Below are 230,686 nucleotides of genomic sequence, written 5' to 3'. Positions count from 1 at the left end.
AATCGGGGGATGACCCGACTGCTGGAGGGGGTGCCGGAGCATCTGCTCGCCCCGCCGCTGAACGCGATGCGCCTGACCCTGCACCCGCAGGGCCTCGCCCCGCGCATCCGCAACCTCCGGGAGTGGCGGGCCGATCTGCTGGCCCAGATGGAGCGGCAGATCGCCCTGGTCCGTTCGGCCGGGCTGCGTGAGCTGTACGAGGAGGTCGCGGGCTACCCGGTGGCGGCGGCCCCGGGCGGGGAGGGGGACTGGGAGCCGCCCTCGTCGTCGGCGCCGTTCGCGCTGCCCCTGGTCATCGAGCACGACGGACGGGTGCTGTCCTTCGTCGCGTCGATCGCCACGTTCAACACGCCGATGGACGTGACGGTGGCGGAGCTGGCCATCGAGACGCTGCTGCCCGCGGACGAGGAGACCGCCGCCCACCTGCGGTCCCTCGCGCCCTGAGAGCCGCCCCCGCGCCGGCCGGCCCGGTGCGGGGGCGGCCCGGTGCGGGGGCGGCCCGGTGGCTACACCCGCGCGCCGTTGTCCTGCGGGTCCCGGTTCCCTGCCCCCTTCCTGGCGCGTGGGGCACGGGTGCGGGCGGGCGGCGGGACCTTGCTGGTGCGTTCCAGCAGAAGCGCGGCCGGTACGGCGGTCATGACCGAGGAGTACGTACCGACGACGATGCCGATCAGCAGGGCGAGCGCGAAGTCCTCCAGGGAGTCGCCGCCGAGCACGACCAGCGCGACGAGGATGAACAGGGCGCCCATCCCGGTGTTCACCGTCCGGGGCACGGTCTGGAGGACCGCCTGGTTCGCCACGGACGCGAGGGGCCGCTTGCGGGCCTTCGCCCACAGCTCCCTGACCCGGTCGAAGACCACCACCGAGTCGTTGACGGAGTACCCGATGACGGTGAGGAGCGATGCCAGGAAGATGCCGTCCACGGTCCGTCCCAGCCAGGCGAACGCCCCGACCAGGATGATCACGTCGTGGATCAGCGCCCCGACCGAGGCCACGGCGAACGTCCAGCGGAACCGGATCGCCAGATAGGCCAGCTGGACGAGTACGGCGATGGTCAGGGCGATCAGCGCGTTGCGCCGCAGCTCGTCGCCGAGGCTGGGGCCGATGAGCTCGTCGCGGACCTTGGTGGTGTCACCGCCCTCGGCGGCCAGGGCGGACCGCAGCTCGTGTTCGCCGTTGTTGTCGAGGTCCCCGGTCCGTACCGAGATGTCGCCGGCACCGGCCGTGGTGACCTCCGCGTCGCCGAACCCGGCGCCTGCCAGGGCGCTGCGCGCGGTCTCCACGTCCACGGGGCGGCTGGTCGAGTACTCGATGAGCCGGCCGCCGGTGAACTCGACGCCGAAGTTCACCCCGCGCACCACGATGCCCGCCACGGCCACCGCGATCAGGACCGCGGAGATCATCAGCCAGCGGCGGGGGCGGCGCATCAGCTGCGGGTCGCGCCGGCCGAGCCAGGTCCGTACCCGGCCCGGGCTCGCGATGCCGTTGATGCCCCGGTAGTCGCCCACGAACCGCGAGCGGGCCGCCGTCTCGGTGAGCGCGCGGGCGATGACGAGCGCGGAGAACATCGACGCGAGGACACCGATACCGAGCGTGACACCGAAGCCCTTGACCGGCCCCGAGCCGAGGAAGAACAGCAGCCCGGCCGCGATGAGCGTCGTCACGTTGGAGTCCGCGACGGCGCTCCACGCGCCCTTGAATCCGGCGGTGAGCGAGGAGGGCAGGGGCCGGCCGGGCCGTAGGGCGTGCTCCTCCCTGGCCCGTTCGAAGACGAGCACGTTGGCATCGACGGCCATGCCGATGGCCAGCACGAAGCCGGCGAGACCCGGCAGGGTGAGGGTGACGCCGAGCCCGACCAGGGCGGCGTACGAGATGACGCCGTAGGCGGCCAGGGCGACGGCGGCCAGCGCGCCGAACAGGCGGTAGACGACGGTGATGAACAGGGCCGTGGCGGCGGCGCCGATGAGAGCGGCGCGGAAGCTGGCGTCGATGGCGTCGGCGCCGAGCGTCGGCCCGACCGTCCGCTGCTCGACGATCTCCACGGGCACGGGCAGGGAGCCGCCCTCGATCAGGAGGGCCAGCTCACGGGCCTCGTCCGCGCTGAAGGATCCGGTGATCTGGGTGGAACCGGAGGGCAGACCCGTTCCGCAGGAGACCGACGGGGAGACCTGGGGCGAGGAGATCACCTGCTGGTCGAGGACGATGGCGACCCGGCGCCGCTCGTCCTGGGCCGGGTGGCAGGCGGCTTCGCCGGTCAGCCGGGTCCAGTCCCGTCCGGCGTCCTTGTGGAAGTCGAGCGAGACGGTCCAGCCCGCGCCCGTCTGGCCGTCGAACTCGGCGGACGCCTTCTTGACGCCGGCGCCGGAGAGCGCGACGGGGCCGAGGGCCAGTTCCCGGCCCTGCTCGTCGGGAAGCGTCAGCCCCTCCTTGCCCTTGTCCTTCTCCTTGTCCTCGGCGCTGTTCGCCGTCCCGGGGCCCTGTACGGCGTGGAAGGTCAGCTGGGCGGTCTTGCCGATGACCTCGGTGGCCTTGCGGGGGTCCTGGACGTCCGGGAGTTCGACGATGATCCGGTCCTCGCCGGACCGGGTCAGGGTCGGTTCCGTGACGCCGAGCGAGTCGATGCGCCTGCGCAGCACCTCCAGAGTGCGGTCGGTGCTCTCGCGGTCGGCCTTCGCGGTGTCGGAGTCCTTGGCCTGGAGCACCATGCGGGTGCCGCCCTGGAGATCGAGGCCGAGTCTGGGTGACATGGTCAGCGTGATGATCACGGAGACGAGCAGTACGGCCGCGGCCAGTACCGCCCGCACCATGGTGGCGCGCGTCATTGCGGGTTTCCTCCGAGGGGCGCCGAGCCGCCCCCGCACCCGTCAGGAGGGTGAGGAGGGCACGGCGGTGATGGGGGGCGGGACCTGCGACAGGTCCCTTGACCGGTGAGGACCGGTCCCCGGAGGTCCGCGCACCCCGGGAAGCGCGACGCGCGGGCGCCCGGTGCCGGCCTGCGGAAGGGCGCCCACGGACCGCAGGACGCGGGGCGGGAGCGGGACGCCGGGCGGGGCGGGGAGCAGCGCGCCGGGGCCCGGCGGCTGGTGCGGCGTACGGGGGTGCTCGGCGGCGGTCCACTGCTCGGTACGCAGCCCCCGGTCGGCGACGGCCGGCACGGGAGCGGTCGCCTGTACGGGGGCCGCTGCCTGTACGGGGACGGCGGCGGAGGTGCGCGGGGCGGCCGACGCCGGCGCGGGCGCCGGGGTGCGTGCCGCGGTGCGTACGGGGAGGCCGGGGGCCGCCGCCGGGGCGGACCCGCCGAGCGCCGCCGTCGCGCGTACGGGCGCGGCCCCCGCGGCGAGGGGTGCGCCGCCCGCGACCGTGAGCACCGCGAGGAGCAGCGCCACCAGGAACCGTCGCGCCGCCGAAGCGGCCGGGGCGGTGGGCCGGTTCCCGGGGTGCGCGTTCCCCGGGGGCGGCCCCGGGAGGGGGGTCACCCGGATCGGCCGGGCAGGGCCGGTGCGGCGGCGTGGCGGCGGAGCACCGAGCTGAGGACCAGTCCGGCGCCGCGCACGACCGTGGTCGCCGGGTCGTCGGCGAGCCGGACCGGGACGCCGAGGCGGACCGCTATCCCGCTGGTGACGTCCGGGCGCAGCGCCCCGCCCCCCGCGAGCAGCGGACCCCGGCGCAGGGCCCCGAGCAGCGCGCCGTGCCGGTCCTGCCGCCACATCGCCATGACCATGTCCAGCACGGCGCGCACGACGGCGGCGGGCGCCTCACCGGGTCCCAGGTCGCTGAGCCCGGTCTCGGCCTGACGCGCGTCGCGCACCAGGCCGCCGACGAGCAGGGTCGCCTCGGTCAGCTCGGCGCCGATGTCCACGACGAGGAGCGGGCCGTTGTCCTGCGGTCCGGCGTACGCGGCGGCCGCCCTGGCGCTGTCCAGGACGATGACGTCCGAGGGGCCGAGCGCGCGGAGCATCTCCCGGGCGGCGGTGCGGTGGCCGGGGCCGGCGAGGACGGGATGGCTGAGGACGATCACCGTGTCGTCGCGGTCGTGCCCGAGGGTCCGGTCGGCGATGCGGGCCAGCATGCGGCCGCACGACTCCGGGTCCACGATCCGCCCGCGCCGGACGGGCCGGCCGTGGCCGTACTCACCGCCGTCGCCGCTCACGGTGTCCGCGACGACGCCCTGTCCGGGAATCCAGGCGCGGGTGCGGGAGCTGCCGAGGTCGAGCGCGAGGCCCCGGGTGGCGCCCCGGTAGTGCCGGTGAACGGAGCGGTCGTGCCGCCGTCCGTCGCGCAGAGAACGCATCGCCCCTCACCCCCGGCCCGCCGCCGCGGCCGTTCGCACACCCAGTGACCCGCTGATCGCGAGGCATGGCCGAGCCCTCACTATGCAATAGGGAGGCAAAGAAAGCCACTCCCAAGCAAAATCGAAGGATGCGCCGACGGCGGTTCAGGCCCGGCGGTACCGGACCGCCACGCGAACGGGTCCCCCGCGCGAAGTCGTCTCCGCGCGGCGGACCCCTCGGCCCGCAGTCCGCGTCACCCCTTGCTCGATCCGAGGGAGAGCCCCGCTATGAACTGCTTCTGGAGCAGGAGGTACACCACCAGGGTGGGGATCGCGGCGATCAGGGCACCGGCCGCGATCAGGTTCTGGTTGGTCACGAACTGCCCTTGCAGGTTGGCCAGCGCCGAGGTCACCGGCCGCTTGTCGCCGGACGACATGAGCGTGATGGCCCAGAAGAAGTCGTTGTAGATCCAGGTCGTCAGCAGGGTGGCCAGGGCGGCGAGGGCCGGTCGGCACAACGGAACCGTGAGGGACCAGAAGCGGGTCCACATGCCCGCCCCGTCCACCAGTGCCGCTTCGTACATCTCGGCGGGGATCGACTTCATGTAGTTGCTCAGCACGAAGACGCAGAAGCCCAGCTGGAAGGCCACGTTGATGACGACCAGCCCGAAGAGCGAGTTGTACATGAGGCCGCTGTCGGCGAGAAAGGACGGCAGCGGGATCTTCAGGTACATCCGGAACAGCGGGGTGATGATCACCTGCTGGGGCAGCAGATTTCCGGCGGTGAACAGGATGAGCAGGGCCACGTTGACCTTGATGTTCACCCGGGTGAGGACGAAGGCGGCCCCAGAGGCCAGTGCGAGCGCGATGACGACCGCCGGCACGGTGATCAGGATCGAGTTCCAGAAGAACCCGCCCATGTTCGACTGGGACCAGGCGTCGGTGAAGTTGCTCAGTGTCAGTTCGTGCGGCAGTGAGACGTAGCCGTACTTGCGGGTGTCCGAGTACGGGCGGACCGCGACGTAGAGCGCGAACAGGAGCGGCAGCAGCCACAGCACCGAGGCGGCGATGAGGAAGACCTGGGAGAGGACCTGGCCCCGTGGGCGCGGTCTGCGCCCGCCGCCCGTCGGCGCCGTGCTCGGCAGGGTCGGGGAGCTCACTGTTTTTCCTCCCGGCGGAAGGTCTGGTGGAGGAAGACGCTGATCGGCACGAGCGAGATCAGCAGGAGTACGACGCCGAGTGCGGACCCGAAGCCGACCCGCTGGGTCTCGCCGACGATGTTGGAGGTCACCAGGACCGACAGCAGCTCCAGGCCGTTGATGCCCTTGTTGGTGATGTAGACGAGGTCGAAGGCGCGGAGCGACTCGATGACGGTGATGACCATGATGACGATGTTGATCGGCCTCATCACGGGGAAGATCACCCGCCAGAACGTCTGCCGGCCGTTGGCACCGTCGATCAGGGCGGCTTCCCGCAGCGTCGGGTCGACCGCCTTGAGGCCCGCCAGGTACAGGATCATCACGTATCCGGCCTGCCGCCAGGTGGCCTCCAGCAGGACGGCCCACAGGTTCAGGTCCGGATCGCCGAGCCAGTCGATGGCGTCGCTGCCCCCGTCGCGGCCGATGACGGTGTTGATCAGTCCGTAGTCCTGGGAGTACACGAACTCCCAGATGATGCCGATCAGGGCCAGCGAGAGCATGACGGGCAGGAACAACGCGCTCTGGTACATGCGGCTGCCCCGGATGTTCCGGTCCAGGAGGACGGCGAACAGCATGCCGAGCGGGGTGGCGATCGCGACGAAGACGCCGAGCCAGATGAAGTTGTGCTGCACCGCCGGCCAGAACTGGGGGTAGTTCGTGGCGGCCTGGTGGTAGTTCTGGACGCCGTTCACACAGCCGTTGTTGAGGATCGACGGCAGGGCGGGGTCACAGGCCTTGGCGTGCAGGCCCCCGACGCCGTTCCAGCGGGTGAACGACAGCAGGACGGTGGTGAGCGCCGGGATCCATATGAAGGCCAGGCTGAGCAGCAGCGGGATGCCGAGCAGCACGGCGACGACGACACGGTCAACGGTGGTCATGTGTCGTATGCGCCGTCTCCGGCGGCCGGCACCGGCCGGGTCTCCGGCCGGTGGGGCCACCCGGCGCGTCCGGGTGAGGGGACTCATCAGGTGTAGATCGCCCTCGCCTGGTTCTCCGCGCTCTTCTGCAGCGCCGCTATCCCGCTGGTGGCGGGGTCGTCGATGAACTTCTGGATGACGGAGATCATCGCGGTGGCCATGGCCGGGTCCGCGTCCCGGTCCATGAACTGCGCGACGGCCTTGCACTTGCCGATCTCGGCGGCCGACTTCTTCTGAATGGCGTTGTACGTCGGCACGTTCACGCCCTGGGCCAGACCGACGTCCCACTGGTCGGTCTTGAGGTACTCCGCCTCGGCCTCACCCGTGCCGATGTATTCCAGGACGGCCTTCGCCCCGGAGGAGTTCTTCGCCTTCTTGCTCAGCATGAAGCCGTCGGTGGGGGCGTCCATGAAGTCCTGGCCCCACTTCGGGTTGATCGCGGGGAAGGGAAAGAAGTCCAGGTCGTCCAGATCCGCCTTGTCGCTGACGAACTGGGCGGCCACCTGGTTGGTGCCCTGGAACATCATCCCGGCCTTCCTGGACTCCAGCGCCTTGGCCGCGTCCTGCCAGACCCGGCCGTTCGCTCCGCTCTGCACGTAGGGCATCATCTCGGCCCAGTGCTGGAAGACGCTGTACACGCCCTGGTCGGTCCACGGGACTTCGTGCTTCAACAGTTTGACGTGGTAGTCGTAGCCGTTGAGCCGCATGTTGAGGATGTCGAACGTGCCGAGCGCCGGCCAGCCGTCCTTGTCTCCGAAGGCGATCGGGATCAGCCCGTCGGACTTCATCTTCTTGCAGAGCGCCATGTACGCGTCCCACGTGGTGGGCACGGTGTAGCCGTTCTTCTTGAACAGGCTCCTGCTGTAGAAGACGACCCACGGATAGTTGTAGAGCGGCACCAGGTACTTGCGGCCGTCCAGCCCCGTGGAGAGCTTCTTGGCGACGTCGTTGAAGTTGCCGCCGATCTTCTCCCACACGTCGTCGATCGGTTCGGCCAGCCCCTGGGCCGCGAAGTACTGCATGCGGTATCCGGCGAACCAGGTGAACAGGTCGTCCGGGGTGCCCTGGAGGTAGCTGGTGATGTTCTGCTGGAAGGAGTTGTGGTCGACCGTGTTGATCTTGATCTTCGTCTTGGTCGCCCCCGCCGCGGAGTCGGTGAGCGCGGCGAACGCCGTCCTGGTCGCCGGATCGGAGTAGTTGGACCCGAAGGTCACCGTGCTCCCGGCCACCGGCCCCGACGACTTGCCGGACTCGGGCTCCGAGTCACCGCAGGCCGCGAGCAGCCCTCCGGCGGCGACGGTCAGCCCGGCCCCGCCCACTCCCCTGAGGAGGGTTCTGCGCGTCGGGGAGCCGACAACACTATCGGGACGATCGACAACCGACATGGTGCCTCCATGGGCGTGACTGGTCGTGGTCGATAGGGCAACAGCCGGAGGATCGGTCCGGCCGGCAGGAATTGCAGATCCAGCTTTTCTCAACAGAAGCGATCAAGTCAGAACGCCAGCTTGATCGCAGAGGTAGTTTTACGCTCGTCACTCGATGGCGTCAACGCTCCCGACACGAGCCGGAACCGGACATTGACCCACCGGTCGCGACGGGGTGACGGAGCTTCAACTCCCGCGCCGAGATGGGGTGCTACCCGGTCGGCGGCCACGTCAGCCTTCGGCAGGGCCCGCGTTGCGGCACAGGGACCGGCGCCGATATCACCAGAACCCAACATCACACCGGCCGGCGACCGCCACCCGGCCCCCACACCACAACATCGGAGGACCACCCTCCGCTTTCCCGGATCCACCCCTTTCGATCAACCTCCCTGAGAGAGCGCTCTCCCGATCACGCCGCAGGTCAACTGGGTTCAATCCGCAGGGAATTGCCGTTCTGCGCGTTCTATTGACATGGCCGCAACACGCTTTTACGTTCCACGGAGAGAGCGCTCTCTCACCTGACCACAACCCATGGCCAGGCCCCCCACTTCCCCGAACAGGAGTGCCGTGCTCTTCTTCCGTCAACGACGTACCGGCGAAGACAGCCACCGCAGAACCCCGCCGCCCAAGCGGTACCGCACGGCGGTGCTCGCCGCCGCCGCGCTCGCCCTCACCTTCCTCCAGGCCAGCACCGGCAGCGCGTCCGCCGGCCCGGCCACCGCCGCGGCGCCCGCCCCCAAGGCGGCCGCCGATGTCGTCCGGGTCGCCGAGTTCCTGGCCGAGTGCCCCTACACCCACCGGGCACCCGACGACCCGATCGTCTTCCCGGGCCTGCCCGGGGCCTCGCACATGCACAGCTTCTTCGGCAACGACTCCACGAACGGCAATTCCGACCTCGCCTCCCTGGAGCAGGCCAGGAGCACGTGTTCACCCGACATCGACCTGTCGTCGTACTGGGTGCCGACCCTGTACGACGGGGACAAGGAGGTCGAACCCACCGGCACGACGTTCTACTACCTGGGTGAGGGCGTCCGGGACGACGTCATCCAGCGCATCCAGCCCTTCCCCCGCGGGCTGCGGATCGTCGCGGGCAACGCCGTGGCGACCGGTCCCGAGGACAACACCATCTCGCGCTGGTCGTGCCTGCACCACGGCGAGGTCAACCCGTCGCACGACTTCGTCAACTGCCCGGCGGACGGGATGCTGGAGTCGTACCTCGACTTCCCGCAGTGCTGGAACGGCACGGACCTCGACTCGGCCGACCACAAGAGCCACATGGCCTACCCGGTCGGCGGCGAGTGCCCCTCGACCCACCCGGTGCCGGTTCCCAAGCTCCGTCAGGTGCTGCGGTACCCGGTCAACGGCGACCCGTCCCGGTTCCGGCTGGCATCCGGTCCCGGATACACGATGCACGGTGACTTCTTCAACGTGTGGCCCGAGGCCGAGATGGCGCAGCGCGTCCGCGACTGCATCAACGCCATCGTGAAGTGCGGGGCCGACGGCACCCCCTGATCACCGCACCCCCGTCCCCCGCCCGTCCGGGGCCCCCGCGGCCCCGGACGGGCTCCGACCCGAGGGAACTCCCGTGAAGAAGGCGGCCCGCGGCACCGCGGCACTCCTCCTGCTCCTCCTCGCTGCCGGTTGCGCGGCCCCGGCCGACGAGCGCCGTCCACCCGCACCGGCTGCCGCGTCCCCGGCATCCGGCGGTCCGGCCTCCGCTCCCCCGGCCTCCGGTGCGCCCGCCGATCCGACCGACGCCGCCTGGGTGCAGCTGATGACCCCGATGAACGAGCAGGCCGTGGCGCTGCTCTCGCTCGCCCCCGCGCGCTCCGGCGACGCCGGGATACGGAGCTGGGCGGCCGGGCTGCTGGCCTCGCAGAACGGTGAACTCGCCCGGCTGCGACCGCTGCTGGCCCACATGGGGCTGCCGGACACCAATATCCACGAGGGCCACGACATGCCGGGCATGGTGACGGCGGACGACCTCGCACGGGCCCGCACGGTGGAGGGCGCCGCCTTCGACCGGTTCCTGGTGGAGCAGATGAAGGACCATCTGACCCAGTCCGCGCAGGTGTCGCGCTCCGAGACCGGGTCCGGCACCCGGCCGGACGCCAAGCGGCTGGCCGCCGAGCTGGTGAAGGCCCGGCGCACCGAACTCGCCGCGCTCCCGGCTCTGGCCGCCGGCTCGGGCTGATGCCCCGGTCAACGTAGTCCCAAGGCCCCCGAAGCCGTTCACGCGCCGGTCTTACCACCCGGTATAAAGACTGCATGACTGCCGACGCCCCGCCGCCCGCCCGTCCCGTCACCCTGGAGGACGTCGCCGGGGTGGCCGGGGTGTCACGGGCGACCGTGTCCCGGGTGATCAACGGGGCGACCACCGTCGACCCGGTGATGCGGCGGATGGTGGAGGCGGCGGTGGACGCCACGGGTTACGTGCCCAACCGCGCGGCCCGTTCGCTGGTGACCCGGCGCACCGACTCGATCGCCCTGGTCGTCTCCGAGCGGGAGCGGCGCACCGTGCCCGAGCCGTTCGTCGGCCGGATGTTCTCCGATCCGTACTTCGGACGCGTGGTCGCCGGCCTCCTCGAAGTGCTGCGTCCCGCGGGCATCCAGCTGGTCCTGATGCTGGCCGACGACCGTGAGTCCCGCGACCAGCTGCTGTCGTATCTGCGCCACGGGCATGTCGACGGCGTGGTGCTGATCTCGTCGCACGCGGACGATCCCCTGCCCGGACTGCTGCACGGGACACGGCTGCCCGCCGTGCTCGCGGGGCAGCCGCTCAGGCCGACCCCGCTGACCTACGTCGAGGCGGACCAGCGGGCCGGGGCGCAGCTGGCCGCCGACCACCTCGCCTCGCTGGGGCGCCGCCGGATCGGGACGGTGTCCGGCCCGCAGGACATGCCGGCCAGTCAGGCGCGGCTCGCCGGTTTCCTGGACGCGCTCGCGGCGCACGGCATCCGGGACGTGGCGACCGCCGAGGGCGACTTCACCCATGCCGGTGGCGCGGCGGCGATGCGGCGGCTGCTCGCGGACCGTCCGGACCTGGACGCGGTGTTCATCGCGTCGGACCTGATGGCGCTGGGCGCCGTTCCGGTGCTGCTGCGGGCCGGCAAGGACGTTCCCGGGGACGTGGCGCTCGTCGGGTTCGACGACAGCAGCGCGGCGATGGCCTGCGATCCGCCGCTGACCACGGTCCGGCAGCCGGTGGAGGAGATGTCGGCGGAGATGGCCCGGCTGCTGCTCAAGCAGATCGGCAAGCCGGGCGACCCGGCCCCGTCCGTGATCTTCCACCCGACGCTCGTACGGCGGCAGTCCGCCTGACCCGGGCGCGTCCGGGGGCGGTCAGGGGTGTGCGCCCGTCCCGGAGCCCTCGCCCTGTCCGCGCCGGGCCCGCCCGCGCCGGGTCCACCGGCCGGCCCCGGTGCCCGGCGCTCCGTCCGCCCGCACCGGCAGCTGGGGCCCCGAAGCCTCGCTCAGCCAGCACCGCAGGACCCGGTGGACGGCCTCGGCGCCGACGAGTGCGTCCGGCCGGTCGCCGTCCTCGTCCGCGAGGGCGTCCAGCGGGTCCGTCATGGAGCGCGGCCACAGCAGGAACGGCCGGGACTGCTCGCCGCCCAGGCCGCCGTGCGAGCCGATCTGCTCCTCGAAGGCGTGCACGGTGCCGGTGGCGGGGTCGTACATGGAGTTGACCATCACATCGGCGACGTGCGGGAAGGTGTCCGTGCGCCGGACCGCGTCCGCCGCCCCGGGACCGAACGGGGCCAGCGGCCCGTGGCCGTCGGCCAGGTCCGCGACGGGCACCCGCACCCCGTCACGGGCCAGTACCACGGAGCCGTGCCGTTCGCTGCGGACGAGCAGGAAGCCGATGCCGGGGTGGTTGGCGAGCGTGGAGAGCAGGGCGGGGTGGCGGCTTTCCAGCTGTTCCAGGGACGCGCGTCCCTGGATGTCGGGGAAGGAGATCAGACCGAGGTTCCCGGAGGCGAGGACTATCGGGTCGGAGGGCTTCGCGACGTGCTCCTCCTGGCCCTCGGCGACCGGCCGGTGCAGTGCGATCCGGACCGCGTCGCGGGCCTCGGAGGCGCTGCGGGTGCGCTGCGCCCTTCGGGGCACCGGCAGTCCACTGCCCGCCCGCACCAGGTCCTTGAGGGTCAGCCCGTACACCCCCGCGAAGGTGTCCCCGGGGCTCTGGCCGTGGTCGGACAGGAGCACGATCCGGTAGGTGCGCGGGGTGTGCTCGGCGACCTTGTCGATCAGGGCGAGCGACCGGTCGAGGCGTGCGAGGACCTTCTCGGCGTCCCGGCTGCGCGGCCCCGAGTGGTGCGCCACCTCGTCGTACGCCACCAGGTCGGCGTAGACCGCGGTGCGCCCGGCGAACATGTCGCCCATGACGGCGGCGACCACCACATCGCGTTCGACGACGGTCGCGAAGGCGCGGATGAAGGGGTACAGCCCGCCGCGCTTGATGCGGGGCGTCTCCTTGCGGAGGCGGGAGCGGGTCGACTGGGCGATCTCCCGGCAGACCTCCGCGACGAAGGAGCCGGCGGTGCGGACGGCGTTGGCCGGGTCGGAGAAGTAGGCGAAGTACCCGGCCCGGGACCGGCGGCCCTTGCCGAGTCTGGCGGCCATCGACAGGACGAGCGCGAGCTGGCCCGCGCCGCCGCTGAAGAGGTTGCCCCGGCTGGCCCCGTCGAGCGCGAGGAGTCCGCCGTCCCGGGTGCGGGCGACGGCCCGGCGCTGCATCTCCAGGGCGCTCGCCGGTTTGCTGGAGACCATCACGACGCCGGACTCCTTCTCGTACCAGCGGAAGGCGGGGACGTCGTGGTTGCTGCCGTGCAGGATGCCGAGCTGGCTCGCGCCGGTCTGGCTGGACCAGTCCGTGCGCCAGGGAGTGAGGCGGTGCCCCTCGCTGTCGGCCAGCCAGTGCGCGACGGTCGGCATCAGGCCCTCGGCGGCGGCCCGCACCAGGGCGTCGTGGCCGACCCCGTCCAGCTGGATGAAGACGGTGCCCGGCGGGCCCCCGCGGGCGTCGCCCGTGCCGCTGCGCCGGCGGTGCCGGTCGGCCAGCCGGGAGAGCCGGCGGCGGTAGGCGTCGTCGTCGCGGACGGCGAGGGCGGTGGAGGTCGCGGAGGCGACCGCGGACATCACGGCCGCGACGACGACGGCGGTCTCCGGGGCGGCGGCGCCCCGCCCGTCCGGGATGAGCCGCAGCGCGATCAGCAGCAGCGAACCGTTGAGGAAGAAGACGAGCATGCCGAGCACGAGGGCCGGCACGATGAGCAGGGCCCGTACGAGCACCGGCCAGACCAGCGCGGAGAGCAGCCCGAAGGCGCCCGCGCCCCAGGCCGCGGTGAACGCGGTCTTGGTGACGGTGTCGCCGTCGGCCGACTGGAGCCGGAAGTCCGGGAGGATGCCCGCGAGCGCCAGCATGGTGAGCGTCGAGACGGCCCAGACCGCGATCACTCGCATCAGCGCGCTGCCGGCTCGCCGCCATCGCCTGTCGCCCACGCCGTTGTCACCTCACGTCCGGGCCCTGCCGTTCCGGGCCCCGTCTCAGCCTTTCACAGGGGGTCGCGCGGGCTTGCGGGCGGTCAGCAGCCGTCGTATCCGGCGGTCGGCATGGAGAGCCTGCGGTGCACTCCGGCCTTGTCGTCGGCGCTGTAGGAGGGCTCGTGGAGCCCGGCGATCTCCAGGCGTACGCCGCGCCGCTCGCACTCCGCGGTGAACTGCGGCACCGAGGCCAGGGCGCGGGCGAGGACCCGGTCGCAGGGGGCGACGAACAGCTCGATCTCGCCGCTGTCGACATCGGCCCAGAGCGCGGGGTGGTCGGGGCGCAGCCCGTAGAGGCGCAGCTGCCGGGTGACGACATAGCCCTGGTCGGCGGCCCAGCGGGCGCACATGGCGTGCTGGCCGCGGGTGTCCACCAGAAAGGGGTCGCTGTCCAGTTCTTCGAGCGGCGTGAGACTGGCGATGGCCGCCACTCGTACGTCCCCCATGGCCGTCTCCCCGTGCTTGTCCTTTGGCTTCGACCCTATGCGCCCGCTCCCGTGGCCCCAGGGCGCGTACCGGGGCGGTGAGGGGGCGCACGGGGGCACGGCCCCTGGACCCGGAATGCCTGATGCGCCGGGGTGCGCGGACCGGAGCGGGGCGGGGGCCCGTAGGCTCTTCGGGCAGGTGCGGTCAGGTCCGAAGGGTCCGGTGAACAGGAGGAGGCGACGTGCCGGTGGAGATCACCTGGTGGGGTCATGCCACGTGCACGATCGAGGACTCCGGGGTGCGCTTCCTGACCGATCCGCTCTTCGTACGGCGCTTCGCGCATCTGCGGCGCCGCCGTGGTGCGCTGCCCGGCCCGGACGCGGCCGTCGCCGACGTGGTCCTGATCTCGCATCTGCACTCCGACCATCTGCATCTGCCGTCGCTGGCGCGGGTCGCCCCGGGGGCCAGGCTGATCGTGCCGCGCGGCTCGGTGCGGGCCGTTCCGGGGCTGCGGATGCTGCGCAGGGTGCGCGGTCTGCGGATCACCGAGGTCGTGGCGGGCGACGAGGTGCGCGTGGGCGAGGTGCGGGTACGGGCCGTGCCGGCGCTGCACGACGGCCGGCGCCTTCCGCTGGGCCCGCACCGCTCCCCCGCCCTGGGGTACGTGGTGGAGGGCGCCGCCCGCACGTATTTCGCCGGGGACACCGGGCTCTTCGACGACATGGCGGAGGCGGTCGGCCCGGTGGACGTGGCCCTGCTCCCGGTCGGCGGCTGGGGCCCGTATCTCGGCCACGAGCACCTGGACGCGGGGCGCGCGGCGGAGGCGCTGGCCCGTCTTGAGCCGCGCTCGGCGGTACCGGTGCATTACGGGACGTACTGGCCGATCGGGATGGACGGCATCCGGCCGCACGAGTTCCACGCCCCGGGCGAGGAGTTCGAGCGGAAGGCGGCGCTGCGGGCGCCCGGGGTCGTGGTGCACCGGCTGGCGCACGGGGAGCGCGTGCGGCCGGAGGGCTCCGGGTGATCGAGTTCCTGCGGCAGACGGCGCAGCTGCCCCCGGAGTCGACACAGCAGGCCGTCGGCTACCCGTCGCTGTTCCTGCTGGTGGCGCTGGGTGCGCTGGTCCCGGTGGTGCCGACGGGCGCGCTGGTGAGTTCGGCGGCCGTGGTGGCGTTCCACCAGTCGTCGCCGTTCGCCCTGCTGGTGGTGTTCGCGGTGGCGTCGGCGGCGGCGTTCCTGGGGGACATATCCCTGTACTGGCTGGGGCAGCGGGGGGTGCGGTCGAAGAACGGCTCGCGGTGGCTGCGGACCATCCGGGACCGGGCCGCGCCGGAGCGGCTCGCGCAGGCGCAGCGGAAGCTGGACGAGCACGGCGCGACGGTGCTGGTGCTGTCCCGGCTGGTGCCCGCGGGGCGCATTCCGGTGATGCTGGCGTGTCTGCTGGGGCGGATGCCGATGCGGCGGTTCGCCCGGGGCGATGTGCCGGCCTGTCTGGCGTGGGCGGCTACGTATCAGCTGATCGGCATCCTGGGCGGTTCGCTGTTCCCGGAGCCGTGGCAGGGGGTGGTGGCGGCGGTGGGTCTCACGCTGCTGCTCAGCGCGGCGCCCGCGGTGTGGCGCCGGACGCGGGCGCGCTGGGCGCGGTGACGTCAGGCCGGGGCCCGCGCCGGGCGGGGCGGGCGGCAGGGGCTCGGGGCGTACGGCAGGCGGCGGATGTGGCGCGGTCCCTCCGCGTGGGGCCGGATGGTGTGTTCGCGGGCCGGCCGGGACATGGCGAGGCCAAGGACTGTCCCGTGATCCTTGGTGGATCAGCGCAGTTCGTCGAGGGCCGCCCGGAAGACGCTCAGGGCTTGTGCCACGTGCGGCAACGCGAGGGGCTCGGGGGCGGTGAGCGAGCGGATCTGCTGTTCCGGGGTCGTACCCAGCAGTGACCCGGTGCCCAGCCGTACGCGGAGGGCTCCGAGTTCGTCGCCGAAGCGGTGGCCGCCGGGGGTGGGCGTGCCGAGTCGCCGGCTGAGGTATTCCTCCAGTTCGAGCGAGTCCGTGACCCCGCGGGCGGCGAGCGCGGAGCGGAGCGGGCCGAGGTCGGCGTAGAGGTGGCGGCCGGCCTGCGGGGGCCGGGCCAGGGCGCCCGTCGCGAGCACCGCCCGGTGGGCCTCGGCGGCGACGCGGGCCTGGAGGGCGGCGGCTCGGCGGGCCCGTCCGGTGACGGCTTCCGGTTCGCGCAGCGCGTGGGCGGCGGCGGCCGCGACCGGGCGGGCGACGAAGGCGCCGAGGGCGGTGAGGATGTCCAGGGTGCGGGCCCGGCGGGCGGCGGCGCGCGCGGTGGCGGGGAACCGGGCGACGGCGACCGGCCAGGCGGGCGGGGTCAGCGCGCCGTACAGGCCGGAGACGACCGTCACGTCGTCCGGGCACATCTCGGCCGGGCTGACCAGCACCGTCTCGTGCGGCCTGTGCAGGGTGTCGCGCCAGGTCTCGTCGCTGACGATGTGCAGGCCCTCGGCGACGGCGGCCTCGCACGCCTCCCGCACGAGTTCGGGCGGGGCTACGGTCGCGGTGGGGTCGTCGGCCACGGAGAGCAGCAGCAGCCTTGGCCGGCCGCCCTCGGCGCGCACCCTGCGGACGGTCTCCAGGAGTGCGTACGGGTCGGGGACGCCGCCGCACTCGGCGGGGGTGGGCACCTGGTAGGCGGGGCGGCCGAGCAGCCGGGCCTGCGGAATCCAGGAGGCGGGGCAGGGGCGCGGCAGCAGCACGTCGCCCCCGTGCGCGGCGACCAGGGCGAGCAGCAGCGGGGAGGTGCCGGGGGCGGCGGCGACGTGATCGGGGCCGCAGCGCAGTCCGCGCCGCTCCCAGTAGGCGCAGGCGGCCTCGCGCAGGGTGGCCGACCCGCCGCCGGGTTCGGGTGCGGCCCGGTCCGCCGCCGCCGCCAGCACCTCGGCCAGTTCGGGCAGGACGGGCAGACCGGGCCAGGGGGCGTGCGGCCCGTACCGTACGGGACCGCGGTCCTCCCGGACCGTCTCCGTGCCGCGCTCCTGGCCCCCGGTCCGCTCCCGGCCCATCCGGGCCTCCTTCGCCGCCGCTCGGTCCGCTGAGGGCTGTCCTCCGGACCTTTATACGAGGGAATGGGGCGGCGCGCCCGGCCTGAGGTCGTGTCCGAGGCGGCCGGACAGCTCCTCGGCGCCGGCGACGGCGAGCGCGGCGAGTTCCCGCTCGCGCTCCTGGTCCCAGCGGATCATCGGGACGGAGACGGACAGCGCGGCGACGACCCGCCCGGAGCGGTCGCGTACGGGGGCGGCGACACAGCCCACGTCGGGGTCGGACTCCTGGCGCTCCACGGCGACGCCCCGCTTCCGCGCGGCGTCGAGCGCGGTCCGCAGCTCCCGCGCGTCGGTGACGCTGTCGCGGGTCAGGCCGGTCAGTTCGAGCCCGTCGAGCCGGGCGTCGAGTTCCCCGTCGGGCAGCGAGGCGAGCAGCATCTTGCCGACGGATGTGCAGTGGGCGGGCAGTCTGCGGCCGGCCGCCGACACCATCCGTACCGCGTGGGTGGAGTCCGCCTGGGCGATGTAGATGACGTCGGTGCCCTCCAGGACCGCCACCTGCACGGCCTCGCCGCAGGTGCCGGCCACCCACTGCGCCACCTGCCTGCCCTCGGACGCGAGGTCGAGCTGCTCCGCGTACCGGCTGCCGAGCTGGTAGGTGCGGACGCCGAGGCGGTAGCGGCCGGGCCGGTCGGGGACGGTGACCAGGTACGAACGGGCGGCGAGCGTGGTCAGCAGCTCATGGACGGTGGTACGGGGGAGCTGGAGCCTGCGGGTCACCTCGGGCGCGGAGAGCGTGCCGTCGCCGTGGAGGAAGAGTTCGAGTACGTCCAGCGCCCTGGTCACCGCGGGGACGAGTCGCCCCATGGTCGTGCACCACCCTCTCGTTCGGTATCCCGGCCGGTGACCGGGATCACGAACGCAGGCTAAGCGCGGCGGACTTGTCGGGGCAAAGACGGAGTGAAGTCGCCCACGGGCCACCCGGCCGCAGGGGAGGTTCGCCCGGTTATGGGGCCGAATGGTGGTCGGGACCGGGACTCCTCGGCCGTGCCTCCGGCGCGCTGCGGCGCGCCTGCTGGTTCGGGTCGGCGTTGGCGGGTATCCGCTGTTCCATGTCGTCAGCGAGCATCCCTTCCGTCCCGCCCCTGCTCACCGGAGTGCGCGGCCGGTTCCACAGCCGCGATGTCGCGGTGTTCCAGAACCTGGCCCGCCGGCACTGGCCGGCCGCGGGTCCCGTGCTGCCCCGGCTCAGCCGCAGCGCCAATCACGGGCTCCTGTGGTTCGCGGCGGCCGGTGCCATGGCCGCCTTCGGGGGCAGTGCCCGTGCCCGGCGGGCCGCGCTGCGGGGCGTCGCCTCGCTGGCGGTGGCCTCGGCCGCGATCAACACGGTGGGCAAGGGCGCGGTCCGCAGGGAGCGGCCGATACTGGACGCCGTGCCGGTGATACGGCAGCTGAAGCGCCAGCCGGTGACCACGTCCTTCCCCTCGGGGCACGCCGCGTCGGCCGCCGCCTTCGCCACCGGGGTGGCGCTGGAGTCCAGGGGGTGGGGTGCGGTGGTCGCGCCGGTCGCGCTGTCCGTGGCCGCGTCCCGCGTCTACACCGGGGTCCACTACCCGAGCGATGTCCTCGCGGGTGCGGTGCTGGGCGTGGGCGCGGCGTTCGCCCTGCGCGGGGTGATCCCGACGCGGGGCCAGCTGCCGGCTCCCGGCCGCCCTCCGGCCGAGGCGCCCGCCCTGCCGGACGGCCGGGACCTCGTGGTCGTCGTCAACCAGGAGTCGGGCACGGCCACGGCCACCGCGTCGCTGGTCAAGGACGCGCTGCCGGAGGCGGAGGTGGTCGAGTGCCCGCCCGACCGGCTCTCCGCCGAGCTGGAGAAGGCGGCGGGCCGGGGCCGGGCGCTGGGGGTGTGCGGCGGGGACGGCACGGTCAACCAGGCGGCGGCGGTGGCGGCCGTGCACGATGTGCCGCTCGCGGTGTTCCCCGGCGGGACCCTCAACCACTTCGCGTACGACCTGGGCATAGAGACGGTCGCGGACGCCGTCGCCGCACTCGGTGAGGGGAGCGCGGTCCGGGTGGACCTCGGCCGCTTCCGGCCGGGCCCCGACGGGCCCGGGGGTGCCCACGGCTACTTCCTCAACGCCTTCAGCCTGGGCGTGTACCCGGAGCTCGTACGGATGCGGGAGCGCTGGTCGCCCCGGATCGGCGGCTGGCCGGCCGGTGTCCTGGCGGCTCTGCGCGTGCTGCGCGGCGAGCGCCCGCTGGAGGCCGAACTCCAGGGCAGGCGGCGCCCGTTGTGGCTGCTGTTCGTCGGCAACGGCCTGTTCCAGCGGGTGGGCCCGGCGCCGGGCCGGCGGCACAACCTGGCGGACGGGCTGCTGGACGTACGGGTGGTGCACGGCGGCCGGACCCCCGCGCTCAGGCTGCTGGCCGCCGCCGTCGCGGGGCCGCTGACCCGCTCGCCGATACACGCGGCCACCCGCAGGCAACGCGTGCGGATCTCCGGGCTGAAGCCCGGCACGCCGTATGCGTACGACGGTGAAGTGGCGCACAGCGGAAGCGAGTTGATGATCGACAAGCTGCCGGAGGCGCTGACGGTGTACTGCCCGAGGCCGGTGTAGCGGACCGGGCCGGTAGGCAACGGAGGGCGGCCGGCGCCGAGTCGGCCGCCCTTTCGCATGGCCCAGCGCTGTCCACATCGCAAGATTCCCATCTCATTATTCGGCGGCAAGGTCTACGGTGGTCCTACCGATCAGCGATTTCGCGGTTCGCGTTTCGAGAGAGGATGCACGGCCATGCCGAAGGAGACCGCCGTCTACACCCACGGCCACCACGAGTCGGTGCTGCGTTCGCACCGGTGGCGCACCGCCGAGAATTCCGCGGCCTACCTCATCGGCGAACTCCGTCCGGGCCTGAGCGTGCTGGACGTCGGCTGCGGCCCCGGCACCATCACCGCCGACCTGGCCGAACGGGTCGCCCCGGGCCGGGTGACGGGGCTGGACACCACCGACGAGATCCTGGGCCAGGCGGCCGCGGCCGCCGCCGAACGCGGTTTGGACAACGTCGGGTTCGCGGTCGCGGACGTACACGCCCTGGACTACCCCGACGACTCCTTCGACGTGGTCCACGCCCATCAGGTCCTCCAGCACGTGGGCGACCCGGTGCGGGCGCTGCGCGAGATGCGCCGGGTCTGCCGCCCCGGGGGCGTCGTCGCGGCGCGCGACAGCGACTACGCCGCGATGACCTGGTTCCCCGAGTCACCGGGGCTGGACCACTGGCAGGAGCTGTACGGACGGGTGGCCCGCGCCAACGGCGGCGAGCCGGACGCCGGACGCCGGCTGCTGTCCTGGGCCCGGCAGGCGGGGTTCACCGACATCACGCCGACGGCGGGCTCCTGGTGCTTCGCCACCCCGGAGAGCCGGGCGTGGTGGAGCGGCCTGTGGGCCGACCGCACCGTCGGCTCGGCGTACGCGGCGCGCGCGGTGGACGGCGGGCACGCGACGGCGGAGCGGCTGGCGGAGATCGCCGAGGCGTGGCGCCGGTGGGGCGAGCAGGGCGACGGCTGGTTCATGGTCCCGCACGGCGAGGTGCTCTGCCGCGCCTGAGCGCACCGCCCCGGGCCCGGCACGCACGGGCCCGGGGCCGCTGCGGCGATTCGCCCGCCCGAATCGATCACGTGGCGCCGGCCCGCCAACTACCCTGGTGGGCATGGAAATCCTGGGAACCACGCTGCGTATCTGCGTCGCCGACCTGGAGGCCGCGGTGGCCTTCTACGAGGAGCTCACGGGCGGTCAGGCCCTGCGCTTCGAGCGCGGCGGGGTCTCCGTCGCCGCCATCGGCTGCTTCCTGCTGATGAGCGGGCCCGAGCCGGAACTGGAGATCCTGCGCAAGGTGACGGCGACGATCGCCGTGAAGAACGTCGACGAGGCGCACGACTCCCTGACCCGGGTCGGCGCCCGCGTCATCGCGGGCCCCGTCCCGACCCCGGTCGGCCGCAACCTGATCGCCGTCCACCCGGACGGATCGGTCTTCGAGTACGTCGACCGCCACCTGCCCGGCTGAGCCGCGACCCTCAGACCACGGCCCCGGCCAGGCCGGTCCGCTCCAGCACCAGGCCGGCCAGCTCGCGGGTGGGCAGCTCACCGTCCAGTACCACCGTGTCCTCCCGCAGGCTGCCGACCGCCGCCACGCACTCGGCGATCCGCGCCTTCCCCCAGCGCCGCGCGGCCTCGTCGCGCTCCGGATCGCCGGGCACCACCACCCGGTCGTCCAGACGCTGTTCGAGGACCCGGGCGGGCACGTCGAGGAAGAAGTGATGGACCGGCACGCCCGCCCGGTCCAGAGCGTCGAAGATCTCGTCGGCGTACTGCCGGCGGACCACGGTCATCGGTGCCAGCACCGGCCGCCCGTACTCCTCGACCAGCCCCCGCGCCAGCGACGCCACCTGCTTGCGCCAGAGCGGGATGTTCTGGAAGTCGCCGTCGGGGACCTCCACGATCCGCCGCAGCAGGAAGCCGACGTGCTCCGGGTCGTAGACCAGGGCGCCCGGCAGTCTGCGGGTCAGCTCCGTGACCAGGGTGGTCTTGCCGCTGCCGAAGGCCCCGTTGATCCAGACGATCATGTAGCGATGCTCCTGTTCCTCGTACCGTCGTGCCGTCGTGCCGTCAGGCCCTCGGGCGCATCCGGTAGTTGTACAGGTCCGGCAGGGGTTCGTCCGTGAGCCGGTGCCACATCTCCTCCAGCACCTCCGCCCCCTCGCGCAGGTCGGCGACCTCGAAGCCGGCGTCGAACAGGGCCTTCGCGTCCCCGGTCCGGCCCTCCGCGATGAGCAGCCGGGCCTCCAGCAGACGGAAGCGGCCCCGCGCCCGGATCTCCGGCGGCAGTCCCGCCCACACCGCGCGGGCGGCCTCGGCCCGGCCCGCCGTGAGGAGCGCCTCGATCGTCTCCCGGCCGAGGGCCGCGGTGGCGGCGGTCCATGCCTCGCCGTCGCCGCGCTCCGCGCACAGGCCGTCGAACGCCTCCGTGTAGTGGTCCGCCGCCCGCTCGCGCTGGCCGCTCTCCTGGGCGGCGACGGCCAGGCAGCGCAGCAGCGGCCAGCGGGACGAGGCGGTGGCCAGGCCGCGTTCCCAGCTGCGGACCGCCTGGGCGCGGTCGTCGGCGTGCCACTGGGCGACGCCGAGATGGTATTCGGTGAGCGGTTCGGCGGGGGCCGTCTCCAGCATGTCGCGCCAGTGCCAGGAGACCAGGGTGGGGCCCGGCGGGGCGGCCTCGGACGGTCCGGGGAGGGTGCCCTGCTCCAGCAGCTCCAGCCAGGGGGCCTGCTGCTCCCCGAGCGTGGAGTCGGCGAACGGCGTGCCGGGCAGCTTGTAGCGGCCGCGCCGCACCTCCAGGGCGCCCCAGCCGGAGCCGGTGGCGAGGCTCTCGCCCGGTTCCGTGTCGGCGCGGGCGCGCCAGGCGGCGTACGCGGCGTCCACGTCGGCGCGCGGCAGGACGTCGGCGAGCCGCTGTTCGGTCTCGGCGCGGGCCGCCGCCCAGTCGTTGCCGTGCACGATCGCGGGGTCGGCGGCCAGCGGCCCGTACGACTCCAGCCAGCTGAACTCGCCGCCCGGCTCCAGCGGTATGTGCTCCAGCTGGGTGCGGGCGAGGCCGGCCTGGATCTCGGCGTAGCCGCCGGTGCCGGGTTCGGTGAGCCAGTCCTGCCAGCGCCGGCCGCCGGGGCCGCTGCCCCAGAGGAACAGCTTGCGGCCGCGCAGCAGGTCGGTGGAGGTCTGGACGAGTCCGTGGCCGTGCTCGTCCAGGGACGCGATCCAGCGGCGGGCGCCCTCGGGCACCTCGTAGAAGTAGTCGGCGGGGTAGGCGCTGCGCAGCGGGTAGGTGCGGTCGGTGCCGCCGGTCTCCGGGACCGGGACCCGGGTCAGTGTCCGCTCGTACCCGAAGTGCCAGGCCTCGTCGGCCGGGGCGACGACGCGGGTGCGTTCGCCCTCGGGGACGGCGATGTTGGACCACCAGTAGACGGGTGCGGGCTGCTCGTGCGGGTTGCGTATCCGTACGCCGACGTGCAGGAACGCGGAGTCGTCGGGCAGCCACAGGTCGACCTGGAACGGCAGGTCGCGCAGCCGTTCCCACTCCCAGAGCCGGACCATCTCGCCGCCGTCGGGCGCCGGGACGCGGGCCGCGTGCACGGGGGCGCAGGAGAGGGTGGTGTGGCCGGTGGCGCCGATGTTCCACTCGATGCCGCCGGAGAACCAGGCGCCGTTGAGCGCGAAGTCGGCGGGCTGGAGGACGGGGTTGGCGTAGACGAGGCCGCGGCCGGCCGGTTTGTGGACGAGGGAGTGGATACGGCCGCCGAGTCCGGGGAGCACCGTGACGCGCAGGTGGTCGTTCTCGATGACGATCGCTTCGAGGTCCGTGGGGGTGCGTTCGCGCCCGTAGCCGTCGAGGGTGCGGACGGGCAGGACGGTGGCCAGGGGCGTGTGGCCGAGCTGGCGGGCCATGTCGCGCGGGAGCCCGGCCCGGTCCCCGTCGTCGATGACATGCGTCTCGTCCAGGGGCCGCAGCGCGGGCAGCGGGTTCTCCGGTCCCGTCGCCGCGGCGGGCAGGGTCAGTACGGCACGTCGTACGGTGGTGGCCAAGGCAACCTCGCTCACTCGCGCGGGCCGCCACAGGTCCGGGCGCCCCCCGATGACCATGGAACACGCCTGCCGCCGCCCGGACCAGGGTCCCAGGCGTCACTCTTCGGCAAAGGGCCCGGCCGCCGCCCGCCCGGAATTCCGTTTCCGCCTCGCTCCCGGCCCCGTACGCTCGCATCCGACACGAACGCGGCAGGCGAGAGGAACGGCGGAACACATGAGCACGCAGCACACGTACCGGGTGATCGTGCGCGGCACGTGGGAGGGGCTGACGGACGCGGCGCGCGAGCGGCTGCTCGCCGAGGTGGAGGAGCACGGCCTCGCCGCGATGCAGTTCACCGAGGAGGGCTCGCTGACCTACGACCGGGCGCTCAAGCACTTCAGCTTCCGGTACGTGGTCGTCTCGGACGCCGAGGACGGCGAGGAGATGGCGTCCGCGATCGCCGAGGACCGGGCGCAGACGACGCTCGGGAGGGCGGGGTACGGACACGGCGGGCTTCGGTCCACGGCCACCGACATGGACACGATGAAAATCAACTACAAGGGGCGGCGGTGACGCCCGCACACGGCGGGAGACCGTGTGCGGGCACCATCACTCCCTGACGACGCGCCATGACGCGTCACCCGTTCATTACCGCCGGTGTGCTGCCGCGCCTGTCACTGCGAGACCCGCACGTAGTCGATCAGCATCCGCTGCGGGAAGACGGTCGAGGCGTCCGGGGATCCGGGCCAGTCACCGCCCACCGCGTTGTTCAGGATGATGTAGAAGGGGTGGTCGTAGACCCAGGGGCCCTGGGTCGCCTCCACCGTCGCCTTGTCCGCCGTGAAGAAGGCGTTGCCGTCGACGGAGAACGTCATGTGGTCGGCATCCCAGTCAACGGCGTAGACGTGGAAGTCGGAGGCGAAGTCCTTGCCCGCCAGGGTGTACGGCTCCCCGTAGCCGTTGCCGCCGTAGTAGGCGGGCGCGTGCAGCGTGGAGTACACCGAGTCGGCGACGCTGCCGACGTGCTCCATGATGTCGATCTCACCCGAGTTCGGCCACGGTGTGCCGGTGTTGAAGTTGGATCCGAGCATCCAGAACGCGGGCCACAGACCCTGCGTGCCGCTCACCTTGATCCGGGCCTCGACGTGGCCGTAGGCGAAGTTGAGGTGGTTCGAGGTGTTGATGCGGCCCGAGGTGTACGAGCCGTCGGCCTCCCTCCTGGCTTCGATGACGAGGTTGCCCTCGCCGTCCATGTTGGTGTTGTCACCGTTGGTGTAGGTCTCCAGCTCGCCGTTCTGGCCGTTGCCGGGGTCCTGCGTCCACTTCCCCGTGTCGGGCTTGGTGCCCGCCGGACCGTTGAACTCGTCGCTCCAGACGAGCTGCGGCGGGTTGTGGGGCGCGGGCGGCGCGGCGGGCGGCGGCGTCGGGTCGCCGCCCGTGCCGTACACGTCGAAGCCCCACAGCGAGTAGCCGTAGCCGTTGCTGCGCGCGGTCCCGTACATCCGCACGTAGCGGCCGTCGCCGTCGACGTTCAGGGTCTCCTTGAACCCCTTGCCGGTGGTGGTGGAGTAGACGCTCGTCCAGTTGGTGCCGTCGGGTGACGTCTGGATCTGGTAGGCCGTCGCGTACGCCGGGTCCCACTGCAGCACGACCTGCGTGATGTGGGCTGTGGCGCCCAGGTCGACGCTGATCCAGCCGGGGTCGACCCAGCCGTCGCTGTCACTGGTGGCCCACCGGGTGGCCGGGTCGTGGTCGAACGCCTTGGCCGGGGTGCAGCCGACGCAGCTGTTGGCGTTCTGGTACGTGGAAGCGGTGGCCGGCTTGTCGTAGGAGAGCAGGACGGAGTCGCCGGGCGGCGGATCCGTCGGGCCGCCCGGGTCCACGTCACCGCCGCCGGTGAAGACCTGGAACTCCCAGAGGGAGATGCCGTACTCAGTGGCGCGGGCCGTGCTGTACACCCGGACGTAGCGGCCGGTGCCGGTGAGTGTGATCAGCTCGGTGGCGCCGGGCCCCGTGGTGGTGCTGTGCAGCGTGGTCCAGTCGGTGCCGTCCGTCGAGGTCTGGATCTGGTACGCCTTGGCGTAGGCCGCCTCCCAGCTGAGCTGGACCCCGCAGATGGTCTGGCGGGAGCCGAGGTCGATCCGCAGCCACTGCGGGTCGCCGGGAGCGCTGGACCAGCGCGTGCCGGCGTCGCCGTCGACGGCTGCGGAGGCCGGTGTTCCGGCGTTCTCGGTCGACGAGGCGGAGGCCGGCTTGTTCAGCGCCGCGTTGGTCCTGCCGCATTCCGCCTCGGTGGCGCCGGAGCCGCCGAAGACCTGGAACTCCCAGAGGGAGTAGCCGTAGGCGGTGGCGCGCTGGGTGCCGGTCAGTCGCACGTAGCGGCCCGAACCGGTCACGTCGAGCGTCTGCTTGCCACCGGTGGCTGTGGTGGTCGAGTAGACGCTCGTCCAGTCGGTGCCATTGGCCGACGTCTGGATCCGGAACGCCTTCGCGTACGCGGCCTCCCAGTTGAGCGTGATCCGGGAGATGGACGAGGCGGCGCCCAGGTCCACCTGGATCCACTGCGGGTCGGCCGCCGCGCTGGACCAGCGGGTGCCGGCATCGCCGTCGACCGCGGCGGAGGCGGGGGTACCGGCGTTCTCGACCGACGATGACGTTGCCGTCCTGCCCTGCGAGAGCAGGGTGTCCGCCGCCTTGGCGGGGGTGTTGCCGTTCAGGGCAAGAACCAGGCTCGCGAGAACGGTGACGACCAGCGCCAGGATCAGGGATCTTCTGCGGTTGGTCATCGAGAGGGATGAACTGGGGGAACTACTTCTGTGCATGGCGTCTCCTCGTGGTCGCCAAATCCCGAGAGAGCGCTCTCTGGGGTGAGCAGATGATTGCGGCGTTGATGCCGACACGTCAAGAAGTTGAACGCGATTCGCCGCAACCCGGCGCGGCGGCCCCTGACGTGACATCAACTGTTGAACGGGCGGTTGCGGCTCTACGGGGCGATGAGGACCCGGACTCCGTCGGTCCGCGGTCGACCTGCCGACCTGCCGACCTGCCGACCGGAGCGCAGGGCGGACCACGCGTCGCGGAACGCCCTCGGAGCCGGAAAAGCCCGGGGCGCCCGCTCCCGGCCCACGGCCGAAGGAGGTCAACCCGCGTCCGGGGGGTGATGGACCGGCCGGAATCGGGAACCCGTCTCCTGTCGCCCCACCCCCACAGGAAAGGCCCGTCCCATGACCACCCAGCAGACCACCACGCTCGGTCCCGACAGCGAACTCACCGAGGTGTTCGAGCTCGCGCAGCAGCTGCGGGTGGACTCGGTGCGCGCCAGCACCTCGGCCGGCTCCGGGCATCCCACCTCCAGTCTGTCCGCGGCCGATCTGATGGCCGTGCTCATGACCCGGCATCTGCGCTACGACTGGCAGGCCCCCGACAACCCCGCGGGCGACCACCTGATCTTTTCCAAGGGCCATGCCTCGCCGCTGCTCTACGCCATGTTCAAGGCGGCCGACGCCGTCAGCGACAAGGAGCTGATGACGACCTACCGCCGTTTCGGCCACCGGCTCCAGGGCCACCCCACGCCCGAGCTGCCCTGGGTGGACGTGGCCACCGGTTCGCTCGGCCAGGGCATCGCCTACGGCGTCGGCATCGCGCTCGCCGGGCGGGACCTGGAGAAGCAGCCCTACCGGGTGTGGGTGCTGTGCGGGGACAGCGAGATGACCGAGGGGTCCGTGTGGGAGGCCCTGGACAAGGCCGGCCAGCACAAACTGGCCAACTTCATCGCCGTCATCGACGTCAACCGCCTCGGCCAGAGCGGCCCGACCGAGTTGCAGTGGAACACCGACACCTACGCCCGCCGTGTGGAGGCGTTCGGCTGCCGCGCCCTCGTCGTCGACGGCCACGACCTCACCGCGGTCGACCGGGCCCTGAAGACCGCGGCGGACGGCACGGCCCCCACCGTGATCGTGGCGAAGACGGTGAAGGGGCGCGGGGTGAGCGAGGTCGCGGACAAGGAGGGCTGGCACGGCAAGCCGCTGCCCTCGGACATGGCGGACCGCGCCGTCGAGGAGCTGGGCGGCATCCGCGATCTCCGGGTCAGCGGCCCCCGGCCGCCGAAGGCCGCTGCCGCCGCCCCGCAGGCCGGCGGCACCGTGGAGCTGCCGCGCTTCGACCAGGGGGACGAGGTCGCCACCCGGGTCGCCTTCGGAAAGGCCCTGGTCGCGCTCGGGGCACGGCCCGACGTCGTCGCCCTGGACGCCGAGGTCGGCAACTCCACGCACTCCGAGGACTTCAAGAAGGCGTATCCCGAGCGGTTCTTCCAGACGTACATCGCCGAGCAGCAGATGATCGCCGAGGCCGTGGGCATGGCCGTGCGCGGCTACCGCCCGTACGCCACCACGTTCGCCGCCTTCCTCACCCGGGCGCACGACTTCATCCGGATGGCCGCCGTCTCGGACATCACGATGGCCCTGTGCGGCACCCACAGCGGGGTGGAGATCGGTGCCGACGGACCCTCGCAGATGGGCGTGGAGGACCTGGCCATGATGCGTTCGGTACGCGGCTCGACCGTCCTCTACCCGAGCGACGCCACCTCGGCGGCGGCGCTGACCGCGGCCATGGCCGATCTCGACGGCATCTCCTACCTGCGCACCACACGGGGCGCCTACCCGGTGCTCTACGGGAGCGAGGAGGCCTTCCCGGTCGGCGGCTCCAAGACGCTGCGCCACGGCGACGACGACCGGGTCACTCTCATCGGCGCCGGGGTCACCCTGCACGAGTGCCTGGCCGCCGCCGGTCAGCTGGCCGACGAGGGCATCGCCGCCCGCGTCATCGACCTCTACTCCGTCAAGCCGATCGACATCGCCGCCCTCACCCGCGCGGCCCAGGAGACCGGCGCGCTCGTCGTGGCCGAGGACCATCACCCCGAGGGCGGCATCGGCGAGGCCGTGCTCTCCGCCCTCGCCTCGGCCAACAGCCATCCCGCCTTCGCCCACCTCGCCGGGCGGAACCTCCCGGGGTCCGGCACCACCGGGGAACTGCTCGACGCGGCGGGCATCTCCCGCACCCACATCGCCAAAGCGGCCCGCCGCCTGGCCGGCTAGGGCCCGGCAACGTCGCCGGGGTGCGCGGGGTCAGCGCATCTCGGCGGTGATCGCCCAGCGTTCGTGGTCGCGCCAGGCGCCGTCGATGTGGAGGAAGTCCGGTGAGTAGCCCTCGCGCCGGAATCCGGCCCGGCGGACCAGGGCGATCGAACCCTCGTTGCCCGGCTGGATGTTGGCTTCCAGGCGGTGCAGCCCGAGCGGGCCGAAGGCGCGGTCCAGGACGAGGCCGAGGCCCTCGCTCATGAGGCCGCGCCCGGCCGCGTGCGCGAAGACGCCGTAGCCGAGCGCGCCGCAGCGAAAGGCTCCGGCGACGATGTTGTTGATGTTGATGAACCCGGCGATCGCGCCGTCGGCCGGATCGTGCGGCCCGTGCCGTTCGCACACGAGGAAGCCGGCCCGCGTCGGATCGTCGATGAGCGCGCCCGCGTAAGCGGCGTACGCGTCGGGGGCGGTGGGCGGGAACAGCCAGGGGCGGTGCAGCCGGCCGCTCTCCCGGGCCCGGGTGGTGAACTCGCCGGCGTCGGCGGGCGTGAAGGGGCGGATCGCGGTGCGCGGCCCCTCGGCCAGGTAGCTGGTGTCGGACATCGTTCCAGCGTAGAGCGGCCGTGCGGGCCGGGCCCGTGAGCCCTGCCCGCACGGCCGCCGCGCGCACCGGCCCTACTTGGGCCGCCTGCGGAAGAGGTAGGCGCCGCACGCCATGCCCGCCACGAACATCACGACCAGCCACACGTAGAGCGGCGCGGTCACCAGCGGAACGATGAGGCGGACCTTGACGTCCTTCGTGTTCTCGGCGATGAACACGACCGACAGAACCGCGATGACGAGGACCAGAATGCGGCCGGGGGTGAACGCCCCGCTGCCGCTCTTCCCGCTGCTCGACACGTCCTTCGGACTCATGAGCAGCCCCTTTCCCGGCCCCGGTACGGCCGTCGCCCGGGGCTCCAGGATGGCTCCGCCGCCGCCCCGGCAGGCACTGATGCTCGACCATTCGGGTGACGGGGCGGTGGGAGCGGCGGCGCCGCGCGACCGCTCAGAGCAGGGCGGGCACCTCGGCCGTGAGGGTGGCCGGGCCGCCGTCCGCGGGGGCGTCGAGCACCGCCGGCACGCCGAGCGGAATGGTCAGCCCGGTCGGTCCGTGCCCGAAGCCGAGCTCCTCGACGACCGGGACACCCAGCGCCCCGAGCCGGTCCGCGAGCACCGCCCGCACCTTCTCGTACGGTCCGCACCCCGCCCAGGACCCGCAGGCCACCCCGGCGACGCCGTCGAGCGCCCCGGCCCGCAGCAGCTGGGTGAGGATGCGGTCGAGGCTGTACGGGTCCTCGGTGGTGTCCTCGATGACGAGCAGCCCGCCCCGGGCCGAGGCACGGGCATCCGGGGTGCCGAGGCCGGCGGCGAGCAGGCTGACACAGCCGCCGTACGTGATGCCGCGCGCCCGGCCGGGGACGAGCGCCCGCGCATCCTCAAGCCCGAGTGTCCGCACGGTCTCCGGCTCGAACAGGGTGGCCCGCAGGGACTCCTGGGTGCGCGGGTCCTTGAGGAAGGCCTCCGTCCCCGCCATGGGCCCGTGCAGGGTGGCGAACCCGGCCCGCAGCGCGAACGCCTCGTGGAGCGCGGTGATGTCGCTGTAGCCGACGAACACCTTGGGCCCGGCCTGGCGCACCGCCGCCCAGTCCACCAGGTCGACCATGCGATGCGCCCCGTAGCCGCCCCGCGCGCAGATCACCGCCTCGACGGACGGGTCGCACCAGGCGTCGCCGAGGTCCCGGGCACGCCCCTCGTCCGTACCGGCGAGGTAGTCCAACTCCCGGCGCACGTCGAGCACATGGGGCATCGGCACGGGGTCGAGACCCCAGCCGCGCAGGATGTCGAGTCCGGGTTCCAGGCGGTCGGCGGGCACGGGTCCGCTCGGGGACACGACGGCGACCCTGGCGCCCGTGCGCAGCCGGGCGGGGCGGGTCAGCGGGGCGAGGGTCACTTCCTCAGCTCCAGGGAAACCACGTCCGGGCGATCGAAGCCGAACACCTGGGCATACAGGGAGAGTTCCGACTCGATCGCGTCGATCATGGTGTCGGCGCGCCGGAATCCGTGGCCCTCGCCCGGGTAGGTGCGGTAGGCGTGCGGGATGCCGCGCCCCTCGACGGCGGCGAGGAACCGCTCGCACTGCACGGGCGGGCAGATCGGGTCGTCCTCGCCCTGGAGCAGCAGGAACGGCGCGGTGAGCCGGTCGGTGCGGGTCACCGGGGAGCGTTCGCGGTAGCGCTCGGGGACCTCGGCGAGCGGTCCCACCAGCGACTCCAGGTAGCGGGACTCGAAGTCGTGGGTCTCGTCGGTGCCCCAGCCGGTGAGGTCGAGGATGGGGTAGATGATGGTGCCGCAGGCGTAGACATCGGTGCCGGTCAGCGAGGCGGCGGTGGTCCAGCCTCCGGCGCTGCCGCCCCGGACGGCGAGCCGTCGCGGATCGGCGGTGCCTTCGGCCGCGAGCGCCCCGGCGACGGCGGCGCAGTCCTCCACGTCCACGACGCCCCACTGCTCGCGCAGCCGGTTGCGGTAGGCCCTGCCGTATCCGGTGGAGCCGCCGTAGTTGACCTCGGCGACACCGATGCCGCGTGAGGTGAAGTAGGCGATCTCCAGGTCGAGGACGAGGCCGGCATGGCTGGTGGGGCCGCCGTGGGCCCACACCACGTAGGGCGGCAGCTCGCCGTCGGGGCCGGTGCGGTCGGGGTTGCGCGGCGGGTAGACCTGGGCGTGGATCTCGCGTCCGCCGGGTCCGGTGAAGGTGCGGACGACGGGCTCGGGGTAGTACGCGGGGTCGATCGCGTCCTCGTGCGGGGCGCCGATGATCCGGGTGTGCCCGGTCGCCGTGTCCAGCTCCACGATCTCGTACGCGCTGTGCGGGCTCGCGGCGACGCCGACGACCCGGCTGCCCTGCACGGTGAGGGTGGGGGCCCACTCGGTCCAGGGTCCGGCGATGTCCACCAGGTCCCCGGTCTCCGGGTCGAGGATGCCGAGCGTCGTGGTGCCCCTGCCGTGGAGGGTGGCGATCAGCCCGTTCTCCAGGGGGCGGAACCAGACGAGCCCGACCTTCCACAGCCCGGCGGCGAACTCCTCCTCGCGGGGGCACAGCGCGACCGGCTCGCCGCCGTCCGGGGCGAGGCGGTAGAGATTCCACCAGCCGCCGCGGTCGCTCGCCAGGAGCAGGTGCCCGTCCGCCGTCCACTGGATCTGCGGCACGGACTCGTCGGGGCCGCCGGCGAGGGTGCGGGCGCCGTGGAAGGTGCCGTCCTCCGCGATGTCGGCGACCACCACCTCGGTGCCGTCCCAGGGCATGAGCGGGTGGTCCCAGCCGATCCAGGCGGCGCGCCGTCCGTCGGGCGAGACCTCCGGCCCGGTGACGAACCGGTGCCGCTCCGGGCTGAGTTCGCGTACGGCGGACCGGTCGCCGGCCGCCGATCCGTCCAGTGGTACGGCGGCGATGACGCGGCGCAGTTCGGTGGGCGCGTCGCCGGTGAACTCCTCCAGGACGCACCAGACCTCACCGGCCGGGCCCCGGTCCGGGTGCAGGCGCGGGTCGACCCAGCGCAGTCCGCCGCCGACCGCGGAGACGGGGGTGAGCGGCCACGGCTCGCGGGCGCCGTCGGGCTCGTAGGCGTACAGCCGCTGGTCGTCGAAGTGGACGAAGACGATCAGCGGGCCGCCCTCGGCCCGTCCGGTGCCGGCCCAGGGCTGTCCGCCGTATTCGATGACGCGGCTGCGGACGTTCCAGGGGGCGGGCAGTTCGGTGGTGGTGCCGTCCACCGTCCGGCGGACCAGGGCGCGCCGGCCGGCTTCGGCCGGGCGCGGTTCCGTCCACCACAGCTCGTCGCCGACCGCGCCGGCGTACTCGGGACGGCCGTCGTGGGACGCGGCCAGCGCGGCGTCGATCGGCGAGGGCCAGCTTCCGTGGGCCTGTGTGGATGCCATGTGTGTGAGTCTCCCCCGACGGGTTCAGGCGGTGCGCAGATAGTGGTCCAGGACCCGGACGCCGAAGTGCAGGGCGTCGACGGGGACGCGCTCGTCCACACCGTGGAAGAGGGCCTGGTAGTCGAAGCCGACGGGCAGTTTCAGCGGCGAGAATCCGTACCCGGTGATGCCGAGCCGGGAGAACTGCTTGGCGTCGGTGCCGCCCGACATGCAGTACGGCACGACGTGCCCCTCGGGGTCGAACCGCTCGATGGCGGCCCGGAGTTTGGCGTACGTGGGTGAGTCGACGGGGGCCTGGAGCGCGACCTCCTGGTGGTGGAACTCCCAGTCGACCGTGGGCCCGGTGAGCCGGTCCAGCGTGGTCCGGAACTCCTCCTCGCCGCCGGGGACGGTCCGCCCGTCGATGTAGGCGGTGGCGTGGCCCGGGATGACGTTGACCTTGTAACCGGCCTCCAGCATCGTCGGGTTGGAGCTGTTGCGGACGGTCGGGGCGACGAGGGCGGCGGCAGGCCCGATCTTGCCGAGGAGTTCGTCGACGTCGAAGCCGGGGGCGTCGAGATCGGGATGGATGCCGTGGAGTGCGGCGATCTCGGTGAGGGCCGCGCGGACCGTCGGGGTGAGGCGGACCGGCCACTCGTGCTGGCCGATACGGGCGACGGCGGCGGCGACCGCGCTGACGGCGTTGGCCCGGTTGACCTTGGAGCCGTGGCCGGCCTTTCCGTGGGCGGTGAGCTTGAGCCATCCGGTGCCGCGCTCGCCGGCCGCGATGGGGTAGAGCGGCATGTGGGGCCCGGCGTGGAAGGTGAAGGCGCCGGATTCGCTGATGCCCTCCGTACACCCTTCGAAGAGGGCGGCGTGCTGGTCGGCGAGGAAGCCGGAGCCGTCGTCGGCGCTGGCCTCCTCGTCGGCGGTGTACGCGATCACGATGTCGCGGCGGGGGCGGATGCCGGCCCGTGCCCAGTACCGGACGACGGCCAGGACCATCGCGTCCATGTTCTTCATGTCGATGGCACCGCGCCCCCAGACGGTGCCGTCGCGCACCTCGCCGGAGAAGGGGTGCACGGTCCAGTCGGCGGCCTCGGCGGGCACCACGTCCAGATGGCCGTGGACCAGGAGCGCGGGGGCGCTGGGGTCGGTGCCGGGAATCCGGGCGACCACGTTGGTGCGGCCGGGGGTGCGCTCCAGGAGCGCGGGTTCGAGTCCGGTGGCGGCGAGGCGCTCGGCGACGTACTCGGCGGCGGGGCGTTCGCGGCAGTCGCCGTCGCCCCGGTTGGTGGTGTCGATGCGGATCAGTTCGGAGGTGAACGTCACCGATTCGTCGAGCGCGAGGCCGTCGACGGAGTCCTGGGGGGCGGGGGCCTCAGCCATACTGTTCCTCCACGGCGGCCGACACGATCGTCGTCACCGCCTTGAACGTGCGGATACCTTCGTACATCGTCGCGCTGGTGTACGCGACACGCCTCTCGCCGCTCGGCCCGACACCGGGGACGACGGTGGCCGCCGCGGCCAGGTGCTCGGCGTCGAACTCCAGCTCAACGGTGAACGGGCCGCCCTCGACCGGCGGGTACCGGCCGGCCAGCGGGACGGCCTGCTGGGCGGCGGCCCGGATGTCGGCGGCGGTGCGGGCGGGGGTGCGGCAGACGGCGGCGTAGCGCGACACGTGGTCCTTGACGGCGACCTTCCGCGCGTCGGGGGCGTACCCCTCGGCGTCCACGCAGGTCAGGTCGTCCCCGGTGACGAGGACGACGGGGACGCCGTACTCGGCGGCGACATGGGCGTTGAGCAGCCCCTCGCTCGCCCGGACCCCGTTCAGCCAGACCCCGGTGATGGAGTTGGCGAGGTAGGTGTGGGCGAGGACGCCTTCCGTGCCGGCGCCCGTGTGGTAGCCGATGAAGGCGACGGCGTCGACGTCCCCGTGCTGGATGCCCTCGACCATGCTGAGCGACTTGTGCTTGCCGGTGAGCATCTGGACGCGGTCGTCCAGCTTCTCCAGCAGGAGGTTGCGCATGGTCCAGTGGGCCTCGTTGATCAGCACCTCGTCCGCTCCCCCGTCGTAGAAGCCGAGGGCGGCGGCGTTGACGTCGGAGGTGAACAGGGAGCGGCACCGCTCCCACTGCGGCGTGCCGGGCAGCACATCGGCCGGCCAGGTCACGCCGGTGGCGCCTTCCATGTCTGCGCTGACGAGGATCTTCATGCGGCAACACGGTACGCGCCGCAGAACGCGCAGGCCAGGGCTGCCGGGACCTCCACAGGTCCATTCCAATGACGGCCCCGGCGGCCGGTGCGGACCGCCGGGGGCGCCGGAGCCTCAGCGCCGCTTGGCGCCCTTCAGCAGCTTCTCGATCCGGCCGAGTTCCTTGTCGGTGAACTCCAGGTTGCGCACGGCCTCGACGCTGTTCTCCAGCTGGGCGACGCTGCTCGCGCCGACCACGGCGGAGGTGACGCGGCCGCCGCGCAGCACCCAGGCCAGGGCCATCTGGGCGAGGGACTGGCCGCGCGCGGAGGCCAGTTCGTTCAGTTCGCGCAGCCGCGCCACCAGGTCGGGGGTGACCGCGTCGGCCGACAGGAAGGGGCTGCTGCCCGCGGCGCGGGAGCCCTCCGGGATGCCGTGGAGGTAGCGGTCGGAGAGGATGCCCTGCTCCAGCGGGGAGTAGGCGATGGAGCCGGCGCCCAGCTCGTCCAGGGCCGTGAGCAGGCCGTCCTCGACCCAGCGGTCGAGCATCGAGTAGCGCGGCTGGTGGATGAGGAGCGGGGTGCCGAGGTCCTTCAGAATCCGCGCGGCCTCGCGGGTCTGCTCGGGCGAGTAGTTGGAGACACCGACGTAGAGCGCCTTGCCCTGCCGCACCGCCGTGTGGAGGGCGCCCATGGTCTCTTCGAGCGGGGTCTCGGGGTCGGGCCGGTGGGAGTAGAAGATGTCGACGTAGTCCAGGCCGAGCCGGGTGAGGCTCTGGTCCAGCGAGGCGAGGAGGTTCTTGCGCGAGCCCCATTCGCCGTACGGGCCGTCCCACATCAGGTAGCCGGCCTTGGTGGAGACGATGATCTCGTCGCGGTGGGCGGCGAAGTCCGTCGCCAGGGCGCGGCCCATCGCGCTCTCGGCGGAGCCGGGCGGCGGGCCGTAGTTGTTGGCCAGGTCGAAGTGGGTGATACCGAGGTCGAAGGCCCGGCGCAGGATCTCGCCCTGTGTCCGCGGTGTCCGGTCCCCGCCGAAGTTGTGCCACAGGCCGAGCGAGAGGGCCGGCAGCTTCAGGCCGCTGCGCCCGGTGCGCCGGTAGGGCATGTTCGCGTAGCGGTCGGCGGACGGGATGTACATACGAGGCTCCACGGGAGAGATGTTCCGGTTCGCCCGGTCGGGGAACGGGCACAGGTCCAGGCTCGCTCACATCGATCCAGCAGTCCAACAGGAGATTCCGCTTGGATTCAGGACCTATATTTCTCAATCATGGAGTTGCGTCAGCTGGAACATTTCGTCGCGGTCGCCGAGGAACGGCATTTCACCCGGGCCGCCGAGCGGGTCGCCGTCTCGCAGTCCGGTCTCTCCGCCTCCGTGCGGGCGCTGGAGCAGGAGCTGCGGACGCCGTTGTTCAGCAGGACCACCCGCAGCGTACGGCTGACCGAGGCGGGGCGCGCCCTGCTGGTGGAGGCGGAGCGCACGCTGGCCGGGGTGCGGGCCGCGAAGGACGCCGTCGCCGCGGTACGGGGCCTGCTGCGCGGCACGCTGTCGGTGGGCGTGGAGCAGTGCGTGGCCGGGCTGCGGCTGCCCCGGCTGCTCGCCGCCTTCCACCGCGCGCATCCGCACATGGACATCCGGCTGCGCCAGGAGGGCACGGCGAAGCTGGTGGACGGGGTGGCGGGCGGGCGGCTCGACATCGCCTTCGCCGCGACGGTGAGCCCGGCCGGGTGGCGCGGTGAGCTGGTCCCGCTGGCCCGGGAGCCCATGGTCCTGCTGTGCGCGCCGGGCCACCGGCTGGCGGCGGCGGACCGGGCGGGCTGGGCGGAGCTGGCCGACGAGCCGTTCATCGACTTCCACCCGGACTTCGGGCCGCGCCGCGCGGCCGACGCGGCGTTCAGGGCGGCCGGTGCCCGCCGCACGGTGGCCCTGGAGGTGACCGACGTGCACAGCCTGCTGGAGCTGGTGCACGAGCAGTTGGGCATCGCGGTCGTGCCGCACCACTTCTCGCGCAAGCCCGAGGCGCGGGGTCTGGCGGCCGTACGGCTCGACGGGGCGGACGGGGTGTTCTACGAGAGCGTCGTGGTCCTTCCCGAGGCGCGGGCCATGAGCCCGGGGGCGCGGGCCCTCATGGCGCTGGTACGGGAGGAGGACGGGCGCTGACCGGGCCGGCTCAGCCGCTCAGCGCCCCGGCGAACGCCGGGCCGGCCGGAGTCCCTCGTACGGGACGTACTCGGGATCTCGGCCGGTACGGCGGGGGCGCTTGCCAGGCGTCGAGGGCCGGACCGGACTTCGCGGACACGGCCCGGGGCGTCGCGGCCGCCCCGGCTGCCGCCGTGCGGGCCCTGCCCGGCCCCGGACGGGTTCACGCGTCCGGGGCCGGGCCGCGTACGGGTCAGCCGGCGGCCAGCACGAACCACCTCGCCGGCAGGTCGATCCTGGTCCCGTCGGCCAGCGTCTCGGTCTGCGGCAGGACCGTTTCCCCGCTGTCCAGGGTGGTCAGCCCGGCCGCCTTCAGCAGCTCCGGGACCTCCTCCTCGGCGGCGCTCGCCGGCTTGAGCCCGTGCTCGAAGACCCGGCGCAGCTTCACCGGGGGGCCGTCCGGGCCCTGCGCGGCCCGTTGCAGCACCTCCTTGGAGGCGGGCGTCAGCTCGGCCACGAAGGCCCGGCCCCGCTCCCCCAGCAGGGTCGCCACGGCCGCCGCGACGGCCGGCCGGGCCTCGGGGTCGCTCTGGTGGATCACGGCCCGCATGTAGACGTTCGCGTCGCCGATCCGCTCGTGCAGGGCGCGTACGGCGTCCGCGTCGGTCAGGTCGAGCTGGGCGAACTCCGCGACCTGCCCGGTGTCGGCCCGCCGGGCGTGGTCGATCGCGGCGTGCGAGAGGTCCACCCCGATCGCCCGGGGGAAGAGGGTGGCCAGATGACGGGTCTGCGTACCGCTGCCGCAGCCGAGGTCGACGACGGGCAGGGTGGCGTCCGCGTGCGGCAGGAGCAGCCGGCTGTGCGGTACGGCGCTCAGGGCGGCCTCCGCGTCCCAGATCGCCTCGCCTGGCCGGTCCGACGTGGCCGCCCAGTAGCCTTCCCACGCCTCACGGTATTGCTCCGACACACCCATGCGTACTCCCAAGTCCCGTCGTGCACACTCACTTCGCTCAGCCAGGGACTACTGCCCCGAGTGGCCCCGGGGCAAGGGTTGGGACGCAACTGCCTTGTGATTACCAGCCGTTCATCAGCGGGCGGGACGGCCGGGAGAGGGCCAGCTCGAACCAGACGGTCTTGCCACGCGCCGTTCCGCTGGTGCCCCACTCGCGGGCGAGACTGCTCACCACCACGAGGCCGCGCCCGAATTCGTCGTTCGCGGTGACTCCGAGGAGCGAGGCGGGGGCGGGCTCGTCGTCGCTGACCTCGCACAGCAGCGCGCCCGTACGGACCAGGCGGAGCCCGATGTGGTGGGTCCGGCCGTGCTTGACGGCGTTGGTCACGAGCTCGCTGACCATCAGTTCGGCCGATTCCACCGCGTCGGGCAGCTCCCAGTCGAGCAGCTTGCCGCGCACCAGGCGGCGGGCCCGGGAGACCTCGCGCGGGTCGAGGGCGAGCTGCCACTCGGCGACGTCGTCGTCCCCGATCCCGTTGAGCCGGGCCATCAGCAGGGCGACATCGTCCTTACGGCCGTCCCTGGGGTTCAGGGCGCGGATGATGGTGTCGCAGGCGTCGTCCATCGACGCGGCGGGATGGGCGGCGGAGGCGCAGAGCGCGGCGAGTCCGGCCCCGATGTCCTGGCCGCGCACCTCGACCAGGCCGTCCGTGCACAGGATCAGCCGGTCGCCGGGTCGCACCCGGACGGTGGCCGTCTCGAAGGCGACCTGGCCGACACCGATCGGAGCCCCGGTCGGCAGGTCCAGGAGTTCGGCCCGGCCGTCCTCGGCCCGGACCAGGACCGGCGGGATGTGGCCCGCGTTGGCGATCTGGAGCTCGTGGCCGATGGGGTCGTAGACCGCGTAGAGGCAGGTCGCGAGGTACTGCTCGCCGAGGCGCTGGGCCAGGTCGTCCAGATTGCGCAGGAGCTGGGCCGGTGGCAGCTCCATGGTGGCCATGGTCAGGACCGCGGTGCGCAACTGGCCCATCATGGCCGCCGAGTTGAGCCCGTGCCCCATCACGTCACCGACGACGAGCGCGGTCCGCGAGCCCGGGAGCTTCACCGAGTCGAACCAGTCGCCGCCGATCCGGCCGAGCCGGGTGCCCGGCAGGTAGCGGGTGGCGATGTCGCAACCCGCCATGCGGGGCTCGACGTTGGGCAGCATGCTGTCCTGGAGCGTCTCGGCGACGTTCTCCTGGTAGGTGTACATGCGGGCGTTGTCGAGTACGAGCCCGGCGCGGGCCGCGAGTTCGGCGCCGGTGGTGCGGTCCATGTCGTCGAAGGGCTCCCGGCCGGGGCGGCGCATGAGCACCATGAAGCCGAGCACCACGTCGCGGGCCTTGAGCGGCACGATGAGCAGCGAGCGGTGGGTGATCAGGGGCCTGAGGTCCCGCTTCTCGAACTCGCCCGAGATCCGGTTGCTCAGCTCCTCGCTGACATAGGGCACGATGACCGGCTCGCCCGTGACCATGCACTGGAAGAACGGGGTGTGCTCGGGGAAGGCGATCGACTCGCCGACGGGCACGGTGTCGTCCCAGCGCAGCGGCCCGGTTCGTCGTTGTGCTCGACCCAGACGCGGTGCCAGACCGTGGTGACGTCGGGCGGCCCGTCGGGAAAACCCTCGCCGGCCAGGACGGCGGCGCGCAGATGCGTACCCGCGAAGTCGCTGAAGCGGGGCACGGCGGCGCTGGTGACCTCGCGGATGGTGCGTTCGAGGTCGAGTGAGGTGCCGATGCGGCCGCTGACCTCGTTGAGGAATTCCAGCCGCTCCCTGACCGCCGCGTATTCGAGGTCCAGCTCGGGCCGGGGCACGGCGCGCGGGGCCGCCTCCCCGTCGGCGGCGTGTCCCTCGCCCTGTGCCGGGATGCCTCCGGCGCGCTTCGGAACACCCCAGTCGGGGGTGACCGGAATGCGGTCGTGGTGACTGAACTCCAGCACGGGGTAGCCCAGTTCGAGGACCTGGGCGACGATTCTCGTGGCCTCCTGCACGCTCATGTTCGGCAGGATCTCCGGCAGCCGCGCCGACAGCTCCGGGTAGCCCGGGAAGTCGGTGTGGGCGGCGAATCCGGGTGCGACGGTCCGGGTCCGGGCATCCTCGCCGCCCTCCGCGCCCCGCAGTCGCGCGCCGTCGGCGGCGAGCACGAGCAGCCGCTCCGGGCCGGGTCCGACGAGCGGGTAGGCCCACCACAGCACGTCGATCCGGCCGCGGCCGGGGTCGTCCAGCCGGGCGCTCCCCGCCGCCGGGTAGGCGAAGTCGCCGCTCAGCGAGCTGTCGAGCGCGGGCCCCTGATCGGTGCGCTCCGCTTCCGCCGATGGACCGTCACCCGGGGACAGCGCTCCGGAGACCGGGAGGAGTTCACCGGCCGGGCAGCCCACCGCCTGCGCACGGGTGATCCCGAAGAGCCTTCCGGCTCCGGTGGACCAGTGCGAGACGAGTCCGTCCGTGTCGACGACGACCACGGCCAGCGGTACCCGGCCCGCCGCGGTGTCACGCGGCTGTGGTGTCCTGTGCGGCGACACACCGAGGTCCATGAGGGAAGGCTCCTTCCTCACCGCGACATGCCGCGGCGCGTGACTCCACGGTACGGGGCGGCGACCGGCGTCCGTGGGTCATCGGCGGAATCACCCACGAGGGTGGTGCGCCCGGCGCACTCGGCGGCGCACCACCCCTTTGCCAGCCGTGCGCTCAGTCCTCGTGCCCCAGCTGGAGGTCGCGCTCGGTGCGCCCGCCGCCCGCGACCTGGAGCACGGTGGCCACCGGCGGGTAGCCGGCCGCGATCACGGTGTACTCGCCGGTGGACAGGTCGACGAACCGGAACGCCCCGTCGGGCCCCGTGGTCACGGTGTCCACGACGTTGCCCGCCGCGTCCAGGAGCGTGACGCGGGCGTCCTCGACGGGCCGCCCGCCGCCGGCCCGGACGATCCCGCGCAGCACGGCGCCGCCGGCCAGCTCGATGTCCTGCCGGGTCTCCCTGGCCGCCTGCACGCTGACCGGGAGGGCGGCGGGCCGGAACGCCGGGGCGGAGGCCGCGAGGGTGTACTCGCCCGCCACCAGCTCCGTGATCACGTACCCGCCCTCGCGGCCGGTGCGCGTGGAGGCGACGACCTCGCCCCGTACGTCGGTCAGGGTGACGGCCGCGTCCCGTACGGGCACGCCGTCGGCGGTCACCACCGTTCCGGCGAGCCGGCCCGCGCCGCCAAGCACCACGTCGAGTTCGACGGGCCGTTCGCCGACGGTGACGCTGACGGCCTGCGGCTGGTGGCCCCCGGCGGCGGCGATCAGGACGTACGAACCGGCGCCCGGCACGCTGAGCGCGTACCGCCCCTCGTCCCCGCTGGCGCCCCGGCCGACCTGCTGCCCCTGGACGTCGATGAGGGTGAGGGCGGCGCGCGGGACCTTCGTACCGTCCGGGTGCTGGACGCTGCCGGAGACCGGGACCCCGGAGAGGTATCCGGCGGACGTGGTGCCCGGGTCGGTGCGGGCGGAGGGGATCGCGGCGGGCTCGGCCGCGGTGGTCTCAGGACCGGCTGCGGTGGTTTCGGAACTGTGGGACACCAGCGGTTTCTCCTTGAGGAAGAAGGCGAAGAACAGGCCGAGCACGAGGACCGGCACGAGGTAGAGGAAGATCCGGGGCATGGCGTCGGCGTACGCCTGGATGTAGGCGTCCCGCAGGGCGGGCTCCATCGCGTGCACCAGCTGCGGGCTGATCGACCCGGGGTCGGGGAGCTCCACCCCGGACGGCAGCCGCACGGCGAGCGCGTCGGCCAGCCGCCCCGCGAACAGGGTGCCGAAGACGGCGGCGCCGACGCTGCCGCCGATCTGCCGGAAGTAGTTGTTGGCGCTGGTCGCGGAGCCGAGGTCGGCGGGGCGTACGGAGTTCTGCACGGCGAGGACCAGCACCGGCATGACGAGCCCGATCCCGAGGCCGAGCACCGCCTGCGCGATGCTGTATTCGATGCGCGGGGTGCCGGTCTCCATCCGGGACAGCAGCCACATGCCCACCGCGGAGACGGCGCAGCCCGCGATCGGGTAGACGCGGTAGCGCCCGGTGCGGGAGATGAGCTGGCCGGAGACGACGGAGGCGCCGACGATGCCGCCCATCATGGGGAGCATCAGCAGCCCGGACTCGGTGGCGGTGGCCCCGTCGACCATCTGGAGGAAGGTCGGCAGATAGCTGGCCGCGCCGAACAGCGCGACGCCGACGACCGCGCCGACCAGTGCCGTGACGTTGAAGATCGAGTCGCGGAACAGCCGCAGCGGGATGATCGGTTCTGCGGCGCGGCGCTCGACGACGAGGAAGAGCGCAGTCGTCGCGACGGCGCCGGCCCCCAGCCCCAGGATGGTGCCCGAGCCCCAGGCGTACTCCGTACCGCCCCAGCTGGTCAGCAGCACCAGGCAGGTCGAGGCGGCGGCGAGCAGGGCGGCGCCGAGGATGTCGAGCCGGGGGCGCACGGTGGGCCGGGGGAGCTTGAGGACGACGGTGATCACGGCGAAGGTGACCAGGCCGAACGGCACGTTGATGTAGAAGCACCAGCGCCAGGAGGCGTGGTCGGTGAAGAAGCCGCCGAGCAGCGGGCCCGCCACGGAGGCGAGGCCGAAGGCCGCGCCGATGAGCCCCATGAACCGGCCGCGCTCGCGGGGCGGGACCACGTCCGCGATGATCGCCTGGACGCCGATCATGAGCCCGCCGCCGCCGACGCCCTGGAGGGCCCGGAAGGCGATCAGCTGGTCCATGGTGCGTGACCAGCCGGCCAGCGCGGAGCCGACGACGAAGACGACGATGGCGAACTGGAAGACGCCCTTGCGCCCGAAGAGGTCACCGAGCTTGCCGTAGACCGGCAGACCGATCGTGGAGGCGAGGAGATAGGCGGTGACCGCCCAGGACATCTTCTCCAGGCCGTGCAGCTCACCGACGATCTTCGGGAGCGCGGTGGCCACGATCATCTGGTCGAGCGCCGCGAGCAGAAGCGTGAGCATCAGCCCGACGAAGATCAGCCGGATGCGGCGCGGGTCCGTCTCGGTCCCACCGGGCGCGTCGCCGCCGGGGGCTTCCTTCGCGGCGGGCGGCGGCGGAGGCGGAGCGGCCGCGGGCGCCGCTTCGGCGCCCTCCGGACCGCCCGGCTCGTCCTCCAACAGAGTGATGCCACCCACCACGTGCCGCTCCCCTCGTCGCGCTGCCGCCCATTTCTCGCATCGTGCGACAAGCGAGGGCAAACGCGACGGGGGGCGCTGACGGCGCACTCAGGGGGCGTATCCCCCGGTGGGAGCCACTACGGCGCACAACCGCCCGGCCACAAAGACCACCCGAACCGGTGAGGCCGGACCACGTGGCGGAGCGTCAGTTCTCGACCTCGGCGGCGAGGTTCTGCAGCAGCTCGTCGTAGATGCGGCCGAGCCCCTTGGGCGCGAAGGTCTTCTCGAAGAAGCCGCCGATACCCCCGGCGCCGTTCCACACGGTCGAGACGACGGCCTTGGACCTGCCCTCGCCGGCCGGGGTGACGGTCCAGGTGGTGACCATCGAGGAGTTGCGGTCCTTCTCCACGAGCTGCCCGTCGGTCGGCTCGCTGACGTCGAGCAGGCAGTCGCGCACCCGCTTGCTGGTGGCCTGGAGCTTCCAGTGGACGAGGGTGCCCTCGCCGTCCCCGCCCTCGCGCACCTCGTACTCGCTGAAGTGGGCGGGCAGCACCTTGCCCCGGACCTCCTTGTAGTCGGCCAGCGCGTCGAACACCGCCTCCGCGTCCGCCGCGATGATCCGCTCCGTCGTGGCTTCGACCTGCGCCATGGCTGTTCCTCCAGCACTCGGTTGTTCCGGGTGTGCTGAGCCAACCACCTCGGGGGTCCTGCTCAAAATCCGGTCCGGGACGAAGGGGAGGAAACGATCAAGGGAACAAGTGTTCTATTCTCGGTCCAGAGCTACCGAGGAGGCGTCCATGCGCTGGGACAATCTGGCTGAAAACAACGCCAATCACCCCATAGGCGGTACGGGTGCGCTCTTCGCCGCGGACGCGGTGACGACCCGGACCTTCGACACCCCCGAATTCCGGGGCATCACCTTCCACGAGATCCGGGCCCGCTCGATCGTGAACCGGGTGCCGGGCGCCTCCCGGATGCCGTTCGAGTGGACGGTGAACCCGTACCGCGGCTGCACCCACGCCTGCGTCTACTGCTTCGCCCGCAAGACCCACAGCTATCTCGACCTCGACACCGGGCTCGGCTTCGACTCGCAGATCGTCGTCAAGGTCAACGCCCCCGAGCTGGTCCGCCGCGAGATCGCCTCACCGCGCTGGAACGGCGCCCACGTCGCGATGGGCACCAATGTCGACTGCTACCAGCGGGCGGAGGGCCGCTACCGGCTGATGCCGGGCATCCTGACCGCACTGCGCGACCACGCGAACCCGTTCTCGATCCTGACGAAGGGCACCCTGATCCTGCGCGACCTGGAGCTGCTGAGGCAGGCCGCCGAGGTCACGGAGGTCGGCGTCTCGGTCTCGGTGGGCTTCGTCGACCCCGAGCTGTGGCGGACCGTGGAGCCCGGCACCCCCTCGCCGGAGCGCCGCCTCGATGTCGTCCGCACGCTGAGCGAGCACGGCATCGGCTGCGGAGTGCTGATGGCACCGGTCATCCCGCACCTCGGCGACAGCCCCGACCAGCTCCGGGCGACGGTCCGCGCGATCGCCGCCGCCGGGGCGACCTCGGTGACCCCGCTCGTCCTGCATCTGCGCCCCGGGGCCCGCGAGTGGTTCATGGAGTGGCTCGGCCGCCACCACCCGCACCTGGTGCGGCGCTACGAGCGGCTGTACGCGGACGGCGCCTACGCACCCACCTGGTACCAGCGCCGCATCACCCGGTACGTCCATGAGCTGGCGACCGAGTACGGCATCGGGCCCTCGCACCGCGGGACCTCCCGCCGCCTGCCCGGACGTGAACCGCGGCCCCCGCGGGACGGCTCCGGGCCGGGCACCGAACCCACCCAGCTGACCCTGCTCTGAGCCGGCACCGCCCGAGCACACGGGCAAACGGGTCATCTCTCACCCCAACAGGTCCTCCCGTCCCCGAATCCGGGGAACATCCGGCGGGGGCTGCGCCCGGCGCAGCCGTGATCCCCCACCACGGGAGGCCATATGACGAACCGTCCAGGAATGCTGCTCGCCGTCGGAGCGACGGTCGCCGGTCTGGTGACCGCCGTCCCTGCCCCGGCTACGGCGGACACCGGCACGCCGAGCACCGCACCGCTCGCCTGGAAGGACTGCGCGACGAAGTCGTACCCGACGCTCCAGTGCGCGACGGTGCGCTCGCCGCTCGACCACGACGACCCGGCCGGCCGCGAGGTCACCCTCGCCCTGACCCGGGTCCCGCACACCTCGAAGACCTTCCAGGGTCCGCTGCTGGTCAACCCGGGCGGCCCCGGCGGCAGCGGCCTGTCGATGGCCGGTTTCGTCGCCGCCTCGCTGCCGAAGGAGGTGGCCGCCCAGTACGACGTGATCGGATTCGACCCGCGCGGCGTCGGGAAGAGCCGGCCGGCGCTGGACTGCCTGCCCGGCTACTTCGACCCGGTGCGGCCCGACCCGGTGCCGCAGTCACTCGGGGGCGAGCGCGTCAACCGCAACCGCGCCCGTGACTTCGCGGCGGCCTGCGGCGAGAAGTACCCGGACCTGCTCCCGTACATGGACACGGTGAGCGCGGCCAAGGACCTCGACGTGATCCGGCGCGCGACCGGATCACGGCAGCTGAACTACTTCGGCTACTCCTACGGCACCTATCTCGGCGCCGTCTACGCCAAGCTGTTCCCGGAGCGCGTCCGGCGCCTGGTCCTCGACTCGAACGTCGACCCGGACGGCGTCTGGTACGACGACAACCTCGCCCAGGACTACGCGTTCGACACCCGGCACAAGGCGTTCGCCGCCTGGGTCGCGAAGTACGACGACACCTACGGCCTCGGCAGCGACCCGGCGAAGGTGGAGGCCGCCTGGTACCGGATGCGGGACGCGGTGAAGAAGCGTCCGGCGGGCGGGAAGGTCGGCGCGGGCGAGCTGGACGACACCTTCCTGCCGGGCGGCTACTACAACGGCTACTGGCCGGTGCTGGCCGAGGCGTTCGCCGCCTATGTCAACGACAAGGACGAGAAGCCGCTGACCGAGGCGTTCGAACGGTTCGCCGCGGTGGACGCGGACGGCGACAACGGCTACTCGGTCTACACAGCGGTGCAGTGCCGGGACGCCTCGTGGCCGGGCGACTGGAACGTCTGGCGCAGCGACACCTGGCGGGTCCACGCCAAGGCGCCCTTCATGGCCTGGGGCAACACCTGGTACAACGCGCCGTGCGCCGACTGGCCGGTCGAGCCGCTGAACCCGGTGCGGGTCTCCAACCACGACCTGCCGCCGGCCCTCCTCTTCCAGGCCACCGACGACGCGGCGACCCCGTACGAGGGCGGTGTCACCCTGCACCGCAAGCTGCGCGGTTCGCGCCTGGTGGTCGAGCAGGGCGGCGCCAACCACGGCATCACACTGAGCGGCAACGACTGCCTGGACCGCTATCTGGCGGACTACCTGGCCAAGGGCACCGTGCCGCGCGCCGGGCGCGGCGACGTGGACGCGGTCTGCGCGAAGACCCCCGACCCGGTACCGGAGACCGCCAAGTCGGCCCGCCCGGCGTCCCGGACCGACGCGGCCCTGCGGGGCACCGCCCTGCACGCGCTGCTGGGCTTCCGGGGCTGAGCCGCCGGATCCTTCCCGAGGGGCGTGCGCGGATCCGTCCGCGCACGCCCCTGGCTCATTCCTCCCCCAGCCGCCCGAGCGCCTCCCGGGCCGCACCCGTCAGTCGGGGCCGGGGCAGTGCGGCCTCCAGGACCGGGCGGGCGGCGGCGTCGCCCAGGGATCCCAGGCCCTCGACGCAGGCCAGGGCGACCCGCCAGTGGGGTTCGTCCGGGTTCAGGAGCCGGGACAGGGTGGTGATCAGGGCGGGTACGGACTCGGGGGCGCGCAGGGTGGTGAGCAGGCGGACCGGGTGCAGGGCGTAGGCGGTGCGCAGGGAGTTGGTGGCGAGCGCGGCGGCGGCGCGTGGGGTGCGGGGGTCGCCGAGGCGGGCCAGGGCGTGGGCGGCGCTCACGCAGCGCTCGGGGTCGCGGTGGTTGAGCAGGAGCACGAGGGTTTCGAAGGCGCGGGGGTCGCCGCCGCAGCCCAGCCGGAACGCGGCGATCTCGCGTGCCCACAGGGGGCGTTCGTGCTCGACGAGCACCCGGGCGAGTTCCTCGTCGTCCTCGGTGGCGAGCAGCCGGCGGTAGGCCGCCGAGTCCGCCGCCTCTTCGGCCAGCCGGTGTGTCAGGGACCGTAACTCCTCATCCATGACTGTCAGCGTACCGGCGGACACGCAGCGTACCGATGGGGCCGGGGAATGTGGCAGGGGCCACAACTGGGCAGGGCTGGCGCGCTCGTTACCCGCCGGTTAAGCTCAGGTGAGCGGGTTGAACCCCGCCGGCTCCGGTGGCCTGGTGACGCAGCCACCCGGAGTGCTGTCGGTTCGGCAGTTCCACGAGACGTGACTCCGGGACAGAGTCCGTCGCCCCTTTCACGGTCCCGGCGTGCCTCACGCCCGGCGGCCGAGCACCACGACAGGCAACTCCCGCGCACCATGCGCCGGCCGGGCCCATCCGCCCCTCTCATCGGCCGCGCGCCGTGCGTTCCCTCAGTCGTCACTCATCCCTGGAGTCCCCTGATGGACATCCCTCTCTCCACCATTGCCGTCGTCGGCCTCGGCACGATGGGCACCGGCATCGCCGAGGTCCTGACCCGGTCCGGCCGCGAGGTCATTGGCATCGACGTCGATGACGCGGCCGCCGGCCAGGCCGTCGCCTCCCTGGAGGCGTCCACCGCCCGCGCCGTGGAGCGCGGGCGGATCACCGAGGAGGAGCGGCGCGACGCGCTCGCCCGCTTCCGTACCTTCTCCGACCTCCAGGCCGCCGCCGACGCGGAGCTGGTCATCGAGGTCGTGCCGGAGTCGTACGAGATCAAGCAGCAGGTCTTCCGGGAGCTCGACGCGGTCGTCTCCCCCACCGCCATCCTCGCGACCGGCACCAACGCCCTGTCGGTGACCCGGCTGGCGGCCGAGTCGCAGCACCCCGAGCGGGTGCTCGGCCTGCACTTCTTCAATCCGGCGCCCGCGATGAAGCTGGTCGAGGTGGTCTCCTCGGTGCTGACCGCCCCGCCGGCCGTCGCGGCCGTCACGGAGCTGGCCCGTCTGCTGGGCAAGGAGCCGGTCTCCGTCGGCGACCGCCCCGGGTTCGTCGCCGACGGCCTGCTCTTCGGCTATCTCAACCAGGCCGCCGCGATGTACGAGGCGAACTACGCCTCGCGCGAGGACATCGACGCGGCGATGAAGCTGGGCTGCGGTCTGCCGATGGGCCCGCTGGCCCTGCTGGACCTGATCGGCATCGACACGGCCCGTACGGTCCTGGAGGCGATGTACTCCGCCTCGCACGACCGGCTGCACGCCCCGGCGCCGATCCTCGGCCAGCTCGGCGCGGCCGGGCTGACCGGCCGCAAGGCGGGGCGCGGCTTCTACACGTACGCCGGGCCGGGCAGCCAGAGCGTGGTGCCGGACGCGCTGACGCCCGCCCCGCGCGGCGGGGAGTCCGCCGGGCGCACCGTGCGGTCGGTGGGTGTCGCGGGCTCCGGGACGATGGCGTCGGGCATCGCGGAGGTCTTCGCGAAGGCCGGTTACGACGTGGTGCTCGCCGCCCGCGGCCAGGAGAAGGCGGACCTCGCCAAGGGCCGCGTCGCCAAGTCGCTGGACCGGTCGGTCGCCAAGGGGCGGCTGACCCCGGAGGCGCGGGACGAGACGCTGGCCAGGATCTCGGCCGCGGGCTCGCTGGACGCGTTCGCCGAAGTGGACCTCGCCGTGGAGGCGGTCGCCGAGGACCTGGCGGTCAAGCAGCAGTTGTTCGCCACACTCGACAAGGTGTGCAGGCCCGGCGCCGTGCTCGCCACCACCACCTCCTCGCTGCCGGTCGTGGCGGTCGCCAGGGCCACCGGGCGGCCCGAGGACGTCATCGGGATGCACTTCTTCAACCCGGCGCCCGCGATGAAGCTGGTCGAGGTCGTGCGTACGGTGCTCACCGCCGACGACGTGCACGCGACGGTCCACGAGGTGTGCCTGAAGGTGCGCAAGCACCCGGTGGACTGCGGGGACCGGGCCGGTTTCATCGTGAACGCGCTGCTGTTCCCGTACCTCAACAACGCGATCAAGATGGTCGAGGAGCACTACGCGTCCCTCGACGACATCGACGCCGCGATGAAGCTGGGCGGCGGCTACCCGATGGGCCCGTTCGAGCTGCTGGACGTGGTGGGGCTCGATGTCTCGCTGGCGATCGAGAAGGTGCTGCACGGCGAGTTCCGCGATCCGGGCCTGGCGCCCGCCCCGCTCCTGGAGCATCTGGTGGCCGCGGGCTGCCTCGGCCGCAAGACGGGGCGCGGCTTCCGCGAATATGCCCGGCGCTGACCGGGGGGCCGGCTGGGGCGGGTTGCTCGGCCCTCCGGGCGGCCCGCCCCCGCAGGCGCGCTCTCCCGCACCGATGCAGTACGTTCACAGCATGTCCCAGCCCGCCAGGTCCTCCCGTGTGTCCGCCGCGCCCGACGTCCCGGAAAGCGCCGCAAGCACCCGAGCCGCTGCCCAGCGGCTCAGAATGCGCCGTGAGCTGGCCGCCGCGGCGATGGAACTCTTCGCCACGAAGGGGTACGAAGCCACCACGGTCGACGAGATCGCGGGCGCGGCGGGTGTGGCCCGGCGGACCTTCTTCCGGCACTTCCGCTCGAAGGAAGAGGCGATCTTCCCGGACCACGACGACACCCTCGTGCGGGCCGAGGCCGTCCTCAACGCCGCCCCCGCGCACGAGCATCCGCTCGACACGGTGTGCCGGGGCATCAAGGAAGTCATGCGGATGTACGCGGCCAAGCCCGCGGTCTCCGTGGCCCGTTACAAGCTGACCCGCGAGGTGCCGACCCTGCGGCAGGCGGAGATCGCCTCGGTGGCCCGCTACGAGCGGCTGTTCACACGCTATCTGCTGGGCCACTTCGACGAGCGCGACCACCATCCGGGCAACGACGACCCGTTGCTGGCGGAGGTCGCCGCGTCCGCCGTCGTCACCGCGCACAACCATGTGCTGCGCCGTTGGCTGCGGGCGGACGGGCAGGGCGATGTGGAGGCGCAGCTCGACCAGGCCTTCGCCATCGTCCGGGACACGTTCGGGACGGGGATCGGTGCCGGCCGCACCGCCGGGGCCGAGCCCGCGAAGCCGCCGGCCGCCTCGGTGCAGGCCCAGGGCGAGGTGCTGGTCGCGGTGGCCCGGACGGACGCGCCCCTGGACGAAGTGATGCGTACGATCCAGCAGGCCCTCAAGGAGCGCTGAGCCGGGCCGGGGAAACCCGGTTGCCGGGGCGGGGCCCCGGTGTTGAGGTGTGCGGATGAACGATCATGTGACATCCGATCCCGCCCGGCTCCTCACCGTCTTCGACCGGGAGATGCGCGAGCGTGCCCGCCCCGATGGACCGGGCGCCCGCGTCGAACGCGTCGGTGACGTCGTACGGCAGGTGGGCGCCACCGTCCACGACTGGAACGGGGTGGTCTGGTCGTCGCCGGACCTGGACGCCTCCCGGGCGGACGCGGCGGTCGCCGCCCAGGTGGCGCACTGCGAGCGGCTGGGCTGCGAGGAGTTCGAGTGGAAGCTGTACGGGCACGACCGGCCCGCGGACCTCGGGGCGCGGCTGTCGGCGGCCGGCTTCGAGGCCGAGGAGCCGGAGACCCTGCTCGTGGCGCCGGTCGCGGACCTGGCCACGGACGTACGGCTCCCGGAGGGCATCCGGCTGCGGACGGTGCGCGACGAGGCCGATGTGGAGCTGATGGCGCGCGCCCATGAGCAGGCGTTCGGCTCCGACGGGTCGCGGCTGCGCCACCAGGTGCTGGCCCGGCTGCGGGAGGACCCGGAGCATTTCGTGGGGGTGCTGGCCCTGGCGGGCGACGAGCCGGTGAGCTCGGCCCGCATGGAGCTGTACCCGGGCACGGGCTTCGCGGGGCTGTGGGGCGGCGGCACGGTGGCGGCGTGGCGCGGGCGGGGCGTCTACCGGGCACTGGTGGCCTTCCGGGCGGGTGTGGCGGCGGAGCGCGGCTACCGGTATCTCCAGGTCGACGCGACCGAGGACAGCCGGCCGATCCTCCAGCGGCTCGGTTTCACGGCGCTGACCACGACGACCCCGTACGTGTACCGCCCGGCGCGCCCCTGACCGTACAGACGGGTGCATACCGCCTATACAACCTCCCGTGTTGCTCATGCGTGGCACCCGGCTGACAATTGAGGGAAATTACTGGCACCGAGTGCCTTGTCAGCTGTCACGCAGTGCCATACCTTGAAGGTGTCCGGGCGGCCGGCGTGCTGGGATCTCACGTACGCCGGCTGTCCCCGCAAGCCACGTGCCTGCGCGCCCGGACGCCTGCGTCACCAGGCACCCCTTCTGCTCCACAGAGCAAGCAGCCGAGCTTCACCCGCCGAACCGACGGCACACCTCCAGACCCGTCCCCCCTGTTCTCAGGGACCCCTCAGCGTTCCCTCAACGCTTCCCCGAGCTCTCGGCTTCGTCGAGCAGGGGAGACCCCATCCGCCGGAGGCACCCGTGAAGGAAATCCTGGACGCGATCCAGTCGCAGTCCGAAGCGAAGAGCGGCTCCGCCGCTGTCACCGCCGCGGACTTCGCGGCGCTGCCCGTCCCCGAGTCGTACCGCGCGGTCACCGTGCACAAGGACGAGGCGGAGATGTTCGCCGGGGTCGACAGCCGCGAGAAGGACCCGCGCAAGTCCCTCCACGTGGAGGACGTGCCGGTGCCCGAGCTCGGTCCGGGCGAGGCCCTGGTCGCGGTCATGGCCAGCTCGGTGAACTACAACTCCGTCTGGACCTCGATCTTCGAGCCGGTCTCGACGTTCGGCTTCCTGGAGCGCTACGGCCGGGTCAGCGAGCTGACCAGGCGCCACGACCTGCCGTACCACGTCATCGGCTCCGACCTGGCGGGCGTCGTCCTGCGCACCGGCCCCGGCGTCAACGCCTGGAAGCCCGGTGACGAGGTCGTCGCGCACTGCCTCTCGGTCGAGCTGGAGTCCTCGGACGGCCACAACGACACGATGCTCGACCCGGAACAGCGCATCTGGGGCTTCGAGACCAACTTCGGCGGCCTGGCGGAGCTCGCACTCGTCAAGTCCAACCAGCTGATGCCGAAGCCGGACCACCTCAGCTGGGAGGAGGCGGCGGCTCCCGGGCTCGTCAACTCCACCGCGTACCGCCAGCTGGTCTCGCGCAACGGCGCCGGCATGAAGCAGGGCGACAACGTGCTGATCTGGGGCGCCAGCGGCGGCCTCGGCTCCTACGCCACGCAGTTCGCGCTGGCCGGCGGCGCCAACCCGATCTGTGTCGTCTCCAGCGACCAGAAGGCGGAGATCTGCCGGAAGATGGGCGCCGAGGCGATCATCGACCGCAACGCCGAGGGCTACAGGTTCTGGAAGGACGAGCAGAACCAGGACCCGCGCGAGTGGAAGCGGTTCGGCAAGCGCATCCGCGAGCTGACCGGCGGCGAGGACGTGGACATCGTCTTCGAGCACCCGGGCCGCGAGACGTTCGGCGCGAGCGTCTACGTCACCCGCAAGGGCGGCACGATCGTCACCTGCGCCTCCACCTCGGGCTACACCCACGAGTACGACAACCGCTACCTGTGGATGTCGCTCAAGCGCATCATCGGCTCGCACTTCGCCAACTACCGCGAGGCGTGGGAGGCCAACCGCCTGGTCGCCAAGGGGAAGATCCACCCGACGCTCTCCAAGGTCTACTCCCTGGACGACACCGGCCAGGCCGCGTACGACGTGCACCGCAACCTCCACCAGGGCAAGGTCGGCGTCCTGGCACTGGCGCCGCGCGAGGGCATGGGCGTGCGCGACCACGAGATGCGCGAGAACCACCTGGACGCCATCAACCGCTTCCGGAACGTCTGAGGTTCAGAGATGACCGAACGTCAGAAGGACCGCCCGTGGCTCATGCGGACGTACGCCGGCCACTCCACGGCCGAGGCGTCCAACGAGCTCTACCGGCGCAACCTCGCCAAGGGCCAGACGGGTCTGTCGGTCGCCTTCGACCTGCCGACCCAGACCGGGTACGACCCCGACCACATCCTGGCCCGCGGCGAGGTCGGCCGGGTCGGGGTGCCCGTCTCCCACCTCGGCGACATGCGCCGGCTCTTCCAGGACATCCCCCTGGATCAGATGAACACCTCGATGACGATCAACGCCACCGCGATGTGGCTGCTGGCGCTCTACCAGGTCGTCGCCGAGGAGCAGGGCGCCGACCCGGGCAGGCTCCAGGGCACCACGCAGAACGACATCGTCAAGGAGTACCTCTCGCGCGGGACGCACGTCTTCCCGCCGGGGCCCTCGCTGCGGCTGACCACCGACATGATCACGTACACGGTCAACCGCATCCCCAAGTGGAACCCGATCAACATCTGCAGCTACCACCTCCAGGAGGCGGGGGCCACCCCGGTCCAGGAGATCGCGTACGCGATGTCGACGGCCATCGCGGTCCTCGACGCGGTGCGCGCGTCCGGGCAGGTGCCCGAGGAGAAGTTCGGGGCCGTGGTCGCGCGGATCTCGTTCTTCGTGAACGCGGGCGTCCGCTTCATCGAGGAGATGTGCAAGATGCGCGCCTTCGGCCGCATCTGGGACCGCGTCACCCGGGAGCGCTACGGCATCACGGAGGCCAAGCAGCGCCGGTTCCGCTACGGCGTCCAGGTCAACTCGCTCGGCCTGACCGAGGCGCAGCCGGAGAACAACGTCCAGCGCATCGTGCTGGAGATGCTGGCCGTGACCCTCTCCAAGGACGCCCGCGCCCGCGCCGTGCAGCTGCCCGCCTGGAACGAGGCGCTGGGGCTCCCCCGGCCCTGGGACCAGCAGTGGTCGCTGCGCATCCAGCAGGTCCTCGCCCATGAGAGCGACCTGCTGGAGTACGAGGACATCTTCGCGGGCTCGCACGTCATCGAGGCCAAGGTCGACGAGCTGGTCACCGACTCGCTCGCCGAGATGGACCGGATCGAGCGGATGGGCGGCGCCATGGCGGCCGTCGAGTCCGGCTACCTCAAGTCGGAGCTGGTCTCCTCGCACGCCGAGCGGCGGGCCCGGATCGAGGGCGGCGACGAGAAGATCGTCGGCGTCAACGTCTACGAGACGACCGAGCCCAACCCGCTCACCGCCGACCTCGACGGGGCGATCATGACGGTCGACCCGGCGAACGAGGCCAGGGTCGTCGCCGCGCTGCACGCCTGGCGCGACAACCGCGACGAGCCCCGCGCCACCGAGGCGCTGGCCGCGCTGAAGAAGGCCGCGGCGGGCACCGAGAACCTGATGGAGGCGACCGTCGAGTGCGCCCGCGCCGGGGTCACCACCGGCGAGTGGTCCTGGGCGCTGCGGGACGTCTTCGGCGAGTTCCGGGCGCCGACCGGGGTGTCGTCCGCACCGGTCGCGGTGACCGCCGAGGAGGGCTCGCCGCTGGCCCTCGTACGCGAGAAGGCCGCGCGGACCGCGGCGGACCTGGGGGTGGGCCGGCTGCGCCTGCTGGTCGGCAAGCCCGGCCTGGACGGGCACTCCAACGGCGCGGAGCAGATCGCGGTGCGCGCCCGTGACTCCGGCTTCGAGGTCGTCTACCAGGGCATCCGCCTCACGCCCGAACAGATCGTCTCGGCCGCCGTCGCCGAGGACGTGCACTGCGTCGGCCTGTCCATCCTGTCCGGCTCGCACGCCGAGCTGGTGCCGGACGTGCTGACCCGGCTGCGCCGCACCGGCGCCGGCGACATCCCGGTGATCGCCGGCGGCATCATTCCCCCGGCCGACGCCGAGGCCCTGATCAGGGCGGGTGTCGCCGCCGTGTTCACCCCGAAGGACTTCGGTATCACGGAGATCATCGGCCGTATCGTCGACGAGATCCGGAAAGCGAACAAGCTCGACCCTCTGGAGGTCCCCGCATGACCACTCCCACGCCCGTGAACCGCCCGCCCGTCTCCCACCACCGCCCTCAAGAGACGTCCCTGCGGGACGGCACCTCCCGCCTGCGCCCGCGCCGCTCGTGTCTGGCCGTGCCCGGCTCGAACCCCCGGTTCCTGGAGAAGGCCCAGGGCCTCCCGGCCGACCAGGTCTTCCTGGACCTGGAGGACGCCTGCGCGCCGCTCGCCAAGGAGGGTGCCCGGCACACCATCGTCGACGCGCTGAACAACGGCGACTGGACGGGCAAGACCCGGGTCGTGCGGGTCAACGACTGGACGACGCACTGGACGTACCGCGACGTCGTCACAGTCGTCGAGGGCGCCGGGCAGAACCTCGACTGCATCATGCTGCCGAAGGTCCAGGACGCCCAGCAGGTCGTCGCGCTGGACCTGCTGCTCACCCAGATCGAGAAGACGATGGGCTTCGAGGTCGGGCGGATCGGCATCGAGGCGCAGATCGAGAACGCCAAGGGCCTCGTCAACATCGACGAGATCGGCGCCGCCTCACCCCGTCTGGAGACGCTGATCTTCGGCCCGGCCGACTTCATGGCGTCGATCAACATGAAGACGCTGGTCGTCGGCCAGCAGCCGCCCGGCTACCCGGCGGACGCCTACCACTACATCCTGATGCGCATCCTGATGGCGGCCCGTACGCACGACCTCCAGGCGATCGACGGCCCCTTCCTCCAGATCCGCGACGTGGACGCCTACCGCGAGGTCGCCGGCCGTGCGGCGGCGCTCGGCTTCGACGGCAAGTGGGTGCTGCACCCGGGTCAGGTCGACGCGGCGAACGAGGTGTTCTCGCCCTCTCAGGAGGACTACGACCACGCCGAACTGATCCTGGACGCCTACGACTGGTGCACCTCCGAGGAGGGCGGCAAGAAGGGCTCGGCGATGCTCGGTGACGAGATGATCGACGAGGCCAGCCGCAAGATGGCCCTGGTCGTCGCGGGCAAGGGCCGGGCGGCCGGCATGCAGCGCACCTCCAAGTTCGAAGCGCCGGAGGCCTGATATGCAGTTCGGACGCACTTACGAGGAATTCGAGGTCGGTGCGGTCTACAAGCACTGGCCCGGAAAGACCGTCACCGAGTACGACGACCACCTCTTCTGCCTGCTGACCATGAATCATCACCCGCTGCACATGGACAGCAACTATGCGGAGAAGACCACCGATTTCGGCAGGAACGTCGTCGTCGGCAACTACATCTACTCGCTGTTGCTCGGCATGTCGGTGCCGGACGTCTCCGGAAAGGCCATCGCCAACCTGGAGATCGAGTCGCTGAAGCATGTCGCGCCGACCTTCCACGGCGACACGCTCTACGGCGAGACGACGGTCCTGGACAAGACCCCGTCGAGGTCCAGGAGCGACCGCGGAATCGTTTATGTGGAGACCAAGGGCTATAAGCAGGACGGCACGCTGGTCTGCGTGTTCCGCCGCAAGGTCATGGTCCCCACCGAGACGTACATCAAGGAGCGGGGCGGGGAGCAGCCCGGCCGCCCGGAGCTGAACCAGCCTTCGCAGAAGAACGTGGAGAAGTAGCCATGACGCGACTCGCCCAGACGGCCGGCCTCAACGACGTCCAGCGGGAGATCCTCTCCACGGTCCGGGATTTCGTCGACAAGGAGATCATTCCGGTCGCGACCCAGCTGGAGCACCGCGACGAGTACCCGACCGAGATCGTGGAAGGGCTCAAGGAACTCGGCCTGTTCGGGCTGATGATTCCCGAGGAGTACGGCGGTCTGGGCGAGTCGCTGCTCACGTACGCGCTGTGCGTGGAGGAGATCGCCCGGGGCTGGATGAGCGTGTCGGGCATCATCAACACGCACTTCATCGTGGCCTACATGCTCAAGCAGCACGGCACCCAGGAGCAGAAGGACACCTTCCTGCCCCGGATGGCGCTGGGCGAGGTGCGGGGCGCGTTCTCGATGTCCGAGCCGGCGCTGGGCTCGGACGTCTCGGCGATCAGCTCCAAGGGCGTCAGGGACGGCGAGGAGTACGTCCTGAACGGCCAGAAGATGTGGCTGACGAACGGCGGCACGTCCTCACTGGTCGCCGTGTTGTGCCGGAGTGACGAAGGACACCCCGAGGGCACCGCCCCGCACAAGTCGATGACCACGTTCCTGGTGGAGAAGGAACCGGGCTTCGGCGAGGTCCGCCCCGGGCTCACGATCCCCGGGAAGATCGACAAGATGGGCTACAAGGGGGTCGACACCACCGAGCTGATCATGGACGGACTACGCATTCCGGCCAATCGTGTGCTCGGCGGCACCACCGGCCGAGGGTTTTACCAAATGATGGACGGAGTGGAGGTCGGCCGGGTAAATGTGGCGGCCCGTGGCTGCGGCGTCGCACAGCGTGCATTCGAACTGGGCGTTTCCTACGCACAGCAGCGCCAGACCTTCGGAAAGCCCATCGCGCAGCACCAGGCCATCCAGTTCAAGCTGGCCGAAATGGCCACCAAGGTCGAGGCCGCCCATGCGATGATGGTAAACGCAGCGCGCAAAAAGGACTCCGGGGAGCGAAACGACCTGGAGGCAGGGATGGCGAAGTACCTCGCCTCCGAGTACTGCAAGGAAGTCGTCGAGGACGCCTTCCGTATCCACGGCGGTTACGGCTTCTCCAAGGAGTACGAGATCGAGCGCCTCTACCGGGAGGCCCCGATGCTGCTGATCGGCGAAGGTACCGCCGAGATCCAGAAAATGATCATCGGGCGCCGACTCCTTGAGGAGTACCGTTTCCAGGGTTGATTGTCCCTTTCGCGGCGATTTAACCGCGAAGAAGATCACACCCTGTCATCCTCAACCGGTGCCTTCCAGACGTCCGACTCGGCTGCTGGCTTGCCCAGTTGCGGCCAGCAACCGATAACATCGCCGGAAAAGCCGCCGTCCCCCGTTTGCCAGCGCGGCCTCATCCGCTACGAAGGTCATCCATGCCCGACAGCCATACCTCTGCCTCACGCGGCCGGGTCCGCATCGCACGCGGAGCTTCGCCGTGGCTCCTGCCGACCGTCGCCACCGCCGCCCTCAGCCTGACCCGCGCCCGCCGGTCCGGGCGCTGGGCGGCCGTGGCCGTGCCCACCACCGCGCTCGCGGCGGGCATGCTCTGGTTCTTCCGCGACCCGGAGCGAGAGATCACCGGGGGGCGCGTCATCTCACCGGCCGACGGCGTGGTGCAGAGCATCATGCCGTGGAAGGACGGACGTACCCGCGTCGCGATCTTCATGAGCCCGCTGAACGTCCACGTCAACCGCGCGCCGCTGGCCGGCACGGTGACGTCGGTCGAGCACGTGCCCGGTGGCTTCGTCCCCGCGTTCAACAAGGAGAGCGAGAACAACGAGCGCGTTGTCTGGCACTTCGACACCGAACTGGGTGACATCGAGATGGTGCAGATCGCGGGTGCTGTAGCCCGGCGCATCGTCCCCTACATCCCGCAGGGCACGAAGGTGGAGCAGGGCGAGCGCATCGGGCTGATCCGTTTCGGCTCGCGCGTCGACATCTACCTTCCGGAAGGTGTGGACGTCGCGGTCGAGGTCGGCCAGGCCACAACCGCAGGGGTGACTCGCATTGACCGTGATTGATCCCGATACACAGGCCGGCTGGGTGCCGGAGGCCGAGGCGGAGGACGACGCCGAGGACATGCCGCTCTCGATGCGGCTGTCGATAGCGGACACCCTCACCCTCGGTAACGCCACGTGCGGCTTCATGGCCGTGTACTTCACGACCACGGGCATCCTGATCCCGCACCTCACGGGCAGCGACGAGAGCGGCATGGCGCGGCACTCCGCGGCCACCGCCGTGATCCTCATGCTCATGGCAGCGGTCTTCGACCTGTTCGACGGGCTCGTGGCCCGCAAGCTGCGTTCCTCGCCGATGGGCGCCGAGCTGGACAACCTCTCGGACCTCATCAGCTTCGGGCTCGCCCCGGCGTACTTCGTCCTCGTGTACGGCATGGTCGCGGACGACGCACACCAGCGGGTCTCGGCACTCGCGGCGATCGTGGTGCTGCTGGCGGTGGTGCTCAGGCTTGCGCGGTTCTCCTGCGTGACCATGAAGGACGGCATGTTCCAGGGCATGCCCAGCCCCTTCGGAGCGCTCACGGTCATCTCGATCGTGCTCCTGGAGCTGCCCTTCGTGCCCACGCTGCTCGCGATCATCGGTGTGGCGTGGCTGATGGTCAGCCGGGTCGAGTACCCGAAGCCGCGGGGCGTCCTCGCGGTGGCGATGCTCGGCTGGATCGTGGCCGCGATGGGGCTCCTGGCGGCGTGGGCGTTCGACGCCCCCGGCGGCCAGCTGCTCCTGCAGACCGGCTGTGCGCTCCAGGTGGTCCTGGGCGCGGTCATCCCGCTCTTCGCGACCGCCCGCCGCGTGAACACCTTCCGCGGCAACCGGCGCGAGGCACGGGCGGCGCAGCTGCCGTAGCCCCGCCGTACATCACGAGGGCCCGGATGCCGACAGGCGTCCGGGCCCTCGCGCATGCGGGGTCCAGGAGCCCCGCCGAGCCGTAAGCGGCTTGCGCGCCTCGGACCGGGAGAGCCGGGGATTCACCCGTAACCCCCGCACAGTCCGCATTCTTCCCAGGTTTACGTCATTAATTTTAGCTCTCAGAACGAATTCTTGCGCAGCGCCGTGGACTTCCTTGCGACGGTGCTCCTAGCCTGTGGGACGTCCGCAGAGCCCCACGAGCCGCAAGGACGACTTCGACGTGACTTCACCACCCAGACGCCCCCTGCTCAGACGGTCCGTATCCGCCTCGCTCTCCCTGGCACTCGCCGCGTTCGGCACCGCCGCCGCCGTGGTTCTGTCCAGCGCGCCCGCCGCCCAGGCGGCCGGTGTGCCCGCCCCTTCGCCGCTCGCGGTTACCGGCCGCGGCGCGACCGTCCCGTTCACGGAACAGGAGGCCGAGTACGCGGCCACCAACGGCACGCTGATCGGCCCGAACCGCCTCTACGGCACGCTGCCCTCCGAGGCCTCGGGCCGGCAGGCGGTGACGCTGGACGCGGTCGGTGAGTACGTGGAGTTCACGCTCACCGCACCGGCCAACGCAATGTCCTTCCGGTACTCGCTGCCGGACAACGCCGCCGGCACGGGCCGGGACGCCTCGATCGACGTACTGGTGAACGGCGGCTCGCCCAAGGCGGTGCCGGTCACCTCGAAGTACGGCTGGTACTACGGCGGCTACCCGTTCAACAACAACCCGGGCGACACCAACCCGCACCACTTCTACGACGAGGCCCGGACCATGTTCGGGTCCACCCTCGCGGCCGGCACGAAGGTCCGGCTCCAGGTCTCGTCCACCTCGGCCTCACCGTCCTTCACGATCGACCTGGCGGACTTCGAGCAGGTGGCGGCGCCCACCGCGAAGCCCTCGGGCGCCCTCGACGTCGTCGCCGACTTCGGGGCCGACCCGACCGGGGCCGCCGACTCGACCGCCAAGATCCAGGCGGCCGTCGACGCGGGCAAGGCGCAGGGCAAGGAGGTGTACATCCCCCAGGGCACCTTCCAGGTCCGCGACCACATCATCGTGGACAAGGTGACCCTGCGCGGCGCCGGTCCCTGGTACTCCGTGCTGACCGGGCGCGACCCGTCGAACCGGAGCAAGGCCGTCGGCGTCTACGGCAGGTACGCCGCGGACGGTGGCAGCAGCAACGTCACGCTCAAGGACTTCGCCATCATCGGCGACATCCAGGAGCGGGAGGACAACGACCAGGTCAACGCCATCGGCGGGGCCCTGTCGGACTCGACCGTCGACAACGTCTGGATGCAGCACACCAAGTGCGGCGCCTGGATGGACGGCCCGATGGACAACTTCACCATCAAGAACAGCCGCATCCTGGACCAGACCGCCGACGGCGTGAACTTCCACTACGGCGTCACCAACTCCACGGTCACCAACACCTTCGTCCGCAACACCGGTGACGACGGCCTGGCGATGTGGGCGGAGAACATCCCGAACGTGAAGAACAAGTTCACGTTCAACACCGTGATCCTGCCGATCCTCGCCAACAACATCGTCACGTACGGCGGCAAGGACATCACCATCTCCGACAACGTCATGTCGGACACCATCTCCAACGGCGGCGGCCTGCACATCGCCAACCGCTACCCCGGTGTGAACTCCGGCCAGGGCACGGCCGTCTCCGGCACCACCACGGCGGCCCGCAACACCCTGATCCGGACCGGGAACAGCGACTACAACTGGAACTTCGGGGTCGGCGCGATCTGGTTCAGCGGGCTGAACGAACCGATCAACGCCACGGTCAACATCTCCGACACCGAGATACTCGACAGTTCCTACGCCGCGATCCACCTCATCGAGGGCTCCGCCAACGGCCTGCACTTCGACAACATCAGGATCGACGGCGCGGGCACCTACGCGCTCCAGATCCAGGCGCCGGGCACCGCCACGTTCAACAATGTCGTGGCCACGCACATCGCGCAGTCCAACCCGATCCACAACTGTGTCGGCAGCGGTTTCCAGATCACCCGGGGCTCGGGGAACTCCGGCTGGTACGCCGACCCGCCGGCCTGCACCGGCACCTGGCCGGACCCGGTGTGGACCAACGGCGGAGTGCCGGGCGGCGGCACCGGCCCGACGGACCCCACGGACCCGACCGACCCGACCGACCCCACCGATCCGACTGACCCCACCGACCCGCCGGCCGAGACGGGCAACCTCGCCCAGGGCCGTCAGGTCACCGAGTCCGGCCACGCGGACGTGTACGGCGCGTCCAACGCGGTCGACGGCAACGCGGACACCTACTGGGAGAGCGCCAACAACGCCTTCCCGCAGACCATCACGGTGGACCTCGGCGCCGCCAAGACGGTCAAGCGGCTGGTCCTGAAGCTGCCCCCGGCGGCCGCCTGGGCCACCCGCACGCAGACGCTGAGCGTGTCGGGCAGCACCGACAACACCACGTACAGCTCGCTCAAGGCGTCGGCGGGCTACACCTTCGACCCGTCGAGCGGTAATCAGGCGACCGTCACCCTGCCCGGCACGTCGGCCCGCTATCTGCGGCTGACGTTCACCGCCAACACCGGCTGGCCGGCCGCGCAGCTCTCGGAACTGGAGGCCTACACCAGCTGACCCGGCACACGGAGAACCGGCGGGCGGCGCGCATCGCGCGTGCCGCCCGCCGGCCGTTGCCAAAGAGGTGAAGGAGCTACTTGACGGTGAAGGACTCGGCAGCGGCAGCCGCCTGGGCGGGCCGGACCACCTTCAGACCGCCGGGGGTCCCGTCGTCCGGCTTCATGATCACGCTCTCCCGGGTGGACGGCGCCGCCGGGTCCGAGAAGTCGTGCGACACCCCGAAGTCGCCACCGAAGTCCGTGATGGTCAGCAGGGCCTTGTCGATGCCCTCGCGGGTGAGGTCCTTCGCCGCGCAGGCCTTCTTCAGCGCGTCGCCGTACAGGTCCGCGGCCGTGTAACCGGCGATGACGCCGTTGTCGAGGCCGTCCTTGGGGTACGCGGCGGCGTACTCCTTGGACAGCTTCGCCGGGCCGGCGCCCGGGTCGCCGATCGGGAGGGTGGAGGCGGCGACGTAGTAGTCCTTCATCAGGGCCGGGCCCGCCTGGGTCGCCAGCAGCTGCGGGGCATAGGCCGAGTTGTTGCCGATGACCGGCACCTTGAGGCCGGTGGCGGCGGCTACCCCGACCAGCGAGGCGGCCTGGCGCGGGCCCGCGCTGACGACGACGGCCTTCACACCGGCCTGCTTGAGGGCGGAGACCTGGGCGGTCATGTCGTTGTCGGTGGGCTTGATCTTCTGCTCGACGACGGTGAGGCCGGCCTGCTTCGCCGCGTACTTCGAACCGGCCAGGGCGTTCTCGCCGTAGTCGCCCTCGAAGTACACATGGCCGATCCGGTCGCCCTTGGCGATGCGCTTCTCGGCCAGCAGGTAGTCGATCGCGTTGATCGTCTCGACGTCGTACGTGGCGCCGATGACCCTGATGTACTTGCTGCCGACCAGATTCGCCGACCAGGCCTGCGGCAGGACGAGCCCCTTGTCCTGGCCGTCGATGCGCTGCTCGACCGCCGCCACGAACGGGGAGCCGATGAACTGGACGAAGCCCAGCACCTTCGGTTCCAGCTCGGTGTATCCGGCGACGGCCTTCTGCGGGTCGTAGCCGTGGTCGCGGACGGTGAGTTCGATCTTCCGGTCGCAGATGCCGCCCGCGGCGTTGGTCTGCTTGACCCAGAGCTGCTGGGCCTGGGTGACGCTCTTGCCGAGTGAGGCGTAGACGCCGGTCATGTCGGTGAGCGCGCCGAGCCGGATCACCGAGTCGGTGACGCCCTCGCCGGTCTTCACCCCGCCCTTGCCACCACCGTCTCCCGCGTCGGAGGACTTGGCCTTCTCGCTGCACCCCACGAGGGTGAGGGCGAGGGCCGCGCACACGGCCCCGAGCACACGCAGTTTCATTTGTTCTCCCCTGAGTTCTTCATCGGGCGTGTCAGGCCGCCTGGCAGGAACAGGACCGCCGCGACCACCGCGGCGCCGTACAGGTAGCGCGACGCCTCGCCCGGTGCCAGACCGCCGGTGCCGGGGGCGGAGACCAGGGGCAGGGAGTCGCTGTAGCGGGTGAGCAGCTGTGGCAGCAGGGAGACGAAGGCGGCGCCGACGACCGCTCCCGCCACGGTGCCGAGCCCGCCGATGACGATCATGGCGAGGTATTCGAGGGACAGGACCATGCCGAAGTACTCGGGAACCGTCCGCTGGAAGACGAGCGCCAGCAGGACGCCCGCCAGTCCCGCGTACATCGAGGACAGGACGAAGACGCCCGCCCGGTAGCGGGCCACCGGTACGCCCATCACCCCGGCCGCGATCCGGTGGTCCCTGATCGCGTTCAGCGCCCGTCCCGGCCGGCCGCGCAGCACCCCGCGCGCGAACAGGCCGCTCAGGAGCAGCGCGGCCAGCGCCGCGTACCAGAGCTTCTCGGAGGACTGGAAGGGCACCGCGGCGACCAGCACCTCCGTGTCGTCGAAGGTGAAGCCGAAGAGCGAGAGCGGGGGTACGGAACGGCCGTTGTAGCCCCCGGTGAGGGAACCGGCGTTGAACAGGACGTGCTGGCCGATGAAGATCAGCGCCAGCGTCGCGATGCCGAGGTAGGCGCCGCGCAGCCGGCTCGCGATGGGGCTGAACAGCCCGCCGGCGGCTCCGGCGAGGAGGACGGCGAGGACGGCCGCGAGCCAGCTGGGCAGGCCGAGCCCGGTCAGCGCGTGCCCGTTCTCCGTACCGCTCTCCCCCGCCAGGACGCAGTAGCCGTACGCGCCCACCGCGAGGAAGAACGCGTGGCCCATGGAGAGCTGGCCGGTGGCTCCGGTGAGCAGGTTGAGCCCGATGGCGCCGATCGCGGCGGCCATCGCGAACAGCCCGGCCTGGAGCCAGAAGCGGTCCAGGTAGAACGGGAGGGCGAGCAGCAGCACCGAACCGGCCGCCCACAGCCAGGTGCGGGGCCGGCGCAGCCGGGCGGCGAGGCCGATGACGGCGGCGGGCGGTGTGGTCGTGGTCTCAGACACGGGCGAGCTCCTTCGTACCGAAGAGTCCCGCGGGCCGCAGGAGCAGCACGATCACCATCACCAGGTAGGGGGCGAGGTCGCCGATGCCCCGGCCGAGGAACGACAGGTCGCTCTGGTAGCCGGTGGCGAGCGACTCGGTGACGCCGACGATCAGTCCGCCGGCCAGGGCGCCGGTCGTCGAGTCGAGTCCGCCGAGGATCGCAGCGGGGAACGCCTTGAGCGCGGCGAGCGAGGTGGCCCGTTCCAGGCCGGGGGTGGGGAAGACGGTGAGGAAGAGCGCGGCGACGGCGGCGAGCGCCCCGGCGACCGCCCAGGCGGCGAGCGAGACCCGGCCCAGCCTGACCCCCATCAGCGCCGCGGTCTGCGGGTTCTCGGCGGCGGCGCGCATCGACACGCCCCAGGAGGTGAAGCGGAAGGCGAGCAGGAAGACGGTGATGAGGAGGGCGGCGGCGACGAACGCGGCGACCCGGGTCTGGGCGATCGTGACGTCGCCGATGGTGAGGACCCGGTCGCCCCAGGGGTCGCCGAGCGAGAGGACCTCCGTCCCCATGCGGCGGGTGAGCTCGGTGGTGAGCAGGATGTCGACGCCGATGGTGACGATGGCCAGGACGCTGTGGTCGCTGCCCCGGTAGCGGCGCATCACCAGGAACTCCACGGCCGCGCCGACGACGGCCGCGCCCGCGATGCCGACAGCGAGGGCGGGCCAGAAGCCGATGTGGTCGTGGAGCACGGCGGTGACGTAGCCGCCGGCCAGCAGCAGTGAGGCGTGGGCGAAGTTGACGACCTCGGTGGCCTTGAAGATGACGACGAAGCCGAGCGCGATCAGGGCGTAGACCGAACCGATGGACAGGCCGCCGAGGAGGAGTTCGATGAAGGTGGTCATTGCGGTGCCCCCAAGTAGGCCTGGACGACGGCCGGGTCGTTCTGGACCTCGGCGGGGGTGCCGCCGGCGATCCTGCGTCCGAAGTCGAGTACGGTCACGGCGTCCGCGAGCCGCATCACCACCCCCATGTCGTGTTCGACGAGCACGATCGAGATGCCGAGGCCGTCGCGGACCCCGGCCACGATCGCCGCGGTGCGGCGCCGTTCGTCGGCGGTCATCCCGGCGACGGGCTCGTCCAGAAGGAGCACTTGGGGCTCCATGCACAGCGCCCGGCCCAGCTCGACCAGCTTCTGCTGCCCGTACGGGAGCGCCCCGGCGGGCCGTCCCAGTTCCTTCTCCAGCCCGATGAACCCGGCGATCTCGCGGACCCGTTCGCGATGGGCGGCGGTCTCGCGCTTCGCGGACGGCAGCCCCAGTCCACTGGCGAGGAAGCCGGCCCGGGTCAGCCGGTGCCGGCCCAGCATGAGGGTGTCGGCGACGGTGGCGTGCGGGGGCAGCGCGAGGTTCTGGAAGGTGCGGGCGACGCCGAGCGCGGCGATCTCGTGCGGGGCGCGCCCGGTGAGCTCGGCCGTCCCGAGGCGGACGCTCCCGGAGGCCGCCCGGTAGACCCCGGACAGCACGTTGAACGTGGTGGACTTGCCCGCCCCGTTGGGGCCGATGACGGCGTGCACGCTGCCCGGCTCCACGGTGAACGAGACGCCGTCGAGGGCGGTGAGCCCGGCGAAGCGGACGGTGACGTCGTGGACGGCGAGGGCGGGGGGTGCGGTTTCGCGGGCGTCGGTGGCGGTGGCGGTCACGCGGACCACCTGCTCAGGGTGCGGACGGACGCGGTCGCGGCCCGGTCCGCGTCCTCGGCCGCCGTCTCGTCGACGACGCCCAGATAGCGGCGGCGCACCTCGTCGGAGGCGGCCAGTTCAGCGGCCGGCCCCTCCAGGGTGACCTCGCCGACCTCCAGTACGTACGCCGTGGACGCGAGCCGAAGCGCGATCGACGCGTTCTGCTCGACCAGCAGGACGGAGGTGCCGGACGCGTTGATCTCCCGCACCGTCTCGGCGATGCGCTGCGCCATCAGCGGGGCGAGCCCGAGGGAGGGCTCGTCCAGCAGGAGCAGTCTGGGCCGGGCCATCAGGGCGCGTCCCATGGCCAGCATCTGCTGCTCGCCGCCGGACAGCAGCCCGGCGCTCTGGTGGGCGCGCCGGGCGAGCACCGGGAACAGCTCGTGCACGCGCGCGAGCGCGTCGGCCGCCGCCCTGCGGCCGCCGGGTGCCCCGAGGGCGCCCGCCCGCAGATTGTCGGCCACCGTCATCCGGGCGAACACCTGGCGCCCCTCGGGTACCTGGACCACTCCGGCGGCCACCACCCGGTCGGGGCGCAGCCCGTCCAGGGGCTGCCCGTCGAACCGGACGGTTCCGGTGCCCGTCCCGCGATGGAAGCCGAGGGTCCGCGATACGGCCCGCAGCAGTGTGGTCTTCCCGGCCCCGTTGCCGCCGAGTACGGCGGTGATCGCGCCGTCCGGCACATCGAGGGAGACGTCGCGCAGGGAGCGTACGGGGCCGTAGGCCACGGACAGTGCGCGGATCTCGAGCGTTGCCATGCGTCCTCCTCCTTCCGCGTGCCTGTGTGGGGCCACAGACCAGCAGGGGGAGGAGGGGGGCGTCCATGGGCGGCGGGCGAGACGCTGCGGGTGCCCCGTGAGGGTGGGGGTGGGGTTGTGCGGGCGCACAGGGGCGGGGTTGCGGAGGGGGGCGGGCGGGGCGCCTGCGGCCGCTTGTCCCCTGCCCGCCCCTTCCCGTAACCGGGGGCTCCGCCCCGGGACCCCCGCTCCTCAGTCGCCGGAGGGACTGAAACGGCCCCGGGAGCGCCTCAGCGCAGGAAGTCCCGCGCGATCGACTCCGCGACGCGTTCCAGCAGCGGTCCCGCCTCGGCCATGCACACCGCCGGATCCGGCTCCAGCTCCGTCAGGGCGTACGCCCGGCGGATGCCCGCATGCCCCAGCGCCTCCGGCGCCAGGGCCAGGCGGCCGCAGACCGCGACGACGTCGATGCCCGCCGCGCGCGCGGCGGCGGCGACGCCGGCCGGGGCCTTGCCGTGGAGGGTCTGGGCGTCGAGGGAGCCCTCGCCGGTGATGACGAGGGTGGCCCGCTCCAGCGCGGGCGCGAAGCCGAGGACGTCGAGCATGACCTCGATCCCGGGCCGGAACCGCGCACCGAGTGCGACGAGCGCCCCGTACCCGATGCCGCCCGCCGCCCCGGCGCCCGGCTGCTGGGCCTGTTCCGGCCCCAGCAGGGAGGCGTAGTGGGCGAGCGCCGCGTCGAGCACCGCGATGTCCGCCTCGGTGGCGCCCTTCTGGCGTCCGTAGACCTCGGGTGCGCCCTTCGGGCCGGTCAGCGGGTTGTCGACGTCGCTGGCAAGGATCAGGTCGATCCCCTTCAGCCGGGGGTCGAGCCCGGAGAGGTCGGCCTCGGCGAGATCGGCGAGGCCGCCGCCGCCCGGCCCGACCGGCTTGCCGTCCGCGTCGAGGAAGCGCGCGCCGAGGGCGGCCAGCATGCCGGCGCCGCCGTCCGTGGTCGCGCTGCCGCCGACCCCGAACACGATGGTCCGGGCCCCCGCCTCCGCCGCGGCGAGCAGCAGTTCCCCGGAGCCGTACGTGGTGGCCGTGAGCGGCGCGAACACGCCGTCGGGCAGGTGCTGGAGGCCCGACGCCTCGGCCATCTCGACCACCGCTGTGGTGCCGCGCACGGCGTACGCGGCGGTCACGGGCTCCCCCAGCGGCCCGGTCACGCGTGCCTCGCGGCGTTCGAACCCGGCGGCCACCGCCGCCGCCACCGTGCCGTCGCCGCCGTCCGCCACGGGCAGGGTCTCCACCCGCACGTCAGGGACGACGCGCCGCAGCCCGGCCGTCACCCGCTCGGCGACCTGCACGGCCGTGAGCGAGCCCTTGAACTTGTCCGCCGCGACGAGCACGCGTGCGGTCTCCATCACTGCTCCGTCCGTCACCTTGATTCCCTTTGCTTTCGAACAGGCAGTCGCGCCGCCCCGACCCTATCCGCAGCACCCGCCCCGTGCCCATGGTCTGATCGATCAAACTGCGCCTAGGCTGCCCGCGTGACCACTCATGACTACGCCACGTACATCGCCGGTCTTCCCAAGGTCCTCGTGGGCGCGGCCTGCGTCTTCCGCGACGCCTCGGGACGGGTCCTGATCGTCGAACCGAACTACCGGGAGCACTGGACGCTGCCCGGCGGCACGGTCGAGTCGGCGGACGGCGAGAGCCCGCGGCAGGGTGCGCGGCGCGAGTCGCTGGAGGAGATCGGGCTCGATGTGGAGCCGGGCCGCCTCCTCGCGGTCGACTGGGCACGCGGCAGCGACCGGCCGCCGATCGTGGCCTATGTGTACGACGGCGGGGTCCTGGACGAGGACCAGCTGAAGGCGGTCCGGCTCCAGGAGTCGGAGCTGCTGTCGTGGAAGCTGGTGGAGCCGGCGGAGCTGGACCGCTACCTGCCGGGTGCACGCGGGCGCCGCATCCACGCGGCGCTGGGTGCGCTGAAGTCTGGCGCGGGCCCGGTGGAACTGGAGGACGGCCACCGCGTCGGCTGAGGACCGCGCCCACGGTCGGTGGCCGCCGGTACGGTCCGCACACCCGCCGGAGCGGACCCCGCAGGCGTTCCTGCTCGCGCGGCGCTGATTACGTGTCCTCGCCCTTGTGGCGCTGGTAGTAGCGGGCCACCCGTGCGCGGTTGCCGCAGCGTGCGGCCGAGCACCAGCGGCGGCGTGGGTGGGCCGGCAGGAACAGCATCGTGCAGTCGTCCGCCTCGCACTCCCGGACCTTGCGGATGTCCGGGTCCGCGAGCAGGCCGGCCACCTCCGCGGCGAGCGCGGCGGCCACCCGTGACCCCAGGGTGCCCGGACGGCGGTCCTCGACCACGACCGCGTCGCCGTCCCAGGTGGCGTATCGGACGGCGGGGGCGGCGAGCTGTGCGTCGTTGAGTCCGCGCAGGGCGGAGGCGGGCGGGCGCTCGCCGCGCCGGACCGCCGCGACGGCGGCCGCGGCATACGCCCGGACCTCGCGCACCGCCGCGGCGTCGTCCGGCTCCACCGCCCCGGCTCCGGCGGCGGGCAGCCGTTCCCCCTCCAGCGCCAGCCAGGCCCGCAGGCCCGCCGCGTCGGCCAGATGGTCGGTCGGTGCGCCCTGCGCCGTGTACGGAAGCGTGTTCAGCAGGTCCAGGGCGAGCGGCTCGCCGGTCATGGGCTCGGAACCATTCATGTGCCTAATGCTAACTCAGCACCTTGACACATTAGTAGTCCTCGCCGTAGAACTGCCCCAGAGCTAATGCATCAAGTCGCCCAGGAGGCATGTGAACATGGCGCTCCACACCGTTCCCCAGATCCGCCACCGGCACGTCGAGGTCGACGGCGTCCGTGTCTTCTACCGCGAATCGGTCCCCGCCGGACCGCCGGGGGACGCCCCGGTGTTGCTGTTGCTGCACGGCTTCCCGTCCGCCTCGCACCAGTTCCGCCGGCTGATGGACGCCCTCGGCTCGCACTACCGCCTGATCGCCCCGGACTACCCCGGCTTCGGCCACAGCGACGCCCCCGCCTCCTCCACCGAGGGCGGGCCGTTCACGTACACCTTCGACCGGCTCGCCGATATCACCGAGGGCTTCGTCCGCCGGATCGGGCTGTCCCGCTTCGTGATGTACGTCTTCGACTTCGGCGCACCGGTCGGATTCCGGCTCGCCACCCGCCACCCGGAGTGGATCGCCGGGCTGGTCGTCCAGAACGCCAACGCCTACGAGGAGGGGCTGTCGGAGCAGGCTCGCGCGTTCATCGCGCTGCGCCCGGAGGAGCCCGGCGCCGCCGACACCGTACGGTCGCTGCTGACGCCGTCCGCGACCCGCGCCCAGTACGAGGGCGGCACCGCCGATCCCGAGCTGGTCGCGCCCGACGGCTGGACCCTGGACCAGCACTTCCTCGACCTGCCGGGCCGTACCCGGCCGCAGCTCGACCTCGCGTTCGACTACCACTCCAATGTCGCGCTCTATCCGCGGTGGCAGGACTGGCTGCGCACGCACACCCCGCCGGCGCTCGTCGTCTGGGGCACCGGCGACATGTTCTTCCCCGAGCCCGGTGCGCGCGCCTATCTGCGGGACCTCCCGGACGCCGAACTGCACCTCTTCGACACCGGGCACTTCGCCCTGGAGGACCGGCTGCCGCGGATCGCCCCGCTGATCGCCGGCTTCCTGGACCGCGTATGGCCGGCCGACCGCGACATTGCCCGGGTGCGGTAATGTAGACGGCTGCGAAGGGGAGTAGCCCTGCAAACCGGTCGTCGACACACTGGAACCTCCGGGTTCCCGGTGGCCGGGCTCGTGGTTCACGGGTGGGCGAGACCTTCGGTCAGGTATGACACGCCCACACCCCGTGGGCGGTGCCGTCATGCCGGGCCGAGTGGTCCTCCGAAACGCCCGAGCGGCACTTCGCGGAAGATCCGGGGCCCGGCTCGTACAGAAAGCCACCCGGAATGCATCTCGACCTCTTGGCGATCATCACCGCTTTCGGGCTGATCTTCCTCGCCGAACTCCCGGACAAGACGATGTTCGCGTCGCTGGCCATGGGCACGCGGATGCGTCCGCTGTACGTCTGGTTCGGCACGTCGTCCGCGTTCATCGTCCATGTCGCCATCGCGGTGGGGGCGGGCGGGCTGATCGGTCTGCTGCCCGACTGGATCGTCAAACTGGTCTCGGCCTCCCTCTTCGCCTTCGGCGCCTTCATGCTGCTGCGGGCGGACGCGGGCGACGAGGACGACGACGCGGGCCCGAAGACGGTGACCGGGTTCTGGCCGGTGTACTCGACGGCGTTCATGGCGGTGTTCATCAGCGAGTGGGGTGACCTCACGCAGATCACCACCGCCAACCTGGCGGCGAGCAACGGCGCCTGGTCCGTCGCGATCGGCGCCGCCGCGGCCCTGATGTCCGTATCGGCGCTGGCGCTGCTCGCGGGCCGGTTCATCGCCAAGCGCGTACCGCTGAAGACCGTTCAGCGCATCGGCGGGCTGTGCATGGCGGGGCTCGCGATCTGGACGGTCGTCGAGATCTTCACCGGCTGACGGGAGACCGGGAACGGGTCGGCCGTACGAAGGGCTCCGCGCTCCTGGCGCGGGGCCCTTCGCCGTGCGCGCGGGGCTCAGAACAGGGCCGGGGTGGTCTCCTCCGTGCCGTTCTCGAAGGCCAGCAGCCGTTGCTTGCGGTCCAGGCCGCCGCCGTAGCCGGTGAGACCGCCCGATGCCCCGATCACGCGGTGGCAGGGGACGATGATGCCGACCGGGTTCTTGCCGTTGGCCAGGCCGACCGCCCGGGAGGCGCCGGGTTTGCCGAGGTTCTCGGCGAGTTCCCCGTACGTACGGGTCTCGCCGTACGGGATGAGCCGCAGCTGCTCCCAGACGCTGCGCTGGAACGGCGTGCCGTCCAGGCGCAGCGGCAGGTCGAACTCGCTGAGGGTGCCGGCGAAGTAGGCGTCGAGCTGGCGGATCGCCTCGGTGAAGGGGCGTGGGTCCGGGTCCCCGAAGGTCTCCTCGGGGGGCCGGTGGCGCTGGCCGGTCATGTAGAGGCCGGCGAGGACGCCGTCGGTGGCGACGAGGGTCAGCGGGCCGTAGGGGCTGTCGGCCACGGTGTGCTGCCGGGTCATGAGGGGCTTCCTTGGGCGGGGAGGTGGTTGATGGGGTGGTCGTCCACCGTCCACAGGTACTGGACGGCGTACGCGCGCCAGGGGCGCCAGCCGGCCGCGCGGGCGGTGAGGGCGGCCGGTGTGGAGGGCAGGCCGAGGTGCTGGGCGGCCCGCCTGATGCCGAGGTCCGTCGGCAGGAACGCGTCCGGGTCACCGAGCGCGCGCATCGCGATGACCTCGACGGTCCAGGGCCCGAATCCGGGCAGCGCGGCCAGCTCGGCCCGCGCCCGCTCCCAGTCGGAGTCGGGGCCGAGGCGCAGCGAACCGTCCGCCAGGGCCCCGACGAGAGTGGTCAGCGTGCGGCGGCGGCTGCGTGGCAGGGCCAGTCGCTCGGGGTCGAGGCCGGCCAGGGCCGCCGGGTCCGGGAAGAGGTGGGTGAGTCCGCCCTCCGGGTCGTCCACGGGCGTGCCGTGGGCGGTGACCAGCCGGGCGGCGTGGGTGCGGGCGGCGGCCGTGGACACCTGCTGGCCGAGCACGGCCCGTACGGCGAACTCAGCGCCGTCCACGGTCCTCGGCACCCGGCGGCCCGGAGCCGCGCCGACCAGCGGGGCGAGCAGGGGGTCGGCGCACAGCTGCTCGTCCACGGCGACCGGGTCGGCGTCGAGGTCGAGGAGCCAGCGGCACCGGCTGATGGCGAGGGTCAGGTCGCGCGGGTCGGTGAGCGAGAGGCGGCAGGCGATGTGGTCGGGGCGCGGGGCGAGGGCGACGGTGCCGTGGCCGTGCGGCAGGGCGAGGGTGCGCCGGTAGGCCCCGGCACGCCACTCCTCGACGCCCGGGACGGCGGTCGCGGCGAGATGGCCGAAGAGGTTGCCGGGGTTGAGCGGGGCCCGGTAGGGAAGCCGCAGCTCGATGACGCCGGGGGTGGCGGGCGCCCGCAGCGACCGGGCGGCCCGGCTGCGCAGCTCCCCCGGGGCGAGGGCGAAGACCTCGCGGACGGTCTCGTTGAAGGTGCGGACGGAGGCGAACCCGGCGGCGAAGGCCACCTCGGCCATGGGCAGCCCGGTCGTCTCGATCAGCACCCGCGCGGTCTGCGCCCGCTGCGCCCGCGCCAGTGCGAGCGGGCCCGCGCCCAGCTCGGCGAGGAGCTGGCGTTCGATCTGCCGGGCCGAGTACCCGAGCCGGGCGGCGAGCCCCGGTACGCCTTCCCGGTCGACGACGCCGTCCCGGATCAGCCGCATCGCCCGTGCCACGGAGTCGGCCCGCGCGTTCCACTCGGGCGACCCCGGGCTGGTGTCGGGCCGGCACCGCTTGCAGGCCCGGAACCCTGCCTGCTGACAGGCGGCCGCACTGGGGTAGAACGTCATGTTCTCGGCCTTGGGCGGCACGACGGGGCAGCTCGGGCGGCAGTAGATCCGAGTGGTCAGGACGGCCGTGAAGAACCAGCCGTCGAAGCGGGCGTCCTTGGACCGGACCGCCCGGACGCAGCGCTCGGTGTCGGTGTGCATGGTTCAAGCATGGTCCATGGGCGGGGCCTGGGCTGGCGGAAATCCGACATGGGCGTCCGGCTGCCTGGGCCTGTACGCGCCCCGGCCGGATCCGAGGGCACGGACCGCGGCGGGACCATGGCGCGAACATCTGAATGGTGGTTCACTTCTTTCATGGCCTACCGCAAGACACCGGCCGAGATCAGCCGTCTCGAAGCCGCCAGGGAGCATCTCGTCGCCCGCGCCACCTCGGTGGTCACGGAGGTGGGCTGGTCGCAGGCGTCCGTGACCGCCGTCGCCGACGCGGCCGGCATCGCGGCCGGCTCCGTCTACCAGCACTTCGCGTCCAAGACGGCGCTGGCCGTCGAGGTGTTCCGGCGCGCCGCCGGACGCGAGGTGGAGGTGCTGGGCGAGGTGCTGCGCGAACCGGGCACCCCGGTCGAGCGGCTCGCCAGGGGCGTCGAGGTCTTCGCCCGGCGCGCGCTGGAGAACCGCGGACTGGCCTACGCGCTGCTCGCCGCCCCCGCCGATCCCGCGGTCGGCGCGGAACGCCTCGACTACCGGCGCCGCTACCGGGCCCTGTTCGCCGAGGTCGTCCACGAGGGCATCGGGGACGGCCTGCTGCCCGCGCAGAACGGCGAGATCACCGCGGCCGCGCTCACCGGGGCGGTCGGCGAGGTCCTGGTCGACCCGCTCGGCGCCGGTGACGAGAGGGCCACCGAAGCACTCCTGACCGAGCTCGTCGCCATGGCCCTGCGCTGCGCCGGCGCCCCGCCCGCGACTCCACGCCCGTGACCGATTCGCGTACCCCTTCCACCCGGAGGTTTCCCGTGCAGACGACCGTCGCCCCGCACAGCAACCCGACCGCCGAGACCCACGAAGTGACCAATCAGCCGCCGCCGTTGACCGGACACGACGTGGCCGACGACGCCGTCCTGCTGGAGGGCCTGCGCCGCGAGGGGGCCGCGTGGCACACCGAGGACCTGCACCGCCTGGGCCGGCTCGTCGGCGGTGCGCAGGCCCAGGAGTGGGCCGAGCAGGCCAACCTCAACGAGCCCGTGCTGCGCACCCACGACCGCTTCGGCCACCGCGTGGACGAGGTCGACTTCCACCCCGCCTACCACCACCTGATGGACACCTCGGTGAGCGCCGGCCTGGCCGGTGCCGCGTGGGCCGACGAGCGCCCCGGCGCGCATGTGGCACGGGCGGCCGGCTTCATGGTGATGTCGGCCCTGGAGGCGGGCCACCTGTGCCCGGTCTCCATGACCTACGCCGTCGTCCCCGCCCTGCGACGCGCCCCGGAGCTGGCCGCCACGTACGAGCCGCTGCTCACCAGCCGGATGTACGAGCCGGGCCTGCGCACCCCCACCGGCAAGGCGGGGCTGCTCGCCGGGATGGGCATGACGGAGAAGCAGGGCGGCACCGATGTGCGCGCCAACACCACGACGGCCACCGAGGCCGGGGACGGGACCTGGCGGCTGCGCGGGCACAAGTGGTTCACCAGCGCCCCCATGAACGACCTCTTCCTGGTGCTCGCCCAGGCGCCGGGCGGGCTCTCCTGCTTCCTCGTACCGCGTGTCCTGCCCGACGGCAGCCGCAACACCTTCCGCGTCCAGCGGCTCAAGGACAAGCTCGGCAACCGTTCCAACGCCAGCGGCGAGCCCGAGTTCGACGACACCGTGGCCTGGCTCGTGGGCCCCGAGGGCAAGGGCGTGCGCACCATCATCGACATGGTGACGATGACGCGGCTGGACTGCGTGCTCGGCTCGGCCGCCGGTATCCGGGCCGCGCTCGCCCAGGCGGCCCACCACGCCCGCCACCGCTCGGTGTTCGGCGCCGCGCTGATCGGCCAGCCGCTGATGCGCAATGTGCTCGGCGACCTCGCGGTGGAGTCCGAGGCCGCCACCACGCTCGGGCTGCGGCTGGCCGGTGCCGCCGACCGGGCGCAGCGGGGCGACGCCGGGGAACGCGCGTTCCTGCGGCTGGCGACGGCCGTGGCCAAGTACTGGGTGTGCAAGCGGCAGCCGGTGGCCGTGGCGGAGGCGCTGGAGTGCCTCGGCGGCAACGGGTACGTCGAGGACTCGGGGATGCCCCGGATGTACCGGGAGGCACCGCTCAACGGCATCTGGGAGGGGTCGGGCAATGTGAACGCCCTGGACCTGCTGCGGGCGCTGGCCCGCGAGCCGGAGTCCCTCGACGCCTTCCGGGCCGAGATCGAGGCCGCCTCGGGGGCGGACCGCCGGCTCGACACGGCCTGGCAGGAGCTGCGCGGTGAGCTGGTGCTCACCGAGGACGCCCCGCTACGGGCCCGCCGGCTCATCGAGCGGGCGGCGCTGGTGCTCCAGGGCTCGCTGCTGGTCCGGCACGCGCCGGCGGCCGTCGCGGACGCGTTCTGCGCCTCGCGGCTGGCCGGTGACCGGGGGCTCGCCTTCGGCACCCTCGCACCGGACACCGACTTCACCGGGCTGCTGGAGCGCCTGCCCGCCTGACCGGGAGCGCGGAGCGCCCGTCCGGTCGCCGCCGATGTGGTCAGCGGCGGCCGGAGGGGCCCGTCTCGCGCAGCCGGCGCCAGACGGCCTTCGCGGCGTGGTGGCCGGACATGCCGTGCACACCGGGGCCGGGCGGGGTCGCCGACGAGCAGAGGAAGACCGCCGGATGGGCGGTCGCGTACGGGACGCGGGCGAGCTTGGGGCGGATCACCGTCTGGAGGCCCGCGAAGGCGCCGCAGGCGATGTCCCCGTCCACGTAGTTCGCGTTGCGCTCGGCGATCCGGGGCGGGCCCGCGACCGCGCGGGCGAGCACCACATCCCGGAAGCCGGGGGCGAACCGCTCCAGTTGGCGTTCGATGACCTCGGTGGCGTCGCCCTCCCAGCCGGCCGGGACATGTCCGTACACCCAGAAGACGTGCCTGCCCTCGGGGGCGCGGGTGGGGTCGACGAGGCTGGGCTGGGCGGTGATCAGGAACGGGACGGCGGGGTCGCGGCCCTCGACCGCCGCGTGCAGGGCGGTGTCGATCTCGCCGGCCGTGGGTCCGATGTGCACGGTGCCGGCCCTGCGGGCCTCTTCCGCGGTCCACGGCACCGGCTCGGAGAGCGCGTAGTCGATCTTGAAGCAGGAGGCGCCGTAGCGGTAGCCCTGGTAGGCGCGGCCGAGTCCGGCGATCCGGGCGAGGGCGGCCGGCGAGGTGTCGAAGACGTAGGCGCGGGCCGGCGGCAGTTCGTCCAGGCGTCTGACCTCCGTCCCGGTCCTGATGGTGCCGCCCTGCTCCCGCAGGTACGAGGCGAGGGCGTCGGAGATGGCCTGGGAGCCGCCGCGCGGCACCGGCCAGCCGTTCTCGTGTGCGGCCAGCGCGAAGAGCAGGGCGATGCCGCCGGTCGCGAGGCCGCTGGTGGGCGCGATGGCGTGGGCGGCGAGACCGGCGAACATCCCGCGCGCCTTCTCGCCCCGGAAGCGCCGGGACAGCAGGGTGGCGGGCTGGATCGCGTCGAGCCCGAAGCGCGCCCAGCGGTACGGGTCGCGGGGCAGCCCGTCCCACGGGGTGCGCAGGAAGTCCTGGGCGAGGGTGTCCCAGTGGCCGAGGTAGGGCGCGAGGAGGCGGCGGTAGGCGCCCGCGTCCTCGGGGCCGAGCGCCATGGCCGTCTCCCCCACCGAACCGGAGAGCACGGCGGCCGAGCCGTCCGGGAAGGGGTGGGCGAGCGCCAGCTGCGGCTGGAGCCATTCCAGGCCGTGCCGGGCGAGCGGCATCGCCCGGAAGGCGGGCGAGCCTATGGCCAGGGGGTGGACGGCGGAGCAGGGGTCGTGCCGGAAGCCGGGGAGGGTCAGCTCCTCCGTACGGGCTCCGCCTCCGACCGCGGGTCCGGCCTCGAAGACCTCCACGGCGAAGCCGCGTCGGGCCAGTTCGGCCGCGGCGGTCAGTCCGTTGGGGCCCGCGCCCACCACGACCGCATCGAGCATCGACGGCACCTTCGGACTCCTTTGTCAGCCGACGGTCGGACACCCAGGATATTCGCAGGCGCCGGCGGACCGGGGGCGGGTAGCGTTCCGTCCGGTGAAGGCCGAGAAACCCGCTCCCCCGCCGCGGTCCGCCGCGCCCGCCCCGGACGACTCCGGAGTACGCCGCCGGATCGGCGAGATGGCCGCCCGGCTCACCCAGGTGCCCGGCATCCGGGCCGTCGTGCTCGGCGGCAGCCGCGCCCGTGGCACCCACCGCCCCGACTCCGACTGGGACCTGGGCCTGTACTACCGCGGCGCCCCGGACACCGCCGCCCTGGCCGCGCTGGCCTCGGCGTTCCAGGGTTCGCCGGCCGAGGTGGCCGGGCCCGGCGGGTGGGGGCCGTGGGTCGACGGCGGGGCCTGGCTCCGGGTGGACGGGGTCCAGGTCGACTGGATCCTGCGCGACCTGGACCGGGTGGAGGCGGTCTGGGCCGGCTGCCGGGAGGGCCGGTACGAGGTGGGCGTCCAGCCGGGCCATCCGCTGGGCTTCTGGTCCCCCGCGTACCCGGGCGAGGTCGCCCTCGGCCGCGTACTCACCGACCCCGAAGGGGAGCTGACGGCCCTTCAGCGCGAGACGGCCGGCTATCCGGAGCCGCTGCGCGGGGCGCTCGGGGACGCGGCCTGGGAGGCGGAGTTCCTGGTCGCGTCGGCCCGGAAATCGGCCCCGGCCGGCGACCGCCTGCATGTCTCGCTCTGTCTGTCCCGCGCCTTCGGCGTCCTCACCCAGTCCCTGCACGCCCACCACCGCACCTGGTGCCTCAACGAGAAGGGCGCCCTGGCCGCCGCTGCCGCCCTCCCGGACACCCCGGCGCACTTCGCGGACCGGGCGGGGCAGGCGCTGCGGGACCTGGACACGGCGGCGGTGGAGGCGGCCGCGGAGCTCGTACGGGACGTGCGCGAGGTGCTGCGGACGGCGTCGGGCTGACCGAGGGGCCCCGCCGCTCAGGCCCCCGCGCGCAGTGCCGCCAGGACGCGGTCGGCCGTCGCGCGGTCGCGGGCGGCCGTGAAGGGCAGGTCGTTGCCGCCGGCGATACGGAACGGCGCACCGGACAGCGTGGCCTGCGCGCCGCCCGCCTCCGCGACCAGGAGGAGCCCTGCCGCGTGGTCCCAGGCGAATTCCCAGCTGAAAGCGACCGCGTCGGCCTGGCCCCGGGCCACGGCAAGGTATTCGAGGCCCGCCGAACCGCACGGGCGGGCGGCGAAGCCCTCGGCGCGCAGGCCGAGCAGGGCCCGCTTCTGCTCGTCGGAGGTGTAGTCGGGGTGCGACATCGCTATGCGCAGCGCCGCGTCGGGCGCGGGCGAGCCGGCCCGTATCGCGGTGCCGTCGACCGTCGCGCCCCTCCCCCGCACGGCGACGGCCATCTCGTCCAGGGCGGGCGCGTACGTCCAGGAGGCCAGCAGCTCGCCGTGGTGGGCGAGGGCCACCAGGGTGCAGAAGCCCCGTTCGCCGGCGACGAACTGGCGGGTGCCGTCGACCGGGTCGACGATCCACACCGGGGCGTCGCCGCCCAGCGCCTCGTACACCTTCGGATCGGCGTGGACCGCTTCCTCGCCGACGACCACCGAGCCGGGCAGGAGCCGGAGCAGGGACGCGGTGAGGTGTTCCTCGGCGCGCCGGTCCGCGGTCGTCACGAGGTCGTGCGGGCCGTTCTTCTCGATGACGTCGTCGTCGGCGAGCTGCCGGTAGCGGGGCATGATCTCGGCGGCGGCCGCTGCGCGGACCGCTGCCTCGACCTGGGACAGGTCACCGGTGAGGAAGTCATCGAACATGCCCCCAGCTAAGCATGCGCGTCCCCGGCGCCCTCGACCCGGTGGGGGTCCGGCCGCCGGAGCGCGCGCGGCCCCCGGCGCTCTCGCGCCGGGGGCCGCGTGCGAGGCGGTCGGTCAGCCGTTCACCGTCCACTTCTGGTTCGCGGTGCCCGCGCAGGTCCAGATCTGGAGGCGGGTGGAGTTGGCCGAGCTGTTTCCGGTGACGTCCAGGCACTTGTCGGCCTGCGGGTTGACGATGTCGCGCGCCCCGCTGACCGCCCACTTCTGCGCGGCCGAGCCGTTGCAGTCCCAGAGCTGGACCGGGGTGCCGTCGGCCGTGCCGCCCGAGGCCACGTCGAGGCACTTGCCGAGCGCCCGGATCGTGCCGTCCGTGCCGACGGTCCACCGCTGCGCTTCGCTGCCGTTGCAGTCGTAGAGCTGGACCGGGGTGCCGTTGGCGTTGCTCGCCGCCGCGACGTCCACGCACTTGCCGGCCAGGCCCGTGATCCGGCCGCCCGTCCCGGTCGCGCCGTCGTCGCTGGTGGTGACGCGGACGTGGTCCACGACGAGCTGCTGGGGGAAGGTGGTGCCGCCGTCCGGGTCGCCGGGCCAGTAGCCGCCGACCGCGAGGTTCAGGATGAGGAAGAAGGGCTTGTTGAAGGCCCAGGGGTTGCCGCCGGTGTCGGCGGGGGTGCGGTGCTGGTAGACGTTGCCGTCGACGGACCAGGTGATGGAGTCGGGGGCCCAGTCGACGGCGAAGGTGTGGAAGTCGTCGGCGAAGGCCTGGCCGCCCGGCAGAGTGTAGCCGGCGCCGATCCCCGCGGAGCCGGAGTAACCCGGGCCGTGCAGGGTGCCGTGCACGGTGGAGGGCTCGAAGCCGACGTTCTCCATGACGTCGATCTCGCCGGAGTTGGGCCAGCCGACCTGCCCGATGTCATTGCCGAGCATCCAGAACGCCGGCCACATGCCCTGCCCGCGCGGGACCTTCATCCGTGCCTCGACGTGACCGTACTGCTGGGTGAATTTGCCCGAGGTGTTCAGCCGTGCCGAGGTGTACTGACAGGTCCCGTACCAGCACTGGTAGTTGGACGGGTTCTCCTTGCGGGCGGTGATGACCAGGTGGCCCTGGCCGTCCAGCGCGGCGTTGTTGTTCCCGGACGTGTAGTACTGCCGCTCGTGGTTGTCGACGTTGTCGCCGGTCTCGATCTGCCACTTGGCGCCGTCCACGGCCGAGCCGGCCGGGCCGTCGAACTCGTCGGCGAACGTCGTCGTGGCGGCCGCCGCCGTCTGCGACATCGGGGTGGCGGTCGCGGTGGCGGGACCGCCGCTGCCCACCAGGCCGGCGGTGGCCAGGGCGAGAGCGAGTGCCGGGAGCACGGAGCGCAGCAGGCGGCGCGAGAGACGTGGGGAGTCCATGACTCTCCCTTCCGGGGTGTGAGGGGGAGGAAGGGGAACCCTGTCGCGCACACGATTAGCATGTGCATGACAGGTACAACAGACGCAACAGACGCAAAGCACTTGGTTCGCTACGTGATTTAAGAAGTGAACGAAGTCGGTGTCAAGGCTTTGGTCCGGACCACTGGCCCCACGGCCCCGGATTGCCCCGCGGGGTGCGCAAACATCCGCGTGCGCCATCGCACGTACCGGACAGGAGTCGAAGCGACCACGGGCCGGTGAACGGCACCGGTCCGCAGGCGTTGACGGCAGGCCTGCGGACCGGTGGATTCAGCGCTGTGCGGCGACGGCCGTCACTTCTGCCAGCCGATCGTCTCCGGGAGCGGGGAGAAGAAGATCGTCGCGCCGACGTTGGCGAGGCCCTTCTTCACGCTGTAGGTCGACGGGCCGCTGAACAGCGGGAGGAAGGCGTAGTCCTGGAGCGCCTTCTTCTCGGCCCTGTTGACCGCGGCGACCTGCTCGTCGAGATCGGCGATCCCGGTGGTGGCGCGGATCTCCTTGTCCAGGGCCGGGGAGCCGGCACCGGTCAGGTTGGAGTCACGGTCGGAGCAGAAGAAGTCGCACAGGTAGCGGGCGCCGAACGGGTCCATGGAACGGTTGCCGGCCAGGAAGATGTCGAACCTGCGGTCGCTGAGGATCTTGGAGAAGTCCGCCTCGTCCGCCTTCCTGATCACCAGCTTGACGCCCACGGGCTTCAGCATCGCGACGAAGGCGCCCGCGATGGCCTTGTCCAGCGGGTCGTCCCCCAGGAGGGTGTAGCCGATCTCCAGCTTCTTGCCGTCCTTGGCCCGGACGCCGTCGCTCCCGGGCTTCCAGCCCGCCGCGTCGAGCGTCTTCTTCGCCTCGTCCGGCGCGTACTTCAGTACGGACGAGAGGTTGTCCTCGTAGCCCTTCTGGAAGCTGTAGAGCACCGCCGAGCCGGGCAGCGGCTCCTCGTAGTCGAGCCCCTGGAACTGGATCTTCGCGATCTGGGCCCGGTCGACGCTCTGCTGGACGGCCTTGCGGACGGCCTTGTCCGCGAGGGAGGCGGACTTGGTGTTGAAGTAGAGCGAGTACTCGAACGGGCTGCCGCCGCTGCGGATCTCCGTGCCCTTGAGCCCCTTGACCTGCTTGAGGCTCTCCGCGTCGACGGCGGAGGTGTAGTCGAGCTGGCCGTTCTTGAAGGCGTTGACGGCGGCGGTCGACTCCAGGTTGACGTAGACACGCTTGTCGAGCTTGCCCTTCTTCCCCCACCACTTCGGGTTGCGGACGAAGGTGATGTTGCCCGAGTGCGTGTCCCACTTGCCGACCGTGTACGGGCCCGCGCCCCACTCCGGGTGCGCCTTCTTCACGTACGCCTTGTTGAAGTTGGCGACGGTGGCGGCCTCGGGGTGCAGGAAGGTGGTGAAGAGGGTGGACCAGGAGGCGTTGACACCCTTGAAGGTGATGACGGCCTGCTTGGCGTTCTCGCCCTTCGCCACCGAGGTGATCTTGTCGTAGCCGTCGGTGGACGAGGCGGCGAACTCCTTGTCGGAGCCGTTGTTGGCCTTCCAGGTGGCCTCGATCGCCTTCCAGTCGATCGGGGTGCCGTCATTGAAGGCGGCCTTCGGATTGATCGTCAGGGTGACCTTCTGGTTGCCGCCCTCGACATCGACCTTCACCTCGCTGTAGTAGTCCGGGTTGTACTGCACCTCACCGGTCGGCGAGTACGTGATCGCGTCGGCGTTGTACCAGCCCCAGACCCGCGCGGCGGTCAGCGTCGCGTTGACGTTGAAGGGGTTGCCCTGGTCGTCGAAGGTCCCGGCGGTGGTGTACGTGCCGCCGTCCTTGATGTTCTCGTACGGCTGGGGGTTGTAGTCGACCGCGGCCGAAGCGGCCCTGGGGGCGTCCTTCTTCGCCCCGCCGGCACCGTCGCTCCCGGAGGAGGACGAGCACGCGGTGGCGGCGACGGAGACAGCGGCGATGAGGGCGACGGGCAGGGCCAGTCTTGCGCGCATGGCGGAAGGGTTCCTTCTGATTCGGTGGGCGGGACAGGGTGCCCGTGGGGGGGGCGGGACGGCCTCAGGCGGCGTGACAGGCGTACGTGTGACCGGGCCGGCCGGCCGCCTCGGAGGGCGCGGGGCGTTCCGTACGACAGCGCAGCCGCACCTCCTCGCCGGCGAGCCGGTAGAGGGGACAGCGGTCGACGAACACACAGCCGGCCGGCAGCCGGGCGGCACTCGGCTGCTCGCCCTCCAGCACGACGCGTTCGCGGGTACGTTCGCGCCGCGGGTCGGGGACCGGGATCGCGGACAACAACGCCCGGGTGTACGGGTGCCGGGGGTCGGAGAACAGCGTCTCGGTGTCCCCGGTCTCCACGATGTGGCCCAGGTACATCACGGCGATGCGGTCGGAGACGTACCGGACGACGGCCAGGTCGTGGGCCACCACCAGGTAGGCGAGGCCGAGTTCGCGCTTGAGCCGGGCCAGCAGGTTGATCACCCCCGCCTGCACCGACACGTCCAGGGCGGACAGCGGCTCGTCCAGGACGACCAGTCTCGGTTCGGTCGCGAGCGCGCGGGCGATGCCGATCCGCTGGCGCTGGCCGCCGGAGAGCGCGGCCGGGAAACGGTCGCTCACCGTGTCGTCCAGGCCGACCAGCGTGAGGAGTTCACGGACGCGGGCATGAATCGACGCGCGGTCCCGGCCGATGGCCCTCAGCGGTTCGGCGAGCAGTTCGAAGACGGGCAGCCGTGGGTCGAGGGCCCCCATCGGGTCCTGCATCACGATCTGTACGTCGCGCCGCAACTCCCGCAGCCGGGCGCCGGATTCCGCCGTGCCGACCTCGGTCCCGGCGATCTCGATCCGCCCGCCCTCGGGCCGCTTCAGCCGCAGGATCTCCAGCAGGGTGGTGGTCTTGCCGCTGCCCGACTCCCCCACCAGGCCCAGGGTTTCCCCGGTCCGCAGTTCGAAGCCGACCCCGTTGACGGCCCGCAGTGTGCCGACCCGGCGCTTGAGGACGGCCCCCTTGGTGACCGGGAAGGTCTTCACGAGGTCCTCGACCCGAAGCACCACCTCCCCGACGGACCGGGCTCCGTCGTCGGCGGGCTCGGCAAGCTCGACGGGCTCGACGGGCTCGACGGGCTCGACGGGCTCAGCCTTCCCGACGGCCTCAGCCTGCCCGGTCTGCACGGCGGGCCCGGTCTGCCCGGCGGGCCCGGCGGCCTCACCGGTCCCCGCCGGGTCGAGCGCCCCCGCGGCGATCTCCTCGGCGCGCAGGCAGGCCACGTCCCCGTGCCCGGTGATCCCGCGCAGGGCGGGCTCGTCCGTGCGGCACTCGTCGAGGGCGACGGCGCAGCGGCTCGCGAAGGGGCAGCCGGCCGGGAGGTTCACGAGGGCGGGCGGTTCGCCGCCGATCGGGACCAGGGGGCGGCGCACCCCGCTGTCCACGGTGGGCACGGCGGCGAGCAGGCGGGCGGTGTACGGCATGACGGGCCGCGCGAAGAGTGCGTCGACGCCCGCCCGCTCCACGAACCGGCCCGCGTACATGACGGCGATGTCGTCCGCGTGTCCCGCGACGACCCCGAGGTCGTGGGTGATGAGGACGAGTCCGGCGCCGGTCTCCTTCTGCGCGAGCCGCAGCACGTCCAGGATCTGGGCCTGCACGGTGACGTCGAGCGCGGTGGTGGGCTCGTCCGCGACGAGGACGGACGGTTTGTTGGCGATGGCCATGGCGATGACGACGCGCTGGCGCATGCCGCCGGAGAACTCGTGCGGGAAGGAGGCGGCCCGTTCGCGGGGGTCGGGGATGCCGACGAGGTCGAGCAGTTCGACGGCCTGTTCCCAGGCGGCGCGCTTCGTGAGGCTCTGGTGGACGCGCAGGGCGTCGGAGAGCAGCCGGCCGACGGTGAAGATCGGCGTCAGGGCGGAGAGCGGGTCCTGGAAGACCATCCCGATGGCGTTGCCGCGTATCGCGGAGAGCGCCTTGTCGTCGAGGCCCACCAGGTCCTGCCCGCCGAGCAGCACCTGTCCGCTCAGGTCGGCGGAGGGCGGGAGCAGGCCCATGATGCCCATGGCGGTGGCCGACTTGCCGGAGCCGGATTCGCCGACGATGCCGAGGGTGCGGCCCGGCAGCAGGTCGAAGCCGATGCCGCGCACCGCCGCCACGGGGCCGGACTCGGAGGGGAAGGTGATGCGCAGGTCCCGCACCGAGAGCACCGGGGTGCCCGCGTCGCCGGGCGGCGGGAGGGTGGAGAGGGTCGTCGCGAGGGTCATCGTCGGCCTCCTGCCGCACCGGTCACGGATGTGGGGTCCAGCGCGTCGCGCAGTCCGTCGCCGACGAAGGTCATCGACACGGTGAGCAGGACGACCAGGCCCGCGGGGAAGGCGAACAGCCAGGGCGCGCTGGTGACGGTGCTCGCGCCGTCCGCGAGCATCGTCCCGAGCGAGACATCCGGGGTCTGGACGCCGAACCCGAGGAACGACAGGGCGGTTTCGCTGAGCACGGTCGCCACGACCCCGAGGGTGAGGTTGACGATCAGCAGCGAGCCGAGGTTGGGGATGATGTGGCGCAGGATGACGCGCGACGGGCTCACCCCCATGAACTCGGCCACCGTCACGTAGTCCCGTTCGCGCAGCGAGGTCGAGACGGACCAGATCACGCGCGCGGTGGACATCCAGCCGAACACCGTCAGCACGACGATGAGGACGCGCCAGTCGCCCGCGAGGCGGTGGGAGACCAGAGCGAGGATGAGGAAGGAGGGGACGACGAGCAGGAAGTGGATGGCGGCGAGCGTCGTCTTCTCCACCCGGCCGCCGAAGTACGCGGCGCTGGAGCCGATCACCGCGGCGACGACGATCGTCAGGACGGACACGCTCACGGCGATGGCCAGCGAGCGCCGGAGCCCGTGGACGGCCGATGCGTAGATGTCGTTGCCGCCCTGGTTGGTGCCGAACCAGTGGGTGGCGCTCGGTGCCTGGGTGAGTGCGGCGAAGTCGGCGTCGGAGTACGCGTACGGGGTGAAGAGGCCGCCGAACAGGCTGAACAGCACCAGCAGCACGAAGATCGCCACCCCGGCGACGGCGAGCCGGTTGCGCAGGAAGCGACGCGCATAGAGCCGGGCCAGGCCGGACCCGCGCCGCGCGGGCACCGGCTCCGTCGGACGGGCGGGTTTCCTCAGTTCCGTGAGGTCCACGGCCATGTCAGCTCACCCTCACGCGCGGATCGAGGAAGACGGTGGCGATGTCCGCGAGGATCGCGCCGATCGCGGTCAGGGCGGCGGCGAAGGCGGCCGTGGCGACCGTGCCGTGGATGTCGTTCTTGCTGATGGTCTGGATGAAGTAGCGGCCCATGCCGTTCCAGCCGAAGATCGTCTCGGTGATGATGGCTCCGGTGAAGATGGCGGGGATGCTGAACGCCACGGAGGTCGCCGTCGGGATGAGCGCGGTGCGCAGGGCGTGCCGGCGGATCGCCTTGGTACGGGTGAGACCGGTGGCCCGCGCGGTGCGCACGTAGTCGGCGTTGATCGTGTCGAGCAGGAGCGAGCGCTGGGTCAGGTGGTAGCCGACGTAGCCCATCAGGGTCAGGGTCAGCGTCGGCAGGATCAGGTGCAGCAGGCGGTCGCCGATGGTGGGCAGCAGCCCCTCGACGTTCGGGGAGTTCTCGCCCGCGACGTAGAGGAAGTGCAGCCCGGCGTGCTGGTTGAGCCAGATCGCGACGAAGACGACGGCGAGCGCGGCGACGGAGGTGGGGACGTTGAAGACCGCGATGGACACGGCCTGCGAGATCCGGTCGGCCCAGCCGTACTGCCGGGACGCCGTGTACACGCCCAGCGTGACCCCGATGACGACGGACAGGATCGTGGCCATGACGACCAGTTCGGCGCTGACGAGCGAGCGGTAGCCGATCTCGCCGTTGACGGAGACACCGGTGGGGGACCTGCCCCAGTCGAAGTGGACGACGACGGAGGTGAGCCAGTCCCACCAGCGCTGCACGATCGGCACCTGCGGGTCGAGGTTGTAGGGCGCGAGGGCCCGGCCGATCTGTTCCTCGGTGCGTACGGGCCGCAGTTCCTTGAAGTTCGACCGGGGGTCCAGGAACCAACTGGCCAGGAAGTAGGTGGCGTTGGTCGCCACCACGATCATCAGGAGCCAGCCCGTCGCCTTGCGCGTCACATAGCGCAGCACGGGCGGCACCTCCTCACCGCGCACGGGAGGTGCGCCGTGGAGGCGCCGGATCTGAGGGACGTATGCATGCGCGGTGGTGCTTTCTGGGGGTGGGGGAAGAACGTGCACAGACGTGCGATTGCCAGTCTTGACCGCGCTCCGGCGCCCGCACCAGCTCCGGACGGGTCCCGCCACGACCTCGCAATACCGCTGTAGCAAACAGTCCGGACAGATCATGATTTGTACGGAACCGCCTTGCGCCGGGTTCCGGGCGGGGTCTCGGTGCGGCCGGCGGACTAAACCGCGCTTCGGTGGCGTTGTGCCTGGTCGGAGCCCTTGCGCAGGCAAGTGGACCGGGCGGAAGTGGAGGCATGGCTGTGCACGGTGAGTACAAGGTCCCCGGCGGCAAGCTGGTCGTGGTGGACCTGGAGGTCGAGGGCGGCGCGCTGCGCGGCGTCCGGGTGGCGGGTGACTTCTTCCTGGAGCCGGACGAGGCGATCCTCGCGATCGACGCGGCGCTGGAGGGCGCCCCGGCGACCACGGACACGGTGGCCCTGGCGGCGAGGATCGACGCGGCGCTCCCGGAGTCGACGGTGATGCTCGGCCTCACGTCGGAGGGCGTCGCCGTCGCCGTACGCCGGGCGCTGGCGCACGCCACGGAGTGGAGCGACTACGACTGGCAGCTCATCCACGACGCCCCGCAGTCCCCCGAGCTGCACATGGCGCTGGACGAGGTCATCACGGCGGAGGTCGCGGCGGGCCGGCGCCCGCCGACGCTGCGCGTGTGGGAGTGGGACTCCCCCGCGGTGATCATCGGCAGCTTCCAGTCCCTGCGCAACGAGGTCGACCCCGAGGGCGTCGAACGCCACGGCGTCACGGTCGTCCGGCGCGTCTCCGGGGGCGGCGCGATGTTCGCGGAGCCGAGCAGCACCATCACCTACTCCCTCGCGGTCCCCCAGTCCCTGGTCTCCGGGCTGTCCTTCGCCGACAGCTACGCCTACCTGGACGACTGGGTCCTGGAGGCCCTCGGCGACATGGGCATCAAGGCCTGGTACCAGCCGCTCAACGACATCGCGACCGAGGTCGGAAAGATCGCCGGGGCCGCCCAGAAGCGCGTGGTGGGCCCGGATGGAGGCCCCGGCGCGGTGCTGCACCACGTGACCATGTCGTACGACATCGACGCCGACAAGATGCTCGACGTGCTGCGTATCGGCAAGGAGAAGATGTCCGACAAGGGCACGAAGAGCGCCAAGAAGCGCGTCGACCCGTTGCGCCGGCAGACCGGTCTGCCCCGCCAGGCCGTCATCGAGCGGATGATCGACTCCTTCCGCAACCGCCACGGCCTGACCCGGGGCCAGGTGACCCCCGAGGAGCTGGCAGCCGCCGAGGAACTCGTCCGCACCAAGTTCGCCACGGATGCCTGGACGGCCCGGGTGCCGTAGGGAGACCCGGGCGCCGGCAGGACAGGCCCTAGCCGAAGCCCGGCGGCCGGTGCTCGTGCCAGCGTCGGTCGCTCTCCAGCTGGGCGGCCAGCGCGATGAGGCGTTCCTCGCTGCGGGAGGGGCCGAGGAGCTGGGCGCCGACCGGCAGGCCGTCCGGGGTGAAGCCGGCCGGGACGCTGATGCCGGGCCAGCCCAGCACGTTCCACGGCCAGGCGTACGGGCACGCCTCGGTCATCGCGACATCGGTGCGCCAGGCGCTCAGCCCGTCGAACCTGCCGATCCGGGGCGGCGGCAGCGCGGTCGTCGGGGTGAGCAGCACGTCGAACCCGGCCCCGGAGCGCCCCCGGTGGAACAGCGCGCCGATCCGCCGGTGCTGACGCACCTCCCGGGCCCTGGCCGCGCGCACCACCCGGCCGCCGAGCCGGGTGCCGGTGCGCAGCGCGCTGCGGGTGCGCGCGTCCAGGAGAGCCGGCTCGGGGTGCAGGGCCGCGAGTTCGGCGATGCCGGCGGTGGCGCGGGGCACGAAGCCGAGGCCGATCAGCCCGTAGCGCGGCCGGGCCTCCTCGACGTGGTGGCCGAGCCGGGCCAGCGCCTGCGCGAGTTCGGCGACCGCGCGGAGCACGTCCGGATGGGGCGCCGTGCCGGTGAGGGTGAGCGGCGGGCGCCAGGCCAGGGCGATGCGCAGCCGGCCCGGGTCGCGGCGGGCGGCGGCCGAGGCGTCGATCGGCGGCGGGCGGTACGGGTCGTCGGGGTGCGGGCCCGCGACCGCGTCGAGCAGCAGGGCTGCGTCCGCGACGGTCCTGGCCAGCGGGCCGTTGACGGTGAGGCCCTGGAAGGCGTCGCTGTGCGGGTGCACGGAGATCCGGCCGCGCTGCGGCTTGATGCCGACGAGGTGGGTCCAGGCGGCGGGGATGCGGACGGAGCCCGCCCCGTCCGAGCCGAGGGCGGCGGGCACCAGGCCGGCGGCGACGGCGGCCGCCGAACCTCCGGAGGAGCCGCCCGGGGTGTGCCCGGTGTGCCACGGGTTGCGGGTGGCGCCGAACGCGGCCCCCTCGGTGAACGGCCACTGGCCCAGTTCGCAGGAGTTGGTCTTGCCGACGATCACGGCTCCGGCCGCGCGCAGCCTGCGTACGGCCTCGCTGTCGGCGGTCGCGGCGAGCCGGTCCCCGGCGCAGCCGAAGTGGGTGGGCATCCCGGCGACGTCCGTGTCGTCCTTGACCGCGACCGGCACCCCGAGCAGCGGCAGCCGCTCCCCCGCCGCGAGCCGGCGGTCCGCGTCGGCCGCCTCGGCGAGCGCGGCTTCGGCCCGCAGGTGGCGGAAGGCGTTGAGGGTGCCCTGGCTCGCCTCGATCCGCGCCAGCGCGGCGGAGACCATCTCGGCGGAGGTGGCCCGTCCGTCCGCGAGGGCCCGAGCGGAGTCGGCGAGACCGGGCGGGGCCCCGGTCCGCGGCCGCGCGACGTCCGGTCCTGTGCCGGCCGGTCCCGGGCCGTTCGGCCCCGGGACCGCCCGTCCCGCTCCGTCCGGTGCCGGGTCGTCCATTCGGGTGGTCTCCGCTGAGGACATGGGCCGTTCGCCTCCCTCGTACCGTCAGGTGCGCGCACCTGTCCGCCACCTGTCCGCGCGAACGGACTTACTGGAGGGTAACGAGTGGGGGCGATCCCCTCAACCGTGCGGCGGCGCCCCGGGGACGGACGCCGATCGGCCCGAAGGGCGGCCTCCCCGCCCCCGGCGTACGCTCGATGTGTTCGGACCCAGTCACCCGAACAGTCCCGCCACGACCCTTCGAGGAGGCGACGTGACCGGCTCCCACCTCGGCACACGCCCGGCCGCATGGGCTGCGGCGATCCTGATCGGCGTCACCGGCACGGGCGCGCTCGGCGGTGTCGCCCACGCGGAGGACATCGACCACCTCACCGCCCAGCAGATCGCCGACCGCTCCCGCGACGCGCTGCTCGGCGCGGACTCACTGCATGTGACCTCGCGCGGCGACCTCGGCGAGGGCGGCAGACCCATGTCCCTGGACCTCACCCTGGACCGGCACGGCAACTGCAACGGTTCGGTGGACCTGGGCCGGAGCCAGGGATCGGTGCTGATCGTCAAGCGCGGCGACGACGTGTGGCTGAAGCCGGACGCCGACTTCTGGAAGAACCAGGTGCCCAACGGCGGTTCGGCCTTCGCCGCGATCCTGGGCGACCGCTATCTCAAGGCGCCGGCCGACAACCCCCGGCTGCGCACGCTGACCAAGACGTGTGACCTCAACACCTTCCAGAAGCTCGTCAGCGACAACGCGAACGACGACACGGGCACCCTCAACAAGGGCCGGAAGACGACACTCGGCAAGCAGTCGGTGGTGCCGCTGACCAGGATCCGCGGCAACACGACGCTGACGGTGGACGTGGCGGCGACCGGCAAGCCCTACCCGCTGCGGCTCACCCTGCACGGCGACAACGGCGCGGACGCGGTCGTGAACCTCTCGGACTTCGACGAGCCGGTGCCCAGGACCACGCCCGCGCGGGACGAGTCGTTCGACGTCAGCGCCCTGCTGAGCCGCTCCTCCTCCCCGGTGTGACGCCTTGGCGCCCCATGAGGAGCACGTACAGCACCAGCGAGGAGACAAGCCCGACCGCCCAGCCGTAGTCGGCGAGGGGCTTCAGGAACGGGATCAGGCCGTCCGCAGGGAACGGCCCCTTCCCCGGCTCCGAGTGCGAACCGCCGATCGCCAGTACCCCGCCGACGGCGAAGGCGGTGACGGCCCGCCAGTTCCAGCCGCCCGCGTACCAGTAGCGGCCGCCCGGCCGGTACAGGTCGGCGAGGTCGAGCACGGTGCGCCGCACGATCCAGTAGTCGGCGATCAGGATGCCCGCGACCGTACCGAGCAGTCCGCCGACCAGGCCGAGCCAGGTGAAGATGTACAGCTCGGGTGTCTCGGTCAGCTTCCACGGCATGATCACGACGCCGACGACCCCGGTGATCAGCGCGCCCGTACGGAAGTTGACGAACTTCGGCGCGAGGTTCGCCAGGTCGTACGCGGGTGAGACCACGTTCGCCGCGATGTTCACGGAGATGGTCGCGACGAGCACCGTCACCAGGGCGTAGAGGAGCCCGAAGACGTTGTCGGTGTGGGCGACCAGCTCGACCGGGTCCCAGATCGCCTCGCCGTAGACGGCCTGCGAGCCGGAGGTGACGAGCACCGAGAGCAGCGCGAAGAGGGTCATGGTGGTGGGCAGGCCGAGCGACTGGCCGCGGATCTGGGCCCGTTGGCCCGCGCCGAAGCGGGTGAAGTCGGGGATGTTCAGGGAGAGCGTCGCCCAGAAGGCGATCATCCCCATCAGGGAGGGGAAGAAGACCGGCCAGAAGTCCTTGCCCCAGCCGAGCCTGGAGGGCTGGTCGAGCAGCGGCCCGAAGCCGCCGGCCTTGACGGCGACCCAGATCAGCAGCACCAGGGCGCCGACGATGACGAAGGGCGCCGCCCAGTTCTCGAACCGCCGCAGGGCGTTCATCCCCCGGTAGATGATGGCGAGTTCGAGCGCCCAGAACAGGACGAAGCACAGCCACAGCGTCCAGGGCTGCCCGCCGACCTCGGACGCCTCGGCCCAGCCGCCGAACACCTTGCCCAGCAGGGTGAAGATGCCGACCCCGCCGATCCAGGTCTGGATGCCGAACCAGGCACACGCCACCGCGGCCCGGATCAGGGCGGGCAGGTTGGCGCCGCGCAGCCCGAACGACGCCCGTGCCAGCACCGGGAAGGGGATGCCGTACTTGGGCCCGGCGTGCCCGGTGAGCAGCATCGGCCCGAGCACGATCAGGTTGGCGAGCGCGATGGTGAAGACGGCCTGCTTCCAGTCCATGCCGAGGGCGACGAGACCGGAGGCGAGCAGCCAGGAGGGAATGTTGTGGGCCATGCCGACCCAGAGGGCGGCGAAGTTGTACGTGGTCCAGTCGCGCCGCTCCAGGGGGACGGGCAGCAGGTCCTGGTTGACGAAGCGGTTGTCGTCCGGGGCGGCGCCGGGGCCGAGTTCGACGCGGTCGGGCGGGGCGGCGGATATCGGGTCCTGGGACGGGGGTGGCGGGGCGGTCGATGTCATGGCGGCTGAACCCTTCGCTCGGGGCGGTGCCGTGCGGGGAGCGGGCGCGGGGGGGTGTGGGGAGCGGGCGCGGGGGGTGTGGGGACGGCCGGGGGGGGCGGCCGTCAGTCGGTGAGGGCGGGGATGACGGTGGAGCCGTAGGCGTCGATGGTCGCCTCGCGGGCGTCGTGCATGTTGTAGACGGCGAACTGGTCGACGCCCAGCCCCTTGAGGTGCTTCAGCTTCTCGATCTGGGCCTCGGCCGGGCCGAGCAGGCAGAAGCGGTCCACGATCGCGTCGGGGACGAAGTCGGTGGACGGGTTCCCGGCACGGCCGTGGTGGCTGTAGTCGTAGCCCTGCCGGCCCTTGATGTACGCGGTCAGCTCGTCGGGGACGAGGCCGGAGTGCTCGCCGTACCGGGAGACGAGGTCGGCGACGTGGTTGCCGACCATCCCGCCGAACCAGCGGCACTGGTCGCGGGCGTGGGCGAGGGCGTCCGGCGAGTCGTCGGCGGTGACGTAGGCGGGGGCGGCGACGCAGATCGTCACGGCGTCCGGATCGCGTCCGGCCCCGGCCGCCGCGTCCCGTACCGCCTTGATCATCCACTCGGTGAGGTACGGGTCGGCGAGCTGGAGGATGAAGCCGTCGGCCTTCTGCCCGGCGAGCGCGAGCGCCTTGGGACCGTACGCGGCCATCCAGACCGGGAGCCGGCCGTCCTTGACCCAGGGGAGCCGGACCGGCTGCCCGTCGACGGCCGCCTCGCGGCCCTCGGCGAGGTCGCGGATGACGTCGATGGCCTCACCGAGCCTGGCCAGGGTGTTGGGGCGGCGCCCGGCGACGCGCATCGCCGAGTCGCCCCGGCCGATCCCGCACACGGTCCGGTTGCCGTACATGTCGTTGAGCGTGGCGAAGGTGGAGGCGGTGACCTCCCAGGTGCGGGTGCCGGGGTTGGTGACCATGGGGCCGACGACGAGGTGGTCGGTGTGTTCGAGGATGCTGCTGTAGATGACGAAGGGCTCCTGCCAGAGCACCGCCGAGTCGAAGGTCCAGCCGTAGCGGAACCCGTTGCGTTCGGCGCGGCGCATCAGGCCGACGACGGCCGATGCGGGCGGGTCCGTCTGGAGGACGAGTCCGAAGTCCATGCCGTCAACTCCTAGTCCAGGTACTGACAGGTGGCGCGGGGCGTGTAGCTGCCGTGACCGGCGCGGCCGGTGTAGGTGCGGCGGTCGATGACGACCTCACCGCGCGAGAGGACCGTCTCCACCTGGCCGGTGAGCCGCTTGCCCTCGTACGCCGAGTAGTCGACGTTCATGTGGTGGGTGGCGGCCGACACGGTCTGTTCGGCCGCCGGGTCGTAGACGACGATGTCGGCGTCCGCGCCGGGCGCGATGGTGCCCTTCTTCGGGTAGAGGCCGAACATCCGGGCCGGGGACGCGCAGGCGATCTCGATCCAGCGGCGGCGCGAGATGTGGCCGTCGACGACGGCCTGGTGCAGGAGGTCCATGCGGTTCTCGACGCCCGGCATGCCGTTGGGGATCTTCGAGAAGTCGCCGCGCCCCATCTCCTTCTGGCCGGAGAAGCAGAAGGGGCAGTGGTCGGTCGAGACGACCTGGAGTTCGTTGTTGCGCAGCCCGCGCCAGAGGGCTTCCTGGTGCTCCCTGGGCCGCAGCGGGGTGGAGCAGACGTATTTGGCGCCCTCGAAGTCCGGCTCGGCGAGGTTGTCGGTGGACAGGAAGAGGTACTGCGGGCAGGTCTCGCCGAAGACGGGCAGCCCCTTGTGGCGGGCGGCGGCGATCTCGGCGACGGCCTCGTCCGCGGAGACGTGCACGACGTACAAGGGCGATCCGGCGACGCGGGCGAGCTGGATCGCCCGGTGCGTGGCCTCGGCCTCCAGCGCCACCTTCCGTACGTCCCCGTGGTGGCGGGGGTCGGTGCGGCCCGCGGCGAGCGCCTGCTCGACCAGGACGTCGATGGCGATGCCGTTCTCCGCGTGCATCATGATCAGGCCGCCGTTGGACTCGGCCCGCTGCATGGCGCGCAGGATCTGTCCGTCGTCGCTGTAGAAGACGCCCGGGTAGGCCATGAACAGCTTGAAGGACGTGATGCCCTCCGCCACCAGGAGGTCCATCTCCTTGAGCGAGGACTCGTTCACGTCGGCGAGGATCATGTGGAACGCGTAGTCGATGGCGCAGTTGCCGTCCGCCTTGGCGTACCAGGCGTCGAGGCCCTCGCGCAGTGAGCGGCCGACCGACTGGATGGCGAAGTCCACGATGGTGGTGGTGCCGCCCCAGGCCGCGGCGCGGGTGCCGGTCTCGAAGGTGTCGGCGGCGTAGGTGCCGCCGAACGGCATCTCCATGTGGGTGTGCGCGTCGACGCCGCCCGGGATGACGTACTTGCCGGTGGCGTCGATGCTCCGCTCGGCGCTCCAGCCGGCCGCCTCGTCGGTGCCGTGGGCGGCGAGCGCGGCGACGCGGCCGCCGTCGACGAGTACGTCCGCGTGCATCTCGTCCGACGCGGTGACGACCAGGCCACCGCGGATGACGGTACGGCTCATGGGTACCCCTCCTGGTTGTGCTGAAGGTGGAGCGGGGTGCGGGGCCTGGCCGGCCGCCGCACCCACGCCGTTGTCGGCTGTCAGCCCGCCGCGCGCAGCGCGTCGGCGAGGATCTCCGCGCCCTCCTCGGCCTCCGGGATCGCGAGCGAGAGGGGCGGTGCGATACGCAGCACGCTGGTGTTGTGACCGCCTCCCTTGCCGATGAGCAGGCCGCCTTCGCGGGCCGCCTCCAGGACCGCGGCGGCCGCCTCGGGGTCGGCCTCGTCGGTGCCGGGCTTCACCAGTTCGACGCCGATCATGAGGCCCCGGCCGCGCACCTCCCGTACCCGCTCCGAGCCCGCGCCGACCGCGCGCAGCCGCTCGATGAGCAGGCCGCCGACCCGGCGGGCGTTGCCCTGGAGATCGTGTTCGAGGAGGTACGAGAGGTTGGCGAGGCCGGCCGCCATGGTGACCGGGGAACCGCCGAACGTCGAGATGGAGTTGGCGTCCAGGCAGTTCATGACCTCGGCACGGGCGACGACCCCGCCGATGGACATGCCGTTGCCGATGCCCTTGGCGAAGGTGAGGATGTCGGGCGGCCCGTTCTGCGCGTGGGCCTGCCAGCCCCAGAAGTGTTCGCCGGAGCGCCCCCAGCCGGTCTGCACCTCGTCGGAGATCCACAGGATGCCGTGCCGGTCCAGGACTTCGCGGAACGCGCCGTACAGGCCGTCGGGCGGTGAGGTGAAGCCGCCGACGCCCTGGATGGGTTCGGCGATCAGCGCGGCCGGGGTCCGGGTGTGGCCGAGGAGGTCCTCCAGGTCCGCGACGCAGGCGGCGGTGAACTCCGCGTCGCTCAGGTGCGCGTAGGGGCCGCGGGTGCGGACGCCGCCGTGCACGTAGAGCGTCTGGAGGGGCGAGAGGCTGGTGGGCGACCAGGCGTTGTTGCCGGTGATGGAGACCGCGGAGAAGGACCGGCCGTGGTAGCTGTTGCGCATCGCGAGGATCTGGTTCGACCTGCGGTACGTGGTGGCCAGGAGCAGGGCCGTGTCGTTGGCCTCGGTGCCGGATGTGGTGAAGAAGACCCGGGCGTCGGGGATGCCGGAGAGCGAGGCGATGCGCTCGGCCAGCTCGATCATCGTGCGGTTCAGGTAGAGCGTGGAGGAGTGGATGATCCGCCCGGCCTGCTCGCTGACCGCCTTGGTGACCTCGGGCAGGGCGTGGGCGGTCATGGTGGTGAGGATGCCGCCGAAGAAGTCGAGGTAGCGGTTGCCGTCGGCGTCCCAGACGTAACGGCCCTCGCCGTGGGTGATCTCCAGCGGGTGGCGGTAGTAGAGCGCCAGCCAGTCGGGGCTGACGGCGAGGTGGCGGTGGTGGAGGCTGCTCACGGCTCGACCAGCCCCTCGTACGCGTCGGGCCGGCGGTCCCGGTAGAACGCCCACTGCTGCCGCACCTCTTCGATGAGCCCGAAGTCCAGGTCGCGCACGAGGAGTTCCTCCTCCTTGTCGCTGGCGACGTCGCCGACGAACTGGCCGCGCGGGTCCACGAAGTAGCTGGTGCCGTAGAAGTCGTTGTCGCCGTACTCCTCCTGGCCGACGCGGTTGATCGCGGCGATGAAGTACTCGTTGGCGACGGCGGACGCGGGCTGTTCCAGCTGCCAGAGGTAGCCGGAGAGACCGCGCGAGGTGGCCGACGGGTTGTACACCAACTGGGCTCCGTTCAGGCCCAGTTGTCGCCAGCCCTCGGGGAAGTGGCGGTCGTAGCAGATGTAGACGCCGACCTTGCCCACCGCGGTGTCGAAGACCGGCCAGCCGACGTTGCCGGGTTTGAAGTAGTACTTCTCCCAGAATCCCTTGACCTGCGGGATGTGGTGCTTGCGGTACTTGCCGAGGTACGAGCCGTCCGCGTCGATCACGGCGGCGGTGTTGTAGTAGAAGCCGGACTGCTCCAGCTCGAAGACCGGGACGACGATCACCATGCCGGTCTCGCGGGCCAGTTCCCGCATCCGGCTGACGGTCGGGCCGTCCGGCACCGGCTCGGCCCAGCGGTAGTGCTCCGGCTCCTGCACCTGGCAGAAGTAGGGGGCGTTGAACACCTCCTGGAAGCCGATGATCTGCGCCCCTTGCCGGGCGGCCTCGCGGGCGTGCTCCTCGTGCTTCGCGATCATGGATTCGGTGTCGCCGGTCCAGGTCGCCTGGACGAGGGCGGCGCGTACGACGTGGGACATGAGCTGCTCCTTCGACGCGGCGTCAGAGAGCCTCTTGGTGCTTCTACGCCCGTAGACACGTGCGTAGGGGAGAACGTAAGCCCCGTCACACGGCGGGGCAAGACCATCGCAGTGAACCGGCTGAGTCGATCATGTTTCACACCCGTGCGGGCCAGTGCGGGCGGCGGCGCGCCACGCACCGCTCAGCCGATGCCCGCCACCCGCAGGGCGTGCTCCACGTCCCGCTCCCGCGCGACGGACACCGTACGGGCCGCCGCCAGCAGTTGCGGTACGAGATGACGCGGATCGCTCTCCGCGATCCTGGCCGCGTCCTGCGGTGAACGCACCCGGACGAAGGCGCCGAGCAGCGCCTGCGCCTGCGCGGACCGGCCGGCCCGGTCGAGGGCGGCCACGGCGTCGGCGATCTCGGCGGCCGGCCGGGCCACGCCCTGGCGCAGCAGCTGCCCGCAGTCGTCCGGGCGTCCCGCGGCCGCGAGGGCGTCCGCGGCGGCCGCCAGCGCGGTCGGCGGCAGCGAGGCCACCTCCCACAGCAGGGTCGCCCAGTCCGCGCCGAGCCCCGCGCGGTGGAGTTCGACGGCGAGGAGCGGCAGCCGCTCCGCGGGCAGTGCGGCCGCCTCGCAGAGCACGACGTGCGCCTCACCGCTGCGGCCCTCGGCGCGCAGCCGGAGCAGGGCGCCGACGGTCGCCCGCGCGGACCGGAGGGCGGCGGGGCCGGGAGGGGCGGCACGCGGCGCGGCACTCACCCCGGCGGGGGCACCGCCGAAGCGCGCGCCGCGCGGTGAGGCGGCGGGCGGGGCGGGCAGTACGGGCACGGCCTCCACGAGCCCCTCGCCGTCGGTCTCCAGCCCGGCGAACCGGGCGCCTCGGGGCTTCCCGCGAACGCGGGCCGGGGGTGCGGGCGACGTGGCGGCCGGGGTGGGGCCGGGCGGGCGGCGCTGTGCCGGGACCGCCGCGTCCGTGGCGGCGGCCTCCGCCGCGCCCCCCGGCGGCTCCGGGCCCTCCGTCGCCGCATCCCGCACCGCGTCCAGCACCGCCTCCAGCCGTCCGCGCAGCTCGGCGCACCGGGCCGTGGCGCGCTCGTGGTCGTCGCGGGCCCAGGCGGCGGCCCCCGCGTCCGTCCCCGCCCCGCCGCCCGTCCGGGCCGTCCGCAACCGGTGCGCGGCGTGCGCCTGTTCGCGCAGCATCAGCTGGAGCCGCTCCACCAGCTGCTCGCGCCCGCCGGGGCGGCGGTCGTGGGCGACGGCGCAGTCCGCGTAGAGGGCGGCCGCCCGTACGGACGCCTGTTCCGCGTACGCGGCGCCGTGTACGGCCGCGAGGTCCGCGAAGAGGGAGTCCACCACGTCCCAGGGGGGCAGTTCCGCCCCCTCCAGACAGGCCCGCATCCCCTCGGGGTCGCGCCGGCAGAAGACGCCGTACCACCCCCGCCCGGGATCGAGCAGCGCCGCCAGCTCTCGCAGGCTGCGCGCGAACTCACCTATGGACACCGCTTGCTGATGCACCGTCATCGTCGCCCTCGGCCGCCGTGGACTGGAACGTTCCAGTGGACGGCATTCGACCGCAGCCGTGTTTCGGGACGGCTACGCGCAGTTTGCGGGCCGGAGGCGGCCGGTACGCGGGCGCAGGCGGCCGACACGGGGCGGGGCGTGCGGGCTGGCGGTCAGAAGGTGATGGCGATCCCGGTGTGCGGGCGCTTGCCGAGCCGGACGATCATCGCCGGGTAGTCGAGCAGCCAGTACTTCCAGGTGTACTTGCGGCCGATGGCGCGGCGCACGGCGGCCGTCCCGCGCTCGTCGAGCAGCCTGCCGGTCCCCTCGGCGCTCACGGCGCCCTCCTCGGTCCGGCCGCGCACATCGCAGACGGTGACCCGGACCCGGCTGTCGTTGCGCAGCCGCTTGACCTTCCAGGAGTCGGTCCTGGTCCAGACGACCAGTTCGTCGCCGTCGGCCGCCGCCCAGACCGGGGTGGCGACCGGCGTGCCGTCCTTGCGGTACGTGGTGAGGCTGACGTACTCGCTGCGGGCGAAGTCCTGGAGGCTCATGGGCCCAGCGTAGGCCGTGCTGCCGGCGCTATCCGGCCAGAGGCACGACCTCCGGCACCGCGGCGCAGCTCACCAGCAGCTCGTCCATGGAGAGACCGAGCGCGCCGGCCAGGGCGGCGACGGTGAAGAACGCGGGGGTGGGGGCGCGGCCGGTCTCGATCTTCCGCAGGGTCTCGGCCGAGATTCCGGCGTGGGCGGCGATCGCGGCCATGCTGCGGCCGGCGCGCGCTTGCCGCAGCAGCAGGCCGAGCCGTTCGCCGCGCAGGCGCTCTTCGGGGGTCAGGGGGGTTCGTACCATGCCGTCATTCTAATACCGCTCGGACCGGTATAGTAATTGGCATGGTGCAACTCAAGACGGACACATCCATCGAAGCCATGCGCGCGGCCGGCCGGGTCGTGGCGCAGATACTGACAGCCGCCCGGGAAGCGGCCGCCATCGGCGTCACCCTGCGCGAACTCGACGAGGTGGCGCGCGGGGTGCTGCGCGAGGCGGGCGCCGGCTCGCCGTTCCTCGGATACCGGCCGCACTTCGCCCCGGTCCCCTTCCCTGCGGTCATCTGCGCGTCGGTCAACGACGCGATCGTGCACGGCATCCCGACCGACTACCGGCTGCGCGACGGCGACCTGGTGAGCATCGACGCGGGCGCGACCCTGGACGGCTGGGCCGGCGACTCGGCGATCAGCTTCACCGTGGGCAGGGCCCGCCCGGCCGACACCCGGCTCATCGACACCGCGTACGCGGCCCTGGACGCGGGAATCGCCGCGGCCACCGTCGGCAACCGGATCGGTGACATCGCGCACGCCATCGGCACGGTCTGCCGCACCGCCGGCTACGGCATCCCCGAGGGGTTCGGCGGGCACGGCGTGGGCCGCGAGATGCACGAGGACCCGGGCGTGCCCAACGAAGGCCGGCCGGGGCGCGGCATGCCGCTGCGGCACGGGATGGTGCTGGCCATCGAGCCGATGCTGATCGCCGGCGGGGTGGACACCTACCGGGCGGACCTGGACGGCTGGACGCTGCGGTCGACCGACGGCAGCCGGGCCGCGCACGCCGAGCACACCGTGGCGATCACGGACGACGGCCCCCGCATTCTGACCGCCCTCTGAGCGCGCTACCCGCGCACGAACTGCTCGGCGAGCGCCCGTCCCGCCGCCACGGCCGCGCCGTGGTCCTCGATCGGTGACACCTCGGAGCCGGGGAACAGGATGTACGTGACCCCGGAGCCGGCGCCGCCGCTCCTCGGGTCCGGGGCGATGCCGAGGGACTTCGCCGTGGCGTACGAGGCCTCGCCGACGATCCGCTCCGGGCCGACGTCACCGACGACGGCGTACTCCACCTTGTCGCCGTGGATGACGGCGACGACCCCGCCGCCCCTGATCCCGGCCGCCGCGTAGTCCCAGACGCCGCTGCGGCCCGGCACGACGACGTACGGCAGTTCCTCGGCGTTCAGCGGTTTGCCGTCCGAGGTGTGGAACGCGGTGTCGCCGTGGAAGGACGGATCGGTGCCCGTGTCGCAGGCGGCCGTCACCTGCCCGTCGCAGTCGATGTCCATGTCCGCCTTCCAGAACACCGCACCGGGCATACCGCAGACCGGGACGGTCGCCGAAGTCCCTTCATCCGTGCGGTACTCGCCGTGCGACACCTGCGTACAGGCCGACACCTCGGCCAGCAGCTCGGCCGCGCCGACCGGCCCTCTTCGGCCACGGGACGGGGAGGGTGCGGAGCGGTGCGCCCGGACGGGCGCCCGGTGGATCCGCGCGACCGGCGCGAGGCGCGGGTCCGACAGGGCGGGACGGGGCGCCGGCGCGGGGGCGGCGAGTGCGGCCTCCGGGCCCGCCGCCACCGCGAGGGTGGCGGGGGCGGGTGTGCCGGCCGTGAGGAGCGCGGCACCGGAGGCCGTGACAAGGGCAAGCGTTCGCATACGCACTGGGGGGGCGCCCTTCTGGCGAGGAGATGGTCCTTGCGGCGTGAGCCGCCGTGCGCCCCCCTGTCGGCTCCGGGCGGTCAGGGCCGCCCGCTCGGCCTCACCACCATCGCCGAGCCGCCGCCGCGCCGCTCCTTCTCGGCGGCCGCGAGCCACCGCCCGTCGGGCAGCCGCTGCACACCGGTCGCCGCCCCGATCTCGGGGTTGAGCTTGAAGACATGGCCCAGGGATTCCAGCCGGGACCTCAACGGGCTGTTCCACAGCGCCGGTTCGAGCTCGGTGGCCGCCGCGTTGCGCTGGCTGGCACGGGGCGCGGCGATGGCGTCGACCAGCGGGAGCCCCCGGTCGACCGTGCCGATCAGCGACTGGAGCACGGTGGTGATGATGGTGGCCCCGCCGGGTGAACCGAGGGCGAGCACGGGCTGCCCGTGCCGGAGCACGATGGTCGGCGAGATGGACGAGCGCGGGCGCTTGCCCGGTCCCGGCAGGTTCGGGTCGTGGACGGCCGGGTCGGCCGGTGCGAAGGAGAAGTCGGTCAGCTCGTTGTTGAGCAGGTAGCCCCGCCCCGGCACCGTGATGCCGCTGCCGCCGGTCTGCTCGATGGTCAGGGTGTACGCGACGACGTTGCCCCATTTGTCGGCGGTCGTCAGGTGGGTGGTGTTCTCCCCCTCGTACGTGGTCGGCGCGGCCTTGCCGGTGGACCGGCAGTCGCCCGGGTGGCGCGGGTCGCCCGGGGCGAGCGGGCTCGCCAGCACCGCGTCGTCCTTGATCAGGCACTCCCGGGCGTCCGCGAACCGCTGGCTGAGCAGGCCCTTGGTCGGTACGTCCTCAAAGGCCGGGTCGCCGACCCACCGCCCCCGGTCGGCGAACGCGATGCGGCTCGCCTCGATGTAGCGGTGCAGGTACTTCTCCTGGCTCACCCGCGAAAGGTCCGTGGACTCCAGGATGTTGAGGGCCTCGCCCACCGTCGTGCCACCGGAGGAGGACGGCGCCATGCCGTACACGTCGAGCCCCCGGTAGTTCACCTTCGTGGGCGCCCGGCGCAGCGCGCGGTAGGAGCGCAGGTCCTTCGCGGTCAGGTCGCCCGGCCGCACGACCCGGTCGGACGCGGGGTCGACGGGCGGGTTGCGCACGGTCCGTACGACGTCGTCGGCCAGCTTGCCCCGGTAGAGCTCGTCGACCCCGTTGCGGCCGACCTCCTCGTAGGTGCGGGCCAGGTCCGGGTTCTTGAAGACCGAGCCGACCGCGGGCGGCTTCCCGCCGGGCAGGAACAGCTTCCGGGTGGCCGGGAAGTCACGGAACCTGGCCTCGTTGTCCGCGGTCTGCGAGCGGAACGTCTCATCCACGACGAACCCGTCCCGGGCCAGCCGTTCGGCGGGCTTGAGGACCTGGCGCAGCGAGGTGCTCCCCCAGGCGTCCAGCGCCGCGTCCCAGGTGGCGGGTGTACCGGGGGTGCCGACCCCGAGCCCACTGGTCACCGCGTCCTCGAAGGCGAGGGGCTCGCCGTTCTCCAGGAAGAGGGAGGAGTCCGCGCTGCGCGGGGCGGTCTCGCGGCCGTCGATGGTCTGGACGGTACGGGTGCGGGCGTCGTAGTAGACGAAGTACCCGCCACCGCCGAGTCCCGCCGAATACGGCTCGGTCACCCCGAGCGCGGCGGCGGTCGCCACCGCGGCGTCCACCGCGTTGCCGCCCTTGCGCAGCACCTCGATCCCGGCGGCCGTGGCGTCCGCGTCGACGCTGGAGACCGCGCCCCCGTAGCCCGCCGCCACGGGCGACTTGGGCGGTGGCGCGGCCGGGTGGGCGGACGAGGACGGGGCAGCGGCCCCGACCGACACAACGGCGGCGAGAATCGCCGACAACGACACATTCCGCCTGACGGAACGTCGCATACGCACCTCCGGTGACAGATCGTCCGCGCAGGGTAGCGCCGCTCCGGCCGTCCCGTCAGGACCGCCTCGAACTTGAGGCCGAATGCCCGCTGACATGCCCGCCCATGACTGGTCATTGGCCGGCCAGGTGACGATCCGGACCGACGTGGCCATGTATCCGACGCATCGCTTCGTCGGCCGTACACGCGGGCTGATCGCCTCCCCGCCGTGCCAGGCGTGGAGCCGGGCCGGCAAGCGCCTCGGCCTGGTGGACCAGCGGCTCGCCGCGGAGTACTGGGCCAAACAAGGGCCCTCCTCCGCCGCCGCCCCCAGGAGCCGGAACTCGTCCTGCGGGACGACACGAGTCCGCTCGAGCGGCGACGCCGGAGACCTATCTGGCTGTCAGCCGGTACGACCTGCCCGCCGGACCCGCACGCCTCATGCCGCAGCGCTGGCAACGAGTGTGCAGGAGCCCTCGATCCCGGGGAGCCAGCCGCCTTCGCGCAGGGGTGCGGCGGACCCGTCGTGCGGACGTGTGCCCGCACGACGGGCGGTGCGTTCAGTGCTGGGTCTTCGACGCCCAGACCGGAGCGCCGCCCGAGTAGATCACCAGGTTGCCGTCCTTCTGGAGGCGCAGGACCGCGCCGCGGTGGCCCTGGGTCTTGCTGGCCCAGACCGGGCGGCTGTCGGCGGTGTAGACGACCAGGTTGCCATCCGCCTGGAAGACCGCCTGGTAGTCCTTGCCGAAGGTCATGGTGGCCCAACGGGGCTTGTCGTTCTCGTCGTAGACGACGAGGTTGCCGTCGCGCTGCATCCGCAGCCTCGTCCTGTTCGCCTCGATGGATTCACCGGCCCGCAGCACCCTGGTGGCCGTGACCGTGATGTCCGCCGCCCGGGACGGCTTCTTCACCGGTTTCGGGGTGGGTTTCGGGGTCTTCTTCGGGGTGGGCTTGGGCGAGGGCTTCTTCGTCGGGGACGGCGAGGACGTCACCGGGGCCACGACCGGGGCCTGCTTCGGCACGACCTCCTTCGGTGTCGGTGTCTTCTTCGGCTTCGCCGGCTTCGAGGGCGACGCGCTCGACGACGCGTACGCCTGTGGCCCCTCCCTCGTCGGCTCCCCGCCGCCGAGCAGCGTGCCCGCCTGGTTGACGACGGCGGTGTCGTGCCGCTCGGGCTCACCTGGGCGGCTCATGAGGAGGACCGGCACGGCGACCAGCGCGGCGCCCAGGAGGGCGGCGCCCGCCAGCAGCGGGCGGCTCGGGCGGCCGGCCGGGGCCGCCGCGCCGGGGTCGGGGTCCTCGTGCGCCGAAGCCGCCAGCGCCTCGGCGACTCCCGGCTCCGTCGCCGCCTCGGGGGCGGAAGCCGACGCCGCCGCTTCGGGGGCGGGAGCCGAGGTCCCGTCCCCCTCGTCCGGCGCCTGCGCCGGGCGCGTGCCGGCAGAGGTCTCCTCCTGAGCGGCGATGCCGGCAGCGGCGTTTCCGGGTGCCGTCTCCGGTTCGGCGGCGGACTCGGGCTCCGTCTCCGATCCGCCCTCGCGCCCCGGTTCGGCCTCCGGTAACCCTGCGCCCGCTCCCTCCGGAACCCGGTGCGTGTCCGGGCCGGCTCCGGCGGGGGCGGGGGGCGCCGAAGCCTCTTCCGTCGTCGCCTTCGCCGCCGTTCCGGTCGGGTCTGTCATCTGGCCCCATCCGTCCCGTAGTTCGTCGTACGTCCCTGAGAGCGCTCTTATTCACGCACACATGTGGGGGACAGGTCATATCTCTGGCGTGAACAATGGGTCTCGGAGAAATCCCCGCCCCGGTACGGGCGTTGCGGAACATCCCGTAATGCGCGGTACGCCGCTCTCCGCCGCACCGCGAAGCTCGCCGTCCCGGCCGCCCCGGCGGCCGGACCGGGGTGGGATCGCAGGTGGGAGGAAGGCATGATGGGGCCGACCGCAACCCACGGGTGCCGATACAAGGAGGTCAGCGGAGTGCGCCAGGTACTGACGATCTGTCCGGAGGGCACCGGGGACGCCAGGACGATCTCAGAGGCCCTGGCCAGGGCGCGCGGAGGGGCGGTGCTCAGTGTGCGCCCGGGGACGTACGAGGAGAACCTCGTCGTCACCACTCGCGTGACCATCGTCGCCGAGCAGTCACGCGGCAGCGTGCGCCTGGCGCCGCGCACCGGGACCGCGATCTCGCTGCGTGCCGACGCGTTGATGCTGACCGATCTGGTGGTGCAGGGCCAGGACGAGGAGGCTCCCGTCGTGGACGCCTCGCACGGGCAGGTCGCGATGCAGGGCTGCGACGTCTCCGGTGCGTCCTGGGCCACCGTCCTCGCCCGCAACTCCGGCTCGCTGGCCATGCGCGAGTGCCGGGTCTCCAGCCGGACCGGCGCGGGTGTCGTCGTCACGTCGGCCAGCGAGAGCTCGCTGGAGTCGTGCACCCTCGAGCACCTGGGCACCAGCGGTGTGGTGATCGGCGAGCGCGGCAGGGCGACGGTACGCGGTTGCACCGTGCGCGACGCACGCGGCAACGGCCTGCTGGCCAACGGCGACGCCCAGGTCTCCGTCGAGGACTGCGATCTCTCCTCGACCGACAAGCCCGCGCTGGCGCTGGAGGAGCGCAGCGCGGTCCGGGTGCTGCGGACCGTGATCCACGACACCGCGATCGGCGCTCACCTGACCAGCGCCGCCCGGATCGAGCTGGACGACGTGCGGGTCAACGGCACCACCGGCCAGGGCATCATCGTCTCGCACGGCGCCGACCCGGTGCTGCGCCGCTGCCGCACGTCCCGCACGGCGGGCAACGGCCTTTTCGTCACCGACCGTTCGCGGGGCACGTACGAGGACTGCTGGCTGAGCGGCGCCCGGGCACCGGCGCTGCGCGTGGCGGGTTCCTCCTCGCCCACCCTGACCTCACTGACCGTCCGGGACGGCGAGGCCGAGGCCGTGCTGCTGGAGGAGGATTCGGCGGCCGAGCTGGACCGCGTGGAGATCCTGGACGTCAGGGGCACCGGCGTGGTGGTCAAGGGCGGCGCCAACCCGCTGGTGCGCAGGGCCCGCATCACCGGCACGGGCGGCAACGGCGTCTCGGTGACCGACGGCGGGCGCGGCCGGGTGGAGGACTGCTCGGTGGAGTCGCCGGGCGGCGCCGGAGTGACGGTCGCCTCGGGCGGCAACGTCTACCTGGCCGGCCTGAAGGTGACCGGACCCGGCGGCGCCGGTCTGGAGATAGGCGGCGAGGGCACGGCGGCACTGCGCGACGGCGAGCTGGTGTCGGCGGGCGGCTGCGGTGTCGTCGTGGACAACGGCGGCGAGCTGACGGCGACCCGGGTGCGGGCCGCCGCCGCCACCGACCACGGCTTCCTGGTCCGCGAGGGCGGCCGGGCCAACCTCAACGGCTGCGAGGCGGCGGGGAACGGCCGTGACGGCATCCGGGTGGAGACCGAGTCGCCGGTGTCGGTGGTCGGCTGCACCGTGCGCGAGAACAAGGGCGGCGGGCTCGTCCAGTCCAGGGCGAGCGGCCGGCTCGCGGTGGAGAACCTGAACAGCACCGGCAACGAGTCCCGGGACGCCTGGGGTTACGGCGAGGCCGAGGGCACCGATCCGGCGGGCACCGTGCCCGAGTCGGACGGTCCAGGACGCCCGGAGGGCCCGATGGCCGCGCTGGAGAACCTGATCGGCCTGGACAACGTCAAGGAACAGGTCCGCACGCTGGTCAACCTCACCCAGCTCGCCCGACGCCGCGCCCAACTCGGCATGTCCGCACCGCCGATGAGCCGGCACCTGGTCTTCGCGGGCCCGCCCGGCACCGGAAAGACGACGGTCGCGCGGCTCTACGGCACGATCCTGGCCGAGCTGGGGACGCTGCGGTCCGGGCACCTGGTCGAGGTCTCCCGGGCCGATCTGGTCGCGCAGGTCATCGGCGGTACCGCCATCAAGACCACGGAGACCTTCGAACGGGCTCTGGGCGGCGTGCTCTTCATCGACGAGGCGTACGCGCTCACTTCCGACTCGCGCGGCTCGGGCGCCGACTTCGGCCGGGAGGCGGTGGACACGCTGCTGAAGCTGATGGAGGACCACCGCGACGACGTGGTGGTCGTGGTCGCCGGCTACTCCGGTGAGATGCGCGGCTTCCTCGGCTCCAACCCGGGCCTGGCCTCCCGGTTCTCGCGGACCGTGGAGTTCGAGAACTACTCGGTCCCCGAACTGGTGGAGATCGTGGAGAGCATGTGCGGGCGCCACCAGTACGTGCTGAACGACGAGACCCGCAAGGCTCTCGCGACCCACTTCGACCGGATACCGAAAGACGCCGGGTTCGGCAACGGCCGTGCGGCACGGCAGGTCTTCGAGGAGATGGTGGACCGGCAGGCCGTACGGCTCGCCTCGCAGGCCCAGGTCACCGAGGAGGACCTCACACTGCTGCTCCCGCAGGACATCAGCGAGGAGGCCGCCCGCGACTCCGAGGCCGGTCCGGACGGCGCCGACGCCGGGGACGACGCTCTCAGCCGCCTGGACACCCTTGTCGGACTCTCCGCGGTCAAGCGGGACGTCACCGACCTGGTCAACCTGGTCTCGACGGCCCGGCAGCGGGAGGCCGCCGGGCTGCCTGTGCCGCGCCTCAGCCACCACCTCGTCTTCACCGGGCCGCCCGGCACCGGCAAGACCACGGTGGCCCGGCTCTACGGCGAACTCCTCGTCTCCCTGGGCATCCTGCCACGGGGCCAGCTCGTCGAGGTGTCCCGTGCCGACATGGTCGGGCGGTACGTGGGCCACACCGCGCAGCTCACCAAGGAGGTCTTCGAGCGGGCACTGGGCGGCGTGCTCTTCATCGACGAGGCGTACACGCTCGCGCCGCGCGAGGCGTCCGGCGCCGACTTCGGCCGGGAGGCCGTGGACACGCTGCTGAAGCTGATGGAGGACCACCGCGACCAGGTGGTGGTCATCGTCGCCGGCTACACCAGCGAGATGGAGGGCTTCCTCGCCTCCAACCCGGGCCTGCACTCGCGGTTCTCACGGAGGATCGAGTTCGCCGACTACACGTCCGACGAGCTCGTCACCATCGTCCGCCAGCACGCGTCGCAGGCCGGGTACGAGTGCGGCAACGGGCTCGGCTCGGTCCTGCGGCACCACTTCGACACCCTGCCGCGCGACCGGTCGTTCGGCAACGCGCGCACCGCGCGTCAGGTGCTGGAGCGGATGATGACCCGGCAGGCGGGCCGGCTCAGCCGAGTGGCCGCGCCCAGCCTCGACGATCTGCGGCTGCTGCTCCCGGAGGATCTCGCCGACCCGGTGTCGGCGTCCGCCTCCGGCGGGGCGGGGGCGTGACGGCGATGCGCGGGAGGAACCTGTCCCGGCCCGCCGCCGGTGCGCTGGCACTGCTGCTGACGGCCGCTCTGAGCGGTGCCGGTGCCACGGGCGCCGCGGCGGCCGGCGGGAACACTGTGGAGCTGCCGGTACTCAGGACGAAGCTGACGGGCAACGCCGGCTGCACCGGGGGTTCGGGACGGCAGGCCACCGCCGTGCCGTGGGAGCAGGTCAGCCTCCAGCTGGGGCGGGCCTGGCAGTTCGCCTCCGGCTCCGGGGTCAAGGTCGGCGTCGTCGACACCGGCGTCTCGGCCTCCGCGCCCGCGCTGAACGGCCGCGTCACGGCGGTCGGAGCGGCCGGGAAGGACTGTGTCGGGCACGGCACCTTCGTGGCCGGGCTGATCGCCGCGCAGTCGGACAAGGGCGTGAAGTTCGCGGGCGTCGCCCGGCGGTCGGCCATCGTCGCGGTGCGCGGGACCGACGAGCGCGGCGCGGCCACCCCCGGCCGGGTCGCCTCGGGCATCGAGGCCGCCATCGGGGCCGGTGCCGAGGTGGTGACCGTGTCGGCGGCCTTCCCGGGCGACACGGCCGCCCTGAGGTCCGCGGTACGACTGGCCGCGAAGAAGGACGTCCTGCTGGTCGCCGCCGCCGTGCCGGACCCCCCGGCCGGCGGGGTGGGCCAGGAGGTCCCGGCCCGGGACTACTACCCGGCCGCCGGTGACGGTGTGCTGTCCGTACTCGACGTGGACGCCAAGGGTGAGCGGCCGACCGGCTCGTACACCACCGGGAGCGCCCAGCTCGCGGCACCCGGTGACGGGGTGGTCGGGATCGGTCCGTCGAAGAACGGCCACTACATCGGTTCCGGGGCCTCGCTCGCCGCCGGGTACGTGGCGGGGGCGGCGGCCCTGGTGCGATCGGTGCACCCGGAGCTGACGGCCGCGCAGACCGCGGAACTGCTGCGGTCCTCGGCCTACCCGGACGCCGTGCCGCGGGTCGACCCGTACGCCGCCGTCACCGCTGTCCTCGCCTCCGCCTCCACCGCCGCGAAGGCGCCGGCGGGACCGGCCGCGGACAAGGAGTCGGCCGCCCCGGTGCGGATGCCGGAGGACAGGGCCGCCGGGCCGCTGCGCCGCGCCATGTGGCCGACGCTGGCCGGCGTGGCCGTGGTGGTCACGGTCGTCTGGCTCGCCGTGATCATCCCCCGGGGCCGCCGCACGGGCTGGCGGCCGTCTGCCCGGCGCCCCTGAGGGATACGGCCCCGCGCCCCGGCAGGGCGCGGGGCCGTATCGGCGCGGTGCATGGGCAGGGCCGCCTTGCAGGGGGCATGGAGCCGCCTACTCCTCCTCCGTCCCGCGCGCGAGCGCCGTCTGGATCAGCACCGGCTTGCGCCGCACGATGTGCAGCGCGCGCCCCGGCGGCAGCACGCGCGGCTTCACGTTCCCGAAGACGTACCCCTCGGACGGCGGTGTCGACATCAGGACGCCCGGGGTGTTGACCTCGTCCAGGCGTCGCAGCAGCTGGTCGTTGAGGCCGCGTCCGGCGCCGGTGGCGGACCGTACGACGACGATGTGCAGGCCCAGTTCATGGCCGAGCGCGAGGTGGTCGAAAAGCGGTGCGAACGGGTGGTCCATCACCGTGCCGCCGCCGACCATGTCGTAGTCGTCGACGAGGACGAACAACCGGGGGCCGGTCCACCAGTCGGCGCTGCGCATCCGGGCCGGCGTGATCTCCTGACCGGGCAGCCGGGTCCGCAGCGCCTTCGCGGAGCCGCCGACGAGCTGCTTGAGGGCGTCGACGGAGACGGCGTGCCCGAGCCGGTACTCCTCGGGCACCGCCTCCACCAGGTCACGGCGGTAGTCGACGACGAGGATGCGGGCCTCGGTCGGGGAGTAGCGGGCGACGATGGCGTCCGCCACCACCCGCAGCAGGTTGGTCTTGCCGCTCTCGGTGTCGCCGACGGCGACGAGGTGCGGGGTGCGGGAGAAGTCGTGCCAGACGGTGTCCAGCGTCTCCTCGTCCTGGCCGAGGGGCAGCCTGAGGCTCTGGCCCTGGCCGAGTTCCGGCTCGGGCAGCTCCGAGGCCGGCAGCCGGTGCGGCAGCATCCGCACCTGCGGTGCGCGCGGCCCGTGCCAGGCGGCGGCGATGCGCTCGACCAGGTCGCCGACGCCCTCGCTCAGCGTGTCCGGGTCGCTGGAACCGTCGCCTCGGGGCAGCGCGGAGAGGAAGTGCAGCTTGGAATCGACGGTGAGCCCCCGGCCGGGCGTACGGGGCACGCCGGCGGCCTTGCGGACGTCGACCACGGAGTCCATCGTGTCGCCGAGCCGGAGTTCCAGGCGGGTCGCGGCCTGGTCGCGCACCGGGGCGGTCAGCTCCAGCCAGCGCGAGGTCGCGACGATCAGGTGGATGCCGTAGTTGAGGCCGCCGGTGGCGATCTGGTTGAACGTCGGGATGAACTGGTCGAGGTTCTGCCGGACCGTGGACCAGCCGTCGATCACCAGGAAGATGTCTCCGTGCGGCTCGTCGGGGAACTCCCCGGCTGCGCGGCGGCGCCGGTAGGTGGCCATCGAGTCGATGCCGTGCTCCAGGAAGAACTGCTCGCGACGGGTGAGCACGGCGGTGACCTCGGCCACGGTGCGGCCGATCCGGTCCGCGTCGAGGCGGGCGGCGACACCGGCGACGTGCGGCAGCCCGGTGAGCTGGGAGAGCGTGCCGCCACCAAAGTCGAGGCAGTAGAACTGCACTTCGCGCGGGGTGTGGGTGAGCGCGAGGCCCATGATGAGGCTGCGCAGCACGGTCGACTTGCCGCTCTGCGAGCCGCCCGCGACGGCGACGTGGCCGCCGGCCGCCGCGAGGTCCACGACGAGCGGGTCGCGGCGCTGGTCGAAGGGCTTGTCGACGAGGCCGACGGGGACCCGCAGCTTGCCGGTCCCGTTCCACCCCGGCGCGGTCAGGCCGCGCTCCGGGTCGACGGTCAGGCCATGCAGCAGGACGTCGAGCGGGGACGGGGCGTCCAGCGGCGGCAGCCACACACGGTGGGCGGGCGGGCCGGCGTCGCGCAGCCGGTCCAGCGCGACCGACAGCAGGCTGGAGCTGTCGTCCGCCTCCTCCGCCTCCGGTTCGACGGCAGCCGGAGCGGGAGCGCGGGGCACCACGTACTCGGCGGTCCAGGGCACGACCTGGCTGGCGACGCGGGCCTGGGCGACGGCGCCGCCGCGACGGCGATAGGGGCCGGAGACGTAGGCGGCGCGGAACCGGGTCAGCGCCTCGACGCCGCTCTTGAGGAAGCCGCTGCCCGGCTGGGAGGGCAGTTCGTAGGCGTCGGGGACGCCGAGGACGCCGCGGGACTCCATCGCGGAGAAGGTGCGCAGCCCGATCCGGTAGGACAGGTGCGACTCCAGCTGGTGCATGCGGCCCTCGTCCAGGCGCTGCGAGGCGAGCAGCAGGTGCACGCCCAGGGACCGGCCGAGGCGGCCGATCATCACGAACAGCTCCATGAACTCGCGGTGCGCTGCGAGCAGTTCGCTGAACTCGTCGACGACGACGAAGAGGCTGGGCAGCGGGGCGAGGCCGGCGCCGCCGGCGCGCGCCCGCTCGTACTCCAGGGCGGAGGTGTAGTTGCCGGCCGCGCGCAACAGCTCCTGGCGGCGCAGCAGTTCGCCGTGAAGGGCGTCCTGCATGCGCTCGACCAGGGCGGCCTCGTCAGCGAGGTTGGTGATCACGGCGCTGGTGTGCGGGAGTTCGTCCAGGCCGAGGAAGGTGGCACCGCCCTTGAAGTCGACGAGGACGAAATTGAGCGTCTCGGAGGAGTTGGTGAGGGCGAGGCCGAGGACCAGAGTACGCAGCAGCTCGGACTTGCCGGAGCCGGTGGCGCCGATGAGCATGCCGTGCGGGCCCATGCCCCCCTGCGCGGACTCCTTGATGTCCAGCTCCACCGGGCGGCCGTCCGCGCCGACTGCGACCGGCACCCGCAACCGTGCGGAGCCGTTGTGCCGCCGCCACAGGGATTCGGGGTCGAGGCGGTGCAGGTCGGGTATGCCGAGCAGGGTGGTGAGCTCCATGTCGGCGGAGAGCGGCTCGACCGCGTCGGCGGTGAGGCTCATCCGATACGGGGATATCAGCCGGGCCAGGGTCTCGGCTGCAACCGGGCCGACCTGGTCGGGGCGGCCGAGGACGGTCGTCTGCTCCTTGCGGCTGCGGTCGGTGCGTACCAGGGCGACGGTCTCGGGGGTGACGTCCAGGCGGAGGGTCGTGCGGCCGGGGCGCCAGGTGAGGGTGGAGGAGAGGTCGAGGACGACGGCGTTGCGGTAGCCGGGGCCGTCGAAGCGGTGGCCGGCCGGGACGGTGGCACCGTCCACGACGACCACGACGAGCGGCTCGTCGCGGCCGGGCACGGCGTCCGGGTCGAAGACGGGCCGCTCGGAGAACTCGCTGCCGAGCTGGTTCTCCAGGTCGGTGAAGGCGGAGGCGACCATGCGCAGCGGTCCGGCGCCGTCGGTCTCCTGGGGGTGCTGGTTGTGCGGGAGCCACTTCACCCACTCCCACTCGGCGCGGTGCTCGTCGTCGGCGCAGACCGCGATCCACACCTCCTCCGGCGGGTGGAAGACCGCGAGCTGGCTCAGCGCGGCGCGCAGCATGCCCCGTGCGGCGTCCTGGTCGCCGCGCAGCAGCACCCGGGACCAGGAGCGCAGGTAGAGCGCGATGGGCTGGCCGGGCACGGTGCTGTAGGCGCGGATGAAGCGGCGCAGGGCGTGCGCGCACAGCGGTTCGAGGTCCTCGACGGGTTTGGTCGAGAGGGGGTTGAGCCGCAGGGCCAACTGCTGGTCGCCCACGGCGATGCGCAGCTCGGCGAAGTCGACGTCCTTGGTGCGGCGTTCCCACAGCCGGGTGGTACGCACCATGGAGCGCAGCACGGTGGGCTCGGGGTGGCGCCAGGCGAGGGCCAGTTGCTGCTCGACGACGGTGCGCTGCACGGTGCGCCGGCTCTGCGCCAGGTAGCGCAGGTAGTCACGGCGTTCGCCGCGCAGCCGCTGCTTGCGGTCGCCCGCCTTGCGCATGACCTGACCGACCATCATCGCGGCGGCGGCGAGCACCATCATGCCGAGCGCGATGTACATGAAGATGCCTGACCCCTGGCCGCCCATGCGCAGGAACATCAGCATCATGGAGACCGACATCATGGCCATCGGCAGGTACGTCCACACCGCGGACGTGTCCGGCACGGTCTCCATCAGGGTCGGCGGTTCCTGGAGGGTCAGCTCGCCGCTCGGCATGTCGGGTCCGCGGCGACGGGCCGGACGACGGAACAGGACCACGCTCAACGCTGGGGCTCCTTAGTGGTCTTCACGCACGCGGCGGTACATCAGCGGAGGCTCACGGTCCGGGTGCCGACGCCGGCGGGCGCGCTACGGGCAGGCCATACGGGCGGCGGAGTCCTGGGACGTCCGGCCGGTATGTGTGCCGTGCATGTTGCCGGGACTCCCGTTACGACGGCCTCGGGGAGTGACAGTAGTGTGCACCCCGTCAACTCCGTAAGTCCACGTCACCCCCTCCCTCCGCACGCTCCCCACCGTTCAACCGTCGTCCATCTCATTCGCGCCACCTCCCCCTCAGTGGCCTGCAACACCGCATGCCACGCACTCCGTTCCGACGCTCAGGAGACGTGAGTCCCGGTATGACCGACACCTCCGTGGCCGACCTGTGCCACCTGACCGTGCGCGCCCCGGGCCGCACCATCGACCTCTCCGTGCCCTCCGACGTGCCGGTGGCCGACCTGCTGCCGACGATGCTGCGGTACGCGGGCGAGGACATCGAGGAGACCGGCCTCGAACACGACGGCTGGATACTCCAGCGCCTCGGCGGGCGGCCGCTGGACGAGGAGGCGACGCTGGCGACCCTGGGCCTGACCGACGGCGACGTCCTGCATCTGCGACCGCGCACCGAGGCGCTGCCCGAGGTGCGCCTCGACGACCTGGTCGACGGGATCGCCTCGGTCACCCGGGACCGGCTGCACGACTGGAGCGAGGGAGCGGCGCGGCACCTGCTGCGCGCCCTGGTCGCGGTGGCCGTGCTGGCCGGTCTGGCGCTGCTGGCGTGGCCGGGTACGTCGGTGACGCTGCGCGCGGGCGCGGCCGTCGTCGCCGGCGTGCTGCTGCTGGCCGGCGCGGCCTCGGCGAGCCGGGCGGTGGACGACGGCGCGACCGGGGCGGTCCTCGGTCTGATGGCGTCCCCGGCGCTGGCCCTGGCGGGCTGGCTGGTGCCGGGCGGCGAGCTGAGCGGGCCCCAGGCCCACCAGGTTCTGGGCGCGAGGCTGTTGGGCGCGTCGGCGGCCTGGGCGGGCGGGGCGGTGCTCGCGCTGGCGGCCACCGCGGTGCGCACGCCGGTCTTCCTGGCTTCCGCGCTGACCGCGTTCGCCGCGGCGGTGGGCGGTGCGGTGATGACCCTCTTCGACCTGCGGGCGGCCGCCGCGGCGGGCGTAGTGGCGATGCTGACGGTGCTGCTCGGCGGTCTGGTGCCGGCGCTGTCGTTCCGGTTCGCGGGGATGCGGATGCCGGCGCTGCCGACCAACGCCCAGCAGCTCCAGGAGGGCATCGAGCCCTACCGCGGCAACGATGTCGCGGTCCGTACCGAGCTGGCCGGCGAGTGGATGACGGCGCTGTACGGGGCGACGGGCGTGCTGGCTTCGGCCTGCCTGGTTGCGCTCGCGCACCGGCCCGCGCTGCCCGCGCTGCTGTGCGCGCTGGCGCTGTCGCTGCTGCTGCTCCTGCACGGCCGGGGCCTGGTGAACACCACGCAGCGGCTGGTGCTGGTGCTGCCCGGCGCGTGGGGTCTGCTGCTGCTGGCATTCGGCTGGGGCCTGGCGCTGACCGGTGTGGAGCGGGTGCTCCTGGTGGTGGGTCTGCTGGTGGTCGCGACGGTGCTGACCATCGCGGTGTGGACGGTGCCGGGCCGCCGTCTGGTGCCGTACTGGGGCCGGGCCGCCGAGCTGCTGCACACCCTTCTGGCGGTCTCCCTGCTGCCGCTCACCCTCTGGCTGCTGGGCGTCTTCGGCGCCCTGCGCGGCTGGAACGGATGACGGGCCGGCAGGGCACCGTGACGACGACGAACCACTGAGAGCAGGAGGCGACCGTGCGGTCCAGGCGCGACCAGGTGCAAGCGCACACGTTCATGATGGGGCGGCTGACCTCGGGCATGCTGCTGGCCGACCCGGACGCCCCGGAGAGCCCGCTGGGACGCACCACCCGCGGTGCGCTGATCGGCATCATCGTCGCCATCCTCGTCTCGGCCGGCGCCTTCGTGTACGGGCTGCTCCGGCCGGGCGGCAACGACGCCTGGCGCGGCGGCGACACCCTGATCGTCAACAAGGACACCGGCGCCCGTTATCTGTACGCGGACGGCCGGCTGCGTCCGGTGCGCAACTACGCGTCGGCGCTGCTGATAGGCGGCGCGGACCTGGGCACCACGGCGGTGGGCAGGGAATCGCTGAAGGGCACTCCGGTGGGCACACCGGTCGGCATCACCGGCGCCCCGGACGGCGTGCCGGGCCCGGGTGACCTGGAGACGTCGGCGTGGGAGGTGTGCTCCACGGGCGACGGCGAGGAGACGACCCTGGTGCCGGGCGCCCCGGTCGAGACCCGGCCGGTCGGTGCGGGTTCGGCGCTGGTGGTGCGGGGGCCGGACGACCGCACGTACCTGATGTGGCAGGGCAGCCGGCTGGAGCTGGACCGGAGGTCGGGGGCCGCGGAGTCGCTGGGTTACGGCGCGGTGACACCCCGCCCGGTGTCGGCGGCGTTCCTGGACGCCCTGGTCAGCGGCCCGAAGCTGGCCACCCTGAAGGTCGCGGACCGGGGCGGGGCGGGTCCGGCGCTGGCGGGCGGGAAGACCCGGGTCGGACAGGTGTTCCGGATGGCGGCGGGCTCCGTGAGTCAGGACTACGTGCTCCAGACGGACGGCCTGCACGCGGTGACGGCCACTCAGGCGGCGCTGCTGCTGGGCGACCCGGACACGCGCAAGAAGGCGTACGACGGGGCGTCCCCGGAAGCCGTCGCCATCGGCGTCTCCGATCTGCGCTCCCACCAGGCGCCGGGCACGGCGGGCACCGACCCGTCGGTGGCCGGGCTGCCGGACAGCCCGCCGGTGGCGCTGCGGCTGCCCGCCGGGCAGGCGGCGTGCACGCGGGTCGATCCGGACGGCGGCGAGGTGCGGGTGACGTCGGTGCGGATCGACCAGGTCGCGCTGTCGCCCTACGCCGCGGCCGACTCCACGGCGCTGGTCCCCGCCTGTGTGGCGGTGGATCATGTGGTGACGCGCCCGGGGCACGGCACGCTGGTGCGGGTGCTGGGCGCGGCCGGCGCGACAGTCGGCAACACCACGTTCCTGGTGGGCGACGACGGGGTGAAGTACCGCGTCGCGGACGCGGAGGCGCTGGCCGCCCTCGGGTACTCCGACGGCGATGCGGTGCGGGTGCCGTCCACGCTGCTGTCGCTGCTGCCCACCGGCCCTGACCTGAGTACGGAGGCCGCGGCGCGGTCCGAACCGGGCACGGATCCGAGGAAGGCCGGGCCGGGTCCCGCGACACAGTGCCGGACCGACGTCGCGTCACCGGGTGTCCGGGCGGCCGATTCGGTTACCGGGAAGGCCGCTTCCGACTCCTGAACTCCCCCGTCGCCGGGGAGGTTTCCCACCGGTTAATGACCCGGGAAAATATCGAGCTCCAACCTCAGATCTACCTCAGCTTGTTGTTTTCTCAACTTGCCGCACTTTAGGCTCAAGTTGCTCGTACCAAGATCCGACTTACGAAAGGTGGGACGATGGCGGGAGACGGCCAGCAGTCAAGCGAGTCATCAACCCGGAACGGCATCCAGGCCCTTGAATCGGCCTTCAGCGGGATCATGAAGATCCGCCAGGACGTCGACGGCACCAAGTCCACCCTGGGCTCCGGCTATCAGGGCAGCGACGGCGGCCAGTACGGCCGGCTCCTCGCTCAGTGGGACGGCCAGTGCAACGTCATTCTCAAGAACCTTGAGGACGTCATCGACCGGCTGAACCAGAGCCTTGTCGAGCACAACAAGACCCAGGGTTCGTCGAACGACGCGATCAACCAGGCGTACAACACCTCGCAGTCGGCCTTCGATCAGCTGGTCGGCTGACCCGGGCGCCTCGTCGGCACCAGGGCCTCCCGGTGACCTACCGGACAGGCCGCCCCCCTCAACACCGTGTGAAAGAGGCAGACCGTGGCAGACAATCTGAGCGACGGTTTCATTTACGTCAGCTACAACCACATGTCGAACGCGGCAGACGACATGGTGATGCAGACCAAGGCGATCGCCCAGACGCTGTCCAATCTTGAGGCAGAGCTCAGCGAGCTGTCCAAGACCTGGTACGGCAACGACGGCGACACGTACCGCCGGAAGCAGGCCGCCTGGGACGGCGCGGTGCAGAACATGGAGACGCTGCTCACCTCGCACGCGCAGCTCCTGAGCGACATCTCCGGCAACTACAAGTACAGCGAGAACTCCCTCAGCCAGATGTGGTCCGAAGTGACCATCGGCCGCTGAGCACGCGTCCCGACCGCGCCGACCGGTCCGCCCTCGGTCGGCGCGGCAGTGGCATCTCCCCGTACCGTCGCCGTGCCAATCGCAGGTCCGGCGAGTCCCGCCACCGGAGGCACCCATGGCAGACCTGACCCATCTGGACTCGACGGCGCTCAAGACCTTCAAGAACAACGATGTCGGGGACTTCATCACCGACCTGCTCAACATCCGCAAGGACAACGAGGGGGGTGTCCGCTCGCTGAAGAACCTGGTCGCGGAGACCGGTAAGGGCTCGGCGTCGGGCGACGCCAAGATGCTGCGCATCGGCCTGATGGGCGGCGGCGACAGCGAGGACCCGACCGGTGGCTCGGCACTGATCGAGGCGCTGAAGACGCAGGGCGGCGCGCTGGACGGCATCTTCAAGAGCCAGAAGGTCCTCTTCGACGACATCGAGTCCGCACTCGAGGAAACCATCACCACGCTGCTGACTACGCAGGGCGCCAGCCTGACCTCGATCGACGGCGAGAAGCTGATGGACATCTTCGACACGGTGGACGACGACATGAGCGGCACCGGCTCCGACAGCTGACGCCGGGCCCCGCGTCCTCCTCTCCCCCACCCCCTCAGCCCCAGCAGCGGAGTCCGTGCCATGGCCGACGACGGCAAAAGTACTTCCGGAACGCCCACCTACGACCCGGACGACTACTACGGCCAGGCGATCACCAACTTCACCGGCTACACCATCCCGGCCCGCTCCAGCCTGTTCAACTCCCTCAGCAGCGACAGCGGCGACGACTTCTCCGACCTGAAGCTGTTCCGGATGGAGATCTCCGGGCAGACGATGCGTGCGGTGTCCACGGACGACTACACACGGCTCAGCGGCTTCCAGCAGAGCACGGGCGAGGACTACGACCTGGCCTTCTACGACGCGGGCGGCGACGGCGCGCACGACAGCGTGAGCCTGAAGAAGGCGCGGATCGTGATGATCGGCGTGGGCGTGGGCGAGGACGGCCGCGCCGACCTGTGGGGGGACGGGGCGATCTCCGGCGGCGGTGAGTTCGAGGGCTCGTACTCACATGTCCAGTGGGACTCCGGCCCGATGGCCCAGTACATCTCCGGCAGCAAACTGGCTCTGGACGAGCTGCTGAACAACCACACCACCAAGGGCTGGAGTTTCAGCAACCTGTCGGTCCTCGATGGCAACGCTGTCGAGTTCAAGTCCTTCGAGGAGACGGGCCAGTCCTTCGACAGGGCGATGCAGTTCTTCAAGGACCACTCGGACGTCGTCAACGGGTGGATGAAGTCCCTCGGCGAGGACCAGGCCGCGTGGAAGGGCAAGGCGGCCAGCCTCTTCTGGCACCTGCTGAAGGAGCTGAAGACCAACTACGACGGATACGTCTCCCAGTTGGGCGGCCGCGACTACAGCCCGAAGAACACCACGGTGGGCGGCTACGTCCCCAAGTCGAAGCTGAGCGACGCCCTGGCCGCCGCGCAGACCGCGCTCAAGGACGCGGTCACCGACCTCCAGACGGCGTGGAACAGCTGGGCCAAGGACGGCAAGCACGACCCGCACAGGCACCTGGTGAAGGTGCTGGACGAGGTGTCCGCCTTCGTCCTCAAGGACAACATCCAGCACGTGAACGTGAAGACCCAGTACTACGGCGGCTACGGCGGTGGCGGCTCGTACAAGACCTACTCGACCACGTCCGAGTTCAAGCAGACCTCCGCGTACGGCGACCTCACCCAGCACACCACCTGGAAGAAGATCGCCGACGCGGCCGTCAAGAGCTGGTCGGACCATGCCGACAGCGTGCTGAAGCAGCCGGCCATCGACGCCCTCAGCAATGTGAAGTCCGCCTGGGCCGATGTGACGGACGCCTTCGACCAGGAGGTCACCGACAAGAACTCCGAGACGCTGGCCGAGGTCCTCGCGAAGGAGGAGGCCGACATCGCGAAGGACGAGGCCAATGCGAACAACGACAAGCTGAACGACTACCTCGACGGCCTCAACGACAACATCAACACGATCGGTGACGGTCTCAACGACCTCAACGACGGCCTGAACGACAGCCTCAACGACCTGGGTGACGGGTTCAAGGACCTCAACGACGGGCTCAACGACAGTCTCAACGGCCTCGGAGACGGGTTCAAGGACCTCAACGACGGGCTCAACGACAACCTGAACGGGCTGAACGACGGGCTCAACGACAGCCTGAACGGGATCAACGACGGGCTCAACGACAGCCTGAACGGCCTCGGCGACGGGCTCAACGGCCTGGGCGACGGCGTCAACAACCTCGGTGACGGCCTCAACAACAACTTCAGCACGCTCAACGACGGGCTGAACAACGGTCTGGGCGACGGCCTGGGCCTGAACGGCGACCCGGACTCCCCGCTCGGAGGGCCGAACCCGGCCGCACTGGTGCCTCCGATCACCTCGCTGCTGAACAACGACGGCCTCGGCAACAAGGACGGGAAGGGCGGCTCGTCGCTGCTGAACACCCCCCTCGGGGGCAGCACCCAGCTCAACGACGACGGCACACTGACCACGAAGTTCCCCGACGGCTCGACGCAGACCATCGACCCGCGCACGGGTCTGGTCACCAGCACCTCCCCGAAGGGGGTGACGTCGACCTCGCAGCTCAACCCGGGCACCAGCCTGCTGAACCCGGACGGATCGACCACCACGCTCAACGACGACGGCACACTCACCACCACCTTCCCGGACGGTTCGAGCCAGACCCTCGACCCGAAGACCGGCCATGTGGAGACCCTCAACCCGGACGGCAGCCTGTCCGAGTCGACGCTGAACCCGACCGACGGCGCCTTCTCCAACCCGGGCGGCTCCACGTCCCAGCTCAACGGCGACGGCACGCTCACCACGAAGTTCCCCGACGGCTCGATGGAAACCCTGAACCCGGACACAGGCCAGGTCACCGTCACCGACCCCTCGGGCAACGTCACCACCCACCAGCTCAACCCCGGTGAGTCGTTCACCAACCCCGACGGGTCCACCACCACCCTGAACAACGACGGCACGCTCACCACCGAGTTCCCAGACGGCTCCAAGCAGGTCCTCGACCCGGATACGGGCCGGCTGACCACCACCGACGCCGCCGGGCACACCACCACGACCGACCTGAACGGCGACGGCCCGTCGCTCAACACCCGCATCCCGGACCTCGACAGCCTCAACCACAACGGTCCGGACACCGACGGGCTCAACACCCAGGGTCTCGACGGCCCGCACACGTCGTCGCCGCTCACCCACTCGTCCGGCCTGAACACCCACGGACCGGGCGGCTCGCTGAACACGTCCGGCGGCCCGGACTCCAACCTCGACGACTACTACGACGACTACGACAGCACCCCGTACGGCGGCGGCTCCCTGGGGTCGGCCAACCCCGGCGCCGCCGCGCTCGCCGGCAACCCGGCGGCGCAGTCCGCGAACGGCACCCCGCTCAACCCGATGGGCATGGGGGGCGGCGGCATGCCCGGCATGGGCGGCGCGGGCGGCGGCGGCCAGGGCACCAGCGAACGCACCCGGGCCGTCCTCACCGACCCGGTCGGCGGCGCCCGGGGCGGGCGCGGCGGACGGGCCGCGGGGGTCGACGAGGACGAGGAGATCGTGTACACCCGGCCGACCACCTCCAGCTCGCCCTACCCGGTGGGCGGACCCGGCGCCGCCGGCCAGGGCTGCACGACCACGGAGAGCGGCGACCGCGCCCGCGAGGCGTGGCTGGCCGAGGACGACGACGTGTGGGGCACCGACGACGGCGGCGCCCCGGCGGTCATCGGACGCTGAGGACGCGGGCCGGGCCACGGAAGAGAGAACGGGAGAGGGAGTGCGCGGTGAACAGTGAGTCGATCGAACAGCGGCTCGCCAAGGCGATGGCGGAACTGGAGGAGACCGAGGCCGCCGTGGCGCGCGCCGAGAGCGAACTGGCGCACGCCGAGGCGACGGTGCGCTCCGCGGACCGCTCGGTCGAGGTGACCGTATCCGCCCAGGGCGACATGACCGCGCTGACCTTCCTGGACGACAAGTACCGTACGATGCCCGCAGGTCAGCTCGCTGCCAGCGTGCTGGAGGCGGCGCAGGAGGCGCGAGCCCGAATGGCCCGGCGGGTGATGTCCACCTTCGAGCCCTTCACCCACGCGAACGCGGAGGCACCCGAACTCACCGGCTTCGACGTGGACTGGAACAAGATCTTCGGGCCCGGTGTGCTGGAGGGCCCGAAGGGCGACCGCCGCCGCGGCTCCGGCCGGCTCCGTGACGAGATCAGCGAAGACCCGGAGGACTGAGGAGACGATGACGGAAAACGCGTACTACGCCAACTTCCCCGGCCTGACCGGCGGCACCCGGCAGCTCCAGGCCATCAGCAACTACGCAGTCGACATGTTCAACGAGTTCTTCCACGACGTGTCGGCGACCAGTGACTGGCCCGGCAAGGACGACAGTTACGCCAAGACGATGGTCCCGCAGGAGAAGAAGCAGCGGGAGGGCGCGGTGAGCACCGGCAAGGCCCTGACCGAGGCCATCGTCGGCGTGGGCGACGGCACGCTCGCCAACCTGAAGAGCGTCCTGACCACGCTGGGCGGCAACCTCGACGCGATCCACGAGTCCCACATCGACAACAGCAACGTCTCCGGCGGCGGCAGGCACTGACGGACCGGACCGCACCCCATGAGCATCCAGGTTTCACCGCAGCTGAACAATCTGCTGTTCGTGCTGATCGGTGAGAAAATGCTGCAGGCCGACGAGGACATGGCCTTCGCCAACGGCCGGCCCTACGGGCGGCTGGGGCGGCGGGTGCGTGACCTGTCGGACCTGATCGAGCAGACCGCGGGTGGCGTGGGGCGCTCGCTGCCGCCGCGGGTGGGCAACCAGTACGTCAAGGCCATGCACCTGTTCCTGGACAGTGGCGGCAAGAACTACCTGAAGGACTTCGCCGACCAGCTCGACGATCTGGAGAAGGCGCGCACCAAGTCCTCCATGGACATCATGGAGGCCAAGTGGCAGATCATCGCCGAGCTGATCCGGCTGCTGATCGAACTGGCCATCATCATGGCGCTGTCCATCTTCACCGGCGGTTCGGCCTCCAGCCAGGCGGCGGTCGCCAAGGCACGCAGCCGGGTGGCGATCCTCACGCTGCTCGACTGGCTGATGAAGCGCACCCACCTGCTGCCGACCCTCTCCGAGATGATCGAAGAGGCGTTCACTACGTTCGCGGTCCGCCTCGCGATGATGCTGGGCGCGCCCAAGGGGCGGCGGCCGCACGGCTTCGACTGGTCGCAGATCGTCCAGGACGGTGTCTTCGGCGCGTTCACCGGACTGTTCCACGGGTTCCTCAACGACATCCTCAAGAACCTGAAGAAGAACTTCAAGAACCTCTGGGGCAGCGGGAACAACCCGTTCAAGAGCATCGACGGCAACGGTAACAAGTTCCACAACAACAAGTTCGACAACCATCACCTCAACGACGGGCCCTCCCACCGGCCGGACCCGAAGCCGACGCCGAAGCCGGGCCCCGAGCCGACCCCCACGCCGAAGCCCAATCCGGTCCCGCTGCCCAAGCCGCCCCCCACCGCGCCCCCCGGCCTCGGGGACAGGATCAAGCACGAGCTCGGTGAGGACATCGGACACTTCCTCACCGAGGGCAGCGCGGAGGCGCTGGGCGAGCTGGCCACGGCGGCGATCTTCCATCTCCCCGTCGAGGGCCCGATGACCTTCCTGGGCGGCGGGCTGAGCGCGGTCAGCGAACGGCATCTGGGGCAGGGCGCGTCCGCCCTGGGCAACAAGTTCAACTTCACCAAGCCGCCCACCGTGAACACCGCGCACCTCCCGGACACGCCGGACGACTCCACGGCGGACGACGCTCCCCGCCCGGGCAATGGCGACGGCAAGGGCCCCGGCCCGGGCACGCCCACCCCGGGGCCGGGCGACGGTGTGCCGACACCGGGCCCGTCCCCGACGGGCGGCGGGCGGAACGGCCCGGTCACCCTCCGTCCTCCGACCCAGTCGCCCGACCTGAACGTGGACGTGACGGGCGGCAAGGTCACCGCCGACGGTCCGTCCGGCGTCCACTTCGACGGCGTGCACGTGGACCCCGTCAAGATCGACGGGGTCCACGTCCACAGCGATGTCCCGGACCTCGACGGCAACGTCACGGTCACCGACCCGGTCACCGACCCCCACGTGAACTCGGTGACCGATCCGTCGACCCGGACGCCGACGCCGACCCCTCCGGTGACGGTGCCCGGCAATCCGACGCCGGCGCAGACCGTTCAGCAGCAGCCGCACACCGGCAACGGCACCCCGCGTCCGGGGAGTTCGCCGCAGCCCGACGACACAACGGCGAACGACACGGACACGGACACGGACGTCCGAACCGGCGTGGACAGCGACACCGACACCGAGGGCGGCTCGGACACGGACTCCGTGTTCAGTGACACCGACAGCATCGCCGAGAGCGACATCACCGACCCCGACGGCACCGGGGACACCGCCGCCCACGCCCCTGTCACCGAAGCGCCCAAGCCGATCGTCACCGGCAGCACCACACCGCCGCCGACCGGTCTCCCCCAGGGAACCGCCCCGGACGGCATACCCGGCAACGCACCGGCCGTCAGCCCCGCCCCCCGCCCGACGCCCGTGCACACATCCTCCTCGGACTCGACGCCGGACCCCGTCCGGAACGACTCGTCGTCGGACTCGACGACGGACCCGGTCCAGAACGACGGGCTGCACCCCGTGCGGAACGACATACCTGGCCCCGTCGCCAACGACGTACGGGAGCCGGTGGTCCTGACTCCGACGCCGCCCGCCACCCCGGCGTCCCACCCCGCGCCGGGCAGTTTCGAGGAGGCGCGGAACGGGGCGACGCCGACGCCGCGGAGTCACACGTGGGTGGACCCGGTCTCGCGGCCCACGGGTCCGGACGGCAGGCCGACGCAGTACGTGGTGCGTTCCTCCTTCGACGTACGGCAGTTCACGCACGGCGGTGAGCCCGTCACCGATCTCACCGTCACCTATCGCGTGACGGGCGACCCGCAGCTCGGCCCGGAGGTCGACGGGGTGCGGCAGCGGCTCGAAGAGGGTGTGCGGAGGGTGTTCAACACCCCGGACCACCGCCTGCCCGACGGCAGCCGGCTGCACGTCACTGTCATTCCGGCCGCCGAAGGGCAGACCGCGCACCTGGACGTCGCCCTGACCGACCCGGCGGACGGCGTGCCCACCACGCACCACTCATGGCCGGCGGACATCTCCGACTCGGCGCTGGCGCACGAGATCGGCCACCAGCTCGGCCTGCGCGACGAGAGCGGCCTCGACCCGGCCGCGCCGCACCGCGGCGGCAACGAAAGCCTGATGGGCGACGCGCCCCCGGTCACCGGCGCCCCCGTGCCCGCCCCCTCGCCGGAGCCGGCCGGCTACCAGGCGGGCGGGCTGCGGCCCCGGCACCTCCAGCTCATCGCCACGCTGGTGGGCGACCCCGCCGACGCGCCCCGGCCGCGCCCCGACGGTGAGCGCCGCGACGCCGCGACGCCGCCCGTGCCGGTCACCGGCGACCTCGGCGCGGACCCGCCGGCGCCGCTCGTCCCGCCCGCCACAACGCCCGTCACCGCGCCCGCCGTCGACCCGGTCTCGGACTCCGAAGCCATGCCGATGGTCCCGATCAGCACCACGTCCGCGCCGGTCCCGGACGACACAACCGTTCCCCCGCCCGTCGTCACCTCCGAGGAGGCGGCGCCCCCGCCGGTAGTGCCGGTGCTGACGCTCACCACGGCGGACGGTGACACCGCTCCGCTGCCCGATCCGGACCCGGACCCCGAGCCGGAGACGACCGGTGGGCGCGGTCCCCGCCCCTCCTACCTCGGCGGCTACGGGCAGCGGCACGACGGGCAGGTCGGGCTCGTCCTCATGGAGCCGTTCTCGCCGGATGTCGTGGACGCCGTGCACCGGCAGGTGATCACCGCCCTCGGCCGGCCGGCCCCGCGCCCCGACGACCCGGTCCTCGCCCAGTTGCGGGACGTGCTGTCGGCGACCCAGATGGCCCAGCACCTGCCGTACCTGCGCAGCCTCGGCGGCCACCGCGTCACGCTGCGCGTCGACGGCACCGACCGGAGCGTGGACGTGCGGCTGGCCCTGGACGGGGGGCGGCCGTCCGCGCGGCAGGGCGAGTTGGACACCAGTGACCCCGACAAGCATGTGGAGCGGCGCGGCCAGGGCACCCGGGAGAACGTCTCGGCGCAGCCGTCCGGCACGTTCTCGACGATCCCCGTGCCCTGGACGGGTTCGCTGCCGATCACGTCGGCGGGTCCGGTCCGTTCGCTGGACATGGCGCTGTCCGCGACCATCACGCACAACCAGGCGGACGGCTCTGTCACCGTCACCCAGGTCACGCAGACCACCACCGCCCAGCGCAGCGCCGAGCCGTCCCGGGCCTACGACTTCGACGGCAACTGGCAGGTCCGCGTGGCCCCTGCCACGCCGACCGCCCCGACCACCGACAGCCACCCCGTCGACGGCTGGTCGCCGGTGCGGCAGCACGGGCCGGTCACCGCCTGGTTCCCGCAGCACCTGGTGGACGCGGACGCCGACCCCGCCCAGGAACTGCCCGCTCCCGCCCTCCTGGACGACCTGCCGCTGTGGGGCGTGGACTCGGTGCTCAACCCCCGGCGCCTGTACGAGGGCGCGGCGGCGCACTTCCGCGCCGACCTCGACGCCACGTCCTCCTCGCAGCTCGCCGACTTCCTCTCCGAGCCGGTGCTGCGCGGCACGCTGCCGATGCAGCGCGACGGCGGGCTGTACTCGCCGGTGCTGACGGACGGCAACGGCCGGGCCGTCGGCATGGTGCGGCTGGACGCGCGGGTCACGCCGACCGCGCCGGTCGCCAAGAGCATCGACGCGAAGATCAACCTGGAGAGCCACCTCGTCAACACGGTCAAGAACGACCAGAACACCACGTTCAACAGCGGTGTCGCCCTCGCCGGCGGCATCGGCCCGTCGTTCACCGGTGACACGCGGGCGGACCACCCGGACGCCACCGGCTCCCTCGGCGGGAGTTTCAGCGGCAAGGGCACCCTCCAGCTCGGCGCGCAGAACGCCTTCGGCACCAGTTCCTCGGCGGCCTCCGTGCACGCGCTGCGCACCAACCGCAGCCATCTGCTGACCGAGGCCGACGTCTCGTACACCGTCACCCTGATCCGGCCGGACGGCAGCACCGCCTCGTACGCGCCGGGAACCTGGCGGCACGGCCTCGACCTGCGCATGCTCAGCGCGGACGACGCCCGGGGCCACGCGCCGGCCGAGTCCGAGGTCAGACAGCTCCCCGCCGAGCTGGCGTCGCTCGGCTCGATCGGGCAGTCGGCGGCGCCCCTCGGCGTGGAGGGCACGGCCCCGCTGTTCGCGGAGGCCGAGACCTGGCTGCGCGACCAGGGCTTCCTGCCCCCTCCCGCGAACGCGCCGCGCCGGGGCTCGCTGCCCGACGAGACGTTGGTGCAGGCGCAGTTGAACAACCTGCGGCGGCTCCTGGAGCTGCGCTCCGGGCTGGGGCTGCGGGGCGCGACCGACTCCATGGTGGACGGTGGGCACTCGCTGTTCCTGGAGACACCCTCGTCGACGGGGCGGCGCCGGGTGCGGCTGGTGCTCGGCGCAATCGCCGACGCGGACCGGCCGCCCGTACACAGGAGGGTTCTCCCGGGCATCGCCGTCATCAGCGTGTCGTCTTCGACGGCCGGCGGCAACGGCAGGCTCGGCAACAGCTACAGCGGCGGCCTCGGCTTCGGCGGCGGCCCCAGTATTCCCACTCCGAACGGCGCCTGGACACTGAGCGGCACCGGCGACTACCAGTACGTCGGCAACGCCTCGCTCGGCAACACCACCTCGTCGACAGTCGGTCAGGACCAGTTCTTCATCAGCTCGGGCCAGGACGCCCACGAGTTCGACGTGCCGGCCCGCCTCACGCTCGATCTGTACGAGGGCACGGGCCCCGGGCCGCGGGTCCGCTTCGGCACCCCGGAGCCCCGGCCGCACCCGCCCGGTGACCTGGAGTCCGCGCCGGGCACCGTGCCGGCGGGGGTGCCGGGCACGGTCCGGCTGGGCGTGCCCCACGGCCGGACCCTGGACGCCCCGGCGCCGGAGCCGGCCGGCGAGCCGTTCACCGTACGCCCGGTCTCCCGGCTCGACAGGGACCGGCTGGCCCTGACGGACGGCACCGGCCGACCGCGCCCGGACGTGGTGCGGGTCCCGGACGACGCCCTGGTGGACGTGATGCGGGGTTCGGCGGCCCTCCAGGACGCCTTCCAGCGCATCGTCACCGGCGCGGCACCCACCACCGGCACCACCGCTCCGGCCCCCGGTCCGGTCTCCCTCACCCCGGCGCCCTCGCTGCTGAGCCGCTTCGCTGGGTTCGTCGGCAGCTCGCTCACCGGCAACCCGTTCGCCGACCCCACCACGGTGGCCGCCGAGTCCCGGACCGCGGCGCTCTCGCCCGGTTCGCTGGTCGCGCGCGGACAGCAGATACTCGGCGGCAGCTACGTGGTGGAGGGCCTGACCCTGCCGGGGCTCGGCGCCGACGGGCAGCTCTCCGCGGAGATCCAGGCCGTCGCGCACCACCCGCGGCTGACGTCCGGCACGAGCCAGTACATGGAGTCGGACGTCGCCGCCGCCGACTCGGCGCAGCAGCTCAAGGGTCTTGGCAAGACGCACCAGTTCGGGCTGGCGGGCACGGCGACACAGAACAACCCGAAGTCGCCCGCCCCCGCCACCGACCCGGAGCCGAACTCGCAGCAGGACGGTGCCACCTCCGCTCCGCAGCCCAGCACGGCGGAGACCCGGCAGCCGTCCCGTTTCAACCCGTCCCTGCGCTACCAGTACGACCGCAAGGCGGACAAGTCCGACACCTCGATCAGTACGACGACGACCAACCGGGTACCGACCCAGACGGGCATCCAGCACCGGGTCACGGCCGACCTCACCTATGTCATCACCATCCGCTCCGGGCACCGCAACGCGTTCGCGAACTTCGTCGGCTACACCAACGGGCAGACCGTCCAGCTCGCCGTGGACGTGCCGCAGGGCCTCCAATTCCTGATGACCGACAGCCAGTTGCGCCGCGACCGGCAGTGGATGGGCGGCGTCGAGGGGCTTCCCGCCGACGTGCCGCCCACCGGCCTGGCGAGCCCGCCGCTGCCCAGCCGCTATGTGCGGGACGGAACGCTGGGCCTGGCCTCGGTCACCTCGGTCACCGAACTGGGCCCGACCGGCCGGCCCGGCACCGCGCAGCGCCAGCGGTTCCAGAACGAGGTGCGCGGCCTCCTCGACCGGTACGCGCCCGGCGTCACGACCCCCGGCCACGCCTCGTACCTGCCCGGCGTCGCCACCCTGATCGCCGACCAGACGAGCACCGCGGGCAAGCGCGCGCTGATCGGACGCGGCGGCGGCCAGGCCCGGTTCAGCTTCCGGCACCACCGGTTCGGCGGCGCGGCCCTGGTCGAGGTGACGTTCTCGGCCCGGCCCACGACCACCGCCGCCAACCGGGGCGCGCGCCGCGGCACTGCCGTCCCCGGCGACAAGTCGGGGCTGGAGAGCTGGACGTCGCAGACCCCGGCGGGCCGGTCCACGGCGAACACGGTGAGCCGGCAGCACCGGGTCACCCTCAATCCGACGGCCCGCTTCACCCGGCCCGACGCGGACGACCGCACCGACCGGCTCGGCCCGTCCGCCCAGTGGACGTCGGCCAGTGTCAAGACCGACAAGCGGGGCCGGACCGCCGAGGACCGGTTCTGGCTGCGCACCGACAACGCCGCCGACTTCGACGGCCTGGACTACGAACTGGTCGCCACCGTCCGCTCCACCTGGGTCACGGACTGGCCGCCGAACGTGGTGGGCGCGCTGGTGCAGCGCGGGTTCATCGCCTGGAGCGACGCCGACGCGCCGACCCGGAGCTGGATCAGCCGCACCCTGGCCGGCGAGATCGGCGGCCGGACCCGGGTCCCGGCCCACGTCACCCTGCGGTTCGCCGGCGGTGAGACGGCCGACCCGCGCGGCGGCAACCCGTTGCCGGTCCCCGTATCGGTGTCCCGGGTCGACCCGCGGCCGGCGCCGCACGGGCAGCCCGCGCTGCGCGACGACGGGCTGTTCCACCCGAACGGCAACGTCCCGGTGTACGGCTTCAACGCCTGGGACCAGCTCTACACGGCCCTCGACCAGGTGGCCCCGGCCACCGGCAGCGGCTGGCGCGCGCAGCCCGCGTCCACCTCCGACGAGAACGCCTCGGTGCGCCTCGGGGAGCTGCTCCAGGCAGGTTCGATCACACTGGACAACCCGCGTCAGGTCGGCGGGATGCTGCCGGCCATGCCGGGCGCCTTCCCGCTCCGGGACACCCCGGAGGGGCCCACCCTGACGGTGTCCCTGTACCGGCCCCGGGTGGTCACCGAGAGCAGCGACGTCGCCGTGGACCGGCTGCGTATCGTCACCGATACCTCGGGCACGGTGTCCGGTAACGACACCGCCCTGGGCCTGTCCCTGCCGTTCGTGCTGAGCGCCGACGACCCCGACCGCAATCTGGTCGGCGCCACTCCGCCCGTACTCCAACGGCCCATCGACCCGAGCAACTTCGGCGGCAACGTCTCCGGCGGGCGCCGCGAGTGGCTCAAGACCGGCAGCACCAGCGCCCCGGCCGAGGGGCACGGCACCCGCGGCTACGAGGTCCAGGCGGACGTGCACATCCAGGTCAGCGGCCCCGAAGGGCTGCGGCACGTCACCGGTACGGCCACCCTCCGCATCGAGGAGCGCGACGCGCTGGGCCATGGCATCACCCCGCCCCGGCCCCTCCCGCGTGTTTACGATCTGCCCGCGCTGCTGGCCTCGCAGACCGGCACCGCGCCGGGGCAGTGGGCGTCCACACCGCCGCGCGACCTGCCGGACGCCCTTGTCGCCGGGGTCGATCCGGACGACGACGGGTACCAGTTCTGGCTGGCGACCGGCGCGGACCCGGACGGCTCCCGGCTCGCCCTCGCGCTGTACGGGTCGTCCCGTACGGCCCGACTGACCGGGCATCCGGTGGAGCTGGTGACGCGCGGCCCGGAGGGGCTGCGGTTCTGGTCGTTCGGACCGGACGGCGCCCTGCGGACCACCCCGGCCCCCGCCTCGGCGCCGGGCACGGAGAGCACGCCGCGCATCGGGGACCCTGCGCTGGACCGTGCCTGGGCCGGCTTCGAGACCATCGCGAACGACCTGCACCGCGCCCACGGCGACCACGCACAGGCCCTCGCGGACGAGACCGAGATGCGGAACCTGCGGTCGGACGCGGTGGACGGACTGCGGGGCGCGGTCACGACGCTGGACGACGCGCGCACGGCGGCCGACGACGCCGACCGGGCGGCCGGCACGGCGGAGACCGGGGCCGACCGGGCCGAGCAGGACGTCCGCGACCTCGAAGGCCGGATCGACAAGCTGACCACGGACATCACCGGCACCCTCGGCACGATCGACGCGCTCACCGAGTCCCTCACCCAGGGCGGGCGGCGGCAGGCCCGTCTCGTCACCGACCTGAAAACGGCGCAAGACGCTCTCGACGCCCTCAACGAGACCGCCGCCGCGCCTCCCGCGCCGGCCACGGAGCCCGGGCCCGGCACCACGTCGACACCCACGGCCGACCCCGCGACACCCCCGGCCGTCGACCCGCGGCTCACCGAGCGGATCGACACCGCGACCGCTGAGGTCGACCGGATCAACGGAGAACTGGACGCGATCCAGGACCAGTTGACGCTCGACCGGACGAACTTCCGGCAGTCCGAGATCTCCCTCGCCCGGGACGAGGCGGCCCTCAAGGAGCTTGAGGCACAGCTCCCGGACCTCCGCGGCACCGCACGGGACCTGCGCTCCGACGCCGACGCGGCGCGCGGTCACGCCGACGACACCGAGCTGGTTCGCCAGGATGCGCAGGAGTCGCACGACCGGGCCGAGCTGCGCCTCGGCGAGATCGACCACGCACTGGACGACATCCTCGGCCGCCGCGACGACGCCGCCACCCGTCGCGCCGCCGCGGAGACCGCCCTGCCCGCGGCCGCGGGGCCGGTCCTGGCGAACGGCCCCTCGGCCGTGCCGCCCTCGCGGTCGTCGCTGTCCGCCACCACCCCTCACCCGCCGGGCTCCGGGCTGCCCAGGACGGCCGGGCCCTCCACCGGCAACAGCCCCGCCATCGGGGACGGCACCGATTCCGACGCCGAGTCGGACTCCACCGCCTCGGTCGCCTCGGACCCGCGCTCCGACGACCGTGACGACCCGTCCGAGGCGGAGACCGCGATCACCGTGCCGGACCCGACGCCTCCGGTCCCGCCCAAGAGCGAGGGCACCTCCGAGCACGGCAAGGACGGCGAGGACGGCGACACCCGTTCCGAATCCGACGCCGACCCGGACCCCAAACCCGAGCCCGAGCCCAAACCCGAGCCCGAACCCAAGCCCAAGCCCAAGCCCAAGCCTGAGCCCAAGCCTGAGCCCGAGCCCGAGAGCACGGCACCGCCGCCGCCCCTCTCCGAGCCCTTCCAGGTACGCGCGCCGCGCGGCAACACCGTGCCCACGATCGACGACGGCCGCTGCATCCTCTACACGTTCATCGGCACCGATCCGCAGCGCGTCCGCGAGCGGGTGCCCGGACTGAGCACCCAGGCCCCGGAGACGTACGCGTGGCTGGGCCGCACCGACGACGTGCGCACCGGTCTGGGCCTGGCCGCCCGCGGCGACACCTCCCCCGCCGCCCGGCAGGCCCGCAACCATCTGCTGATCGCCGCCGACCACCTCCGCTCTGCGGCCGAACAGCGGCTGCTCGACGGGCACCGGGGCGGACGGCCGCTGCCGCAGGACGTGGTGGGCCAGGTCCGGCAGACGCTGGCACCGCGCTTCACCCGGGCCACGGCCGCCATGAACCGGTCCCAGCTCCTCGCCACCGCCGGGCGCTACGGCATCAGCGGGGTGCGCCGGCCGGAGGAGCTGAACGACCTCAACACCCGTTTCGACGCCGCGCTGACCGAGGACGGGGTGACCGACCGCCCGGCCGACCCCGGCGTCATCGAGATGTTCAACCACCTGCGCGACACGGGTCGGCTGCCCTCCCTCGACGAACTGGACGACGCCCAGCTCCGTCAGGTCGTCGATTCCGCCTACACCGAGAGCACCGTCCCCTTCACGGACGAGGAGCTGAACCACGCCCTCGCCGCGGTGCGGAACTGGTCCGGCGCCTGGCAGAGCGACCAGGGCGAGATGTTCCTGCCGCTGCTCGCCGACACCCTCGGCGTCACGGTGGAGGTGCTGAGGCCCGATCCCACGACCGGCCTCGGCACGGTGACCCGCGTCGGCTCACCCACCGCGGGCCGGGTCCTGGAGGTCCACTACTGGGGGCTGAACCACTACACGGCCAGCGACGCGGCCCCGCTCACCGCGATCCCGACGTCCAGTGCGCCGCGCGGCCCGCAGGACGCGCCCAGCACCCGGCCCGCCGGACGCCGCCGCCCCGCGCCCCGCCGCGCCCCCCGTGACGACCGGCCCGCACCCCGTGTCGCCGAGCCCGCGCACCCCGACACCTGGCACCACCTCCGCCCCCACACCCGCCCCGCCACCCTGCGCACCGAACGCTTCGACCCCCACGCCGACCCCACCGCCGACGCCCCCCGGCCCGGGCTCCTCTCCGGCGCCACCACCCTCATCCGCGCCCAGATCCGCCGTATCCAAGCCCCAAGCGGGCAATGGATACGCGATTACACCCTCAACCTCCCCGTCAACGCGGCCGATCCGCAGCACACCGCCCGGCTCGCGCAACGCCTCGGGCAACTCGTGGAGCACCACCTCAACACCGGCTACGCCCTGCCCGCTTCGGGCGACCAGTTCCACGTCAACGTCAACCTCGTCGACAGCCCGGAACACCCGGAAGCCATCGCCCTCACGCACACGGACAAGCCCGCACGGCCCGACCAGACCCACCTCGACCTCAACCACACCGACAGCCGGCTCCTCCACGAACTCCTGCACTACCTCGGCCTGCCCGACGAACAGCGCGACAACGACTTCCTCTTCCGCAACCACCCCGACGCCGGCGCCGTCCGCACCGACGGCCTCATGGCCACGACCGAAACCCTCGCGCCACTCCCCCACCGCTACCTCGCCACCATCGAGAACGTCACCGACTCCGGGCCGCAGCTCCACGACCACACCCCCGCGACCACCAAGTCCCCCACCGATCCCGACGCCACGCCCATTCCGGCCACCGAAGCCCCCGACTGGCCCACCTCCCGGGCGCCCGTGCCCGCGCCGTCCTCCACCTACGTGCTCGCCTACGGCGCCCAACTGGACGGCAATGTGGGCCTGGTGTACCTGGAGCCGCTGCCACCGGCGGTGGTGGAGGGGCTGCACCAGCAGGTGATGGGCACCCTCGGACTGGGGGACGCCCCTGACACGCACCCGGTACGGGTACAGCTCCGGGCGGTGGCGAGCGGTGAGCAGCTGATACTCAACCTGCCCTATGTGCGCAGCAGTCTGGGCTTCCGGTTCACCGTCCGGGTGGACGGCCGCGACCGGACCGTGGACGTGCGGATGCGGCTGTCGGACCCGGTGTCGTCGGCGCGGTACGGGCAGACGGAGGGCGCCGAGCGTGACGTGCGTGTGGAGCGGCGCGGCATCGGCACCCAGGAGTCGGTGTCCGCTGAGGCGTCGGGCACGGTCCGCACGCTGCTGCTGCCGTGGACGGGCCTGTTCCCGGTGACACGGGCGATCCCGGTGCGCGGTGTCGACGTGGCGCTGACGCTGGCGATGACCCTGAACCAGCTGTCCTCGACGTCGTCGGTGACGACGGTGGTGCAGACGACGTCGGCCCAGCGCAGCAACGAGCCCTCGGAGCCGTACGACTTCACGGCCTCGTGGGAGGTGCGGGTGGACGCGCCACGGCTGGCGCCGCCGGTCACCTGGGGGCCGCCGCAGGCGCACGGGCCGGTGACGTTCTGGTTCCCGCAGCACCTCGCGCGGGACGAGGCGGACGACCTGCCGGAGGCGGCCGGTCTGGACGACCTGCCGGTGTGGGGCGTGGACACGGTCGCCGAGCCGCAGCGGCTGCTCGCGGAGGCGCTGGGCTTCTTCGGCACCGAGCTGAGCACGCTGGACGAGGACTCGGCGGCGGAGCTGGAGACGTTCCTGTCGGAGCCGCTGCTGCGGGGCACGCTGCCGATGCAGCGGGACCGGGGGGTGTTCTCGCCGGTGCTGCTCGACACCTCGGGGCGCGCCCTGGGCATGTTCCAGTTGCGGACCGAGGTCGTTGTGGGCGAGCCGCTGCGGCGCAGCGTGGCCGGGAAGATCAACCTGGAGAGCCACCTGACCCAGGTGGTCAAGCTGGACTCGCAGTCGCGGTTCAGCAGCGGGCTCTCCCTGTCCGGGAGCGTCGGTCCGGCGCTCACCGCGGACCGGTCGCAGGGGCATCCGAACGCCTCGCAACGGCCCGGCGGCGGTGTGCTGGGGCGGGTGTCCGCGCAGGCGGGCACGCACGAGGAACTGGTGCAGAGCGGCAGTACGGCGCTGATGCACGCGGTCCGCACCAACCGCAGCCATTTGCTGGCCCCGGCCGAGGTGCGGCACACGCTGGTGCTGCACCTGCCGGGCGGCGGCCGGCGGGAGTTCACCCCGGACGCCTGGCCGCGCGGCATGCATCTGCGGCTGCTGACCGCCGAGGACGCCAACGGACACGCGCCGGCGGCGGACGAGCTGCGGCGGCTGCCCGCGGAACTGGAGCACCTGCGGTCGGTCGGCACGACGGCGACGCCACTCGCCGTGGACGGCGCCGCACCGCTCTTCGTACACGCCGAGAACTGGCTGCGACGGGAGGGCTTCCTGCCCGGCGACACACCGGGACGCAACCGGGTGCTGCCCGACGAGGCCCTGGTACAGGCGCAGTTGAACAATCTGCGCCGGTTCGAGCAGGGTCGTTCGGAGGTGGGGCAGCGGGCCGCCACGGACGCCATGCTGGACGGTGGCCACTCGCTGTTCCTGGAGATCCCGACCGCGACCGGGACGCGGCGGGTGCGGCTGGTGCTCAGCGCGGTGCGCGGCGACGGCGACAGCGTGCACAGCCGGGTGCTGCCGGACGTGCAGGGCATGGGCGTGGCGTCCCTGTCGGCGGCGGGCGCCGACCACCGCGGTTCGTCGTACGGGCTCTCGTACGGCGGTGGCGGCTCGTTCGGGCTGCCGAAGGGCTCGTGGACGCTGGGCGGGAGCGGCGACTATGTGCGCGGCAACCAGGTACGGCACGACAACAGCGTGCAACTGGGCGTCGGGCACGACCAGTTGTTCATCGGGAGCGGGGCCGGGCAGCGCAGCGAGGTCTTCGAGGTGCCGGCCGACCTCGCGCTGGACCTGTACGAGGGCCCCGGTGAGCAGCCGTCGGTGCGTTTCGCGCACGAGACGGTGGAGGTGCCGTTCGTGCCGCACGGTGCCCCGCCCGCCGAGCCGCCGGGCCCGCCGCCGGACCGGGTGCCGGGCACGCTGCGCCTTTCGGTGCCGACGCATCGCACGCTTCCCGCCGGGGCTCCGGTGCCGGCCGCTCCCCCGGCGCCGGTGCTGCGCGCGGCCACCGACGCCGACCGGGACCTGCTCGACCTGACCGACGAGGAGGGCGCCGCGCTGCCGGACACGGTGCTGCTGCCGGACGACGCGATCATGGAGGTGTTCCAGGCGTCCGCCGCGCTGGACTCGGCGTTCCGCGCCGTGCTCGGCAACACCTACCCGGGGCATCCGGCGCGCGGTCTGCTGGACGACGTGCGAGACGCGGTCGTCGGGCGCACCCCGCGTCCGGTGGCGCGGGCCGGGCGGGCGCTGGGCGAGTCGCTGGCGGGAGCGGCGGCCACCGATCCGACGACGGTGGCGGCGGAGATGCTGTCCGCCGCGCGCAGCCCCGCCGCGCTGCTGGCCCGGGGGCACCAGGTGTTCAAGGGCGCCTACGTGGTGGAGGGCCTGACGCTGCCGGGGCTCGCCTCGGACGAGGTGCTGTCGGTGGAGATCCGCGGCGCACTGCGGCGGCCCAGGGCGACGGACGGTTTCTCGCAGTACTTCGAGACCGGTCTGAGCGCCACCGACGGAGCGGCACAGCAGCGGGGCGCGGCAGGCACCTCGCAGTGGGCGGGCGGCTTCCGCGCGGTCCGCAACACGTCGTCGAGCCAGACGCCGGCCGCCGACCAGGCGGCGGGCAACGACTTCGACGACGTCCTGGTGACCCGCGCCGACCGCACCGGTCAGGAGGAGAGCGCGCCGCCGGCGTCCCGGCCGAGCACGCTGAACCCGTCGGGCCGTTACACCCGTACGGCCCGGAGCGAGCGGTCGCGGGCGCTGGGCTCCACGACGACCGCCTACCGCACCGCCACCGAGAGCGGCACCCAGCACCGGATCACGGCCGACGCGACGCTGCTGGTGACGTTCCGCCGGGGCCGCCGCAACGTCGTCGGCAACGCGTTCGGGCAGGGCGAGGGCCGCGCGGTGACGGTGGCGCTGGACCTGGCGGACGGGGTGCGATTCCTGGCCACCCCGGCGCAGATCCGGCGGCACGCCGCGTGGTTCGCGGGCGTGGCCGGTCCTGCCGTACCGGGCCCGGCGGTGGGCTCGGTGCCGCTGCCGCGCCGCTTCACGGCCTCCCGCGAAGTGGGTCTGGGCAGCGTGCTCGCGGTGGACCAGTTCACCGACGCGACGCGCACGGTGCAGCGCCCCGACGTGTTGCGGCAGCGGCTCCTCGCTCTGACCGAGGAGGAGGCGCCCGGCATCACCCGGCCCGGCCACTCCTCGCATCTGCCGGGCGTGGCGACCCGTATCGCCGACCTGTCTTCGACGGCCGGCCTGCGCACCCTCGCCGGTCGCGGCCCGGGCCATGTGCAGCGCTTCCGGTTCCGTTATCTCGGCTACGGCGGCGCCCAGTTGGTCGAGGTGACGCTGCGCACCGAGCCGGACGCCGACGACCACGCGCTGCGCGCGCTGCGCGGGCATCCGGCGGCTTCGGGCTCGGGCATCGAGCAGTTCCTCGGCCATGTGCCCTCCTCGGTGACCGACCGGACGGCGCGCAGTGTGCGGCATGCCGGGTTCGTGCAGCTCCAGTCGCGCTTCCCGCGGCCCACCGGCGGCCCGCGCACCGACCGGGCGGGCGCGCTGCTCAGCGCCGACACGACGCGTGGCAACGCGGCGCGCGTCACCCGCTCCGCCGAGGACCGCTTCTGGCAGCGGACGGACAACGCCGCCGACTTCGAGGGCGTGCCGTACCGGGTGGTGGCCGAGGTGCGGTCGACCCCGGCCGCGCAGTGGCTGCTCGACCTGCCGGGCAGCCTGTTCCAGCACGGCGTGCTGAGCCTCACCGAGGCGGACGCGACACTCGCCGACCGCATCGCGCACCTGTTCGGCGGCCGGCCGGCGCGGACCACCACCGTGTACACCGCCGCCGCGCTGCGGTTCACCGGCAGCGAGACCGGCGACCCCGCCCCCACGCCCGCGCCGTTGCCGGTGGCCCGGCCCACCACGCGGCCCGCGATGACCGGGGACCGCTTCGTGCCGCACGGCCCGGCCCCCGTGTACGCTTTCGACGGCGGCGCGGAACTGGCCGCGGCGCTGGGCGAGGTGGCCCCGGGGCTGACCCGCTCCTGGCGTTCCCTGACCTCCTCCGGATCGGCGGACGCCACGGCGGTGCGCGTGGGCGAGCTGATCCAGTCCGGCACCCTCTCGCTGGACCACCCGCGCGGCCCGGCCGGTCCGACCACGACGATGCCGGGCGCCTACCCCTTCCAGGGCGCGCCGGGCACCCCGCCCCGCCTCACGGTGGAGCTGTACCGACCGCGCCCGGTCACCGACACGGGGGATGTGACGGTGGACCGGCTGCGGCTGAGCACGTTCGGCGCGGCGTCCTCCTCGCAGGCGGGCGTCACCGCCGGGCTCGCGGCACAGGGCGGGCTCGCCGCCACCGACGACAACCGGCACATCGTCAACTTCACCGTCCCGGTGCTGGCCCGCCAGCCGCAGGCCCCCGGGCCCGGCGCCGCCGTGAGCGGCACCCGCCGGGACTGGCTCAAGCACGGCAACACCAGCGCCCCGGAGGGCTCGCGCGGCACCCGCAGCCACGAGATCCTCGCCGACGCGCTGATCACCGTGCACGGCCCGGACAGCGTGCGGTACGTGACGGGCACGGTGCGGATGCGCCCCCTGGAGCGCGATCTGCTGGGCCTCGGTGTGACCGGCGCCCGCACCGACGCCGGGACGTTCGACGGTGCCGCCCTGGTGCGGGAAGCCGCCGACGCCCGCGCCCACGCGGCGGGTGCCCCGGCCGACGCCGTCGCCGACGCCGTACTGCGCGACTGGCGCACGGTGCCGCTGCGCGACCTGCCGGCGCTGTTGGCGGACGGCGTCCGGGCGGACGGCGGGGCGGCCGTGGAGGGCGTGCAGATATGGCTCGCCGTGGACGGCGGCCCGGGGCGGACGGCCCGCGCGCTGTACGCGGCCGCCGGCGCGGCAGCGCTGCTGCACCGTCCGGTCGAGCTGGCGCTGCGCAACGACGAGGGCGTGCGCTTCCGCCGCTTCGACGCCGACGGCGAGCCGGAGCCGGCCGGCCCGGAGGAGGACGGCGCCGGCTGGGCGGCCGTCCGTGAGCAGGTCGGCACGCTGGACGAGGCGGCGCACGCGGAGGAGGCGGCCCGCGCCGATGAGGCGGGGCTCCAGGCCGAACTGCCCGGAGCGCGCCGGGCGCTGGACGAGGCCCAGCCCCCGGTGGCGCGTGCGGGGCGGGACCTGGACGACGCCCGCGCCGCCCAGCGGGACGCCCGCGACGCCCTCACGGCCGCCGAGCGCGCGGTCACCGCCGCCGAACGCACCGACCGGGAACGGCGCACCCGTGTCGCGGAGCTGACGGCCGACGCCCAGGACCGCCGGTCCCGCGCGACGGCGGCGACCCGCGAGGCGGAGGAGGCCCAGGAGGCGGTCCGCGCCGCGCGGGAACATCTGGAGGCGACGCAACGCAGCCTGCGGGAGGCGGTGGCCGATGCGGCCTCGCGCGGCGGTTCCAGGTCCGGCGGTTCGGGCAGGTCGGACCGGTCCGGCGGGTCGCACGGGTCCAGCCGCTCCAGCGGGTCGGTCGCCCGCCGCACCGTACGCCGGGACGGTGCCCGCGCCGCGCTGGAGACGGCCCGGACGGCGTCCGAGGCGGCGGAGCGCGCCGCCGACGCCGCCCGGCACGCGGCCGAGGACGCCGTCCGCCGCCGTGACATGGCCCGCGACGCGGCCGGCGCCGCGGCCTCCGCGCTGACCCGCGCCCGTGCCACGGCCACGACGGCGTCGCGGACCGACCGGGAGGCCCGCGACGCCCTGACCGCGGCCACCGAACGCCATGACGCCGCGGTCACGGCACTCGACGCGGCCCAGCAGGGCGTGAACGGCCTCGAACGCCGGGTCGGCGAAGCCCTCGCCGAACAGGCCCGTCAGGCGGACCGGCAGCGCGACGCCCAGAACGGCCTGACCGACCTCGTGACCGTCCTGGAGGCGGAGCGCGCGGCGGCGGGCGACGGCACGGTGCCACTCCCGACGGGCTCCTTCGCCCGTACACCGGCGGGCTGGCCGATCCGCACGGGCCGGCCGGCGCCGCCCGGGATCGAGGAGGAGCCCGACGCCTCGGACACGGACTCGGAGGACGACAGCGACGAGGAGGACGCCGAGGACGCGGGCGGCCCGCCGCCGGTCCCCCGGGGCGAGCGTCCGGACTCATTCGTGGCCTCGCTCTCCCGGCTGCTCACCGCGTCGGGCGACGCCCCGGCGTGGACCGGGTCGCGCGACCCGCACGGCGCGCTGCGCGCATGGGCGCGTACGGACGTGGCGGCACGCCGGGCCCCGGACGATGCCGAACTCCCCGAGGGCGAGACGCTGGTGAGCATCGATGACCTCGCCCGGATCGATGCCCTCACCGACGCGCTGCGCGCCCAGTCGATCCTCCAGAGCGGCCGGGTGACCGTGGAGGAGGCCGGACTCGACGACGCCGCGCGCCTCGCGCTGGTCCTGGCACGCCCCGACTCCCCGGCGTACGTGGCGACCCTGGCCGCGCTGGTCGCCCGGGAGGCCGGACGTCCGGTGCGGGTGCTCGGACCCGGCGACGGCGTCCGCGCGTTCGGACCGGAGGGGGGCGACCCGCTGAACCTGTACTTCGACGGGCGCCGCTTCTCGGCCACCCCACCCGGCGGCTGACCACGGGTACGGACCGACTCCGCACCACCTCCCTGCGGCTGACCACGGGCACGGCCCGATCCCCGCACCACCACCCCGAAAGGAAGACCATGTCCGGCAGGAACGAACCGCACCACCAGGGCGCGGCGGCCGCGGCGACGCCGACCGCATCGGAGCCGGAGGCGCCAAAAGCAGCCGCCTCTTCGGAACTGGCGAAGACCGCCGAGCCGGAGCCCGCCGCCCCGGAGAGCACGCCCGCACCGGAGGCACCCGACGCGGCTGCCGCGCAGGCGGCGGCTCCGGACACCGAACCGGCGGCCACAGCCACGGCGGAGGCCGAGGCGGAAGCCGAGCCCGAGGCCGACTCGGCAGCCAGCGGCAAGTCCACGGCCCCCCGTCCCTCCGGCCGTCCGTCCCGGGGCCTGCTGGCCGGTGCGGCCATCGCGGGGGCGCTACTGGTCGGGGTGCCATTCCTGGTGTCGGGGGCACTGGACAGATCGGGGCCGGGGAACGGCGGACCGGCGGACCGGGTGGCCGACGCGGGCACGGTGCTGAACGACTCGGGCAACGGCGCGGCACCCGGCGTCTACGGATCGGCCGACCCGGCCCCGTCGTCACCGTCGCCGTCGCCGTCCGCGGGCAAGGGCAAGGAGGACGACGGGAAGCACGAGCCGAAGACGGGCGCCGTGGTGGGGGGCCCGGCGGTGCCGAGGAGCACGCAGGAGGCACCGAAGAACCCGGAGCCGTCGAAGACTCCGCAGAAGCCGAAGAAGAAGACGCCCCCGAAGCCCGCCGTCACCACCACGGTGACCGCGGCGCCGGGCACCACGCTCTTCGGCCACGCCTCCAACCGCTGTATCGAGATGGTGGCCCACAAGGGGGCGGACGGCTCCCCCCTCCAGATCGCCAACTGCACCGGTAAGAACTGGCAGAAATGGGACTTCCGCCCGGACGGCACCATCCGCTCGATGGGCCTCTGCATGGACGTGGCGTGGGGCTCGCACGACAACGGTGCGGTGATCCAGATCGCGTGGTGCAGCGGGAACCCGGCCCAGCAGTTCGTGCTGAGCGCCGACCACGACCTGGTGAACCCGCAGGCCAACAAGTGCGTGGACGTGAAGAACGCGCAGACCGGCGGCGGCGCCCGCCTCCAGCTCTGGGACTGCAACGGCCAGGACAACCAGAAGTGGAGCAGGCGCTGAGTCCGCCGACGGCCCTGCACACGGGCCGCGTCCATCAGACGATGGTGGGAGCGCAGAACCACACTGCGTTTCCGCGGAACGTCTCGACGACCGACGCCGGTTTCCAGGCGTCTCGCCCGCAAGCACGGCAACAACACCTTCTGCCTGCTGCTGAAGGTGGTCAACTCCCAGGCGTACGGCCCCGACGTGGTCGAGCTGGTCGGCGACGTGACCCGCGCGGCCCAGTCCCCCGCGCCCGCCCCGCGCACCTCCCACCGCGCGACGGGCTGAGGCGCCGGAGGTCACCGGGTGCGAGCGAGAGCCGCCGACATGCGGGAGTCGCAGAGGGCGAATGTGAGCGTCCCCAGCACCGCCGCGCCCGCACTCGCGGCGAGCGCCACGCCGGGCCGGAACCACGCCGGGAGATCGGCGAACACCTCGGAGGCGAACACCACGCCGATGAGCATCACCGAGGTCAGCAGGATCCCTCCCACCGTGACGACCGCGCTGCACTGACCGAGGAACCTCCATGCCCGTGCGCGCCTCGCCCCCGGGCCCACGGGACGGAACGGTTCAAGAGCCTTCCTGACCTCGTCCGGCCACCGGACGACGAACACGTCCTCCACGTCGTCGGGGTCGTCGGTCACGTGCCGGAAGCCGACGGGCTGTCCGACCAGGTCGCGGCCTCGGCCGGGCATCGACAACGGGCAGGTCACGCTCCGGCGGAAGGCCCGGTGTCCCCGTACGTCGGCCCTGATGACGAGCGTGTCGGCGCCCTGCGTCTCCCCGGCGGGCTCCTCGATGGAGTTCTCGATCACGCCGACGGCGAAGTGGCCCTCGGCGAATCGTTCCTCTCTCGTGCGGGACCGCTTGCCGGAGCGCAGGAAGCTCATCGGGGGCTCTCCTTCGTGTCGTCGGGCAACCCGACGAAGAGGGCGTCGTGCTCGTCGTCAGGGTCGGACGTGTTGTGGCGAAGGCGGATCGCCCGCCCGATCCAGCGGTCGTCCGGCCCCGCCGAGTCTCCCGATCCCCGTAGGCGCCGATTGTCAGTACCCACTGGGAAACCCCCTCCCACCGCGTCCACCGGCGGATCCGTGCCCGGGTCTCCGGGGTCTTCGCGCGGCTCATCCACTCATCGGTCTGCCCACTGGTCATGAGCCTGCCGCCTTCCGCGTACGGCGGTCGTTGGCGAAGCGGCGCCGCAACAGGTCCGATCCCGGTCCCGGTTCCTGATGCAGCGTGTAGGCGCCGAGGTCGTATCCGGAACGGATGACGTCCTCGTGGGGTTCGGCGAGGAGGACCCGGGTCCGGTGGTCGTGGTTCAGCTCGGCCGGGTTCTCGAACGCGTACACCTCCCAGACCGAGCCGACCGCGAAGCGCGCAAGGCTTTCCGAGGCGACGATGTCGGCGATCGTCGTGTCGACCTGGACGCCGCCGATGTCGAGGCGGACCTCGATGAGGGCGTAGGCGGGCATGTCGCTGTCGGAATCGGGATCCACGTCGAAGCGGACGCGCCCGGTGACGGTGGCCTGCCGTGGAGTGCGGTCGAGCGCGGGGAGCGTCTTGCGCCAGCCCCTCGTCCCGATCATGGGCGCGGCAAAGCAGCAGGCGAGGCCACCGACGATCCAACGCTCCAGCCAGGAGGAGGCCGGCTCCCGGACGAACCCGAAGGCCAGCCAGGCCACCAGCACGGCGACCAGGATCCACATGACCCTGAACTGCTTGCGCTCGGAACTCAGGCGGTCCTCCGATTCCCGGACCAGGCGGGATTCTCCGCTCTCCGGCCGGCTCATGATCGCACCGCCTTCGCGTCCGCACCCGGGAACCCGTCGAACAGAACGTCGTGCGCGTCGTCGGGGTCAAGGGTGTTGTGACGGAAACGGATCGGTCCTCCGATCCGCCGACGGGGGTTGCTTCCGTCCAGGTACACCTTCCGGTGGAGGACGACGCCGTCGGGCAGCTCGGCGCTGACCCTCAACTGGTACGACGTGGTGTCGTCGCCGCTGCCGGACTGCTCGATCACCTTGTCGACACGGCCCGTCGACACGTACCCGTCCGCGAAGCAGGCCGCGAGGCGCTCGCGACTGCCCACGGCCATGAGGATGCCTCCGACGAGCGGCACCCCGGCGGCAATGCCCCACACCCACCAGTACACGTCCGTACGGCCGATGCCGGCGACGCCGAACCAGATGGCCAGCGCGAGCGTCGCGAACGGGGCGAGGACGAGCAGCGAGGCACCGACCAGCACCGTCAGCACGCCGGTCGTCTCCACCCGCGACCAGCGTCGGATGCGCGTACGCGTCTCGGCCGTACGCGCCTGCGCCATCCAGTCGGCGGTCTGGTCGTCAGCGTTGTGGAACTGGATCCTCCGGTCGAGCCGTCTCATCGCCTGCTCCTTCGCGCCGCCCTCAAGCGGATTTTCGCACGCACCCGCCGCAGCGCGCACGGAAACGAGCAGGCGGGGCCGAGGGCGCTGCTGCCCCCGGCCGCCCCTACAGGTCGACCACTGACCGACGCGCCTGTGTGGTCTGCTCGCGTCCACGCAGCCGCTGGAGCAGCCCGCCGAGCATCGGCATGGTCAGGCCGGCGAAGAGGAAGAGGACGGCGAGCCCGCTCAGTGCCGGGCTCACTGCCTCCTCGACGGCGAGGGACCACGGGCTGTCGAGTGTGTAGAAGACGATGTAGGAGCCCTTGGACATCGTGTAACCGACGCCCAGCACCGCCGCGAGAGCACACAGCGCGAAGCCGGCGCCGGTCCAGGGACGGATAGTGCGGCATCGGCGGGCGGTGCGGCCGCACATGAAGGCGAGTTCGCCGCAGGTGACCAGGACGTAGGAGAGGTAGACGAGCAGGTAGGCGGCCACGGACGGATGGTCGGCGTACGCCGTGGTGAACTCGACGTCCCGGCCGTTCGCGGCGAGGAAGAGCGGGACCATCACGGCCAGTACGACGACTGCCGCGAAGACGCGCTGGTACATGGCGGCTCGTAGGTACTCCGGGCGGTAGGCCAGGTCCACCATCGTGATCTGCAGTGCCGCGCACCAGAGGATGGCGCACACGTGCGCCACCAGCTTCCCGGCGTTGTCCAGGCCGGTGATGTCCTCGGCCGTCCCGGCGACCGCGGGTACCGCGAAGAAGACTCCCACGGTGCATACACCGAACGCCACGGCGATTAACCAGGTGAACACGCGTGGGTGGTGCATGGCTCTCCGGGCGCAGAGCACGGTGACGATCACTCCCGCGACGGCGCAGGAGCCGAATATCATGCCGTCCATCAGAGACCTTCCAGTGCATCGGCCGCGTATTGGGCGGCTTCGGATTCAGTCCGCCGTCGCCGGGCCTTCCTCGGCTTCTCGGCGCTCGGTCCGTCGTCCGGCACGGAGGACAGGCCGAGGGTTTCACGCCGGCGTTCCAGATGTGCGACCACCTTGCGGACTTCACTCTCCGGCAGGTCGCTCAGCAGGACGAGCAAGCGACGGGCGAGCGGGTTCTCGAAGGCTTCGAGCGCTGCGAGGTCGTCGTAGCCGGCGTGCGGCAGCAGGTATGCCGGCGGCACGTCGCCGAGGGCCTGGCACAGGGCGAGGACGGTCTTGATCGTCGGGTTGTCCTGCTGGCCGCCGGCAAGTTTCGCGATGAGCGCGAACGATGTCGTCGCGGGCGGGTCGGGCAGGTCGTCGACGGCCTGCGACAGGGTGCGGGAGACGTACGGCCTGCCCCGTGTGTCCTTCCGGTGGGCCATGAGCGACTTCAGCTTCTGCGCAAGGGAGTTCGGTGGCGGACACAGCGTTTCGGCGGCAGCGCCTCTCCGGGCCTCTCCCTCGTCACGGCTCGCACTCACGTAATGATCTCTCTCGCCATCATCGATCTTGCTCTTGTGTACTTTAGTTGACATGCCGTCGGACGCAAGGGCAGGATCGCACCATCGGCAGACTCCCGTGTCGACCTGTTGCGGACGTCGGCCGAACGTACGCATGCCCGTCGCACACCCGGACTGCGCGCTTCACGTCACGCGGCCCGGGAGAGCACACGTCCGGCCCCCGCAGCCCCTTGACGGCAGCGACCGCCGAGAGGAGCGCCACTTGAGGCAGCATGGCTTATCCGTCCCGGTGATCGACACCGGCCGACCTCACTCCGCGAGGATCTACGACTACCTGCTCGGCGGCAAGGACAACTACCGGGTGGACCAACAGGCCGGTGACGAACTCGTCGCCGCCGCGCCCCAGGAGCGGGCCGGCGCCCGTGCCAACCGTGCCTTCCTGGAGCGCGCCGTCCGCCACGTCGTCGGCGCGGGCGTGCGGCAGGTCCTCGACATCGGCACCGGGCTGCCCCATTCCCCCAACGTGCACGAGGTCGCCCTCGAAGCGGCGCCCGACGTGCGCGTCGCGTACGTCGACAACGACCCGATCGTCACCGCACACGCGGACGCCCTGCTGCGCAGCTCCGACACGATCGGCGTCGCGCTCGCCGACCTCCGCGACCCGCGGGCCATCGTGGAACATCCCCACGTCCGCGACGTCATCGACTTCGACCGCCCCCTCGCCCTGCTCCTCACCTCCGTGCTCCACTTCCTCACTGACGCGCACAGGCCCGAACGGATCGTCGCCACCCTGCGCGACGCGCTCCCGGCCGGCAGCTACCTGGTGCTCTCGCACGCCACCGACGACTTCGCCGACTGCAGCGCGGCACAAGCCGTCTACGACACAGCCACCACGCCCCTCACCCCGCGCTCCCACAGCGAGATCGGGAAGTTCTTCGAGGGTTTCGAGCTGCTGACGCCCGGCCTCGTTTCCGTCCCCTCCTGGCGGCCGGACACACCCTCCTCAGCACGGCCGGCCGCGATCGGCGTCTACGGAGCAGTCGCCCTCAAAACCAGCTGACCGCACCGCTGACGGCGAAGGCGCGACCACACACGGCCCCGGCCCGCCGGCGCTCCACGGAGCTCGCGCGCCGGCTCCCGTCCCTGCTCAGACGGAGCAGTGCGCCGGGCCGATGACGCCGTCCGTGCCGGTGACCGTGACCGCCTCGGTGCGGTCGGCGGTACGGGCTCGGGCCGCGGTGCAGATGAGCTGCTCGCGGGCCGCCCGGGAGAGTCCGGTGACCGGGAGGGTGAGGGTGACCTGTACGCCCTGCGCGCTCAGCTCGACGCCGACCTTCACCAGGTCCCCGGGCAGCTCCGTGCGCAGGCCCGCCGCCTTCTCCGCCGCGTTGGGCCCCTGGAAGAGCAGGGCGACGGCGGCCGACGCCCCGACGGGTCCGCCCTGCTTCCGGCCGTCATCGTCGCCATAGCCCTCCCAGCCGACGTTCCGGACGACCGGCAGCAGCCGGGAGGCCGTGGACGAGGAGACGAAGTACAGCAGGGTGCCGAGCTGACCGGCCGGGGCCACCTCCACCGTCGCCGGTTCCCCGGCCTCCACGACGTCCGTCGCGCGGATGCCGCAGCCGGTGGCGGTCGCGAGCAGCAGTACGGGCAGCAGCGCGCCGAGTGCGCGCCGCCCCCTCACCGCTCCCCCATCGGCAGGTCCACGGTGAACACCGCGCCGCCGCCCGGGGTGTTCGCCGCGCCGACCGTGCCGCCGTGCAGCCGGACGTTCTCCTGCGCGATGGCGAGGCCGAGACCGCTGCCCGCCGACCGGGTGCGCGCCGCGTCGGCCTTGTAGAAGCGGTCGAAGATGTGCGGGAGCACGGCCTCGTCGATGCCGGGTCCGCTGTCCCGGACCTCCACGACGAGCCGGTCCCCGTCGTCCCGCCGCCCGGTACGCACCCGCAGGGTGACCGGTTCGGCGCCGTGCCGCAGCGCGTTGCCGACGAGGTTGGCGACGACCACGTCGAAGCGGCGCGGGTCGAGCACCGCCCGTACGCCGTCGGCGAGTTCGGTGGTGACCCGGCCCTCCCAGCGGCGGCTCTGGAGCGTCTTGCGTACGGTCTCGGCGACATCGACCTCGTCCAGGTGCAGGTCCGCCGCGCGGGCGTCGAAGCGGGATATCTCCATCAGGTCCTCCACCAGGGTGGCGAGCTTCCCCGTCTCCGCGCTGATCAGCCGGACGGCGGCGGCGGTGTCGGGGCGCAGTTCACCGGCGTCCTCGTCCAGGACCTCGGTGACGGCGAGCATGCCGGCGAGCGGGGTGCGCAGTTCGTGGGAGACGTCGGAGGCGAAGCGCCTGGCCCGCTCCTCGGCGCGGCGCAGCTCGTCGACGGACTCCTGGAGCTTGGTCGACGACTCGTTGAACGTCCAGGCGAGGTCGGCGATTTCGTCGTTGCCGCGCACCGTGATGCGGGTGTCCAGCTCACCCCGGCCGATGCCGGCGGCGGCCCTGCGCAGGTCGCGCACCGGGCGCAGGACGCTGCGGGCGGCGAGCAGGGCGGGCACCAGGGCGACGAGCAGGGCGGGCAGGGCGCCGTCACGGGCGGCGGTGACCATGGCGGCGACGTTGGCCTCCTCGCTGGACAGCGGCATCACGGCGTAGAGGACGAGGCCGGTGGGCTGGCTGCCGTCGCCCCGGTCGAACAGGGTCGGCATGCCGACGGTCAGCCACGGCTTGCCGTTCTTGACGACCCGCTGGAACGAGCCGTGGGCGCTGCCGCGGGCGGCGGCGCGCAGCGCGGGAGTGATCACGGTGGAGGTCGTCCGGTCCGAGGAGGAGGCCCGCAGGTTCCCGTATTCGGCGAAGACGGTCCACGTGTGCGAGGTGCCCTGCCGGGCCAGCGTGAGGCAGATCTCCCGCATCCAGACCCGGTCCAGCGGAATGGTGATGCCCTGGGCCGCGACCCGGTCCCGGAACTGGGACACGGCGGTGTCCTGCGCCTGCTGGAGTATCGCCGAGCGGGCCTCGCGGTAGGTGAGGGCCGCGGTGGTGGCGGCGCTGACGGCGGCGACGAACAGGAACGCGGCGATCAGCCGGGTGCGCAGGCCGAAGCGGGCGGCGAAGAGCTTCACTCAAGGGGTCCGAAACGGTAGCCGAAACCGCGCACGGTCTGGATGTAGCGGGGGCTGCCGGGCACGTCCTCGACCTTCTGGCGCAGCCTGCGCACACAGGCGTCGACCAGCCGGGCGTCCCCGTGGTAGCTGTGCTCCCACACGTATTCGAGGAGCTGCTGGCGGCTGAAGACCTGCTCGGGCGAGGCCGAGAGGTGGAGCAGGAGCTTCAGTTCGGAGGGTGCGAGCAGCAGGCGCTCGCCGGACTTCGCGACGGCCAGGCCCGCGCGGTCGACGGTCAGCTCGCCGTGCGTCTCGGTGCCGCCGCGTCCGGCGGGGACGGCGATCCGGCGCAGCACGGCGCGGACGCGGGCGTCGATGACCTCGGTGCGGGCGGGTTTGACGATGTAGTCGTCGGCGCCCGCCTCCAGGCCCACCACGACGTCGAAGTCGTCGCCGCGCGCGGTGAGCATGATGACGGGCAGCTGGCTGGTCTCGCGGATCCGGCGGCAGACCTGGACGCCGTTCATGCCGGGCAGCATGAGGTCGAGGAGGACCAGATCGGGCCGGAATTCGCCCAGCGCGGCGAGCCCCGCCTCGCCCGTACCGACGGCCCGCAGCTCGTGTCCGCGCCTGCGCAGCCCCAGTTCGACCCCTTCCCGCACGGAGGGGTCGTCTTCGATCAGGAGCACGCGAGGCATGGCGTCAGTTTCCCAGCGATCAAGGAATGGATGCGAACGGGCGGGCGGTCGGGGCCCGGTTCAGGTGCGCCTCAGCCGGCCCCGGACGGCGTTCAGCGCGGCGCTGACCTCGGTGAGTCCCAGGGGGCGGGCCAGCAGCGCCACGACCAGGGCGAGGACGACGGTCCCCGCGCCCAGCGCGGCGAGGTCCCCGGATCCCGACCCGTCCGTGTCGACGGCGCGGGCCGCCAGGTACGCCAGCAGCCCGGCGGGCACGCAGGCGGCCGTCAGCCGCGCGTGGGCCCGTACCCCGGGCGAGCGGGTGAGCGAGGGGCGCCCGGCACCGGCCGGGGAGACCCTGCGGTTCAGGACGTACGCGGTGAACGCGAAGCCGGTGAGCAGGGCCACCGAGTACGCGCCCGCCATGCCCGTCACCGCCCAGCGCGGGGGCAGCAGCAGGTAGGCGACGACGCAGAGCCCGGCGTTCAGGGCGGCGATGACCAGGTTCAGCAGGAAGGGGGTGCGGGTGTCGCTCATCGCGTAGAAGCCCCGGGAGAGCACGTACTGACCGGAGAAGGCGATGAGCCCGGGGGCGAACGCGGCCATCATGCCCGCCATCACCGTGATGTCCGCCGGCCCCGTGCGTCCGTAGCCGAAGACCGACCCCATCACCCAGGGCGCGAGCGCCAGCAGGAGGGCGGCGGCGGGGACGACCACGGCCGCGGAGGTGCGCAGCGCGTACGAGAGGTCCCGCCGCACCCCGGCCAGGTCGCCGCCGGCCGCCGCCCGGCTCATCCGGGGCATCAGCGCGGTGACGAGGCTGACGGTCACGATGCCCTGCGGCACCACCCACAGCTGATAGGCGTAGCTGTACGCGGTGTAGCCGGCGCCGCCCGCGACATGCTGGTCCACGGCGTGCTGGCCGGTCGCGGTGGAGAGCCGGGTCACGACCCAGTAGGCGGCCTGGTTGGTCAGGACGAGCATGACGAGCCAGCCGGCCGCGCGCAGCGGACGGGTGAGTCCGCTGCCGCGCCAGTCGAACCGCGGCCGCCAGCGGAATTTCGCGGCCCGCAGGGAGGGCACCAGCGCGAGGCTCTGCACGGCGATGCCCGCCGTGGTGCCCCAGCCCAGCCACTGGGCCTGCGCGGAGGTGAGGGTGCCGTCCGAGCCGGCGGCCGTCCAGAGGTAGAGCCCGAACACCGCGATGATCACGACGTTGTTGAGGACGGGCGTCCACATCATCGCGCCGAACCGGTCACGGGCGTTGAGCACCTGCCCGAGGAGTGTGAACAGGCCGTAGAAGAGGATCTGCGGCAGGCAGTAGCGGGCCAGGGCGATGGTGAGTTCGGCCTGCTCGCCGTCGTAGGTGGGGGCGTAGACCGAGATGATCAGCGGTGCGCCGATGACGGCGAGCGCGGTGAGGGCGATCAGACCTGCCGTGCACAGGGTCAGCAGGCGGTCGGTGTAGGCGGCGCCGCCGTCGCTGTGTTCCTTGGCGGCGCGGACGAGTTCGGGGACGAAGACCGCGTTGAGGGCGCCGCCGATCAGCAGCATGTAGAGGATGTTGGGCACGGTGTTGGCGACCGTGTAGCCGTCGGCCCGCAGTCCGGTGCCGAGCGCGGCGACGACGACCGCCGAGCGTATGAACCCCGTCGCCCGCGAGACGACGGAGCCGGCGGCCATCACGGCGCCGCTGCGCAGCACCGAGCCGGAGCCGCGGTTCGCGGACTGTTCGGGGGCGTCTGCCGCGGGGGCGGCGTCGGCGGCCGTCACCGGCGCGCCAGGTAGGCCCGGAATGCCCGGTACAGCGTGTTGTTGGCGGCTCCGCCCACCGATGTCTCCCACTCTCCGAGGGTTTCCACGACGTGTCCGCCGGTGCCGAATTTCCAGCGCAGCAGCCCGAAGGGCCGGTCGTCGGGATCGAGGGTGGAGGATACCCCGCGCATGTCGTACACCTGTGCGCCCCCGTCCCGGGCGTCGCACATCAGCTGCCACTGGAGGGCGTTGCTGGGGCGGACCTCGCGGCGGTGGTCGGCGGAGGCGCCCGTCTGGTACCAGACCCGCCGGCCGGTGCTGATGACGGTGTGCGCGGCGAGGATCTCGCCTTCGTGGACGGCGAGGCAGAGCCTCATCCGGCCCGGCTGTTCGGCGTTGAGCACGGCGTACTGGCGCTGGTAGTAGGCGAGGGAGCGCCCGAGGCGGAAGCCGTCGCGTTCCTCGGTGATCCGCAGCAGCCGGTGGAACTCGGGCAGTTCGGCGGCGCTGCCGGTCACGACGCGCACCCCCGCCTTCCCCGCGCGGCGGACATTGCGCCGCCACTCCTGGTTGAGCCCGGCCCACAGGTCCTCGGTGCCGCGTCCGGCGAGCGGCACCCGGAAGACGTACCGGGGCTGGGCGTCGGCGTCGTCGCCGTCCTTGCCGCAGCGCTGCCAGCCGCGTGCCCGCAGCCGGTCCGCGACGGCCGCGCCGAGCGGGTCGACCTCGCTGGCCAGGACGTCCGGGATGGTGCGGCCCGGCCCGGTGGCGGCCTTGAGCCGGGGGGTGTCCCAGCGGCGGTAGGCGGGGGAAGGCCCCATGCGTACGGCGAACGCCCCGGCAGCGCGCAGATGGGCGAGCAGCGGCCGCAGCCACCGGTCGATGCCGGGGTCGGCCCAGTCGACGACCGGCCCTTCCGGAAGATAGGCGAAGTACTTCCGGGTGCCGGGGAACTGCCGGTAGAGGACGAGCGCGCTGCCGCTCAGCACCCCGTCCCCGTCGTGCCAGCCGAGGCTCTCCGACGACCATCCCTCTTTCACACCCGCCCACGACGGGTGCTGCAGAAAGCCGGCGTCGGCGTGCGTGGCCAGGTGCGCACGGTGCTCGTCCGCCGTCAGGCCGTGTATGCGTAGTTCACGGCTGCGGTCCTCGGTCGCGAGCAGCGCTGACATGTCCGTGGCCTTTCCTCGTGGGTCCCGCGGTCTGCTCTGCGGGGCTGCACAGGATGCTCACAGCGGTCCGTGACCGGTCCGCGCGCCGCATGTGACCGGACGATGACCGTTGCGCCGCACTTCTTGTCACACAGGGATTTCCTGCTTTTCCACGGATTTACGGAACTTAGGCTCCGCCGCATGCCTCTCCACCGACGAACGAGCAAGGCCCTGGAGGTTCTTCCGTTGATTCCCGCGATTCCCGCCTCTGTCTCGCCGGCGCGCCCGCCGCGCCCCGCCCGGCTCGCCCTCGCCGCCGGCACCGCGGTGCTCGGCATCGCTCTCACGGCCTGCTCCGGAAGCGTCGCCGCTTCGGGCCGGGCCGACGCCGGCCAGGGAGGGGACTCCGGTCCTTCGAAGGCCGCGCGGACCAGCATCTCGGTGAACCCGCACGGCACCGCGGCCGCCGCGGGCAAGCCGGTGACCGTGACCCTGGCGGCCGGAAAGCTGCGCGAGGTCACCGTCTCGGCCGCGGAGGGAAAGGCGCTCACCGGCCGGATATCCGCCGACGGCCGGACCTGGACCTCGGACCGGGCGGCGGCGCCCGGCACCGCGTACCGCGTCGAGGCACGGGACACCGGAGGCGGCAGCGACACGGCCTCGTTCACGACCGCGGCGGCGGCGAAGGTGAACAAGCTGGCGCTGGCACCCGGCAAGAACACCACGGTCGGCATCGCCCAGCCGCTGTCGATCGTGTTCGACAACCCGGTGAAGGACAGGGCGGCCGTCGAGAAGGCGCTCAAGGTGTCCACCTCGAACAACACCGAGGGCTCCTGGGGCTGGCTGCGCGACTACTCGGGCCGCGACCGCGTCGACTGGCGCCCCAAGGAGTACTGGAAGTCCGGTACGCGCATCACGCTCGACGCCCAGCTGAACGGCGTCGACTCGGGCCCCTCGGGCGGCTTCTTCGTACGGGACTACGCCACAACCTTCACGGTGGGCGCGAGCCAGGTGGTGAAGGTGGACCTCGACCGTCACCGGCTGGCGCTGCGGCGGGACGGCCGGACGGTCATGGACGTGCCGATGTCGGCGGGCACGCCGGGCGGCGACAAGGCGTCGTGGCGGGGCACGGCCGTGCTGATGGCGAAGGAGGGCACGATCAACATGCGCTCCGAGACGGTGGGGCTGGGCCACACCTACGACAAGATGGTCGACTACTCGATGCGGCTGACCTGGTCGGGCATGTACGCCCACGCCGCCCCCTGGAACACCGCGTACTTCGGGCGGGCCAACCACAGTTCGGGGTGTGTCGGCATGAGCGACGCGGACGCGGCGTCCCTCTACCGGCAGGCCCACGTCGGTGACCCGTTCGAGATCACCGGCGCGGACGCCAAGGGCACGGTCGCGGAGGGCAACGGCTACGGGGCATGGAACGTCTCCTGGTCCGACTGGCAGGCGAAGAGCGCACTCGCCTGACGGCCCGGCCGGCTCGCAGCTGACCTTCTTCCCGCGGCGCGAGAAGTGATCACCGGCTGCTGCCGGTCGGGCACCGCTCCCGTGACTACCGCGCTCCCGGCATCAGCGTTCCCGGCTGGGCCCGGCCGACGCCCACCGCCTCCGTCTTCGGATTGCGCCGTTGCCGCCTGGCCACCCACGTGGCGAACCAGGAGAGCAGCATGCACATCCCGATGTAGATCGGTGAGATCACCATCACCACCGGGATGAAAGGCAGATCGTAGTCCAGGTTGGAGGCGATGAGCTTGCCCGCGTGGAGGAACTCCTCGTAGGTGATCAGGTAGCCGAGCGAGGTGTCCTTCAGGGCCACCACCAGCTGGCTGATGATGGTGGGCAGCATCGCGCGGATGGCCTGCGGCGCCAGTACGTAGGTGGTGACGTGCGTCTTGCGCATGCCGAGCGCGTACGCCGCCTCGCCCTGGCCCCGCTCCACCGAGTTGATGCCGGTACGGAACACCTCGGCGAGCACCGAGCCGTTGTACAGGGTGAGCCCGGCGACCAGCGCGGGCAGCGGCTGCACCTTCAGCGCCACGAAGATGAAGAAGATCATCACCAGGACGGGCATGGCGCGGAAGAACTCCACGAGGACCGTCGAGACCCAGCGCACCGGGCGGTGTTCGGACAGGCGCCCCACCGCGAGGACGGCCCCGAGCGCCAGCGAGAGGACGGCGGCGTACGCGAACGCCTTGAGGGTGTTACCGAGTCCGCGCAGCAGGAGTTCCTGGATGCCCTTGTACTCGAAGGGCGACCACTTGGCGCTGGTGAACTGGTCGGTGTCGAACAGCAGATGGATGACCCAGCCGACCAGGGCGAGGAGCAGGACGGTCGACACGATCCCGTAGACGCGGTGCCGTTTACGGGTGTGCGGTCCCGGGATGTCGTAGAGGACGGTCGCGGAGGGGGTGGAGTGGGCGGTCATCGGGCGACTCCCCAGCGCTTTTCCATGACGTGGAAGAGCGCGCTGATGGTGAGGGTGATGATGAGGTATCCCACGGCGATCCAGACGAAGGTCCAGATGATGCTGTAGCCCAGCTCGTTGAGGGTCTTGTAGGTGCCGAGCAGTTCGGTGACGCTGAACGCCCCGGCGATCGCCGAGTTCTTCGCGAGCGCGATGAGTGTGGAGCCGACCGGCGGGATCACCGAGCGGAACGCCTGCGGCAGGACGACATTGCCGAGGGTCTGGCCGAAGGTCATCCCGAGGCTGCGGGCCGCCTCGCCCTGCCCGGTGGGCACGGTGTTGATGCCGGAGCGCAGCACCTCGCAGATGAACGCCGAGGTGTAGCAGCCGAGCGCCAGGACCGCGAACACGTTGAACGGCAGCACCAGGCCGAAGCGGGGCAGGCCGAGGAGCACGGCGAAGAAGAGCAGGGTGAGCGGGGTGTTGCGCAGGACCGTCACCCAGACCGTGCCGATCACCCGCAGCGAGCCGACGGGCGCCACCCGGAAGGAAGCCATGACGAAGCCGAGGACCATCGCCAGGACCGAGGCGTAGACGGTGAGTTCGACGGTGCCGAGGAAGCCCTTGCCGTAGAGCGAGAAGTTGTCGGTGAGTACGTCCATGGAATCGGCCGTCCTCTCAGTTCGCCGGGTAGCGGTCGATGGGCGGCGGCTTGGGCGCGGGTGTGCCGGACAGGCCGAGCGTCGCCTCGAACGCCTTCTTCCAGTTGCCGTTCTTCTCGTTGGCCTCCAGCGCGTCGTCCAGCGCGAGGCGCAGCGCGTTGTCGCTGCGCGGGACCCCGATGCCGTACGGCTCCTCGGAGAACGGCTTGCCGACGACCTTCATCTCATCGGGCGCCTTGGCGGCGAAGCCCAGCAGGATCGCGTCGTCGGTGGTGACCGCGTCGACCTGGAACGTCAGCAGGTTGTCGACACAGATCGAGTACGTGTCGTAGGCGACCAGCTTCGCCTTCGGGTAGTCGGCGGCGATCCGCTGGTACGGGGTCGAACCCGCCGCCGAGCAGACCGTCTTGCCCGCCAGGTCCTGGGGCCCGTGGATGTCGTCCTCGTCGGTGCGCACCAGCAGCCCCTGGCCCGCCATGTAGTACGGGCCGGCGAAGCCGACGAGCTTCTTGCGCATGTCGTTGATGGTGTAGGTGCCGACGTAGTAGTCGATCTGCCCGTTCTGGAGCGCGGTCTCGCGGTTGGCGGAGGCGATCGTCCTGAACCGGATCGTCTTCGGGTCGAAGCCGAGGGACGCCGCCATCATCCGGGCGATCTCGATGTCGAAGCCGGAGTAGACGCCGGTCGCGGGGTCCTTCTCACCCAGGTAGGGCTGGTCCTCCTTGGCCCCCACCCGCAGATAGCCGCGCTTCTTCGCCTGCGTCCAGGTCCTGGAGTCCGGCAGCCGGAAGCCGGTGTCGACCTTGTAGACGGGCAGCTCCCCGGCCTTGGGCCCCTTGACCGGCGGGCTGCCGTTCTTGCCGCAGCCGGCGGCGAGAACGGCGAGCAGCAGGCCGGCGCAGGCGGCCAGCACTTTCCTCGTACGCAACTCGGGCCTCCCGTCAGTGCTTGAGGATCTTGGACAGGAAGTCCTTGGCCCGGTCGCTCTCCGGGGCGGTGAAGAATTCCTCCGGGGTGCGGTCCTCGACGATGCAGCCGTCGGACATGAACACGACGCGGTTGGCGGCGGAGCGGGCGAAGCCCATCTCGTGGGTGACGACGACCATCGTCATGCCCTCGCGGGCGAGTTGCCGCATCACTTCCAGGACCTCGTTGATCATCTCCGGGTCGAGGGCCGAGGTCGGCTCGTCGAACAGGAGGGCCTTCGGATCCATGGCGAGGGCACGGGCGATGGCCACGCGCTGCTGCTGTCCGCCGGAGAGCTGCGCGGGGAACTTGTCGGCGTGCTCGGCGAGTCCCACCCGCTCCAGCAGTTCCCGGGACCGCTGGTCGGCCTCGTCCTTCTTCCGCTTGCGGACCTTGACCTGGGCAAGGGAGACGTTGGCGAGCACGCTCTTGTGCGCGAAGAGGTTGAACGACTGGAAGACCATGCCGACTTCGGCCCTCAGCCGGGCCAGACCCCGGCCCTCCTCGGGGAGGGGTTCGCCGTCGATGGTGATGTGGCCCGACTCGATCGTCTCCAGCCGGTTGATCGTCCGGCAGAGCGTCGATTTCCCGGAGCCGGACGGGCCGATGACCACCACCACCTCCCCGCGGCCGACGGTGAGATTGATGTCCTGCAGTACGTGCAACTTCCCGTAGAACTTATTGACGTCTCGCAGCTCGATCAACGGATCGACGGCCATACGCTGCCCTACCCCCTTGTCGCTCGGTCGAGGTCAGCGCAAACTAACCAGCCCGGCAAGGGGGTTGTGGCCCGACACGCACCAATGGTGCATAAGGCGTTTTATCTCTTCGCGCGTCCCGCCGGGCGGCCGGGTCAGCCCTCGGCGGACTCCGCGTACACCTGGGACAGCTCGGGGCTGCCGGACATCGCCCAGTCCAGACCGGCCTCGACCACGTCGATCTCACGCCCCGAGGCGAGCCGTACGACGGGCTGGCCGCTCGGCCAGATGTGCCAGAGCGCCCCGGGGACATTGCGCACCAGGACCGTACCGAGGTAGAGACCCGCGTCGTTGCCCAGCCAGGGCAGCTCCTCCGGGTCGTCGCGCCAGCGCGGCGGCAGCTGGTCGAGCGCGGCCAACGAGGCCGGACTGTCGTCCAGTTCGATGCCGCGCTCCCCCACTCTGACGCGGAGCAGCTCGCACTCGGCGAGCAGCGCGGCCACACCTTCCGGATCGACGTCGACGGCCGCCGCGAGCCCCGCCTCCCGCGCCCCCTCGTGACGCTTACGCCAGTTGTCCAAGAAAGGGATGTTCATACCGCTCAGGGTCGCATCCCGGTCGGCTTCGGCACCACAGGACGCGCGGCCTGTCGTTCGAGTGCTGAACACCACACGGTCACCGCGCGTTCACCCGAGGCGGGAGGGGCGGCGCTCAGAGGTCGAGGTCGACGACCACCGGGGCGTGGTCGGACGCGCCCTTGCCCTTGCGCTCCTCGCGGTCCACGTAGCTGTCCCGCACCGCGGCGGTGAAAGGGGCGTTTCCGTAGACGAGGTCGATGCGCATGCCCCTGTTCTTCGGGAAGCGCAGCTCGCGGTAGTCCCAGAAGGTGTAGGGGTGGTCGTACTTCAGGGGGCGGGGCATCACGTCCGACAGCCCCTCCTCGCGCAGCGCGGCCAGGGCCTCCCGCTCGGCGGGGGTGACATGCGTGGCCCCCTCGAACAGGGCCGGGTCCCAGACGTCCTCGTCGGTCGGGGCCACATTGAAGTCACCGAGCACGGCGAACGGACTCGGGCCCGCGGCGTCGGCGGCCACCGCCTTGCGCAACGCCTCCAGCCAGCGCAGCTTGTACGCGTAGTGCTCGTGGGCGACCTCGCGGCCGTTGGGCACGTACACCGACCAGAGCCGCACCGGGCCGCACGTCGCGCTGATCGCGCGGGGCTCCTGCGCGGTCTCGTAGGCGGGTCCTTCGGGCAGGCCCGTCACGACGTCGGACAGGCCGGCGCGGGAGATCAGCGCGACCCCGTTCCACCGGCCCGTCGCGTGGACCGCGGACTCGTAGCCGGCTTCGCGGAGCGCGTCCGAGGGGAACTGCTCAGCCGTGCACTTGGTCTCCTGGAGGCACAGCACGTCCGTGCCGCTGCTCTCCAGCCAGGCCAGCAGCCTCGGCAGACGGGCGGTGATCGAGTTGACGTTCCAGGTGGCGATGCGCATGTACGTAAACCTAGCGCCTGCCACTGACAGCCGCCGGGGCGGCGGCTGTCACAGGTCCGTCGAGTCGCCCGGTGCCATCCGGCCGTGACCGGCGCCGCCCAGCTCGCCGATCTGCCGGTCGTAGATCGGGCGGGCCAGGTCGGTGAGCAGCGCGTCGTGGACGTCGATGGCCCGGCGCGGCTTCACCTCGCGGACGTAGTCGATGACCTCGGAGATCTTGTTCCAGGGGGCCATCACCGGGAGCATCAGAGTGTCGACCGGCCGGCCGGGCAGCGTCAGGGCGTCGCCGGGGTGGAAGACGGAGCCGTCGATCAGGAAGCCGATGTTGGTGACGCGCGGGATGTCCGGGTGGATCACCGCGTGGAGTTCGCCGTGCACCTGGATGTCGAACCCGGCGGCCGAGAAGGTGTCCCCGTCGCCGACGGTGTGCACCCGCCCCGGGAACGCCGCGCCCAGCCGCTCCGCGACGCTGCGCAGGGTCCAGATCTCCGCGGCCGGGTCGGCCTCCAGACCGGCCCGCAGCCGCTCCTCGTCGAAGTGGTCCGGGTGCTCGTGCGTCACCAGGATCGCCTCGGCGCCGATCGCCGCGTCCCGCTCCGAGAAGCCGCCCGGGTCGATGACGAGCGTGCGCCCGCCCTTCTCCAGGCGGATGCAGGAGTGGGACTTCTTGGTCAGCGTGAGCGCGATCGGCTCGGTGCTCGCGGCGTTCTGGGAGTTCTCGGCAGTCATGGTTCCATCCTGCTACTCCGGAGGCGTCGTTTCCGCCTGAATCACCGACTGGGCGATCGTGAACGCCGCGCTCGCGGCCGGAATCCCGCAGTACACGGCCGTCTGCATCAGCACTTCCTTGATCTCGGCCGGTGTGAGCCCGTTGCGCAGGGCCGCCCTGGTGTGCGCGGCCAGGCTCTCCAGCCGCCCCGAAGCGACCAGCGCGGTGAGCGTGACGGTGCTGCGGGCACGCCGGTCCAGCCCCTCCCGGCTCCAGACCTCGCCCCAGGCGTACCGGGTGACGAGCTGCTGGAACTCGTCGGTGAAGTCGTCGGCGGCCGCCATCACCCCGTCCACCTGCGCGTCGCCCAGCACCTCCCGCCGGATGCGCATGCCCGGCGCGTACGGGTCGGCCCGCCCGCCTGCCACGGCCTCCGGCTCCTCCTCGGCCGTACCGATCTCCGCGACGGGCAGCACCGGGGTGGTGAGCCGGGGCACGGACTGCGGCATCGGGATGCCCGCCTGCGTGTCCTGCCAGGCGGCCGAGAAGTGGGTCAGCAGCAGATCGGTGACCGCCCCCGGCTGCTCGACGGGCGCGAGGTGGGACGCGCCGGGCACCAGCGCGAGCCGGGCATCCGGTATGCCCGCGACCAGGGTGCGCGCGTCACCGGGACCGGTCACCCGGTCCTCCGCCCCGACGAGGACGAGTGTGGGGACCGGGATGCGGGCCAGTTCCGTACGGATGTCGAAGGCGGCCAGGGCCTCGCAGGCGGCGATGTAGCACCCCGGGTCGGTGGTCCGCACCATCTGGACGGCCCACTCGACGATGGCGGGCTGCGCGGCGGCGAAGGCGGGCGTGAACCACCGCTCCGGCGCGGTGCGCGCCATGGGCTCCAGGCCGTTGGTACGGACGATGACCCCGCGCTGACGGAACTCGTCCGCGCTGCCGAACCGGGCCGAGGACGCCACCAGCGCGAGCGCGGCGACCCGCTGCGGATGCCGCAGCGCGAGATCGGCCCCAATCGCCCCGCCGATCGAACACCCCGCGTAACCGAAGCGCTGCACCCCGACCCCGTCGAGCGTGGCCAGCAGCCGGTCGCCCAGCTCCGCCACGGCACTGGCGGGCCTGGCGGGCGCGCCGCCGTGTCCGGGAAGGTCGTAGCGGAAGACTCTCCAGTGCTGGGTGAGCTCGGGTATCTGTCTGTCCCACATATGCCATGTGGTACCCAGTGAGGGGCCGATGACCAGGACCGGGGCGTCTTCTGGCCCGTCAAAGCGGTATTGCAGGGTGTTCGGCGGTGTATCACTCACGCCCCGCACCCTCTCACGTCTCACCGGCCGTGCCCGAAACCCCAGCCAGACGGCGACCGTCTGCCAGGACATGGAAGACCACACATCGAGGCATCTGTCCGGTCCCGGGACGGGGTACGTCGACATCGTCGCGGCCGACGAGCCAGCCCTCCTGCGAATCGCCGAGCTCCTCGCAACGACATGGGCATCGAGCGAACCACCCACAGCCCGGCAGCTCCCCGGGTCGGCGGCCTACACCGCGCGAGTGCATCTGGCCACCTCGCTGCCGGCGCCCGGCGGGACCCGGGCCCTCCCCAGCGACTGGGTTCGCTTCCCCTTCCCGCCATGGGGTGGGCGACTGGACGATGTGAAGTCGACGTGTGTGCGCCGCAGGAATGACCAGCGGGTGTGCGGGCGGCAGGCAGCGGAGTGGCCGCGCGGATACGGTACGGAAGACCCCGGAGCCTGCTGGTCGCATCTGGACCAGGAGGAGCGGGAAGAATGCCTGCGGGTCCGGCAGGCATACGAAAAAGCATTCTGGGCGCTGAAGAAGCAGCACTGGCGGGAGGCCAGGCACGGTCGCGGCGAGCGATGCAACGAGTGCAGGTGAGCGGCCGACGGTGCCGTCTCGGCGCCGACGCCGGATACCGGCTTTTGATCCGTGGGCAGCAAGGCTCAGGACATCTCCTCGCGGCAGGATCAAGCAGGTCAGTGCGGCGGGGCGGGACTGGATGATCCCCCCGGGGGTGCAGGTGGCTTCACCTGGCACGAAGAGCACCAATTCCGCATCCGTCACCGAGACTGTCTGGTCGGCACACCTCCGCTCGCCCGGAGAGCACAAGACCCCGCCGCCCGAGGCGGACGGCGACGACGGCTCACCTCCGCTCGCGCGGAGAGCACCTGCGGACGATCTACACGATCGGCAGTGACGTCGGCTCACCTCCGCTCGCGCGGAGAGCACACTGCGGCTCACCCCCTAGGAGACGGCATGTCCGGCTCACCTCCGCTCGCGCGGAGAGCACGGCGAGATCGTTGTCCAGTTGGCCACCAGCTACGGCTCACCTCCGCTCGCGCGGAGAGCACGGGTCCCCGTAGAACCACTCAACCTTGTAATCCGGCTCACCTCCGCTCGCGCGGAGAGCACTAGCTCGTCCCCGACAGCAGGCACGAGATCGCCGGCTCACCTCCGCTCGCGCGGAGAGCACGGCCCGAACAGGGTGGCGCTGTCGTTGAAGTACGGCTCACCTCCGCTCGCGCGGAGAGCACGTTCGCGATGTTGATGTACGGGAGGCGGTCGCCGGCTCACCTCCGCTCGCGCGGAGAGCACGCGCCCTGCGTATGCCGCAGCTGCTCGAACGCCGGCTCACCTCCGCTCGCGCGGAGAGCACCCACCGACACGCAGGACATCGAGGGTCGCAAACGGCTCACCTCCGCTCGCGCGGAGAGCACCCACGCCCTGATCGGAGCCATCGCATGACCGCCGGCTCACCTCCGCTCGCGCGGAGAGCACGGCGAGGAGTAGCCCGTGGATACCACCCTGAACGGCTCACCTCCGCTCGCGCGGAGAGCACGTCAGCGGCAGGGTCCGAAGTCCGGCGCCAGTCGGCTCACCTCCGCTCGCGCGGAGAGCACACGCGCCGCGCGGGTCAGCGAACGGCGAGGTGCGGCTCACCTCCGCTCGCGCGGAGAGCACCAGGCCCCCCAGGCCCGAGGTAGCGTCCTCGACGGCTCACCTCCGCTCGCGCGGAGAGCACCGCTGCATGCTTCTCGGCGATGCGCCGAGCCTCGGCTCACCTCCGCTCGCGCGGAGAGCACCAGTACTCGGGCGGCCGTCCGGCCCCGGCCGGCGGCTCACCTCCGCTCGCGCGGAGAGCACCCTTCGCCACCTGCCCCTAAGGAAGCCCTTTGCCGTTCCTTTGCCAGGGATGACGGCGCATCATGTTCTCTCTCGTCGACATCGCGCAGCGAGTGTACGGCCCCTCCCTCGCGCCGTCCCCTGTTCGGTGGATATGGGCGCGCTGTCAGTAGGGGGTGCTATCTCTGTGCTCGTGGAAAAGAGCGATACGGCAGGTGCCCTGGAAGGCTGTCTTCTGGATGCGCGGATGTGGGGGAAGGAACGCGGGCTGACACGGCCGTACCCCGTGATCTGTCATCTTCTGGACACGGGTGCCGTGTTCCGAGAGCTCTGGGACGTCGTCCTGAGCCAGGAGACCCGGGAAGCGGTGGCAAGCGCTCTTGGTCTGAGTCTGTCCGAGGCACGCGCGGTGGTTTCCTTTTGGGCCGCGTTGCACGACATCGGCAAGATCACTCCACCATTCCAGGCGCAGGTTCCCAGTTGCTACGAACTGTTGCGCGAGGATTCCGCCTATGTGAGCGCGCCTGGTGCGGAGTACGAGAGGCAGTTCCGTCACGAAATCGCTTCCCATTGGTCGCTGTCGGCGTTGCTCGAAGAGGTTGGCTATCCGGGTGACGGGCGGCGGATGCACCGGTCAGTGAGCCACCAGGTCGCACAGCTTCTGGGCGGTCACCATGGTTCGTTCGGGGCGGTGTTGAAGTCCAAGCAGGTGGCGCAAGCCAGTGCTTACAACGCTGGTCTGGGCGGGGTTGGGTGGGCTGATCAGCGGCGCGTGCACTTTGCGGAAGTGCGGCGGGTGATGGGAGCCATTGCGGTTCCTGCTCGGGGGCTTCCGGCCGGGCTGGCCGTGGTCGTGGCCGGAGCGGTGGTGGTGGCCGACTGGCTGGCAAGCCAGACTTCGGCGATCGAGGCACGCCTGCCGGCTTCCGGCTGGTCGGGCACGCCGGCGCAGGTGGATGCGCATTGGCAGGGCGCGGTGCGGGCTGCCCCGAAGCTGGTGGGTTCGGCGCGGCTGGGCCGGGCGCGGTTTTCTTCGCAGGATTTTGCGGCGATGTTCCCCTTTGAGCCGAACAGTCTGCAGCGTGATCTCGCGGAGCATCTTCCCGGTTTGGTGCGCGAGCACGGTCCTGGGCTGGTGCTGGTGACGGCTCCGACCGGTGACGGCAAAACTGAGGGGGCGTTGTTCGCCGCCTCGGTGTTGGGGCGCGCGGCGGGGTGTCGGGGTTTGTATTTCGCGCTGCCGACGATGGGCACGGCGGACGCGATGCTGCCCCGAGTGGAGGCGTTCGCTTCCCAGGCGTTGTCCGGGGAGCGGGCGTTGATGCTGCTGCACTCCATGGCCTGGCTGAGTTCGCCGGGCAACGGGGGCCAGGACCTGTTCGGCGATGCCGTCGGGCAGGCGGATGTGGTGAGTGCGGGCGCGTCGACGGTTGTGGAGGCGGATGGGTGGCTGCGCGGCCCGAAGCGCGGCCTGCTCGCTCCGCTGGGTGTCGGCACCATCGACCAGGCGCTGAGCGCGGTGCTGCCCCTTCGCTACAACGCTCTGCGGCTGTTCGGTCTGTCGGACAAGGTGTTCGTCGTGGACGAGGCCCACGCTTACGGACCGTGGATGCATCAACTGCTCCTTCGGTTGCTGGAATGGCTGGGAACGATGCGCGCGCCGGTCGTGCTGTTGTCGGCCACGCTTACGGGGCGTTCGGCCGGCTCCCTGGTGGACGCCTACCGGCGCGGTGCCGGGTTCTATGAGCCGTCTGCTGTGGCTCCGCGCTATCCGGGCTGGTTGTTCGCGAGCGGAGGGTCGGGCGAGGTCTCGGCTGTCCGGAGCACGCTGAGCAATAGGGCACGGACTCTGATGGTGTCGCGCAGGGCGGTGGCGTGGGACACGGCGGAACCGATCGGCTCGCCGGTCCGCGAGGGCGGACGCCGGGCAGCGCTTCGCGAGGTGCTGGCACCAGTCGCCGAGGTGGGTGGTACGGCGCTGGTGTGCTGTACGACGGTGGCCGAGGCTCAGCAGACGTACAGGGACCTCCTGGCGGCCTTCCCCGACCTTGCAGCGCGCCCCGGTGGGTTGCGGCTGCTTCATTCCCGGTACCCGGCAGACGCACGGGCATCGATCACAGCCGACTGCGAGCGGGCCTACGGCAAACCGGCCCCGTCCGACGAGCCGGTCGCGCTGCGTCCGGCGTCCGTGCTGGTGGCAACGCAGGTGGTCGAGCAGTCACTCGACCTGGATTTCGACCTGGTGGTGTCGGATCTGGCGCCGCTGGCACAGCTGTTGCAGCGTGCGGGCCGTGCACGCCGTCACTGCCGGGGCCCCTCGGGGCGCCCGGCATGGGCTGCCACCGAGGAGGAGCCTGTGCTTGTGGTGCTCGATCCCCTGACGGAGCCGGGCGAGGCGGTGCCTCGTTCGTGGGGCACCGTCTACGACGCGTCGCTGCTTCATCGCACCTCGCGGATGCTTGCGGACCTCGCAAGCCAGGGGATCGCGGTGCCGGGTGATGTGCAGCGGCTGGTGGATGCGGTGTACGACGAAGACTTCGTCGACAAAGCGGACGAGGCGGTTCGTGCGGAACTGGCTCGGTTCGACGAGGAGCGGCTGGCCCGTGAAGCAGCCGAACGGCACATGGCGGCCTGGACGGGCATCTGTGCACCGGCGGACGTCCGGGGTGATCTGAGCAAGTTGTCACTTCGGGAGGCCGGGGTGAGCGAGGAAATGCTCACAACCCGGCTCGGCGCTGATACCGGCCGGGTGCTCTGCCTCTACGAACAGTCCGGCGGCACGTTCACCCTCGACCCCGAAGGCAGCCTCCCGGTACCGGCCGGTGGCCGTCACGGGCTCACAGCACCACAGTTGGCCGACGTCGCACGGCGCGTCGCCCCCGTCCCGGGGCGCTGGCTGCGTGAGGAGGAGCCGGACAGCGCTGTTCCCAGGAAGTGGGGCACCCATCCTTCGCTGCGCGGCCTGGTTTTGCTGCGGATGACTCCCTCCGGTGGCATATGGAGATGTCGGCACGGGCGTTCTACGGTTTCAATTTCGGATGTCGGTCTCGAATTCGAGTAATCTCAGGCGGGCACGAAGGCTTCTTGGGGCTGGTTCGCACGGCTGTGCCGTGCACGGCCAGGCCGACCGCTCTGCTCCTCCTCGCACTGTCTGGCGACGACAGGACATCTCCATGCCGACGGGCACCTACAACCTGATCGACCAGCCGTGCATCCCCGTACGCTGGAAACCCGACACCCCACCGGTCGACACGGCGGCCGGCCTCCCCCACCGGGTCGGCTTCCGTGAACTCCTGCTGCGCAGCCACGACATCGAGCCCCTCGCCATCGCCGACGCCCCCGCGCGCGGCCCTGCTGCGGGTCCTGTACGCGATCACCGCCCGCATCGCCGACCTGACCGAACAAGGTCCGTCAGGCGACTGGGACGAGCACCAGCTGGACATCCTGGACGAGGGCCGGCTTCAGGCCGCCAAGGTCGACGCCTACTTCGCCCAGCAACTCCTCGACCCGAGCCGCACCTACGAGGGACCCGACCCCGAAGAACAGATGGTCGACCTCTGGGACCCGGTCACCGGCTCCGTACCCGCCGGCATCAACCACGGGACACAGCCATGACCCGCTACCCTCCAGCAAGGCGGCGCACATGTCTTCAATGATTGTCATCTCCGCCACCGCCGTACCCGACCATCTACGCGGCGCCCTCACCCGTTGGCTCCTCGAAGTCACCCCCGAGCTCTACGTCGGCACCGTCTCAGCCCGCGTCCGCGACGAACTCCGGGCAGCCGCCACCGCCTGCACCCACGACGGCCTCGCCGTCCTCGCCCACCCCGCCGACAACGAACAAGGCTTCCAACTACACACAGCCGGAACCCGCCGCCGCGAACCCCTCGACTTCGACGGCCTCACCCTCATCGCCTTAAAACGCGAAAGTCAAGAAACGGCAAAGCCCCTCTAGCGGGCCAGGTCAAAGAGGGTCCTCTCCGCGCGAGCGGAGGTGAGCCGCCACATCCGCAGTTACGCGAACCAACTCGCTCGTCCTCTCCGCGCGAGCGGAGGTGAGCCGAGGCTGCTCACGGCCTCCTTCGACACGGTCACGTCCTCTCCGCGCGAGCGGAGGTGAGCCGGGCCGGCCGCCCGTGGCGCGAGCGGCCAACCCGTCCTCTCCGCGCGAGCGGAGGTGAGCCGGTCGGGTTGCCCCGGCCGTAGTTCGAGGACTTGTCCTCTCCGCGCGAGCGGAGGTGAGCCGCCGATGCGCGACGGGGCCAGCCAGACCGCGCAGTCCTCTCCGCGCGAGCGGAGGTGAGCCGATAGGTCGTCAGCGCGTCGCGGTGCTTGCGCTGTCCTCTCCGCGCGAGCGGAGGTGAGCCGCGGGCCGAAGCCGAGTTCCGGCGCCTGGTCGCGTCCTCTCCGCGCGAGCGGAGGTGAGCCGTTCCTGGTGAAGGCCCGCAACAAGCTCAACCGGTCCTCTCCGCGCGAGCGGAGGTGAGCCGTAGGGGTTCGAGTCCCCGCTCGCCTACCGCGCGTCCTCTCCGCGCGAGCGGAGGTGAGCCGGCGGAGGAAGCCCGGGCGAAGGCGCAGGCCGAGTCCTCTCCGCGCGAGCGGAGGTGAGCCGCGAACGCGGCAGGGGTTCAGCGGTCAGATCCGGTCCTCTCCGCGCGAGCGGAGGTGAGCCGCCCTCACCGCCTACGCCGTGACCGACGAGTACGTCCTCTCCGCGCGAGCGGAGGTGAGCCGGACGGCAACCGCCTCGACGGCGGGCTCGTCACGTCCTCTCCGCGCGAGCGGAGGTGAGCCGCGCCCGCACCGAACCTTCCCGCCGTCCCCGCCGTCCTCTCCGCGCGAGCGGAGGTGAGCCGCCGGAGCTGCGGGCGTGGCTGGTCCCGCCCGGGTCCTCTCCGCGCGAGCGGAGGTGAGCCGCCTGTTCCGACTCCTGACGCGTGATCAGTTGAGTCCTCTCCGCGCGAGCGGAGGTGAGCCGCCTGTTCCGACTCCTGACGCGTGATCAGTTGAGTCCTCTCCGCGCGAGCGGAGGTGAGCCGGCCCGGGGTGCCGACGGACCCGAGACCTTCCTGTCCTCTCCGCGCGAGCGGAGGTGAGCCGCAGGTGCCGACGTCCCGTAGGTCAAGGGGTCTGTCCTCTCCGCGCGAGCGGAGGTGAGCCGGTATCGGCGAGGTCGTCCGCCCGCGGGCCCATGTCCTCTCCGCGCGAGCGGAGGCGAACTGCGGGACCGAGTGCCAACTGGGCTTGTTCTTCCCTCCTCTCCGCGTCACGCCGCGCTTCGCCGGGGTGGGCATCGCCGAGATGGCCGATCTGGCGATGCTCCCTGACAGCCACGGTTACTGGTTCGAGGAGGAGGTGTGGGACATGAGCGACGGCCCGGAGTCGATGAAACCGTGTTCCAAGGTCTGGCGGTTCAACAAGGTCTGTGACCCACTCTGGCGGCTGGTGACCAAGGAGCTCATCCTCGCCCGGATGTGCCCGCCTCAATGAGCGGGTGGCGGCCTTGCCGTTCGTCATTCGAACAGCAAGGGGCTCGCCCAGCGCCGAGAAGGTGGTGGCCCGCACGGCGATCTGGTTCAAACTTCTCCATCGACGCCGGTTTGACCTTGCTGGTCGACCTGGCTCAGGAGCATTGCGACGATTTCAAGGGCTTGCACCGCCGCCGCAGGGCGCAAGGGCAACACGATCGGCTCCGGCGGCTCACCTCCACGCACGTAGAGAGCACGCGCACTCGTAGGCATCCTCCGTCCGGTCGGAAGCTCACCTCCACTCGCGCGGAGAGCACCCGTCACCGAGAAGTTCGTCCCGCGTGCGCTGCGGCTCACCTCTGCTCGCGCAGAGAGCACCACGTGGCCTTATCGAACCCCTTTTGCTCTTCCTTTGCCTGGGTTCGTCGTGAATCCCGTCCTGTGCAGTCATCATCGCGCAGCGAGTGTACGGGCCATCCCAGGCTGCTCCCCCTGTTTGCTGGATTTGGAGCTGATGTCAGTGGGGGCTGGTATCTCTGTCGTCGTGAAGAAGAACGGCGCAGGAGCCTTAGACCATTGTGTTCTGGATGCGCGGATGCGGGAGAAGGAGCACGGGCTGACACGGCCGTACTCGGTGATCTGTCATCTCAGGGGCATCCGGGCGGTCTTCCCCGGTCTTGCCGCGCGCCCTCGTGGGGTGAGGCCGCTTAGTTCCCGGCACCCGGCGAGTGTGCGGGGGTCCATCACAGCCGACTGTGTAGGGGATCTCGGTAAGCCGCTCCCGGCCGACGAGCCGGTAGCGGTTCGCCCGGCGTCCGTGCTGGCGGCGACGCAGGTTGTCGAGCAGTCACTGGTTCGGTCTCGAACTCAAGTGATCTTCACGTTTTGATTACCTCTTGTATGCGCTTCGACTACATTCCGATTGCAGCGTTCCGCGCCCTATGCAGGCGGGCGCGAAGGCTGCTTGGGGCTGGTTCGGACGGCTGTGGCGTGCACGGCCTGGTCGACCTCTCTGCTCCTCCCCGCACTGTCTGAACGACGACAGGACATATCCATGCCGACGGGCACCTACAACCTGATCGACCAGCCGTGCATCCCCGTACGCTGGAAACCCGACACCCCACCGGTCGACACGGCCGCTGGGCTCCCCGACCGGGTCGGATTCCGCGAACTCCTGCTGCGCAGTCAGGACATCGAGACCCTCGCCGTCGCCGACGCCCCCGCGCACGCGGCCCTGTTGCGGGTCCTGTATGCGATCACCGCGCGGGTCGCCGACCTGACCGAACAAGGTCCGGCAGGCGACTGGGACGAGCGCCGGCTGGATGTCCTGGACGAGGGCCGGCTTCAGGCCGCGAAGGTCGACGCCTACTTCGCCCAGTTCGAGGACCGCTTCTTCCTGTTCGCCCCGGGCGGCCGGCCGTGGATGCAGGATCCCCGCCTCGCGGAGCAGTGTGATGCCTCGAAGACCGCGGGAGTCAACAAGCTTGTCGTTACCCGCCCCTCGGGTAACAACCACTCCTGGTTCCGGCACGACAGGGACACCGCGGCCGAGCCTCCTACCTCGTCCGAAGCCTTCCTCAACCTCCTGGTCTGGCACTACTACGGCCCCTCCGGGCGCTGTTCGGCGCGAGAGGTGAGCGGGGTCAAGAGCGCCAGCGCCACCGCAGGTCCGCTGCGGACGGCCCTGTCCTACCACCCCGAGGGCGCCTCCCTGTTCGAAACGCTGCTCGCCGGTCTCGTACCACCGGAGACCGGAGTCCGTGGCGAGGAGGACCTGTGCCCGTGGGAGCAGGAGAATCTGCCCGACCCCGACCGGCCGCCGCGCGCGTCGAAGGGGCCGCGTTCCCGGCACACCTGCCGCTCCCAGCACGCACTGCTCCTCGTTCCGGACGAGGACGGCGCCCATGTACGCGACGCGTACATCACCTGGGCCTACCGGGGGGAGCGGATGCCGCGCGAGGACGACTACCTCATCTGGCAGACCAGTCAGCAGGGCAACCGCTACCCGCGGCCCGCCGACACCGGCCGGGCGTTGTGGCGGGACCTGGATGCGCTCCTGCTCCAGAACCCGCCCGCCGGCAACGCTCACCCGCAGCAGCCGCGCGTGTTCCACAGCGCTGCGGAGGTTTCCGAGGACCTGCGGGTACGGGCGCTGGGCTTCGACCAGGAAGGCCAGGCCAAGGACACCCAGTTCATCGACGCGAGCACGCCGGCTGTGCTCGGATTCGCCGAAGCCAACGACGCCCGCACAGTCCCCGCCGTCGCCCGGCTGCGCCAGCTCGGAGAGCTGTACGGACGGCGACTGGACCGAGCAGTGAAGCGGGCCTGGGCCACGTACGTGGACGACGCCAAGGCCGACGGTGCTGCCTGGGCAGCGCAGGCCGGCGCCCGCTACTGGCCGCGCGCCGAAGCGGAGTTCTGGGCGCGGTTCCGTCTCCTGGACCGCACTGGCGCCATCCCGGACGGCGGCTTCGACCGGGTGGCCACACGGCGGGCGTTCGTTCGTCTGGCCGAGCAGGCGTACGACGCGGTCACCGCGCCGGTCACCCGGACCCTGCGCGGCGCGAAAGCCGTCTCGCAAGCCCGGGCCGAGCTCTACGGCGGAACACCGAAGAACCGAAGTGCCGTGCCCGCCCCCCGTGACATGACCAAGGAGCCCACCGCATGACCATTACTCCCCCGCCAGCCACGACGGAGGCCGCGAACCCGGCTGGACCTGCGGCCCTGCCGATTCCGCGACAGAGCACGGGGGCCGATGTGGGGCGCTCGCGCGCATTCACCAACTGGGTCGTCCAGCTCTGCAAGGAAGACCCGGGCGCCCGCAGCGCGCTGCGCAGCGGGCTGCGCAAAGACCTCGACTCGGTCCGGCGCATGCACCGCCTGGTCGCGCCCTGGCTCCCGGATTCACGCTCCGAGGACGTGGAGCGGGCCTACTACGCCGTCGCTGCGATGATCGCAGCCCAGCCCCGCAGCACCCTGAACTCACCCGACAAGGCTCCAGACGTTCAACAGCAGCAGGATGCTGAGCAGACCCCAGGGGGACGCACCCGGCGGGGCACCAGCCTTGGGGCCGCGCTCGCCATCGCGGTGACCGAGGGGCCCGGCCGCGAAAAGGAGATGAGGGTGGGCACGGCGGAGAGCCGTCTGAACCTGCTCACCCGGCAGAGTGTCAACGGACTTCACCGGCACCTCCCCGCCACCGTCGGATACCTGTGCTCGGTGGGGGTGGACATCGACTGGGCCCAGCTCATCCACGACCTCAGCAACTGGCGCCGGCACTCCGGGCGCATCTCCCGCACCTGGCTCCAGGACTTCTACCGCCAGCGGAACAGGGATCTGACACGGCAGGCGGACCAGGCCGACGAGCTGGAGCTGACCACCGACGCACCTCAGCCCCCTACAGGGTCCTGACCCTCCAAGCCCTCCGTCTCGCACCGGTCGTCCCACCGACCAGCCCTGACGAACACCTCCCGCAATCCCGCACGAAGGAGTCACCCCACCATGGCTAAGCCCGCGCGTTTCATCGACATCCACATCATCCAGAGCATTCCCTTTGCCAACCTGAACCGGGACGACACGAACTCGGTCAAGACCGTCCAGTACGGCAACGTGATGCGGACCCGGGTCAGCAGCCAGTCCTGGAAGCGCGCCGTCCGCGCAGTCTTCGAGGACCGCATCGGCCAGGCGGCCCTGCGTACCCGCCGCATCGGTGAGCGGGTCACCCGGTTCCTGGCCGAGGAACACGGCTGGCCGCAGAACCTCGCGGAGCGGGCCGGCGCCCACATCGCCGCTGCCAGCAGCATCAAGTTCGAACTCGCGAAGGACCCCAAGGACGCCAAGCAGAGCGTGCCGAACAAGGTCTTCACCAACGCGATGGTCTACGTCCCTGAATCCGCCGTGACCGAACTCGCCGCCCTGGCCGAAGAGCACCGCACGGTGCTGGAGGGCGCGAAGGACATCAAGAAGCCGGCCGACAAGAGCATCCTGCCCGCCGACCGGGTCGACGCGGTGCTGCGCTCCCGCAACGGCGTCATCAACCTTTTCGGCCGCATGCTCGCCGAGGTCGACAACGCCGGCGTCGACGGCGCCGTCCAGGTCGCCCACGCACTGACCACCCACGAAACGGACGTCGAACTCGACTACTTCTCCGCTGTCGACGACATCACCGCCCACTGGGGCGACCAGAGCGGCAGCGGCCACATGGGGCACGCCGAGTTCAGCGCCGGCACCTTCTACCGCTACGCCACCATCGACCTGCGCGACCTCGCCGCCAACATCGGCGACAACCCTGACGAGCTGCGCGAGCTCACCGCGGCTTTCCTCAGCGCGTTCGTTCTTTCCCTGCCGCAGGCGAAGAAGAACTCCACCGCACCCCACACGATCCCCGACCTCGCCCACATCTCCGTACGCGCCGACCGCCCCCTCTCCTACGCCGCCGCGTTCGAACGCCCCGTCCTCGCAGCCGGCCACGGCGGCTTCTCCGACCCCTCACGCACCGTCCTCGCCCAGTACGCGGAGACCGCGAACGGCCTCCTGGGCACCGATGCCATCCTCCAGTCGGGCTGGGCAGGCGTCGACGTCAAGGGTCTCGACGCTCTCGGCACCCGCCACACCGGCTTCGACTCCCTGATCAACGCTGCCCTCGACACCGCACTGGCCGTGCAGTCCGCCGGAGACGCGGCATGACCACACGAACCAACGCGCCTGCCCCGGAGGCCGGGCTCCTGCTCCGGCTGACCGGCCCCCTCCAGTCCTGGGGGCTGCACAGCCACTTCAACGAACGCGACACCGCCGCCTTCCCCACCCGCTCCGGCATCATCGGCCTGCTCGCCTCCGCCCTCGGCCGCCGCCGCGGCCAGCCCATCGACGACCTCACCCGACTCCACCTCACCGTGCGCACCGACCGCCCCGGCATCATGCTGCGCGACCTGCACACCGTCGGCGGCGGCCTCCCCGCCAAAGCCACCGTCACCACCGCCGAAGGCAAAAAACGCCCCGGCGACACCGGCACCCTCCTCACCCACCGCTACTACCTCGCCGACGCCGCCTTCACCGCCGCCCTCACCCTCCCCCAGCACAACGCCGAGAGCGCCGCCTTCCTCGACCTGTGCGCCGGCGCCCTGCGCGCCCCCCGGTGGCCGCTCCATCTCGGCCGCCGCTCCTGCCCACCAGAGGGCCCCCTCCTCCTCGGGCAGAGCAACGACGCGCTGCACCACCTCATTCACCTGCCGCTCGCCGCTCTCCCCGCACGGGGCCAGGCCGGCGAAGACCGGCCCGTGGAGTTCCTCGCCGACCGACCACTGACCAACCTGCCGGTACAGGACCGCATGATCAGCACCATCAGCGAGGACGGCTCCCACCCCTCCAGCGAACTCAACGACCAACCCCTCACCTACCACCCCACCGGACGCGCCTACCGCGCGCGCCCCCTCTACCGGCGCTCCCTGCTCCTGCCCCACTCCCAGTTCGCCGGGCACGGCACCGACCAGCTCACCGCCCTGAGCGACTACCTCACGCATCAACTGAACACCCCGGAAGGGAACCGGCGATGACCCTCTGGCTCACCCGCATCGTCCCCGACACCCGCTCCCGCGACGCCCGCCGCGACCTCACCGGAGCCATCGGCATGCACCGCCGCATCATGAGCCTGTTCCCCTCCGACGCCGGCCCCGACCCCCGCGCCCGCTTCGGCGTCCTCTTCCGCACCGAAGACACCCCCACAGGCCCCCACCTGCTCATCCAGTCCACCCACGAACCCGACACCAGCAGCCTCCCCGACGACTACGGAACCACCCTCACCCGCCCCCTCGACGCGCTCATCGACGCCATCCGCCCCGGACTCACCATCCGCTACCGCTGCGTCGCCAGCCCCGTCCGCAAACCCGGCGCCACCACCCGCGCCCTCTACAACCTCCCGCCCGTCGTCCCCCTCACCGGCACAGCCGCAGACGAGTGGTGGCTCCGCCAAGCCGACCACAGCGGCATCAAACCCCTCACCCACCACTCCCAGCCCCTCGACACCATCCAAGGAAACCGCCAACCCGACGGCGCCCCACCCCAACGCATCCGCCACGCCCGCACCCAGTTCGACGGCACCGCCGCCATCATCGACACCGACCTGCTCCGCCAAGCCGTCCTCAACGGCATCGGACGCGGCAAGGCATACGGCTGCGGCCTCCTCAGCATCGCCCCCGCGAGGCAGCCCTAATGACCCCACGGCCCACCACCACCAAGCCCCTCAGCACCAGCAACGCCCGACGCAAACTCGCCGCACCCACCGTCGCCATGCTCCCCCGCATCGCCGACTCCCTCTCCTTCCTCTACCTCGACATCGTCCGCATCCACCAGGACGACACCGGCGTCTGCGCAGAAGTCACCACCGAACAACGCGGCACAGAAACCGTCTACCTCCCCACCGCCGCCCTCAGCTGCGTCCTCCTCGGCCCCGGCACCTCCATCACCGCACGCGCCCTCACCACCTTCGCCCGCAACGGCACCACCATCCTCACCACAGGATCAGGCGGCGTCCGCTGCTACTCCGCAGCCGTCCCCGAATCCCTCACCACCACCTGGCTCGAACGCCAGACCCGCGCCTGGACCAACGACACCCACCGCCTCGCCATCGCCCAAGCCATGTACGAACTCCGCTTCGGCAACGGCACCGCCACCGACGGAACCACCCTCGACAAACTCCGCGGCATGGAAGGCCAACGCGTCAAAGCCCACTACCAACTACTCGCCCGCCAATACAAAATCGGCCGCTTCCGCCGCGCCTACGACCCCGCTTCCTGGGACACACAAGACCCCGTCAACCTCGCTCTCTCCTCCGCCAACACATGCCTCTACGGCATCGTCCACGCCGCCATCACCGCCCTCGGCTGCTCCCCCGCCCTCGGCTTCGTCCACAACGGCAACCAGCAGGCATTCGTCTACGACATCGCAGACCTCTACAAAGCCGAACTCACCATCCCCCTCGCCTTCTCCCTCCACGCATCCCCCAACCCCGAAGGCGAAGCCCGCCGCTCCTTCCGCCACGAACTACGCCTCTTCCAACTCCTCCCACGCATCGTCACCGACATCCAGCAGCTCCTCGACCCGAGCCGCACCTACGAAGGCCCCGACCCCGAGGAACAGATGGTCGACCTCTGGGATCCGGTCACAGGCTCCGTGCCCGCCGGCGTGAACCACGGGGCACAGCCGTGACCCACCCACGGGAGGAGCACCTCTCATGTCCTCGATGATCGTGATCTCCGCCACCGCCGTACCCGACCACCTACGCGGCGCCCTCACCCGCTGGCTCCTCGAAGTCACCCCCGAGCTCTACGTCGGCACCGTCTCCGCCCGCGTCCGCGACGAACTCTGGGCAGCCGTCACCGCCTGCACCAACGACGGCCTCGCCGTCCTCGCCCACCCCGCCGACAACGAACAGGGCTTCCAACTACGCACAGCAGGAACCCGTCGCCGCGAACCCCTCGACTTCGACGGCCTCACCCTGATCGCCTTCAAACGCGAAAGTCAAGAAACAGCAAAGCCCGTCTAACAGGCCAGGTCAAAGAGGGTCCTCTCCGCGCGAGCGGAGGTGAGCCGTCCATTTCAGCGCACTGGCGCGGCGGCGGGCCGTCCTCTCCGCGCGAGCGGAGGTGAGCCGCACGCCGCAAGGCGATCGAAGCCGGCGTATTCGTCCTCTCCGCGCGAGCGGAGGTGAGCCGTCGATGAGCGCAATCGCGCAGGTCCCCCCGCAGTCCTCTCCGCGCGAGCGGAGGTGAGCCGTTCATCTACCGCATGGGCGTGCTGCGGCGTTCGTCCTCTCCGCGCGAGCGGAGGTGAGCCGGCGGCAAGCCAGGCGCCCCGAGTGCCGAGCAGGTCCTCTCCGCGCGAGCGGAGGTGAGCCGCCGGGCGACCTGCTGTTCTGGGCGAAGGGCGGGTCCTCTCCGCGCGAGCGGAGGTGAGCCGCTCCATCTTGCTTCCGGCGGCTATGGCCGCCGGTCCTCTCCGCGCGAGCGGAGGTGAGCCGCAGGAGTTCGGGGACGTCTTCGACGGCCTGCGGTCCTCTCCGCGCGAGCGGAGGTGAGCCGCCGATGAGGCGGCCCTTGTCGTCCTTCGACGCGTCCTCTCCGCGCGAGCGGAGGTGAGCCGGCCCCAGCATCTGAGCTCACCGACACCGGCCGGTCCTCTCCGCGCGAGCGGAGGTGAGCCACGACGCGAGCCGGTCACGACACGGACAGGGCAGTCCTCTCCGCGCGAGCGGAGGTGAGCCGCCTTCGGGGACCGTGGTGGTCCGGCCATGACAGTCCTCTCCGCGCGAGCGGAGGTGAGCCCTCATCATGAAGGCGACGATCTCGGGGGTGGCCGTCCTCTCCGCGCGAGCGGAGGTGAGCCGCCTCTGGCGCTGTCGGGCTGGACGCCGAGGTAGTCCTCTCCGCGCGAGCGGAGGTGAGCCGTCATCGAGCTGGTCATGGACCGAGACCTCCAGCGTCCTCTCCGCGCGAGCGGAGGTGAGCCGCTTGTTACTGAGACGTTCTTCGGTGCTGAGTGGTCCTCTCCGCGCGAGCGGAGGTGAGCCGGGCCGCGAGGTCGAGATGTAGTCGGGACTCATGTCCTCTCCGCGCGAGCGGAGGTGAGCCGTCGCCGACCTGCTCCGCCAGGCCGCCTCCTCCGTCCTCTCCGCGCGAGCGGAGGTGAGCCGGCGTCCGCACCGACCGGTGGCTGGTCCTCGCCGTCCTCTCCGCGCGAGCGGAGGTGAGCCGTCCTCCAGCCAGACCCCGTTGTCGACGCCGCCGTCCTCTCCGCGCGAGCGGAGGTGAGCCGCAGGACGCACTCGACTGGGGCCGTGCCCAGGAGTCCTCTCCGCGCGAGCGGAGGTGAGCCGCCGCGGCCGTCGAGCAGGCCCCGGCCGACGTCGTCCTCTCCGCGCGAGCGGAGGTGAGCCGGAAACGGCGTACTGGGATCTCCACCAATTCTGGTCCTCTCCGCGCGAGCGGAGGTGAGCCGGCGGACGCGGTCTGCACCTGGTGGAAGCGCTCGTCCTCTCCGCGCGAGCGGAGGTGAGCCGTACCTCGGCTTCAACCTGGGTGACCCGAAGCTGTCCTCTCCGCGCGAGCGGAGGTGAGCCGGTCTCCGGGCGGGACATGCCGCAGGCCCGGTGGTTCTCTCTGCGCGAGCGGAGGTGAGCCGCGCTACGACCACGAGGCGCTCTGCGACCTGCTGTTCTCTCCGCGCGAGCGGAGGTGAGCCGCTGGAACAGGCGGCGAAGAAGGCCGTCCTCCACTGTTCTCCGCGCAAGCGGAGGTGAGGCGGCGCTTGACGCTTACGATGGGTCGTGAGATGAGCACTCTCCGCGCGAGCGGAGGTGAGCCGCCTACGGCTTGCCCGATATGGGGGTTGGTCGGCGCTCTCCGCGCGAGCGGAGGTAATCCACACCAGGAGGGGAGCTCTCTCCCTCGAGAGAGCTCCCCTCCTGGTACGCCATGGTCACTCCTTCGTCATCGCAGCATGGATCCACACGAATACGGCGAAGACGAGACTCCAGAAACTCCAGCCCAAGCTGGCAGTATTCATACCTCAGCTTCCTTTCATTGAGGCAACCGCGTTCGACAGGCCGAGGAATAGCGCCGAGGGCGCACGTCAAGTCGAGATGCACTAAAAGCCTACCGCTTGTCCGTCGCAAAACTGAGGACCACGAGACCGAGGTATCCCCACAAAAAAGAAGATACTTTCACATAATTCTTTTGGAGATAAAGGCGACCTCTTGCAACGGCTAACACAATGAGTTGATCTGTCGGCGGGTGATCAGGCAGCAGGCGAGCTTGAGGAAGGCTTCGTGGATGTCGGCTCGGCGTTCCCAGCGGATTCGGAGGCGTTTGAAGCCGTGGAGCCAGGCGAAGGTGCGTTCCACGACCCAGCGGTAGGTGCCCAGTCCGGTGCCGTGGAGGGTGCCGCGGCGGGCGATGGCCGGCACGATCCGGCGTTGGCGGACCTGGTCGCGGTAGATGTCGTGGTCGTATCCGCGGTCGACGAAGAGGGAGTCGGGCTTGCGTCGTGGGTGACCGACCCTGCCTCTGACCGGCGGAATGGCGTCGATCAGAGGCAGCAACTGGGTGACATCGTTGCGGTTGCCGCCGGTGAGGATCACGGCGAGCGGAGTGCCGCGGCCGTCCGTGATCAGGTGGTGTTTCGATCCGGATCGGGCACGGTCGACCGGACTCGGTCCCGTGTGGTCCCCCCTTTTACAGCCCGCACATGGCTGGAATCGGCCACGGCCCGCGACCAGTCGAGACGAGCCGCCGCGTTCAGCTCGGCCAGCAGCACTTCATGCAAGCGCTGCCAGACACCGGCCTCGTTCCAGTCCCGCAGCCGTCGCCAGCACGTCATGCCCGAACCGAAGCCCAACTCCTGCGGCAGGAACTCCCATTGAATGCCCGTGTGGAGTACGAAGAGGATGCCGCACAGCACCTTCCGGTCGGGCAGCGGCTTACGGCCCGGGTGCCGGAACCGACGCTCCTTGCGCGGCAGGAGCGGCTCGATCCGCTCCCACAAGTCATCCGACACGATCCACGGCAAAGTCCCCATGCATCGCCAACGCCCAACTCCTGACGCGGACACGGCCACCAAGGCCCAGCCACCTCATTGTGTTAGCCGTTGTTAGTCACGCTTGATACGCATAACTGAATCCGATATTCGGATCACCCGACAAGGACGCCAACCGATTTTAGACTAAAACTTGTTCCGTAACTGCTGGTCAGTAATGAGATGATCTTGCCGTGTCTGGTGTGATCACGGCCTCGGACCCGTCCTGGATAGCCCCGTTCACCAGGCTGGCCCCGCGCCCGTTCGGCACGCTGATCACCGCCCTCGGCGTGAGGGCGCCGATCCGGTGCGCAAGGGCCGGCCTTGGAGCCTGTCGCTGGAGGACCGCGTGCTCCTGGTCGCCGCGTACTGGCGCACGAACCTGACCTTGCGACAACTGGCTCCGCTGTTCGGGGTGTCCAAGTCGACAGCCGACCGCATCATCGACCACCTCGGACCCGCACTCGCCCTCCAGCAGCGCAAGCGGTTCCGCAAGGGTGCTCTCCCCGCGTGCGGAGGTGAGCCGCAGCGCCTGCCTGTTCAGAGAGGCGGGCGGTGGGTCCACCAATTGGCTGACCACGAGGAGCCCCGCGCTGCGCCTGACCGAGGCCCTGCTCGAACAGACTGCTGCCAAGATTCAGCACCGCACCACGAGAGGCGAAGCCGTTGTTTGGCTCAGTTCTCGGCGGTCCTCCTGAACCAGCCGGTAGACCTCTCGGGCCACATACCGCTTCAGGCAGCGGATGACTTCCCGCCGCGTCTTGCCCTCCATCACGCGTCGCTCGTAATACGCCTGAGTCCTCGCATCCCAGCGCAGCCGACTCAACACGATGCGGTGCAGCGCAGCGTTCGCTTGCCGGTTCCCGCCGCGATTGAGCCGTCGATGCTGCCTGTTCCCGGACGAGTACTCCACTGGGCTCACCCCGCACAACGCGGCAAACGACGCCTCGCCGCGCAGGCGGTCGCTGTTGTCACCCAAGGCGGTCAGCAGCACCGCTGCACTGTGCGGTCCGATGCCCACAGCGTCAATGAGCCGGGGGTGATGACACCGGACCAGGTCCGACAGTCGGCCTTCCAGCACTTGGGCCTGCGCCCGCAGCTGCTCGATGCGCTCAGCCAGCACGCGTAACGTGAATCGTGTCGCCCTGGCCACCGGATCCGTATTGTTGTCGCCCTCGCTCAGTTCCAAACAGGTTCGGACAAGCGCACGGCGGGACAGTGTGGCCAACTCTAACCGCAGGGACGGGTCGGCGGTGACGAGGATCGCCTTCAGCTGGTTTGCCGCCTGTCGTTGCGCATTCACTGCGGAGTCCTTGGCCACGAGGTACAAACGCGCCATTTCGGCGGGGCCGCCGCCTTACTTCACCGGCGAGCGCGCACGACCGCTGAGGACCGCACGCGCAGCGGCTTCCGCGTCGCCTCGGTCCGACTTGCTTCGCCGGCGGCGAGCCGCACGCCCAGGGCCTGGAGCCTCAAGGACCTCGATTCCCTGCGACAGGAGATGACGCGCCAGGGCCGCACCGTAATTCCCGGACGACTCCACTCCGGCCCGACGTATGTCACCCAAATGAGCCGCCCAGGCGTGCAGTTCCTGATAGCCACTCGCAGTGGCCGGGAAGCGCTCGATTCCCAGCGTTCCTCCGGTCATGGCAACCACGGACGCAACATGAAAATCGCGATGCGTGTCCACCCCGAGTACCGCCTCCGTGGCACCCTTGGGAGCTTTGATGGAGCGGGCAGATTCTGGTGGAATGATCATCCCTCCGCCCCGGCAATGAATTCGCCATGACCGCACTGCTGGCCCGGACAAGCGGTCACTAGTGAGACAGTGCACGTTCACCGCGCAAGGCAGTGCTCTGGACACGCTTGCCCGAACCCGCTTCCGAGCGCACCACCTGGCCTCGTGAACGACACTGGATGGTCAGGGCACTTCGGACCAAAAAATCTCAGGAGTCAGCTCCGACGCTGCGGCGGTACGCCTCCATCCTTCCCAAGCACTCGCCTGCCGCACACACATACCATCCCCCGCGGCAGAAGCACTGATGCATGGCAGCGCCCACGCCCCAAGGGGGCGCGCCCCCTTGGGGCGTGGGCGCTGCACGCCTGGGCGGTCCACATTCCCGTACGAGTCTGAGAACTGCGGGCCTGAATCAGAATCGATGCCCGACGCTCCGGACGACACTTCAGTGCCACGATACGGCGATCTCTCCGCATCACCTTCTCTACCGATAGCAGGTCCGATGCTCCACTGAAGCGGGGGCGGCCTGGGCCAACGGACGTGGGGCACAGGCGGGGGAATATAGAGGCGAACCGCCGGTTAGCCCGTGGGACGGCGAAGCCGCATGGGAGTACTCCGGTGCGGCTTCGCCGGATCCGTCCAGAGTTTTCGCCAGGGCAGACCTCGATGGCGCCTGGTCGTATCACTCGCGTATCACACAGCAATCACCAACTGGTCAGACCTTTCCAGACCAGAACCCTCTGACCTGCGATTTCGTGTCCGCCCTGGACTGGCGAAGACGTCCCCGGACGGTTTCTACAACCTGTGCCACGTGGTGCCGAGGGAGGGGCCCAGAATCAGGATCGGCAGGTGTTCCGGCCCGTCGAAGCGGTATTGCAGTGATTCGGTCTTGTCCTCGGTCACGGGTTCACACCCTTGTCCGTCACGATCTTCACGCGCCTGCGCGAGTCCTCCCCCCAATACCTCCGGCGCCGGAAGCGGGTCCTTCACGTCCGGCTTCACGTGCCGCTTCCTCGTCGTCCCCACGTCGGTGTGCCCGGCCCACTCGGCCAGTGGGTGATCCGGCACGCCGCTGACGGCGGGGTACGTCAGGCAGGACGCCCGAGCATCGTACGGACGAACCCCTTGGAGGCCGTTCGTCCGCCCCGGTGGCAGCCCGCCGAACGCGGCCCGACGATGGTCTGAGATCCCATTCCCAGGAGGCTTGATGAATTACAGGATCAGCGTCCTGTTCCGAGCCATCCCCGTCCTCATGGGTGCCGTTTCGGCCGCCCTGGGCGGTTACGTCCTCGCCCACGCGTCCGGACCGAGCGCACGCGTCGCCGGTCTGGTGCTGGTCTTCCTGTCCGCGATCTGTCTGTGCCTCTTCGCCACCGCGGCCACGATCATCAGACAGCTCATCAACCGCTACACGGCTCTGGACCGGATCATGTACCCGGTCTTCGGCTTCGCGGTCAGCGGGGTCACCATCGGCTACGGACTGTCCCTCCTGACGGAGACACCGCGGCCGCCCCCCGATTTCGTCGCCGGGCACGTGGTCCTCGGGGTCGGCATGATCTGCGTCTGCGTCTCGTCCGTGGCCACTGCCTCCACCAGGTTCGTACAGATCACCAAGAACTCCGCGCTGCCCGAGGGGTCCCCGCCCCTCTCACCGGCACCCTTCACCCCCCTCACCGTGCGCACGCTGCTGGCGCTCCCGGCCCTGGCGTCCCTGGTCACCTGGGCATGGGCCATTGTCCTGCTGGCGGGCGGGGGCGGCGGACTGCCGAACGGGCGCTTCACCGCCGGGCACGTCATGGTCGGGCTGGCACTCGTCTGTACCTGCCTGATCGGCCTGGTGGCCAGTATTCTGCGGCAGATCCAGAACACCTACGCCCCGCGCGACCGTGTCCTCTGGCCCCCCGCGGCCGCCGCGCTCGGCGCGATCGGGATCGTGTGGGGGCTGATCGTCATCGCTGTCCACACCCGGCCCGCCCAGCTCGCCTGCGCCTATGTCCTGATCGGTCTCGGACTGATCTGCTGGAGCATCCTGAGCAAGGTGCTGCTGCTGGCCCTTGTCTGGCGGCGAACGGCTCCGCTGGCCAACCGCGTACCACTGATCCCGGTGGGCACGGCCCTGCTCTGCCTGTTCCTGTCCACGTTCCTCTTCGAGTCCGCCGACCCCTCGGTGGTCGTCGCCGCACGGGTCCTGGTCGGACTCGGAGGCATCTGCTTCTCGCTGTTCTCGATCGTCTCCATCCTCGAGAGCGGGACGAGCGGCGGCGACAGTGACGGGCCTGCGAGCAAGGCCGGCGGAACTCGTCCTCCCGACGACAGCGGCCGGGTCCCGTCCTGATGGATCGTCCCGGGTCCGCTCACCGCCGCCCCGGGCCCGCCCGGCCGCTCCCCGGCGCCTACCGCCTCGGTTCCCAGGCCGCCGCGCACAGCGACTCGGCCACGGCGGCCGAGTAGCGGGCCGCGGTGAGCCAGTTGGTGGCGAAGCCGTCGGTGTCGGCGGGGAGGAGGCGGCCGAAGTGGTCGCGGTCGCGCCGGGCCGCCGATGCGCACAGGGTGGTGAGGAGTCCGGCGGCCGTGGGAAGGCCCGCGCGGCGGAGGCGGGCGGCCTCGGCGGTGACGTCGCCGAGCATGCCGAGCGCGGCACGGCCCGCCGGGACGGTCTGGTCGATCCGGCGCTCCAGGAGGTGCAGCGGCGAGTCCGCGCCCCAGTCCCCGGGCTGCGCCGGGGCGAGGTGTACGGGGGCCGCAGGGTCCGGGAGGTCCGCGCGGCGAAGGCGGTCGAGGCCGAGGTCGACCGTGCCCTCGCCCGCCGGGTGCGAGCAGGCGAGGAGGGTGAGCCGGGGGTGGGGAGCGGGCACCAGGCGGCCGATGATCCTCAGCCGGGTACCCGGCGCCGTGGCCAGCAGCATCAGGTTGTCGCGGTGGGCCAGCGCCGGGTCGTCATCGGCGACGGCCAGGCGGACGGGGACGCCGCCCCCGCACAGCGCGAGCAGGCAGACGCCGTCCGGCTCCCTGACCGCGCCGAGAAGTTCGACCTCCAGGAAGAGCAGATCGCTGCCGCCGCCTCCCGTGTCCGCGTAGCGGGAGGTGGACCGCAGGGCGCGGGCCGCCTGTTCGGACGGCGGTGTCTCCCACAGGGCGGCGAGCGGAGGCTCCGTCCATGCCGCGCCCCGGGCGGTGACGGCCTTGACGCCCTTCCCTGCGCCCAGCCTGCCGTCCGGGGAGACCGTCGCCCCCGAGACCGCCAGGCCGGCCCGGCCCAGCTCCCGGTGGGTGAGCGCGCTGTCCCCCAGACGCACGGCCCGGTCGGCCACGCCCAGGGCGCGCCCGGCGCCGCCGGGGGCCACGTCACCGACCGTGCAGAGGCGCCCGTCGGGTGCGGCGACCCAGGTGCGGACACCGCCGTGCCCCGAGTCGGTGACCACGGGCTCGGTGAACAGGCCGTACAGACGCAGCGAGCCCTCCGGGCTGTACGGGCGGCGCGCGCGGCCTCGGACGGCGGCCAGCTCCGCACCGGCCGCCGCCCCCACCCGGTGGGCGGTGCCCAGGAGTTCGGCCAGAGCCGTGACGAGGTCGGCGGTCCGGTAGGAGGGGTCCCCGGAGCGGGCCGCGCGCAGCAGCGTGACGACGGAGAGCGCGGCGCCCGCGGGGCGCGGCAGGTTCCGGAGCCTGGCGGTGTGCGCGGCGCGGAGGAGGACCGACTGCGTGACGGCACCGGCCCCGTCCACGCCGGCCTCCAGCACGGCCGCTCCCGCCGACCACAGAGCGTCGGCCGCGGCACGCTCGGATGGGCTCGCCGCCCCGGGCGGGGAGTCGGGGGTGGACTCGGCTGCGGGTCCGGGGACCGGGCCGGAGGCGGACTCGGCGGCGGGGCCGGGGGGCTCCGCGGTGAGCTGGTCGGCCGGGTCCGCCGCCGTCTCCGCGTCCGGGTCCCTCTCCTCGTCCGGTGCCGGGTCGGCCGTGGGGGCGGCGCAGGCGGCAGCCGCGCGGTGGACGCACGCCGGGGCGAGGAGACAGCCACAGGTGATGGCGTCCACCGTCGCCACCGTGCCGCCCGGGGCGTGCAGGCGCAGCTCGGTCTCGTCGTCGACCGCGATCGTCACCGTGTCCCCGTCGCGGTGCGTCGGACGGGCGCCGAGCTTGGTGACTGCCGCGTCCAGCCGCTTGCGCAGCCGGGGCGAGAGGTCCTCCACCAGCGTCGCCGTGACCTCCGGCGCGACGGGTGGCAGCTGGGCGGCGTTCATGCGGTCTTCTCCCCTATCCAGCGGGCCAGTTCGAGTGGGCTGAGCGCCGCCACGGGCATGCCGGCGGCCACGAGCTGCCCGGCGACGCCCGTCGAATAGCGGGGCCGGCCGGCGTCGTCGAGGCTCGCGCATCCCAGGACGTGGCAGCCGGTGGTCACCAGGGCCCGCACCTCGGCGAGCAGTCCGCCGAGCGGCGCGCCCTCCTCGAAGTCGCTGATGACGACGACGAGGGTGCGGCTGGGCACCTCGATCAGGCTGCGGGCATGCCGCAGACCGGCGGCGATGTGCGTGCCCCCGCCCACGCTCACCTCCAGCAGGAGCGAGAGGGGATCGTGCACATGGCCGGTGAGGTCGACGACCTCCGTGGAGAACGCCAGGAAGTGGGTGCTCAGGGTCGGCACTCCGGCGAGTACGGAGGCGGTCAGCGCGGACCAGATCGTGGACGCCTCCATGGACCCGGAGACGTCGGTGACCAGGATCAGGCGCCAGTCGGCCGACCGGCGGCCGCGGCCTCGGAACACCGGTTTCTCGGGGATCACCTGGACCGTTCCGTCGGCCGTCCGGCGGGCGGTGGCCAGGTTGGCGCGCAGCGTGCGCGGCAGGTCCAGCCGGCCGCCGGGGCGGCGCGTCGGCCGGGCCAGCATCGTGCCGGTGAGGGCGGGGCGCAGCCGGGTGGTGAGCTGCCGGGTCAGTTCGTCGACCAGGCGGCGGACCAGGGGCCGGAGCGCGGCGAGGCGGGCCTCGGGCAGGCCGCCGGCGTACCGCAGGACCGTGCGGAGCAGTTCCACGGAGGGGGTGGCGGCAGCGGGGTCGAGCTCGGTGAGAACGTCCGGCCGGCCGGTCGCGGCCGCCGCGGCGAGTACTTCTTCACGGACACCGGGGCCGAACAGCGCGGCCAGTTCCTCGGACCACTCGCGGACGCCGGGGAACGATGGCTCCCGGCCGCCGCGCGAACCGCCACCGGGTCCCGGCAGGCCGCCACGGGAACCCTCGCCGTGTCCCGCGCCGTAGAGCTCGTCCAGAGCGGTCGCCAGGCGTCCGGCGCCGGACGGCAGCCGGTCGGGCCGCCGGCCGAGCACGAGCCGCCACCGGTCGGCGGGCGCGAGGGTCCGCACGGGGTCGGCCTGGGTGGGGGCCGGGGCCTCGCTGGGTGTTTCGGCCTTCGTGGGGGCTGGGGCCCCGGTGGGGGTTGCTGCCGCGGTGGAGGTTGCGGATACGGGTGTGGGTGCGGCGGCTGGTACGTCGATGGGGTGCCGCGCGGCTCGGTCGCCGGGCAGCGGTGGGAACCCGGCGTAGGGCGCGGGCGCGGGTGGCGGGACCGGCAGGCCGAGGCTGGGCCCGGGGGGCGGGGCACACCGGCCGGGGCCGTACGCGGGTGGCAGGCCGGGGCCGTACGCGGGTGGCAGGCCGGGGTCGTACGCGGGGGGCGGGACCGGCAGGCCGAGGCCGGTGAGGAGGTCGCGGGCCGCGAGGTCGGCGGCCGTGCGGCGGGCCTGCTCGGCCGGGTCGTCCGCGTCGAGGGTGTCCACCCGTTCGCCCAGCCGCTCCTCGACGGTGTCGAGGAGCCGGTCGCGGGCGGCCGGGCTCAGGGTGTCGAAGCCACCGCGCAGGGCGGGCAGCCGGGCCAGGAACGCGTTGTCGTCCAACTCGACGACCCGGTGCAGCAACGGGTCCAGGGCTCCGACGCCGACGGTCAGCAGGGGGCCCGCCACCGTCAGGACGCCGGTGAGGCGGGCGGTGAGCGCGGCCCGGGAGGCGCTGTCCGCGGCTCCGTCCACCCAGGAGGCGACGCGCCCGCCGAAGGCCTCGGCCTCCTCGTGGCCCGTGAGCACCCGGACCGCTCCGGCGGCCGCCGCGATCAGCGGGGTGCCGTCTGCGGCGAGCCGGGCGAGGGCGTCGGTGAGCCGGATGCCGCCCACCCGGTCGGCGCGCTGGGACAGTTCGAGCAGCGCGCGGGCGTCCGCGGGCTCCTCGGAACCGGTCAGGCCGTCGACCTGGCGGACCGCCGCCGAGGTCAGGAGTTCGGCAGCCCGCGCGGTGCGGGCGGACCGGGCGGGGGCGTCGGCGCCCGGGTCCTGTGGGCCGTCGGGGGCGTCCGGGCCCGTCAGGTGGCCGGCGTCGATGCGGTCCAGCAGGTCGAGCCCCGCGAGGAGTTCGGGAAGGGTGCCGCTCGCGGGGAGTACGGCCGCCAGTTCCGTCAGCCGTTCGCCGGCCAGGGCGGGAAGCCCGCACCGGGCGGCCTCGGTGAGGCCGTGGACGACCTGGGCGGCCGTCGGGCCGCCCTCCGCACGCTCGGCCCCGTGCCGCTGCCGCAGCACACCCTCGGCCGCCTGGGCCGGGGTGACACCACGGGCCCCCGCCGCGGTGAGCATCGCGGCCGTCGCCGGCGTCCACCGCACCTGCCAGCGCGTCGTGAGTCCTTCCGTGCCCGCCGCGCCGGTCACCTCCTGCTCCCGGGCGTAGGGGATGCCGCACACCGTCAGCCTGCGCAGCAGCAGTTCGCGGCGCCGGTCCAGGACGGAGCGCGCCGGGTCGAGCCGGAGGTCGCGCGGCGTCTTCTCGTGCGTGTCCCCGGGGCCGGGGAGGGAGAGCGCCTCGGCCTCCGCCTCGACGGCGGGTCCCAGTCCGCTGCGCGGGGCGGCGGACGCGGGCCGCCCGGTACGGGCTCCGACCAGTACGCGTTCGAGTGCCCGGGCGACCGCGCGGCCGGTGCCGTAGGTCTCGCCGCGCCCCAGCACCGTCTGTACGGCTTCCAGGAGTTCACCGCGGCCGGGGGCGGGCAGATCACGCAGGCGGGCCAGGTCACCGGCCACCCGGACGATCTCCCGCCCGTCCGCCGGCCCGAAGGGGTGGCCCTGTTCGCGCAGGGCGGCGCAGACACGGACCGCGGTGCGGATCAGCGCCTCGTGCAGCGCGTCCGGGTCCCCGGCGGCCTCCAGGACGATGTGCTGCCACTCCGGATCGCGGATACCCGCCGGGTATCCGGACCGCGCGTCGAGCAGCGCGTAGGTGTACGGGACCAGGGAAACCGTGCACTCCGCCGGCCCGGCAGCGCCGTCCGCGTGGCCCTCGGGGGCGGGATCACCGGCCGTCGGCATCCCCGGCGCCTCGGACACGGGCCCCCCAGCCGCGTGCCCGAGCAGCGCTGGGGTGTGGAAGGCCCCCACCACCACGGCAGGGCGCCGGCCGTTCGCCAGGGACTCCGCGACGTGGGCGCGCATGCATGCCTCGCGCGCCAGGTCCGTGCCCCGCACCCCGTCCCGTGCCTCCGCCTCGTGGCGCAGTGCCCAGCCGGTGAGCAGGGCGGCGCGGCGGAGCGCCTCGGGGGTCGAGCCCGGGGCGAGGGTCTCCACCAGCCGGTCCCACAGGTCGTCGCCGTCCCGGCCGGTGAGCCGGGAGCGGAGCGCGTCGGACAGGCCGTGCCCCTCCCCCGGCACGAGTGCGGGGGCCGGGGCCGGGGTGTCCGGACAGGCTCCCGCCCACGCCCGGTCGGCCAGTGGCAGATCGCAGGCCACGGCCGGGACCCCGTTTCTCGCCGCCCAGCGCAGAGCGACCAGTTCGGGCGAGAAGTCGGCGAACGGGTAGAAGGAGGGGCCCCGTTCGCCTGCCGGTCCTGAGCCGGGCACGGCGGCCAGCGCCACCGGTGCCTCGGTCTCCTCGTGGGCGAGCCAGCCCAGCCAGGGCTGGAACTCGGCGGGCAGTTCGACGAGAAGGACATCGGGCGCCGCCGCGTCCAGCAGGGACGGAAGGGCGGCCGCCAGCGAGGGCGCGTGGTGGCGCACCCCGATCAGGAACGGCAGCCCCGGCCCGGTCGCCGCGAGGGCCGCCACCGCACCCTCCGGCGAGGCGGGCGCGGCCGCCTCGGGCGAGGCGGTCCCCGCACCCTCCGGCGAGGCCGGCGCGGCGGCCGGGTCCCCCGTCCGGGAGGCGGCCGGTCCGGCGGCGGTGGGCGACGCCTCGGCGGCCCGGGGCCCCGCCGCGGTGGGCGCCGTCTCGGACACGGGCCGCGGCTCGGGCGTGGTCGACTCGGTCACCGTCAGTTCTCCAGCACCGTGCGCAGGTCCCACAGGGCGCGCCAGGTGGCCGACCCCTGCTCCGCGCGCCTGCGTACCGGACCGTCCCAGTACCCCAGCAGCCGTGCCACGTCTGCGGGGTCGTCCTTGCGGACGACGCCGAGCATGTGGCCGGGCAGGAGGGAGAGCACGTCCCGGTCGCCGGGGAAGTAGGCGGCGGCCAGGCCCAGGGAGCCCGCGACGGAGACCGCCTCCGCCGTGCTCATCACCGTGGAGGGCCGTTCGACCTCCCAGCCCTCCACGGAGCGCCCCTCGCGCAGGTCCCGGAAGGCGGTGACGAGGGCTTCGAGTACCGCGTCGTCCACCTGGTAGGCGGCGCCCACCCGTTCGACGGCCGCCCGCGACTGGCGGCGGACGAGCGCGGTCTCGGCGTCCACGTCACCGATGGGGCCCACGGTCTCGAAGTTGAAGCGCCGCTTCAGCGCGGCGGACATCTCCGAGACGCCCTTGTCCCGCAGGTTGGCGGTGGCGATGAGGGTGAACCCGGGGGCCGCGTGCATCTGCGCGCTCTCGCCGCCCGCCAGTTCGGGAACCGCGATCCGCCGCTCGGAGAGCAGGGACACCAGGGCGTCCTGGACCTCGGGCAGACAGCGGGTGACCTCCTCGACGCGGGCGACGGCTCCCCGGGTCATGGCGGTGAGCACCGGGGAGGGCACCAGGGCCTGTTCGGTGGGGCCCTGGGCGAGGAGCAGCGCGTAGTTCCAGCCGTACTTGAGCTGGTCCTCGGTGGTGCCCGCGGTGCCCTGCACGGTGAGCGCGCTGGTGCCGCAGACGGCCGCCGACAGCAGCTCGGAGAGCATGGACTTGGCGGTGCCCGGTTCACCGACGAGGAGGAGACCGCGCTCTCCGGCGAGGGTGACCACGCAACGTTCGACGAGGGCGCGCTCGCCGACGAACTTCTGCTCGATCACCAGGCGGCGCGGCACTCCGGCCGCGGGTACGGCGCCCTTCGGCAGGCTCAGCGCCTCACCCGCGCTGCCCATCACGAAGGTGACGACGGCGCGCGGGGTGAGCAGCCAGCCGGGCGGCCGGGGACCGGAGTCGTGGGCGGCGAGGAAGGCCAGTTCGGTGGCGTACCGGTCCTCGGGCAGGGTGACCTGGCGGTGCTCCCGGCCGGGCGCCGTCACCCGGCCGGGGGCCCTGCCCGTGGTGGTGCTGTCCGTGGTGGTCGTGGCGTAGTCCGTCATCGGCGGCGGCCCTTCCGGGTTGCGCGGGTGTCCAGTTCTTCGAACGCGGGGGCGTCGCCGCCGCGGACCCGTGCCCAGGCGGCTGCGAACAGCTCGGGCACGGGGAGGTGGGGCAGGGTCCGGGTGTCCCCGGACACGGGGTACAGGCGTTCCTTCCAGGTCTCCAGCGGCAGTCCGGGGGCGCCGCGTTCGAGCCAGCCGCAGGGGAGGAACAGGGTGCGGCCGGCGCGGGAGCGCTTGGCCTCCAGAACGAGGTCCGTGGCGGCGAGTTCCGCCCGCGCCTTCTTGATCCGGGCCGGCTTCCACTCGGTCCAGCGGGCGCAGTTGCGGTCCGTCGGGTCGGGCAGGGCGAGCAGCATCAGGTAGAGAGTGGCGGCGTCGGCGCTCAGGCCGAGGGTCTCGGCGGCCTCGGCCACCAGGTCCGGCACCGCTCGCGCCGGGTCCTGGGCCGGGTGGCAGGGGGAGCCGTCAGGGGCACCCGACGAGGCCAGCGCCTCGGTCTCCGCGCTCAGCAGGGCGCGCAGGGCGAGAACATCGTCGACGCTGTGACGGCCGGCGCATCCCTCGATGAGGCCGAACGCCGGGTCGTGGGGCCCCGCCAGTGCGGCAGGGCGGATCAGTACCTTCTCGTTGCTGCCTCGGGGGGCGGCCAGGAGCAGCGCCTCACCGGCCCTGACCAGTCCGTCGGCTTCGCCGCCGCCCGCCTCGGGGAGCCCGTGCGCGGCCCGGATCGCGGGGCCGACCGGGCCGCCCGTGTCGGTCCAGAGCGAACCGAGGTCCAGGAGCAGGTCCGGGTCGGCGAGGCGGCCGCGCAGGGCCGCGAGCCCGACGGGCAGGTGTGCCCGCAGGGGGTGCCCGTACGGCAGCGTGTAGGCGAGGGTGCGCAGGGCGGTCAGGGCCGCGGAGACGATCCCGCGTGCGCCCACCTGGTACAGCCCCGGCCGTCCGGTGCCGTCCTGGACACGGGTGCCGTGGGAGAGCCAGCCGCGGGAGTCCGTGTTGAGGACGAGGTCGACGTCGCCGGCGTTGGTGCCCGACAGGTCGAGGTCCAGCTCCTCGGGGACGCGGGCGAGGGAGCCCAGGCGCTCCTGCCAGACCCCTGCCGCGGTCGCGACGTCGGGGCCCGTGGACCACAGCTCGGCGGGGTCGGCGGGCAGCAGGGCGCGCACCAGGGCGTGCCGGTCCTCGCGGGGCAGGGCGTTCAGCCTGGCCTGGGCCGCGTCGAAGGCGCGTGTCTTCGCCCCGAGCAGTGCGAGTGCGTCGGCGCCCGGCTCCTCGACGGCCGCCGACAGCAGGGCGGCGGACTGGAGGGGGCCGATTCCGGTGGCCGTGTGGAACGCCTCGGCGGCCTCCGGGCGCCAGGGGGCCGGGCCCTGCTCCCGCACCAGGGCGGTGAGCCGGGTGAGCCGGTCGCGGTCGATGCCCTGCCGGTAGACGTACTCGTGGTCCAGGGTGAAGCCGGGTACGGGATCGAAGGCGCCGGTCGGGTCGTGGTCCAGGGCGAGCCAGCGTGCCGCGTCGTCCCGGGTGTTGCGGCCTCGGTCGGCGATGACCACGACGGTGCGGGCGCCCCTGCGCAGCACCTGGCCGAGGCGGTGCACGGCTTCGGGGCGTCCCGGCAGGGACGTCCCTCCGGGCAGCAGCGGCTCGACGAGCTCCACCTGCCGGACCGTCCCCGCCGGGTCGGCCAGCGGGCCCGCCGCGAAGGCTTCCAGCATCAGCAGGAGCCCGGTGCGGTGCTCGGGTGAGGTGGTCGCGGAGGCCGCCCGGTAGGCGAGTTGGGGCAGCTTGTCGAGCAGAGAGGTCCAGAGCGCGGAGGTGTCGGGCACGGTGTACTCGTCCCGCTGCCAGCCGTCCCCGGGGTTGAAGGGGACCTTGGACGGTACGGGCGGGCCGAACGCCGGCTCGCCGCCGAGGACATGGTTGACGGCGAGAATCTGCCGGATCGCGGTCCACTGCCTCCCGGCCCTCCACCAGCCGCCGCGCATCCGCTCGAAGCTCCAGGCCGAGGCGTTCCGCAGGGTCGTGTCGTCCCCGTGCTCGGGATCGTATTCGTGGAACATGCCCAGGGTGCGTGCGGTGTTACGGGGGGTGGCCGGCTGTGCGGGCTCGGGCGGTTCCAGGTACCGGACGGTTGCGACGGCCCGGTCCACCGCGTTACGGACGAGCCCGGTGACACCCGCGAGGAGCCGTGCGTCGGTCACCTCGGGCAGCACCCGCGCGACGGCCTCCTGGCTCAGCTCCTGCGCCGAGGGCCCGGTGTACTCCTCGACCGCCCGGTACGCGGCCAGGTGCCGGGCGACGGCGTCGACGACCTCGTTGAACAGCTCCTCGGCCCGGTCGTCCGTCAGGTTCCGCAGGGCCTCGGAGCCCCGCTCGTCCCTCGGGCGCAGGGCGTGCCAGTAGGCGAGGGGAGGTACGTAGCGGGTGCCCATCGCGTCCTCCCCGCCGGAGGATCCCGGGGTGACGTCCCAGAGGCTGCCACCGGTGCCGTCCGTGTCCGCCGGATACGCTTCGACGTACCGGTGGTTGAGGACCATGCCCGGCCGGGCCCCGCCGGGCAGGGTGAGGGCGCCGAGCGGCACCTGGAATCCGCCGCCGGGCAGCGGGTACGGCAGGCTGAGCGTGTGGCCGTCGGGGGTGCCGGCGGCGATCCGGTGCCCGTCGGCCGGGGCGGCCGTGCCGGGCTCGGTGACCGTCTGCCGGACCCAGCGGCCGAGGACCGTGCCGTCCGTGCCGAACGGGGTGGCCTCCAGACCGGGCTGGAGGGGCAGCACCTGGCAGTGCTCGGTGAGCAGCCGGGCGCCGTCCCGCACACCGGAGCGGAGGAAGGCGGGGAGGGACGCGCGGCCGTGCGTACCGCCGACGGGGTCGTACTCCAGCCACACCCGCTGGTTGCCCTGGTGTCCTTCCCGCCAGTGACCGGTGCCGTCGGAGATGACGGCGCGCTGCGGCGGGAGTGAGGTGTCGCCCGCGTGCAGGGCCTTGCCACCCGTGGCGCGGCCGCCGCCGGGCAGCGGCAGGCAGACCTCGTCCGAGGAGCCGCCCCAGCGGGAGATCTGCTCGCCTCCGACGGTGAACACCTCGGCGGGGCGGTGCGACCAGTAGCCGCGCTGTTTGCCGTCCTCCCACCAGATGACCAGCAATTCGCCGTCGACGTAACGGAAGGCGGGCGTCCGCCAGTGGTCGACGGTGGCGGGCAGCCGCAGGGTGTGGCGCAGCAGCACGCCTTCCGGGCCGACGACGACGGCCCGTTCGGGCGTGTTCAGGATCAGTGCGGGCCAGGCTCCGGTGACGCCGACGCCCTCCGACCGGGGGCGCGTCGCGGTTTCGGCGGCCAGTTCGGCGTACGTCTCGTCGAGCGCGGGCCAGCCCAGTTCGTCGAAGACGCCGGTGCGCAGGGTGGAGGCGAGCAGCGGCACGACCTCATGGCCTTCGAGGAGGCGCACGGCTTCCGGGGCGACGTCCGCGATCACGGTGCCGAACGCCGAGAGCTTGTGGAGGGCGGTGCGCAGCGCGGGGAGCCCGCGCGCCGCCACGTACTCCTGGGCGTGGGCGGTCAGCCATTCCCGCAGGAGTACGGAGAGCACCGGGTGCGCCGCCAGCGTCGCCATGCCGGTGTCGCCCGGGCGCTGGCCGCGTCCGGTGCCGAGGTCGCCGATGTTCCGCCGCAGGAGGGCGCGGAGGACCGGCTGTGCGGCGAGCGCAGTGAGGTCCCGCGCGCCGGGCGCGGTGTCGGTGAGCCACGGGCCGACCGGGAGGCCGAAGGAGCGGGATGTCTCCGTTTCGTGGCCGTCCGGCACGGCGACGGGGACGCCGGAGGCCAGGCAGAGGTCCAACAGGTCCAGGTCTGCGGTGCGCTGCCAGCGGCCCTGGAACAGCTCGACGGGGCGCCCGTCGGCGCGCAGCCGGTCCGCCATCCGGGAGGCCAGTTCGAGGGTCTGCGGGCTGCGGCCCGGGGTGGCCCGGTTGCGCCGGCGGTGTGCCTCCCAGCGGGCCAGCCAGTCCGCCGGGGAGACGGACAGGTCGGCCGGGGCGTTGCCCGAGGTGTCCGGGAGGCCGGTCAGCAGGTCCTCGGCGCCGGACTCCGCCAGCAGCGCGAGCCAGCCGAGTTCGCCGTCCGTGTCCCGGCCGCTCTCGCCGAAGGTGTCCGGGAAGAAGCCGAGGAGCCGGGCGCGCACGGCCTCGTCCCTCCGGGCGAGGGCGATGAGCGCGGGGCGGTAGGCGGTCCAGAAGGAGGCGGGGGCGCGGACGACGCCCGGGGAGCCGATCAGGTCGGCCACCAGCTCGCTCTCGGCGGCCTCGCGGTCCAGCCCGGCGCCCTTGACCAGTGCGCGCACGTCCTGCGGCAGCGCCGCGTACGGCGGCATGCCGGCCGCGCAGCGCTCGACCAGCAGCCGGCGGAACTGCGCCCAGGCGTCGGCCGGTTCGAGCCGGGCCACCAGGTCGCGCACGTACTGCCGGAGCGCCTTGACGGTCAGGGCGCCGGCGAAGGCGAACTCCAGGAAGACCGCGCGCTGCCGGTCCTCGTCCACGACCAGGCCGTGCACCCGCTCGGCCTCGCGGGCCTTGCCGAAGAACGAGGCCGCGTAGGTGGTGTTCTCGGCCTGGAGGAAGAGGCGTGCCACCTGCTCGTAGTAGGTGGGGAGGAAGTGGGGAACGGCCCGCCCGAGCGTGGTGCCGAGTGCGTCGAAGCCCTCCTTGGCCGCTCCCGCGCGGGTCCTGGCCTGCCGGCCCAGCCGCTCGATGTCCTTGACCAGGGCCAGGGCGTGGTGCCCGTTGGCCGGGTCGTTGACCAGTGCCCAGGCCGGGAAGCCCAGCGTCTCGCGGCGCACCTGGCCCACGACGGGGGCCTCGGCGGTGCGGGTCAGCCCGAGGAACTCCAGGGCCAGGTCCTCGGCCTCGCCGAGCGTGCCGGGCACGAGCCGGACCAGCGGGCGGTCGCCCAGGGCGGTGTGGGTGTAGGTACGGGCGGTCAGCGCGTCGGCGTCGTCCCGGTCGGTGGTGCCGGCGGGGAGGATCGCGCCCGCGTCCAGCAGGGCCGCCGCGCGGACCTCCGGGATCCGGGTACGGGCGCCTTCGCCCCCGGCCTGGGCGGGGAGGGATGCCGCGCCCGCCGCCGTCGTGTTCGCTTCGGTGTTCGTCGTCGTGATGCTCATGCCGCCCGCTCCTCGTCCTCCACGTCGCGGCCGGCGTAGAGCGCCGCCGCCATGCGCATGCCCTCGGACCACGCGACGGGGCCGAGTTCGGCCGCCGTCAGCGCGCGCCCCGTGGGGTCGGTCCAGCCCAGCGGGCCCGTCTCGGTGTCGTACCCGCCGTATCCGTCGTGCTCGCCGATCCAGATGCGCGCCTCGACGGTGGCGCCGTCCTCCACGACGGGGCAGACCGCGTAACCGCCGCGCGAGCGGTATCCGAGCTGGGTGACGCGGCCGTGCAGGAAGCGCATCTCCTTGAACGTGCCGCCGGCGTAGGTGTCCACCGAGCTGGTGTCGGGGGCGAGGCCCGCCGGGCGGCGCCACACCTCGCGGAACAGCTGCTTCACGTTCTGGCTCACCCCGAGTTCGACCGCGAACTCCCGCAGGTCGTCGAGGTCGTCGAGGAGGACGGGGTGGGGCACGCTGACGACGTCCGGGGTAATGCGGACCGTGTCGCCGTCCAGGTCGACGAGGCCGAGACCGCGGTCGGGGTCGACGTCGCGCAGGAATCCGGCGACGCCGCCGCCCGCGCCGGTGACCACGACGTCCCGCAGGGCCGCCTGCCACGCCGGGTCGGGCCAGACCCGGGCGAGCACGGCGGTGGGGACGGGCAGCGAACGCACCATCCACTGCTCGACATCGGTCAGGCACTGGCCTTCGTGCCGGTCGAGCCACTCGGTCAGCTGCCTGAGCCCGACGACCGCCGGGTCGTCCTTCAGCTTGGCCGGGACGGACTTCAGCCGCCGGCCCTTCCCGTTGCGGCAGACCACTGTGCCCGCATCGAGGGCGACCTCGTAGTCGCCCGCAGGAACCCACCCCATGCGCTGTTCTCCCCGTTGTCCAGGACGTCCGCCGATTCGGCGGCACGCCGATGAAACCCGTCGACGGCGACGCACCGTGACGAGTGGGAGAGACTCTAAGCGCCCCCAGTGACAACGAGGCCGGCCGCCTCCGCCGCCTCGGGCCTGCCCGCGCCCCCGGACACCGGCAAGGGCGGGGACGGAATGACCCGTCCCCGCCCTGGTGAGCGGTGGTCACGCGCCGGAGCACACCACGATCTTGCCCGCGGCCTCCTGGGCGGCCAGGCGCTGGAAGCCCGCCGGCACGATGTCCTCCAGGCCGATGACCGCGTCCACGGCCTCATGCGCGATGGCCGGGTGTTCCCCGAGCAGCGCGAGTGCGTCGGGGAGGTCCTGGTCGCAGATGTGAACCTTGGACGTGGAGATCCGGATCTCGTCCAGCACCAGGCGGGTCAGGTCCAGCGGCGAGGGGTCGCGGTGCAGGCCGACCAGCCGGATGTGCCCGCCGCGGCTCACCGCCCGCATGGCGGCTTCGAGCCCCTGCGGCGTGCCCGACGTCTCGACCACGACGTCGGCGCCCCGGCCCTCCGTCGCACGGCGGATCGCGGCGGCGGCGTCCTCGTCGGACGCGTCGATCAGGTGCGAGGCCCCCAACCGCCCGGCGACCTCCAGCCGGCCGGCCGAGACGTCGACCCCGATGGTGTCCACACCCCGTGCGGTGCAGGCGGCGACGACCAGCGAGCCGATCCCGCCGAGGCCGATGACCGCCAGGCTCGTACCGGGTCCGGCCCCGGTCCCCCGGGCCGCGTGCAGGGCGACCGCCAGCGGCTGCGCCATGATGGCGACGTCCGCCGGGCAGTCACCGACGGACCGGCTGATCCGGGCCGGGACGTTCACGCGCTCGGCGAGGCCGCCGTCCACGTGCAGCCCCACGGTGTAGTAGCCGTCGCAGAGGTTGGTCCGGCCGGCGAGGCACAGCCGGCAGTTCCCGCAGGAGACCCCGGAGCCCGGCACCACGAGGTCCCCGGTCCGGAAGCCGGAGACCTCGGCCCCCACCGCCGCCACCCGCCCGACCATCTCGTGCCCGAGGGCCAGCGGGCCGATATGGCCGCTGGCCGGGTGGGGCGCCTTCATGGGGACGAGGTGGGGGCCCGATACGTACTCGTCCACGTCCGTGCCGCAGATGCTGGCCCGTACGATCTCCAGCTGGATCTCGTGAGCTTCCGGGGGCGCCGGGTCACGCCACTGCTGGACCCGGATGTCTTTTTGCCCGTGGTAAACGGCAGCGAGCATGGGCAGCCTTCTCCTGGTTTCGTGGTGGTGTCACGCGAGGCCGAGTGCGTGGAGCATCGGCCGGAGCTTCGCGCAGGTCTCCAGGTACTCCTCCTCCGGGTCGGAGTCGGCGACGATGCCGCAACCCGCGTACAGCGAGGCGACGTTGCCGTGGATCAGTGCCGAGCGGATGGCCACGGCGAATTCGCCCTGGCCCGAGGTGTCGCTCCAGCCGACGCCGCCCGCGTACCAGCCGCGGTCCAGTCCCTCGTTCTTCGCGAGCCAGTCGAGGGAGGCGGCCCGCGGGTGTCCGCCGAGCGCGGGTGTGGGGTGCAGCCGCTCGGCGAACTCCAGTATCCCGGGGGCGTCCTCGGCCAGCTTGCCCTGGACCGGGGTCGACAGGTGCTGGACGTTGGCCAGCTTGAGGACCGTGGGTGACGGCGCCACCGTGAGGTCCGCGCAGTCCGTCGTGAGCGCCTCCCGGAGCATCCGCACCACGACGTCGTGCTCGTGCAGGATCTTCGCGCTGCCGGTGAGGTCCCGCTCGTACGCGGCGTCCTCCTCCGGCGTGGCACCGCGCGGTGTGGTCCCGGCCAGGCCGAGTGTGTGGACGGTGCCGCCGGTCAGGCGTACCAGGTACTCGGGGGTGGCGCCGACGAACTCGAAGCCGCTGTCGCGCACGGCGAACAGGGTGGCCTCCGGGTAGGCCCGGCCGAGCCGGTCCACCGCCGCGGGCACGTCGAAGCTCCGGTCGGCGACGTACCGCACCTCGCGGGCGAGCACCACCTTCTCGAAGGCGCCTTCGCGCATCCGGCGCACCGCCCGGCCCACCAGGCTCTTCCAGTCGTCGGCGGGCGGCAGTTCGGCCGACTCGCGCGGGAGGGGCGGGGTCACGGGCCCGTCCGGTGCGGCCGGCATCGGCGACAGGCACCGCTCGGCCAGGTCCAGCAGGTCCCGCGAGACCCGCACCGGGTCGCTGTCGCGGTCCACGACGGCGTTGAGCCGCAGTTCTCCCAGGGGCGCGCCCCGGCCGGTGGCGGCGGCGGTTCCGCGTATCTGGACGGACGGAACCCACATCAGGGCGTCGGGGAACGGGGGCCGCGAGGTGCCGGCCGCCGGGGCGAAAGCCACTCCGCCGACCAGCAACGGCCCCTGTCCGGTGGGGAGTTCGGCGGTGGGCCCGCCGCCCGTCACCGCGCCGTCGGCCAGCTCGGCCCAGGCGGCGCGTACGGCCCCGATGCGGTCCTCACCGTCCGCGGAGAGGTCGTGGGCGGTGCCCGCGGCGACGAGGAAGGTACTGTCCCAGGCCGACCGCCAGAGCATCGCGCGGTCCGCCACGCGCCGGGAGCGGCGCCACACGTCGAGCGCGTCGGTGTACGGGACCGGCATCGCCCAGCTGGTCAGCACGGGACGCCCGCGCAGCCGGGCGGCGTCGACGGCCCGCCGGCAGACGCCGAGCAGGTCCTGGCTGGAGGCGAGGTCGAGGGCCGATCTGTCCGCTTCGGGAAGGGCCGCGAGATACAGCAGGGAGGCGTCGGTCGCCATCTCAGTACACCCCTTCCACGACGGGCGCCGCACCGGCCGTGGGGAGCGGCCGTACGTCGGCGACGCCGTCCTGCGGGTAGGCCCCGTTCGGCCGGATCCGCAGCGCGTAGTCGCGCTCCAGGGTCCAGGGCAGGAACAGGTCACGGGAGAGCAGGCTGATCCGCGCCTGCCCGCGTTCGCCGTAGGCGACCTCGGTGGTGGGGGCCTCGGGGTCCACGAGCCGCACCCGGCTGTAGGGCTCGTACGGGATGAAGACGCACTGTTCGTCCCCGTCCTCGGGGGTGCGGGGGCGCTGCGGGGCGATGCCCATCATGGTGTTCCCGTACAGGCCGACGACGGCCGCGTCCGGGAACAGCTCGTCCTCCAGAGTGCGCAGGGTCTCCGGGCCGATGCTGGTGCCGGCCCAGATGATGCCCCGGACGCGCTGCTGCACCAGGTCCAGGAGGTCGTCCCGGGCGGCGATGGCCTCCAGGACCGGAGGGGTGGCGAAGAGCACGGACACCGGCTGGGTGGTCAGGATGTCGCGGGCCTGTTCCAGTACGTGTCCGACGTAGCGGACGACGTCGTCCGTCCGGCCCTCCTTGGCCGCCCGCTTGACCCAGCGGGGGTCGAAGTCGATGTAGTGGCAGAAGGTCTGGCGCTTGTGGGCGAGCAGTCCGATGGACCGGCCCACGATGTGCGGTCCGGTCGGGCCGATGTGCAGCCAGTGGCCGCCGCCCTCGCCCGGGACGCCGTGGTCGTCCAGTACCTCGCTGACCCAGTCGACGCCCTGGCGCCGGGAGCGGGATTCGACGATGCGCTTGGGGCGTCCCGTGGTGCCCCCGGAGTCGAAGACCTGGAAGTCCTCGGCACCGCGGTCGATGCCGGACGGTACGAGTTCGTCGACGGAGACGTCCCGCCACTCCTCGCTCACATCGGGGAAGAGGTCCAGGTCCTCCCAGGTGCTGATGTCCTTCCGTGGGTCGAAGGGGAGCTGTGCGGCCCGCTTGACCCAGAACGGTGAGCCGGTGGCCGGGTTGAAGTGCCACTCCATGGCGGCCCGGACGAAGTCCTGTGCCGGTAGGCCGCTGCGGAAGAGGTCGGTCGCTTCGCTGGACATGGTGATGCGCCTCCGGCGGGTGTCAGACCTGGGCGAGGGAGCGGGAACGGGGCCGTGCGAGGGTGCGTCCGACCGCCTCCACCACCGGCCGCAGGCGGTCCATCAGTTCGGTGAACTGGGGCGCGTCCAGGGCCTGGGCCCCGTCGCACAGGGCCCCGCGCGCGTTGGTGTGGACGTCGATCAGCAGGCCGTCGGCGCCGCAGGCGGCGGCGGCGAGGGACATGGGCCCGACGAGGTGGGGCTGACCGGTGCTGTGGCTCGGGTCGACGATGACCGGCAGGTGGGTGAGCCGTTTCGCCTCGGCCACGGCGCTGAGGTCCAGGGTGAAGCGGGTGCTGCGTTCGAAGGAGCGGATGCCGCGCTCGCACAGCACCACGTCGCCGTTGCCCATCTGCATCAGGTACTCGGCGGCGAGCAGCCACTCCTCGATCGTGGCGGCCATGCCGCGCTTGAGGAGCACCGGGCGCCCGGACGCGCCGGCCTCGCGGAGCAGGGCGAAGTTCTGCATGTTGCGGGTGCCGATCTGGAGCATGTCGCTCTCCTCGGCGACGCGTTCCACGTCCGCGGGGGCGACGACCTCGGTGACCACCGGCAGCCCGGTCCGCATGCGCTGCTCCGCCAGCAGGGCCAGTCCCGAGACGCCGAGCCCCTGGAAGCTGTAGGGGGAGGTCCGGGGCTTGAAGGCGCCGCCGCGGAGCATGCCCGCACCGGCCTCGGCCACGACATCCACCACAGTTGACATCTGCTGCGGGGTTTCCACGGCGCAGGGGCCGGCGATGACCAGGAATCCGGGGCCGCCGAGCGTGGAGCCGTCCGGCCCGCCGGCCGTCACCCGGGTGTCCTCCGGGTGGTAGGTGCGGCTGGTGAGGCGCTGGGCTCCGGGCACGACCACCACGCGCTCCACGCCGGCCGACCGCTCGACGGAAGCGGAGAGTTCGGGCGATCCGGTGCCTTCGGATACCAGGAGCGTGGCGCCGGCGGCCTTCGCGGGAACGGGTGTCAGCCCGTTCTCCCTGAGTAGGGCGCTCGCGAGCTCTGTCTGCTCGTGAGTCGCCTGCGGGCTCATTACGACGATCATGAGTGCCTTCCCTGGGGCAGTGGTGCGCGGGGGCTCTGTCGATCGGGCCGATCCTCTCCGCGCACTCCATGATTGTCAATAAGGGTTGTCAACTCAGATTAATGATGCTCCAATCGCTCTGCCCGGTGCGAAACGCGCCGAGCGGGAACCGAGCGATCGACCCGAGACCGTGGAGGCGTGCCGTGAAGATGACCGACATCAGCCAGGGGTGGTACGAGGGAATGCCCGCGTACGACGCGGCGTGGTACCCGAAGTTCTCCGTCCGCCGGGCCATGACCCCCGAGACCGACCCGGCCGCGGGCGGGCGCACCTTCTCCGACCTGAAGATCTTTCCGCACAACGGCTCGCACGTGGAGTCCGGTTACCACTTCTTCGAGGACCGCGAGAAGATCGGCGAAGTGCCGCTGGAAACGTTCGTCGGCCGGGTCTGTGTCGCCGACCTCTCGTACAAGCGCGACCTCGACCCGGTCACCGGCGAGGACCTGGAGAAGGCGCTGCACGGCGTGTGGCAGCGCGGCGACCGGCTGCTGATCCGCACCGATCACCCCAACCGCTACCTCGGCCGCGAGGACTACTGGGACAAGCCGCCCTACCTCACCGTCTCGGGCGCGGACTGGGCGATCGACAACGGCGCCGTCCTGGTCGGGATGGACTGCATCACCGAGCGCCCCGACGACCGCAGCGGCCAGGTCCACCGCCGCCTGCTCGGCGCCGGAATCCCGATCCTGGAGAACATCCAGAACCTCGACCAGCTCGAAGGCCCGGTCGGCCACCTCGTCGCCCTCCCGCTGAAGATCGAGGGCGTCGAGGCGTCTCCGGTGCGGGCGGTGGTCTTCGAGGGCTGGCCGGCCTGACCCCGGACCCCGGAACGCACGACGTCCACCGGAGGAGACGACCACCAGTGCAGTCAATTCCCCTGATCCGCCAAGGAGAAGAGAGTCCGTCCCGGGAAACGCGTGCCCTGCGGGCCGTGACGGGTGCGCCGCTCGCCACCGTCCACGAAGCGCCCGCGCTCCTGACCCGGCTGACCGTCAAGCGCATGCGGGCGACCGCCGGCACCCCGTCGGCGCGGGAGTCGGCGGCCGTACTGGCCGAAGCGGGGCGCCGGTTCGCCAAGGACACCCTCGCCGGGCTCGGCCCCGAGGAGTACGCCGAGGCCCAGGCGCTCGCCTCCGGCGTCCCCGTACGGGCCGCCCGGCGCACGCTGGCCCGCCTGGAGCAGGACGCGGCCGTCCTCGGGGACGTGGTGGCGCGCCAACGCCCCGCGGACGCCGGGGATTCGGGCCGGTCCCGCTGGTCGCGGCGCGGGCGGGTGCTCGGTGTCGTGGCCCCCAGCAACCACCCGGGCACCCACATCGCCTGGCTCCAGGCCCTGGCCCTGGGCTACAGCGTCGCGGTGCGGCCGGGGGCGCGCGACCCCTTCACCCCGCAGCGGCTGGTGCACGCCCTGCTGGACGCGGGGCTCGAACCCGGCCGGATCAGTCTGCTGGCGGGCCCCCACGCGGCGGCCGACTCGCTGACCGAAGCGGCCGATCTCGGGCTCGTCTACGGCGGCGAGAGCACCGTGGCCCGGCTGCGGGGCAACGACCGGGTGCTGGTCCGCGGTCCGGGCCGCAGCAAGATCCTGGTCGACGGCCCGGTGGACGACGCCCTCCTGGACCACCTGGTAGCGGAGACCGCCGGCGACGGCGGCGTCCGCTGCACCAACACCACCGCCGTCCTCACCTCGGGCGACCACCGGGCCCTGGCCGAGGCCCTGGCCGGACGGCTGGCCGCCCTCCCCGTACTGCCCGTCACCCACGCCGACGCCGCGCTCCCGGTACGCCCGGCCGCCGAGGCCCACGCGCTGCGGGCGGCCGTCGCGAAGGCGGCCGGGGGTGCGCCGGATCTGGCGCGGCGGCACTACGGGGCGGAGACCACACCGGTCGTGGACGGCGACGGCGCCGTACTGCGGCCCGCCGTGGTGGCGGTGGACCGGCCGGACCACCCGGCCCTGGCCGCGGAATTCCCGTTCCCGTGCGTCTGGGTCGCGCCCTGGCGGCCGGGCGACGGCATCGCGCCGCTCGCCGGGTCCCTGGCCCTGACGCTGCTCACCGAGGACGCCCGGCTGGTGGACGCCGCCCTGGGCGACCCCACGATCCGGACGGTCGTCCACGGACGCGTCCCGGGCTGGTGGCAGGACCCCTACCTGCCGCACGACGGATACATCGGACAGTTCCTCAACGAAGTGCGCGGCTACGCCGTGCCCGTAGACGGAGAGCAGGAATGACCCTTCAGGGAAAACGTGTGCTGATCACCGGGGCATCCGGTGACCTCGGCCGCGCGATGGCCCACCGGTTCTTCGATCTGGGCGCCGACCTGGCCCTTCAGTACCGCACCGGTTCCGCGGCCGTCGAGCCGCTGGTCCTCGCGGGCAAGGAGGCCGGACGCGAGGTCTTCACGGTCGCGGCCGACCTCACCCTCCCGGACGGCGCGGAGCGTCTCGCCGATGCCGTGGGCAGTCGCTGGGAGCACCTGGACGGCCTGGTGAACAACGCGGGGGGCGCCCGTCCCCAGGCGTTCGACGCGATCGCGCCGGACGAGTGGGAGCAGAGCCTCCGGCTCAACCTCACCGCGCCGTTCCGGCTGATCCAGCTGTTCCTGCCCGCGCTGAGGGCCCGTTCGGGCGCGGTGCTGAACATCTCCAGCGTCGCCGCGCTCACCGGCGGCGCGTTCGGGCCCGCCTACGCGGCGGGCAAGGCCGGGCTCATCGGCCTCACCCGCAGCGCCGCACGCGATCTCGGCCGCCACGGCGTCCGGGTCAACGCACTCGCCCCCGGGCCGGTCGACTCCGCGATGACGTCGTCCCTGCCCGCCCAGGCCCTCGACACCATCATCGGCACCACCGCGTTGCGGCGCCTGGTCGACCCCCGGGAGATCGCCGACACCGCCGCGTTCCTGCTGGCGTCCGGGACCGCCGTCACCGGACAGACGCTCGTCGTCGACGCCGGCCGCCACTTCGTCTGACCGGACCACCAACGATACGGAGACCGTGACATGTACGTACTGGGCATCAACCTGAGTCATGACCGTGCCGCCTGCCTGGTCAAGGACGGGCGCGTCGTCGTCGCAGTGGAGGAGGAGCGGCTGGACCGCTTCAAGCACTCCGAGGGGTTCATCATCCACGGTCACTTCGAGAAGCTCTCGAAGGTCCTCCCGATGAAGTCCATCACCTACTGCCTGGACGCCGAGGGCATCGGCATCGACGACGTCGACATCGTCGTCGGCAACCGCCCGCTGAGCGACGGCGCCGAGGACCGCATCCTGCGCGAGCTGCCCATCCGGGACAAGAGCAAGATCCACAGCCTGCCGATGCCGTCGCACCACCTGAGCCACGCCTACGCCGGCTACCTGGCCTCGCCCTTCGAGGACGCCGCCGTGCTCGTCATCGACGGGGTCGGCAGCAAGGTGCCCGGCACCGGCCGGATCGAGAAGCACACCATCTTCGACGGCGAGGGCACCGGCCTGCGCGCCGTGCACGCCGAGACCTTCCCGGAGGACTGGAGCGAGGTCGGGCTCGGCCTCTTCTACAGCTTCTTCTCCGCCCGGCTCGGCTTCGTCACCCGCTGGGGCCACCCCACGTTCGGCGACTTCGGCTGCGGCGGCTACACCGAGGCCGGCAAGACCATGGGCCTGGCCCCCTACGGCCGGCCGCGCCCCGACTGGGCCCCGCTGCTCACCGTCAAGGGCGGCAACGTCTCCGCGCGGGTCGAGGACCTGGAGCGGGCCTGGGAGAGCTGGCTCGCCTCCGACGGCAACGGCTACGACGCCTCCGCTAAGGACTCCTGGGACTCGCAGTTCGCCAAGGACGTGGCGTACAAGATCCAGCAGGAGACCGAGGAGGCGGTGCTCCAACTGGCCAGGTACGCGCACGAGGTGACCGGCCGCAGCAAGCTCTGCATCACCGGCGGCGTCGCCCTCAACTCCGTCGCCAACCAGCGTATCTCCGCCGAGGGCCCCTTCGACGAGGTCTACATCCTCCCGCCGGCCGGTGACGCGGGCAACGCCATCGGCGCCGCCTACTACGGGTACTACGCGATCGGCGGCGGCACCGAGCGGCACGCGCTGCGCTCCGGCTCCACCGGCCGCTCCTACTCGGCCGAGGAGATCGAGCAGGCGGTACGGGAGCAGGGCGACCGCCTCGAATCGCGGACGGCGACCGTCGCCGAGGTCGCGGAACTGCTGGCCGGGCACCGGCTGATCGGCTGGTTCCAGGGCGGCTCCGAGATCGGGCCCCGGGCGCTCGGCCACCGCAGCATGCTCGCCGACCCCCGTCACCCGGACTCCCGCGACTACCTCAACCAGGTCGTCAAGCACCGCGAGGTCTTCCGCCCGTTCGCTCCCTCGGTGCTCCACGAGGAGGCGGCCGAGTGGTTCGACATGCGGGGCGACAGCCCGTTCATGCTGCTCGTCCCCGACGTCCTGGAGCAGCGCCGCGAGACGGTGCCGGCCATCACCCACGTGGACGGGACCGCGCGCGTCCAGACCGTGGAGGCCGATGTCAACGCCCGCTACCACGAGCTGATCTCCCGCTTCGGCGAGCTGACCGGGGTGCCGCTGGTGCTCAACACCTCGTACAACGACGCCGGGGAGCCCATCGTGGAGACGCCCCGGGACGCGGTGCGCACGTTCCTCAACACCGAGCTGGACCACCTCTACATCGGGGACCTCCTCCTGACGAAGCCCGGCCGCGAGCTGCCCGAGCGGCACCCGAGCAGGCGGCCGCTGGCATGACGGCGACGGCGCAGTTGCTCGGTGGTCTGCTGGCCGAGCTCCGTGAGGTGACCGACAGCGGCGACGCCCTGGACTCGGCCATCGTCGCCGCCGTCGAGGGAGCCCAGATGATCGCGGTCGCCGCGGAGGCGGTCAGGGAGGGTTCCGGCGAGGGCGCGCCGCTGGAGCTGGCACGGGAGGCCCTCGGTGCGATGAGGGCCTCCGTGGTGGCGGCCACGGTGTCCGTACGGACGCTGGAGGACCGCCGCCGGATGCAGGGGGTCGGCTCGCCATGAGCGGGCGGTGGCCCGCGCTGCTGCCCGCGGGCGGGGAGCAGTGGCCGGAGAACGACGAGCACCCCTTGGTCCTGGTCGTCTCGGTGGTGTGCGACGGGCGGGTCTCCCCCGTGTTCGTCGCACACCCCGAGCACGCCGGCGGGCGCGATCCGTTCCGCGGTTACGTGGTCGAGGCGTCCGACCCGCTGCTCGGCCGGCCGGACGTGTCCGGGCTCGTCCGCGCCATGCACGGCGGTACGGGGCCCGGCCGCGGGATCACCGCGACGGTCCTGCGGCTGAAGGGCGGGGAGCTCCAGGGCGTACGGATCGCACGGGTGCGGGAAGGGGCGCTCGTCCTGCGGGCCGGGCAGCTGGCCACGGGCACGGACCTGGACCGTGCCCGTGCGGTGCTCGCCGGTGGCGGCGTACCGGATCTCGCGCCGCGCCGGCGGTGCGCTGCCGGTGCCCGGCTCCTCTATCCGGCGCGGGACATCACGCCGGCGAGCGTCGAGTTCGACGTCCCGGCCCTGCCCGCGGGTGTCTGGGGGACGGAAATCCTCGCCCGCCCCGGCGAGCCGGCCCGTCCCCCCGCCGGGTCCGGGGCGGGCGACCCGCTGGCGCTCGGTCTCGCGGTCGGGGAGGACGCCGCCGCGTGCCGCCGCGCCCTCGATCCGCTGCCCGGGGCACTGCGTGTCCGCGCGCGCCGCTCCTGACCGGAGCACCAGAGTGTCAACAACCTCACGGGTCTCAACAACAACGGAGGAAACCATGTCCGAGTCCCGGACGCTGCTGCTCATCGCGTCGTCGGCCAATCCCGATCTGCTGTCCACCCCGCGCGCGCTGGGTCTGCGGGTCGTCCTCGCCAACGCCGTACCGCCGGCCGACGGCGGTCTCCACGACGTCCACCTGCCCGTGGACGAGTTCGACGAGGAGGCCGTACTCGCCGCGGTGCGTGGCCACTTGGCCGGCGGCGGCCGGATCGACGCCGTGGCCACGTTCCACGAGGGCTCGCTCCATGTCGCCGCCCGGGTCGCCGCCGAGCTGGGCCTGCCCGGCAACTCGCAGGAGGCCGTGCGGGCGATGCGGGACAAGTACGAGACGGGCCGCCGGCTGGACGAGGCGGGGGTGCCCACACCGGCCACCCGTGTGGTGCGGACGCGGGCCGAGGCCCTCGCGGTGGCCGGGGAGCTGTCCTACCCGCTGGTGCTCAAGCCGCAGGCCAGCGGCGCGAGTCAGGGGGTGACCAAGGTGGCCGACGAGGCGGAGCTGAAGGCCGCCTTCGACAACATCAGCGGGATCTACGGACGCGACTCGTTCTCCGAGGACGGGTACTCGGTGCCGAACGTGGCGCGGGTCTACGCCTATCCGGACGCCGAGGGGGTGCTGGTCCAGGAGTACGTGCGGGGCGACGAATTCGCACTGGACTTCGTCTACGGCGGTGGTGAGTACCGGCTGCTGGCCATCCACGACAAGCCCTACCCCTTCGCCGAGCCGCACTTCATCGAGGGCGCGTACGCCACGCCGTCCCAGCTGCCGGAGGTGGACCAGAAGGCGCTGATCACCACGGCCGTGGACGCGCTCAGGGCGCTGGGCGCGACGGTGGGGGGCGCGCATGTGGAGGTGCGGCTCACTCCGTCCGGCCCGAAGATCATCGAGGTCAACGGGCGGCTGGGCGGCACCAACGCCTTCGTCCAGGAGTCGATCCGGGAGTCCACCGGTGTGTGGGGGCCGCGGGAGTACCTGCGTGCCGTGCTGGGCGAGCCCGTGGACTTCACCGGCAAGGAGAACCCGACACCGGCCGGGTTCACCCCCGTGCTCGCCGACCGCACCGGGGAGCTGGCCGGCTTCGAGGGCGTCGCGGAGGCCGAGGCGCTGCCGGGGGTCGTGGCGCTGCGGTGGATGGCGGCCCCGGGCGACCACGTGGTGATCAAGTACCCGGAGAACCCCGTCTCCTGCTTCGTCCTCGTCCTCGCCCGCGGCGAGCGGCGCGAGGACGTCCTGTCGGCGCTGGAGTCGGCCGACCAACTGCTCAAGCCCGTCTACGTCAACTGATCGCAGGGACAGGGACACAGTCATGTCGAGTCCGACGAAGAACAGGCCCGCCACCGCAGCCGACGCCCCGCCGTCCCGGCGGCCGGGCGGGCTGGGCACCAGGCATCTGACCATGATCGGCCTCGGCGGAGCGATCGGCGCCGGCCTGTTCGTGGGGTCCGGCGCGGGGATCGCCCTCGCCGGGCCGGGTGTGCTCATCAGCTTCCTGGCCGCCGGGCTGCTGGCGGTCCTGGTGATGCGCATGATGGGCGAGATGTCCGTCGCCCTGCCCGCCTCGGGGTCGTTCTCGGCCCATGCCGAGCGGGCGCTCGGAAGCTGGGCCGGTTTCACGGTGGGCTGGCTCTACTGGGCCCTGATCTCGGTGGTGCTGGCCATCGAGGCGACCGGCGCCGCGGTCATCGTCCACGGGTGGGTGCCCGGGGTGGCGACGTGGGTCTGGGTGCTCGTCTTCATGGCCGGACTGACCGTCAGCAACCTGGCGGCCGTCCGAATGTTCGGGGAGTTCGAGTTCTGGTTCGCGGTCCTGAAGGTGGTGGCGATCGTCGCCTTCCTCGTCCTGGGCGCGCTCGCGGTGGCCGGGGCGCTCCCGGGCGAGGGTGCGATCGGCCTGGACAACCTGACCGCGCACGGCGGCTTCCTGCCCAGGGGCTGGGACGGTGTCCTGTCGGGGCTGCTGGCCGTGGTCTTCGCCTTCGGCGGGATGGAGATCGTCACGCTGGCCGCGGCCGAGTCCGAGGACCCGGCGCGCGGGCTGAGCAGCGCGATGCGCAGCGTGGTGTGGCGGCTGCTGGTCTTCTACGTGGGATCGGTCGCGGTGATCGTCCTGGTGCTGCCGTGGAACGACAGCAAGGTCGGGGCGAGTCCGTTCGTCGCGGTCCTGGAGCACATCGGGCTGCCGGCGGCCGCCCAGGTGATGAACGTCGTCCTGCTCGCGGCGCTGCTGTCCGCCCTCAACGCCAACCTCTACGCGGCCTCCCGCATGGTGTACTCGCTGGCGGAACGGGGCGAGGCCCCGAAGGCGTTGCGCGCCCGCTCGGCGTCCGGGGTGCCCCGCCGGGCCGTGCTGGTGTCGGTCACGTTCGGCTTCGTGTCGGTCCTGCTGAACATCTGGTGGCCCGACAGCGTGTTCCTGTGGATGCTGAACGCGGTCGGTGCGATAGCCCTGGTCGTCTGGATCGCGGTCGCGGTGTCGCAGCTGCGGCTGCGCGCCCAGCTGGAACGCGAGGCACCGGAGCGGCTGAAGCTGCGGATGTGGGGCTTTCCCGGGCTGACGATCCTCTCGCTGGTCGCGATGGGCGCCGTCCTGGTGCTGCTGGTCGTCGACGACGCCTCCCGGCCCCAGGTGATCGGGACCGGGGTGCTGACCGCGGTGGTGCTCGCCATCGGCGTACTGAGGCAGCGGCGACGGGGATGAGGCGACGGGCGGCCGGGCCTCACCCCTCCGGGGCCCGGTCGGCGCCGTCCTTCTCGGCGCCGTTCTCGTCGGTGCCGTCCCGGCCGGTGCCCTCCTCGTCGGAGAGCTCCCGCAGGGTCTCCTCCAGCCAGGTGCGCTCGGTCTGCCGTGCGGCCCTGGCCATGATCAGCATGCCCTTGCGGAAGCGGTCGTCCACGTCCTTGATCCGTGCGGGGGCCCCGGAGTGACTGAAGAAGCTGGCCGGCTCGGAGAGGAAGTCCAGCCGCCGTTGCAGCACGGCCCGCTGCCGCTCGCGGTCGGGCAGCCGGCTGAGAAAGGCCAGCAGGGTGAAGAACGAGCCGCCGTCGGTGATCTCGGTGCTCCGGGGATCGGAGAGCCTGCGCAGCAGCTCCGCCCTGCCGCTCCCGGTGATGTGGAGGACCTGGCGCACCGGCGCCCCGCTGCCGGGTTCGGCCTGCCGCTCCAGATGTCCGGCCTGCCTGAGCCGGTTGAGCGCGGGGTAGAGCGCGCCGTCGCTCACCGGCCGGTTGTGCCCGATCAGGTCGGACAGGTGTTGCCGGAGTTCGTAGGCGTGCATGGGCCGTTCGGCCAGGAACCCGAGGATGGAAAGTGTCAGCACGGCCCTCCTGTCAGCGTCTGTTTCCAGACTATCTCTTCTCGACCCACTCTATTAGAGGTAGTATCTCGGCACGGAACGATGGCCGGCCCCCGCGGAAGGCGAGGTGGACATGCGCGCGATGAGACTGGAGCGTCCGGGCGGGCCGGAGGCCCTGCGCCTGCGTGACGTCCCGACGCCCGAGGCCCGCGAGGGCTGGACCCTCGTCCGCGTGCGGGCCTTCGGGCTGAACCGCTCCGAGCTCTTCACCCGCCGCGGAGCCTCCCCGGATGTCCGGCTCCCGCGGATCCCGGGCATCGAGTGCGTGGGCACCGTCGAGCGCTCGACGGACCCCCGGCTGCCGGCCGGCACGGTGGTGGCCGCCGCCATGGGCGGCATGGGCAGGCGGTTCGACGGCAGCTACGCCGAGTTCGCCCTGCTCCCCACGGCCCAGCTGATCCCCGTGAGGACCGAGCTGCCCTGGACCACCCTGGCGGCGCTCCCGGAGTCCTGGCTGACCGCGTGGGGCACCCTCGACACGCTGGATCTGCGGCCGGGACACCGCCTCGTGATCCGTGCCGCCACCTCCTCCGTGGGGATGGCGGCGCTCGCCCTGGCGGCGGGCGGCGGGGTGGAGACCGCCGCCACCACCCGCGACCCCGGCAAACGGGCACTCCTGCGGGAGCACGGGGCCGACCACGTACTCCTCGACACCGGGAACGGCATCGGTGACGCCGTCCGCTCCGTATGGAGCGACGGCGCGGACCGGATCGTCGACCTCGTCGGAGGCACCGCCGTGCTCGACTCACTGAAGGCACTGGCCCCCCGGGGCCGTGTGTGCAACACGGGCATCCTCTCGGACACCTGGACCATCCCCGGGTTCGAGCCGCTGGAGGACATCCCCTCCGGCGCCACGCTGACCACCTACTCCAGCAGCGAGATCAACCACGGCGACCGGGCGCGCGACGCGCTCGACGACATCGTCCGCCGGGTCGAGTCGGGCGCCTGCCGGGTCGGGATCGACCGGGTCTTCGCGCTGGAGGAACTCGTGGCGGCACACCGTCACATGGAAGCCAACCGCGCCACGGGAAAGGTTGTGGCCGTTGTCCACCACACCTGACATCCGGACCGCCTCCGCGCGGTCGGCCGTCCTCTCCCCCGCCGCGACCCGCTGGTCGCTGCTGGGCCTCGGCATCCCCGTCTACCTCGAACTGCTCTCGGGTGTGGTGGCCGGAGTCATCGACACGATCTGGGTGTCCCGGCTCGGTGAGGCCGCCGTGGGCGCGGTGGCCGTCGCCACGACCCTGGAGAACGTGCTCCTCGGCGTCATCCTGATGGCCAACGTCGGGGCGACCGTGATGATCGCCGACGCGATCGGGGCGAAGCGGCGCGCCGAGGTGCCCGTGATCATGGGCGCGGTGCGGGTGCTGTGGCTCGTCATCACCCCCGTCGTCGCCGTGGGCGGCTTCCTCCTGCGTGAGCCCATCGCGCGCCTGCTCGTCGGCGGCGAGGGCGACGTCCTCCGGCTCACCGTGCAGTTCTTCGCCATCTCGTTCCCCGGGATCGCCGTCTTCTTCGCGCAGAACGTCGTGGACGGCGTCTTCAAGGGCACCGGCGACACCAGAACCCCCATGCGGACGGCGATCCTGGCCAACGCCCTCATCCTCGTCCTCGACCCCCTGCTGATCTACGGCGTCGGGCCACTGCCGCACCTGGGCGTGCGGGGTGCCGCGCTCGGCATGCTCCTGGGCCGCGCCATCGCCCTGTGCGTCAGCCTGACGATCCTGCGGCGCAGGCGGCTCGCGGACGCCGGCGACGCGGAACCGACGGACCTCCGGCTGTGGGGCGCGCTGCGCCGGCTGCTGAACATCGGTCTGCCGGCCTCCGGGGACTTCGTCCTGCGCATGGGGATCAGCATGACCCTGGTCGGCATCGTGGCCCGGTTCGGCGAGGACCCGCTGGCGGCGTACGGCATCGGGTTCAAGGTGCTGTTCTTCGTCACCATGGCCTTCTACGCCGTGCGCCAGGCGGGCAGCATCCTCACCGCGCGCACCCGGGGGGCGGGCGAGTCCGCCGAATCCATGATCGGGCGGCAGAGCGCCGTGCTCGCCACCCTCGTCGGTGCCGGGGCGGGGTTCCTGCTCGCTCTCGGTGGACGTTTCCTCATGGGTCTCTTCAGTGACGCTCCAGGAGTCGTGGACTCCGGTGGAGTTCTTTTCTGGTATCTGTTCCCCTATCTGCTGCTCCTGGCCGGGGTGGTGGGCCTCGGCGGAGTCTTCACAGGCGGGGGGCGCGCACAGGCGCTGTTCTGGGTCACTCTCCTGGGAGCGGTGGTGCAGATCCCACTCGCCTTCGCTCTGAGCTCGTGGTCCGTGCTCGGTGTGGAGGGCGTCTGGCTGTCGATGATCGTCGGAACCGGGGCGCAGTACGCTATGTCCTATGCGCTGTTCCGGCGGTACTTCGCCGAGAATGGTTGAATCTTGACCGGCCTGATCTATGGGCAGGGATCTACCGGTCTGGTAAGAGTTGACAACTGAGAAAGATCTCATGGGGAGGGAGGCTGGCCGATCATGAGCGATGAGCCCGAGCAGAACGCGGGAGAGCAAGGGGGGCGCCTTGCCGAGAAACTGGAGCGCCTGCTGCGCATGACGGCGCCCGCGGGCCAGAAGGCCCCCTCCAACGAGGAGGTGGCGACGGCGATCAACATCGCCGCCGGCGAGAAGACGATCAGCGCGACCTATGTCTGGCAGCTGCGCACGGGCCGCAAGACGAACCCGACGATGCGTCATCTCGAAGCCCTCGCCCACTACTGCGGAGTGAACGCCGCCTACTTCCTCAGCGACGAGGAGTCGGCGAAGGTGGACGAGCAGCTCGCCCTGCTCGACGCCCTCAAGGACTCCGACGCGCAGAACATCGCGCTGCGCTCGACCGGGCTCTCCGAGTCCAGCCGGCAGGCGGTGTCCAACATGATCGACCAGTTGCGCAAGCTCGAAGGACTGGTCGACACCGACGCTCCGCGGGATCAGCCGGAGAAGCCGCGCCGCCCCTGAGCCCTCGGGCGCTGTGCGCTGCCGAGCAGACGGTAGGCCCTGGAGACCCGGGTGAGCTGGTGTATCTCCTGCGGCAGGCTGATGTCGGACGTGCGGCGGCTCGACTGCGACCCGTCGTGCGCCGTACGCCCGGCGGCCCCGGCCACCGCGGATCTGAGCACGGCGGCCTCGAACATCGCCTCGTGCTCCGACCGGCGGGCCTGTTCGAGCCGGTGGACGGCGATGGGATCGGCCAGGCCGGAGAGCAGCAGTTGCCCGTCCCGGATCTCGATCACCCGCCGGTACAGGCGGAATTCGAGATCGCGGGGCGGTATCCAGTCGAGCAGGCGGTGGCGGGTCGGCTCCAGCGTGACTTCGGGAGCCGCCTGGGTGACGGCGTGCCACAGGGGCGCGAGCCCGCGGTAGGCGCGGTAGTTCCTGAGCCAGGCCGGGCTGAGCCTGGGTCCCCAGGAGGGGATGGTCCAGCCGAGCACCTGGAGCAGGGTGCCCGTGTCGGCGATGAGCCAGAAGAGGAACTTCCAGGGCCCCGTGCTCACGAAGGGCGTGTGCACGGCGAGGATCTGCCAGTAGCGGACCGCGCAGTAGACCAGGATGAGCGCGGAGCCGCCGGCCACCAGGCGCATGCCGAGACGTAGCCAGAACTCCTGGATGGCTCGGGCGTAGCGGGCGGCGAACACGACGGACTGGTACCGCCCGACCGCGCAGATGGCCAGGTAGTAGGACATGTAGAGGGCGTAGTCCGCGTCCTGGATGTTCAGATACACGGTCTCCTGCGCCGACGCCACCTTGCCGGGGAGTACCGCCACGAACAGGGCGATGAGCACGGCGAGGGCGACGGCGAAGCCGGTCACCTGCCGTCTCGCCACCCGCTTCGCCTGCTCGGGCGGCAGGGTCAGGTGGACGACGGAGATCTGCTGGGCCGCGGTCAGGACGATCACCGACACCTGGACGATGATGATCGTGATGTTGGGGTAGTCGAAGAACTCGATGAGCGGTCCGCGGAATATCTCCAGGTCGACCCAGTAGGAGAGACCGTTGAAGAAGAAATAGGTGCACAGCGCGACCAGGGCGGCCCGTTGCGCGTTCTTGCGCAACGCGGGGGCTTTGTAGCAGAAGGCGATCAGGTTGCTGATGGCGCACGCCCAGGAGAGCCATTGGAACAGCAGGTCCATCGGCTCAGAGCCCCATGGGGGCGCGTTCGGGGTGGTAGTCGCCGGACACCGCCATCCGGAGCCGGCCGATGACGTCGCCGTGGGTCGGGAGAGGGGCGGGACTTTCCCCTTGCGGACCGATGCGGGCGCAATACAGGGAGGCGATCATCTCCGCCTCCTGCTCGTTCCTGTCGGAGTACTTGTTGCGTTGCAGGACCCGCCTGACCACGGCCGGCGATATGTCGGGGAAGAGCTTGGTGAGAATGTCGTCGTCGGTGTTCGACAAGGACTGGTGATCGCACATGATGTGGCCGAGTTCGTGAGCGATGATGTGTTCCTGGTGCGGGCGGCTCGCGGAGGCGGCGTAGATGACGAAATCCGCGGCGCCGGTTGCCAGCCACATGCCGTTCACCGAATTCCGCGGGATGGCCATCGGTACGAGATGGATGGGCCTGCCGCGCCTCTCGGACAACCGGTCCCTCAGGGTGAGTACGTTCCGGCCGCCGTCGGGGACGTCCAAATCCGCCAGCCGGGCACTGCACTGCCGCCTGAGCTTTCTGAAGTAGCGTTTCGAGGGGACGGCAGAAGGTTCGGGGGACTCGCTCTTCGCCGGCGTGTTCATTGAGTCTCGGTCAACTTCCGCTCGAATGGTCACGTGCAGAACGTGCGCCCGGAGGATGGGGGGCACCCCCGGATCGCGGGAGTGTTCCGGGCCGGGGGGCGGCCTCGGCTCCTTGAGTGATTCGGTGCGGGATCATCCCTCGCCCGGCCCGGAACGGCGGGCCGGGGGCGCACGTGTTTCTCCGGTGGCCCCGGAGGAGGAGTGCGCGCGAGGGTCGGGCGGTTTCAGGCGCGGCGGGGACAGGGGGAGTTCGCGAAAGGAACGACCGCACAGCTCTCCGGCCGGGGCGCGGAGCACCGACAGCCTTCGACCCGCCCAGGCGTGCTCAATGAGGCCGAGACCTCATGCGCCACCTTTCGCGCTCGCTCCTTCATGGCCATCCCCTCTATGGCGCGACGCATGTGCCCCGGTCACGTTGCCCGCAGCTGCCGGACACGGCAGTCAATGCGAACCAGCTCGCCTCAAACGATGCCCCAAACGACCGGATCCATGTAACCGGTTGGCCGAAAATCGCCAATGATCCTTTTCGCTGGGAACTGTGGTGACAGCGATGCCGCGCTTCGGAAACCGCTGGTTCCGCCCGGCCCTCCGCTTAACGTGAAATCGCCGGAGAATGGCGCGATAGCCCCCCGTGCTCACCTTCACCGGTCGGCTGCCGGTCCACAGTCTATGAAAACCGAACAATCAACGGATGGTGTGGGAAGAAGGCGCTTTCCCTCCGGCGGGGAACCGCCGAACCCGCGGTGGCCGAATATGCGCGGGGCCGGGAGGGCGCCCGGTGCCTCGGCAAGCTGGTCACCGTTCCCCGGCGGATGGCTGCCGGGCGAGGAACTCCTCGAACGCCGCCTTCTGCTTCGGGTCCATGAAGCCTTGGCGAACATGGAGTGCCTTCTCCTTGAGCCATCGCGCTTCTCCGGGGCACAGCAACTCGGCGACCACCACGCCGTCGCGGGCGACCGCCGTACGCCCTCCCGCGCGACGGCGGAAGAGGGTGAACGCGCCGAACTCCCTGGGGTGGGCCAGTTCCGGCTGTTCCCCCGCGTCCCGGTCCTCGCTGTCGCCCCCGGTGTCTCTCGACGGGTAGGCGGTGGGGGCCCAGTGCTCCCAGCGCGCCAGCGTGGCCGCGGGCACCAGCACCGCGTGTTCCGGCTGCCGGTGCCCCTCCCACCGGAATGTCACGGTGACGGGCTCGCCGACCGCCTCGGCCAGCCCGAGCACCCGCTCCACCTCGTCGTTGTCCGGGTGGGCCACCGTCACATCGATCTGAATGCTCATGGCGCCGGAGGCTACCCGCCGGGGGGAACCACGCCGTCCCGTCACCGTCCGGCGCAGGGCCTCACGGCTCCGTGTGGTAGTAGCGCGTGCAGGACTTCACCATGCCGTCCTCGGCGATGTGGAAGAGGTCCACGAAGCGCAGGCAGGCGCCCGGGGTGATGCGGCGCCCGGCGGCGACGACGCTGCGGTCGTGGGCGACGACGCGGTCGATCTCGTGGCGGGTGCGGGGGCCGGTGTGGTCGCGGTGGGCGCGCAGGACCGCGGTGCGGCCGCGGGCGGTGGGGGCGCCCGGCAGTTCCAGCTCGACGTGGTCGTGCAGCAGCGATCCGCACGCGTCGAGGTCGCCCGCGTCGAGGTAGTCGTAGACGAGGCGGACGTGGTCGGTGCCGGCGGCGGTGACCAGGTCGCTCACCGTGTTCGGGCCTGTACTCGTCCAGGCGTCGGTGTGCATGGGACGCCTCCTTTCTCCTTCGCGACGCACTCTTCCGCAGGCCGCCAACCCCCGCTTATCGCGGCGCTATTCGCTGAGCGACCACGCTGGGCAGGCAGGATGGACAGACACGTGGGGGTTGTGAAAACTTTGGGCGAGTTGATCCCGGAGTATCAACGCGCTTACGAGCTGGGGGTCTCGGTGACCGAGGGCACGATGCACGCGGTCCAGGACGCTCCCAACACGGCTCGTCCCCCCTTCCAGTTGCTGGGTCCGCTCCAGGTACGGGGCAAGGACGGGCCGCTGCGGGTGCCCCCGGGGCGGCAGGAAGTGATCCTGGCCGCCCTGCTGCTGGAGGCGAACCGGGTGGTCGGCACGAGCTACCTGGTGGACCTCATCTGGGAGGACAACCCTCCGGAGACCGCGCGCACGCAGGTGCAGATATGTGTCTCCCGGCTCCGGAAGCTGCTGGCCGGTGCGGACAGCACGGTCTCGATCTCGACCCGGCCGCCGGGTTACGTGCTCCACGTCGACACCGGGGACGTCGACTCGCTGCTGTTCACCGGCCTGGTCGCGATGGCCCGGCGGCAGCGTGACGAGGGCGACGCGGAGAAGGCGGTGGCGCTGCTGAAGTCGGCGGTGGCCCTGTGGCAGGGCGACTCGCTGACCGGTCTGGTGAGCGGCCCGCTCGCCAACAAGGCCCGCCAGCTGGACGAGGAGCGGCTGGGCGCCGTCGAACTGCGCATGCAGTTGGAACTGGAGCTGGGACGGCACGACCGGCTCGTGGGTGAGCTCCAGCTCCTCACCCACGAGAACCCGTTGCGGGAGCGGCTGCGCGGCCAGCTGATGTGCGCCCTGTACTGGTCGGGGCGGCAGGCGGAGGCGCTGGAGGTGTTCCGCACCGGGCGCCGGATCCTCGACCAGGAACTGGGGCTGGCGCCGGGCAGGGAGTTGCGCGGGCTCGAAGCGGCCATCCTCGCCGGTGAGCTGCCCCCGCCGCTCCGGACGCCCCGGCCCCGCGCGGAGAGGACGCAGACCGCCCCGGCCCCCGCGGCCGGGCGTGCGGGAGGCGAGGGACGGGTGGCACCCGGCGGCGCCGAGCACGCCACGGACCGGGACGACACCGGCGGCCCTGCCCCGGAGCAGCACTCCCCCGCCGCCGGCCGGGACGCCGCCCCCGGCCGGTCCGACGCACCGTCGCACGATGCCCGGCCCCAGCAACTCCCTGCCGCCACCTCCGACTTCGTCGCGGACGAGGCTCAGATCGCCGTGCTGGAGAAGGCGTTGACCAGCGGCCGGGACCGCAAGGCGGTCGGGCTCGCCGTGATCACCGGCAAGCCGGGCACCGGCAAGTCGACACTCGCCGTGAACATCGCGCACCGGCTCGCCGAGACGGGGTTCCCCGACGGCCAGCTCTACTGCGACCTGCGCGGCACCGGCACCCCGGCCACCACCCTGGAAGTACTGGGCCGCTTCCTGCGGGCCCTGGGCATCCCGGGCCAGCTGATCCCGGACTCGCTGGACGAGCGGGCGGAGATGTACCGGACCCGGCTCGCCTCGCGCCGCCTCCTGGTGGTCCTGGACGACGCCGCCACCGAGAGCCAGGTGCAGCCGCTGCTCCCGGGCAGCCGGGACTGCGCCGTCCTGGTCACCAGCCGGGCCAGGCTGACCGCTCTCCCGGGCGCGCACCGGGTCGAGCTGGACGTCCTGGACGAGGAGCGGGCGCTGAAACTGCTGTCCAGGATCGTCGGGCAGGAACGGGTGGAGGGTGAGTCGGCGGCCGCCGAGGCCCTGGTCCGTACGGTCGGGCGGCTGCCGCTGGCCCTGCGCATCGTGGCCGCCCGGCTCGCCGCCCGCCCGCACTGGACGCTGGCGTCGATGGTGCACAGGCTGGCCAACGAGCGGCACCGGCTGGACGAGCTGGCGCACGGCGAGATGACGATGCGGGCCAGCCTCTCGCTCACGTACAACGGTCTGGCGCCGGAGGACCGCGGGCTGCTGCGGATGCTGAGCATGTCCCGGACGCCGACGCTGCCCGGCTGGCTGGCCGGCGCTCTGCTGGACGACGACCGCCCGGTGCCGTCGGACCTGATGGAGCCGCTGGTCGACATGCAGATGCTGGATGTCGTCGGGGTGGAGCGCAGCGGCGGCTACCGGTACCAGTTCCACGAGATCATCCGGGTCTACGCCCGCGAGCAACTGGCCGCGCACGACGCCCCGGAGGAACGCCGGGACGCGCTCACGCGCATGGCGGGCGGCTGGATGTATCTCGCTCAGGAGGCCCATCGCAAGGTCTACGGCGGTGACTTCACCGTGCTGCACGGCGACGCGCCGCGCTGGGCGCCGCCCCCGTCCTGCACCGAGGAGCTGCTCACCGACCCGCTGGCCTGGTTCGACGCGGAGCAGGCCGCCCTGTGCGCCATGGTGGAGCACGCCGCCGACGAGGGGCTGCACGACGTCAGCTGGAATCTGGCGACGACCCTGGTCACCCTGTTCGAGGTGCGGGGCCACTACGACCTGTGGGAACAGACCCATGTGCGGGCGCTGGCCGCGGTGCGCAAGGCCGGCAATCTGCGGGGCACCGCCGCCGTGCGTGCGTCGCTCGGCTCGCTGTACATGAGCCGCAACGAGTTCGACATGGCGCGTCAGGCGCTGAGTTCGGCGCTCGACGTCTTCCAGGCGCTGGACGAGCCGCAGGGCGAGGCACTGTGCCGGCGGGACATGGCGCTCATCGCGCGGACGAACGGTGAGGACGACACGGCCCTGGATCTGTACGAGCGGTCGCTGGCCGACTTCGACCGGGCCGGTGACGTGGTGGGGCGGGCGATCGTGCTCACGCAGAGCGCCCACATACGGATGCGCCGGGGTGAGACGGACGCGGCGCAGATCCAGCTGGACGAGGCGCTGGAGATATACGACGGGGTCGGCTACCTGGGGGGCAGGGCCCGGACCCTGCGCAGGGTGGGGCAGCTGCTGCTGGAGCGGGACGAACTCGATCTCGCGGTGCTGACGTTCACGGAGGTCCTGGAGCTGTGCCGGGACTCCGGCGACGTGATCGGCGAGGGCCATCTGCTGCGCGATCTGGGCCATGCCTTCGCGCTGATGGGGCGGCCCGACCGGGCCAGGTACTTCTTCGACCGCGCTGTGGCGGCCCGGGAGCAGATCATGGATTTCGGCGGTGGCGCGCTGGCCCGCCTGGATCTGGCCCGGCTGCTACAGGATGAACCGGGGCGTTCCCGGGAACTGCTGGCTCCCGCGCTCGAAGTGTTCGCGAACCGGGGCATGAAGCGTGAACTGGCGGAGACTCGGCGGCTGCTCGGCACCGGCTGAGGCGAGTGCCGGGGCGGGTCAGTCCCAGGGGTTGTTCTCGGTGGGGTCGGAGGCGCCGGGGGTGGGGGTGCTGGTCGTGGCCGGCTCGGTGCCGGTGCCCGACGCGTCGTCGGCCCAGCCGGCCTGGACGCCTATTCCGGTCACGATCACGACCGCGGCGGTGGCGAAGGCGGCGCGGAGGGCGTTGCGGGTGGTGGTGTTCTTCGTCATCGGACTGTCCTCTCGTCGGTGTTCCGTTTCCTTCTGGACACCACGTTAGGAATGACCGGATTCACCGCACCGGTCCCGGCCTTATCCCCCCGCTATCACGGACCCCCGCCCCTATCACCGGCGGCGCGCGCCCGTCCGTCCGGGCGGTGCGCCGCCGCTCGTACGCGCCCCGCCGCTATCCCGGGCCGGGCCGGGCAGGACCGGACGGCGTTGGTCCCGCGATGCTCCCCGGATAGGCCGCGTGTGGAGGATGCCCGGCAGAAGCAAGGCACGACAGCCGTCTCCCTCACAGCACCCCGGCCCGCAGCCGCTTCCGGGGTGCCTATCCCCGACGAGCAGGAGTCCTTTCATGACGCTCAGCCACCCCCCGCAGCACACCCCCGCCACCTCCGCCACGCTCGGCTCCCTGATACGCGGTCACCGCCTCCGTATCGGCCTGACCCAGCGGGAGCTGGCGGACCTGTCCACCATCAGCGTGCGCGCCATCCGGGACCTGGAGAAGGGAAAGGCGCAGCGGCCGAGAACCGACACGGTGCGGCTGATCGCCGACGCGCTGAGACTCGGCCCCCGGTCGCGTACCGCGCTGGAGGAGGCCGCGCGACGGGGGCAGCGGGCGGGCGGTGACGTCCGGCGCCTGTCCGTGGAGCGGGCGGCGCCGCCCGTGCCGCTGTACCCGCTGGTGGGCCGGGAGGCGGAGACCGGTGTGGTGGTGGAGGAGCTGGGGTCGGGCGCGGAGCGGCTGATCACCGTCGTCGGGCTGAGCGGCGTCGGCAAGACCCGGCTGGCCCTGGAGGCGGCGGCCCGCCTGCACGAAGCCGGGCTGCCCGTGCTGTGGCACTCCGGTGACGGGGCCGCCGCCGGCTGCCTCCGGACCGAGGACGACCTGCTGCCCAGGCTGGCCGACGGGTGCGCGCGGTTCCTGCGCGGTGACGGTGACGCCGGGGATCCGCTGCCCGAACTGGCGGATGTCCTGGGGGCGATCGGCGGACAGGGCAGCGTGCTCGTCCTCGACGGCGTCGACACCGGCGTCCTCGACTTCGGCCGGCTGAGCGGTCTGCTGCGCGCCTTCCCGGGCCTGCGTCTGCTGCTCACCGGGGAGCGGCCGTGGAACGTGCCCGGGGAACGCCTCTTCCTGCTCTCCCCGCTGGAGGCGCCCGCACCGGCCGCCGGGCACACGGACGCGGCGGCCGTCCGGTTCTTCCTCAGCCAGCTGCGCCGGGTCCGCCCCGACATCGTGCCGGACGAGCGGACGCTCGCCGATGTGGTCTGGATCTGCCACCGCCTCGACGGCCACCCGGCCGCGCTCGGTGCCGCCGCCTCCTGGCTGACCGTCTGCGACCTGTCCACCCTGCGCAACATCGTGGAGTCCGACCCGGCCCCGCTGCTCGACCATCTCGCCGGGGGCCCGGACGGCTCCCGCCTCCAGGAGCGCGTCGGGCGCACCCTCGCCGCGCTGCCGGCCGCGTACCGGACGCTTGTCGGTGACCTGTGCCGGGTGGGCGACGGGGAGTTCCTCCTCCAGGACGTCGTCCGGCTGACCGGGCGCACCCTGCCGGAGTGCGGCCGGCTGATCCGCGATCTCCTGGTCAGCGGGGTGGTCCGGTCCAGTTCGGACGGCGGGCGCTCGGGGTTCCGCGTCCTGTGCGTGGTGCGCGCGTCGGCCGGCGCCGCGGCTGCCGTCTGACTGCCGCAGCCGCGCCGAACTGCTGGCCCTACCGCCGGAACAACTGCCGCTCGGCACCCGGCTCCGGCGGTTGTATGGCACTGCCGGCCCGGTACGGACGCCGGGGCGAGGCCGGCCCGGTCCGGCCCTTCCCGCCCGGCCCGCCGGCCCCCGTACTGCCCGCCCTTCCCGGCTCCGCGCTTCCAGGACCAGCCCAGCCCCGCCGCGACCCACACAGGAGACCCCATGCCGTCCGACGCAACCGTCGCAACCGCTCCGGCCGCCTTGCGGTTGCCGCTCTCGGAGGCCCAGCGCGACATCTGGACGGCCCACACCCTGGACCCCACCGGCCGGAAGTACAACATCGCCGAGTGCCGGGACATCCTCGGCCCGGTCGACCCGGAGCTGATGGCGGCCGCCTGGCGCCGCCTCGTCGAGGAAGCCGACGTGATGCGCACCCGCTGCATCGAGGACGACGGCGAGACCGTGTGGCATGTGATCGACGGCGAGCCGGGCGCCCGTACCCTCTCCTTCACCGATGTGAGCGCCGAGGACGACCCGGAGCGCGCGGCCTGGGACCTGGTGGGCGTGGCGGCCGGCACCGCTTTCGACCTGGCCCATGAGCCCCCGGTCCGTTGCAAGCTGATCAAGCTGGCGGAGGACCGGTACTTCTACTTCTACGCCTTCCACCACCTGCTGGCCGACGGTGTGACCTTCTCGTTGCTGCTGAAGCGGCTGGTCGAGCTGTACGAGAAGGCGGTCGCCGGGGAGCCGTGGGGCGATACGCCGTTCGGCCGGCTGGCCGACCTCCACGCCGAGGACGCCGCCTGGCGCGGCTCCGATGAGGCCACCGCCGACCGGGCCGCCTGGCACGAGCACTTGGCCGGGGCCCCACAGCCGCCGGACAGCCTGATCCGGGGCACCGGCCGGGCGGCTCCGTCGCGGGGCGTCCTGCCGTTCTCCCGGCGCACGGTCCTGGTGCCCGCGGCGGACGCGGACCGGCTGCGTGCCGTAGCGCGCTCGGAGCGGGTGTCGTGGCCGGTGCTGATGGTCGCCCTGTTCACGGTGTACGTGCACCGGGTCACGGCACAGGACGAGCTGATGCTCGCGCTGCCGGTGACGGGCCGGACCACGAAGGCCGCCCGCAGCACGCCGGGCATGACCTCGAACGTCGTACCGCTGCGGCTGCGGGTGGGCGCCGGGGAGACCCTGCACACGCTGGTACGGGCGGTGTCGGCCGAGGTCAAGCACGGTCTGCGCCATCAGCTGACGCGCTACGAGGACCTGCGGCGGGACGCCGGCGCCCTCACCGGTACCCGCAGGCTGACCGGTCCTGTGCTCAACATCATGGGCTTCAACGCCGACATGACGGTGTGCGGCAGCCCCAGCATCAATCACAACGTGACCAACGGCCCGGTGGACGACCTCAACGTCGCGGTGTACGACCTGGGCGCGGCGGAGGGTCTGCGGATCGACTTCGACACCCCGGTCGAGGGCGTCGACGCCGAAGCCACGGCCGCCCACCAGGACCGCTTCGCCCGCTTCCTCACGGCCGCCCTCGCCCCGTCCGAGGAGCGGGGCGAGCCGGCCGATCGCAGGATCGCCGAGTTGGACGTGCTGTCGGCGGACGAGCGGGAGCTGCTGCTCGGGCCGTGGGCGGGTGCTGTGGCCGACCGGGACGACGTCTCGCTCGTGGACCGGTTCGAGGCCCAGGTGGCCCGTTTCCCGGACGCGGTCGCGCTGGTCGACGGCGAGCGCGGTTTCACGTACGCGGAGTTGAACGCGACGGCCAACCGCTGGGCCGGGCACCTGCGTTCACGCGGACTCGGGCGGGGCGACCTCGCGGGGATTCTGCTGGAGCGCAACGCCGCCTTCGCCACCGCGCTGATCGCCGTACTGAAGACCGGCGCCGGGCACGTGCTTCTGGACCCCGACTTCCCGGACGAACGCCTCCGTTCCGCCGCCACCGAGGCCGCAATCAGCCACCTCGTCACCCGTACGGAACTCGCGGAACGCCTTGAGGGGTCGTGGGAGGTGTGCGTCGAAGGGCCGGAGGAGGTCTCGGGCCAGTCCCCCGACAACCTCGGGATCACCATCCAGGGCGACGACCTCGCGTGCGTGATGTTCACCTCCGGGTCCACCGGCCGGCCCAAGGGCATCGTCTCCTCGCACCGCACCCTCGTATCCACCCTCGTCGGGCAGACCTACCTCCCGACAGGCCCGGACGAGGTGTTCCTCCAGTCGTCACCCGTCTCCTGGGACGCCTTCAGCCTCGAATTCTGGGGGCCCTTGCTGCACGGCGGCCGGGTCGTGCTCCAGCCCGGCCAGAAGCCTGAGCCGGCGCTGATCGCGGATCTCACGCGTAGGCACCGGGTGACGACGCTGCTGTTGTCGGCCAGCCTCTTCAACTACCTCACCGACGAGCACCCCGAGACCTTCGCATCGGTCAGAACCGCCTACACCGTCGGCGAGGCCGCTTCCCCCGCCCACGTACACAAGCTCATGAACACCTGGCCGGGAATCAGGGTCATCAACGGGTACGGCCCCGCCGAGGCCATGATCTACGCCACCACCCACACCATCGAGCCCTCCGACGCACCCCACCCCGTCATCCCCATCGGCTCGCCCCTCGTCAACAAACCCCTCTACGTACTCGACAACGCCCTCCGCCTCTGCCCGCCCGGCACCACCGGCGAGCTCTACATCGCCGGCGACGGACTCGCACACGGCTACCTCAACCGACCCGACCTCACCGCCACCCACTTCATCCCCAACCCCCACGGCCCCACAGGCACCCGCCTCTACCGCACCGGAGACCTCGCCCACTTTGACCAGCAAGGACACCTCCACTACGAAGGCCGAGCCGACAGCCAAGTCAAAATCCGCGGCTTCCGCATCGAACCCGCCGAAGTGGAAACCGCCCTCCTCAGCCATCCCCGCATCACGCAGGCCGTCGTCACCAAGCACCGCGACCAGCTGTCCGCCTATGTGGTCAGCAGTGGTGCCGTCGCCATGGAGGACGTGCGCCGTCACCTCGTGGACCGCCTCCCCGAGCACCTGGTCCCTGCCTTCCTCACCCCGCTCGACCGGCTCCCCCTCCTGCCCAACGGCAAGACCGACAAGCGGTCGCTGCCCGAGCCGGTCGCGGTCTCGGCGGGCGGCCGTGCCCCGCGCACTCTGCTGGAAGAGACCCTGGCCGGCCTCTTCACGAGCACGCTCGGCTCGCCCACGGACCTGTCGATCGACGACGACTTCTTCCAGCACGGCGGGCATTCCATCCTCGCCGCCCGCCTCACCAACCGGATCGCGCAGGCTCTGGGCGTCCGGCTGACGATCCGGGACGTCTTCCAGAACCCGACGGTGGCGCGGCTCGCGGAGAAGGTCGGCACGGAGAAGGGCCTGCCCGCACTGCCTCCGCCGACCGCGGGCGAGGGGCCCGACGAGGGACCGGCCCCGGTGTCGTTCGCCCAGCGGCGTCTGTGGCTGCTGGCGGATCTGGAGGGCGGCAGCACCGCCTACAACGTGCCGATGGCGGTGCGTCTGGAGGGTGCGCTGGACGTCGATGCCCTGGAGGCGGCGCTCAACGACGTGGTCGAGCGGCACGCACCCCTGCGTACCCTGTTCGAGACGGTGAACGGCGAGCCGCGACAGCTCATCCTCTCCGCAGCGCAAGCCCGGGTGGTGGTCGAGCGCCGCGAGGTGACCCCGGAAGCGCTGGACGGCGCGATGGCCGAGGCCGGTCGTCACGTCTTCGACCTCCGGACCGAACTCCCCCTCGGCGTCACGCTGTTCCGGCTGGACGAGGCGACGCACCACCTGGTGCTCGTGCTGCACCACATCGCCACGGACGGCCACTCCGGCAACGTGTACTTCACGGACCTCGCCCGCGCCTACGAGGCACGGCTCGCGGGCGCCGAGGGCCAGGTGCTGGAGCCCTTGTCGGTGCGGTACGCGGACTACGCGGTGTGGCAGGAGCGGGTGTTGGGCTCGGCCGGCGACCCGGACAGTGTCCTGTCGCACGAACTGGCCTTCTGGGACCGGGCCCTGGACGGGCTGCCGGAGGAGCACGCGCTCAACTCGGACCGGCCCCGGCCGGAGCGAGCCTCGCACCGGGGCGGTGCGCTCGATGTCTCCCTGGGTGACGACCTGTTCGAGCGGGTGGGTGAGCTGGCCCGCGCCGAGGGGTGCACCCCGTTCATGGTGGTGCACGCCGCGCTCGCCGCCGCCCTGACCCGGCTTGGCGCCGGCACGGACCTGGCCATCGGCTCCCCCGTCGCCGGCCGCACCGACGAAGCACTCCGCGACCTCGTCGGCTTCTTCGTCAACACCCTCGTCCTACGCACCCACACCGACGGCGACCCCACCTTCCGCCAACTCCTCGAACGCGTCCGCACCACCGACCTCGACGCCTTCGCCCACCAGGACGCCCCCTTCGACCTCGTCCTCGATGCCGTCAATCCGCCCCGGACGCTGGCCCGTCACCCCCTGTTCCAGATCTGCCTGACGCTGGAGACCGGTGCTCCCGTGCTCGCTCTGCCGGGGGTCCGGCCGGGGCACGTCCAGACCTTCGCCAACAGTGCGGCCAAGTTCGACCTGGAGTTCCTGCTCCGCTCGGACGACGGCCAGGGGCTGCGCGGCATGGTCGTCTTCGCGGAGGACCTGTTCGACCGTTCCACCGTCGAGCGGATGGTGACCGTGCTCGGCGCGGTGTTGCGGCAGGCGCTGGCCGATCCGGAGGTGCGTCTCGCGGAGCTGGACGTGCTGTCGGCGGACGAGCGGGAGCTGCTGCTCGGGCCGTGGGCGGGTGCCGTGGCCGACCGGGACGACGTCTCGCTCGTGGACCGGTTCGAGGCACAGGTGGCCCGCTCGCCGGAGGCCGTCGCGTTCATCGACGACGACCGGAGCATCACGTACAAGGAACTGAACGCCACCGCCAACCGCTGGGCCGGGCACCTGCGTTCACGCGGACTCGGCCGGGGCGACCTCGCCGGCATCCTCCTGGAACGCAACGCCACCTTCGCCACGGCACTGATCGCCGTACTGAAGACCGGCGCCGGACACGTGCTCCTGGACCCCGACTTCCCGGACGAACGCCTCCGCTCCGCCGCCACCGAGGCCGCAATCAGCCACCTCGTCACCCGCACCGCGCTCGCGGAACGCCTTGAGGGGCCGTGGGAAGTGTGCACCGAAGGGCCGGAGGAGGTCTCGGGCCATTCCCCGGACAACCTCGGGATCACCATCCAGGGCGACGACCTCGCGTGCGTGATGTTCACCTCCGGGTCCACCGGCTGGCCCAAGGGCATCGTCTCCTCGCACCGCACCCTCGTATCCACCCTCGTCGGGCAGACCTACCTCCCGACAGGCCCGGACGAGGTGTTCCTCCAGTCGTCACCCGTCTCCTGGGACGCCTTCAGCCTCGAATTCTGGGGGCCCTTGCTGCACGGCGGAAGCGCTGTCCTGCAACCGGGGCAGAAGCCCGAACCCGCCCTCATCGCAGACCTCGTGCCCCGGCACAAGGTCACCACCCTGCTGCTGTCGGCCAGCCTCTTCAACTACCTCACCGACGAGCACCCCGAGACCTTCGCATCGGTCAGAACCGCCTACACCGTCGGCGAGGCCGCTTCCCCCGCCCACGTACACAAGCTCATGAACACCTGGCCGGGAATCAGGGTCATCAACGGGTACGGCCCCGCCGAGGCCATGATCTACGCCACCACCCACACCATCGAACCCTCCGACGCACCCCACCCCGTCATCCCCATCGGCTCCCCTCTGATCAACAAACCCCTCTACGTACTCGACAACGCCCTCCGCCTCTGCCCGCCCGGCACCACCGGCGAGCTCTACATCGCCGGCGACGGACTCGCCCACGGCTACCTCAACCGACCCGACCTCACCGCCACCCACTTCATCCCCAACCCCCACGGCCCCACAGGCACCCGCCTCTACCGCACCGGAGACCTCGCCCACTTTGACCAGCAAGGACACCTCCACTACGAAGGCCGAGCCGACAGTCAGGTCAAAATCCGCGGCTTCCGCATCGAACCCGCCGAAGTGGAGACGGCTCTCCTGGCCCACCCGGCCGTCACCCAGGCCGTCGTCACTACGCACCACAAGCAGCTGTCCGCCTATGTGGTCGGCACGGGTGCCGTCATGGAGGACATCCGCCGTCACCTGGCCGCCCGGCTGCCCGAACACCTCGTCCCCGCCTACCTGACCCCGCTCGACCGGCTCCCCCTCCTGCCCAACGGCAAGACCGACAAGCGGTCGCTGCCCGAGCCGGTCGCGGCGGTGGTGTCGGAGCGTGCGCCGCAGAGCCAGCTCGAAGAGGTCGCGGTCGCTCTCTTCAGCCGGGTCCTGGGCGCGAAGAGCCCGGTGGGCGTGGACGACAGCTTCTTCGCCCACGGCGGTCACTCGCTGCTGGCGGCCCGCCTCACCAACCACATCGCCGAGGTCCTGAACGTCCGGCTCACCATCCGGGACGTGTTCCAACACCCCACCCCGGCACGCCTCGCCGCGTACATCGCCTCGCTGAAGGGGCGGCCGGCGCTGCCGCCCCTCACCGCCGGTACCTGGGCCGATGACCACGACGCCCCGGTGTCGTTCGCCCAGCGCCGCCTGTGGCTGCTGGCCGAGCTGGACGGCGCCAGCACCGCCTACAACGTCCCGATGGCCGTACGCCTGACGGGTCGGCCGGACGCCGATGCCCTGGAGGCCGCGCTCAACGACGTGGTCGAACGCCACGCTCCCCTGCGGACCGTGTTCGCGACCGTGGACGGCGAGCCGCGCCAGCGCGTCCTGCCGGCGACGGAGGCACGCATCGCCCTTCGGCGCCGGGCATCCACGCCGGAGGCCCTGGACGGCGACCTGGACGCGGCGGCCCGCCACCGGTTCGACCTCACCTCGGAGAACCCCCTGCGGGCGACCCTCTTCGATCTGGGTGACGGACACGTCGTCCTCCACCTGCTGGTGCACCACATCGCGACGGACGGCCGGTCCGCCGGAGCGTTCTTCGACGACCTGTCACGGGCGTATGAGGCACGGATCGCCGGCGCCGAACGAGGCCGCCGGGTGCTGGAGCCGCTGCCGGTGCAGTACGCGGACTACGCGGTCTGGCAGCAGAAGGTGCTGGGCTCACGCGACGACGCGGACAGTGTGCTGGGGCAGGAGCTGGCCTTCTGGCACCGGACCCTGGACGGGCTGCCGGAGGAGCACGCGCTCAACTCGGACCGCCCCCGCCCGGCGGAAGCATCGCATCGTGGCGGTGAGGTCGAAGTCGCCCTGGGCGCTGACCTGTTCGAGCAGATCGGCGCGCTGGCCCGCGCCGAGGGGTGCACGCCGTTCATGGTGGTGCACGCCGCGCTGGCAGCAGCCCTGACCCGGCTCGGCGCCGGCACGGACCTGGCCATCGGCTCCCCCGTCGCAGGCCGCACCGACGAAGCACTCCGCGACCTCGTCGGCTTCTTCGTCAACACCCTCGTCCTGCGCACCCACACCGACGGCGACCCCACCTTCCGCCAGCTCCTCGAACGCGTCCGCACCACCGACCTCGACGCCTTCGCCCACCAGGACGCACCCTTCGACCTCGTCCTCGACACCCTCAACCCCACCCGCACCCTCTCCCGCCACCCCCTCTTCCAGATCTGCCTCACCCTGGAGGCGGGAGAGACGCCGGCGCTGAACCTGGGTGGTGACGGCCCGTCGGCCGAGGTGCTGGGTCTGACCAACGGGGCGGCCAAGTTCGACCTGGAGTTCCTGCTCCGCTCGGACGACAGCCGAAGCCTGCACGGGGCGGTCGTCTTCGCGGAGGACCTGTTCGACCACTCGACCGTCCAGCGCATGGTCGCCGTCCTGGGTGAGGTGCTGCGGCAGGCAGTGGCCGATCCGGATGTACACCTCGCGGAGCTGGACGTGCTGTCGGCGGACGAGCGGAAGCTGCTGCTCGGGCCCTGGGCCGGGTCCGCCGTCGACATCGGCGACGCCTCACTGGTCGAACGGTTCGAGGCCCAGGTGGCCCGCTCCCCGGAGGCCGTCGCACTCATCGACGGCGACCGGCGCATCACCTACACCGAGCTGAACGCCACCGCCAACCGCTGGGCCAGGCTGCTGCGTTCACGTGGTCTGGGCCGGGGCGATCTGGCCGGCATCCTCCTGGAACGTAGCGCTTCGTTCGCCGCCGCGGTGATCGCGGTGGTCAAGGCCGGTGCCGGCTACACGCTGCTCGACCCGGACTTCCCCGATGAGCGCCTGCGCGCCGCCGCCGATGACGCGGGGATCTCGCTGCTCCTCACCGATGAGGCCCTCGGGCAGCGCGTTCAGGGCCCCTGGACCGTGGTCTCGTGGTCCTCGGAGGACCCGGCCGACGAGCCGGACGTAAACCTCGGCGTGCCACTGGTGGGTTCCGATGTGGCGTGTGTGATGTTCACGTCGGGGTCCACCGGCCGGCCCAAGGGCATCCTGTCCTCCCACCGCAACCTCGTCTCCACCGTCACCGCACAGAACTACGGGACGTTCGGACCCGGCGAAGTCTTCCTCCAGTGCTCACCCGTCTCCTGGGACGCCTTCAGCCTCGAATTCTGGGGCGCACTCCTCCACGGCGGCACCACCGTCCTCCAACCCGGACAGAAACCCGAACCCGCACTCATCGCCGAACTCACCCAGCAGCACGGCGTCACCATGCTCCAACTCTCCGCCAGCCTCTTCAACTACCTCACCGACGAACACCCCAACGCCTTCACCACCGTCACCACCGCCTACACCGGAGGCGAAGCCGCCTCCCCCACCCACATCCACCAACTCCACCAAACCTCACCACACACCACAGTGGTCAACGGCTACGGCCCCGCCGAATCCATGGGCTTCACCACCACCCACACCATCACCCCCACCACCCAACCCCACACCACCATCCCCATCGGCACCCCCCTCACCAACAAAAACACCTACATCCTCGACAACACTCTCCGCCTCTGCCCGCCCGGCACCACCGGCCACCTCTACCTCACCGGCCA

General features: G+C 72.1%; 164 protein-coding genes, 4 pseudogenes and 3 CRISPR repeat arrays (2 of these 171 only partly in view). Of the genes and pseudogenes, 77 read left to right on the top strand and 91 right to left on the bottom strand.

Going from position 1 to position 230,686, the window contains the following annotated elements:
• Nucleotides 1-444, top strand: the 3' portion of a protein-coding gene (locus tag P8A18_RS29715; RefSeq protein WP_306059512.1) for a helix-turn-helix domain-containing protein. 366 nt of this gene lie to the left of the window's left edge; 444 of the gene's 810 nt are visible here — the last part of the coding sequence; its start codon lies off the left edge, out of view; the stop codon is at nt 442-444.
• A gap of 62 nt (nt 445-506) precedes the next feature.
• On the opposite strand, the gene secD is transcribed toward P8A18_RS29715, so the two are convergent.
• From secD to P8A18_RS29685, 6 genes are all read right to left on the bottom strand, one after another.
• Nucleotides 507-2,822 carry a protein translocase subunit SecD gene (gene secD, locus P8A18_RS29710; RefSeq protein WP_306059510.1) on the bottom strand — a complete coding sequence of 772 codons (2,316 nt, stop codon included), beginning with the start codon at nt 2,820-2,822 and terminating at the stop codon, nt 507-509.
• A gap of 42 nt (nt 2,823-2,864) precedes the next feature.
• On the bottom strand, nt 2,865-3,386 hold the full coding sequence (locus P8A18_RS29705) for a hypothetical protein (protein WP_306059508.1): 522 nt from the start codon (nt 3,384-3,386) through the stop codon (nt 2,865-2,867).
• Between the two features lie 86 nt (nt 3,387-3,472).
• A complete protein-coding gene (locus P8A18_RS29700) occupies nt 3,473-4,291 on the bottom strand; it encodes a rod shape-determining protein (RefSeq protein WP_306059506.1) in 819 nt (272 codons plus the stop codon).
• Nucleotides 4,292-4,524: 233 nt separating this feature from the next.
• A complete protein-coding gene (locus P8A18_RS29695) occupies nt 4,525-5,430 on the bottom strand; it encodes a carbohydrate ABC transporter permease (RefSeq protein ID WP_306059503.1) in 906 nt (301 codons plus the stop codon).
• A complete protein-coding gene (locus P8A18_RS29690) occupies nt 5,427-6,434 on the bottom strand; it encodes a carbohydrate ABC transporter permease (protein ID WP_371933731.1) in 1,008 nt (335 codons plus the stop codon). The genes P8A18_RS29695 and P8A18_RS29690 overlap by 4 nt, the downstream gene beginning before the upstream one ends.
• Nucleotides 6,434-7,771: an ABC transporter substrate-binding protein gene (locus tag P8A18_RS29685; protein WP_371933730.1), complete on the bottom strand. Its 1,338-nt coding sequence runs from the start codon at nt 7,769-7,771 to the stop codon at nt 6,434-6,436. Before P8A18_RS29685 ends, P8A18_RS29690 begins: the two co-directional genes overlap by 1 nt.
• A 570-nt stretch (nt 7,772-8,341) precedes the next feature.
• Here P8A18_RS29685 and P8A18_RS29680 point away from each other — a divergent pair.
• The 3 genes from P8A18_RS29680 to P8A18_RS29670 all read left to right on the top strand — a co-directional run bounded on the left by P8A18_RS29680 (nt 8,342) and on the right by P8A18_RS29670 (nt 11,131).
• Nucleotides 8,342-9,322 (top strand): DUF1996 domain-containing protein, encoded by a 981-nt coding sequence (locus P8A18_RS29680; RefSeq protein WP_051094619.1) that lies wholly within the window; start codon nt 8,342-8,344, stop codon nt 9,320-9,322.
• Nucleotides 9,323-9,395: 73 nt separating this feature from the next.
• Nucleotides 9,396-10,004, top strand: coding sequence for a DUF305 domain-containing protein (locus P8A18_RS29675; RefSeq protein WP_306059497.1), 609 nt, complete (start codon nt 9,396-9,398; stop codon nt 10,002-10,004).
• A gap of 74 nt (nt 10,005-10,078) precedes the next feature.
• Complete coding sequence (locus tag P8A18_RS29670) at nt 10,079-11,131, top strand: LacI family DNA-binding transcriptional regulator (protein WP_018552606.1); 1,053 nt, start codon at nt 10,079-10,081, stop codon at nt 11,129-11,131.
• A gap of 21 nt (nt 11,132-11,152) precedes the next feature.
• Here P8A18_RS29670 and P8A18_RS29665 read toward each other — a convergent pair whose 3' ends face one another.
• Complete coding sequence (locus P8A18_RS29665) at nt 11,153-13,276, bottom strand: alkaline phosphatase family protein (RefSeq protein WP_371933803.1); 2,124 nt, start codon at nt 13,274-13,276, stop codon at nt 11,153-11,155.
• A 122-nt stretch (nt 13,277-13,398) separates the two neighbouring features.
• Nucleotides 13,399-13,803 carry a hypothetical protein gene (locus tag P8A18_RS29660; protein WP_306059492.1) on the bottom strand — a complete coding sequence of 135 codons (405 nt, stop codon included), beginning with the start codon at nt 13,801-13,803 and terminating at the stop codon, nt 13,399-13,401.
• Between the two features lie 221 nt (nt 13,804-14,024).
• Here P8A18_RS29660 and P8A18_RS29655 point away from each other — a divergent pair, with 221 nt between their 5' ends.
• Together P8A18_RS29655 and P8A18_RS29650 are read left to right on the top strand one after the other, a co-directional pair.
• Complete coding sequence (locus P8A18_RS29655) at nt 14,025-14,807, top strand: MBL fold metallo-hydrolase (protein ID WP_306059490.1); 783 nt, start codon at nt 14,025-14,027, stop codon at nt 14,805-14,807.
• Entirely contained in the window at nt 14,804-15,430 is a 627-nt protein-coding gene (locus P8A18_RS29650) for a DedA family protein (protein WP_306059488.1), read from the top strand. The genes P8A18_RS29655 and P8A18_RS29650 overlap by 4 nt, the downstream gene beginning before the upstream one ends.
• Nucleotides 15,431-15,591: 161 nt before the next feature.
• On the opposite strand, the gene P8A18_RS29645 is transcribed toward P8A18_RS29650, so the two are convergent.
• Together P8A18_RS29645 and P8A18_RS29640 are read right to left on the bottom strand one after the other, a co-directional pair.
• Nucleotides 15,592-16,842, bottom strand: a complete 1,251-nt coding sequence (locus P8A18_RS29645) for an aminotransferase class I/II-fold pyridoxal phosphate-dependent enzyme (protein ID WP_306059485.1) — start codon at nt 16,840-16,842, stop codon at nt 15,592-15,594.
• A 51-nt stretch (nt 16,843-16,893) separates the two neighbouring features.
• Complete coding sequence (locus tag P8A18_RS29640; RefSeq protein ID WP_306059483.1) at nt 16,894-17,688, bottom strand: IclR family transcriptional regulator; 795 nt, start codon at nt 17,686-17,688, stop codon at nt 16,894-16,896.
• Nucleotides 17,689-17,933: 245 nt separating this feature from the next.
• Here P8A18_RS29640 and P8A18_RS29635 point away from each other — a divergent pair, with 245 nt between their 5' ends.
• The 3 genes from P8A18_RS29635 (at nt 17,934) to P8A18_RS29625 (ending at nt 20,880) form a co-directional block, all read left to right on the top strand.
• Complete coding sequence (locus P8A18_RS29635; RefSeq protein ID WP_306059480.1) at nt 17,934-19,439, top strand: bifunctional phosphatase PAP2/diacylglycerol kinase family protein; 1,506 nt, start codon at nt 17,934-17,936, stop codon at nt 19,437-19,439.
• Between the two features lie 174 nt (nt 19,440-19,613).
• On the top strand, nt 19,614-20,423 hold the full coding sequence (locus tag P8A18_RS29630; RefSeq protein WP_306059478.1) for a class I SAM-dependent methyltransferase: 810 nt from the start codon (nt 19,614-19,616) through the stop codon (nt 20,421-20,423).
• Between the two features lie 103 nt (nt 20,424-20,526).
• Complete coding sequence (locus tag P8A18_RS29625; protein WP_306059475.1) at nt 20,527-20,880, top strand: VOC family protein; 354 nt, start codon at nt 20,527-20,529, stop codon at nt 20,878-20,880.
• Between the two features lie 10 nt (nt 20,881-20,890).
• Here the strand turns inward: P8A18_RS29625 and P8A18_RS29620 are convergent, their stop codons facing one another.
• Both P8A18_RS29620 and P8A18_RS29615 read right to left on the bottom strand, forming a co-directional pair.
• The gene (locus P8A18_RS29620; RefSeq protein WP_306059473.1) at nt 20,891-21,439 is read right to left on the bottom strand and encodes a P-loop nucleotide/nucleoside kinase family protein; all 549 of its coding nucleotides are present in this window, start codon (nt 21,437-21,439) and stop codon (nt 20,891-20,893) included.
• A 43-nt stretch (nt 21,440-21,482) separates the two neighbouring features.
• Complete coding sequence (locus P8A18_RS29615) at nt 21,483-23,450, bottom strand: DUF5107 domain-containing protein (RefSeq protein ID WP_306059471.1); 1,968 nt, start codon at nt 23,448-23,450, stop codon at nt 21,483-21,485.
• A gap of 214 nt (nt 23,451-23,664) precedes the next feature.
• Between P8A18_RS29615 and P8A18_RS29610 the strand changes: the two genes are divergently transcribed.
• Nucleotides 23,665-24,003: a DUF6204 family protein gene (locus P8A18_RS29610; RefSeq protein WP_306059469.1), complete on the top strand. Its 339-nt coding sequence runs from the start codon at nt 23,665-23,667 to the stop codon at nt 24,001-24,003.
• A 101-nt stretch (nt 24,004-24,104) separates the two neighbouring features.
• Here P8A18_RS29610 and P8A18_RS29605 read toward each other — a convergent pair whose 3' ends face one another.
• A complete protein-coding gene (locus P8A18_RS29605) occupies nt 24,105-26,216 on the bottom strand; it encodes a discoidin domain-containing protein (protein WP_306059466.1) in 2,112 nt (703 codons plus the stop codon).
• A gap of 438 nt (nt 26,217-26,654) precedes the next feature.
• Here P8A18_RS29605 and P8A18_RS29600 point away from each other — a divergent pair, with 438 nt between their 5' ends.
• Nucleotides 26,655-28,523: a transketolase gene (locus tag P8A18_RS29600; RefSeq protein WP_306059464.1), complete on the top strand. Its 1,869-nt coding sequence runs from the start codon at nt 26,655-26,657 to the stop codon at nt 28,521-28,523.
• 30 nt (nt 28,524-28,553) lie between these two features.
• On the opposite strand, the gene P8A18_RS29595 is transcribed toward P8A18_RS29600, so the two are convergent.
• The 7 genes from P8A18_RS29595 to P8A18_RS29565 all read right to left on the bottom strand — a co-directional run bounded on the left by P8A18_RS29595 (nt 28,554) and on the right by P8A18_RS29565 (nt 35,793).
• The gene (locus P8A18_RS29595; protein WP_306059462.1) at nt 28,554-29,108 is read right to left on the bottom strand and encodes a GNAT family N-acetyltransferase; all 555 of its coding nucleotides are present in this window, start codon (nt 29,106-29,108) and stop codon (nt 28,554-28,556) included.
• A gap of 72 nt (nt 29,109-29,180) precedes the next feature.
• A complete protein-coding gene (locus P8A18_RS29590) occupies nt 29,181-29,420 on the bottom strand; it encodes a LapA family protein (protein ID WP_018552622.1) in 240 nt (79 codons plus the stop codon).
• Nucleotides 29,421-29,553: 133 nt separating this feature from the next.
• Nucleotides 29,554-30,498: a S66 peptidase family protein gene (locus P8A18_RS29585; protein WP_306059459.1), complete on the bottom strand. Its 945-nt coding sequence runs from the start codon at nt 30,496-30,498 to the stop codon at nt 29,554-29,556.
• Nucleotides 30,495-32,483, bottom strand: coding sequence for an LpqB family beta-propeller domain-containing protein (locus P8A18_RS29580; RefSeq protein WP_306059457.1), 1,989 nt, complete (start codon nt 32,481-32,483; stop codon nt 30,495-30,497). Before P8A18_RS29580 ends, P8A18_RS29585 begins: the two co-directional genes overlap by 4 nt.
• A 24-nt stretch (nt 32,484-32,507) precedes the next feature.
• Nucleotides 32,508-33,851 carry a M20/M25/M40 family metallo-hydrolase gene (locus P8A18_RS29575; protein WP_306059455.1) on the bottom strand — a complete coding sequence of 448 codons (1,344 nt, stop codon included), beginning with the start codon at nt 33,849-33,851 and terminating at the stop codon, nt 32,508-32,510.
• Entirely contained in the window at nt 33,844-34,677 is an 834-nt protein-coding gene (locus tag P8A18_RS29570) for a M55 family metallopeptidase (RefSeq protein WP_018552626.1), read from the bottom strand. The genes P8A18_RS29575 and P8A18_RS29570 overlap by 8 nt, the downstream gene beginning before the upstream one ends.
• 114 nt (nt 34,678-34,791) lie before the next feature.
• Complete coding sequence (locus tag P8A18_RS29565) at nt 34,792-35,793, bottom strand: aldo/keto reductase (RefSeq protein ID WP_306059451.1); 1,002 nt, start codon at nt 35,791-35,793, stop codon at nt 34,792-34,794.
• A gap of 129 nt (nt 35,794-35,922) precedes the next feature.
• Here P8A18_RS29565 and P8A18_RS29560 point away from each other — a divergent pair, with 129 nt between their 5' ends.
• Nucleotides 35,923-36,813, top strand: coding sequence for a LysR family transcriptional regulator (locus tag P8A18_RS29560; protein ID WP_306059449.1), 891 nt, complete (start codon nt 35,923-35,925; stop codon nt 36,811-36,813).
• A gap of 232 nt (nt 36,814-37,045) precedes the next feature.
• Here P8A18_RS29560 and P8A18_RS29555 read toward each other — a convergent pair whose 3' ends face one another.
• The 4 genes and pseudogenes from P8A18_RS29555 to P8A18_RS29540 all read right to left on the bottom strand — a co-directional run bounded on the left by P8A18_RS29555 (nt 37,046) and on the right by P8A18_RS29540 (nt 43,569).
• A complete protein-coding gene (locus P8A18_RS29555) occupies nt 37,046-37,765 on the bottom strand; it encodes a class I SAM-dependent methyltransferase (protein WP_306059447.1) in 720 nt (239 codons plus the stop codon).
• A 100-nt stretch (nt 37,766-37,865) separates the two neighbouring features.
• Nucleotides 37,866-40,318 (bottom strand): annotated as a pseudogene (locus tag P8A18_RS29550) (ATP-binding SpoIIE family protein phosphatase).
• 154 nt (nt 40,319-40,472) lie between these two features.
• The gene (locus tag P8A18_RS29545) at nt 40,473-42,941 is read right to left on the bottom strand and encodes an MFS transporter (protein WP_306059445.1); all 2,469 of its coding nucleotides are present in this window, start codon (nt 42,939-42,941) and stop codon (nt 40,473-40,475) included.
• A gap of 184 nt (nt 42,942-43,125) precedes the next feature.
• Nucleotides 43,126-43,569: an SRPBCC family protein gene (locus P8A18_RS29540; protein ID WP_306059443.1), complete on the bottom strand. Its 444-nt coding sequence runs from the start codon at nt 43,567-43,569 to the stop codon at nt 43,126-43,128.
• A gap of 148 nt (nt 43,570-43,717) precedes the next feature.
• Between P8A18_RS29540 and P8A18_RS29535 the strand changes: the two genes are divergently transcribed.
• Both P8A18_RS29535 and P8A18_RS29530 read left to right on the top strand, forming a co-directional pair.
• Nucleotides 43,718-44,776, top strand: coding sequence for an Rv2578c family radical SAM protein (locus P8A18_RS29535; protein ID WP_306059441.1), 1,059 nt, complete (start codon nt 43,718-43,720; stop codon nt 44,774-44,776).
• Between the two features lie 132 nt (nt 44,777-44,908).
• Complete coding sequence (locus P8A18_RS29530) at nt 44,909-46,501, top strand: alpha/beta hydrolase (protein WP_306059438.1); 1,593 nt, start codon at nt 44,909-44,911, stop codon at nt 46,499-46,501.
• Nucleotides 46,502-46,556: 55 nt separating this feature from the next.
• On the opposite strand, the gene P8A18_RS29525 is transcribed toward P8A18_RS29530, so the two are convergent.
• Nucleotides 46,557-47,129, bottom strand: a complete 573-nt coding sequence (locus tag P8A18_RS29525; RefSeq protein WP_306059436.1) for an adenylosuccinate lyase — start codon at nt 47,127-47,129, stop codon at nt 46,557-46,559.
• 369 nt (nt 47,130-47,498) lie between these two features.
• On the opposite strand from P8A18_RS29525, the gene P8A18_RS29520 reads away from it, so the two are divergent.
• The 11 genes from P8A18_RS29520 to P8A18_RS29470 all read left to right on the top strand — a co-directional run bounded on the left by P8A18_RS29520 (nt 47,499) and on the right by P8A18_RS29470 (nt 61,927).
• Nucleotides 47,499-49,280, top strand: coding sequence for a 3-hydroxyacyl-CoA dehydrogenase family protein (locus P8A18_RS29520; RefSeq protein WP_306059434.1), 1,782 nt, complete (start codon nt 47,499-47,501; stop codon nt 49,278-49,280).
• A gap of 91 nt (nt 49,281-49,371) precedes the next feature.
• Nucleotides 49,372-50,187 carry a TetR family transcriptional regulator gene (locus P8A18_RS29515; protein ID WP_306059432.1) on the top strand — a complete coding sequence of 272 codons (816 nt, stop codon included), beginning with the start codon at nt 49,372-49,374 and terminating at the stop codon, nt 50,185-50,187.
• Between the two features lie 55 nt (nt 50,188-50,242).
• Nucleotides 50,243-51,058 carry a GNAT family N-acetyltransferase gene (locus P8A18_RS29510; protein WP_306059430.1) on the top strand — a complete coding sequence of 272 codons (816 nt, stop codon included), beginning with the start codon at nt 50,243-50,245 and terminating at the stop codon, nt 51,056-51,058.
• A gap of 387 nt (nt 51,059-51,445) precedes the next feature.
• A complete protein-coding gene (gene ccrA / locus P8A18_RS29505) occupies nt 51,446-52,807 on the top strand; it encodes a crotonyl-CoA carboxylase/reductase (RefSeq protein WP_018552643.1) in 1,362 nt (453 codons plus the stop codon).
• A gap of 9 nt (nt 52,808-52,816) precedes the next feature.
• Entirely contained in the window at nt 52,817-54,829 is a 2,013-nt protein-coding gene (locus P8A18_RS29500) for an ethylmalonyl-CoA mutase (protein WP_306059428.1), read from the top strand.
• Entirely contained in the window at nt 54,826-55,854 is a 1,029-nt protein-coding gene (locus tag P8A18_RS29495; RefSeq protein WP_306059425.1) for an HpcH/HpaI aldolase/citrate lyase family protein, read from the top strand. The genes P8A18_RS29500 and P8A18_RS29495 overlap by 4 nt, the downstream gene beginning before the upstream one ends.
• Nucleotide 55,855: 1 nt before the next feature.
• Nucleotides 55,856-56,383, top strand: coding sequence for a MaoC family dehydratase (locus P8A18_RS29490; RefSeq protein ID WP_018552646.1), 528 nt, complete (start codon nt 55,856-55,858; stop codon nt 56,381-56,383).
• A 2-nt stretch (nt 56,384-56,385) separates the two neighbouring features.
• Nucleotides 56,386-57,591 (top strand): acyl-CoA dehydrogenase family protein, encoded by a 1,206-nt coding sequence (locus tag P8A18_RS29485; RefSeq protein ID WP_306059422.1) that lies wholly within the window; start codon nt 56,386-56,388, stop codon nt 57,589-57,591.
• 182 nt (nt 57,592-57,773) lie between these two features.
• Nucleotides 57,774-58,421: a phosphatidylserine decarboxylase gene (locus P8A18_RS29480; RefSeq protein ID WP_018519860.1), complete on the top strand. Its 648-nt coding sequence runs from the start codon at nt 57,774-57,776 to the stop codon at nt 58,419-58,421.
• The gene (gene pssA, locus P8A18_RS29475; protein WP_202454294.1) at nt 58,408-59,262 is read left to right on the top strand and encodes a CDP-diacylglycerol--serine O-phosphatidyltransferase; all 855 of its coding nucleotides are present in this window, start codon (nt 58,408-58,410) and stop codon (nt 59,260-59,262) included. Before P8A18_RS29480 ends, pssA begins: the two co-directional genes overlap by 14 nt.
• Before the next feature lie 283 nt (nt 59,263-59,545).
• On the top strand, nt 59,546-61,927 hold the full coding sequence (locus P8A18_RS29470) for a discoidin domain-containing protein (RefSeq protein ID WP_306059417.1): 2,382 nt from the start codon (nt 59,546-59,548) through the stop codon (nt 61,925-61,927).
• Between the two features lie 76 nt (nt 61,928-62,003).
• Here P8A18_RS29470 and P8A18_RS29465 read toward each other — a convergent pair whose 3' ends face one another.
• The 6 genes from P8A18_RS29465 to P8A18_RS29440 form a co-directional block, all read right to left on the bottom strand.
• Nucleotides 62,004-63,257 carry an ABC transporter substrate-binding protein gene (locus tag P8A18_RS29465; protein ID WP_306059415.1) on the bottom strand — a complete coding sequence of 418 codons (1,254 nt, stop codon included), beginning with the start codon at nt 63,255-63,257 and terminating at the stop codon, nt 62,004-62,006.
• Nucleotides 63,254-64,354 carry a branched-chain amino acid ABC transporter permease gene (locus P8A18_RS29460; RefSeq protein WP_306059413.1) on the bottom strand — a complete coding sequence of 367 codons (1,101 nt, stop codon included), beginning with the start codon at nt 64,352-64,354 and terminating at the stop codon, nt 63,254-63,256. Before P8A18_RS29460 ends, P8A18_RS29465 begins: the two co-directional genes overlap by 4 nt.
• The gene (locus P8A18_RS29455) at nt 64,347-65,237 is read right to left on the bottom strand and encodes a branched-chain amino acid ABC transporter permease (RefSeq protein ID WP_306059411.1); all 891 of its coding nucleotides are present in this window, start codon (nt 65,235-65,237) and stop codon (nt 64,347-64,349) included. The genes P8A18_RS29460 and P8A18_RS29455 overlap by 8 nt, the downstream gene beginning before the upstream one ends.
• The gene (locus P8A18_RS29450; protein ID WP_306059409.1) at nt 65,234-66,034 is read right to left on the bottom strand and encodes an ABC transporter ATP-binding protein; all 801 of its coding nucleotides are present in this window, start codon (nt 66,032-66,034) and stop codon (nt 65,234-65,236) included. The genes P8A18_RS29455 and P8A18_RS29450 overlap by 4 nt, the downstream gene beginning before the upstream one ends.
• A complete protein-coding gene (locus P8A18_RS29445) occupies nt 66,031-66,831 on the bottom strand; it encodes an ABC transporter ATP-binding protein (RefSeq protein WP_306059407.1) in 801 nt (266 codons plus the stop codon). The genes P8A18_RS29450 and P8A18_RS29445 overlap by 4 nt, the downstream gene beginning before the upstream one ends.
• A 269-nt stretch (nt 66,832-67,100) precedes the next feature.
• Nucleotides 67,101-68,216 (bottom strand): glycerate kinase, encoded by a 1,116-nt coding sequence (locus P8A18_RS29440; protein ID WP_306061220.1) that lies wholly within the window; start codon nt 68,214-68,216, stop codon nt 67,101-67,103.
• A 126-nt stretch (nt 68,217-68,342) separates the two neighbouring features.
• Between P8A18_RS29440 and P8A18_RS29435 the strand changes: the two genes are divergently transcribed.
• A complete protein-coding gene (locus P8A18_RS29435) occupies nt 68,343-68,834 on the top strand; it encodes an NUDIX domain-containing protein (RefSeq protein WP_306059405.1) in 492 nt (163 codons plus the stop codon).
• Between the two features lie 88 nt (nt 68,835-68,922).
• On the opposite strand, the gene P8A18_RS29430 is transcribed toward P8A18_RS29435, so the two are convergent.
• Nucleotides 68,923-69,501, bottom strand: a complete 579-nt coding sequence (locus P8A18_RS29430; protein WP_306059403.1) for a CGNR zinc finger domain-containing protein — start codon at nt 69,499-69,501, stop codon at nt 68,923-68,925.
• Between the two features lie 97 nt (nt 69,502-69,598).
• Between P8A18_RS29430 and P8A18_RS29425 the strand changes: the two genes are divergently transcribed.
• Both P8A18_RS29425 and P8A18_RS29420 read left to right on the top strand, forming a co-directional pair.
• Entirely contained in the window at nt 69,599-70,525 is a 927-nt protein-coding gene (locus tag P8A18_RS29425; protein ID WP_306059401.1) for an alpha/beta fold hydrolase, read from the top strand.
• A gap of 233 nt (nt 70,526-70,758) precedes the next feature.
• Nucleotides 70,759-71,343 carry a TMEM165/GDT1 family protein gene (locus P8A18_RS29420; protein WP_306059398.1) on the top strand — a complete coding sequence of 195 codons (585 nt, stop codon included), beginning with the start codon at nt 70,759-70,761 and terminating at the stop codon, nt 71,341-71,343.
• Nucleotides 71,344-71,420: 77 nt separating this feature from the next.
• On the opposite strand, the gene P8A18_RS29415 is transcribed toward P8A18_RS29420, so the two are convergent.
• Together P8A18_RS29415 and P8A18_RS29410 are read right to left on the bottom strand one after the other, a co-directional pair.
• The gene (locus P8A18_RS29415; RefSeq protein WP_306059396.1) at nt 71,421-71,921 is read right to left on the bottom strand and encodes a methylated-DNA--[protein]-cysteine S-methyltransferase; all 501 of its coding nucleotides are present in this window, start codon (nt 71,919-71,921) and stop codon (nt 71,421-71,423) included.
• Nucleotides 71,918-73,405, bottom strand: coding sequence for an AlkA N-terminal domain-containing protein (locus tag P8A18_RS29410; protein ID WP_306059394.1), 1,488 nt, complete (start codon nt 73,403-73,405; stop codon nt 71,918-71,920). Before P8A18_RS29410 ends, P8A18_RS29415 begins: the two co-directional genes overlap by 4 nt.
• Before the next feature lie 153 nt (nt 73,406-73,558).
• On the opposite strand from P8A18_RS29410, the gene P8A18_RS29405 reads away from it, so the two are divergent.
• Nucleotides 73,559-74,179, top strand: a complete 621-nt coding sequence (locus P8A18_RS29405) for a TetR/AcrR family transcriptional regulator (protein WP_306059391.1) — start codon at nt 73,559-73,561, stop codon at nt 74,177-74,179.
• Nucleotides 74,180-74,214: 35 nt separating this feature from the next.
• Complete coding sequence (locus P8A18_RS29400) at nt 74,215-75,873, top strand: acyl-CoA dehydrogenase family protein (protein WP_306059389.1); 1,659 nt, start codon at nt 74,215-74,217, stop codon at nt 75,871-75,873.
• 40 nt (nt 75,874-75,913) lie between these two features.
• On the opposite strand, the gene P8A18_RS29395 is transcribed toward P8A18_RS29400, so the two are convergent.
• The gene (locus tag P8A18_RS29395) at nt 75,914-77,347 is read right to left on the bottom strand and encodes a phytoene desaturase family protein (RefSeq protein ID WP_306059387.1); all 1,434 of its coding nucleotides are present in this window, start codon (nt 77,345-77,347) and stop codon (nt 75,914-75,916) included.
• Nucleotides 77,348-77,516: 169 nt separating this feature from the next.
• Here P8A18_RS29395 and P8A18_RS29390 point away from each other — a divergent pair, with 169 nt between their 5' ends.
• Nucleotides 77,517-78,302, top strand: a complete 786-nt coding sequence (locus P8A18_RS29390) for a nucleotidyltransferase domain-containing protein (protein WP_306061218.1) — start codon at nt 77,517-77,519, stop codon at nt 78,300-78,302.
• 17 nt (nt 78,303-78,319) lie between these two features.
• Here the strand turns inward: P8A18_RS29390 and P8A18_RS29385 are convergent, their stop codons facing one another.
• The 6 genes from P8A18_RS29385 to P8A18_RS29360 all read right to left on the bottom strand — a co-directional run bounded on the left by P8A18_RS29385 (nt 78,320) and on the right by P8A18_RS29360 (nt 86,725).
• The gene (locus tag P8A18_RS29385; RefSeq protein ID WP_306059384.1) at nt 78,320-79,147 is read right to left on the bottom strand and encodes an inositol monophosphatase family protein; all 828 of its coding nucleotides are present in this window, start codon (nt 79,145-79,147) and stop codon (nt 78,320-78,322) included.
• A gap of 114 nt (nt 79,148-79,261) precedes the next feature.
• Nucleotides 79,262-80,542 (bottom strand): RICIN domain-containing protein, encoded by a 1,281-nt coding sequence (locus P8A18_RS29380; RefSeq protein WP_306059382.1) that lies wholly within the window; start codon nt 80,540-80,542, stop codon nt 79,262-79,264.
• 332 nt (nt 80,543-80,874) lie between these two features.
• Nucleotides 80,875-82,557 (bottom strand): ABC transporter family substrate-binding protein, encoded by a 1,683-nt coding sequence (locus tag P8A18_RS29375; protein WP_306059380.1) that lies wholly within the window; start codon nt 82,555-82,557, stop codon nt 80,875-80,877.
• A gap of 64 nt (nt 82,558-82,621) precedes the next feature.
• Nucleotides 82,622-84,814, bottom strand: coding sequence for a dipeptide ABC transporter ATP-binding protein (locus P8A18_RS29370; protein ID WP_306059377.1), 2,193 nt, complete (start codon nt 84,812-84,814; stop codon nt 82,622-82,624).
• Complete coding sequence (locus P8A18_RS29365) at nt 84,811-85,740, bottom strand: ABC transporter permease (protein ID WP_306059375.1); 930 nt, start codon at nt 85,738-85,740, stop codon at nt 84,811-84,813. Before P8A18_RS29365 ends, P8A18_RS29370 begins: the two co-directional genes overlap by 4 nt.
• A 1-nt stretch (nt 85,741) precedes the next feature.
• The gene (locus P8A18_RS29360; RefSeq protein ID WP_360459554.1) at nt 85,742-86,725 is read right to left on the bottom strand and encodes an ABC transporter permease; all 984 of its coding nucleotides are present in this window, start codon (nt 86,723-86,725) and stop codon (nt 85,742-85,744) included.
• A gap of 356 nt (nt 86,726-87,081) precedes the next feature.
• On the opposite strand from P8A18_RS29360, the gene lplAB reads away from it, so the two are divergent.
• Complete coding sequence (gene lplAB / locus P8A18_RS29355) at nt 87,082-88,146, top strand: lipoate-protein ligase LplAB (protein ID WP_306061216.1); 1,065 nt, start codon at nt 87,082-87,084, stop codon at nt 88,144-88,146.
• Nucleotides 88,147-88,174: 28 nt separating this feature from the next.
• Here the strand turns inward: lplAB and P8A18_RS29350 are convergent, their stop codons facing one another.
• On the bottom strand, nt 88,175-89,710 hold the full coding sequence (locus P8A18_RS29350; RefSeq protein ID WP_306059370.1) for an amidase: 1,536 nt from the start codon (nt 89,708-89,710) through the stop codon (nt 88,175-88,177).
• A 232-nt stretch (nt 89,711-89,942) separates the two neighbouring features.
• Between P8A18_RS29350 and P8A18_RS29345 the strand changes: the two genes are divergently transcribed.
• Nucleotides 89,943-90,716 carry a hypothetical protein gene (locus P8A18_RS29345; protein WP_306059368.1) on the top strand — a complete coding sequence of 258 codons (774 nt, stop codon included), beginning with the start codon at nt 89,943-89,945 and terminating at the stop codon, nt 90,714-90,716.
• Here the strand turns inward: P8A18_RS29345 and P8A18_RS29340 are convergent.
• From P8A18_RS29340 to P8A18_RS29305, 8 genes are all read right to left on the bottom strand, one after another.
• Nucleotides 90,679-92,232 carry an NCS1 family nucleobase:cation symporter-1 gene (locus tag P8A18_RS29340; protein ID WP_306059365.1) on the bottom strand — a complete coding sequence of 518 codons (1,554 nt, stop codon included), beginning with the start codon at nt 92,230-92,232 and terminating at the stop codon, nt 90,679-90,681. The genes P8A18_RS29345 and P8A18_RS29340 overlap by 38 nt on opposite strands.
• A 104-nt stretch (nt 92,233-92,336) precedes the next feature.
• Entirely contained in the window at nt 92,337-93,353 is a 1,017-nt protein-coding gene (locus P8A18_RS29335; RefSeq protein ID WP_018552676.1) for a TIGR03842 family LLM class F420-dependent oxidoreductase, read from the bottom strand.
• Nucleotides 93,354-93,364: 11 nt separating this feature from the next.
• Nucleotides 93,365-94,765 (bottom strand): dihydropyrimidinase, encoded by a 1,401-nt coding sequence (gene hydA / locus P8A18_RS29330; protein ID WP_306059363.1) that lies wholly within the window; start codon nt 94,763-94,765, stop codon nt 93,365-93,367.
• 80 nt (nt 94,766-94,845) lie between these two features.
• Nucleotides 94,846-96,129 carry an aspartate aminotransferase family protein gene (locus P8A18_RS29325; protein ID WP_306059361.1) on the bottom strand — a complete coding sequence of 428 codons (1,284 nt, stop codon included), beginning with the start codon at nt 96,127-96,129 and terminating at the stop codon, nt 94,846-94,848.
• A complete protein-coding gene (locus P8A18_RS29320; protein ID WP_018552679.1) occupies nt 96,126-96,968 on the bottom strand; it encodes a nitrilase-related carbon-nitrogen hydrolase in 843 nt (280 codons plus the stop codon). The genes P8A18_RS29325 and P8A18_RS29320 overlap by 4 nt, the downstream gene beginning before the upstream one ends.
• Before the next feature lie 182 nt (nt 96,969-97,150).
• Nucleotides 97,151-98,473, bottom strand: coding sequence for a hypothetical protein (locus P8A18_RS29315; RefSeq protein ID WP_306059358.1), 1,323 nt, complete (start codon nt 98,471-98,473; stop codon nt 97,151-97,153).
• 152 nt (nt 98,474-98,625) lie between these two features.
• Nucleotides 98,626-99,006: a PPOX class F420-dependent oxidoreductase gene (locus tag P8A18_RS29310; protein WP_018552681.1), complete on the bottom strand. Its 381-nt coding sequence runs from the start codon at nt 99,004-99,006 to the stop codon at nt 98,626-98,628.
• 28 nt (nt 99,007-99,034) lie between these two features.
• Nucleotides 99,035-99,304, bottom strand: coding sequence for a helix-turn-helix domain-containing protein (locus P8A18_RS29305; protein WP_306059356.1), 270 nt, complete (start codon nt 99,302-99,304; stop codon nt 99,035-99,037).
• Nucleotides 99,305-99,345: 41 nt separating this feature from the next.
• On the opposite strand from P8A18_RS29305, the gene map reads away from it, so the two are divergent.
• On the top strand, nt 99,346-100,113 hold the full coding sequence (gene map, locus P8A18_RS29300; RefSeq protein WP_306059354.1) for a type I methionyl aminopeptidase: 768 nt from the start codon (nt 99,346-99,348) through the stop codon (nt 100,111-100,113).
• A 5-nt stretch (nt 100,114-100,118) separates the two neighbouring features.
• On the opposite strand, the gene P8A18_RS29295 is transcribed toward map, so the two are convergent.
• Both P8A18_RS29295 and ggt read right to left on the bottom strand, forming a co-directional pair.
• The gene (locus P8A18_RS29295) at nt 100,119-100,928 is read right to left on the bottom strand and encodes a glycoside hydrolase family 75 protein (protein ID WP_306059352.1); all 810 of its coding nucleotides are present in this window, start codon (nt 100,926-100,928) and stop codon (nt 100,119-100,121) included.
• Nucleotides 100,929-101,011: 83 nt separating this feature from the next.
• On the bottom strand, nt 101,012-102,820 hold the full coding sequence (gene ggt / locus P8A18_RS29290; protein WP_306059350.1) for a gamma-glutamyltransferase: 1,809 nt from the start codon (nt 102,818-102,820) through the stop codon (nt 101,012-101,014).
• Between the two features lie 82 nt (nt 102,821-102,902).
• Between ggt and P8A18_RS29285 the strand changes: the two are divergent.
• Nucleotides 102,903-103,082: pseudogene (locus tag P8A18_RS29285) on the top strand (DNA cytosine methyltransferase); the annotation flags it as partial.
• A 276-nt stretch (nt 103,083-103,358) separates the two neighbouring features.
• Here P8A18_RS29285 and P8A18_RS29280 read toward each other — a convergent pair.
• The gene (locus P8A18_RS29280) at nt 103,359-104,474 is read right to left on the bottom strand and encodes a hypothetical protein (RefSeq protein ID WP_306059348.1); all 1,116 of its coding nucleotides are present in this window, start codon (nt 104,472-104,474) and stop codon (nt 103,359-103,361) included.
• A 294-nt stretch (nt 104,475-104,768) separates the two neighbouring features.
• Between P8A18_RS29280 and P8A18_RS29275 the strand changes: the two genes are divergently transcribed.
• Entirely contained in the window at nt 104,769-108,107 is a 3,339-nt protein-coding gene (locus P8A18_RS29275) for a right-handed parallel beta-helix repeat-containing protein (protein WP_306059346.1), read from the top strand.
• Nucleotides 108,104-109,333: a S8 family serine peptidase gene (locus P8A18_RS29270; RefSeq protein ID WP_306059344.1), complete on the top strand. Its 1,230-nt coding sequence runs from the start codon at nt 108,104-108,106 to the stop codon at nt 109,331-109,333. Before P8A18_RS29275 ends, P8A18_RS29270 begins: the two co-directional genes overlap by 4 nt.
• Before the next feature lie 87 nt (nt 109,334-109,420).
• On the opposite strand, the gene eccCa is transcribed toward P8A18_RS29270, so the two are convergent.
• On the bottom strand, nt 109,421-113,356 hold the full coding sequence (eccCa, locus tag P8A18_RS29265; RefSeq protein WP_306061214.1) for a type VII secretion protein EccCa: 3,936 nt from the start codon (nt 113,354-113,356) through the stop codon (nt 109,421-109,423).
• Between the two features lie 401 nt (nt 113,357-113,757).
• Between eccCa and eccD the strand changes: the two genes are divergently transcribed.
• The 10 genes from eccD (at nt 113,758) to P8A18_RS29215 (ending at nt 142,033) form a co-directional block, all read left to right on the top strand.
• Nucleotides 113,758-115,158: a type VII secretion integral membrane protein EccD gene (gene eccD, locus P8A18_RS29260; RefSeq protein WP_306059342.1), complete on the top strand. Its 1,401-nt coding sequence runs from the start codon at nt 113,758-113,760 to the stop codon at nt 115,156-115,158.
• Between the two features lie 53 nt (nt 115,159-115,211).
• On the top strand, nt 115,212-116,738 hold the full coding sequence (gene eccB / locus P8A18_RS29255; protein WP_306059340.1) for a type VII secretion protein EccB: 1,527 nt from the start codon (nt 115,212-115,214) through the stop codon (nt 116,736-116,738).
• 155 nt (nt 116,739-116,893) lie between these two features.
• Nucleotides 116,894-117,232 carry a hypothetical protein gene (locus P8A18_RS29250; RefSeq protein ID WP_306059337.1) on the top strand — a complete coding sequence of 113 codons (339 nt, stop codon included), beginning with the start codon at nt 116,894-116,896 and terminating at the stop codon, nt 117,230-117,232.
• A gap of 84 nt (nt 117,233-117,316) precedes the next feature.
• Nucleotides 117,317-117,640 (top strand): WXG100 family type VII secretion target, encoded by a 324-nt coding sequence (locus tag P8A18_RS29245; RefSeq protein ID WP_306059335.1) that lies wholly within the window; start codon nt 117,317-117,319, stop codon nt 117,638-117,640.
• Between the two features lie 115 nt (nt 117,641-117,755).
• A complete protein-coding gene (locus P8A18_RS29240) occupies nt 117,756-118,205 on the top strand; it encodes a type VII secretion system-associated protein (protein ID WP_306059333.1) in 450 nt (149 codons plus the stop codon).
• Between the two features lie 60 nt (nt 118,206-118,265).
• Nucleotides 118,266-121,421, top strand: a complete 3,156-nt coding sequence (locus P8A18_RS29235; protein ID WP_306059331.1) for an AAWKG family protein — start codon at nt 118,266-118,268, stop codon at nt 121,419-121,421.
• Nucleotides 121,422-121,468: 47 nt separating this feature from the next.
• Nucleotides 121,469-121,918 carry a YbaB/EbfC family nucleoid-associated protein gene (locus P8A18_RS29230; protein ID WP_132904999.1) on the top strand — a complete coding sequence of 150 codons (450 nt, stop codon included), beginning with the start codon at nt 121,469-121,471 and terminating at the stop codon, nt 121,916-121,918.
• A 7-nt stretch (nt 121,919-121,925) separates the two neighbouring features.
• On the top strand, nt 121,926-122,282 hold the full coding sequence (locus P8A18_RS29225; RefSeq protein ID WP_306059329.1) for a hypothetical protein: 357 nt from the start codon (nt 121,926-121,928) through the stop codon (nt 122,280-122,282).
• 18 nt (nt 122,283-122,300) lie between these two features.
• Entirely contained in the window at nt 122,301-140,852 is an 18,552-nt protein-coding gene (locus P8A18_RS29220; RefSeq protein ID WP_306059327.1) for a hypothetical protein, read from the top strand.
• An 89-nt stretch (nt 140,853-140,941) separates the two neighbouring features.
• Complete coding sequence (locus P8A18_RS29215) at nt 140,942-142,033, top strand: ricin-type beta-trefoil lectin domain protein (protein ID WP_306059325.1); 1,092 nt, start codon at nt 140,942-140,944, stop codon at nt 142,031-142,033.
• Nucleotides 142,034-142,314: 281 nt separating this feature from the next.
• Here the strand turns inward: P8A18_RS29215 and P8A18_RS29210 are convergent, their stop codons facing one another.
• The 5 genes from P8A18_RS29210 to P8A18_RS29190 all read right to left on the bottom strand — a co-directional run bounded on the left by P8A18_RS29210 (nt 142,315) and on the right by P8A18_RS29190 (nt 145,985).
• Entirely contained in the window at nt 142,315-142,905 is a 591-nt protein-coding gene (locus P8A18_RS29210; RefSeq protein ID WP_306059323.1) for a hypothetical protein, read from the bottom strand.
• Nucleotides 142,906-143,163: 258 nt separating this feature from the next.
• Nucleotides 143,164-143,805, bottom strand: coding sequence for a hypothetical protein (locus P8A18_RS29205; RefSeq protein WP_306059321.1), 642 nt, complete (start codon nt 143,803-143,805; stop codon nt 143,164-143,166).
• Nucleotides 143,802-144,398, bottom strand: a complete 597-nt coding sequence (locus P8A18_RS29200; protein WP_306059319.1) for a hypothetical protein — start codon at nt 144,396-144,398, stop codon at nt 143,802-143,804. The genes P8A18_RS29205 and P8A18_RS29200 overlap by 4 nt, the downstream gene beginning before the upstream one ends.
• Before the next feature lie 106 nt (nt 144,399-144,504).
• Nucleotides 144,505-145,287 (bottom strand): hypothetical protein, encoded by a 783-nt coding sequence (locus tag P8A18_RS29195; RefSeq protein ID WP_306059317.1) that lies wholly within the window; start codon nt 145,285-145,287, stop codon nt 144,505-144,507.
• On the bottom strand, nt 145,287-145,985 hold the full coding sequence (locus P8A18_RS29190) for a hypothetical protein (protein WP_306059315.1): 699 nt from the start codon (nt 145,983-145,985) through the stop codon (nt 145,287-145,289). The genes P8A18_RS29195 and P8A18_RS29190 overlap by 1 nt, the downstream gene beginning before the upstream one ends.
• 106 nt (nt 145,986-146,091) lie before the next feature.
• Here P8A18_RS29190 and P8A18_RS29185 point away from each other — a divergent pair, with 106 nt between their 5' ends.
• The gene (locus tag P8A18_RS29185; RefSeq protein WP_306059313.1) at nt 146,092-146,889 is read left to right on the top strand and encodes an SAM-dependent methyltransferase; all 798 of its coding nucleotides are present in this window, start codon (nt 146,092-146,094) and stop codon (nt 146,887-146,889) included.
• 87 nt (nt 146,890-146,976) lie between these two features.
• On the opposite strand, the gene P8A18_RS29180 is transcribed toward P8A18_RS29185, so the two are convergent.
• The 5 genes from P8A18_RS29180 to P8A18_RS29160 are packed head-to-tail and all read right to left on the bottom strand — an operon-like array spanning nt 146,977 to nt 152,532.
• Nucleotides 146,977-147,513, bottom strand: coding sequence for a hypothetical protein (locus tag P8A18_RS29180; protein ID WP_306059311.1), 537 nt, complete (start codon nt 147,511-147,513; stop codon nt 146,977-146,979).
• Nucleotides 147,510-148,946 carry a sensor histidine kinase gene (locus P8A18_RS29175; protein WP_306059309.1) on the bottom strand — a complete coding sequence of 479 codons (1,437 nt, stop codon included), beginning with the start codon at nt 148,944-148,946 and terminating at the stop codon, nt 147,510-147,512. The genes P8A18_RS29180 and P8A18_RS29175 overlap by 4 nt, the downstream gene beginning before the upstream one ends.
• The gene (locus P8A18_RS29170) at nt 148,943-149,626 is read right to left on the bottom strand and encodes a response regulator (RefSeq protein ID WP_306059307.1); all 684 of its coding nucleotides are present in this window, start codon (nt 149,624-149,626) and stop codon (nt 148,943-148,945) included. Before P8A18_RS29170 ends, P8A18_RS29175 begins: the two co-directional genes overlap by 4 nt.
• A gap of 60 nt (nt 149,627-149,686) precedes the next feature.
• Nucleotides 149,687-151,378 (bottom strand): murein biosynthesis integral membrane protein MurJ, encoded by a 1,692-nt coding sequence (gene murJ / locus P8A18_RS29165; protein WP_306059305.1) that lies wholly within the window; start codon nt 151,376-151,378, stop codon nt 149,687-149,689.
• Nucleotides 151,375-152,532, bottom strand: a complete 1,158-nt coding sequence (locus tag P8A18_RS29160; protein ID WP_306059303.1) for a lipid II:glycine glycyltransferase FemX — start codon at nt 152,530-152,532, stop codon at nt 151,375-151,377. Before P8A18_RS29160 ends, murJ begins: the two co-directional genes overlap by 4 nt.
• Before the next feature lie 180 nt (nt 152,533-152,712).
• Between P8A18_RS29160 and P8A18_RS29155 the strand changes: the two genes are divergently transcribed.
• Nucleotides 152,713-153,987, top strand: coding sequence for a L,D-transpeptidase (locus P8A18_RS29155; protein ID WP_306059301.1), 1,275 nt, complete (start codon nt 152,713-152,715; stop codon nt 153,985-153,987).
• Nucleotides 153,988-154,072: 85 nt separating this feature from the next.
• On the opposite strand, the gene P8A18_RS29150 is transcribed toward P8A18_RS29155, so the two are convergent.
• The 8 genes from P8A18_RS29150 to pcaDC all read right to left on the bottom strand — a co-directional run bounded on the left by P8A18_RS29150 (nt 154,073) and on the right by pcaDC (nt 160,760).
• Entirely contained in the window at nt 154,073-154,945 is an 873-nt protein-coding gene (locus tag P8A18_RS29150; RefSeq protein WP_306059299.1) for an amino acid ABC transporter permease, read from the bottom strand.
• A complete protein-coding gene (locus P8A18_RS29145) occupies nt 154,942-155,586 on the bottom strand; it encodes an amino acid ABC transporter permease (protein WP_018552708.1) in 645 nt (214 codons plus the stop codon). The genes P8A18_RS29150 and P8A18_RS29145 overlap by 4 nt, the downstream gene beginning before the upstream one ends.
• Before the next feature lie 16 nt (nt 155,587-155,602).
• Entirely contained in the window at nt 155,603-156,514 is a 912-nt protein-coding gene (locus P8A18_RS29140; protein WP_306059297.1) for a glutamate ABC transporter substrate-binding protein, read from the bottom strand.
• 13 nt (nt 156,515-156,527) lie between these two features.
• Nucleotides 156,528-157,271 carry an amino acid ABC transporter ATP-binding protein gene (locus P8A18_RS29135; protein ID WP_018552710.1) on the bottom strand — a complete coding sequence of 248 codons (744 nt, stop codon included), beginning with the start codon at nt 157,269-157,271 and terminating at the stop codon, nt 156,528-156,530.
• A 134-nt stretch (nt 157,272-157,405) separates the two neighbouring features.
• Nucleotides 157,406-157,846, bottom strand: a complete 441-nt coding sequence (locus tag P8A18_RS29130) for a DUF6278 family protein (protein WP_306059295.1) — start codon at nt 157,844-157,846, stop codon at nt 157,406-157,408.
• 115 nt (nt 157,847-157,961) lie between these two features.
• Nucleotides 157,962-158,741: an exodeoxyribonuclease III gene (locus tag P8A18_RS29125; RefSeq protein ID WP_306059293.1), complete on the bottom strand. Its 780-nt coding sequence runs from the start codon at nt 158,739-158,741 to the stop codon at nt 157,962-157,964.
• A 48-nt stretch (nt 158,742-158,789) separates the two neighbouring features.
• The gene (locus P8A18_RS29120; protein WP_306059292.1) at nt 158,790-159,470 is read right to left on the bottom strand and encodes an MBL fold metallo-hydrolase; all 681 of its coding nucleotides are present in this window, start codon (nt 159,468-159,470) and stop codon (nt 158,790-158,792) included.
• Between the two features lie 12 nt (nt 159,471-159,482).
• The gene (gene pcaDC, locus P8A18_RS29115) at nt 159,483-160,760 is read right to left on the bottom strand and encodes a bifunctional 3-oxoadipate enol-lactonase/4-carboxymuconolactone decarboxylase PcaDC (protein WP_306059290.1); all 1,278 of its coding nucleotides are present in this window, start codon (nt 160,758-160,760) and stop codon (nt 159,483-159,485) included.
• Here pcaDC and P8A18_RS34390 point away from each other — a divergent pair.
• From P8A18_RS34390 to cas2e (P8A18_RS29060), 12 genes are all read left to right on the top strand, one after another.
• Nucleotides 160,690-161,349: a DUF6207 family protein gene (locus P8A18_RS34390; RefSeq protein ID WP_371933729.1), complete on the top strand. Its 660-nt coding sequence runs from the start codon at nt 160,690-160,692 to the stop codon at nt 161,347-161,349. The genes pcaDC and P8A18_RS34390 overlap by 71 nt on opposite strands.
• 200 nt (nt 161,350-161,549) lie before the next feature.
• Nucleotides 161,550-162,615: direct repeats of the CRISPR family, unit length 29 nt; unit sequence CGGCTCACCTCCGCTCGCGCGGAGAGCAC.
• Between the two features lie 172 nt (nt 162,616-162,787).
• Nucleotides 162,788-165,655, top strand: coding sequence for a CRISPR-associated helicase Cas3' (gene cas3 / locus P8A18_RS29110; RefSeq protein ID WP_371933728.1), 2,868 nt, complete (start codon nt 162,788-162,790; stop codon nt 165,653-165,655).
• Between the two features lie 224 nt (nt 165,656-165,879).
• Nucleotides 165,880-166,209 (top strand): hypothetical protein, encoded by a 330-nt coding sequence (locus P8A18_RS29105; RefSeq protein ID WP_306059288.1) that lies wholly within the window; start codon nt 165,880-165,882, stop codon nt 166,207-166,209.
• A gap of 28 nt (nt 166,210-166,237) precedes the next feature.
• Complete coding sequence (gene cas2e, locus P8A18_RS29100) at nt 166,238-166,549, top strand: type I-E CRISPR-associated endoribonuclease Cas2e (protein ID WP_306059286.1); 312 nt, start codon at nt 166,238-166,240, stop codon at nt 166,547-166,549.
• Between the two features lie 18 nt (nt 166,550-166,567).
• Nucleotides 166,568-167,816: a CRISPR direct-repeat array (repeat unit 29 nt; unit sequence GTCCTCTCCGCGCGAGCGGAGGTGAGCCG).
• Nucleotides 167,817-167,838: 22 nt separating this feature from the next.
• Nucleotides 167,839-168,084 (top strand): hypothetical protein, encoded by a 246-nt coding sequence (locus P8A18_RS29095; RefSeq protein ID WP_445978201.1) that lies wholly within the window; start codon nt 167,839-167,841, stop codon nt 168,082-168,084.
• Between the two features lie 1,032 nt (nt 168,085-169,116).
• Entirely contained in the window at nt 169,117-170,730 is a 1,614-nt protein-coding gene (gene casA / locus P8A18_RS29090; protein WP_306059282.1) for a type I-E CRISPR-associated protein Cse1/CasA, read from the top strand.
• Complete coding sequence (gene casB / locus P8A18_RS29085; RefSeq protein WP_306059280.1) at nt 170,727-171,473, top strand: type I-E CRISPR-associated protein Cse2/CasB; 747 nt, start codon at nt 170,727-170,729, stop codon at nt 171,471-171,473. Before casA ends, casB begins: the two co-directional genes overlap by 4 nt.
• Before the next feature lie 90 nt (nt 171,474-171,563).
• A complete protein-coding gene (gene cas7e, locus P8A18_RS29080; protein WP_306059278.1) occupies nt 171,564-172,748 on the top strand; it encodes a type I-E CRISPR-associated protein Cas7/Cse4/CasC in 1,185 nt (394 codons plus the stop codon).
• On the top strand, nt 172,745-173,614 hold the full coding sequence (gene cas5e / locus P8A18_RS29075; protein WP_306059276.1) for a type I-E CRISPR-associated protein Cas5/CasD: 870 nt from the start codon (nt 172,745-172,747) through the stop codon (nt 173,612-173,614). The genes cas7e and cas5e overlap by 4 nt, the downstream gene beginning before the upstream one ends.
• Nucleotides 173,611-174,270 (top strand): type I-E CRISPR-associated protein Cas6/Cse3/CasE, encoded by a 660-nt coding sequence (gene cas6e / locus P8A18_RS29070; RefSeq protein WP_306059273.1) that lies wholly within the window; start codon nt 173,611-173,613, stop codon nt 174,268-174,270. The genes cas5e and cas6e overlap by 4 nt, the downstream gene beginning before the upstream one ends.
• Complete coding sequence (cas1e, locus tag P8A18_RS29065) at nt 174,270-175,265, top strand: type I-E CRISPR-associated endonuclease Cas1e (RefSeq protein WP_306059271.1); 996 nt, start codon at nt 174,270-174,272, stop codon at nt 175,263-175,265. Before cas6e ends, cas1e begins: the two co-directional genes overlap by 1 nt.
• Nucleotides 175,266-175,290: 25 nt before the next feature.
• Nucleotides 175,291-175,602, top strand: a complete 312-nt coding sequence (gene cas2e / locus P8A18_RS29060; protein WP_306059268.1) for a type I-E CRISPR-associated endoribonuclease Cas2e — start codon at nt 175,291-175,293, stop codon at nt 175,600-175,602.
• 18 nt (nt 175,603-175,620) lie between these two features.
• Nucleotides 175,621-177,479: direct repeats of the CRISPR family, unit length 29 nt; unit sequence GTCCTCTCCGCGCGAGCGGAGGTGAGCCG.
• 340 nt (nt 177,480-177,819) lie between these two features.
• On the opposite strand, the pseudogene P8A18_RS29055 reads toward cas2e (P8A18_RS29060), so the two are convergent.
• A pseudogene (locus tag P8A18_RS29055) lies at nt 177,820-178,648 on the bottom strand (IS5 family transposase).
• Nucleotides 178,649-178,822: 174 nt separating this feature from the next.
• Here P8A18_RS29055 and P8A18_RS29050 point away from each other — a divergent pair.
• Nucleotides 178,823-179,124: pseudogene (locus P8A18_RS29050) on the top strand (helix-turn-helix domain-containing protein); the annotation flags it as partial.
• A gap of 141 nt (nt 179,125-179,265) precedes the next feature.
• Here the strand turns inward: P8A18_RS29050 and P8A18_RS29045 are convergent.
• The 3 genes from P8A18_RS29045 to P8A18_RS29035 form a co-directional block, all read right to left on the bottom strand.
• The gene (locus tag P8A18_RS29045; protein WP_306059266.1) at nt 179,266-179,931 is read right to left on the bottom strand and encodes a transposase; all 666 of its coding nucleotides are present in this window, start codon (nt 179,929-179,931) and stop codon (nt 179,266-179,268) included.
• A 54-nt stretch (nt 179,932-179,985) separates the two neighbouring features.
• Nucleotides 179,986-180,387 (bottom strand): IS110 family transposase, encoded by a 402-nt coding sequence (locus P8A18_RS29040; RefSeq protein WP_306059264.1) that lies wholly within the window; start codon nt 180,385-180,387, stop codon nt 179,986-179,988.
• Nucleotides 180,388-181,161: 774 nt separating this feature from the next.
• Nucleotides 181,162-181,368 (bottom strand): hypothetical protein, encoded by a 207-nt coding sequence (locus P8A18_RS29035; protein ID WP_306061305.1) that lies wholly within the window; start codon nt 181,366-181,368, stop codon nt 181,162-181,164.
• Between the two features lie 205 nt (nt 181,369-181,573).
• Between P8A18_RS29035 and P8A18_RS29030 the strand changes: the two genes are divergently transcribed.
• Nucleotides 181,574-182,701, top strand: coding sequence for a DUF2776 family protein (locus P8A18_RS29030; RefSeq protein WP_306059262.1), 1,128 nt, complete (start codon nt 181,574-181,576; stop codon nt 182,699-182,701).
• 58 nt (nt 182,702-182,759) lie between these two features.
• Here the strand turns inward: P8A18_RS29030 and P8A18_RS29025 are convergent, their stop codons facing one another.
• The 9 genes from P8A18_RS29025 to aroF form a co-directional block, all read right to left on the bottom strand.
• The gene (locus tag P8A18_RS29025) at nt 182,760-184,607 is read right to left on the bottom strand and encodes a hypothetical protein (RefSeq protein ID WP_306059260.1); all 1,848 of its coding nucleotides are present in this window, start codon (nt 184,605-184,607) and stop codon (nt 182,760-182,762) included.
• Nucleotides 184,604-188,641 carry a vWA domain-containing protein gene (locus tag P8A18_RS29020; protein WP_371933727.1) on the bottom strand — a complete coding sequence of 1,346 codons (4,038 nt, stop codon included), beginning with the start codon at nt 188,639-188,641 and terminating at the stop codon, nt 184,604-184,606. The genes P8A18_RS29025 and P8A18_RS29020 overlap by 4 nt, the downstream gene beginning before the upstream one ends.
• A gap of 2 nt (nt 188,642-188,643) precedes the next feature.
• On the bottom strand, nt 188,644-189,867 hold the full coding sequence (locus P8A18_RS29015; protein ID WP_306059258.1) for an AAA family ATPase: 1,224 nt from the start codon (nt 189,865-189,867) through the stop codon (nt 188,644-188,646).
• Complete coding sequence (locus P8A18_RS29010; protein ID WP_306059256.1) at nt 189,864-195,026, bottom strand: hypothetical protein; 5,163 nt, start codon at nt 195,024-195,026, stop codon at nt 189,864-189,866. Before P8A18_RS29010 ends, P8A18_RS29015 begins: the two co-directional genes overlap by 4 nt.
• Nucleotides 195,023-195,883, bottom strand: a complete 861-nt coding sequence (locus tag P8A18_RS29005; RefSeq protein WP_306059254.1) for a DUF4132 domain-containing protein — start codon at nt 195,881-195,883, stop codon at nt 195,023-195,025. Before P8A18_RS29005 ends, P8A18_RS29010 begins: the two co-directional genes overlap by 4 nt.
• Before the next feature lie 213 nt (nt 195,884-196,096).
• Nucleotides 196,097-197,155: a zinc-binding dehydrogenase gene (locus tag P8A18_RS29000; protein ID WP_306059252.1), complete on the bottom strand. Its 1,059-nt coding sequence runs from the start codon at nt 197,153-197,155 to the stop codon at nt 196,097-196,099.
• A 30-nt stretch (nt 197,156-197,185) separates the two neighbouring features.
• The gene (locus P8A18_RS28995; protein ID WP_306059250.1) at nt 197,186-198,679 is read right to left on the bottom strand and encodes an isochorismate synthase; all 1,494 of its coding nucleotides are present in this window, start codon (nt 198,677-198,679) and stop codon (nt 197,186-197,188) included.
• Nucleotide 198,680: 1 nt separating this feature from the next.
• Entirely contained in the window at nt 198,681-199,778 is a 1,098-nt protein-coding gene (locus P8A18_RS28990; protein WP_306059247.1) for a class I adenylate-forming enzyme family protein, read from the bottom strand.
• 22 nt (nt 199,779-199,800) lie between these two features.
• On the bottom strand, nt 199,801-200,856 hold the full coding sequence (gene aroF / locus P8A18_RS28985) for a 3-deoxy-7-phosphoheptulonate synthase (RefSeq protein WP_306059245.1): 1,056 nt from the start codon (nt 200,854-200,856) through the stop codon (nt 199,801-199,803).
• Nucleotides 200,857-201,044: 188 nt separating this feature from the next.
• Here aroF and P8A18_RS28980 point away from each other — a divergent pair, with 188 nt between their 5' ends.
• The 8 genes from P8A18_RS28980 (at nt 201,045) to P8A18_RS28945 (ending at nt 209,349) form a co-directional block, all read left to right on the top strand.
• Nucleotides 201,045-201,710 (top strand): cyclase family protein, encoded by a 666-nt coding sequence (locus P8A18_RS28980; protein WP_306061205.1) that lies wholly within the window; start codon nt 201,045-201,047, stop codon nt 201,708-201,710.
• A gap of 116 nt (nt 201,711-201,826) precedes the next feature.
• Nucleotides 201,827-203,125 carry an aldehyde dehydrogenase family protein gene (locus P8A18_RS28975; protein WP_306059243.1) on the top strand — a complete coding sequence of 433 codons (1,299 nt, stop codon included), beginning with the start codon at nt 201,827-201,829 and terminating at the stop codon, nt 203,123-203,125.
• The gene (locus P8A18_RS28970) at nt 203,122-203,862 is read left to right on the top strand and encodes an SDR family NAD(P)-dependent oxidoreductase (RefSeq protein WP_306059242.1); all 741 of its coding nucleotides are present in this window, start codon (nt 203,122-203,124) and stop codon (nt 203,860-203,862) included. The genes P8A18_RS28975 and P8A18_RS28970 overlap by 4 nt, the downstream gene beginning before the upstream one ends.
• 30 nt (nt 203,863-203,892) lie before the next feature.
• Nucleotides 203,893-205,629, top strand: coding sequence for a carbamoyltransferase family protein (locus P8A18_RS28965; RefSeq protein WP_306059240.1), 1,737 nt, complete (start codon nt 203,893-203,895; stop codon nt 205,627-205,629).
• The gene (locus P8A18_RS28960; RefSeq protein WP_018554392.1) at nt 205,626-205,904 is read left to right on the top strand and encodes a hypothetical protein; all 279 of its coding nucleotides are present in this window, start codon (nt 205,626-205,628) and stop codon (nt 205,902-205,904) included. The genes P8A18_RS28965 and P8A18_RS28960 overlap by 4 nt, the downstream gene beginning before the upstream one ends.
• The gene (locus P8A18_RS28955) at nt 205,901-206,596 is read left to right on the top strand and encodes a hypothetical protein (RefSeq protein ID WP_306059237.1); all 696 of its coding nucleotides are present in this window, start codon (nt 205,901-205,903) and stop codon (nt 206,594-206,596) included. The genes P8A18_RS28960 and P8A18_RS28955 overlap by 4 nt, the downstream gene beginning before the upstream one ends.
• A gap of 55 nt (nt 206,597-206,651) precedes the next feature.
• On the top strand, nt 206,652-207,935 hold the full coding sequence (locus P8A18_RS28950; RefSeq protein ID WP_306059234.1) for an ATP-grasp domain-containing protein: 1,284 nt from the start codon (nt 206,652-206,654) through the stop codon (nt 207,933-207,935).
• A gap of 22 nt (nt 207,936-207,957) precedes the next feature.
• Nucleotides 207,958-209,349, top strand: a complete 1,392-nt coding sequence (locus P8A18_RS28945) for an amino acid permease (protein ID WP_306059232.1) — start codon at nt 207,958-207,960, stop codon at nt 209,347-209,349.
• A gap of 19 nt (nt 209,350-209,368) precedes the next feature.
• Here P8A18_RS28945 and P8A18_RS28940 read toward each other — a convergent pair whose 3' ends face one another.
• Complete coding sequence (locus tag P8A18_RS28940; protein ID WP_306059230.1) at nt 209,369-209,968, bottom strand: PadR family transcriptional regulator; 600 nt, start codon at nt 209,966-209,968, stop codon at nt 209,369-209,371.
• Nucleotides 209,969-210,077: 109 nt separating this feature from the next.
• Between P8A18_RS28940 and P8A18_RS28935 the strand changes: the two genes are divergently transcribed.
• From P8A18_RS28935 to P8A18_RS28925, 3 genes are all read left to right on the top strand, one after another.
• Nucleotides 210,078-211,064 (top strand): zinc-binding dehydrogenase, encoded by a 987-nt coding sequence (locus P8A18_RS28935; RefSeq protein ID WP_306059228.1) that lies wholly within the window; start codon nt 210,078-210,080, stop codon nt 211,062-211,064.
• The gene (locus P8A18_RS28930; protein WP_306059226.1) at nt 211,048-212,421 is read left to right on the top strand and encodes an MATE family efflux transporter; all 1,374 of its coding nucleotides are present in this window, start codon (nt 211,048-211,050) and stop codon (nt 212,419-212,421) included. The genes P8A18_RS28935 and P8A18_RS28930 overlap by 17 nt, the downstream gene beginning before the upstream one ends.
• A gap of 93 nt (nt 212,422-212,514) precedes the next feature.
• Nucleotides 212,515-212,994, top strand: coding sequence for a hypothetical protein (locus P8A18_RS28925; RefSeq protein ID WP_063831067.1), 480 nt, complete (start codon nt 212,515-212,517; stop codon nt 212,992-212,994).
• Here P8A18_RS28925 and P8A18_RS28920 read toward each other — a convergent pair.
• From P8A18_RS28920 to P8A18_RS28905, 4 genes are all read right to left on the bottom strand, one after another.
• Complete coding sequence (locus tag P8A18_RS28920; protein ID WP_306059223.1) at nt 212,967-214,166, bottom strand: MAB_1171c family putative transporter; 1,200 nt, start codon at nt 214,164-214,166, stop codon at nt 212,967-212,969. The two genes, P8A18_RS28925 and P8A18_RS28920, sit on opposite strands and share 28 nt — an antisense overlap.
• 4 nt (nt 214,167-214,170) lie before the next feature.
• The gene (locus tag P8A18_RS28915) at nt 214,171-214,800 is read right to left on the bottom strand and encodes a toxin (protein ID WP_306059220.1); all 630 of its coding nucleotides are present in this window, start codon (nt 214,798-214,800) and stop codon (nt 214,171-214,173) included.
• A 762-nt stretch (nt 214,801-215,562) separates the two neighbouring features.
• Complete coding sequence (locus P8A18_RS28910; RefSeq protein WP_306059219.1) at nt 215,563-216,042, bottom strand: hypothetical protein; 480 nt, start codon at nt 216,040-216,042, stop codon at nt 215,563-215,565.
• Nucleotides 216,043-216,103: 61 nt separating this feature from the next.
• Nucleotides 216,104-216,493, bottom strand: coding sequence for a nuclear transport factor 2 family protein (locus P8A18_RS28905; RefSeq protein WP_306059216.1), 390 nt, complete (start codon nt 216,491-216,493; stop codon nt 216,104-216,106).
• A gap of 243 nt (nt 216,494-216,736) precedes the next feature.
• On the opposite strand from P8A18_RS28905, the gene P8A18_RS28900 reads away from it, so the two are divergent.
• Nucleotides 216,737-219,802 (top strand): AfsR/SARP family transcriptional regulator, encoded by a 3,066-nt coding sequence (locus P8A18_RS28900; RefSeq protein WP_445978208.1) that lies wholly within the window; start codon nt 216,737-216,739, stop codon nt 219,800-219,802.
• A gap of 18 nt (nt 219,803-219,820) precedes the next feature.
• Here the strand turns inward: P8A18_RS28900 and P8A18_RS28895 are convergent, their stop codons facing one another.
• Nucleotides 219,821-220,012, bottom strand: a complete 192-nt coding sequence (locus P8A18_RS28895; protein WP_306059214.1) for a hypothetical protein — start codon at nt 220,010-220,012, stop codon at nt 219,821-219,823.
• Between the two features lie 349 nt (nt 220,013-220,361).
• On the opposite strand from P8A18_RS28895, the gene P8A18_RS28890 reads away from it, so the two are divergent.
• Nucleotides 220,362-221,696: a helix-turn-helix domain-containing protein gene (locus tag P8A18_RS28890; RefSeq protein ID WP_306059212.1), complete on the top strand. Its 1,335-nt coding sequence runs from the start codon at nt 220,362-220,364 to the stop codon at nt 221,694-221,696.
• Nucleotides 221,697-221,921: 225 nt separating this feature from the next.
• On the top strand, nt 221,922-230,686 hold the 5' portion of the coding sequence (locus tag P8A18_RS28885) for a non-ribosomal peptide synthetase (RefSeq protein WP_306059210.1). 3,913 nt of this gene lie beyond the right edge of the window; only the first 8,765 of its 12,678 coding nucleotides appear in the window; the start codon lies at nt 221,922-221,924; its stop codon lies off the right edge, out of view.

This window comes from Streptomyces sp. Mut1, assembly GCF_030719295.1.
GTDB classification, from domain to species: Bacteria; Actinomycetota; Actinomycetes; order Streptomycetales; family Streptomycetaceae; genus Streptomyces; species Streptomyces castrisilvae.
The sequence above is the reverse complement of the archived record's forward strand: the minus strand, read 5'-3'. Positions and strand labels throughout refer to the sequence as shown.

Coding starts and splice junctions, on each gene's coding strand:
- secD (WP_306059510.1), bottom strand. CDS start 2,822: ATGACGCGCGCCACCATGGTGCGGGCGGTACTGGCCGCGGCCGTACTG.
- P8A18_RS29700 (WP_306059506.1), bottom strand. CDS start 4,291: ATGCGTTCTCTGCGCGACGGACGGCGGCACGACCGCTCCGTTCACCGG.
- P8A18_RS29690 (WP_371933731.1), bottom strand. CDS start 6,434: ATGAGTCCCCTCACCCGGACGCGCCGGGTGGCCCCACCGGCCGGAGAC.
- P8A18_RS29685 (WP_371933730.1), bottom strand. CDS start 7,771: ATGTCGGTTGTCGATCGTCCCGATAGTGTTGTCGGCTCCCCGACGCGC.
- P8A18_RS29680 (WP_051094619.1), top strand. CDS start 8,342: ATGGCCAGGCCCCCCACTTCCCCGAACAGGAGTGCCGTGCTCTTCTTC.
- P8A18_RS29670 (WP_018552606.1), top strand. CDS start 10,079: ATGACTGCCGACGCCCCGCCGCCCGCCCGTCCCGTCACCCTGGAGGAC.
- P8A18_RS29665 (WP_371933803.1), bottom strand. CDS start 13,276: ATGCGAGTGATCGCGGTCTGGGCCGTCTCGACGCTCACCATGCTGGCG.
- P8A18_RS29660 (WP_306059492.1), bottom strand. CDS start 13,803: ATGGGGGACGTACGAGTGGCGGCCATCGCCAGTCTCACGCCGCTCGAA.
- P8A18_RS29645 (WP_306059485.1), bottom strand. CDS start 16,842: ATGGGCCGGGAGCGGACCGGGGGCCAGGAGCGCGGCACGGAGACGGTC.
- P8A18_RS29640 (WP_306059483.1), bottom strand. CDS start 17,688: ATGGGGCGACTCGTCCCCGCGGTGACCAGGGCGCTGGACGTACTCGAA.
- P8A18_RS29635 (WP_306059480.1), top strand. CDS start 17,934: ATGTCGTCAGCGAGCATCCCTTCCGTCCCGCCCCTGCTCACCGGAGTG.
- P8A18_RS29630 (WP_306059478.1), top strand. CDS start 19,614: ATGCCGAAGGAGACCGCCGTCTACACCCACGGCCACCACGAGTCGGTG.
- P8A18_RS29625 (WP_306059475.1), top strand. CDS start 20,527: ATGGAAATCCTGGGAACCACGCTGCGTATCTGCGTCGCCGACCTGGAG.
- P8A18_RS29620 (WP_306059473.1), bottom strand. CDS start 21,439: ATGATCGTCTGGATCAACGGGGCCTTCGGCAGCGGCAAGACCACCCTG.
- P8A18_RS29610 (WP_306059469.1), top strand. CDS start 23,665: ATGAGCACGCAGCACACGTACCGGGTGATCGTGCGCGGCACGTGGGAG.
- P8A18_RS29605 (WP_306059466.1), bottom strand. CDS start 26,216: ATGACCAACCGCAGAAGATCCCTGATCCTGGCGCTGGTCGTCACCGTT.
- P8A18_RS29600 (WP_306059464.1), top strand. CDS start 26,655: ATGACCACCCAGCAGACCACCACGCTCGGTCCCGACAGCGAACTCACC.
- P8A18_RS29595 (WP_306059462.1), bottom strand. CDS start 29,108: ATGTCCGACACCAGCTACCTGGCCGAGGGGCCGCGCACCGCGATCCGC.
- P8A18_RS29590 (WP_018552622.1), bottom strand. CDS start 29,420: ATGAGTCCGAAGGACGTGTCGAGCAGCGGGAAGAGCGGCAGCGGGGCG.
- P8A18_RS29580 (WP_306059457.1), bottom strand. CDS start 32,483: ATGGCATCCACACAGGCCCACGGAAGCTGGCCCTCGCCGATCGACGCC.
- P8A18_RS29575 (WP_306059455.1), bottom strand. CDS start 33,851: ATGGCTGAGGCCCCCGCCCCCCAGGACTCCGTCGACGGCCTCGCGCTC.
- P8A18_RS29570 (WP_018552626.1), bottom strand. CDS start 34,677: ATGAAGATCCTCGTCAGCGCAGACATGGAAGGCGCCACCGGCGTGACC.
- P8A18_RS29565 (WP_306059451.1), bottom strand. CDS start 35,793: ATGTACATCCCGTCCGCCGACCGCTACGCGAACATGCCCTACCGGCGC.
- P8A18_RS29560 (WP_306059449.1), top strand. CDS start 35,923: ATGGAGTTGCGTCAGCTGGAACATTTCGTCGCGGTCGCCGAGGAACGG.
- P8A18_RS29555 (WP_306059447.1), bottom strand. CDS start 37,765: ATGGGTGTGTCGGAGCAATACCGTGAGGCGTGGGAAGGCTACTGGGCG.
- P8A18_RS29540 (WP_306059443.1), bottom strand. CDS start 43,569: ATGGCGCAGGTCGAAGCCACGACGGAGCGGATCATCGCGGCGGACGCG.
- P8A18_RS29535 (WP_306059441.1), top strand. CDS start 43,718: ATGCGCTGGGACAATCTGGCTGAAAACAACGCCAATCACCCCATAGGC.
- P8A18_RS29530 (WP_306059438.1), top strand. CDS start 44,909: ATGACGAACCGTCCAGGAATGCTGCTCGCCGTCGGAGCGACGGTCGCC.
- P8A18_RS29525 (WP_306059436.1), bottom strand. CDS start 47,129: ATGGATGAGGAGTTACGGTCCCTGACACACCGGCTGGCCGAAGAGGCG.
- P8A18_RS29520 (WP_306059434.1), top strand. CDS start 47,499: ATGGACATCCCTCTCTCCACCATTGCCGTCGTCGGCCTCGGCACGATG.
- P8A18_RS29515 (WP_306059432.1), top strand. CDS start 49,372: ATGTCCCAGCCCGCCAGGTCCTCCCGTGTGTCCGCCGCGCCCGACGTC.
- P8A18_RS29510 (WP_306059430.1), top strand. CDS start 50,243: ATGAACGATCATGTGACATCCGATCCCGCCCGGCTCCTCACCGTCTTC.
- P8A18_RS29500 (WP_306059428.1), top strand. CDS start 52,817: ATGACCGAACGTCAGAAGGACCGCCCGTGGCTCATGCGGACGTACGCC.
- P8A18_RS29495 (WP_306059425.1), top strand. CDS start 54,826: ATGACCACTCCCACGCCCGTGAACCGCCCGCCCGTCTCCCACCACCGC.
- P8A18_RS29490 (WP_018552646.1), top strand. CDS start 55,856: ATGCAGTTCGGACGCACTTACGAGGAATTCGAGGTCGGTGCGGTCTAC.
- P8A18_RS29485 (WP_306059422.1), top strand. CDS start 56,386: ATGACGCGACTCGCCCAGACGGCCGGCCTCAACGACGTCCAGCGGGAG.
- P8A18_RS29480 (WP_018519860.1), top strand. CDS start 57,774: ATGCCCGACAGCCATACCTCTGCCTCACGCGGCCGGGTCCGCATCGCA.
- P8A18_RS29465 (WP_306059415.1), bottom strand. CDS start 63,257: ATGAAACTGCGTGTGCTCGGGGCCGTGTGCGCGGCCCTCGCCCTCACC.
- P8A18_RS29455 (WP_306059411.1), bottom strand. CDS start 65,237: ATGACCACCTTCATCGAACTCCTCCTCGGCGGCCTGTCCATCGGTTCG.
- P8A18_RS29445 (WP_306059407.1), bottom strand. CDS start 66,831: ATGGCAACGCTCGAGATCCGCGCACTGTCCGTGGCCTACGGCCCCGTA.
- P8A18_RS29440 (WP_306061220.1), bottom strand. CDS start 68,216: ATGGAGACCGCACGCGTGCTCGTCGCGGCGGACAAGTTCAAGGGCTCG.
- P8A18_RS29430 (WP_306059403.1), bottom strand. CDS start 69,501: ATGAATGGTTCCGAGCCCATGACCGGCGAGCCGCTCGCCCTGGACCTG.
- P8A18_RS29425 (WP_306059401.1), top strand. CDS start 69,599: ATGGCGCTCCACACCGTTCCCCAGATCCGCCACCGGCACGTCGAGGTC.
- P8A18_RS29420 (WP_306059398.1), top strand. CDS start 70,759: ATGCATCTCGACCTCTTGGCGATCATCACCGCTTTCGGGCTGATCTTC.
- P8A18_RS29415 (WP_306059396.1), bottom strand. CDS start 71,921: ATGACCCGGCAGCACACCGTGGCCGACAGCCCCTACGGCCCGCTGACC.
- P8A18_RS29410 (WP_306059394.1), bottom strand. CDS start 73,405: ATGCACACCGACACCGAGCGCTGCGTCCGGGCGGTCCGGTCCAAGGAC.
- P8A18_RS29405 (WP_306059391.1), top strand. CDS start 73,559: ATGGCCTACCGCAAGACACCGGCCGAGATCAGCCGTCTCGAAGCCGCC.
- P8A18_RS29390 (WP_306061218.1), top strand. CDS start 77,517: ATGGCCGCCCGGCTCACCCAGGTGCCCGGCATCCGGGCCGTCGTGCTC.
- P8A18_RS29385 (WP_306059384.1), bottom strand. CDS start 79,147: ATGTTCGATGACTTCCTCACCGGTGACCTGTCCCAGGTCGAGGCAGCG.
- P8A18_RS29380 (WP_306059382.1), bottom strand. CDS start 80,542: ATGGACTCCCCACGTCTCTCGCGCCGCCTGCTGCGCTCCGTGCTCCCG.
- P8A18_RS29375 (WP_306059380.1), bottom strand. CDS start 82,557: ATGCGCGCAAGACTGGCCCTGCCCGTCGCCCTCATCGCCGCTGTCTCC.
- P8A18_RS29370 (WP_306059377.1), bottom strand. CDS start 84,814: ATGACCCTCGCGACGACCCTCTCCACCCTCCCGCCGCCCGGCGACGCG.
- P8A18_RS29365 (WP_306059375.1), bottom strand. CDS start 85,740: ATGGCCGTGGACCTCACGGAACTGAGGAAACCCGCCCGTCCGACGGAG.
- P8A18_RS29350 (WP_306059370.1), bottom strand. CDS start 89,710: ATGTCCTCAGCGGAGACCACCCGAATGGACGACCCGGCACCGGACGGA.
- P8A18_RS29340 (WP_306059365.1), bottom strand. CDS start 92,232: ATGACATCGACCGCCCCGCCACCCCCGTCCCAGGACCCGATATCCGCC.
- P8A18_RS29335 (WP_018552676.1), bottom strand. CDS start 93,353: ATGGACTTCGGACTCGTCCTCCAGACGGACCCGCCCGCATCGGCCGTC.
- hydA (WP_306059363.1), bottom strand. CDS start 94,765: ATGAGCCGTACCGTCATCCGCGGTGGCCTGGTCGTCACCGCGTCGGAC.
- P8A18_RS29320 (WP_018552679.1), bottom strand. CDS start 96,968: ATGTCCCACGTCGTACGCGCCGCCCTCGTCCAGGCGACCTGGACCGGC.
- P8A18_RS29315 (WP_306059358.1), bottom strand. CDS start 98,473: ATGACGGTGCATCAGCAAGCGGTGTCCATAGGTGAGTTCGCGCGCAGC.
- P8A18_RS29310 (WP_018552681.1), bottom strand. CDS start 99,006: ATGAGCCTCCAGGACTTCGCCCGCAGCGAGTACGTCAGCCTCACCACG.
- P8A18_RS29305 (WP_306059356.1), bottom strand. CDS start 99,304: ATGGTACGAACCCCCCTGACCCCCGAAGAGCGCCTGCGCGGCGAACGG.
- map (WP_306059354.1), top strand. CDS start 99,346: ATGGTGCAACTCAAGACGGACACATCCATCGAAGCCATGCGCGCGGCC.
- P8A18_RS29295 (WP_306059352.1), bottom strand. CDS start 100,928: ATGCGAACGCTTGCCCTTGTCACGGCCTCCGGTGCCGCGCTCCTCACG.
- ggt (WP_306059350.1), bottom strand. CDS start 102,820: ATGCGACGTTCCGTCAGGCGGAATGTGTCGTTGTCGGCGATTCTCGCC.
- P8A18_RS29280 (WP_306059348.1), bottom strand. CDS start 104,474: ATGACAGACCCGACCGGAACGGCGGCGAAGGCGACGACGGAAGAGGCT.
- eccCa (WP_306061214.1), bottom strand. CDS start 113,356: ATGCCGAGCGGCGAGCTGACCCTCCAGGAACCGCCGACCCTGATGGAG.
- eccD (WP_306059342.1), top strand. CDS start 113,758: ATGACCGACACCTCCGTGGCCGACCTGTGCCACCTGACCGTGCGCGCC.
- P8A18_RS29250 (WP_306059337.1), top strand. CDS start 116,894: ATGGCGGGAGACGGCCAGCAGTCAAGCGAGTCATCAACCCGGAACGGC.
- P8A18_RS29240 (WP_306059333.1), top strand. CDS start 117,756: ATGGCAGACCTGACCCATCTGGACTCGACGGCGCTCAAGACCTTCAAG.
- P8A18_RS29235 (WP_306059331.1), top strand. CDS start 118,266: ATGGCCGACGACGGCAAAAGTACTTCCGGAACGCCCACCTACGACCCG.
- P8A18_RS29225 (WP_306059329.1), top strand. CDS start 121,926: ATGACGGAAAACGCGTACTACGCCAACTTCCCCGGCCTGACCGGCGGC.
- P8A18_RS29220 (WP_306059327.1), top strand. CDS start 122,301: ATGAGCATCCAGGTTTCACCGCAGCTGAACAATCTGCTGTTCGTGCTG.
- P8A18_RS29215 (WP_306059325.1), top strand. CDS start 140,942: ATGTCCGGCAGGAACGAACCGCACCACCAGGGCGCGGCGGCCGCGGCG.
- P8A18_RS29210 (WP_306059323.1), bottom strand. CDS start 142,905: ATGAGCTTCCTGCGCTCCGGCAAGCGGTCCCGCACGAGAGAGGAACGA.
- P8A18_RS29205 (WP_306059321.1), bottom strand. CDS start 143,805: ATGAGCCGGCCGGAGAGCGGAGAATCCCGCCTGGTCCGGGAATCGGAG.
- P8A18_RS29200 (WP_306059319.1), bottom strand. CDS start 144,398: ATGAGACGGCTCGACCGGAGGATCCAGTTCCACAACGCTGACGACCAG.
- P8A18_RS29195 (WP_306059317.1), bottom strand. CDS start 145,287: ATGGACGGCATGATATTCGGCTCCTGCGCCGTCGCGGGAGTGATCGTC.
- P8A18_RS29190 (WP_306059315.1), bottom strand. CDS start 145,985: ATGCGTACGTTCGGCCGACGTCCGCAACAGGTCGACACGGGAGTCTGC.
- P8A18_RS29170 (WP_306059307.1), bottom strand. CDS start 149,626: ATGCCTCGCGTGCTCCTGATCGAAGACGACCCCTCCGTGCGGGAAGGG.
- P8A18_RS29160 (WP_306059303.1), bottom strand. CDS start 152,532: ATGTCAGCGCTGCTCGCGACCGAGGACCGCAGCCGTGAACTACGCATA.
- P8A18_RS29155 (WP_306059301.1), top strand. CDS start 152,713: ATGCCTCTCCACCGACGAACGAGCAAGGCCCTGGAGGTTCTTCCGTTG.
- P8A18_RS29150 (WP_306059299.1), bottom strand. CDS start 154,945: ATGACCGCCCACTCCACCCCCTCCGCGACCGTCCTCTACGACATCCCG.
- P8A18_RS29145 (WP_018552708.1), bottom strand. CDS start 155,586: ATGGACGTACTCACCGACAACTTCTCGCTCTACGGCAAGGGCTTCCTC.
- P8A18_RS29135 (WP_018552710.1), bottom strand. CDS start 157,271: ATGGCCGTCGATCCGTTGATCGAGCTGCGAGACGTCAATAAGTTCTAC.
- P8A18_RS29130 (WP_306059295.1), bottom strand. CDS start 157,846: ATGAACATCCCTTTCTTGGACAACTGGCGTAAGCGTCACGAGGGGGCG.
- P8A18_RS29125 (WP_306059293.1), bottom strand. CDS start 158,741: ATGCGCATCGCCACCTGGAACGTCAACTCGATCACCGCCCGTCTGCCG.
- P8A18_RS29120 (WP_306059292.1), bottom strand. CDS start 159,470: ATGACTGCCGAGAACTCCCAGAACGCCGCGAGCACCGAGCCGATCGCG.
- P8A18_RS34390 (WP_371933729.1), top strand. CDS start 160,690: ATGACCAGGACCGGGGCGTCTTCTGGCCCGTCAAAGCGGTATTGCAGG.
- cas2e (WP_306059286.1), top strand. CDS start 166,238: ATGTCTTCAATGATTGTCATCTCCGCCACCGCCGTACCCGACCATCTA.
- casA (WP_306059282.1), top strand. CDS start 169,117: ATGCCGACGGGCACCTACAACCTGATCGACCAGCCGTGCATCCCCGTA.
- casB (WP_306059280.1), top strand. CDS start 170,727: ATGACCATTACTCCCCCGCCAGCCACGACGGAGGCCGCGAACCCGGCT.
- cas7e (WP_306059278.1), top strand. CDS start 171,564: ATGGCTAAGCCCGCGCGTTTCATCGACATCCACATCATCCAGAGCATT.
- cas5e (WP_306059276.1), top strand. CDS start 172,745: ATGACCACACGAACCAACGCGCCTGCCCCGGAGGCCGGGCTCCTGCTC.
- cas6e (WP_306059273.1), top strand. CDS start 173,611: ATGACCCTCTGGCTCACCCGCATCGTCCCCGACACCCGCTCCCGCGAC.
- cas1e (WP_306059271.1), top strand. CDS start 174,270: ATGACCCCACGGCCCACCACCACCAAGCCCCTCAGCACCAGCAACGCC.
- cas2e (WP_306059268.1), top strand. CDS start 175,291: ATGTCCTCGATGATCGTGATCTCCGCCACCGCCGTACCCGACCACCTA.
- P8A18_RS29040 (WP_306059264.1), bottom strand. CDS start 180,387: ATGATCATTCCACCAGAATCTGCCCGCTCCATCAAAGCTCCCAAGGGT.
- P8A18_RS29030 (WP_306059262.1), top strand. CDS start 181,574: ATGAATTACAGGATCAGCGTCCTGTTCCGAGCCATCCCCGTCCTCATG.
- P8A18_RS29025 (WP_306059260.1), bottom strand. CDS start 184,607: ATGAACGCCGCCCAGCTGCCACCCGTCGCGCCGGAGGTCACGGCGACG.
- P8A18_RS29015 (WP_306059258.1), bottom strand. CDS start 189,867: ATGACGGACTACGCCACGACCACCACGGACAGCACCACCACGGGCAGG.
- P8A18_RS29010 (WP_306059256.1), bottom strand. CDS start 195,026: ATGAGCATCACGACGACGAACACCGAAGCGAACACGACGGCGGCGGGC.
- P8A18_RS29005 (WP_306059254.1), bottom strand. CDS start 195,883: ATGGGGTGGGTTCCTGCGGGCGACTACGAGGTCGCCCTCGATGCGGGC.
- P8A18_RS29000 (WP_306059252.1), bottom strand. CDS start 197,155: ATGCTCGCTGCCGTTTACCACGGGCAAAAAGACATCCGGGTCCAGCAG.
- P8A18_RS28995 (WP_306059250.1), bottom strand. CDS start 198,679: ATGGCGACCGACGCCTCCCTGCTGTATCTCGCGGCCCTTCCCGAAGCG.
- P8A18_RS28990 (WP_306059247.1), bottom strand. CDS start 199,778: ATGTCCAGCGAAGCGACCGACCTCTTCCGCAGCGGCCTACCGGCACAG.
- aroF (WP_306059245.1), bottom strand. CDS start 200,856: ATGATCGTCGTAATGAGCCCGCAGGCGACTCACGAGCAGACAGAGCTC.
- P8A18_RS28980 (WP_306061205.1), top strand. CDS start 201,045: ATGACCGACATCAGCCAGGGGTGGTACGAGGGAATGCCCGCGTACGAC.
- P8A18_RS28970 (WP_306059242.1), top strand. CDS start 203,122: ATGACCCTTCAGGGAAAACGTGTGCTGATCACCGGGGCATCCGGTGAC.
- P8A18_RS28965 (WP_306059240.1), top strand. CDS start 203,893: ATGTACGTACTGGGCATCAACCTGAGTCATGACCGTGCCGCCTGCCTG.
- P8A18_RS28960 (WP_018554392.1), top strand. CDS start 205,626: ATGACGGCGACGGCGCAGTTGCTCGGTGGTCTGCTGGCCGAGCTCCGT.
- P8A18_RS28955 (WP_306059237.1), top strand. CDS start 205,901: ATGAGCGGGCGGTGGCCCGCGCTGCTGCCCGCGGGCGGGGAGCAGTGG.
- P8A18_RS28950 (WP_306059234.1), top strand. CDS start 206,652: ATGTCCGAGTCCCGGACGCTGCTGCTCATCGCGTCGTCGGCCAATCCC.
- P8A18_RS28945 (WP_306059232.1), top strand. CDS start 207,958: ATGTCGAGTCCGACGAAGAACAGGCCCGCCACCGCAGCCGACGCCCCG.
- P8A18_RS28935 (WP_306059228.1), top strand. CDS start 210,078: ATGCGCGCGATGAGACTGGAGCGTCCGGGCGGGCCGGAGGCCCTGCGC.
- P8A18_RS28925 (WP_063831067.1), top strand. CDS start 212,515: ATGAGCGATGAGCCCGAGCAGAACGCGGGAGAGCAAGGGGGGCGCCTT.
- P8A18_RS28920 (WP_306059223.1), bottom strand. CDS start 214,166: ATGGACCTGCTGTTCCAATGGCTCTCCTGGGCGTGCGCCATCAGCAAC.
- P8A18_RS28910 (WP_306059219.1), bottom strand. CDS start 216,042: ATGAGCATTCAGATCGATGTGACGGTGGCCCACCCGGACAACGACGAG.
- P8A18_RS28905 (WP_306059216.1), bottom strand. CDS start 216,493: ATGCACACCGACGCCTGGACGAGTACAGGCCCGAACACGGTGAGCGAC.
- P8A18_RS28895 (WP_306059214.1), bottom strand. CDS start 220,012: ATGACGAAGAACACCACCACCCGCAACGCCCTCCGCGCCGCCTTCGCC.
- P8A18_RS28890 (WP_306059212.1), top strand. CDS start 220,362: ATGACGCTCAGCCACCCCCCGCAGCACACCCCCGCCACCTCCGCCACG.